General features: G+C 71.0%; 207 protein-coding genes, 1 tRNA gene, 1 other RNA gene, 3 pseudogenes and 2 riboswitches (2 of these 214 only partly in view). Of the genes and pseudogenes, 115 read left to right on the plus strand and 97 right to left on the minus strand.

Annotation, left to right across the window (positions count from 1 at the left end; all coding sequences use genetic code 11):
* On the minus strand, window positions 1–3413 hold the 5' portion of the coding sequence (gene pulA / locus ACIPSA_RS02095) for a pullulanase-type alpha-1,6-glucosidase (protein ID WP_402627749.1). 1990 nt of this gene lie to the left of the window's left edge; 3413 of the gene's 5403 nt are visible here — the first part of the coding sequence; its start codon is at window positions 3411–3413; the stop codon falls past the left edge of the window.
* 190 nt (window positions 3414–3603) lie between these two features.
* On the opposite strand from pulA, the gene ACIPSA_RS02100 reads away from it, so the two are divergent.
* The gene (locus ACIPSA_RS02100; protein WP_402627752.1) at window positions 3604–5676 is read left to right on the plus strand and encodes a carbohydrate-binding module family 20 domain-containing protein; all 2073 of its coding nucleotides are present in this window, start codon (window positions 3604–3606) and stop codon (window positions 5674–5676) included.
* Between the two features lie 10 nt (window positions 5677–5686).
* Here the strand turns inward: ACIPSA_RS02100 and ACIPSA_RS02105 are convergent, their stop codons facing one another.
* From ACIPSA_RS02105 to ACIPSA_RS02125, 5 genes are all read right to left on the minus strand, one after another.
* Window positions 5687–7060 (minus strand): alpha-amylase family protein, encoded by a 1374-nt coding sequence (locus ACIPSA_RS02105; protein WP_402627754.1) that lies wholly within the window; start codon window positions 7058–7060, stop codon window positions 5687–5689.
* Window positions 7061–7199: 139 nt separating this feature from the next.
* Window positions 7200–8882: a glycoside hydrolase family 13 protein gene (locus tag ACIPSA_RS02110; RefSeq protein ID WP_402627757.1), complete on the minus strand. Its 1683-nt coding sequence runs from the start codon at window positions 8880–8882 to the stop codon at window positions 7200–7202.
* A gap of 177 nt (window positions 8883–9059) precedes the next feature.
* Window positions 9060–9965, minus strand: coding sequence for a sugar ABC transporter permease (locus ACIPSA_RS02115; protein WP_402627760.1), 906 nt, complete (start codon window positions 9963–9965; stop codon window positions 9060–9062).
* A 19-nt stretch (window positions 9966–9984) separates the two neighbouring features.
* Complete coding sequence (locus ACIPSA_RS02120; RefSeq protein WP_402627763.1) at window positions 9985–10989, minus strand: carbohydrate ABC transporter permease; 1005 nt, start codon at window positions 10987–10989, stop codon at window positions 9985–9987.
* A 108-nt stretch (window positions 10990–11097) separates the two neighbouring features.
* Complete coding sequence (locus ACIPSA_RS02125; RefSeq protein WP_402627766.1) at window positions 11098–12375, minus strand: extracellular solute-binding protein; 1278 nt, start codon at window positions 12373–12375, stop codon at window positions 11098–11100.
* 448 nt (window positions 12376–12823) lie between these two features.
* On the opposite strand from ACIPSA_RS02125, the gene ACIPSA_RS02130 reads away from it, so the two are divergent.
* Window positions 12824–13858 (plus strand): LacI family DNA-binding transcriptional regulator, encoded by a 1035-nt coding sequence (locus ACIPSA_RS02130; protein WP_402627769.1) that lies wholly within the window; start codon window positions 12824–12826, stop codon window positions 13856–13858.
* Window positions 13859–14041: 183 nt separating this feature from the next.
* The gene (locus ACIPSA_RS02135; protein ID WP_402627772.1) at window positions 14042–14902 is read left to right on the plus strand and encodes a phosphatase PAP2 family protein; all 861 of its coding nucleotides are present in this window, start codon (window positions 14042–14044) and stop codon (window positions 14900–14902) included.
* A gap of 185 nt (window positions 14903–15087) precedes the next feature.
* Here the strand turns inward: ACIPSA_RS02135 and ACIPSA_RS02140 are convergent, their stop codons facing one another.
* Window positions 15088–18081, minus strand: coding sequence for a bifunctional [glutamine synthetase] adenylyltransferase/[glutamine synthetase]-adenylyl-L-tyrosine phosphorylase (locus ACIPSA_RS02140; RefSeq protein ID WP_402627775.1), 2994 nt, complete (start codon window positions 18079–18081; stop codon window positions 15088–15090).
* 258 nt (window positions 18082–18339) lie between these two features.
* Here ACIPSA_RS02140 and ACIPSA_RS02145 point away from each other — a divergent pair, with 258 nt between their 5' ends.
* The 4 genes from ACIPSA_RS02145 (at window position 18340) to ACIPSA_RS02160 (ending at window position 21828) form a co-directional block, all read left to right on the plus strand.
* Complete coding sequence (locus ACIPSA_RS02145) at window positions 18340–18468, plus strand: hypothetical protein (protein WP_402627777.1); 129 nt, start codon at window positions 18340–18342, stop codon at window positions 18466–18468.
* A gap of 159 nt (window positions 18469–18627) precedes the next feature.
* Complete coding sequence (locus ACIPSA_RS02150; protein WP_402627780.1) at window positions 18628–19476, plus strand: alkaline phosphatase family protein; 849 nt, start codon at window positions 18628–18630, stop codon at window positions 19474–19476.
* Window position 19477: 1 nt separating this feature from the next.
* Entirely contained in the window at window positions 19478–20794 is a 1317-nt protein-coding gene (locus tag ACIPSA_RS02155) for an MFS transporter (RefSeq protein ID WP_402627783.1), read from the plus strand.
* Window positions 20791–21828, plus strand: coding sequence for a TolB family protein (locus ACIPSA_RS02160; protein WP_402627786.1), 1038 nt, complete (start codon window positions 20791–20793; stop codon window positions 21826–21828). Before ACIPSA_RS02155 ends, ACIPSA_RS02160 begins: the two co-directional genes overlap by 4 nt.
* Here ACIPSA_RS02160 and ACIPSA_RS02165 read toward each other — a convergent pair.
* The 3 genes and pseudogenes from ACIPSA_RS02165 to ACIPSA_RS02175 all read right to left on the minus strand — a co-directional run bounded on the left by ACIPSA_RS02165 (window position 21773) and on the right by ACIPSA_RS02175 (window position 25224).
* The gene (locus ACIPSA_RS02165) at window positions 21773–22348 is read right to left on the minus strand and encodes a hypothetical protein (protein ID WP_402627789.1); all 576 of its coding nucleotides are present in this window, start codon (window positions 22346–22348) and stop codon (window positions 21773–21775) included. The two genes, ACIPSA_RS02160 and ACIPSA_RS02165, sit on opposite strands and share 56 nt — an antisense overlap.
* A 161-nt stretch (window positions 22349–22509) precedes the next feature.
* A pseudogene (locus ACIPSA_RS02170) lies at window positions 22510–23618 on the minus strand (PP2C family protein-serine/threonine phosphatase).
* A gap of 244 nt (window positions 23619–23862) precedes the next feature.
* Window positions 23863–25224: a glutamine synthetase family protein gene (locus ACIPSA_RS02175; RefSeq protein WP_402627792.1), complete on the minus strand. Its 1362-nt coding sequence runs from the start codon at window positions 25222–25224 to the stop codon at window positions 23863–23865.
* Window positions 25225–25572: 348 nt separating this feature from the next.
* Here ACIPSA_RS02175 and ACIPSA_RS02180 point away from each other — a divergent pair, with 348 nt between their 5' ends.
* Entirely contained in the window at window positions 25573–26763 is a 1191-nt protein-coding gene (locus tag ACIPSA_RS02180; protein WP_402627795.1) for a globin domain-containing protein, read from the plus strand.
* Between the two features lie 87 nt (window positions 26764–26850).
* Here ACIPSA_RS02180 and ACIPSA_RS02185 read toward each other — a convergent pair whose 3' ends face one another.
* The gene (locus ACIPSA_RS02185) at window positions 26851–27291 is read right to left on the minus strand and encodes an RrF2 family transcriptional regulator (RefSeq protein WP_402627797.1); all 441 of its coding nucleotides are present in this window, start codon (window positions 27289–27291) and stop codon (window positions 26851–26853) included.
* Window positions 27292–27435: 144 nt separating this feature from the next.
* On the opposite strand from ACIPSA_RS02185, the gene ACIPSA_RS02190 reads away from it, so the two are divergent.
* The 3 genes from ACIPSA_RS02190 to ACIPSA_RS02200 all read left to right on the plus strand — a co-directional run bounded on the left by ACIPSA_RS02190 (window position 27436) and on the right by ACIPSA_RS02200 (window position 30887).
* The gene (locus ACIPSA_RS02190) at window positions 27436–28113 is read left to right on the plus strand and encodes a DUF3105 domain-containing protein (RefSeq protein ID WP_402627800.1); all 678 of its coding nucleotides are present in this window, start codon (window positions 27436–27438) and stop codon (window positions 28111–28113) included.
* Entirely contained in the window at window positions 28110–28736 is a 627-nt protein-coding gene (locus ACIPSA_RS02195; RefSeq protein ID WP_402627803.1) for a DUF305 domain-containing protein, read from the plus strand. The genes ACIPSA_RS02190 and ACIPSA_RS02195 overlap by 4 nt, the downstream gene beginning before the upstream one ends.
* 210 nt (window positions 28737–28946) lie before the next feature.
* The gene (locus tag ACIPSA_RS02200) at window positions 28947–30887 is read left to right on the plus strand and encodes a protease pro-enzyme activation domain-containing protein (RefSeq protein ID WP_402627806.1); all 1941 of its coding nucleotides are present in this window, start codon (window positions 28947–28949) and stop codon (window positions 30885–30887) included.
* Between the two features lie 57 nt (window positions 30888–30944).
* Here ACIPSA_RS02200 and ACIPSA_RS02205 read toward each other — a convergent pair whose 3' ends face one another.
* Entirely contained in the window at window positions 30945–31205 is a 261-nt protein-coding gene (locus ACIPSA_RS02205; RefSeq protein ID WP_402627809.1) for a DUF397 domain-containing protein, read from the minus strand.
* 1 nt (window position 31206) lies between these two features.
* A complete protein-coding gene (locus ACIPSA_RS02210; RefSeq protein ID WP_402629433.1) occupies window positions 31207–32028 on the minus strand; it encodes a helix-turn-helix domain-containing protein in 822 nt (273 codons plus the stop codon).
* A 163-nt stretch (window positions 32029–32191) separates the two neighbouring features.
* Between ACIPSA_RS02210 and ACIPSA_RS02215 the strand changes: the two genes are divergently transcribed.
* Window positions 32192–32419, plus strand: coding sequence for a hypothetical protein (locus ACIPSA_RS02215; RefSeq protein WP_402627811.1), 228 nt, complete (start codon window positions 32192–32194; stop codon window positions 32417–32419).
* A complete protein-coding gene (locus ACIPSA_RS02220) occupies window positions 32413–32784 on the plus strand; it encodes an ATP-binding protein (protein ID WP_402627814.1) in 372 nt (123 codons plus the stop codon). Before ACIPSA_RS02215 ends, ACIPSA_RS02220 begins: the two co-directional genes overlap by 7 nt.
* 266 nt (window positions 32785–33050) lie before the next feature.
* On the opposite strand, the gene ACIPSA_RS02225 is transcribed toward ACIPSA_RS02220, so the two are convergent.
* The 4 genes from ACIPSA_RS02225 to ACIPSA_RS02240 form a co-directional block, all read right to left on the minus strand.
* Window positions 33051–34310, minus strand: coding sequence for an MFS transporter (locus ACIPSA_RS02225; protein WP_402627817.1), 1260 nt, complete (start codon window positions 34308–34310; stop codon window positions 33051–33053).
* A gap of 100 nt (window positions 34311–34410) precedes the next feature.
* Window positions 34411–35472 (minus strand): endonuclease/exonuclease/phosphatase family protein, encoded by a 1062-nt coding sequence (locus ACIPSA_RS02230; RefSeq protein ID WP_402627820.1) that lies wholly within the window; start codon window positions 35470–35472, stop codon window positions 34411–34413.
* A gap of 184 nt (window positions 35473–35656) precedes the next feature.
* On the minus strand, window positions 35657–36286 hold the full coding sequence (locus tag ACIPSA_RS02235) for a TetR/AcrR family transcriptional regulator (protein WP_402627822.1): 630 nt from the start codon (window positions 36284–36286) through the stop codon (window positions 35657–35659).
* An 86-nt stretch (window positions 36287–36372) separates the two neighbouring features.
* Window positions 36373–37971, minus strand: a complete 1599-nt coding sequence (locus ACIPSA_RS02240; RefSeq protein WP_402627825.1) for an MFS transporter — start codon at window positions 37969–37971, stop codon at window positions 36373–36375.
* A 286-nt stretch (window positions 37972–38257) separates the two neighbouring features.
* Between ACIPSA_RS02240 and panB the strand changes: the two genes are divergently transcribed.
* The 3 genes from panB (at window position 38258) to ACIPSA_RS02255 (ending at window position 41207) form a co-directional block, all read left to right on the plus strand.
* Window positions 38258–39124 (plus strand): 3-methyl-2-oxobutanoate hydroxymethyltransferase, encoded by an 867-nt coding sequence (panB, locus tag ACIPSA_RS02245; protein WP_402627828.1) that lies wholly within the window; start codon window positions 38258–38260, stop codon window positions 39122–39124.
* Window positions 39125–39354: 230 nt separating this feature from the next.
* Window positions 39355–40380, plus strand: a complete 1026-nt coding sequence (locus ACIPSA_RS02250; RefSeq protein WP_402627830.1) for an ATP-binding cassette domain-containing protein — start codon at window positions 39355–39357, stop codon at window positions 40378–40380.
* A complete protein-coding gene (locus tag ACIPSA_RS02255) occupies window positions 40377–41207 on the plus strand; it encodes an ABC transporter permease (RefSeq protein ID WP_402627833.1) in 831 nt (276 codons plus the stop codon). Before ACIPSA_RS02250 ends, ACIPSA_RS02255 begins: the two co-directional genes overlap by 4 nt.
* A gap of 29 nt (window positions 41208–41236) precedes the next feature.
* Here the strand turns inward: ACIPSA_RS02255 and ACIPSA_RS02260 are convergent, their stop codons facing one another.
* Both ACIPSA_RS02260 and ACIPSA_RS02265 read right to left on the minus strand, forming a co-directional pair.
* Entirely contained in the window at window positions 41237–44584 is a 3348-nt protein-coding gene (locus ACIPSA_RS02260) for an AfsR/SARP family transcriptional regulator (RefSeq protein WP_402627836.1), read from the minus strand.
* A 14-nt stretch (window positions 44585–44598) separates the two neighbouring features.
* Complete coding sequence (locus tag ACIPSA_RS02265) at window positions 44599–45042, minus strand: DUF6578 domain-containing protein (RefSeq protein WP_402627838.1); 444 nt, start codon at window positions 45040–45042, stop codon at window positions 44599–44601.
* 104 nt (window positions 45043–45146) lie between these two features.
* Here ACIPSA_RS02265 and ACIPSA_RS02270 point away from each other — a divergent pair, with 104 nt between their 5' ends.
* The gene (locus ACIPSA_RS02270; protein ID WP_402627841.1) at window positions 45147–45950 is read left to right on the plus strand and encodes a site-2 protease family protein; all 804 of its coding nucleotides are present in this window, start codon (window positions 45147–45149) and stop codon (window positions 45948–45950) included.
* Here ACIPSA_RS02270 and ACIPSA_RS02275 read toward each other — a convergent pair.
* The 3 genes from ACIPSA_RS02275 to ACIPSA_RS02285 all read right to left on the minus strand — a co-directional run bounded on the left by ACIPSA_RS02275 (window position 45940) and on the right by ACIPSA_RS02285 (window position 48037).
* Entirely contained in the window at window positions 45940–46125 is a 186-nt protein-coding gene (locus ACIPSA_RS02275) for a hypothetical protein (RefSeq protein WP_402627843.1), read from the minus strand. The two genes, ACIPSA_RS02270 and ACIPSA_RS02275, sit on opposite strands and share 11 nt — an antisense overlap.
* Before the next feature lie 87 nt (window positions 46126–46212).
* Window positions 46213–46926, minus strand: a complete 714-nt coding sequence (gene npdG / locus ACIPSA_RS02280) for an NADPH-dependent F420 reductase (protein WP_402627846.1) — start codon at window positions 46924–46926, stop codon at window positions 46213–46215.
* 37 nt (window positions 46927–46963) lie between these two features.
* Window positions 46964–48037 carry an exo-alpha-sialidase gene (locus ACIPSA_RS02285; RefSeq protein ID WP_402627849.1) on the minus strand — a complete coding sequence of 358 codons (1074 nt, stop codon included), beginning with the start codon at window positions 48035–48037 and terminating at the stop codon, window positions 46964–46966.
* Between the two features lie 115 nt (window positions 48038–48152).
* On the opposite strand from ACIPSA_RS02285, the gene ACIPSA_RS02290 reads away from it, so the two are divergent.
* Both ACIPSA_RS02290 and ACIPSA_RS02295 read left to right on the plus strand, forming a co-directional pair.
* Window positions 48153–48749 carry a hypothetical protein gene (locus ACIPSA_RS02290; protein WP_402627852.1) on the plus strand — a complete coding sequence of 199 codons (597 nt, stop codon included), beginning with the start codon at window positions 48153–48155 and terminating at the stop codon, window positions 48747–48749.
* An 89-nt stretch (window positions 48750–48838) separates the two neighbouring features.
* Entirely contained in the window at window positions 48839–50146 is a 1308-nt protein-coding gene (locus ACIPSA_RS02295; RefSeq protein ID WP_402627855.1) for an MFS transporter, read from the plus strand.
* Window positions 50147–50168: 22 nt separating this feature from the next.
* Here ACIPSA_RS02295 and ACIPSA_RS02300 read toward each other — a convergent pair whose 3' ends face one another.
* Window positions 50169–50402: a hypothetical protein gene (locus ACIPSA_RS02300; protein ID WP_402627858.1), complete on the minus strand. Its 234-nt coding sequence runs from the start codon at window positions 50400–50402 to the stop codon at window positions 50169–50171.
* A gap of 58 nt (window positions 50403–50460) precedes the next feature.
* Between ACIPSA_RS02300 and map the strand changes: the two genes are divergently transcribed.
* Together map and ACIPSA_RS02310 are read left to right on the plus strand one after the other, a co-directional pair.
* Window positions 50461–51318: a type I methionyl aminopeptidase gene (gene map / locus ACIPSA_RS02305; RefSeq protein WP_402627861.1), complete on the plus strand. Its 858-nt coding sequence runs from the start codon at window positions 50461–50463 to the stop codon at window positions 51316–51318.
* 132 nt (window positions 51319–51450) lie between these two features.
* Complete coding sequence (locus tag ACIPSA_RS02310; protein WP_402627864.1) at window positions 51451–52119, plus strand: heme oxygenase (biliverdin-producing); 669 nt, start codon at window positions 51451–51453, stop codon at window positions 52117–52119.
* Here ACIPSA_RS02310 and ACIPSA_RS02315 read toward each other — a convergent pair.
* Both ACIPSA_RS02315 and ACIPSA_RS02320 read right to left on the minus strand, forming a co-directional pair.
* Entirely contained in the window at window positions 52116–52772 is a 657-nt protein-coding gene (locus ACIPSA_RS02315) for a PhzF family phenazine biosynthesis protein (RefSeq protein WP_402627867.1), read from the minus strand. The two genes, ACIPSA_RS02310 and ACIPSA_RS02315, sit on opposite strands and share 4 nt — an antisense overlap.
* A complete protein-coding gene (locus tag ACIPSA_RS02320) occupies window positions 52765–53655 on the minus strand; it encodes a hypothetical protein (protein WP_402627869.1) in 891 nt (296 codons plus the stop codon). The genes ACIPSA_RS02315 and ACIPSA_RS02320 overlap by 8 nt, the downstream gene beginning before the upstream one ends.
* Before the next feature lie 223 nt (window positions 53656–53878).
* Between ACIPSA_RS02320 and efeO the strand changes: the two genes are divergently transcribed.
* From efeO to ACIPSA_RS02340, 4 genes are all read left to right on the plus strand, one after another.
* On the plus strand, window positions 53879–55021 hold the full coding sequence (gene efeO / locus ACIPSA_RS02325) for an iron uptake system protein EfeO (protein ID WP_402627872.1): 1143 nt from the start codon (window positions 53879–53881) through the stop codon (window positions 55019–55021).
* Between the two features lie 9 nt (window positions 55022–55030).
* Entirely contained in the window at window positions 55031–56311 is a 1281-nt protein-coding gene (gene efeB, locus ACIPSA_RS02330; protein WP_402627875.1) for an iron uptake transporter deferrochelatase/peroxidase subunit, read from the plus strand.
* Between the two features lie 3 nt (window positions 56312–56314).
* Window positions 56315–57169 (plus strand): iron uptake transporter permease EfeU, encoded by an 855-nt coding sequence (gene efeU / locus ACIPSA_RS02335; RefSeq protein ID WP_402627878.1) that lies wholly within the window; start codon window positions 56315–56317, stop codon window positions 57167–57169.
* Window positions 57170–57521: 352 nt separating this feature from the next.
* Entirely contained in the window at window positions 57522–58523 is a 1002-nt protein-coding gene (locus tag ACIPSA_RS02340) for a hypothetical protein (RefSeq protein ID WP_402627880.1), read from the plus strand.
* A 23-nt stretch (window positions 58524–58546) separates the two neighbouring features.
* Here ACIPSA_RS02340 and ACIPSA_RS02345 read toward each other — a convergent pair whose 3' ends face one another.
* Complete coding sequence (locus ACIPSA_RS02345; protein WP_402627883.1) at window positions 58547–59281, minus strand: bifunctional DNA primase/polymerase; 735 nt, start codon at window positions 59279–59281, stop codon at window positions 58547–58549.
* Window positions 59282–59389: 108 nt separating this feature from the next.
* Window positions 59390–60004 carry a TetR/AcrR family transcriptional regulator gene (locus tag ACIPSA_RS02350; RefSeq protein WP_402627885.1) on the minus strand — a complete coding sequence of 205 codons (615 nt, stop codon included), beginning with the start codon at window positions 60002–60004 and terminating at the stop codon, window positions 59390–59392.
* A 130-nt stretch (window positions 60005–60134) separates the two neighbouring features.
* On the opposite strand from ACIPSA_RS02350, the gene ddaH reads away from it, so the two are divergent.
* Window positions 60135–60983, plus strand: coding sequence for a dimethylargininase (gene ddaH / locus ACIPSA_RS02355; RefSeq protein WP_402627888.1), 849 nt, complete (start codon window positions 60135–60137; stop codon window positions 60981–60983).
* Here the strand turns inward: ddaH and ACIPSA_RS02360 are convergent.
* The 3 genes from ACIPSA_RS02360 to ACIPSA_RS02370 all read right to left on the minus strand — a co-directional run bounded on the left by ACIPSA_RS02360 (window position 60972) and on the right by ACIPSA_RS02370 (window position 64627).
* Complete coding sequence (locus tag ACIPSA_RS02360) at window positions 60972–61976, minus strand: small ribosomal subunit Rsm22 family protein (RefSeq protein WP_402627891.1); 1005 nt, start codon at window positions 61974–61976, stop codon at window positions 60972–60974. The genes ddaH and ACIPSA_RS02360 overlap by 12 nt on opposite strands.
* A gap of 105 nt (window positions 61977–62081) precedes the next feature.
* Window positions 62082–63236 (minus strand): serine hydrolase domain-containing protein, encoded by a 1155-nt coding sequence (locus tag ACIPSA_RS02365; RefSeq protein WP_402629436.1) that lies wholly within the window; start codon window positions 63234–63236, stop codon window positions 62082–62084.
* Window positions 63233–64627, minus strand: a complete 1395-nt coding sequence (locus ACIPSA_RS02370) for a multidrug effflux MFS transporter (protein WP_402627893.1) — start codon at window positions 64625–64627, stop codon at window positions 63233–63235. Before ACIPSA_RS02370 ends, ACIPSA_RS02365 begins: the two co-directional genes overlap by 4 nt.
* Window positions 64628–64782: 155 nt before the next feature.
* On the opposite strand from ACIPSA_RS02370, the gene ACIPSA_RS02375 reads away from it, so the two are divergent.
* Together ACIPSA_RS02375 and ACIPSA_RS02380 are read left to right on the plus strand one after the other, a co-directional pair.
* Window positions 64783–65790 carry a Gfo/Idh/MocA family protein gene (locus tag ACIPSA_RS02375; protein ID WP_402629439.1) on the plus strand — a complete coding sequence of 336 codons (1008 nt, stop codon included), beginning with the start codon at window positions 64783–64785 and terminating at the stop codon, window positions 65788–65790.
* 69 nt (window positions 65791–65859) lie between these two features.
* Window positions 65860–66618 (plus strand): SDR family oxidoreductase, encoded by a 759-nt coding sequence (locus ACIPSA_RS02380; RefSeq protein ID WP_402627896.1) that lies wholly within the window; start codon window positions 65860–65862, stop codon window positions 66616–66618.
* A 248-nt stretch (window positions 66619–66866) separates the two neighbouring features.
* Here ACIPSA_RS02380 and ACIPSA_RS02385 read toward each other — a convergent pair whose 3' ends face one another.
* Window positions 66867–68093 carry a D-alanyl-D-alanine carboxypeptidase family protein gene (locus ACIPSA_RS02385; RefSeq protein ID WP_402627899.1) on the minus strand — a complete coding sequence of 409 codons (1227 nt, stop codon included), beginning with the start codon at window positions 68091–68093 and terminating at the stop codon, window positions 66867–66869.
* A 200-nt stretch (window positions 68094–68293) separates the two neighbouring features.
* On the opposite strand from ACIPSA_RS02385, the gene ACIPSA_RS02390 reads away from it, so the two are divergent.
* Both ACIPSA_RS02390 and ACIPSA_RS02395 read left to right on the plus strand, forming a co-directional pair.
* The gene (locus tag ACIPSA_RS02390; RefSeq protein ID WP_402627902.1) at window positions 68294–69778 is read left to right on the plus strand and encodes an ABC transporter permease; all 1485 of its coding nucleotides are present in this window, start codon (window positions 68294–68296) and stop codon (window positions 69776–69778) included.
* A 95-nt stretch (window positions 69779–69873) separates the two neighbouring features.
* On the plus strand, window positions 69874–70623 hold the full coding sequence (locus ACIPSA_RS02395; RefSeq protein ID WP_402627905.1) for an ABC transporter ATP-binding protein: 750 nt from the start codon (window positions 69874–69876) through the stop codon (window positions 70621–70623).
* Window positions 70624–70647: 24 nt separating this feature from the next.
* On the opposite strand, the gene ACIPSA_RS02400 is transcribed toward ACIPSA_RS02395, so the two are convergent.
* Both ACIPSA_RS02400 and ACIPSA_RS02405 read right to left on the minus strand, forming a co-directional pair.
* Entirely contained in the window at window positions 70648–71631 is a 984-nt protein-coding gene (locus ACIPSA_RS02400) for an aldo/keto reductase (protein WP_402627907.1), read from the minus strand.
* 103 nt (window positions 71632–71734) lie between these two features.
* Window positions 71735–72061 carry a nuclear transport factor 2 family protein gene (locus ACIPSA_RS02405; RefSeq protein WP_402627910.1) on the minus strand — a complete coding sequence of 109 codons (327 nt, stop codon included), beginning with the start codon at window positions 72059–72061 and terminating at the stop codon, window positions 71735–71737.
* Window positions 72062–72202: 141 nt separating this feature from the next.
* Between ACIPSA_RS02405 and ACIPSA_RS02410 the strand changes: the two genes are divergently transcribed.
* The 3 genes from ACIPSA_RS02410 to ACIPSA_RS02420 all read left to right on the plus strand — a co-directional run bounded on the left by ACIPSA_RS02410 (window position 72203) and on the right by ACIPSA_RS02420 (window position 74623).
* Window positions 72203–72748: a DoxX family membrane protein gene (locus ACIPSA_RS02410; protein WP_402627913.1), complete on the plus strand. Its 546-nt coding sequence runs from the start codon at window positions 72203–72205 to the stop codon at window positions 72746–72748.
* Between the two features lie 23 nt (window positions 72749–72771).
* On the plus strand, window positions 72772–73191 hold the full coding sequence (locus tag ACIPSA_RS02415) for a MazG-like family protein (protein WP_402627915.1): 420 nt from the start codon (window positions 72772–72774) through the stop codon (window positions 73189–73191).
* Window positions 73192–73300: 109 nt separating this feature from the next.
* Entirely contained in the window at window positions 73301–74623 is a 1323-nt protein-coding gene (locus tag ACIPSA_RS02420; protein ID WP_402627918.1) for a hypothetical protein, read from the plus strand.
* Between the two features lie 74 nt (window positions 74624–74697).
* Here the strand turns inward: ACIPSA_RS02420 and ACIPSA_RS02425 are convergent, their stop codons facing one another.
* From ACIPSA_RS02425 to ACIPSA_RS02440, 4 genes and pseudogenes are all read right to left on the minus strand, one after another.
* Entirely contained in the window at window positions 74698–75237 is a 540-nt protein-coding gene (locus ACIPSA_RS02425; protein WP_402627921.1) for a hypothetical protein, read from the minus strand.
* Window positions 75238–75495: 258 nt separating this feature from the next.
* Window positions 75496–75902, minus strand: an RNA gene (gene rnpB, locus ACIPSA_RS02430) — RNase P RNA component class A.
* A gap of 115 nt (window positions 75903–76017) precedes the next feature.
* Window positions 76018–76803 (minus strand): annotated as a pseudogene (locus ACIPSA_RS02435) (DMT family transporter); the annotation flags it as partial.
* Between the two features lie 21 nt (window positions 76804–76824).
* Window positions 76825–77646: a helix-turn-helix domain-containing protein gene (locus ACIPSA_RS02440; protein WP_402627924.1), complete on the minus strand. Its 822-nt coding sequence runs from the start codon at window positions 77644–77646 to the stop codon at window positions 76825–76827.
* Window positions 77647–77828: 182 nt separating this feature from the next.
* Between ACIPSA_RS02440 and yaaA the strand changes: the two genes are divergently transcribed.
* A complete protein-coding gene (gene yaaA, locus ACIPSA_RS02445) occupies window positions 77829–78611 on the plus strand; it encodes a peroxide stress protein YaaA (RefSeq protein WP_402627927.1) in 783 nt (260 codons plus the stop codon).
* 86 nt (window positions 78612–78697) lie between these two features.
* Entirely contained in the window at window positions 78698–79333 is a 636-nt protein-coding gene (gene eda, locus ACIPSA_RS02450; RefSeq protein WP_402627930.1) for a bifunctional 4-hydroxy-2-oxoglutarate aldolase/2-dehydro-3-deoxy-phosphogluconate aldolase, read from the plus strand.
* A gap of 91 nt (window positions 79334–79424) precedes the next feature.
* Here eda and ACIPSA_RS02455 read toward each other — a convergent pair whose 3' ends face one another.
* The 3 genes from ACIPSA_RS02455 to ACIPSA_RS02465 form a co-directional block, all read right to left on the minus strand.
* Entirely contained in the window at window positions 79425–80642 is a 1218-nt protein-coding gene (locus ACIPSA_RS02455; protein WP_402627933.1) for a bifunctional RNase H/acid phosphatase, read from the minus strand.
* A 108-nt stretch (window positions 80643–80750) separates the two neighbouring features.
* On the minus strand, window positions 80751–81494 hold the full coding sequence (locus ACIPSA_RS02460; protein ID WP_402629442.1) for a zinc ribbon domain-containing protein: 744 nt from the start codon (window positions 81492–81494) through the stop codon (window positions 80751–80753).
* 14 nt (window positions 81495–81508) lie between these two features.
* The gene (locus ACIPSA_RS02465; RefSeq protein WP_402627936.1) at window positions 81509–82357 is read right to left on the minus strand and encodes a Nif3-like dinuclear metal center hexameric protein; all 849 of its coding nucleotides are present in this window, start codon (window positions 82355–82357) and stop codon (window positions 81509–81511) included.
* Between the two features lie 189 nt (window positions 82358–82546).
* Here ACIPSA_RS02465 and ACIPSA_RS02470 point away from each other — a divergent pair, with 189 nt between their 5' ends.
* On the plus strand, window positions 82547–83701 hold the full coding sequence (locus tag ACIPSA_RS02470; RefSeq protein WP_402627939.1) for a hypothetical protein: 1155 nt from the start codon (window positions 82547–82549) through the stop codon (window positions 83699–83701).
* Between the two features lie 96 nt (window positions 83702–83797).
* Window positions 83798–83950 (plus strand): hypothetical protein, encoded by a 153-nt coding sequence (locus ACIPSA_RS02475; protein ID WP_402627941.1) that lies wholly within the window; start codon window positions 83798–83800, stop codon window positions 83948–83950.
* A gap of 72 nt (window positions 83951–84022) precedes the next feature.
* On the opposite strand, the gene ACIPSA_RS02480 is transcribed toward ACIPSA_RS02475, so the two are convergent.
* The 3 genes from ACIPSA_RS02480 to ACIPSA_RS02490 form a co-directional block, all read right to left on the minus strand.
* Window positions 84023–84961, minus strand: a complete 939-nt coding sequence (locus ACIPSA_RS02480) for a 3-oxoacyl-ACP reductase (RefSeq protein ID WP_402627944.1) — start codon at window positions 84959–84961, stop codon at window positions 84023–84025.
* 45 nt (window positions 84962–85006) lie between these two features.
* Window positions 85007–86083: a Zn-dependent alcohol dehydrogenase gene (locus ACIPSA_RS02485; protein WP_402627947.1), complete on the minus strand. Its 1077-nt coding sequence runs from the start codon at window positions 86081–86083 to the stop codon at window positions 85007–85009.
* Between the two features lie 98 nt (window positions 86084–86181).
* A complete protein-coding gene (locus tag ACIPSA_RS02490; RefSeq protein ID WP_402627950.1) occupies window positions 86182–87039 on the minus strand; it encodes a MaoC/PaaZ C-terminal domain-containing protein in 858 nt (285 codons plus the stop codon).
* A gap of 290 nt (window positions 87040–87329) precedes the next feature.
* Here ACIPSA_RS02490 and ACIPSA_RS02495 point away from each other — a divergent pair, with 290 nt between their 5' ends.
* The 3 genes from ACIPSA_RS02495 to ACIPSA_RS02505 are packed head-to-tail and all read left to right on the plus strand — an operon-like array spanning window position 87330 to window position 90315.
* Window positions 87330–88304: an ATP-binding cassette domain-containing protein gene (locus ACIPSA_RS02495; protein WP_402627953.1), complete on the plus strand. Its 975-nt coding sequence runs from the start codon at window positions 87330–87332 to the stop codon at window positions 88302–88304.
* A complete protein-coding gene (locus ACIPSA_RS02500; protein WP_402627956.1) occupies window positions 88304–89020 on the plus strand; it encodes an ABC transporter permease in 717 nt (238 codons plus the stop codon). The genes ACIPSA_RS02495 and ACIPSA_RS02500 overlap by 1 nt, the downstream gene beginning before the upstream one ends.
* Before the next feature lie 26 nt (window positions 89021–89046).
* Window positions 89047–90315, plus strand: coding sequence for a sensor histidine kinase (locus tag ACIPSA_RS02505; RefSeq protein WP_402629445.1), 1269 nt, complete (start codon window positions 89047–89049; stop codon window positions 90313–90315).
* On the opposite strand, the gene ACIPSA_RS02510 is transcribed toward ACIPSA_RS02505, so the two are convergent.
* On the minus strand, window positions 90293–91861 hold the full coding sequence (locus ACIPSA_RS02510) for an alpha-L-arabinofuranosidase B (RefSeq protein ID WP_402627959.1): 1569 nt from the start codon (window positions 91859–91861) through the stop codon (window positions 90293–90295). The two genes, ACIPSA_RS02505 and ACIPSA_RS02510, sit on opposite strands and share 23 nt — an antisense overlap.
* 229 nt (window positions 91862–92090) lie before the next feature.
* Here ACIPSA_RS02510 and ACIPSA_RS02515 point away from each other — a divergent pair, with 229 nt between their 5' ends.
* A complete protein-coding gene (locus ACIPSA_RS02515; RefSeq protein WP_402627962.1) occupies window positions 92091–92702 on the plus strand; it encodes a response regulator in 612 nt (203 codons plus the stop codon).
* A gap of 13 nt (window positions 92703–92715) precedes the next feature.
* Here the strand turns inward: ACIPSA_RS02515 and ACIPSA_RS02520 are convergent, their stop codons facing one another.
* The 3 genes from ACIPSA_RS02520 to ACIPSA_RS02530 all read right to left on the minus strand — a co-directional run bounded on the left by ACIPSA_RS02520 (window position 92716) and on the right by ACIPSA_RS02530 (window position 95332).
* Window positions 92716–93504 (minus strand): hypothetical protein, encoded by a 789-nt coding sequence (locus ACIPSA_RS02520; protein ID WP_402627965.1) that lies wholly within the window; start codon window positions 93502–93504, stop codon window positions 92716–92718.
* Between the two features lie 29 nt (window positions 93505–93533).
* Complete coding sequence (locus ACIPSA_RS02525; protein WP_402627968.1) at window positions 93534–94073, minus strand: SigE family RNA polymerase sigma factor; 540 nt, start codon at window positions 94071–94073, stop codon at window positions 93534–93536.
* A 62-nt stretch (window positions 94074–94135) separates the two neighbouring features.
* Window positions 94136–95332 (minus strand): lipid-transfer protein, encoded by a 1197-nt coding sequence (locus tag ACIPSA_RS02530; protein ID WP_402627970.1) that lies wholly within the window; start codon window positions 95330–95332, stop codon window positions 94136–94138.
* Window positions 95333–95492: 160 nt separating this feature from the next.
* Here ACIPSA_RS02530 and ACIPSA_RS02535 point away from each other — a divergent pair, with 160 nt between their 5' ends.
* The 5 genes from ACIPSA_RS02535 to ACIPSA_RS02555 all read left to right on the plus strand — a co-directional run bounded on the left by ACIPSA_RS02535 (window position 95493) and on the right by ACIPSA_RS02555 (window position 101230).
* Complete coding sequence (locus tag ACIPSA_RS02535) at window positions 95493–97235, plus strand: MFS transporter (RefSeq protein WP_402627973.1); 1743 nt, start codon at window positions 95493–95495, stop codon at window positions 97233–97235.
* Between the two features lie 144 nt (window positions 97236–97379).
* Complete coding sequence (locus ACIPSA_RS02540) at window positions 97380–98030, plus strand: class I SAM-dependent methyltransferase (protein WP_402627976.1); 651 nt, start codon at window positions 97380–97382, stop codon at window positions 98028–98030.
* Between the two features lie 118 nt (window positions 98031–98148).
* Window positions 98149–99129 carry an N-acetylmuramoyl-L-alanine amidase gene (locus ACIPSA_RS02545; protein ID WP_402627979.1) on the plus strand — a complete coding sequence of 327 codons (981 nt, stop codon included), beginning with the start codon at window positions 98149–98151 and terminating at the stop codon, window positions 99127–99129.
* A 158-nt stretch (window positions 99130–99287) separates the two neighbouring features.
* Window positions 99288–100115, plus strand: coding sequence for a hypothetical protein (locus ACIPSA_RS02550; protein WP_402627982.1), 828 nt, complete (start codon window positions 99288–99290; stop codon window positions 100113–100115).
* A gap of 104 nt (window positions 100116–100219) precedes the next feature.
* Window positions 100220–101230, plus strand: coding sequence for an LLM class F420-dependent oxidoreductase (locus ACIPSA_RS02555; protein WP_402627984.1), 1011 nt, complete (start codon window positions 100220–100222; stop codon window positions 101228–101230).
* A 51-nt stretch (window positions 101231–101281) separates the two neighbouring features.
* On the opposite strand, the gene ACIPSA_RS02560 is transcribed toward ACIPSA_RS02555, so the two are convergent.
* From ACIPSA_RS02560 to ACIPSA_RS02575, 4 genes are all read right to left on the minus strand, one after another.
* On the minus strand, window positions 101282–101839 hold the full coding sequence (locus ACIPSA_RS02560; RefSeq protein WP_402627986.1) for a hypothetical protein: 558 nt from the start codon (window positions 101837–101839) through the stop codon (window positions 101282–101284).
* Window positions 101840–102193: 354 nt separating this feature from the next.
* Window positions 102194–103264, minus strand: coding sequence for a prenyltransferase/squalene oxidase repeat-containing protein (locus tag ACIPSA_RS02565; RefSeq protein ID WP_402627988.1), 1071 nt, complete (start codon window positions 103262–103264; stop codon window positions 102194–102196).
* Window positions 103261–104013, minus strand: coding sequence for a class I SAM-dependent methyltransferase (locus ACIPSA_RS02570; RefSeq protein WP_402627991.1), 753 nt, complete (start codon window positions 104011–104013; stop codon window positions 103261–103263). The genes ACIPSA_RS02565 and ACIPSA_RS02570 overlap by 4 nt, the downstream gene beginning before the upstream one ends.
* Window positions 104007–105407, minus strand: coding sequence for a glycosyltransferase family 4 protein (locus tag ACIPSA_RS02575; protein WP_402627993.1), 1401 nt, complete (start codon window positions 105405–105407; stop codon window positions 104007–104009). The genes ACIPSA_RS02570 and ACIPSA_RS02575 overlap by 7 nt, the downstream gene beginning before the upstream one ends.
* Window positions 105408–105616: 209 nt before the next feature.
* Between ACIPSA_RS02575 and ACIPSA_RS02580 the strand changes: the two genes are divergently transcribed.
* Together ACIPSA_RS02580 and ACIPSA_RS02585 are read left to right on the plus strand one after the other, a co-directional pair.
* A complete protein-coding gene (locus tag ACIPSA_RS02580; protein ID WP_402627996.1) occupies window positions 105617–106261 on the plus strand; it encodes a TetR family transcriptional regulator in 645 nt (214 codons plus the stop codon).
* A gap of 27 nt (window positions 106262–106288) precedes the next feature.
* A complete protein-coding gene (locus ACIPSA_RS02585; protein ID WP_402627999.1) occupies window positions 106289–106594 on the plus strand; it encodes a DUF6193 family natural product biosynthesis protein in 306 nt (101 codons plus the stop codon).
* Between the two features lie 11 nt (window positions 106595–106605).
* Window positions 106606–106781, minus strand: a riboswitch (TPP riboswitch).
* A 72-nt stretch (window positions 106782–106853) separates the two neighbouring features.
* Here the strand turns inward: ACIPSA_RS02585 and ACIPSA_RS02590 are convergent.
* A complete protein-coding gene (locus tag ACIPSA_RS02590) occupies window positions 106854–107087 on the minus strand; it encodes a ferredoxin (protein WP_402628001.1) in 234 nt (77 codons plus the stop codon).
* Between the two features lie 3 nt (window positions 107088–107090).
* Window positions 107091–108548: an aldehyde dehydrogenase gene (locus ACIPSA_RS02595; RefSeq protein ID WP_402628003.1), complete on the minus strand. Its 1458-nt coding sequence runs from the start codon at window positions 108546–108548 to the stop codon at window positions 107091–107093.
* Window positions 108549–108730: 182 nt separating this feature from the next.
* Between ACIPSA_RS02595 and ACIPSA_RS02600 the strand changes: the two genes are divergently transcribed.
* Both ACIPSA_RS02600 and ACIPSA_RS02605 read left to right on the plus strand, forming a co-directional pair.
* Window positions 108731–109756: an MBL fold metallo-hydrolase gene (locus tag ACIPSA_RS02600; RefSeq protein WP_402628006.1), complete on the plus strand. Its 1026-nt coding sequence runs from the start codon at window positions 108731–108733 to the stop codon at window positions 109754–109756.
* 39 nt (window positions 109757–109795) lie between these two features.
* Window positions 109796–110245 (plus strand): nuclear transport factor 2 family protein, encoded by a 450-nt coding sequence (locus ACIPSA_RS02605; protein WP_402628009.1) that lies wholly within the window; start codon window positions 109796–109798, stop codon window positions 110243–110245.
* On the opposite strand, the gene ACIPSA_RS02610 is transcribed toward ACIPSA_RS02605, so the two are convergent.
* On the minus strand, window positions 110242–110907 hold the full coding sequence (locus ACIPSA_RS02610; protein ID WP_402628012.1) for a phosphotransferase: 666 nt from the start codon (window positions 110905–110907) through the stop codon (window positions 110242–110244). The genes ACIPSA_RS02605 and ACIPSA_RS02610 overlap by 4 nt on opposite strands.
* A gap of 66 nt (window positions 110908–110973) precedes the next feature.
* Window positions 110974–111107, plus strand: a riboswitch (cobalamin riboswitch).
* Between the two features lie 109 nt (window positions 111108–111216).
* Here ACIPSA_RS02610 and ACIPSA_RS02615 point away from each other — a divergent pair.
* The 6 genes from ACIPSA_RS02615 (at window position 111217) to ACIPSA_RS02640 (ending at window position 117487) form a co-directional block, all read left to right on the plus strand.
* A complete protein-coding gene (locus tag ACIPSA_RS02615) occupies window positions 111217–112452 on the plus strand; it encodes a prenyltransferase/squalene oxidase repeat-containing protein (protein ID WP_402628015.1) in 1236 nt (411 codons plus the stop codon).
* Window positions 112449–113105 (plus strand): SCO2322 family protein, encoded by a 657-nt coding sequence (locus ACIPSA_RS02620; protein ID WP_402628017.1) that lies wholly within the window; start codon window positions 112449–112451, stop codon window positions 113103–113105. The genes ACIPSA_RS02615 and ACIPSA_RS02620 overlap by 4 nt, the downstream gene beginning before the upstream one ends.
* Window positions 113098–114207 (plus strand): CbiQ family ECF transporter T component, encoded by a 1110-nt coding sequence (locus tag ACIPSA_RS02625; protein ID WP_402628020.1) that lies wholly within the window; start codon window positions 113098–113100, stop codon window positions 114205–114207. Before ACIPSA_RS02620 ends, ACIPSA_RS02625 begins: the two co-directional genes overlap by 8 nt.
* Complete coding sequence (locus tag ACIPSA_RS02630; RefSeq protein ID WP_402628023.1) at window positions 114204–115880, plus strand: ABC transporter ATP-binding protein; 1677 nt, start codon at window positions 114204–114206, stop codon at window positions 115878–115880. Before ACIPSA_RS02625 ends, ACIPSA_RS02630 begins: the two co-directional genes overlap by 4 nt.
* Window positions 115877–116725 carry an ECF transporter S component gene (locus tag ACIPSA_RS02635; RefSeq protein ID WP_402628026.1) on the plus strand — a complete coding sequence of 283 codons (849 nt, stop codon included), beginning with the start codon at window positions 115877–115879 and terminating at the stop codon, window positions 116723–116725. The genes ACIPSA_RS02630 and ACIPSA_RS02635 overlap by 4 nt, the downstream gene beginning before the upstream one ends.
* Before the next feature lie 345 nt (window positions 116726–117070).
* On the plus strand, window positions 117071–117487 hold the full coding sequence (locus tag ACIPSA_RS02640; RefSeq protein WP_402628027.1) for a transglycosylase SLT domain-containing protein: 417 nt from the start codon (window positions 117071–117073) through the stop codon (window positions 117485–117487).
* Window positions 117488–117506: 19 nt separating this feature from the next.
* Here ACIPSA_RS02640 and ACIPSA_RS02645 read toward each other — a convergent pair whose 3' ends face one another.
* Complete coding sequence (locus ACIPSA_RS02645; RefSeq protein WP_402628029.1) at window positions 117507–117776, minus strand: hypothetical protein; 270 nt, start codon at window positions 117774–117776, stop codon at window positions 117507–117509.
* 121 nt (window positions 117777–117897) lie between these two features.
* Here ACIPSA_RS02645 and ACIPSA_RS02650 point away from each other — a divergent pair, with 121 nt between their 5' ends.
* The 3 genes from ACIPSA_RS02650 to ACIPSA_RS02660 all read left to right on the plus strand — a co-directional run bounded on the left by ACIPSA_RS02650 (window position 117898) and on the right by ACIPSA_RS02660 (window position 120435).
* The gene (locus ACIPSA_RS02650; RefSeq protein ID WP_402628031.1) at window positions 117898–118602 is read left to right on the plus strand and encodes a YoaK family protein; all 705 of its coding nucleotides are present in this window, start codon (window positions 117898–117900) and stop codon (window positions 118600–118602) included.
* Window positions 118603–118850: 248 nt separating this feature from the next.
* A complete protein-coding gene (locus ACIPSA_RS02655; RefSeq protein ID WP_402628033.1) occupies window positions 118851–119498 on the plus strand; it encodes an RNA polymerase sigma factor in 648 nt (215 codons plus the stop codon).
* The gene (locus tag ACIPSA_RS02660; protein WP_402628035.1) at window positions 119491–120435 is read left to right on the plus strand and encodes a CU044_5270 family protein; all 945 of its coding nucleotides are present in this window, start codon (window positions 119491–119493) and stop codon (window positions 120433–120435) included. The genes ACIPSA_RS02655 and ACIPSA_RS02660 overlap by 8 nt, the downstream gene beginning before the upstream one ends.
* Window positions 120436–120595: 160 nt before the next feature.
* On the opposite strand, the gene ACIPSA_RS02665 is transcribed toward ACIPSA_RS02660, so the two are convergent.
* A complete protein-coding gene (locus tag ACIPSA_RS02665; RefSeq protein ID WP_402628036.1) occupies window positions 120596–121834 on the minus strand; it encodes a cytochrome P450 in 1239 nt (412 codons plus the stop codon).
* A gap of 268 nt (window positions 121835–122102) precedes the next feature.
* On the opposite strand from ACIPSA_RS02665, the gene ACIPSA_RS02670 reads away from it, so the two are divergent.
* Window positions 122103–123272, plus strand: a complete 1170-nt coding sequence (locus ACIPSA_RS02670) for a steroid 3-ketoacyl-CoA thiolase (RefSeq protein ID WP_402628038.1) — start codon at window positions 122103–122105, stop codon at window positions 123270–123272.
* On the opposite strand, the gene ACIPSA_RS02675 is transcribed toward ACIPSA_RS02670, so the two are convergent.
* Together ACIPSA_RS02675 and ACIPSA_RS02680 are read right to left on the minus strand one after the other, a co-directional pair.
* Entirely contained in the window at window positions 123256–123459 is a 204-nt protein-coding gene (locus ACIPSA_RS02675) for a DUF397 domain-containing protein (protein ID WP_402628040.1), read from the minus strand. The genes ACIPSA_RS02670 and ACIPSA_RS02675 overlap by 17 nt on opposite strands.
* 8 nt (window positions 123460–123467) lie before the next feature.
* Window positions 123468–123902: pseudogene (locus ACIPSA_RS02680) on the minus strand (Scr1 family TA system antitoxin-like transcriptional regulator); the annotation flags it as partial.
* A gap of 92 nt (window positions 123903–123994) precedes the next feature.
* On the opposite strand from ACIPSA_RS02680, the gene ACIPSA_RS02685 reads away from it, so the two are divergent.
* On the plus strand, window positions 123995–124354 hold the full coding sequence (locus tag ACIPSA_RS02685) for an ATP-binding protein (RefSeq protein WP_402628042.1): 360 nt from the start codon (window positions 123995–123997) through the stop codon (window positions 124352–124354).
* 17 nt (window positions 124355–124371) lie between these two features.
* On the opposite strand, the gene ACIPSA_RS02690 is transcribed toward ACIPSA_RS02685, so the two are convergent.
* Window positions 124372–126135, minus strand: coding sequence for a glycosyltransferase family 87 protein (locus ACIPSA_RS02690; RefSeq protein WP_402628044.1), 1764 nt, complete (start codon window positions 126133–126135; stop codon window positions 124372–124374).
* 462 nt (window positions 126136–126597) lie between these two features.
* Between ACIPSA_RS02690 and ACIPSA_RS02695 the strand changes: the two genes are divergently transcribed.
* The gene (locus ACIPSA_RS02695) at window positions 126598–127272 is read left to right on the plus strand and encodes an O-methyltransferase (protein WP_402628046.1); all 675 of its coding nucleotides are present in this window, start codon (window positions 126598–126600) and stop codon (window positions 127270–127272) included.
* Between the two features lie 12 nt (window positions 127273–127284).
* Here the strand turns inward: ACIPSA_RS02695 and ACIPSA_RS02700 are convergent, their stop codons facing one another.
* Complete coding sequence (locus tag ACIPSA_RS02700) at window positions 127285–127677, minus strand: hypothetical protein (RefSeq protein WP_402628048.1); 393 nt, start codon at window positions 127675–127677, stop codon at window positions 127285–127287.
* Window positions 127678–127780: 103 nt separating this feature from the next.
* On the opposite strand from ACIPSA_RS02700, the gene ACIPSA_RS02705 reads away from it, so the two are divergent.
* Both ACIPSA_RS02705 and ACIPSA_RS02710 read left to right on the plus strand, forming a co-directional pair.
* Entirely contained in the window at window positions 127781–128215 is a 435-nt protein-coding gene (locus ACIPSA_RS02705; RefSeq protein ID WP_402628050.1) for a DUF1992 domain-containing protein, read from the plus strand.
* A 129-nt stretch (window positions 128216–128344) separates the two neighbouring features.
* Window positions 128345–128845 (plus strand): GNAT family N-acetyltransferase, encoded by a 501-nt coding sequence (locus ACIPSA_RS02710; RefSeq protein WP_402628051.1) that lies wholly within the window; start codon window positions 128345–128347, stop codon window positions 128843–128845.
* 2 nt (window positions 128846–128847) lie between these two features.
* Here the strand turns inward: ACIPSA_RS02710 and ACIPSA_RS02715 are convergent, their stop codons facing one another.
* On the minus strand, window positions 128848–130887 hold the full coding sequence (locus ACIPSA_RS02715; protein WP_402628052.1) for an MDR family MFS transporter: 2040 nt from the start codon (window positions 130885–130887) through the stop codon (window positions 128848–128850).
* Between the two features lie 430 nt (window positions 130888–131317).
* On the opposite strand from ACIPSA_RS02715, the gene ACIPSA_RS02720 reads away from it, so the two are divergent.
* A complete protein-coding gene (locus ACIPSA_RS02720; RefSeq protein ID WP_402628054.1) occupies window positions 131318–132043 on the plus strand; it encodes a peptidoglycan-binding protein in 726 nt (241 codons plus the stop codon).
* 161 nt (window positions 132044–132204) lie between these two features.
* Here the strand turns inward: ACIPSA_RS02720 and ACIPSA_RS02725 are convergent, their stop codons facing one another.
* Entirely contained in the window at window positions 132205–132885 is a 681-nt protein-coding gene (locus ACIPSA_RS02725) for an HAD-IA family hydrolase (protein ID WP_402628056.1), read from the minus strand.
* 241 nt (window positions 132886–133126) lie between these two features.
* Complete coding sequence (locus ACIPSA_RS02730) at window positions 133127–133708, minus strand: TMEM165/GDT1 family protein (RefSeq protein ID WP_402628057.1); 582 nt, start codon at window positions 133706–133708, stop codon at window positions 133127–133129.
* Window positions 133709–134099: 391 nt separating this feature from the next.
* Here ACIPSA_RS02730 and ACIPSA_RS02735 point away from each other — a divergent pair, with 391 nt between their 5' ends.
* From ACIPSA_RS02735 to ACIPSA_RS02755, 5 genes are all read left to right on the plus strand, one after another.
* On the plus strand, window positions 134100–134744 hold the full coding sequence (locus ACIPSA_RS02735) for an HNH endonuclease family protein (RefSeq protein WP_402628059.1): 645 nt from the start codon (window positions 134100–134102) through the stop codon (window positions 134742–134744).
* A 93-nt stretch (window positions 134745–134837) separates the two neighbouring features.
* Complete coding sequence (locus ACIPSA_RS02740; RefSeq protein WP_402628061.1) at window positions 134838–136466, plus strand: alkaline phosphatase D family protein; 1629 nt, start codon at window positions 134838–134840, stop codon at window positions 136464–136466.
* Between the two features lie 124 nt (window positions 136467–136590).
* Complete coding sequence (locus ACIPSA_RS02745; protein ID WP_402628063.1) at window positions 136591–138507, plus strand: FAD/NAD(P)-binding protein; 1917 nt, start codon at window positions 136591–136593, stop codon at window positions 138505–138507.
* Between the two features lie 67 nt (window positions 138508–138574).
* Window positions 138575–139030 (plus strand): DoxX family protein, encoded by a 456-nt coding sequence (locus ACIPSA_RS02750; RefSeq protein ID WP_402628065.1) that lies wholly within the window; start codon window positions 138575–138577, stop codon window positions 139028–139030.
* Window positions 139031–139206: 176 nt separating this feature from the next.
* On the plus strand, window positions 139207–139818 hold the full coding sequence (locus ACIPSA_RS02755) for a DedA family protein (protein ID WP_402628066.1): 612 nt from the start codon (window positions 139207–139209) through the stop codon (window positions 139816–139818).
* Window positions 139819–139842: 24 nt separating this feature from the next.
* Here the strand turns inward: ACIPSA_RS02755 and ACIPSA_RS02760 are convergent, their stop codons facing one another.
* Entirely contained in the window at window positions 139843–140073 is a 231-nt protein-coding gene (locus ACIPSA_RS02760; RefSeq protein ID WP_402628068.1) for a DUF2277 domain-containing protein, read from the minus strand.
* 96 nt (window positions 140074–140169) lie between these two features.
* Here ACIPSA_RS02760 and ACIPSA_RS02765 point away from each other — a divergent pair, with 96 nt between their 5' ends.
* Window positions 140170–141072, plus strand: a complete 903-nt coding sequence (locus ACIPSA_RS02765) for a ketopantoate reductase family protein (RefSeq protein ID WP_402628070.1) — start codon at window positions 140170–140172, stop codon at window positions 141070–141072.
* Window positions 141073–141079: 7 nt separating this feature from the next.
* On the opposite strand, the gene ACIPSA_RS02770 is transcribed toward ACIPSA_RS02765, so the two are convergent.
* Window positions 141080–141469, minus strand: a complete 390-nt coding sequence (locus ACIPSA_RS02770; RefSeq protein WP_402628072.1) for a hypothetical protein — start codon at window positions 141467–141469, stop codon at window positions 141080–141082.
* A 72-nt stretch (window positions 141470–141541) separates the two neighbouring features.
* Here ACIPSA_RS02770 and ACIPSA_RS02775 point away from each other — a divergent pair, with 72 nt between their 5' ends.
* A complete protein-coding gene (locus tag ACIPSA_RS02775; protein ID WP_402628073.1) occupies window positions 141542–141994 on the plus strand; it encodes a MarR family winged helix-turn-helix transcriptional regulator in 453 nt (150 codons plus the stop codon).
* A 141-nt stretch (window positions 141995–142135) separates the two neighbouring features.
* Window positions 142136–142489 (plus strand): hypothetical protein, encoded by a 354-nt coding sequence (locus tag ACIPSA_RS02780; RefSeq protein ID WP_402628075.1) that lies wholly within the window; start codon window positions 142136–142138, stop codon window positions 142487–142489.
* A 61-nt stretch (window positions 142490–142550) separates the two neighbouring features.
* Here ACIPSA_RS02780 and ACIPSA_RS02785 read toward each other — a convergent pair.
* A tRNA-Val gene (locus ACIPSA_RS02785) sits at window positions 142551–142622 on the minus strand.
* Between the two features lie 143 nt (window positions 142623–142765).
* Between ACIPSA_RS02785 and ACIPSA_RS02790 the strand changes: the two genes are divergently transcribed.
* On the plus strand, window positions 142766–144034 hold the full coding sequence (locus tag ACIPSA_RS02790) for a hypothetical protein (RefSeq protein WP_402628076.1): 1269 nt from the start codon (window positions 142766–142768) through the stop codon (window positions 144032–144034).
* Between the two features lie 77 nt (window positions 144035–144111).
* The gene (locus ACIPSA_RS02795; protein WP_402628078.1) at window positions 144112–144648 is read left to right on the plus strand and encodes a DUF4383 domain-containing protein; all 537 of its coding nucleotides are present in this window, start codon (window positions 144112–144114) and stop codon (window positions 144646–144648) included.
* Here the strand turns inward: ACIPSA_RS02795 and ACIPSA_RS02800 are convergent.
* The 3 genes from ACIPSA_RS02800 to ACIPSA_RS02810 form a co-directional block, all read right to left on the minus strand.
* Window positions 144636–145760 carry an amidase domain-containing protein gene (locus tag ACIPSA_RS02800; protein ID WP_402628080.1) on the minus strand — a complete coding sequence of 375 codons (1125 nt, stop codon included), beginning with the start codon at window positions 145758–145760 and terminating at the stop codon, window positions 144636–144638. The genes ACIPSA_RS02795 and ACIPSA_RS02800 overlap by 13 nt on opposite strands.
* Window positions 145761–145918: 158 nt before the next feature.
* A complete protein-coding gene (locus tag ACIPSA_RS02805; RefSeq protein WP_402628082.1) occupies window positions 145919–147205 on the minus strand; it encodes a hypothetical protein in 1287 nt (428 codons plus the stop codon).
* Window positions 147206–147272: 67 nt separating this feature from the next.
* Window positions 147273–149468 (minus strand): transglycosylase domain-containing protein, encoded by a 2196-nt coding sequence (locus ACIPSA_RS02810; protein ID WP_402629447.1) that lies wholly within the window; start codon window positions 149466–149468, stop codon window positions 147273–147275.
* A gap of 448 nt (window positions 149469–149916) precedes the next feature.
* Here ACIPSA_RS02810 and ACIPSA_RS02815 point away from each other — a divergent pair, with 448 nt between their 5' ends.
* Window positions 149917–150138, plus strand: a complete 222-nt coding sequence (locus ACIPSA_RS02815) for a zinc ribbon domain-containing protein (protein ID WP_402628084.1) — start codon at window positions 149917–149919, stop codon at window positions 150136–150138.
* A 21-nt stretch (window positions 150139–150159) separates the two neighbouring features.
* On the opposite strand, the gene ACIPSA_RS02820 is transcribed toward ACIPSA_RS02815, so the two are convergent.
* From ACIPSA_RS02820 to ACIPSA_RS02830, 3 genes are read right to left on the minus strand one after another with little or no spacing between them, the layout of a single operon-like run.
* Complete coding sequence (locus ACIPSA_RS02820) at window positions 150160–150972, minus strand: HAD family hydrolase (protein WP_402628086.1); 813 nt, start codon at window positions 150970–150972, stop codon at window positions 150160–150162.
* On the minus strand, window positions 150972–153683 hold the full coding sequence (locus ACIPSA_RS02825) for a phosphoribosyltransferase (protein ID WP_402628087.1): 2712 nt from the start codon (window positions 153681–153683) through the stop codon (window positions 150972–150974). The genes ACIPSA_RS02820 and ACIPSA_RS02825 overlap by 1 nt, the downstream gene beginning before the upstream one ends.
* Before the next feature lie 23 nt (window positions 153684–153706).
* Window positions 153707–154873, minus strand: coding sequence for an HpcH/HpaI aldolase/citrate lyase family protein (locus ACIPSA_RS02830; RefSeq protein ID WP_402628089.1), 1167 nt, complete (start codon window positions 154871–154873; stop codon window positions 153707–153709).
* Window positions 154874–155058: 185 nt separating this feature from the next.
* Here ACIPSA_RS02830 and ACIPSA_RS02835 point away from each other — a divergent pair, with 185 nt between their 5' ends.
* Window positions 155059–155907, plus strand: a complete 849-nt coding sequence (locus tag ACIPSA_RS02835; protein WP_402628090.1) for a TerD family protein — start codon at window positions 155059–155061, stop codon at window positions 155905–155907.
* A 3-nt stretch (window positions 155908–155910) separates the two neighbouring features.
* Here ACIPSA_RS02835 and ACIPSA_RS02840 read toward each other — a convergent pair whose 3' ends face one another.
* The 6 genes from ACIPSA_RS02840 to ACIPSA_RS02865 all read right to left on the minus strand — a co-directional run bounded on the left by ACIPSA_RS02840 (window position 155911) and on the right by ACIPSA_RS02865 (window position 160606).
* Window positions 155911–156651 carry a Tellurium resistance gene (locus tag ACIPSA_RS02840; RefSeq protein ID WP_402628092.1) on the minus strand — a complete coding sequence of 247 codons (741 nt, stop codon included), beginning with the start codon at window positions 156649–156651 and terminating at the stop codon, window positions 155911–155913.
* Window positions 156652–156791: 140 nt separating this feature from the next.
* Window positions 156792–157940, minus strand: a complete 1149-nt coding sequence (locus tag ACIPSA_RS02845) for a DUF475 domain-containing protein (protein WP_402628094.1) — start codon at window positions 157938–157940, stop codon at window positions 156792–156794.
* Between the two features lie 163 nt (window positions 157941–158103).
* Entirely contained in the window at window positions 158104–158679 is a 576-nt protein-coding gene (locus tag ACIPSA_RS02850; RefSeq protein WP_402628096.1) for a TerD family protein, read from the minus strand.
* Window positions 158680–158783: 104 nt separating this feature from the next.
* Window positions 158784–159359 carry a TerD family protein gene (locus ACIPSA_RS02855; protein ID WP_402628097.1) on the minus strand — a complete coding sequence of 192 codons (576 nt, stop codon included), beginning with the start codon at window positions 159357–159359 and terminating at the stop codon, window positions 158784–158786.
* 114 nt (window positions 159360–159473) lie between these two features.
* Complete coding sequence (locus ACIPSA_RS02860; RefSeq protein WP_402628098.1) at window positions 159474–159932, minus strand: peroxiredoxin; 459 nt, start codon at window positions 159930–159932, stop codon at window positions 159474–159476.
* Window positions 159933–160168: 236 nt separating this feature from the next.
* On the minus strand, window positions 160169–160606 hold the full coding sequence (locus tag ACIPSA_RS02865; protein WP_402628100.1) for a DUF3052 domain-containing protein: 438 nt from the start codon (window positions 160604–160606) through the stop codon (window positions 160169–160171).
* A 462-nt stretch (window positions 160607–161068) separates the two neighbouring features.
* Between ACIPSA_RS02865 and aceE the strand changes: the two genes are divergently transcribed.
* The 4 genes from aceE to ACIPSA_RS02885 all read left to right on the plus strand — a co-directional run bounded on the left by aceE (window position 161069) and on the right by ACIPSA_RS02885 (window position 167136).
* The gene (aceE, locus tag ACIPSA_RS02870; protein WP_402628102.1) at window positions 161069–163816 is read left to right on the plus strand and encodes a pyruvate dehydrogenase (acetyl-transferring), homodimeric type; all 2748 of its coding nucleotides are present in this window, start codon (window positions 161069–161071) and stop codon (window positions 163814–163816) included.
* Window positions 163817–163897: 81 nt separating this feature from the next.
* Entirely contained in the window at window positions 163898–164662 is a 765-nt protein-coding gene (locus ACIPSA_RS02875) for a potassium channel family protein (protein ID WP_402628104.1), read from the plus strand.
* Between the two features lie 338 nt (window positions 164663–165000).
* A complete protein-coding gene (locus tag ACIPSA_RS02880) occupies window positions 165001–166218 on the plus strand; it encodes an alpha/beta hydrolase (RefSeq protein ID WP_402628106.1) in 1218 nt (405 codons plus the stop codon).
* 66 nt (window positions 166219–166284) lie between these two features.
* Window positions 166285–167136: a DUF4429 domain-containing protein gene (locus ACIPSA_RS02885; protein WP_402628108.1), complete on the plus strand. Its 852-nt coding sequence runs from the start codon at window positions 166285–166287 to the stop codon at window positions 167134–167136.
* Between the two features lie 111 nt (window positions 167137–167247).
* Here ACIPSA_RS02885 and ACIPSA_RS02890 read toward each other — a convergent pair whose 3' ends face one another.
* Window positions 167248–167712 (minus strand): MerR family transcriptional regulator, encoded by a 465-nt coding sequence (locus ACIPSA_RS02890; protein ID WP_402628110.1) that lies wholly within the window; start codon window positions 167710–167712, stop codon window positions 167248–167250.
* Between the two features lie 232 nt (window positions 167713–167944).
* On the opposite strand from ACIPSA_RS02890, the gene ACIPSA_RS02895 reads away from it, so the two are divergent.
* Window positions 167945–168766 carry a serine hydrolase domain-containing protein gene (locus ACIPSA_RS02895; protein ID WP_402628112.1) on the plus strand — a complete coding sequence of 274 codons (822 nt, stop codon included), beginning with the start codon at window positions 167945–167947 and terminating at the stop codon, window positions 168764–168766.
* A gap of 124 nt (window positions 168767–168890) precedes the next feature.
* On the opposite strand, the gene ACIPSA_RS02900 is transcribed toward ACIPSA_RS02895, so the two are convergent.
* Window positions 168891–169547 (minus strand): pirin family protein, encoded by a 657-nt coding sequence (locus tag ACIPSA_RS02900; protein WP_402629450.1) that lies wholly within the window; start codon window positions 169545–169547, stop codon window positions 168891–168893.
* 72 nt (window positions 169548–169619) lie between these two features.
* Here ACIPSA_RS02900 and ACIPSA_RS02905 point away from each other — a divergent pair, with 72 nt between their 5' ends.
* The 5 genes from ACIPSA_RS02905 to fabF all read left to right on the plus strand — a co-directional run bounded on the left by ACIPSA_RS02905 (window position 169620) and on the right by fabF (window position 174635).
* Complete coding sequence (locus ACIPSA_RS02905; RefSeq protein ID WP_402628114.1) at window positions 169620–170825, plus strand: PucR family transcriptional regulator; 1206 nt, start codon at window positions 169620–169622, stop codon at window positions 170823–170825.
* A gap of 89 nt (window positions 170826–170914) precedes the next feature.
* The gene (locus tag ACIPSA_RS02910; protein WP_402628115.1) at window positions 170915–171859 is read left to right on the plus strand and encodes an ACP S-malonyltransferase; all 945 of its coding nucleotides are present in this window, start codon (window positions 170915–170917) and stop codon (window positions 171857–171859) included.
* Between the two features lie 22 nt (window positions 171860–171881).
* Window positions 171882–172913 (plus strand): ketoacyl-ACP synthase III, encoded by a 1032-nt coding sequence (locus ACIPSA_RS02915; RefSeq protein ID WP_402628117.1) that lies wholly within the window; start codon window positions 171882–171884, stop codon window positions 172911–172913.
* A gap of 103 nt (window positions 172914–173016) precedes the next feature.
* Window positions 173017–173265 (plus strand): acyl carrier protein, encoded by a 249-nt coding sequence (locus ACIPSA_RS02920; protein ID WP_015660680.1) that lies wholly within the window; start codon window positions 173017–173019, stop codon window positions 173263–173265.
* A 107-nt stretch (window positions 173266–173372) separates the two neighbouring features.
* The gene (gene fabF / locus ACIPSA_RS02925; RefSeq protein ID WP_402628118.1) at window positions 173373–174635 is read left to right on the plus strand and encodes a beta-ketoacyl-ACP synthase II; all 1263 of its coding nucleotides are present in this window, start codon (window positions 173373–173375) and stop codon (window positions 174633–174635) included.
* A 66-nt stretch (window positions 174636–174701) separates the two neighbouring features.
* Here the strand turns inward: fabF and ACIPSA_RS02930 are convergent, their stop codons facing one another.
* Window positions 174702–175196: a DUF3145 domain-containing protein gene (locus ACIPSA_RS02930; RefSeq protein ID WP_402628120.1), complete on the minus strand. Its 495-nt coding sequence runs from the start codon at window positions 175194–175196 to the stop codon at window positions 174702–174704.
* A gap of 255 nt (window positions 175197–175451) precedes the next feature.
* On the opposite strand from ACIPSA_RS02930, the gene ACIPSA_RS02935 reads away from it, so the two are divergent.
* Together ACIPSA_RS02935 and ACIPSA_RS02940 are read left to right on the plus strand one after the other, a co-directional pair.
* The gene (locus tag ACIPSA_RS02935) at window positions 175452–176345 is read left to right on the plus strand and encodes an SGNH/GDSL hydrolase family protein (protein ID WP_402628122.1); all 894 of its coding nucleotides are present in this window, start codon (window positions 175452–175454) and stop codon (window positions 176343–176345) included.
* Window positions 176346–176355: 10 nt separating this feature from the next.
* Entirely contained in the window at window positions 176356–177330 is a 975-nt protein-coding gene (locus ACIPSA_RS02940; RefSeq protein ID WP_402628123.1) for an aldose epimerase family protein, read from the plus strand.
* Window positions 177331–177345: 15 nt separating this feature from the next.
* Here the strand turns inward: ACIPSA_RS02940 and ACIPSA_RS02945 are convergent, their stop codons facing one another.
* On the minus strand, window positions 177346–178239 hold the full coding sequence (locus ACIPSA_RS02945) for a hypothetical protein (protein ID WP_402628124.1): 894 nt from the start codon (window positions 178237–178239) through the stop codon (window positions 177346–177348).
* A 273-nt stretch (window positions 178240–178512) separates the two neighbouring features.
* A complete protein-coding gene (locus tag ACIPSA_RS02950) occupies window positions 178513–178851 on the minus strand; it encodes a YrdB family protein (RefSeq protein WP_402628125.1) in 339 nt (112 codons plus the stop codon).
* A gap of 146 nt (window positions 178852–178997) precedes the next feature.
* Here ACIPSA_RS02950 and ACIPSA_RS02955 point away from each other — a divergent pair, with 146 nt between their 5' ends.
* Entirely contained in the window at window positions 178998–180302 is a 1305-nt protein-coding gene (locus ACIPSA_RS02955) for a pyroglutamyl peptidase (RefSeq protein ID WP_402628126.1), read from the plus strand.
* Here the strand turns inward: ACIPSA_RS02955 and ACIPSA_RS02960 are convergent.
* The 3 genes from ACIPSA_RS02960 to ACIPSA_RS02970 are packed head-to-tail and all read right to left on the minus strand — an operon-like array spanning window position 180274 to window position 182164.
* Window positions 180274–180888: a LysE family translocator gene (locus ACIPSA_RS02960; protein WP_402628128.1), complete on the minus strand. Its 615-nt coding sequence runs from the start codon at window positions 180886–180888 to the stop codon at window positions 180274–180276. The two genes, ACIPSA_RS02955 and ACIPSA_RS02960, sit on opposite strands and share 29 nt — an antisense overlap.
* Window positions 180885–181676 carry an EI24 domain-containing protein gene (locus ACIPSA_RS02965; protein ID WP_402628130.1) on the minus strand — a complete coding sequence of 264 codons (792 nt, stop codon included), beginning with the start codon at window positions 181674–181676 and terminating at the stop codon, window positions 180885–180887. The genes ACIPSA_RS02960 and ACIPSA_RS02965 overlap by 4 nt, the downstream gene beginning before the upstream one ends.
* Window positions 181677–181717: 41 nt before the next feature.
* Window positions 181718–182164: a MarR family winged helix-turn-helix transcriptional regulator gene (locus ACIPSA_RS02970; RefSeq protein ID WP_402628131.1), complete on the minus strand. Its 447-nt coding sequence runs from the start codon at window positions 182162–182164 to the stop codon at window positions 181718–181720.
* Between the two features lie 90 nt (window positions 182165–182254).
* Between ACIPSA_RS02970 and ACIPSA_RS02975 the strand changes: the two genes are divergently transcribed.
* Window positions 182255–183253 (plus strand): NADP-dependent oxidoreductase, encoded by a 999-nt coding sequence (locus ACIPSA_RS02975; protein WP_402628133.1) that lies wholly within the window; start codon window positions 182255–182257, stop codon window positions 183251–183253.
* A gap of 58 nt (window positions 183254–183311) precedes the next feature.
* Here the strand turns inward: ACIPSA_RS02975 and ACIPSA_RS02980 are convergent, their stop codons facing one another.
* Window positions 183312–184469 (minus strand): serine hydrolase domain-containing protein, encoded by a 1158-nt coding sequence (locus ACIPSA_RS02980; protein ID WP_402628135.1) that lies wholly within the window; start codon window positions 184467–184469, stop codon window positions 183312–183314.
* Window positions 184470–184808: 339 nt separating this feature from the next.
* Here ACIPSA_RS02980 and ACIPSA_RS02985 point away from each other — a divergent pair, with 339 nt between their 5' ends.
* Complete coding sequence (locus ACIPSA_RS02985) at window positions 184809–185672, plus strand: hypothetical protein (RefSeq protein WP_402628136.1); 864 nt, start codon at window positions 184809–184811, stop codon at window positions 185670–185672.
* Window positions 185673–185714: 42 nt separating this feature from the next.
* Here ACIPSA_RS02985 and ACIPSA_RS02990 read toward each other — a convergent pair whose 3' ends face one another.
* Complete coding sequence (locus ACIPSA_RS02990; protein WP_402628138.1) at window positions 185715–186554, minus strand: hypothetical protein; 840 nt, start codon at window positions 186552–186554, stop codon at window positions 185715–185717.
* A 201-nt stretch (window positions 186555–186755) separates the two neighbouring features.
* On the opposite strand from ACIPSA_RS02990, the gene ACIPSA_RS02995 reads away from it, so the two are divergent.
* The 9 genes from ACIPSA_RS02995 (at window position 186756) to ACIPSA_RS03035 (ending at window position 198044) form a co-directional block, all read left to right on the plus strand.
* Complete coding sequence (locus tag ACIPSA_RS02995; protein WP_402628140.1) at window positions 186756–187916, plus strand: mandelate racemase/muconate lactonizing enzyme family protein; 1161 nt, start codon at window positions 186756–186758, stop codon at window positions 187914–187916.
* Window positions 187913–188926 carry a zinc-binding dehydrogenase gene (locus tag ACIPSA_RS03000; RefSeq protein WP_402628141.1) on the plus strand — a complete coding sequence of 338 codons (1014 nt, stop codon included), beginning with the start codon at window positions 187913–187915 and terminating at the stop codon, window positions 188924–188926. Before ACIPSA_RS02995 ends, ACIPSA_RS03000 begins: the two co-directional genes overlap by 4 nt.
* A 113-nt stretch (window positions 188927–189039) precedes the next feature.
* The gene (locus ACIPSA_RS03005; protein WP_402628143.1) at window positions 189040–190011 is read left to right on the plus strand and encodes a hypothetical protein; all 972 of its coding nucleotides are present in this window, start codon (window positions 189040–189042) and stop codon (window positions 190009–190011) included.
* A gap of 45 nt (window positions 190012–190056) precedes the next feature.
* Complete coding sequence (chvE, locus tag ACIPSA_RS03010; protein WP_402628145.1) at window positions 190057–191163, plus strand: multiple monosaccharide ABC transporter substrate-binding protein; 1107 nt, start codon at window positions 190057–190059, stop codon at window positions 191161–191163.
* A gap of 53 nt (window positions 191164–191216) precedes the next feature.
* The gene (gene mmsA, locus ACIPSA_RS03015) at window positions 191217–192767 is read left to right on the plus strand and encodes a multiple monosaccharide ABC transporter ATP-binding protein (RefSeq protein WP_402628146.1); all 1551 of its coding nucleotides are present in this window, start codon (window positions 191217–191219) and stop codon (window positions 192765–192767) included.
* Window positions 192764–194008, plus strand: coding sequence for a multiple monosaccharide ABC transporter permease (gene mmsB, locus ACIPSA_RS03020; RefSeq protein ID WP_402628148.1), 1245 nt, complete (start codon window positions 192764–192766; stop codon window positions 194006–194008). The genes mmsA and mmsB overlap by 4 nt, the downstream gene beginning before the upstream one ends.
* A 56-nt stretch (window positions 194009–194064) precedes the next feature.
* Entirely contained in the window at window positions 194065–195219 is a 1155-nt protein-coding gene (locus ACIPSA_RS03025; protein ID WP_402628150.1) for an aldose epimerase family protein, read from the plus strand.
* Between the two features lie 268 nt (window positions 195220–195487).
* Entirely contained in the window at window positions 195488–197173 is a 1686-nt protein-coding gene (locus ACIPSA_RS03030; protein ID WP_402628152.1) for an aminotransferase class I/II-fold pyridoxal phosphate-dependent enzyme, read from the plus strand.
* A 109-nt stretch (window positions 197174–197282) separates the two neighbouring features.
* The gene (locus ACIPSA_RS03035) at window positions 197283–198044 is read left to right on the plus strand and encodes an intradiol ring-cleavage dioxygenase (RefSeq protein ID WP_402628153.1); all 762 of its coding nucleotides are present in this window, start codon (window positions 197283–197285) and stop codon (window positions 198042–198044) included.
* 88 nt (window positions 198045–198132) lie between these two features.
* Here ACIPSA_RS03035 and ACIPSA_RS03040 read toward each other — a convergent pair whose 3' ends face one another.
* Entirely contained in the window at window positions 198133–198783 is a 651-nt protein-coding gene (locus ACIPSA_RS03040) for a DUF4360 domain-containing protein (protein WP_402628155.1), read from the minus strand.
* 270 nt (window positions 198784–199053) lie between these two features.
* Between ACIPSA_RS03040 and ACIPSA_RS03045 the strand changes: the two genes are divergently transcribed.
* A complete protein-coding gene (locus ACIPSA_RS03045; protein WP_402628157.1) occupies window positions 199054–199923 on the plus strand; it encodes an intradiol ring-cleavage dioxygenase in 870 nt (289 codons plus the stop codon).
* A 37-nt stretch (window positions 199924–199960) separates the two neighbouring features.
* Here ACIPSA_RS03045 and ACIPSA_RS03050 read toward each other — a convergent pair whose 3' ends face one another.
* Window positions 199961–200419 carry an RrF2 family transcriptional regulator gene (locus ACIPSA_RS03050; RefSeq protein ID WP_402628159.1) on the minus strand — a complete coding sequence of 153 codons (459 nt, stop codon included), beginning with the start codon at window positions 200417–200419 and terminating at the stop codon, window positions 199961–199963.
* 74 nt (window positions 200420–200493) lie between these two features.
* Here ACIPSA_RS03050 and ACIPSA_RS03055 point away from each other — a divergent pair, with 74 nt between their 5' ends.
* Window positions 200494–203496, plus strand: coding sequence for a beta-galactosidase (locus tag ACIPSA_RS03055; protein WP_402628161.1), 3003 nt, complete (start codon window positions 200494–200496; stop codon window positions 203494–203496).
* Between the two features lie 9 nt (window positions 203497–203505).
* Here ACIPSA_RS03055 and ACIPSA_RS03060 read toward each other — a convergent pair whose 3' ends face one another.
* Window positions 203506–205029 (minus strand): alpha-N-arabinofuranosidase, encoded by a 1524-nt coding sequence (locus ACIPSA_RS03060; protein WP_402628163.1) that lies wholly within the window; start codon window positions 205027–205029, stop codon window positions 203506–203508.
* A gap of 278 nt (window positions 205030–205307) precedes the next feature.
* Here ACIPSA_RS03060 and ACIPSA_RS03065 point away from each other — a divergent pair, with 278 nt between their 5' ends.
* From ACIPSA_RS03065 to ACIPSA_RS03075, 3 genes are read left to right on the plus strand one after another with little or no spacing between them, the layout of a single operon-like run.
* Window positions 205308–205904, plus strand: a complete 597-nt coding sequence (locus tag ACIPSA_RS03065) for a toxin-antitoxin system, toxin component family protein (RefSeq protein ID WP_402628164.1) — start codon at window positions 205308–205310, stop codon at window positions 205902–205904.
* Window positions 205901–207130 carry an MAB_1171c family putative transporter gene (locus ACIPSA_RS03070; protein ID WP_402628166.1) on the plus strand — a complete coding sequence of 410 codons (1230 nt, stop codon included), beginning with the start codon at window positions 205901–205903 and terminating at the stop codon, window positions 207128–207130. Before ACIPSA_RS03065 ends, ACIPSA_RS03070 begins: the two co-directional genes overlap by 4 nt.
* Window positions 207123–208520, plus strand: coding sequence for an FAD-dependent oxidoreductase (locus tag ACIPSA_RS03075; protein WP_402628168.1), 1398 nt, complete (start codon window positions 207123–207125; stop codon window positions 208518–208520). The genes ACIPSA_RS03070 and ACIPSA_RS03075 overlap by 8 nt, the downstream gene beginning before the upstream one ends.
* Before the next feature lie 50 nt (window positions 208521–208570).
* On the opposite strand, the gene ACIPSA_RS03080 is transcribed toward ACIPSA_RS03075, so the two are convergent.
* From ACIPSA_RS03080 to ACIPSA_RS03100, 5 genes are all read right to left on the minus strand, one after another.
* The gene (locus tag ACIPSA_RS03080) at window positions 208571–209416 is read right to left on the minus strand and encodes an SMP-30/gluconolactonase/LRE family protein (RefSeq protein ID WP_402628169.1); all 846 of its coding nucleotides are present in this window, start codon (window positions 209414–209416) and stop codon (window positions 208571–208573) included.
* Window positions 209413–210186, minus strand: coding sequence for an IclR family transcriptional regulator (locus ACIPSA_RS03085; RefSeq protein ID WP_402628171.1), 774 nt, complete (start codon window positions 210184–210186; stop codon window positions 209413–209415). Before ACIPSA_RS03085 ends, ACIPSA_RS03080 begins: the two co-directional genes overlap by 4 nt.
* A gap of 128 nt (window positions 210187–210314) precedes the next feature.
* Entirely contained in the window at window positions 210315–211016 is a 702-nt protein-coding gene (locus tag ACIPSA_RS03090; protein WP_402628173.1) for a helix-turn-helix transcriptional regulator, read from the minus strand.
* A gap of 89 nt (window positions 211017–211105) precedes the next feature.
* Window positions 211106–211528: a hypothetical protein gene (locus tag ACIPSA_RS03095; protein ID WP_402628174.1), complete on the minus strand. Its 423-nt coding sequence runs from the start codon at window positions 211526–211528 to the stop codon at window positions 211106–211108.
* Window positions 211528–212244, minus strand: a complete 717-nt coding sequence (locus ACIPSA_RS03100; protein WP_402629453.1) for a multicopper oxidase domain-containing protein — start codon at window positions 212242–212244, stop codon at window positions 211528–211530. The genes ACIPSA_RS03095 and ACIPSA_RS03100 overlap by 1 nt, the downstream gene beginning before the upstream one ends.
* Between ACIPSA_RS03100 and ACIPSA_RS03105 the strand changes: the two genes are divergently transcribed.
* Both ACIPSA_RS03105 and ACIPSA_RS03110 read left to right on the plus strand, forming a co-directional pair.
* Complete coding sequence (locus tag ACIPSA_RS03105; RefSeq protein WP_402629550.1) at window positions 212239–212370, plus strand: hypothetical protein; 132 nt, start codon at window positions 212239–212241, stop codon at window positions 212368–212370. The two genes, ACIPSA_RS03100 and ACIPSA_RS03105, sit on opposite strands and share 6 nt — an antisense overlap.
* A gap of 270 nt (window positions 212371–212640) precedes the next feature.
* Window positions 212641–213243, plus strand: coding sequence for a hypothetical protein (locus ACIPSA_RS03110; RefSeq protein WP_402628176.1), 603 nt, complete (start codon window positions 212641–212643; stop codon window positions 213241–213243).
* Here the strand turns inward: ACIPSA_RS03110 and ACIPSA_RS03115 are convergent.
* Window positions 213233–214108 carry a RimK family alpha-L-glutamate ligase gene (locus tag ACIPSA_RS03115; protein ID WP_402628177.1) on the minus strand — a complete coding sequence of 292 codons (876 nt, stop codon included), beginning with the start codon at window positions 214106–214108 and terminating at the stop codon, window positions 213233–213235. The two genes, ACIPSA_RS03110 and ACIPSA_RS03115, sit on opposite strands and share 11 nt — an antisense overlap.
* Window positions 214109–214224: 116 nt before the next feature.
* Between ACIPSA_RS03115 and ACIPSA_RS03120 the strand changes: the two genes are divergently transcribed.
* From ACIPSA_RS03120 to ACIPSA_RS03150, 7 genes are all read left to right on the plus strand, one after another.
* Window positions 214225–215286, plus strand: coding sequence for a MerR family transcriptional regulator (locus tag ACIPSA_RS03120; RefSeq protein ID WP_402628179.1), 1062 nt, complete (start codon window positions 214225–214227; stop codon window positions 215284–215286).
* A gap of 157 nt (window positions 215287–215443) precedes the next feature.
* Window positions 215444–216889: an acyl-CoA synthetase gene (locus ACIPSA_RS03125; RefSeq protein WP_402628181.1), complete on the plus strand. Its 1446-nt coding sequence runs from the start codon at window positions 215444–215446 to the stop codon at window positions 216887–216889.
* Window positions 216882–218219: a carboxyl transferase domain-containing protein gene (locus ACIPSA_RS03130; protein WP_402628182.1), complete on the plus strand. Its 1338-nt coding sequence runs from the start codon at window positions 216882–216884 to the stop codon at window positions 218217–218219. Before ACIPSA_RS03125 ends, ACIPSA_RS03130 begins: the two co-directional genes overlap by 8 nt.
* Before the next feature lie 154 nt (window positions 218220–218373).
* Window positions 218374–218787 (plus strand): CU044_2847 family protein, encoded by a 414-nt coding sequence (locus ACIPSA_RS03135; protein ID WP_402628184.1) that lies wholly within the window; start codon window positions 218374–218376, stop codon window positions 218785–218787.
* Window positions 218784–220439 carry a trypsin-like peptidase domain-containing protein gene (locus tag ACIPSA_RS03140; protein WP_402628186.1) on the plus strand — a complete coding sequence of 552 codons (1656 nt, stop codon included), beginning with the start codon at window positions 218784–218786 and terminating at the stop codon, window positions 220437–220439. The genes ACIPSA_RS03135 and ACIPSA_RS03140 overlap by 4 nt, the downstream gene beginning before the upstream one ends.
* Window positions 220440–220529: 90 nt before the next feature.
* Window positions 220530–221594 carry an AAA family ATPase gene (locus tag ACIPSA_RS03145; protein WP_402628188.1) on the plus strand — a complete coding sequence of 355 codons (1065 nt, stop codon included), beginning with the start codon at window positions 220530–220532 and terminating at the stop codon, window positions 221592–221594.
* Window positions 221584–225261, plus strand: partial view of an SAV_2336 N-terminal domain-related protein gene (locus tag ACIPSA_RS03150; protein ID WP_402628189.1) — the 5' portion only. The gene runs 1122 nt beyond the window's last position; only the first 3678 of its 4800 coding nucleotides appear in the window; it begins with the start codon at window positions 221584–221586; the stop codon falls past the right edge of the window. Before ACIPSA_RS03145 ends, ACIPSA_RS03150 begins: the two co-directional genes overlap by 11 nt.

The raw sequence follows: 225261 nt of genomic DNA on the forward strand, positions 1-225261 counted from the left end.
TTGCGGACACTCGGGGCCCAGACCTTCACGACGTACCGGTAGGGCTTGTTCTTCCAGGACGCCGGACCCGTGACGGACCAGACGCCGGTGGTGGCACTGCGGTGCATGGCCACCTTGGAGCCGGCCAGCTCCAGGGAGACGCTCTGTGCCGTCGGCGCCCAGACGGAGAGGGTCGGCTTCCCGTCGTGGAAGACCGGGCCCAGCTTCGCCTTGGCCGCGGGGTACACGTCGTCGAGCACACCCGCGATCTGCACACCGGTCGCGGCCAGCACCGCGCCGTTCACCGCGCGCTGCGAGGCCACGATCTGGCCGCTCAGCGCCTGACGGACCCGGTCCCGGTCACGCGGGTCGACGGACCAGGCGGTGTAGTCCTTGAGGTGCGGGAACTTCGCCTTCTGGGCATCGGTGAGAGTCGTCTTGGACAGCCGCAGCCAGCGCTCGTCGTCGCTGGTCAGCGCCCCGTCCTTGACGGCGATCGAGCCGTCGTGGGAGTAGAGCAGCTGAGTGGAGACGGCTCCGTCGGCGCCGTTCCAGGCGACCGTGTTCCGGTCGATCCAGACCGCCTTGGAGGTGGTCAGGTCGAGGGCGGCCGCGCTGCCCGCGGGCTGCGGGAGCAGGTACTTCTCCTGGCCGTTCAACAGCCACACCTCGTAGCCGTTGGTCTTGAGGTCCAGGGACTGGTCGGCGGGGAGATCCTTGTCGTCGCCCTTGTGGATGATGTAGCTGAGGCTGGTGGCACCGTCGCTGAGCGGTACCTCGAAGACCGCGCCATAGGCATCAGTCTTCACCGGCTTCAGGGGGTTCGACCAGTCGGTGGGGTTCGCGGCGCCCGTCCAGTCGTGCAGGCCCCAGCCGTCGTAGTTCCCGTCGGCGCGGTGGTAGTGGATGACCGCCTTGGTCTTGTCCTGCGCGGGATAGTCGGGCTTCTGCGTCAGTACGTCCGTCTTGCCCTGCTCGACCCAGACCTCGCCCGTCTTGGTGACGTCGATCGTGCGGTCGGCGGAGACGTCCTTGTTGCCGTCCTTGTCGATGACCAGGAAGCCGACGTTCGAGGCGCCGGACTTCAGCTTGACGTAGGCGAAGGCGCCGTAGGCGTCGCGGCCGGTGAAGGGGTGGCTGGCGGGCCAGTTCGTGGCCTCGCCGTCGGCGATGTCGCCCCAGGCGTACAGGCCCCAGTCGGCGTAGTCGCCGTCGGTGCGCTTGTAGTGGACGATCGCATAGTCGCGGGAGGAGGCGGTGGGGACCTCCGGGGCGGGCGGGGTGCCGGTGGTGCTGGACGCAGTGGCGCTCGCGGTGCGGCCCGCCGAGTCGATCACGACGGCCTTGTAGCGCAGGGCGGTGCCGGCCGGCACGTCCTTGCCGATGGTCTGGGTGACCTTGTACGGGGCGTGGTCGGCGGAGCCGAGGGTGCGCCACTTGCCGTTGCCGACCTGGGCAGCGAAGACGACCCGGTCGAGCTGACCGCCGGCGACGTCGGCGGAGAGCTCGACGGTGCCGGTGGCGCCGGTGTCCGGGGCCTTGAGGGTGAGGGTCGGCTTGGTGGCGGGCTTGGCGAGAGCGCCGGCCGCCTTGAGGACGACGGCGGAGCCGGCCGGGACGGTGACGGTGATCTTCTTGTCGGCGTCGGTCTTCGCGGTGGCGTCCGTGCCGTAGATCCCGCGGTACGTCATGCCCGCGGAGCCGGTCTCGAAGGTGGCGGTCTTCGCCTCGTCGGCGTTGTTGAGGGCGACGACGTACTCGGCACCGGCCTTGGCGTCCGTGCGGGTGAAGGCGTAGACGCCTGAGCCGTCGGCCGCGTACCGCTGCGTCTGGACTCCGTCGGTGAGCGCCGGGTTGTTCTTCCGGAGCTTCGAGAGAGCGGCGATCTCCTTGTAGAGCGGTGCGCTCTTGTCGTAGGAGTCGCTCGCGTGGGTGCGGGCGGTGCCGATCTCGTCGTCGTCGAGGTAGTCGGCGACCTTGGAGGCGAACATCGTCTGGCGGGCGTCCTTGTCGCCGCCGGAGCCGGTGAAGCCCTGCTCGTCGCCGTAGTAGACGACGGGGTTACCGCGGCTGAGGAACATCAGCTCGTTGGCGAGCCGGTCCTTCTTGAGCAGCTCGGCGTCCGTGGCCTTTGGGTTGTCCTGGTTCAGGAAGTACCCGATGCGGCCCATGTCGTGGTTGCCGAGGAAGGTGACCTGCTCATAGGCGTTGGCCTTGTCGGTCGTGTACTTGTAGTCGTCGCCGAAGACACCGGCCAGCTTCTGCGCGCTGCCGCCCTGGGAGGCGTACTGGCGGGCAGCCTCCTGGAAGGGGAAGTCGAGGGTGGCGTCGAGGCGGCCCTGGGTGACGTACGGGGACGTGATGGAGGCGTCGGCGGAGTAGACCTCACCGAACATGAAGAAGTTCTTGCGGCCGTGCGCGGCGGCGTACTTGTCGAGCGCGGTCGCCCACTGCGTCCAGAACTCCATGTTCACGTGCTTCACGGTGTCGATCCGGAAGCCGTCGACACCGAAGTCCCTGACCCAGCGCTCGTAGATCTTCTCCATGCCGCTGACGACCTCGGGACGCTCGGTCCACAGGTCGTCGAGGCCGGAGAAGTCGCCGTAGGTGGTGGACTCGCCGGCATAGGTCGAGTCACCCCGGTTGTGGTACATCGTCGGGTCGTTCAGCCAGGCCGGGACCTTGCTGTCGCTCGCGACCTTCGGGGTGCGCGGGAAGGAGTCGGCGTCCACGGCCGGGAACTTCCTGCGGCCGTCGGCGTAGTCGGAGTCGTCGAAGGGCCGCCCGTCCTTGGTCAGATACGGGAAGGCGCCCTTGGACAGATAGTCGTAGGACTTCTCCTCATAGTCGACGACGTCGGCGGTGTGGTTGGTGATGACGTCGAAGAAGACCTTCATGCCCTTGGCGTGCGCCTTGGAGATGAGGGCTTCGAGGTCCTTGTTGGTGCCGAAGTGCGGGTCGACCTGGGTGAAGTCGGTGATCCAGTAGCCGTGGTACCCGGCGGAGGCATTGGCGCCCGTCCCCTGCACCGGCCGGTTCTTGAAGATCGGCGCCATCCAGATGGCGGTGGTGCCGAGCCCCTTGATGTAGTCGAGCCGCTTGGTCAGGCCCTTGAGGTCGCCGCCCTGGTAGAAGCCCTTGTCGGTGGGGTCGTACCCGGTGCTGAGGCGCGACCCGGTCAGCCCGCCCTTGTCGTCGGACCTGTCGCCGTTGGCGAAACGGTCCGGCATGACGAAGTAGAACTGCTCGCGGGTGTCGTCGTGCCGGGCGGTCTCGGCGGCGAGCTTCGCGTCCGAGGGGGGCGCGGGCGGGGCCGCGGCGTGTGCGGCCAGGGGCTGCACGAGGGCTGCGGCGAGCGCGGCGACGGCGACGGCCGCGACCCGTCCGGCATGGGCGGTACGGCGCGTCGAGGGCGCCGGCCATCTCGGTATCACAGGCGGGAACTCCTTGCGATTACGGCTCTGTTGGGTCCGACCCCGCGCGACCGTACCGCTGCCGAAAGGTTTACAGCAAGACCCTTGAAATTCATAGCAAGAAGTTTCAGCGTCAACCTTGACGTGCCCTCCTCAACTGCCGCACGCTCACCGGCAGTTGAAGCCTCACCCTCTCAACTCGGAGCCGCACATGACCGGACACCGACCCCCGGGTGCCTTCCGTCGGACAGCCGGAGCCGTGGCCGCCGGCGCGCTGGCACTCGCGGGCGTGCTCGCCCTGCCGCCGACTCCCGCGCAGGCCGACACGACAGCCAAGGGCGATGTGATCGCCAACCTGTGGGAGTGGAACTGGGACTCGATCGCCTCGGAGTGCACCAACGTGCTGGGCCCCGCGGGCTACGGCGCGGTACAGGTGGCCCCGCCGGCCGAGTCGCTCAAGCAGTCCAGCTACTACTGGTGGGACGTCTACCAGCCGTACTCGTACAACCTGAACAGCCGCTTCGGTACGGCGGCGAAGTTCGCGTCGATGGTCAGCACCTGTCACGCGGCGGGCGTGAAGGTCTACACGGACGCGGTCGTCAACCACACCGCCGCACAGACCGGCACCGGCTACAACGGCACGACGATCACCAACAAGTACGACACCCCGGAGTGGGACCGCACCGACTACCACGACGCGTCGTCCTGCCCCACCTCCGACCTGACCATCCAGGACTACTCGAACCTCACCCAGGTCCAGAACTGCGAACTCCTGGGCCTGCCCGACCTCAAGACCGGCTCGGACACCGTCCGCACCGGCATCGCGAACTTCCTGAACTCCCAGCTGGCCCTCGGCGTCGACGGCTTCCGCGTGGACGCGGCCAAGCACATCCCCGAGGCCGACCTGGCGGCGATCGAGTCCAAGCTGACGAACACCACGTCCGGCTCGGCCCCGTACGTCTTCCAGGAGATCTACCCGGGCTCGACGCCCCAGCCCGCGGACTACTACGCCACCGGTGACGTCCTGGACTTCACCTACGCGAGCAAGCTGAAGTCGGCGTTCCAGGGCAACGTGAGCGACCTGGAGTCGCTGTCCTCCTCCGGGATCCTGCCCGCCGCCAACTCGGTGTCCTTCGTGACCAACCACGACACCGAACGCAACGGCCTGCACATGAGCTACAAGGACGGCGACACCTACAAGCTCGCCAACCTCTTCCAGCTCGCCTACAAGTGGGCGACCCCGACGGTGTACGCCAGCTGGGAGTGGACCCAGAGCGACCAGGCGCCACCGAACTCCTCGGGCTTCGTGACCAGCACGGACTGCTCCAGTGGCTCCTGGTACTGCCTCGACCGCGACACCGGGGTCGTCGGCATGGTGGCCTGGCACAACGCGGTCGACACGGCCGCCGTCTCCAACTGGCAGACCAAGTCGTCCAGCGTGATCGGCTTCGGCCGCAGCGGCGCGGGCTTCTTCGCCCTGAACAACGGCTCGTCGTCCGTCACGTACACCTTCACCACCGGCATGGCCGACGGCACGTACAGCAACGTGATCGACGGCGGCGCCACGAAGGTGACCGTCGCCGGCGGCAACACGTCGATCACCGTCCCCGCCAAGAGCGCGGTCGCCTTCTTCGACTCCTCCTACACCTGCACGGTGGGCTGCGGCGACCCGGGAGGCGGCGGTTCGACGTCGACGGTGAGCGCGACGTTCAACGATTACGCGTCGACGACCTCCGGCACGAACGTGTACGTCGTCGGCTCGATCCCGGCACTGGGCGGCTGGGACACGTCGAAGGCGATCCAGCTGTCGTCGAGCGGCTACCCGGTCTGGTCGGGGGAGGTGAGCGTGCCGATCAACACGTCGTTCGAGTTCAAGTTCATCAAGAAGGACAGCTCGGGCAACGTCACCTGGGAGTCCAACGCCAACCGAACGGCCTCCGCGGCCAGTACGGCCATCACCGTCAACAGCTCCTGGAACGTGGCCACCGCCAACGCCACCGACGTCACCTTCAACGAGTACGCGACGACCAGCTGGGGCACCAACGTCTACGTCGTCGGCTCCCTCCCCTCCCTCGGCTCCTGGAACACGGGCGACGCCATTCCACTGTCCTCGGCGTCCTACCCGACCTGGAGCAGGCTGGTCATCGTCCCCAGGAGCACGGCCTTCGAGTACAAGTACGTGAAGAAGGACGGCTCCGGGAACGTGACCTGGGAGTCCGGTACGAACCGCTCGTACACGACGGGCAGTTCGTCCGGCTACACGACGAGCGACACCTGGAAGTAGCGGGCGGGGCTCAGCAGCTCGACCTGCCCGTGTAGATCGCGAGCGCCGTATTGCTGCCCAAGGTGGCGGTGAACTGCCCACTGGAGTTCACCGTCACCGTCGTGTTGTTCTGCACGTTGCAGTACGTGCCCGCCGCCAGCGACGTCTGGTACGTCCGGGTCAGGGACGAGGACTCGTGGTTGATCGCCACATAGCCCTTGCCGCCCCGGCCGAAGGCGATGGCCTGGTAGCCGTTGTCCCACCAGTTCGTCACCGACTCGCCGCGCGTCGCGTTGCGGAAGGCGACCATCGACTTGATCTCCGGCCAGGCGTGCTGGCACTTCCAGCCGTCCTGCCAGCAGGCGTTGACCGTACCGCCGTTCGGCGGGCCGGCGTCCACGTCGGACCACTCGTAGCCGGAATTGATGTCCGGGGCGCCGTAGGGGTACGCCAGCATGAACACGTTGGCCAGCGTGTAGTTCGCGCCGTCCTTGTAGTTCAGGGTCGAGCCGTTTCGCTCCGTGTCGTGGTTGTCCACGAAGACACCCGCCACCGAACTGCTCATGTAGCCCCAGCCCTCGCCGTAGTTCTTCAGGTAGGCGAGGCGCTCGCTGTTGAAGACGCGCTTGAGGTCGTAGGCGTAGCGGAACTCCTGGACGTCGCCGTTGCCCGTGTACTCCGTGGGCTGGACCGCCTCGTTCGCGCCGTAGATGACCTCCTGCTTCCAGTAGACGGAGGGGTTCGTCAGGCGGGTCTTGATGTTGGCCAGGTCGTCCGCCGGGATGTGTTTTGCCGCGTCGATGCGGAAGCCGTCCACGCCGAGGGTGAGAAGGTCGTTCATGTAGCCGGCGATGGTCTTGCGGACGTACTCCTCACCGGTGTCCAGGTCGGCGAGGCCGACCAGTTCGCAGTGCTGGACGTTCCAGCGGTCGGCGTAGTTGGTGACCTGGGAGGTGCAGTCGTCGAAGTCGTAGGAGGAGTACAGGCCGGGGTAGTCGTACTTCGTGTACGACGAGCCGCCGGTGCCGGTGCCCGATCCCGCCGCCATGTGGTTGACGACCGTGTCGACGACGACCTTGACGCCTGCCGCGTGGCACGTGTTCACCATGTTCTGGAACGCCGTGCGGTCGCCCAGGCGGCCCGCGATCTTGTAGCTCACCGGCTGGTACGAGGTCCACCACTGCGAGCCCTGTATGTGCTCGGCGGGCGGGGAGACCTGCACGTAGCCGTAGCCGGCGGGGCCGAGGGTGTTGGTGCACTCGCGGGAGACCGAGGCGTACTTCCACTCGAAGAGGACCGCGGTGACGTCCTTGGTGCCGGGTGGGGAGGCATGTGCGGCCGACGGGGTCATGACAAGGGCGGCGGCCGTGAGGGCGAGCGCCCCGGAGAATGTTCTGCGTGCCATGTGGGGGTTCCTTCGTCGTTGAAGGCTCTTGCTGAAACCTTGCTGAAACCTTTCGGTTGGCGAGATGTTAAAGGCCCGCCACCCAAAAGGGCAGCGGGCCGTTGAAAGTTGATGCAAGAAGTTACCTGGTGACGGTCCCTCAGACCGTCGTCCACCACACCGTGGTGTCCGCGGGCACCTTCGCCTCGCCGTCCGCTTCCGTCACCTCACCGCTGGTGAGCAGCACACGTCCGTACGCCGGAGTCGTCACCGACTCCCCCGACGTGTTCGCGACGCACACGAACTCCCCGCGCCGGAAGGCGAGGACGCCTTCGGGGGCGCGCAGCCACTCCACCGCGTCGCCCGCACCCAGGTCGGGCTGCGACCGGCGGGCGCTCAGCGCGGAGCGGTACAGCTCCAGCGTCGAACCCGGCACGCCCGACTGCGCCTCGACGCTCAGCTCGGCCCAGGCCGCGGGCTGCGGAAGCCAGCTGCCGCCGCTGCCGAAGCCGTACGAGGAGCCCGTACGGGTCCACGGGATCGGGACACGGCAGCCGTCGCGGAAGCCGTCCTGACCGGCGCCCCGGAAGAACGCCGGGTCCTGGCGCACCTCGTCGGGCAGGTCGACGACGTCGGGCAGGCCGAGCTCCTCGCCCTGGTAGACGTAGGCCGAGCCGGGCAGCGCCAGCATGAGGAGGGTGGCGGCACGGGCCCTGCGCAGGCCCAGTTCACGGTCGCCCGCGGTGCGGATCTGGGTGCCGAGGCCGGGCGGGTTGGCGAAACGGGTGGCGTGGCGGGTGACGTCGTGGTTGGACAGGACCCAGGTGGCGGGGGCGCCCACCGGGCGCATGGCCTCCAGGGTGCGGTCGATGACCGTGCGCAGCTCCTTGGCGTCCCACTCCGTGCCGAGGTACTGGAAGTTGAAGGCCTGGTGCAGCTCGTCGGGGCGGACGTAGTTCGCGGTGCGCTCGACGGTCGGGGTCCAGGCCTCCGCGACGAAGATGCGCTCGCCCGCGTACTCGTCGAGGATCGTGCGCCACTGGCGGTAGATGGCGTGCACGCCGTCCTGGTCGAAGAACGGCATGACATCGTTGCCCAGCAGTTTCAGCTGGTCGTGGGAGCCGAGGTCCGGGAGGCCCGCCGCCTTCACCAGCCCATGGGCGACGTCGATACGGAAGCCGTCGACGCCCATGTCCAGCCAGAAGCGGAGGATCGAGCGGAACTCGTCACCGACCGCCGGGTGCTCCCAATTGAAGTCGGGCTGCTCGGGGGCGAAGAGGTGGAGGTACCACTCGCCGGGGGTGCCGTCCGGCTCCGTCACGCGCGTCCACGCGGGTCCGCCGAAGATGGACTCCCAGTCGTTCGGCGGGAGTTCGCCGTTCTCGCCCTTGCCGGGGCGGAAGTGGTAGCGGTCCCGCAGCGGGGAGCCGGGGCCCTCGGCGAGCGCCCGCTTGAACCACTCGTACTGGTCGGAGGAGTGGTTGGGAACCAGGTCGACGATGATGCGCAGGCCCAGCCCGTGGGCGTCACGGATCAGCGCGTCGGCGTCGAGCAGGTTGCCGAACATGGGGTCCACGGCGCGGTAGTCGGCGACGTCGTAGCCGGCGTCGGCCTGCGGCGAGGCGTAGAAGGGGCTGAGCCACACGGCGTCCACGCCGAGATCGCGCAGGTACGGGAGTCTGGAACGTACGCCCTCCAGGTCGCCCATGCCGTCACCGTTGCTGTCGGCGAAACTGCGCGGATAGACCTGGTAGATCACCGCGTCCCGCCACCAGTCGCGGCGCTTGGCGACGGTGGCGACGGCGGCGGTCGGGGCCGGGTCGGCGGTGGAGTGCTGGCTCATGGCGTCCTTGATGTGTAACGAAGTTCGGGTCATGGGGCAGGTGTACGACGGCGGGTGTACGGCTGCGGGTGTACGGCTGCGGATCAGCTGGGCGGCCGCGGTGCCGGCGGGGTCGGATGGGCACCGCGGCCGCCACCCGCGCGGTCAGGCGCGCGGGAGCCTTTTCCTTGAGGGGGGTCAGCCCTTCGTGCCGCCGGCGGTGAGGCCGGTCACCAGGTTCTTCTGGACAAGGTAGAAGAACACGGACACGGGTATCGCGATCAACACCGCGGTGGCGGCCATGTAGTTCCATTGCGCGTCGTGCTCGCTGACGAAGGTCTGCAGACCGACGGCGAAGGTGTACTTCGAGTCGTCGAGCATGAACGTGGTCGCGAAGGCGACCTCGCCGACGGCGGTGATGAAGTTGTAGAAGCCGGCGACGGCCAGCCCGGGGCGGGCCAGCGGCAGGATCAGCCGGAAGAAGGTGCCGAAGGGGCTGAGCCCGTCCACGCGTCCGGCCTCGTCGATCTCGAAGGGGATGGTGTCGAAGTACCCCTTGAGCAGCCAGGCGCTGTACGGCACGGCCGTGGTGCAGTTGATGACGATCAGCGACCAGTAGGTGTCGATGAGACCGAGCTCGCTGAAGATCTCGTACATCGGCACGATCAGGATGGCGATCGGGAAGGCCTGGGTGAGCAGCAGCACCCACATCAGCGACTTGTAGCCGGGGAAGCGCATGCGCGAGACGGCGTAGCCGGTGGTCGCGGCGACGAAGACACCGATCAGGGTGGTCCCGAGGGCCACGATCATCGTCGACTTGAACCAGTCGAAGAAGGCGGTGTGCTCCAGCACGAAGCTGTAGTTGGAAAAGCCGATCTTGCCCAGGATCTTGCCGGGGTGCAGGTAGGAGTCCTTGTCCGGGCCGAGGGACAGGAAGAACAGCCAGGCCACCGGGGCCAGCGCGATGAGGCTCGCCACGACGAGGCTGCCGTGGAGCAGGGCGGCGCCCAGCGGGCCGCGCTCGCCGCGGCGGCGGGTCCGGCGCGGGGGCTGCGCTGCGGGGGCCGGCCCGGCCTGGGTCTTTTCGAGGGTCTGGGTGCTCATGGCGGCGGCTCCTGCGGCGTCAGACGGCGAGCTGGTCATTGCGCTTCAGCCAGCGGAAGTAGAAGGAGGTGAAGACGGTCAGGAACGACAGCAGCAGCACGCCGTACGCGGCGGACTGGGCGAAGTCGCGCGGCTGCTGTCCGAAGCCCACGAAGTAGGCCCAGGTGACGAGGATCTGGGCGTCGGGCGCGCCGGTCGGACCGAACAGCAGGAAGATGATGGCGAACTGGTTGAAGGTCCAGATGACGCCGAGCAGCACCACGGTGGAGCTGACCGAGCGCAGGCCGGGCAGGGTGACGTACCGGAAGCGCTGCCAGGCGCTGGCGCCGTCCATCTCGGCGGCCTCGTAGAGGGAGGAGTCGATGGACTGCAGGCCGCCGAGGAGCGAGAGCATCATGAACGGGACACCGCACCAGGTGTTGACCATGATCGCGGCGAACCGCTGCCAGAAGGTGTCCTCCAGCCACTGCGGCTGGGGCAGGTGGAGCGCGCCGAGGACCTGGTTGAGCACACCGGAGTCGGAGAGCATGATCCGCCAGGAGAAGACGGTGACGAAGGTCGGCACGGCCCAGGGCAGGACCAGCAGCAGCCGGTAGAACGTGCGGCCGCGCAGCTTCTGGTTGAGTATGAGGGCGAGGCCGAGGCCGATGGTGTAGTGCAGGAAGACGCAGGCGGCCGTCCAGAAGACGGTCCACAGGAAGTGCGACCAGAACCGGTCGTAAGCCAGCGGGCCGAACAGGATGTCCTTGTAGTTGTCGAACCCGATGAACTTGTAGGTGGCGGCGATGTGGTTGACGCCGATCGTGCGCGCCGAGTTGAGGCTGTTGGCGTCGGTGAGGGTGAGGTAGAGGCCCCGCGCCAGGGGGTAGCCCACCAGGACACCGAGCACGATGACCACCGGGGCGATCATCGCGTAGGCGTACCAGTACTTCTGGAAGCCGTTCTTGAGGCGCTGGCCCAGCCCGGGCCGAGGCGCGCGGTCACCGCGGCGCTTGCCGGTCGCGCGGTCGATGGCGACTGTCATGGTTCGACACCTTCTGGAGGATCAAGGGGGACGGGCTGGGCACGGCCGGTGGCCGCCGGATCTCTCCCCCCTTTTATCTTTCAGGGAGACCCGGCGGCCACGCGGTGCTTACTTGCTGAAGTCCGGAACCAGCTTCTGGATCGCGAGCTCAACGTTGCTCAGACCCTTGTCCAGGGACTCCTTGCCGCCGGCGATCTTGGGCAGCTCGGTGTCCAGCGGGCCCCACAGGGAGCTGTACTCGGGCAGCGCGGGACGCGGCTGGGCAGCGGAGAGCACGCCCTGGTAGCCGGCGATGCCCGGGTTGGACTTGACCTCGGCGGTGTAGGCGTCGTCACGGGTGGGCAGCGTGGAGTTCTTCAGGGCGATGGCCGACTGGGACTTCGCCGAGGTCATGAAGTTGACGAACTTCAGCGCGGCGTCCTGGTGGGCCTTGTCCGAGCCGGCGTAGACCGAGAGGTTGTGGCCGCCGGTCGGGGCGCCCGCCTTGCCGGAGGAGCCGGCCGGGACGGTGGCGATGCCCAGGTTGGACTTGTCCTTGAAGGCCGTGCCCTTGTAGAAGTTCGTGATCTCCCAGGGGCCCTGGACGATCGCGGCGACCTTGCCGTTGACGAACGCGTCCTGGATGTGGGCGTAGGCGTCGGCGGTGGTGTCGGCCTTGTGCAGGCCCTTGCCGGAGAACAGGCCCAGCCAGGTGCCGTACGCCTTCTTGGCGGCGTCGGAGTTCACCGTGATCTTCTTGGCGGAGGCGTCGACGGTGTCGGTGCCCTCGCCGTAGAGGAAGGACTGCGCGTAGTAGGCCGAGGTGGAGCCCCAGTAGCCGTCGACGCCGGCCTTGGCCTTGACCTTCGCGGCGTCGGACTTCAGCTCGTCCCAGGTCTTGGGGGCCTCGGTGATGCCGGCCTTCTTGAAGAGGGCCTTGTTGTAGACGAGCGCGAGGGTGTCCGTGACGAACGGCACGCCGTACGTCTTGCCCTCGTACTGGGCCTGGGTGATCAGGTTGGACTTGAACTTGTCCTTGTCCGCGAGGGCCGCGGTGCCGTCCAGCGGCAGGAGGTAGCTCTTCTTGGCGAAGGCCGGGGTCCAGCCCACCTCGGAGCGCAGCACGTCCGGGGCGCCCTTGGAGCCGGCGGCGGTGTCGAACTTGTTCTGCGCCTGGTCGAAGGGGACGTTGACGTACTTGACCTTGATGTTCTTGTTGGCGGCCTCGAATTCCTTGACCAAGGCCTGGTACGTCGGTGCCTCATTCGTGGCGTTGGAGGTGTCCCACCAGGTGATGGTCACCGGGCCGTCCGACGACTTGTCGCTGCCGCTGTCGCTCCCGCCGCACGCCGTCGCCGTGAGGGCGAGGGACGCCACCAGCGCGGAGGCCGCTATGCCACGCCGCATGAGTTCTCCTTGAGGGTTAAAGCCCGAGTGGTGGAGGGCGGCCCGTCCGCCGCCCTGCCGACTTGCCGACTGCGCCTTTGCGGCCGCCGGGCGTCGAGAACGTAACAGCGATGTAAGCGTTGCGAAAGACCTTGCAGAAAAAAAGTGCAAGAGAACACGGCGGTTACCCCGCCGTGACCTGCGTGCGATCCGACCGCGACCCTGATCCCCGGCCGATCAGCGCGCTGGGGGACACTTGTGCAAGACTCTGCAAGCTCTTGCCATGCACTCCGGACGCGGGGATCATCCCCTTGCGGACCGGGCACCGACCGGCCGACCACAAGTCGGCCAGAAGCCAGAAGGACGAGGGAGCGCGATGACGCAGCAACCCGCAGTGGGCCGTCGGGCCGCTCGCGCACGGCGTCCGATCGGTGTGCAAGGCGAGGTACGGCCGGTACAGTCCGGTGGCGTGACCACACGGCTTGCCGACATCGCAGCGCAGGCGGGGGTGAGCGAAGCGACCGTAAGCCGCGTTCTCAATGGGAAGCCGGGCGTCGCCGCCACCACCCGCCAGTCCGTGCTCGCCGCGCTGGACGTGCTCGGCTACGAGCGTCCGGTACGGCTGCGGCAACGCAGCGAGGGCCTGGTGGGCCTGATCACCCCGGAGCTGGAGAACCCGATATTCCCGGCCCTGGCGCAGGTCATCGGCCAGGCGCTGACCCGGCAGGGCTACACCCCGGTGCTCGCCACGCAGACCCCGGGCGGGTCGACGGAGGACGAGCTGACCGAGATGCTCGTCGACCGCGGGGTCGCCGGGATCATCTACGTCTCCGGACTGCACGCGGACACCACCGCCGACATGCAGCGCTATGAGCGGCTGCGGGCGCAGGGCGTGCCGTACGTGCTGGTCGACGGCTTCTCGCCGAAGGTGCAGGCGCCGTTCATCTCCCCGGACGACCGGGCGGCGATGACACTGGCCGTGACGCACCTGGTCTCCCTGGGCCACACCCGCATCGGTCTCGCCCTGGGCCCGAAGCGGTTCGTCCCGGTGCAGCGCAAGATCGAGGGCTTCGTGCGCGCGATGCAGGACCAGCTGGGCCTGAGCGCGGAGGTGGTCGAGGGGGAGCTCGTCCAGCACTCGCTGTACACCCTGGAGGGCGGTCAGGCGGCCGCCACGGCGCTCATCGAGCGGGGCTGCACGGCGGTGGTCTGCGCCAGCGACATGATGGCCCTGGGCGCGATACGGGCGGCCCGGCAGCTCGGTCTGGAAGTCCCCCGGGACATCTCGGTGGTGGGCTTCGACGACTCCCCGCTGATCGCCTTCACCGACCCGCCGCTCACGACGGTCCGCAAGCCGGTGCCGGCGATGGGGCAGGCCGCGGTGCGCACGCTGCTGGAGGAGATCGGGGGGACGCCCGCTCCGCACAGCGAGTTCGTCTTCATGCCGGAGCTGGTGGTGCGCGGTTCGACCGCGTCGGCTCCCGGGGAGCGGACTCGTCCCTGATTCCGGCCGGATCCCCGCCTGATTCCTGAAATGCCCTGGAGTCGTCCTTGAGGGGGAGAAATCCCCCGTTCCGCACAGTGCGCTGGTAGGAGGCCTGGGCGTCGTCTCGCCGTAGGACGTGCGGCAGGAACCCGACCTTGGGATGATCGGTCGGACGCACCTTTTCTGGCAGACTCTGTGGCTATGAGTGACTCGACCGTGACAGATCCGGAAGGTCGCGAGCAGGTGGCCGTTCGGCGGGCCGTCACGGGCGAGGGCGAGCAGGGTTTCCTCCGTCGGTTGCGCACTCCGCGGCGGCCTCGTATCTGGTTCGAGGTCCTGCTGATCGCGGTGTGTTACTGGACGTACTCGCTCATCCGCAACGCGGTTCCGGAGCAGCGGGGCGCGGCACTGCGCAACGCCGACTGGATCTGGCGGACCGAGCACCGGCTGGACATCGCCGTCGAGGAATCGGTCAACCACACCGTGAACTCGGTGTCTTGGCTGATCGTGGGCATGAACTACTACTACGCGACGCTGCACTTCGTGGTGACGCTGGGTGTGCTGATGTGGCTCTACCGCAGCCACCCCGGGCGTTACGCGGCGACGCGTCTGGTGCTGTTCGCGACGACGGGCGTGGCCCTGGTCGGTTACTACCTGTATCCACTCGCCCCGCCCCGGTTGATGAACGGCGGCCGCTTCGTCGACACCGTGATGGTCCACCACACCTGGGGTTCGATGGCCTCGGGCGACCTGAAGCACATGTCGAACCAGTACGCGGCGATGCCGTCGATGCACATCGGCTGGTCGCTGTGGTGCGGCCTGACGGTCTTCGCGCTGGCCAAGATGCCGTGGGTCCGTGTGCTGGGCCTCCTCTACCCGGCGACGACGCTGCTGGTCATCGTCGCCACCGCCAACCACTTCTGGCTCGACGCGGTCGGCGGCGTCCTGTGCCTCACCTTCGGCTTCACGGTGGCCGGGCTGTGGTACGGCACCCTGCCGTACGCGCTGCCGCGCGTGGTGGCGAGGGGGACGGGGGGCACGTTACTGCCCGACGAGGCGTGACCGCTGCGCGGCTCCGCCGGAGGGTCACCGGTTCGGCACTGCCGGTGGGCGACGGCAAGGCCGGTCACACCGTCCGCCGCGACGGCGGCCGGGCGCGACGGCGGTGGTCGGCGGTTGCACAACGCGCCCGCACCGCCGCGGCCCGGGGCGCGCCGGCCCCGTAACCCCGCCGAACCGCCGGAGGCTCACGCTCCGTAGAAGAGTTCCTCCACGACCGCCCGTGCCCTGCGGGTCGTGCGGCGGTAGGCGTCGAGCATGTCGCCGGCGTGGCCGGGGCCGTAGCCGAGGTAGCGGCCCACCGCGGCCAGTTCCCGGGCTTCCGAGGGGAACGTGTCGCCGGCCCGGCCGCGGACCAGCATCACCGCGTTGCGGACGCGGGTGGCGAGGACCCAGGCCTCGTCCAGGGTCGCGGCGTCCTCGGTGGAGATCAGACCGGCCGCGCGGGCGGCGGCCAGGGCCTCCCGGGTGCGGGTGATGCGCAGGCCGGGCTCCGCCCAGCCGTGCTGGAGCTGGAGCAGCTGGACGGTCCACTCGACGTCGGACAGGCCGCCGGGGCCGAGCTTGGTGTGGAGCTTGGGGTCGGCGCCGCGCGGGAGGCGTTCGGACTCCATGCGGGCCTTCAGGCGCCGGATCTCGCGCACCGCTTCGTCGCCGAGACCCTCCGCCGGGTAGCGCAGGGGGTCGATCAGCTCGATGAAGCGGCCGGCCAGGTCCTCGTCCCCGGCGACGGGTTCGGCCCGCAGCAGTGCCTGCGACTCCCAGACCAGGGACCAGCGGCGGTAGTAGGCCTCGTACGACTTCAGGGTCCGCACGAGCGGGCCGGACTTGCCCTCGGGACGCAGGTCCGCGTCGATGAGCAGGGGCGGGTCGGCGCTGGGGATCTGGAGCAGGCGGCGCATCTCGGCGACCACCTTGTTGGCCGCCTCCGAGGCCTCCCGCTCCTCGACGCCCTCCCACGGCTCGTGCACGAAGAGGACGTCGGCGTCGGAGCCGTAGCCCAGTTCGTTGCCGCCGAACCGGCCCATGCCGATGACCGCGAAACGGGTGGGCAGCGTGTCGCCCCAGCCGTCGCGGACCACGGCCCGCAGCGTGCCCGCGAGGGTCGCCGCCGTGAGGTCGGAGACCGCGGTGCCGACGCGGTCGACCAGCGCGCCCTGGTCGGGCTCGGCGGGGTTCGTCTCGGTGCCGTAGGAGTCGACGATGTCCGCGGCGGCCGTACGGAACAGTTCGCGGCGGCGGACGCCACGGGCGGCCGCGACGGCCTGTTCGGCGTTCTCGGCGCGGCCGACCGCGGCCAGGATCTCCTGTTCCAGGTGGGCGCGTCCGCGCGGTTCAAGCCCGCTGCCGCCGTCGCCGAGCAGGGCCACCGCCTCGGGGGCGCGCATGAGGAGGTCGGGGGCGAGGCGGCCCGCCGACAGGACGCGGGCGAGGTTCTCGGCCGCGGCGCCCTCGTCCCGCAGCAGCCGCAGGTACCAGGGGGTCTTGCCGAGCGCGTCGGACACCTTGCGGAAGTTCAGCAGGCCCGCGTCGGGGTCGGCGGAGTCCGCGAACCAGCCGAGCAGGACCGGCAGCAGGGTGCGCTGGATGGCGGCCTTGCGGGTGACCCCGGACGCCAGCGCCTCCAGGTGGCGCAGCGCCGCGGCAGGGTCGGCGTAGCCGAGGGCGACCAGGCGTTCGCGGGCCGCCTCCAGGCTGAGCCGGGCCTCGCCGGGGGCGAGTTGCGCGACGGCGGCGAGCAGCGGGCGGTAGAAGAGCTTCTCGTGCAGGCGCCGTACGACGCCGGCGTGCCGCTTCCACTCGCGGGTCAGCTCGGCCACCGGGTCGGCGCGCAGGCCCAGCGAGCGGCCCAGGCGGCGCAGGTCGGCCTCCTCCTCGGGGACGAGGTGGGTGCGGCGCAGCCGATAGAGCTGGATGCGGTGCTCCATGGAGCGCAGGAAGCGGTAGGCGTCGTCGAGCCCGGCGGCGTCGTCGCGGCCGACGTAGCCGCCGCGGGCCAGCGCCTGCAGGGCGTCCAGGGTGGTGCCGCTGCGCAGGGAGGGGTCGGTGCGGCCGTGCACCAACTGGAGCAGCTGGACGGCGAACTCGACGTCCCTGAGGCCGCCGGGGCCCAGCTTCAGCTGGCGGTCGACCTCGGCGACGGGGATGTTCTCGATGACCCGGCGGCGCATCCGCTGCACGTCGGGAACGAAGTTCTCGCGCTCGGCGGCCTTCCAGACGAGGGGTTCGACGGCGGCGACGTACTCCTCCCCCAGCGTGATGTCCCCGGCCACCGGGCGGGCCTTGAGCAGCGCCTGGAACTCCCAGGTCTTGGCCCAGCGCTGGTAGTAGGCGAGATGGCTGCTGAGGGTGCGGACGAGGGGGCCGTTGCGGCCCTCGGGGCGCAGATTGGCGTCCACGGGCCAGATGGAGCCCTCGACGGTGGTCTCCGAGCAGATCCGCATCATGTGCGAGGCCAGCTTGGTGGCGGACCGGAGCGCCTTGCCCTCGTCGGCGCCGTCCACGGCCTCCCCGACGAAGATCACGTCGACGTCGGAGACGTAGTTCAGCTCGTGGCCGCCGCACTTGCCCATCGCGATCACCGCGAGCCGGCACAGCGCGGCGTCGTCGGGCGCGGCGGCCCTGGCGATGGCGAGGGCGGCGCGCAGGGTGGCGGTGGCCAGGTCGGCTAGCTCGGCGGCGGTCTGGGCGACGTCGGTGGTGCCGCACACGTCACGGGCGGCGATGGACAGCAGGCAGCGGCGGTAGGCGACGCGGAGGGAGACCGGGTCGGTCGCCTCGGCGAGGCCCCGTTCGAACTCCTCCACCCCGGGGTGCAGGTCCCGCGGCTCATAGGTGACGAGCGCCTCCCAGTCGCGCGGATGCCGGGCGAGATGGTCGGCGAGGGCGGCGGAGGCGCCCAGGACGCCCAGCAGGCGGTCGCGCAGGGGTTTGGCGGCTATCAGCGTGTCGACGAGTTCGCGGTGAGCCGTGGGTCCCGGCTGGGCCTCCAGGAGCCGTACGAGGCCGTGCAGGGCGAGGTCCGGGTCGGCGGTGGCACCCAGTGCCTCCAGGAGCACCGGGTCGTTGCGGACGAGGTCGAGTCCGGCGCTGTCCAGGAGCCGCTCGGCTGCCGTCGGGTCGGTGAAACCGTGCCGCAGCAGTCGCGTGAAGGTACTGCTCCTGCGCCCCGGCGTCATCATCCGCGGCCTCCCCTCGGATCAAGGTCGTCCTGGCCAGAGCCTAACCGGAGAGCCGCAAGGAGGCCCCGGGGCGGACCGCGATGAGTTCGGCGAGCGCACCCGGTCCGTACTGGGAAGGGACCATGGAACGGCAGGGAGGAATCATGCGGGACATCTCGCCCGTACGGCCGGACGGGGGGCGGGCGGGCGGACAGGGCGCTCGGACGCGGTGGCGATTCGGGTGAGTTGCGCGGCCGCCGGGGGCGTCGTTCCATGGTCATGACCCTCGAAGTGATCCTCGTGCCGGTGTCCGGCGTGGAACGGGCCAAGGAGTTCCACCGGGACGAGGTCGGCCGCCACGGGCCGCCGCACCGGGTGCCGGCCGAACCGGCGTACCGGAAGCAGTAGTTCACGCGGTCTTCATCCTCCGGGTTGGATGCCGTGAGGCGGGGGAATGTCGGCGTGTGCATGCTCAGTCCGCACCGCCAGCCCGTCCTTCCCCCACCGGAGGTTGATGTGTCCGGCAGCAGTACTGCCAGTTCGGCGTTCCGCCGTGCCCGCACCGTAGTGGCATCCGCAACGGCCTTCACCGCGGCCGCGATCGGGCTGTGGACAGGGCTCGGAAGCGGGGCCGCGCACGCCGCGGGCGCCGTACCGACCCCGGACCACGTGGTCGTCGTGGTCTTCGAGAACCACGCCTACAGCCAGGTCATCGGCTCCTCCAGCGCCCCGTACATCAACTCGCTCAAGACCGGCGGCGCCAACCTCAGCCAGTCCTACGCCGAGACCCACCCGAGCCAGCCCAACTACTTCGCCCTCTTCTCCGGCTCCACCCAGGGCATCACCGACGACAGCTGCTACACCCCCGGCTTCTCCTCGGCCGCCAACCTGGCCTCCGAGCAGATCGCGGCGGGCCGCAGCTGGGCCAGCTACAACGAGACGCTGCCCAGCCAGGGCTCGACCACGTGCAGCAGCGGCAATTACGCCCGCAAGCACAACCCGTGGTTCGGATTCAGCAATGTGCCGACCTCGACCGCGAAGACGTTCGCCCAGTTCCCGACGGACTACTCGACGCTCCCCCAGATGTCCTTCGTGGTCCCCAACCTGTGCAGCGACATGCACGACTGCTCGGTGTCGACCGGCGACACCTGGCTGCAGAACAACCTGGGCGCCTACGCGACCTGGGCCAAGACCCACAACAGCCTCCTGGTCGTCACCTTCGACGAGGACAACCGGCTCAGCGGCAACCGCATCCCGACGGTCCTTTACGGCCAGCCGGTGACGCCGGGCTCGTCGTCCTCCACGACGTACAACCACTACGACCTCCTCCGCACCCTGGAGGACACCCAGGGCCTGACCACGCACGCGGGCAACGCGGCCTCCGCCCAGGACATCAGCGGGATCTGGGCGTCCTGACGTGTACGTAGCGGACAGCCGCGCAAGTGCGCCGGCGTCCGCGGACGGCGCCGTCCGGCCCATAGCCGGGCGGCGCCGCGCCGCGGTCGCGCCCACGGTGCTCGCGCTGGGCACGGTCAGTCTGGTCACCGACGTCTCGTCGGAGATGGTCACGGCGGTGCTGCCGCTGTACCTGGTCGCGGGGCTGGGCCTGTCACCGCTGGGCTTCGGCCTGCTCGACGGCATCTACAACGGCTTCTCGGCGCTGGTCCGGCTGGCCGGGGGCCACCTCGCCGACCGGGGCGGGGGCCGGCACAAGTGGGTGGCGGGGGTCGGGTACGGCATCTCCGCGCTCTGCAAGCCGCTGCTGCTCATGGCGCACTCCCTCACACCGATCGGCCTGATCCTGGCGGCCGACCGCACCGGCAAGGGCCTGCGCACGGCCCCGCGCGACGCGCTGATCTCCCTGTCCAGCACGCCGGAGACCCGTGGCCGCGCCTTCGGGGTGCACCGGGCGATGGACACGGCGGGCGCGCTGCTCGGCCCGCTCGCCGCCTTCCTGATCCTGCGGGCGGCGGTGGACGGCTACGACGCGGTGTTCACGGTGAGCTTCTGCGTGGCCGTGCTCGGGGTGCTGGTGCTGGTGCTGTTCGTGCCGGGCGGCCGGGACCGTAAGCCGCCCACGGACACCGCACCTCCCACAGCGTCCCCCACCGCACCTCCCACCGCGCGCCCCACCGTACGCGCCGCCCTGGCCCTGCTCCGCCGCCGTGACCTGCGCCGCATCACGGTCTGCGCCCTGCTGCTGGGCCTCGCCACGGTGAGCGACTCCTTCGTCTACCTCCTGCTGCAGCGCCGCCTGGGGGTCCCCGACGGCTGGTTCGCCCTGCTGCCGCTGGGCACGGCGGCCGCGTTCCTCCTCCTCGCGGTGCCGCTGGGCCGGCTGGCGGACCGGGTGGGCCGCTGGCGGGTCTTCCTGGCGGGCCACGGCTCCCTCCTCCTGGCGTACGTCCTCCTGCTCACGTCCTGGCACGGCACCGCCCTGCCCTATGCGGTGCTTGCTCTGCACGGCGGCTTCTACGCGGCCACCGACGGCGTGCTGATGGCGACGGCCTCCGACGGCGTGCCCGAGGAGCTGCGCTCGTCCGGTCTGGCCGTCGTGCAGACCGGGCAGGCGCTGGCCCGTTTCGTCTGCTCACTGCTTTTCGGCGCGGCGTGGACGCTGTGGGGCGACCGTACGGCCCTGGCGGTCGCGACGGTGGCCCTGGCCGCGTGCGCGGCGTTCTCCTGCACGCTGCGCCCGACCTCGCTCCGCCCGACCCGGGAGTACGCCTCATGACCGTCCGGTCCCGCATCCTGGTCCTGCTGTCGGCCGTCGTCGTCCTGGCGGGGGTGGCGCTGGCCTCCGTCCTGCACGCGTCGGCACGGGCGGACCGCCGCGACCACACCCAGGCCGGCGGCCCGAAGGTCACGTCGGGCGAGGTGACCCTGACGGCGCCCGGCCGCATGGTGTTCCGCAACATGGCGTGGGGCCCGCACCGCGACGAACTGACCACGGTCCCGGCGTCGGACCCGTCGGGGCCGCGCACCGCCTCGGGCGTCAAGTGCCTGCGCTTCTACGCCGCCTCGGGCACGGGCGTGTGCCTCCAGGCGGTGCACGGCCCGGTCTCGGACACGTACCGTGCGCTGATCCTGGACGCGCGCCTGCGGACGACCGCCCACTACGACGTCCCCGGCATCCCGTCCCGCGCCCGCGTCTCCCCGACCGGTCACTTCGCCGCCTGGACGGCGTTCGTCGGCGGTGACTCGTACGCGGGCACGAACTTCTCGACCCGCGCGGCGATCGCCGACACCCGCACGGGGAAGCTGATCCCGTCCCTCGAAGCCTTCCGGATCATCAAGGACGGCCACACCTACCGGGCGGCGGACGTGAACTTCTGGGGCGTGACGTTCGCGGCGGACGACCGCACGTTCTACGCGACACTGGCGACGAAGGGCCACACCTACCTGGTGCGGGGCGACCTGCGTGCCCGAACCGTCACCACCGTCCACACGAACCTCGAATGCCCGTCCCTCTCCCCCGACGGCACACGTATCGCCTACAAGAAGCGGGTGCCGGGCCTCCCGAAGGACGCCCCCTGGCACCTGTACGTCCTCGACCTGCGCACCATGCGCGAGACACCGCTGGCGGAGCCGAGGAGCGTGGACGACCAGGCGGTGTGGCGGGACGCGCACACGATCGTGTACGCGCTGCCGGGCGACTACGGGGCGGACCTGTACCAGGTCCCGGCGGACGGGACGGGGCGGGCCCGGCGCATCAGCTCGGAGGCGGTGTCCCCCGCCTACCTGGGACGCCCACGCTCTCCCGCATGACGCTCTGCAGGTGTTCCAGGTGGTCCCACATCGCGATGATGTGGGCGCGGGCCTCGTCGACCGACTCCTCGGGGCGGGCGGGTGGCAGTCCTCCGTCCAGGCGCTTGAGGACGCCGTACAGCCGGTTCAGCCGGATGTTGACCGCGGTCGCCGCCGCCAGGACCGCGTCGGGGACGGCCATCTGCGCCTGGGAGTAGTGGGCCCGGTGCTCGCGCCGGGCCTCGTCCAGCCGCGTGCGCATCTCGTCCGTGACCGCGTCCGCCTGCAGCGCGTAGCGGAAGCGGTTCAGCTCGGAGTGGTAGTCGAGGGCCGCGGTGTTGAGGCCCACGCAGCACGCCCGCAGGGTCTCCAGGGCGGCCAGGCCCGCCTGGTACTCCCGGTCGTCGATCCGCTGCCGTTCGGCCTGGACGAGCTCCTTCGCCTTGGCACGCTCGGCCGACCGCTGTGCGAGCAGCCCCGAGGCCAGTGTGCCGAGGATGCCGAGCAGGGCGATCAGGAGCGAGGTGACCGAGCCGCTCACCGGGGCCTCCCGTCAGGCCGACCGCGGAGCGGTACTCCTCCCACTCCGACTTCTTGGTGCGCATTGTTGCGCAGCAAGTGATGCCGAATCAGGGCGACTTTATCCGACGGGCGTTGATGCAGGGCTGGTCGATGGGCGAGCGGCCGTGGTCGGCCGCCGGTTCACAGGCGCACGATGACCAGGGCGGTGTCGTCGGTGGCGTCACCGGGCGGGAGGAGGTCGGCGAGCACGGCGTCGGCGAGGGTTTCGGGGTCGTCCGCTCGGTGGCGGGCCAGGGAGTCGGCGAGGCGGGCGAGGCCGGTGTCGATGTCCTCGCGGCGGCGTTCGATCAGGCCGTCGGTGTAGAGCACGAGAACGGCGCCCTCACGGAAGGCCGCGACAGCCTGGATCCGGGGAGCGTGTTGAGGGCGGGCGGCCAGTGGCGGGTCGGTGGCCCGGTCCAGGAACTCGACGGTCCCGTCTCTGTGCAGGAGCCCCGGTGGGGGGTGGCCGGCGCTGCTGTAGGTGATGGTGCGGGTCTCCCAGTCGATGAATGCCGTGGCCACGGTTGTGTTCTCGGCGCCGTCGACGGTGCGGGCGTACAGCCCGAGGACTTCCAGGGCGCGGGCGGGGCCTTCGGCGACGAGGGAAGCGGCGGTGAGGGCGCTGCGCAGTTGTCCCATGACGCTGGCGGCGAACAGGCCGTGGCCGACGACGTCGCCGACGGCGACGGCGATGCGATCGCCGGGCAGGTCGACCAGGTCGTACCAGTCGCCGGCCACATTCAGCGCCTCGGCGGCGGGGGGTAGCGTACGGCCGTCGGATGCCGGCCGACCGGGCGGGGAGCGGGCAGCATGGCTTCTTGCAGGGTCAGCGCGACTTCACGGGCGCGGATGAGTTCGGTGACGTCCTCCACCCGGTGCAGCAGCAGCGTCACCCGCCCATCAGGTCCGAGTACGGGAACGTTGGTCAGGTTGAAATACCGCTGGCGCCATACCCCGGGCTGCTCGGGGTCCTCCATGTCGTAGCCCTGGAGCGCCACGATGCTGCGCTCACCGGTTTCCGCGGCCCGGCGCAGTGACGCCAGGATTCTGAGCAGGTGAGGCTCGCCGGGGTCGTTCTTGGGCCTGTCGTCGGGCATGAAGTGACCGACGACTTGATCCCGGGGGAGGCCCCGGAGGCGCAAGAACTCCGTGTTGGCGTCCGCGAAGATCAGCTGTGGGGTAACCAGCGCCACCGCCCCGGGAAGGGCCTGGAACACCGCCTCGTAGTCGACCGCCGGTACCTTCATGACTTTCCTGCCTCGCCACAGCAGATGCGTCTCTCTTCACGATACGAGCGGAGAGTCGCAGCTCGCCCCATGATGTTGTGGGCCTGAGGGCGGCCACACACGAACGACGATCGATCGTCTCGTCGGCGTACGGCGCCGTACGCCGGTGCCGTACGCCGACGCCGACGCCGACGCCGAAGGGCCGACGGTCCACGACCGTCGGCCCCAAGCGTCGAATCAGCAGCAAAACCGCTCCGACCTGCGCTTACAGCACCGGCAGGTTCTTCCGCAGCTCGAACGCGGTGACCTCGGAGCGGTACTCCTCCCACTCCGACTTCTTGTTGCGCAGGAAGAAGTCGAAGACGTGCTCACCGAGGGTCTCGGCGACCAGGTCGCTGTTCTCCATGAGCGACAGGGCCTCGCCGAGGTTCTGCGGGAGGGGCTCGATGCCCATCGCGCGGCGCTCGGCGTTGGACAGGGCCCAGACGTCGTCCTCGGCGCCGGGCGGGAGCTCGTAGCCCTCCTCGATGCCCTTGAGGCCGGACGCCAGGAGGAGGGCGTAGGCCAGGTACGGGTTCGCGCCCGAGTCGAGCGAGCGGACCTCCACGCGCGCGGAGCCGGTCTTGCCCGGCTTGTACATGGGTACGCGGACCAGGGCCGAGCGGTTGTTGTGGCCCCAGCAGATGTACGAGGGGGCCTCGCCGCCGGCGCCGGCGGTGCGCTCGGAGCCGCCCCAGATGCGCTTGTAGGAGTTGACCCACTGGTTGGTGACGGCCGAGATCTCCGCGGCGTGCTTCAGCAGGCCCGCGATGAAGGAGCGGCCGACCTTGGAGAGCTGGTACTCCGCGCCGGACTCGTAGAACGCGTTCCGGTCACCCTCGAAGAGGGAGAGGTGCGTGTGCATGCCGCTGCCGGGGTGCTCGGAGAACGGCTTCGGCATGAACGTGGCCTGCACGCCCTGCTCCAGCGCCACCTGCTTCATGACCAGGCGGAACGTCATGATGTTGTCCGCCGTGGACAAGGCGTCGGCGTAGCGCAGGTCGATCTCCTGCTGGCCCGGAGCGCCCTCGTGGTGGGAGAACTCGACCGAGATGCCCATCGACTCCAGCATCGTGATCGCCTGGCGGCGGAAGTCCATGCCGATGTTCTGCGGGGTGTGGTCGAAATAGCCGGAGTTGTCGGCGGGCGTCGGGCGCGTGCCGTCCAGCGGGCGGTCCTTCAGCAGGAAGAACTCGATCTCCGGGTGCGTGTAGAAGGTGAAGCCCAGGTCGGAGGTGCGGGCGAGGGCGCGCTTGAGGACGTAGCGCGGGTCCGCGAAGGACGGCGAACCGTCCGGCATCAGGATGTCGCAGAACATGCGGGCGGTGCCGGGGGCCTCGGCGCGCCACGGCAGGATCTGGAAGGTGGACGGGTCCGGCTTGGCGATCATGTCGGACTCGTAGACCCGGGCGAAGCCCTCGATGGCGGAGCCGTCGAAGCCGATGCCCTCGTCGAAGGCCTGCTCAAGCTCGGCAGGTGCCACGGCCACGGACTTGAGGAAACCCAGGACGTCCGTGAACCACAGGCGTACGAACCGGATGTCGCGCTCCTCCAACGTCCGGAGCACGAACTCCTGCTGCTTGTCCATCTTCCGCTTCCCCATCCTTGCTGGTCAGGCCGCCTGATTCCGGATACCTCTGGAGGCGGTCGGGCACCTGAGCATCCCACCACAACAGCATTTCGTGCGCGTTGCGGACCTTGATCGCCCGGCCGTCCCGAGCCTGAACGCCTCGCGTACGGCAGGTGTACTGCTCTGTCGCCCATCTTGCCTGTTCGGGCCGACATCCGTAATGGCCGATCCGCTTCGTATGGCCGATCCGCTTCGTCCGTGAGCGACACCACGCCCGTTTAATTTGCATCTCAAATGCAAGTTTAAATAGCGTGGCACGCAGTGCCGGTCCATCGCGGGATCCGGCAAGCCACAAGGAGTTCCCCGATGCTGTCCGAGTCGTCCGCAGCCACCGTCCGCGCCACCCTCCCCGCCGTCGGCGCCGCCATCGGCGAGATCACCGAGCGCTTCTACGCCGGGATGTTCGCCGCCCACCCCGACCTGCTGCGCAACCTGTTCAACCGCGGCAACCAGGCCGCCGGCACCCAGCGCCAGGCCCTGGCGGGATCCATCGCCGCCTTCGCCACGCACCTCGTGGACCACCCGGACCAGCGGCCCGACGCGATGCTGAGCCGCATCGCCCACAAGCACGCCTCGCTCGATGTCGAGCCCGAGCAGTACGCGATCGTCCACGAGCACCTCTTCGCCGCCATCGTCGACGTGCTCGGCGAGGCCGTCACGCCGGAGGTCGCGGCCGCCTGGGACGAGGTCTACTGGCTGATGGCGAACGCCCTGATCGCCATCGAGAAGCGGCTGTACGAGGAGAGCGCGGACGACTCGGGCCCGCGGGAGTGGGAAGTCGTCGAGCGGATCACGGAGACCCCCGACGTCGCCACCTTCCGGCTGCGCCCCGTCGACGGCGGACCGGTGCCGGGCTTCCGCGCGGGCCAGTACGTCTCCGTCCGCGTCACCCTCCCCGACGGTGCTCGCCAGATACGGCAGTACAGCCTCTCCGGGGCGCCCGGCTCGGACGTGCGGCAGATCAGCGTGAAGCGGGTGCACGGCGGTACGACGCCGGAGGGCGAGGTCTCGAACCACCTCCACTCGCACGTGCGCGAGGGCAGCGTGCTGGAGCTGTCCGCCCCGTACGGCGACCTCGTCCTGGGGGACGTCACCGACACGCCCCTGTTGCTCGCCTCCGCCGGCATCGGCGTGACCCCGATGGTCTCGATGCTGGCCGAGCTGGCGGAGACCGGTCACCGCGCCCCGGTCGCCGTCGTGCACGGCGACCGCTCCCCCGCCGACCACGCCCTGCGCACCGACCACGAGGCGTACGCCGCCAAGCTGACGGACTCCGCCGCGCACTTCTTCTACGAGGAGGACGCCGAGCCGGGCACCCGCACGGGCCTGGTGGACCTCGACGGCGTCGACGTCCCGGCGGGCACGCGCGCGTACCTGTGCGGTCCGCTGCCCTTCATGCGCGCGGTGCGGACCCAGCTGATCGCCAAGGGTGTGGCACCGGCCGACATCCACTACGAGGTGTTCGGCCCGGACCTCTGGCTCGCGCAGGCCTCCTGAGGGCCGGGGGCGGAGGTCGGGGGCCGGGGGCCGGAGGTCGGAGGTCGGGGGTCGCGGGCTCAGACCTGAGGACCGGGGGCCACGGGCTCAGACCTCAGGACCGCTGGAGATGCTCAGCAACAGCGGGCCGGTCGGGTCCGCGACCATGTCCGCCACCGTGACCGGGTCCAGCGTCGCGTAGAACGCCTCCTGGGCCCGGCGCAGGGCGCCGCGCAGCCGGCAGGCGGGCACCAGGGGGCAGGGCGTGGCACCCTCGCACTCGACCACGTCGCCGTCGCCCTCGAAGGTACGCACCACGGCGCCCACCGACGCCGTACGCCCCTTCTCGTTGAGCGCGAGCCCGCCGCCCCGGCCGCGCCGGGCGTCGACGAGACCGAGGTGCTGGAGTTCTGCCACGACCTTCGCGGCGTGCGTGTACGGCACGTCCATGTCCTCCGCGACCTGACGGGTCGTGGGAGTGGACCCGCCGGCGACGGCGAGCCTCATGAGGACCCTCAGGGCCAGGTCGGTGGAGCGCAACAGCCGCATACCCTGCAGGGTAAATAATGCGCATTCGGTGTTCAAATTAACTTTCCCGTGCCCTCCCTGCGGAAGGGCACCCCGCCCACACTACGATCAGTGAGCCCTACAGTCCCGTCCGTCCCGGCCCTTTCCCCCAGAAGGACAACAGCCATGGGTTCCGCGAAGAACAGCAACAGCGCCGCTCGCAAGGCGCGCATCGAGGAGATGAGGCGCGCCGAGCAGACCCGCGAGCGCCGTAACCGGCTGCTCACCATCGCCGCGAGCGTGGTGGTGGTCGCCGGTCTCGTCGTCGGCGGCGTGGTGCTCGTGAACTCGCAGAAGGACAAGGACACCACGGCGAGCGACGGCAAGGGCTCCTCCTCCGGCGACTCGGGCCACTTCACCACGGGCAAGGACGGCGTGCAGACCTGGTCCGGCAAGCTGTCGCGGACCCACGTCACCACGAGCGTGAAGTACCCGATGCACCCGCCGGTCGGCGGCAACCACAACCCGGTCTGGCTCAACTGCAACGGCGACGTCTACACCTCGGCCGTGAAGGACGAGAACGCCGTGCACGCGCTGGAGCACGGCGCGGTCTGGGTGACGTACACCAGCAAGGCCAAGAAGGCCGACGTCGACGCGCTCGCGGCGAAGGTGAAGAAGACGCCGTACACGCTGATGAGCCCGTACGAGAACCAGACGGGCACGATCATGCTCTCGGCGTGGGGTCACCAGCTGACCGTGAAGAGCGCCGACGACCCGGGCGTCGACAAGTTCTTCTCGACCTACGTGCAGGGCAAGCAGACGCCCGAGCCGGGTGCCTCGTGCACCGGCGGGATGATGAAGTGAGCCGGCGCATCGGATGGATCGCGGGGGCCGCGGCGGCGGCGCTCGTCGCGGCCGGCGCGATCACGTACGCGGTCGCCGAGGACGGCTCCTCCGGCACGAGCACGCCCTCCGCCGGCTCGGCGGACGCCGGGTTCGCGCGGGACATGGCGGTCCATCACCAGCAGGCCGTCGAGATGTCGTACATCGTGCGCGACCGCACGACGAACGTGGAAGTACGCCGGCTCGCCTACGACATCGCGCAGACGCAGGCCAACCAGCGCGGCATGCTGCTGGGCTGGCTGGACCTGTGGGATCTGCCGAAGGTGTCGGCGGATCCGCCGATGACCTGGATGGGCATGGGCGACATGGCGTCGGGCAAGGACGGCGCGCTGATGCCGGGCATGGCGACCAACGCCGACCTGAAGAAGCTGGGCACACTCAGCGGCAAGCAGGCCGAGATCTTCTATCTCCAGCTGATGACGGACCATCACAAGGGCGGCATCCACATGGCCGAGGGGTGCGTCACCAAGTGCACCGTCGACGTGGAGAAGAAGCTCGCGCAGGGCATGGTCGACGCGCAGCAGTCCGAGATCCAGCTGATGGCCGACATGCTCAAGGAGCGTGGCGCCAAGCCGCGTTCATAACGACGCCGTACGGACGAAAGCCGCAATTCACCCTGGATGACCATTCCTTGAGCTTCTCTTGACTTTTGCGTTCCCCTGGCATGAACGGTTCATCGAAAGAGTGGCCCTCATCGTGTGATCCATTCGCGGGCCTAACCGCCGCGGGCCGGCGCCCCGGATCCACGACGTACCGACCACTACATGCATGCGAACCGCATCGCAGGGGGTTCTATGAGATCCAACCGTGCCAAGGTGCGCGCCGGTGTGAGCATGGCAGCGACACTGCCGATGATCGCTGGTGCGCTGGCCCTCGGCATACCCGCGGCGCACGCCGCGGACAACCCGGGCCGGGACGCCCTGGCGGGCACCAAGCCCGCCTGGGCCACGGCCAAGGCGGACAAGGGTGCCACCTCGAACAACGCCCAGGTCAACGCCCGGGTGTACCTCGCCGGCCGGAACGCGGCCGGTCTCGCCGCCTACGCCAAGGCGGTGTCCGACCCGAGCTCGCCGTCGTACGGCAAGTACCTGAGCGCCAAGCAGACGCAGGCCCACTTCGGGGCGACCAAGGCCCAGGTGGCCGCGGTCAAGTCGTGGCTGAGGTCGTCCGGGCTCACGGTCACGAAGGTCACGCAGCACTACATCGCCGTCACCGGTGACGTGTCCGCCGCCGAGCAGGCGTTCGGCACCCAGCTGCACAACTACGCCAAGGGCTCGAAGACCTACCGCGCGCCGTCGAAGGCGGCCTCCGCGCCGGAGGGCCTGAAGGGCGCCGTCCTGACCGTCACCGGCCTGGACAACGCGCCGCACAAGGCGACCCACGCCGACCAGCTGCCCCCGCCGGACGCGGTGTTCAAGAACTCCGGGCCGTTCTCCTCGTACTACGGCTCGAACATCGCGACCACCCTGCCGGACGCGTACGGCACGAAGATCCCGTACGCGATCCAGGGCTACACCGGCAAGCAGCTGCGTGCCGCCTACGGCGCCGGCTCGTACACGGGCAAGGGCGTCCGCGTCGCCATCACGGACGCGTACGCCTCCCCGACCATCGCCTTCGACGCCGCCACCTACGCGAACAAGCACGGTGACACGGCGTGGAAGACCGGTCAGCTGCGCCAGTCGCTGCCGAAGAACTACACGGCGACCAAGGAGTGCGGCGCGGCCGGCTGGTACGGCGAGGAGACCCTCGACGTCGAGGCCGTGCACGCGGTCGCGCCGGACGCCAACGTCACCTATGTGGGCGCCGCTTCCTGCATGGACGACGACCTGCTCGACTCGCTCAGCAAGGTCGTCGACAACCACCTGGCCGACATCGTCTCCAACTCCTGGGGCGACATCGAGGCCAACCAGACGCCGGATCTCGCGGCCGCCTACGACCAGGTCTTCCAGTTCGGCGCGGTCCAGGGCATCGGCTTCTACTTCTCCTCCGGCGACAACGGCGACGAGGTCGCCAACACGAAGACGAAGCAGGTCGACACCCCGGCCAACTCGGCGTGGGTGACCGCGGTCGGCGGCACTTCTCTGGCCGTCGGCAAGGGCGACAAGTATCTGTGGGAGACCGGCTGGGGCACCGAGAAGGCGACCCTGTCGGCCGACGGCAAGAGCTGGACCAACTTCCCCGGCGCCTTCACCTCGGGCGCGGGCGGTGGCACCAGCAAGACCGTGCCGCAGCCGTACTACCAGAAGAACGTCGTCCCGAAGGCGCTGGCCACGGCCAACAACGCGGCCGGTAACCGCGTCGTCCCGGACATCGCGGCGATCGCCGACCCGAACACCGGTTTCAAGGTCGGCCAGACGCAGACCTTCCCGGACGGTACGGAGCAGTACAGCGAGTACCGCATCGGCGGCACCTCGCTGGCCGCGCCGGTGATCGCGGCCGTCCAGGCCCTGGCCCAGGAGGCGCGCGGCGGCAAGGCGATCGGCTTCGCCAACCCGGCGATCTACGCCAAGTACGGCACGAAGGCGTACCACGACGTCACGGACAACCCGACGGGCTCCGACCTCGCCGTGGCGCGTATCGACTTCGTCAACGGCACCGACGCCAGCGGAGGCCTCGCGACCTCGGTCCGCAGCCTCGGCAAGGACAGCTCGCTGTCCGCGGTGAAGGGCTACGACGACGTGACCGGCGTGGGCACGCCTGCGGGCGGGTACGTCGAGTCGTACCGTCGGCACTGATCCTGCGGATCGGCTGAGGGGGCGTGGGGTGCCTGGCACCTCACGCCCCCTTTTGCGTCAGTGGGTCTTGAGTGAGGCGATGAAAGGGGTCCAGGCGGTGGAGGTGAGGACGAGAACGGGGCCACTGGGGACCTTTGAGTCGCGTACGGGGACTAGGCCGGGGATGTTGGGGGCTACCTCGACGCAGTTGCCGCCGTCTTCGTTGCTGTAGCTCGACTTGCGCCAGAGAGCGGCGCCGGGAAAGCCCTCGGCAACTTCGAGACAGTGCCCGCCGTCGCCGTTGCTGTAGCTGCTCTTACGCCACGTCGCAGCGCTCATGTCACGTGGGATGCTTGCCATTTCGATAGTCCTCTGCCGCTTGCTCGATCAGCTTCAGGGACGCCGCCGGCGGCAGCGCAGCAGCCCTGAGCCGTCCGTACGCCTTCGCATACTGCCTCACGAGACCGGGGTCATCGATCAGTTGACCGCTGTACATTCCCTCGGTGTACATAACCGGCGGAGCATCGGCAAAGGTCATGAACCTTGCCGTGCCCATCATGAAGGGGTGCGCACCCGAGTTCCGCGGAAGGATCTGCGGAAATGACCGGCGCCTGCGCGCGACCTCCGCGATGTGGGCAAGCTGGTCGGCCATAGCGTCGGGCGCAATGATCGGGTTCCGCAGAAGCGACTCGTGCAGCACGAGCCAAGTCTCCGGCGCCCGTTGGTCCTCGAAGAGCCATGCACGCTCCCTTCGAGCGGCGACCTTCGCCGCCACCTCCTCCTCGGAGTACGTTGGATGTGAGGCCAGGACAACCGCCCTGATGTATGGCTCCAGTTGGAGTGGTCCGGGAATCAGGGACGGATCCCACTCCTCGATCTCCTGCGCACGCTTCTCCATCTCCAGGACGTCGGCAAAGTACTCGGCGTGAGCCCCCCTCCGCGCCTTCCGCACATCCTCACAGTGCCGCTCGAAGAACCCGTCGGTCTTCAGTACCCGATCCGCATGCCGGGCCAGATCGACCGGCATCCTCCGTTCCCCGTGCTCGATGTCGCTGAGGTAGGTCTTGCCGTAGAAGCTGCCTTCGAGGAACGCTTCCAACGACATCCCCGCCGCCTCCCGCTTCCACCGCAACTCCTTGCCGTAGAAGGTGGGGACGCTCATCGAGCCGTCGATGTCCTTACGCCTGACCACGCGCTCACCGCCGTAACTCACCGTGCCATCTCCGCCGTTCGCGTCGCGGACGCGAATCGCCTTTTACGGTAGCGAGCCGGGCGACAGTCTGTGAGGAGTTCGTCACAGACCGCACAGAAGGCTGCCCTCCCTCATGCCCGACCACCCGTCCCCCACCGCCTACGACGTCACCCTCTGCGTAGAGGACCTCCGCTCCGCCCTCGCCCTGCACGGCATCACGCTGCCCTCGCTCCGCGTGGACCTGCCGGGCTTCGCGGGTACGTACGCGCCGCCCGCCGGACTCGTCACGCTCGGGAACTGCAATACGGCTACGGCACGCGCCCTCGCCGCCGCGCTCAGGAAGCCGGCGGCCGAGTGCTGACGCCGCTGGAATTCCGTCTGCTCGCCACGCCCAAGGCCGCACCGAAGCTGCGCTACCAGCTCCGCGACCACGACTTCGACGTCCGGCTGTGCGCGACGGAGTTACTTGCGAACGTCATCGACGACGTGGGCGAGGGCACGCCCGTGACCATCCGAGTCATCGGTACGCCGGGGCGTGGCCGTACCCGCATCGAGGTGACCGATCCCGACCCGCGAACGTTGCCCGTCCTGCTGTCCGCCACGGAATCGGAGGAGTCGGGCCGGGGACTGGCTCTCCTGGACGCGCTTGCTGATGGGTGGGGCGTGGTCCAGGAACCGGATCGCAAGACGGTCTGGTGCGAGCTGGGGAGGAGGGCGTTCGTGTGAGCGGATGCTGATGAGGTTGCCGTTGGGGCCGCCCGCTTCTTGTCAGTGTCGTGCTTCCACGACCCGAGTAAAGGGCGCTCCACTGCGTTCCGCGTCGCCTTCGGCGATGGCCCTACGGGCCACCCTTGACTCGGCTCGCTCCAGCACGGTTGAGAAGCGAGCGAGCGGCCCCAACAGCAACTTGTCAGCTCCGCCAACGGCCACCCCGCCCCCAAGCGGGCAGCCCCGACGGCAACTTGTCAGCTCCGCCAGCAGCCACCCCGCCCTCAGTGGTGCAGCGCGCCTGACTGTTCGGGTGCATCGGACACATCGGGTACCCCGGCCACATCGAGTACGTCAGGTACATGCGCGGCGATCACCCGGCCGACGTGCACAGCCTCCCGGCGCCGGTCCACCGCGTACGCCACCGACGCCACCCCGAGGCCCAGCACCGCCAGCCCCGCCCCCGCCACCGCGGGGGACGTGACCCCGAAGCCCGCCGCCAGGGCCAGGCCGCCGATCCAGGCGCCGCCGGCGTTCGCCAGGTTGAAGGCGGCCTGGTTGGCCGAGGAGGCCAGGGAGGGGGCCGCGGCGGCCTTCTCCATGACCATCAGCTGGAGCGGGGAGCCGGTGACGAACGCCGCCATGCCGAGCAGGGCCACCGCGAGGGCCGCGCTCCACTCGGCGCGCATCAACACCGGGAAGAGCAGCAGTACGGTCACCAGCGAGGCCAGGCCGCCGAAGAGGGTGCCGCGCAGCGAGTGGTCCGCCAGCCGTCCGCCCAGCAGGTTGCCCGCCGTCGCGCCGAAGCCGAACAGGGCGAGCAGCGGCGTGACGCCCGCCTCGGCGAAGCCGGCGGAGTCCGTGAGCATCGGGGTGACGTAGCTGTAGGCCGCGAAGAGCGCGCCGAAGCCCGCCACGGTCGTACCGAGTGCCAGCCAGACCGGCAGCGAGCGCAGGGCGGCCAGCTCGCCGCGCAGGCCCGTCGCGGGGGCGTGCGAGCTGTCGTGCGGGATCAGCAGCGCGAGGGAGGCGATCGCCGCCACGCCGATCGCGCTGACGCCGAGGAAGGTCGCCCGCCAGCCCAGGTGCTGGCCCATCAGCGTGGCGACCGGCACGCCCGCGACGTTGGCGACGGTCAGGCCGAGGAACATCAGGGAGACGGAGCGGGCCTTGCGCTCCGGCGGCACCATTGTCGTCGCGACGACCGCGCCCACGCCGAAGAAGGCGCCGTGCGGCAGACCGCTCAGGAAGCGGGCGGCCAGGAGGGAGTCGTAGCCGGGGGCGAGGGCCGACAGCGCGTTGCCCGCCACGAACAGGGCCATCAGGGCCATCAGGACCTTGCGGCGGGGCATCCGCGCGGTCGCCGCGGCCAGCAGCGGGGCGCCGATGACGACGCCCAGCGCGTACGCCGAGACCAGGTGCCCGGCGGTGGGGATCGAGATGTGCAGGTCGTCCGCGACGTCGGGCAGCAGGCCCATCATCACGAACTCGGTCGTACCGATACCGAAGGCGCCTACGGCGAGGGCGAGCAGGGCCAGGGGCATGACGGGCCTGTGCCTTTCAGGGAGAGCGGAGTTCCGTACAGCATACGTTCAGTATGTTCAGCTGCGGAACAAACTCTCCCCGGCCCGGTATTCCAGCGGGTTACGAGGACGTGTCGACCTTCACACGCGCGGCCACCGGAAGGTGGTCGCTCCCCGTCTCCGGGAGGGTCCAGGAGCTCTCCGGTTCGACCCCCTTCACCATGATCTGGTCGATCCGTGCCATCGGGAAGGACGCCGGCCAGCTGAACCCGAAGCCGCTGCCCGCCGCGCCCTGCGTGGAGCGCAGCTGTGAGGTGACGGCGTTGAGGGAGCGGTCGTTCATGGTGCCGTTCAGGTCGCCGAGCAGAACGACCCGCCGCAGCGTCTCGTCGGCGATGGCCTCGCCCAGCGCGTCGGCGCTCTTGTCGCGCTGCCGGGCGGTGAACCCGGCCTTCAGCTTCACCCGCACCGAGGGGAGGTGGGCGACGTACACCGCGACCTGGCCGGAGGGGGCGGTCACGGTGGCCCGCATCGCGCGCGTCCAGCCCAGTTTGATGTCCACGGCCCTGACCCCGGTCAGCGGGTACTTGCTCCACAGCCCCACGGTGCCCTGCACCGAGTGGTACTTGTACGTCGACGCCAGCGCCTTCTCGTACACCGGCACGGCCGACGCCTTCAGTTCCTCCAGCGCCAGCACGTCCGCGCCGGACGCGGCCACGTCCCGGGCCGTGTCGGCGGGGTCCGGGTTGTCGGCGTTGACGTTGTGCGTGGCGACCATGAGGTCCCCGCCGGAGCCCGTCCTGTCGGTGAGCAGCCCGCCGAAGAGGTTCAGCCACACAATGGCCGGAAGCACCACCGCGATCAGCGCGGTCGCCGACTTCCGTACGACACCGAGGACCAGCAGCACCGGGATCAGCAGGCCCAGCCAGGGCAGGAACGTCTCCGTGAGGCTGCCGAGGTTGCCCACCCGGTTCGGGATGCGTGAGTGCACCAGCATCACCAGGGCCAGCAGCAGCGCGATCACGGCCGTGACGATGCCGCGGCGCCACACGCGCGGATCGCCGCGCCAGCCGTCGAACAGACCGCCGCGCAGGCGGCTCAACAGGCGCCGAAGCCGGGATCGCTGGTGCTCGGGCCCCGAGCCGCCATTGTCCGTCTCCGTCATGTATGCCTGCTGCGCCATACCGTCTGCCTCACAACCTGCCGTGCGCACCGTCTTCCCCCCGGGTTACGACCCTAGGGGATGATCGGCCCCGCTCCTGCCGCCGCGTGGCGGCCGTACGGAAGACGATGACGAACAAGTCGACGCGAGGGGTTCCGGTTGCGGCGACAAGCGCCTGGACTGTGACGAAACGCGCACATTCGGGCTAAGTGCCAGGTGAGCTGACGGGCCGTAGGCCTGCGAGCACCGTGTCGACGATCTCCTCCGACAGGCCCTCCGGGAGGTCCGCGTCCGGGCGCAGGACGGAGCGGACGAGCATGGGGCCGACGATCATGTCGTTGGCCAGTTCGAGGTCGACGTCCTCGCGGAGCTCGCCGTTCAGCTGTCCGCGGCGCAGCACCTCGAGGCCCTGGTTGCGCCGGGGGGTTATCACGCAGGTGTGGTACGCGGCCCAGATCTTGGGGCTGCTCTTCATCTGGGCGTGGGCGTTGTGCAGGATCGCCGACGAGCGGCTGACCAGGCCGCGCCGGCGCAGCGATTCGAGCAGGACGACCAGGTCGTCGCGCATCGAGGTGCCGGGGAGCTCGGGGTCGGGGGGCTCGGCGGCGCGCATGACGTCGACGAAGAGCTCCTCCTTGCCGCTCCAGCGGCGGTAGATGGTGGCCTTGCCGACGCCGGCGGTGCGGGCGACACGCTCGATGGAGAGCTCGGCGAGGGGAACGCCCTCCTCCAGGAGCTTCATCACGCCCTCCAGGATGGCGCGTTCCACGGCCTCGCTGCGCGGGCGGCCCCGAGCGGGAGCGTCCGGCCGCGGTCGGCTGTCGGCAAGGCTCACGTCACTTCGTCCTTTCACTGGCTGCGGGAATTGTCCCGCAGCCGCCTCCTTCCCCCGTGCTGCCTCTCCGGACGCCGGTGCGCGGACTAGTCCGCGGCGACGACCAACTCCTGTTCCGGCTTGCCCTCCTGAGATGCCGGCGGCCTGCCCGGCAGGAAGAGGGCCGTGACCACCGCGCCGAGGATCGCGACGCCCGTGCCGCACAACGCGGTGATGTGCATGGCGTGCAGGAACGCGTCGTGGGCGGGTTCGACCAGGGCCTGGCCCCGCGGGCCGAGCTTCTCGGCGACGCCCAGGGTGGCCTCGATGGACTCGCCCGCCGTGTCCCTGAGACCGGCCGGCAGCAGGCCCAGCTTGTCCTCGATGCCGGTGCGGTACGCCGTGGACAGGACCGAGCCGAGCACGGCGATGCCGAGGGCGCCGCCGACCTGCCGGAAGGTGTTGCTGAGCGCGGAGGCGGAGCCGGCCTTCTCGCGCGGCAGGGCCTGCATGATGACGACGGAGGTCGGCGTCATGATGTGCGCCATGCCGGTGCCCATGAGGAAGAAGTCGACCTCCAGGAGCCAGATCGGCGTGTCCGCCTCGAAGGTGGCGAAGATGGCCAGCGTCACGGCGATGAGGAGCAGACCGGCCGTGGTGGTGGCCTTGTTGCCGAACCGGTCGACGAGCAGCCGGGCCCGCGGCGCGAAGATCATCTGCGCGGCGGCCAGCGGCAGCATCAGCACACCGGACTCCAGCGGCGAGTAGCCGCGCACGCTCTGGGTGTAGAAGACACCGAAGAACGTCACGCCCATCAGCGCGAAGAACACCAGCGCGATGGCGCTCATGGCGGCCGAGAAGACCTTGTTCTTGAAGTAGGTGACGTCCAGGGACGGGTGGTCGCTGCGCTTCTCGAAGACGACGAAGCCGGCGAGGACCGCGAGTCCGGCCGCGATGGTCGCCAGGACCTTGGCGTCCGTGAAGTCGGCGAGCTCGCCGCCCTTGATGATGCCGTAGACCAACAGGACCAGGCCGACCACCGAGAGCACGACACCGACGGGGTCGAGGCGGCCCGGGTTCGGGTCGCGCGAGTCGGGCACCAGCCACACCATCAGCGCGAGCGCGAGGAGCACGATGGGGACGTTGATGAGGAAGACCGAGCCCCACCAGAAGTGGTCGAGGAGCGCGCCGCCGGTGATCGGCCCGATGGCGATGGCGAGTCCGACGCCGCCGGCCCAGATGCCGATGGCCTTGGGCTGCTCCTCGCGCTCGAAGACGTTCATCAGGACGGCGAGGGTGGCGGGCATGACGAAGGCGGCACCGAGGGCCATCAGCGCGCGGTAGGTGATGAGTTCGCCCGGGGAACCGGACTCCGCGGCGAGGGCGGAGCCGATGCCGAACACGACGAGGCCGCCGAGCAGGACCTTCTTGCGGCCCAGCCGGTCGCCGATGAGGCCCGCGGTGAACAGCAGGCCGGCGAAGACGAGGGTGTAGGCGTTGATGGCCCACTCGATCTCGCTCTGGGTGGCGCCCAGTCCGGTCGGGGCCGGGGTGGAGATCGTCTTGATGGCGACGTTCAGGATCGAGTTGTCGAGCACCACGATCAGCAGGCTCAACATCAGGACGCCGAGGATCGCCCAGCGGCGCCGGTGCACCGCTTCCGGTATCCGGGGACCGTTGGAGGCACGGTCGGCAGGAGTTGTCATATGAACGACCCTAAGGCCATTCCAATACGGCACCGTCTCGTATCTTAATACCTTTGCCGAGCCGTTACGCAGCGCGGCCACAGCCCACCCGGGACCGAGCGGAACGCGGGCGGGGTGCGAGCGGCGTGCGATGGGATGACGTATGGGATGACGCACGGAATGGCCTGAGGGATGACGTAAGGGATCACACGGGCGTCCCCTGGCCCTCCCTGGCACGAGGTGCCACCATGGAGGGGATCCGGGGACGCCGTAAGGGCGCCTCGAGATGACTGAAGGAGCCGTTGCAATGACGCAGCTTTCGGCTGCCCAGACGAAGCCCTCCGACGGCAGCAAGGCGCTGTACGGGGGCAAGGGCACTCGCCGTATCACTGTTCGCGACATCGCCCTCGCCAAGGAACGCGGCGAGAAGTGGCCCATGCTCACCGCCTACGACGCGATGACCGCGTCCGTCTTCGACGAGGCCGGCATTCCGGTGCTCCTGGTCGGCGACTCGGCGGGCAACTGCCACCTCGGGTACGAGACGACCGTACCCGTCACCCTCGACGAGATGACCATGCTGTCGGCCGCGGTCGTGCGCGGCACCCAGCGCGCCCTGATCGTCGGCGACCTGCCCTTCGGCTCCTACCAGGAGGGCCCGGTGCAGGCGCTGCGCTCGGCGACCCGGCTGGTGAAGGAGGCCGGCGTCGGCGCGGTGAAGCTGGAGGGCGGGGAGCGCTCGTACGAACAGATCCGACTGCTGGTGGAGTCCGGCATCCCGGTCATGGCCCACATCGGCCTGACCCCCCAGTCCGTGAACGCCATGGGCTACCGCGTCCAGGGGCGCGGCGAGGAGGCGGCCCAGCAGCTGCTGCGCGACGCGAAGGCCGTGCAGGACGCGGGCGCGTTCGCGGTGGTCCTCGAACTGGTCCCGGCCGAGCTCGCGGCCGAGGTGACGCGGGTGCTGCACATCCCGACCGTCGGCATCGGCGCAGGACCTGAGACGGACGCGCAGGTGCTGGTGTGGACCGACATGCTCGGTCTGACGGGCGGGCGCATGCCGAAGTTCGTGAAGAAGTACGCCAACCTGCGTGAGGTCATGGGCGACGCGGTGAAGGAGTTCGCCGAGGACGTCGTCGGCGGGACGTTCCCGTTGGAGGAGCACTCCGTCCACTGAGCCACCGCCGCACCACCGACAGCCCCGCCGATCATCCCCCGTCGGCGGGGCTGTCGCCTTTTTGCGCCTGAACCGGCGCCGCTTTCGCGGAGGTGGTTGCTCGCCGTCGTGGTTCCTCAATTGATGGTTGCGGTGCTCGTCGGGAATTTGTCGGTGGCGTCGGTGGCCCCGTCCTGTGCTGTCGGCGGTCTGTAGGTGGTTTGTCGGTCGGGGCTGACAACGTCTGGGGCATGACGCGAAAAGACGACAACTCCAGTGGCGCGAACAGCGCCGTGACCGTGCGGGGGCTGGTCAAGCACTACGGCGAGACCAGGGCACTGGACGGTGTCGACCTGGATGTGCGCGAGGGCACCGTGATGGGTGTGCTCGGACCGAACGGGGCCGGCAAGACCACCCTCGTGCGCATCCTTTCCACCCTGCTGGCCCCCGACGCCGGGCACGCCACCGTGGCCGGGTACGACGTCGTACGGCAGCCCCGGCAGCTGCGCCGGGTGATCGGTCTCACCGGGCAGTACGCCTCGGTGGACGAGAAGATCCCGGGCTGGGAGAACCTGTACATGATCGGGCGGCTGCTGGACCTGCCGCGCAAGGAGGCCCGTGCCCGCGCCGACGAACTGCTGGAGCGGTTCTCGCTGACGGAGGCCGCGCGGCGGCCCGCGGGAACGTACTCCGGCGGTATGCGGCGGCGGCTCGACCTGGCCGCGTCGATGATCGGACGCCCGGAGGTGCTCTACCTCGACGAGCCGACGACGGGACTCGACCCCCGTACCCGCAACGAGGTGTGGGACGAGGTCAAGGCCATGGTCGGGGAGGGCGTCACCGTCCTGCTGACCACCCAGTACATGGAGGAGGCCGAGCAGCTCGCCTCCGAGCTGACCGTCGTCGACCGCGGGAAGGTCATCGCGAACGGCGGCATCGAGGAGCTCAAGGCCAAGGTCGGCGGACGCACGCTGCGCGTCCGGCCCGCGGACCCGCTGGAGCTGCGCCCGCTCGCCGGGATGCTCGACGAACTGGGCATCACCGGCCTCGCGGCCACGACCGTGGACACCGAGGGCGGCACCCTGCTGGTGCCGATCCTCAGCGACGAGCAGCTGACCGCCGTGGTCGGCGCGGTCACCGCGCGCGGCATCACCATCTCCTCGATCACCACCGAACTGCCCAGCCTGGACGAGGTGTTCCTGTCCCTCACCGGCCACCGCGCCAGTACCCCGCAGGACGCCACGCCCGCCGAGACCCGCGAGGAGGTCGCCGTATGAGCGCCACCACCATCACCCCGGCCGCAGCGGCCGCTTCGAAGGCCGACGCGCCCATCCCGCTCCGTGCCCACCTTCGCCACACCGGCGCGCTCATACGCCGCAACCTGCTGTGGATCCGGCAGGACCCGGAGTCGATGTTCGACGCCATCCTGTTCCCGGTGATCTTCACCCTGCTGTTCGTGTACGTCTTCGGCGGCTCCATCGGCCAGTCCCTGGGCGGCGGCCAGGACCGGTACGTGCAGTACGTCGTGCCCGGCCTCATGGCCATGATGGGCATGAACATGGCCCAGGGTGTGGGCACCGGCTTCAACACGGACTTCAACTCCGGTGTCATGGACCGTTTCCGGTCCCTGCCGATCGGTCGCGGCTCCGTGCTGTTCGCCAAGATCGCGGTCGAGTTGATGCGGATGCTCATCGCGACCGTGGTGCTCATGATCGTCGGCGTGCTCGTGGGCTTCGACATCACCCACTGGCCGGGGCTGCTCGCCTCGGTGGGCCTGTCCGCCCTGTTCGGCTCGGCCCTGATGTGGGTGTTCCTCACCCTCGGCGTGGTGATGAAGAGCGCGCAGTCCGTGCAGGCCATGGGTTTCCTGGTGCTGATGCCGCTGCAGTTCGGCTCGTCGATCTTCGCGCCGACCCGCTCGATGCCGGGCTGGCTGCAGAACTTCACCGACTACAACCCGCTGTCCGCGCTGGCGGACGCCGCGCGCGGTCTGATGGTGGGCGGACCGGTCGCGCACGGTCTGTGGGTGACCCTGGCCTGGTCGGCGGGGCTCACCGCGGTGATGGCACCGGTCGCGATCCACAAGTTCCGCACCAAGAGCTGACACCCCGGCGGCCGGACCGCCGCTGCGCGTCAGACCAGGGCGGTGGCCTCCGCGAGGGAGAGGCCACCGCCCTCGGCGTACGCGGCCTCGTACGCCTCGTCGTCGAGCACCGCCCGGATCCCGGCCATCGCCCGGTCGCGCACCTCGCGCTCCGTGCCGGACGCGAAGTGGCCCGCCGGCAGCAGGCCGTCGGCGGCGCCGAGGCACCGGGCGGCGTCGTGGGCCCGCCCGTCCAGACCGCTGAGGGCCATCGCCCCGACGGTCAGGTGCACGGAGTGCATGTGCGGGGCGATCGTCGAGGAGAGCGGGTCGGCGGCGTGGCGCAGCGCCTGCCGGATCCTGTCCAGGGCGTCCTCGTGACGGCCTTCGAGGGTGTCCAGCCAGGCCTCCTGGCTGAGGATGAACCCGTCGAAGACGATGAAGTGGGCGATCTTGAAGTCCCGGCGCAGCAGCCGCACCTGCTCGCGCGCCTCCGCGATCCGGCCGGTCGTCGCGTACCGTCCCGCCAGGAAGAGCCGGGCGGCGGGCATCGCCTCGTTGTGCGAGCCGTCCTTGCCGGCGATCACCTCGCGCAGCAGTCGCTCCCCGCGTTGCGGCTCGCCCGCCTCGATCAGCACACTGCCGAGGCGGGCGCCGAGCACCGCCACCTGGGCGCGGGCGCCGAGGAGTTCGGCGTGCTCGATGGCGGTCTCGTAGTCGGCGGCGGCCAGCCGGTACTCGCCCTGGCGCTCGCGGGACTCGCCGCGCGCGGAGAACGCCTCCGCGGTGCCCCAGTCGTCCCCGAGTCGCCGGAAGATCTCCAGCGCCTCGTCGGCGTCCTCGGTCGCGCTGCCCGCCCAGGCCGTGCGGTTGGCCAGCAGGTTGGCGCGCAGTTGCAGGGCGCCGGCCAGTTCCCACTCGAATCCGGGGGTGTCCCGGCAGGTGCGCACACAGGCGTCGGCGATCTCGCGCACCCGGTCCGCGCCGCCGGTCAGTATCACGGCGAAGAACCAGAGCAGGCCCGGGGCACGGCAGGTCTGCGGCAGGCCGGGCTCGTACACCTCGGTGATGTTGCGCAGCTTCGCCTGCGCCGAGGGGGTCTGCCAGGCATCCAACTCGGTGTCCATGCAGGCGAGATGGGCCAGATGGACACCGCGCCGGGCCTCGGCGAGGAGTTCTCCGGTGAGCGGGGGCGGGGTGTCGGTGCAGCGCTCCCAGACGGGTTCGGCGCGGCGCAGCGGCTCGGCGAAGGGGTCGGGTCCGAGGACCATGACCTCGCTGCACCAGTTGCGGGCCTCGATGCGCAGGTCGCGCATCTGCCAGTACCAGACCAGGGACAGGACCAGGCAGAGCGCCTCCTGCTCGTCGCGCTCGGCGACGGCGTGACGCAGGGCGGTGCGCAGGTTCTCGTACTCCGCCTGGAGCCGCCGGATGGCGGCACGCTGGCCGGGGCCGCGCAGCAACGGGTCGGTGGTGCGGGCGAGTTCGCGGTAGTACGTCAGGTGCGCGCGCTCGGTGGCCTTGCGCTGCCCGGCCTCGTCGAGCCGCTCGCCCGCGTACTCGGCGACGGTCTCCAGGAGCCGGTAGCGCATCCCTCCGTCGGGCGAAGGGGCCGCCACGACGAGGGACTTGTCGACCAGCGAACCGAGCGCCTCCAGCGCGACCGGTCCGCACACCGCCTCGGCGGCGGCGAGGTCGCAGCCGCCGGCGAAGACCGACAGGCTGCGCAGGACGTCCCGTTCGTCCTCGTCGAGCAGGTCCCAGGACCAGTCGACGACGGCGCGCAGGGTCTGCTGGCGGGGCAGCAGGGTGCGGCTTCCGGAGGTGAGGAGCCGGAAGCGGTCGTCGAGCCGGTCGGCGATCTGGCGTGGGGTGAGCATGCGCAGCCGGGCGGCCGCCAGCTCGATGGCGAGGGGGAGTCCGTCGAGGCGGCGGCAGATCTCCGCGCAGGCCTCGGGGTCGTCGTCGGTACGGAAGCCGGGGCGCGCCGACGTGCCGCGGTCGGCGAACAGGCGCAGCGCGAACGGCTCGGGCAGCGGTTCGACGGGGCGCAGCAACTCGCCCGGTACGCCGAGGGGTTCGCGGCTGGTGGCCAGGACCGTCAGTCCGGGGCAGCGCTCCAGCAGCCGCTCGACCAGCCGGGCCGCCGCGTCGACGACGTGCTCGCAGTTGTCGAGGACGATCAGCATGCGGCGTCGGCCGCAGTGCTCGACCAGCCGCTCCACGGGGTCGTCGTGCCGGTCGGCGACGGCGGCCCGCATGCTCTCGGCACCGGCGCCGTGCAGCACGGTCTCGCGGGCGCCGATCGCGGTGAGGACGGCCTCCGGTACGGCGGCCGGGTCGTCGACGGGTGCCAGCTCGGCCAGCCACACGCCGTCCCGCGCCGCGTACCGCACGGTCTCGGCGGCCTCCTGCGACAGCCGCGTCTTCCCGGCCCCGCCGGGCCCGAGCAGCGTGACGAGCCGGGCGGCCGCGAGGTCGCCCCGGATGGCCTCGATGTCGCCTTCCCGGCCGACGAAGGAGGTGAGACGGGCGGGGAGGTTGCCGGGCGGGCGGACTTCGGCGGGGGCGTCCGCGGCAGGGCGGACGGCGGAGAGGTCTGCTGTCTCCGCGCCGGGGAGCCCCGGGCCGGGCGGATCCGCCGTATGCCCGTTCCGCCCCTCTGGGTCCCCGGGGCTCAGCAACTCCGCGTGCAGAGAGCGCAGTTCCTGGCCGGGGTCGGAGCCGAGCCGGTCCGCGAGCAGTTGCCGTACGTCCTCGTACGCGGCCAGTGCCTCCGCCGTGCGGCCCGCGTCGCGCAGGGCGCGCAGGCGCAGGGCCTGGAGGGATTCGTCGAGGGGGTGGGTGTCGCACAGAGCGGTGAGCTCGGGCAGGAAGTGGTCGGCGTCGCCGAGGGCGAGCGCGGCGGTGTGCCGGGCGCGGAGGGCGTCGAGGCGGCGGGTCTCCGAGCGGGCCGCCTCCGCGGTGCGGTCGGGCAGGTCGGCGAGGGCGGGGTCGTGCCACAGGGCGAGGGCTTCGTCGAGGGTGACGGCCGCCTTCGCGGGGTCGCCGTCGGCCAGGGCGCGCAGGCCGTCGCCGGTGAGCCGCTCGAAGCGGTGCAGGTCGATGTCGTCGGGCGCGGCGGCGAGCCGGTAGCCGCCCTCCGCCGAGGCGACCGCGTCCGCGCCGAGTGCCCGCCGCAGCCGTCCCACCAGCGCCTGCAGCGCGCCGGTCGCGTCGGCGGGCGGGTCACCGTGCCACACCTCGTCGACCAGCAGGCCCACCGGCACCGTACGGCCGGGGCGCAGGGCCAGTACGGTCAGCAGGGCACGCAGCCGCGCCCCGCCCACGGGAACGGCCGTGCCGTCGGGGCGGAGCGCCTGGGTGGTGCCGAGGATGCGGTAGCGCACGGGGTCCATTGTCTCCGGTGGTGTCAGGGCCGGTCACGGGGTTCCGGCGGCGGGGCGCCCGGGACGTCGAGGGTGACGAGGACGCCGGCCGTGCGGCGGGCGCGGCGCAACCCCGACTCCGTACGGGTTTCCTCCTGCTCGAACCACTTCGGGCAGCTGTCGACGGGTGTGAGCGACCTCGTGCCGGCCACCGGTTCGAAAGTGAGCGCTCCCGGGCTGGGCTCCGCGTACTCCTGGTGCACCAGGTCGATTGAGCGGACCAGGCCGGTGGTCTCGTGCGGCGGGCCGCCGTGGTTCTCCACCCACGACACTCCGCCGTACTTCTGCCGCTCCTCCTCCCAGCCCCCTTCCCTGACGTGGTCCCGGTCCATGGTCACCAGCCGCCAGCCGACCTCGTCCCCCACGGTGAACGGAGTGCCGCAGCACTCCATCTGCCAGTCCTCGTAGAACACCCTCATCAGTGCCATGGCCCCACCCTTCAGGAACCGACCGCGCACCGCGAGACGTTTTCCCCTCGTGCCCGGTACGGTCGGGCTCGCCGACCACACCAGTCCCCCAGGGAGCCCCGCCGATGACCTCCGCAACCACCCGCAGCCACAGCGACCGGCGGATCAGTCCCGTGTTCCTCGGGATCCTGGCCGTCACCGCGGTCACGGGATGGGCCACCTGGACCGGGTTCGCCGCGCAGCCCGGCCTCGCCGTCTTCCTGTTCGTGACGGCGGCCTGGATCGTCTCCCTGTGTCTGCACGAGTACGCGCACGCGCGCACCGCGCTGCACAGCGGGGACATCTCGGTCGGGGCCAAGGGCTACCTCACGCTGAACCCGCTGAAGTACACGCACGCGCTGCTGAGCATCGTGCTCCCGGTGGTGTTCGTGATCATGGGCGGGATCGGTCTGCCGGGCGGCGCGGTGTTCATCGAGCGCGGCCGGATCCGGGGGCGCTGGCGGCACAGCCTGATCTCGGCGGCCGGTCCGCTGACCAACGTGCTGTTCGCGGTGGTGTGCACGGCCCCGTTCTGGCTGGACGCCCTCGACGGGGTGCCCAGCGACTTCCGGTACGCGCTGGCCTTCCTCGCGCTGCTCCAGGTCACGGCCGCGATCCTGAACTTCCTGCCGGTGCCGGGCCTGGACGGATACGGCGTGATCGAGCCCTGGCTGTCGTACGACGTGAAGCGCCAGGTGGAGCCGTTCGCGCCCTTCGGCCTGATGTTCGTGTTCGCGCTGCTGTGGGTGCCGTCCGTCAACAGCGCGTTCTTCGACGTGATCGACGCGATCCTGAACCACCTGGGGATCAACGGCGACGACCGCTACTGCGGCCAGGAGCTCTACCGTTTCTGGCTGGGCAGTAACGAGTTCTGCTCGGTCAGCCCGTGACGGACGTGCCCCCGGCGCCCCGGCCGCGCTTGAAGTAGTACCAGGTCATGTTGGACGACAGACCCGCGAGCAGCACCCAGACGATCCCCAGCCAGCTGCCCTGGACGAAGGAGACGACCGCGGCGGCGACGGCCAGCAGGCATACGACGAGGGTGTAGAGGGCGATGCGGGGCATGTCGGTCGGCTCCTGTCGGGGGACACTGCTGATGGCGTCCAGTGTCCCCCATGCGCCCTCACGTCTCACACGCCGGTGGGCGTGAACTCACACGTCCGTGACACGGAGTCCCGCGTGCGCCTTGTACCGGCGGTTGACGGAGATCAGGTTCGCGACCAGGGCCTCCACCTGGTGCGCGTTGCGCAGCCGCCCCGCGAAGATGCCGCGCATGCCGGGGATACGCCCGGCCAGCGCCTGGACGATCTCCACGTCGGCCCGATCCTCGCCGAGGACCATGACGTCGGTGTCGATCTCCTCGGTCTCCGGGTCCTCCAGCAGCACCGCCGAGAGGTGGTGGAAGGCGGCGGTCACCCGGGAGTCCGGGAGCAGGGCCGCGGCCTGCTCGGCCGCGCTGCCCTCCTCCGGCTTCAGCGCGTAGGCGCCCTTCTTGTCGAAGCCGAGCGGGTTGACGCAGTCCACGACGAGCTTGCCGGCCAGTTCCTCGCGCAGGGACTCCAGGGTCTTGCCGTGGCCCTCCCAGGGCACCGCGACGATCACGATGTCGCTGCGCCGCGCGGTCTCGGCGTTGTCGAAGCCCTCGATGCCGTGGCCGAGTTCGTCGGCGGTGGCCTGGGCGCGCTCGGTGGCCCGGGAGCCGATGATCACCTTCTGGCCGGCCCTGGCGAGCCGGTAGGCGAGGCCCTTGCCCTGCGGCCCGGTCCCGCCGAGCACGCCGACGACGAGCCCGGAGACGTCGGGCAGGTCCCAGGGGTCCTTGGCGGGGGCCTTCGCGGGCTGCTGTGCGCTGTCGGTAGAGGTCATGCCGCGACTCTACGTCCGCCGTCACCTGCCCAGCGGTTCAGGTGAGGTCCGTCACGGGCACCCGCCGGAAGGTGATCGTCTCGTAGGGGCCGAAGTCGCCCGTCTCGTAGAGGAGACCCACGGTGTCCTTGTCGACGCGGACCAGGTCGGAGTAGGCGGCGGGCAGTCCGTCGACGGTGTGGACCGGGCGCCAGGTGGTGCCGCCGTCGGTGGAGGAGCGGACGGTCATCAGGGCGCGGGCGGCGGGGTCGGCGGGGCCGGAATGGAGGAGCAGGTCGGGGTCGCGGAGCTGGAGGACGCTCGCCTCGCAGACGGGGGCGGTGAGCCCGGCCTGCGGGCGGAACGGTTTGACGAGGGTCTTCCCGCCGTCCGCCGAGTGGGCGTCGGCGCGGTTGCCGGGGGACGGGGAGTCGTTGCGGGCGTTGAAGTAGACGCGGCCGTCGGGGAGTTCGGCGGCGGTGGTCTCGTTGACGTTGACGTAGCCGTCGGTGTTCTCGTCGGTGTAGCCGAGGAACCAGGTCGCGCCGCGGTCGTCGCTGAGCAGGCAGTGGCCGCTGTTGTACTTGGGCTCGTTGCCGAGGTCGGTGCCGGTGGGCGGCACGGTGTGGTTGCCGGGGACGAGGACCCGGCCCGTGCTCAGCTGGATCGCGTGGCCGGGGCCGGTGGCGTACCAGCGCCAGCCCGCCTTCTTCACCGACCTGGTGATCTCCTTCGGGCTGGACCAGCGCACGCCGTCGTCGTCGCTGTGCTGCACCCACACGCGGCGGCCGTCGGCGTTCTTCACCTTGCCGCGCAGGATGGAGTCCTCGCTCGCGGTGGCGGCGGCACGGACGTGCACGAGCAGGATGCGGCCGGTGTCGAGGACCACGGGGGCCGGGTTGCCGGCGAGGTTCGCGCCGTTGTCGGCGGCGACCTGGAGCGGGCCCCAGGTGTGGCCGCCGTCCGTGGAGCGCTTCAGCACGATGTCGATCTCGCCGTGGTCCTTGGCGGAGCCGACCCGGCCCTCGCAGAAGGCGAGCAGGGTGCCCGAGGCGGTGGCGACGACCGCCGGGATCCGGTAGCTGGCGTAGCCCTCCTCACCCGCGCGGAAGGGAACGGTGACCAGTGTCATCAGGCGGCTCCCAGAGCAGACGTGGGTCTCCAGTGACTGGGCACTTTCCCCGGGTTGGGCGAATTCGTGGTGAACTCCGCGTCACGAGTGACCGATTGCGGCAGGATGCGGTCGTATGGACGCCGTACGGGTCGCGCTGCTGCGCGAAGTGCTTGCCGGGACGGAGTGGTTGGATGCCACGCGGCGGTTCGCCGGGGTGCTGCGCGGCTCCGTGGTGGCGCACGGGGGCGGGCTGCTGCTCGTGGGCACGCCGGAGTACGAGCCGTGGCATCTGGCGGCGCACCTGGTGGACGAGGCCGCGTGGTCGGGGACGCCGGAGCTGGCCCCGACACTCGTACGGCATGACGCGCGCCCCTCGGACCCCGCGCACCTGGCCGTGGGACCGGGGCGGATCGGGGCGGCGCGGCGGGGCGAGACGCTGCTGGTCGTGGCTCCCGAGGAGCCCGCGCCGCTGCTGGAGCGGGTGCACGACGCCCGGCGCTCCGGGGTGACGGTGCTGGCCGTGGGGTCCGGCGGGGGCGAACTGGAGGCGATGGCGCACGAGTCACTGGCCGTGCCGGAGGGGGCGGCGCTGGACCTGGACACCGTGCAGCACCTGGTGAGCGCGGCGGCCGGGGAGAACGGGGCCTCTCCGAGGGTCCGACGAGGTTTCCGGGACCGTCTGTCGAGGCTGGCGGAGACCCTGACGGCACCACCGGCCGCCCCCTGGTGACGGGGCCTCCCCGAGAAACCCGACGAGGCTTCCGGGACCGTCGAAAAGCGCTTGCTGTGCCCTTGCGCCCCGGTCGACCATGACCCCTCGTGACCGACGACGCCGACACATCCCCCACCGGGCTGCGTGCCCTCCTCCCCGATCTCGCCCCCTGGCGGGCCTCCGCCGACTTCCGCAAGCTCTGGATGTCGGGGCTCATCAGCAACTTCGGCAGCTTTCTCACCTTCGTCGCGGTGCCGGTGCAGATGAAGGAGCTCACCGGGTCCGCGGCGGCGGTCGGCGCGATCGGGGCCGTGGAGCTGGTGCCGCTGATCGTGTTCGGGCTGTACGGCGGCGCACTCGCGGACGCGCTGGACAAGCGGAAGCTGATCGTGTGGACGGAGGCCGGGCAGGGCCTGCTGAGCGCGCTGCTGCTGCTCAACGCGCTCCTGCCGCACCCCGCCGTCTGGCCGCTGTACGTCCTGGCCGCCCTCGCCTCGGCCGTCGGCTCCCTTCAGCGGCCCGCCCTGGACTCGCTGTGGCCGCGGATCGTGGCCCATGAGCAGCAGCCCGCGGCGGCGGCGCTCAACTCCCTGCGCTGGACGGTCGGCGGGGTGGCGGGCCCGGCGGTCGCGGGCGTGGTCGTGGCCTACGCCGGGCTCGGCTGGGCCTATGCGGCGGACCTGCTGACCTTCGTCGTCTCGGTCGCCTTCGTCGTCCGCATCGCCCCCTCCCCCGCCGCCCACGAGGCCGCGAAGCCGTCGCTGGGCGCGATCGTCGAGGGCGCCCGGTACGCCTGGAGCCGCAAGGAGCTCCTCGGCACGTACGTCGTCGACATCGCGGCGATGCTCCTCGCGATGCCGCTCGCGGTACTGCCCTTCCTCGCCGACGAGCTGCACGCCGAGTGGTCACTGGGCCTGATGTACGCCACGGTGCCGGCCGGGGCGCTGCTGGTGAGCGTGACCAGCGGCTGGACCTCGCGGGTCCACCGGCACGGGCTGATGGTGGTGGTCTCGGCCGCGGGATGGGGGCTGGCCGTCGCCGCCGCCGGTGTCTGCGGCAACGTATGGCTCGTCCTGCTGTTCCTCACCGTCGGCGGTGGATTCGACATGGTGAGCGGGATCTTCCGGACCGCCATGTGGAACCAGACGATCCCGGACGAGCTGCGCGGCCGGCTCGCCGGGATCGAACTGCTGTCGTACTCGGTGGGGCCGCAGCTCGGTCAGGTCCGGGCGGGCGGCTTCGCGGCGTGGCTGGGCGTGCGCGCCTCCGTCTGGTCCGGCGGGCTGGCGTGCGCGGGCGCGGTGGGGCTCCTGGCGCTGTGCCTGCCCCGGCTGATGACGTACGACGCGCGGACGAACGAGCACGCGGTACGGCTGCGCGAACGGCGTACGGCCGCCGCGCCCGCACAGGCGTGATCAGTCCTCGTCACACGCGTGATCAGTCCTCGTCCGTGTCACCGCCCGCCGGGACGTCGTGCCAGCGCGGGTCGTTCTCCCACTGGAGATTGCGCTCGCGGGCGGACTCCATCGCATGCTCGGCCTCCGCCCGGGTGGCGTAGGGACCGAAGCGGTCCTTGGCCGGGCACTCGGGCCCTTCCTCGACCTTCTTGTGCTCCAGGCAGTAGTACCACTCGCCCGGCTTGCCGACGGTGCGCTTCTTGAACAGGGCCATGACCAGCTCCTCTCGCCATCGACATGTTCCCCCATGCCCGCTGGTTAGACTCGCTGGCATGTCTGGCCAGTCGCTGCTCGTACCAGGGGAGCTTTCTCCCACCCGTTCGGTACCCGGAAACATCCGCCGCCCCGAGTACGTCGGAAAGCCCGCGCCGACGCCGTACACCGGTCCGGAGGTGCAGACCCCGGAGACCATCGAGACGATGCGGATCGCCGGGCGCATCGCCGCGCAGGCTATGGCCGAGGCGGCGAAGATCATCGCCCCGGGTGTGACCACGGACCAGCTGGACAAGGTCGCCCACGACTACATGTGCGACCACGGCGCCTACCCGTCCACGCTCGGCTACCGCGGGTTCCCCAAGTCGCTGTGCACCAGTGTCAACGAGGTCATCTGCCACGGCATCCCGGACACGACGGTGCTGCGGGACGGCGACATCGTCAACCTGGACGTGACCGCGTACATCGGCGGGGTGCACGGCGACAACAACGCGACGTATCTCGTCGGTGATGTCGACGAGGAGTCGCGGCTGCTGGTGGAGCGGACCCGGGAGTCACTCGACCGGGCGATCAAGGCGGTCAAGCCGGGCCGGCAGATCAACATCATCGGCCGGGTCATCGAGTCGTACGCCAAGCGGTTCGGTTACGGCGTGGTGCGGGACTTCACCGGCCACGGCATCAACTCGTCGTTCCACTCCGGGCTGATCATCCCGCACTACGACAGCCCGCACGCCACGACGGTCATGCAGCCGGGGATGACCTTCACGATCGAGCCGATGCTGACCCTGGGCACGCACGAGTACGACATGTGGGACGACGGGTGGACCGTCGTGACCAAGGACCGGAAGCGGACGGCTCAGTTCGAGCACACGCTGGTGGTGACGGACACGGGGGCGGAGATCCTGACCCTGCCCTGACCGACCCTGCCCCGACCCCCGAGCCCGCTTTCCACAGACATGTGGAGGGCGGGCTTCCTCTTGTAGACTTTTACCGACAGGGTGTCGGTAAACCCGAAGACTTAGGTAAGCCCCGCTTGGAGAACGCACCCCATGGACTCCTTCTCGACACTCATCCGCACGGCGTCCCACGAGCAGCACATGGAGGCCGAGACCTCGACGTTCATGAGCGACCTGCTCGGCGGCAGGCTCGGCGTGGACGCGTACGCGCGGTACACCGAGCAGCTGTGGTTCGTGTACGAGGCACTGGAGGCCGGGGCCGAGCGGCTGGCGTCGGACCGGGTGGCCGGGCCGTTCGTCCGGCCCGAGCTGTACCGGCTGCCCGCGCTGGAGCGCGACCTCGCATACCTGCGGGGACCCGAGTGGCGCGCGGGACTGACCGCGCTGCCGGCCACACGGGCGTACGCGGACCGGGTGCGGGAGTGCGCCGAGCGGTGGCCCGCGGGGTACATCGCCCACCACTACACCCGCTGTCTGGGCGACCTCTCCGGCGGCCAGATCATCCGGGACAAGGCCGAGCGGACGTGGGGCTTCACCAGAAAGGGTGACGGGGTCCGGTTCTACGTGTTCGAGGGGATCCCCAACCCCGCCGCGTTCAAGCGGGGTTACCGGGAGCTGCTGGACGCGCTCGACGCCGACGACCTGGAGAAGCAGCGGATCATCGCCGAGTGCAAGCGGGCGTTCGCGCTGAACACGGCGGTCTTCCGGGAGCTGGGCGAGGAGTTCCCGCTGGGCGCCCAGGTCCTGTCGTCACACCGCTAGCGCTCGGGCTGGCGCTCCAGGAACACCCGGCCGCCCACCTCGACCCATCCTCCCGGCTGCGGTGCCGTGAGGATCTGGGAGCCCGCGCCCTGTGTGATGTTGAGGGCGCGACCCAGCTGTGCGGTGAGCAGCAACGCCGCCGCCCCGGTGGCCTCGTCCTCCTCGATGCCGTCGTCACGGCCGGGGAAGGCGCGGGCACGGACCCGTCCGGCGGACTCGTCCTCCCAGGCCCAGGCGTAGATCCACTCGCCGGGCGGCGGGACGGGCAGGGCGTCGACCTCGGCGGCGTTGGCGTACCGGCGGAGTGTGCGCGGCGGGGCCCACTCCGGCAGCGCCTCGATCCAGCTGAACTCGCCGTCCAGGCGGGCGCCGACAACACCCGCGGGCGGCACCAGTTCGGGTACGTCGAGCAGCCAGGCCGCGCCGACGCAGGGGTGACCGGCGAAGGGCAGGCGCAGGGTGGGGGTGTAGATGTCGATGATCCCGCGCTCGGGGTCGTCCACGAACACGGTCTCACTGAAGCCGAGCTTCGCCGCGAACGCCTGCCGGTCCTCCCGGCCGGGCATGCGTGAACCGTCGCGGACGACGCCGAGCTCGTTGCCGTATCCGCCGTTCGCCGCGCAGAAGACACGCAGCACGTCGTAGTCAGTCACCGGGGCATTGAAACATTGCGGCGGCGGCCAGGTCGTCCCAGGTGGGGGCGGCGCCGGGGAGCGGCCAGGAGCGGGTGGGGGCCGTCTCGTACGGCAGTGCGGACATGACGTCTCCGTACGCCCGCAGCAGCGTGTTCCGCTGCCGTTCGGTGCCGGGGTCGGCGGGGCGGGCGGTCAGCCGCTCCAGCCTCCCTCGGTGTCCCCTGGTCACCTTGTCCGCCGTCCGCCTCCAGTCCTCCTCGTCCGGCACCCTGGTCAGCACCACGCAGGGCGGGGTCCGGCCCTCCGCGAGCGACGCCACGGCCCGGTCGTGGCCGTCGAGGATCACCCAGCCGTCGAGGAGCGTGACCCACCACAGGAGAACCGGCGCGAGCGTGCCCTCGCGGACGTGCTTCCGGTACGCCTTCACCCGCGGGGCGTCCTCCGGCGACAGCGGGCGCAGCGGTACGACGCCCTCCCAGCCGCCCCCGCACCAGTCCAGGTAGCCGCCGGGCCAGTCCCGCAGGAAGTCGCCCCACCAGACGTACGACGGAAACCGGTGGCGCTCCCCGAGGAGCCAGCGTCCGTCGTGCAGCGGCCCGTCCTGCGGTGCCTCCTCCAGCCAACGCGCGTACTGGTGAACCCAGTTGCCCGGCCGGCGCTGCCGCGTCGAGCGGGGCGGCGGCAGCGGTGAGCGGTAGCCCGCCGACCGGTGCACGAAGAGCCCCTCCCGCGAACAGCCGCCCCGTTCCTCGCGGCCCAGGAGCAGCGGCCGCTCCCCCTGCCGCAGCAGCACCCGGCCGCCGGGCGCGCACTCGAAGCGCAACGCCGGCGGGCCGGGCCGGCCCCGTACGTCCAGCACCAGGCCGCCCAGCCCCAGCAGTTCCCTGTGCGACCTGTCCATGCGGGCCAGTCTGGGGCAAGGAACGCGGTGTCCGGCAGCGGATTAAGGCATACCCACTTGACCCTCCCTTTACCATCCCTTGGGGTCCGTTTTGAGCCGTCGACATCAAGCCGTGTCTGTGATCTTTCCGTGGGAGCTGAATCGCGGACCTGGTGGGTATTAGTGAGGTAAGCCTCATGTAAGTTAGGCCAGCCTCACCACACCGTCCCCGCTTGGAGCCTGCATGCGAGCCGCCCGACTCTCAGTCACCGCCGCCGTCGCCACGGCGGCTTTGACCGCCCTCACGGCCTGCACTGCGAAGAGCGACGCCAAGGGCGGCGACCGCGTCATCGACGTGACCGCCACCGACAGCAAGTGCGAGACCTCCAAGAAGGAGATCTCCGCCGGGCACGTCGAGCTCGCCATCGAGAACAAGGGCTCCAAGATCACCGAGGTCTACATCCTCTTCCCGGACGACCGGATCGTCAGCGAGCGCGAGAACATCGGCCCCGGCACGAAGCAGCGGGTCACCGCCGAGGTGAAGGCGGGCTCGTACCGGATCGCGTGCAAGCCCGGTATGAAGGGCACCGGCATCCGCCAGGACCTCAAGGTCACCGGCGGCTCGGTCGCCGAGCGGGACCCGAAGCTGGACCAGGCGGTCGCCGACTACCGCGAGTACGCCAAGGAGCAGGCCGACGCCACCGTGCCGCTCACCGAGACCTTCGCGAAGGCGATCAAGGCCGGTGACCTGGAGGCCGCCAAGAAGGCCTACGCGCCTTCGCGCCTCGGCTGGGAGCGCACCGAGCCGATCGCCGAGTCCTTCGGTGACATCGACCCCAAGACCGACACGCGCGCCGACGGCCTGGAGGCCGGCCAGAAGTGGACCGGCTGGCACCGTCTGGAGAAGGCCCTCTGGCAGGACAAGAAGATCGGCGACGAGGAGAAGACCCTCGCCGACCAGCTGGTGACCGACCTGAAGGACTGGCAGGGGCGGGTCGGCAAGGCCGAGATCACCCCGACCTCCATGGCCAACGGCGCCAAGGAGCTGCTCGACGAGGTCGCCACCGGCAAGGTCACCGGCGAGGAGGACCGCTACTCGCACACCGACCTGGCCGACTTCAAGGGCAACGTCGAGGGCGCGCAGAAGGCGTACGAGCTGCTCAAGCCGGTCGCGTCGAAGAACGACCCGGCGCTGACCACGGAGCTCGACAAGCAGTTCACCGAGCTGAACACGCTGCTGGACAAGTACCGCTCGGACAAGAACTCGTACGACTTCGTCTCGTACGACAAGGTCACCAAGGACCAGCGCAAGGAGCTGTCGGACGCGGTGAACTCCCTCGCGGAGCCGCTGTCCAAGCTCGCCGCCACGGTTGTGAAGAAGAAGTAGGGGGCGACCATGAGCGAGATCCAGGACAGCACCTCTTCCACCTCTTCCGCTTCTCCCACCCGCCGCGCGCTGATCGGCTGGGGCGGCGCCGGGCTCGCGCTCGGGGCCGCCGCGGCCGGCGGTGCGGTGGCGATGGCGAAGACCGGCGACGACGTGGACCCGGTGGCCGCCGAGACGGGTGCCGCCGTGGGGTTCCACGGCGCCCACCAGGCGGGCATCGCCACACCGGTGCAGGACAGGCTGCACTTCGCCGCGTTCGACGTGGAGACCGAGGACCGCGCCGAGTTCGTGCAGATGCTGAAGGACTGGACGGCGGCCGCCCACCGGATGACCGCCGGCAAGCCGGTCGGCGAGGGCGCGTACGGCGGGCTGGCCGAGGCGCCGCCGGACGACACCGGTGAGGCGCTGGGCCTCAAGCCGTCGCGGCTGACGCTGACGATCGGCTTCGGCCCGTCGCTGTTCGAGAAGTTCGGGCTGGCGGACCGGCGGCCCGAGGCGCTGGTGGACCTGCCGAAGTTCCCCGGCGACAACCTGGAGAAGACCCGCACCGGCGGCGATCTGTGTATCCAGGCCTGCGCGGACGACCCTCAGGTCGCCGTGCACGCGATCCGCAACCTGGCCCGCATCGGCTTCGGCAAGGTCGTCATCCGCTGGTCGCAGCTCGGCTTCGGCAAGACCTCGTCGACCACCCCGGACGCCCAGACCCCGCGCAACCTGATGGGGTTCAAGGACGGCACCCGCAACATCGCGGGCACGGAGACGGACCGGCTCAAGAAGTTCGTGTGGGTCGGCGACGGCGACAACGGCAAGGACTCGGCCTGGATGACCGGCGGGTCGTACCTGGTCGCCCGGCGCATCCGCATGCACATCGAGACCTGGGACCGCACCCCGCTCCAGGAGCAGGAGGACATCTTCGGCCGCGACAAGGGCGAGGGGGCACCGGTCGGCAAGGCCAAGGAGCACGACAAGCCGTTCCTGAAGGCGATGAAGCCGGACGCGCACGTCCGCCTCGCGCACCCCGACTCCAACGACGGGATCACGATCCTGCGCCGGGGCTACTCGTTCACGGACGGCACGGACGGCCTCGGCCGTCTCGACGCGGGCCTGTTCTTCCTGGCCTACATGCGTGACGTGCGCAAGGGTTTCATCCCGCTGCAGCGCAAGCTGTCGGCGTCGGACGCGCTCAACGAGTACATCCAGCACGTAGGTTCGGCGATCTTCGCGGTTCCGCCCGGCGTCCGGGACAAGGACGACTGGTGGGGCCGGACGCTGTTCTCCGAGGAGGCATAGCCCGTGTTCTCCAACTACCTGATCGGCCTGCGCGAGGGGCTGGAGGCGTCGCTCGTCGTCTGCATCCTCATCGCCTACCTGGTCAAGACGGACCGCAGGGACGCGCTGAAGCCGATCTGGATCGGCATCGCCATCGCGGTCGCGATCGCCATGGGCTTCGGCTGCGCGCTCGAATTCGGCTCCCAGGAGCTGACGTTCGAGGCACAGGAGGCGCTCGGCGGGTCCCTGTCCATCGTCGCGGTGGGCCTGGTGACGTGGATGGTCTTCTGGATGCGGCGCACCGCCCGGCATCTGAAGTCGGAGCTGCACGGCAAGCTGGACGCGGCCCTGGCGATGGGCACGGGCGCACTGGTCGCCACCGCGTTCCTCGCCGTCGGCCGGGAGGGCCTGGAGACCGCCCTGTTCGTATGGGCGTCGGTGCACGCGGCCAGCGACGGCACCCCGCGCCCGCTGATCGGCGTGGCCCTCGGACTGGCCACGGCCGTGCTGCTGGGCTGGCTGTTCTACCGCGGCGCCCTGAAGATCAACCTCGCCAAGTTCTTCACCTGGACCGGCGGCATGCTGGTCGTCGTCGCCGCGGGCGTCCTCGCCTACGGCTTCCACGACCTGCAGGAGGCCAACTGGATCCCGGGCATCCGGAAGCTGGCCTTCGACATCAGCGACACGATCGAGCCGGACAGCTGGTACGGCACGCTCCTCAAGGGCGTGTTCAACTTCCAGCCCGACCCGACGGTCGTCCAGGTCACGGTGTGGCTGCTGTACCTGGTCCCGACGCTCGCGATCTTCCTCGCCCCGGCGGGCCTCATCGCCCGGAAGGGACCGCAGCAGTCGACGCAGGCGGTGCGCGACAAGGTCTGACGGCATGTCGGAAACGGCGGCGGGGGGGGGCCCCCCCCCGGGGGGGGGGGGCCCCCCCCCCCCCCCCCCCCCCCCGCGGGCAGGGACCCCCCCCCAACCCCACCAACCCACAAAATAAAAAAATAACACAGGCCCCCTCTCGCTCCCCCCTGGGTGCGGGGGGGGGGGCCCCCCGGGGGGGGGGGGGGCGGCCCCGGGGGGGGGGGGGGCGCCCGGGGCGGGGGGCCCCCCCCCCCCCGCCGCCGTTTCCGCCCCCGGATCACGGAGCGGGCGCACCAGGGGAACCCGGCACCCGCCGGCCGTCCCGCCCCGGTAGGGTCGGCCTCCGGGAAGGGGAAGGTGAAGGCACCTCATGACCACGGATCGCAGCCCTCGAAGGCTTCGCAGGCGGGACCGGAACGCACTCATAGCGGCCTCACTGACCGCTTTGTCGCTGACGGCGAGCGGATGCATGGTGGTCCACGGGGAGCGCGAGGTGCTCCCGGCCACCACCAGAGCCGAGGCGGCCAGGGCACTGGCACAGTTCACGGACGCGTACAACGAGGCGGACAAGGCGTTCGACAGTTCCCTGGACGCGGACTACGTCACCGGTGCCCTCGGCGACATCGACGCGGCCCGCCTGAAGGCCGGGCGCGCGAACAACCCCGCGGGCAACACCGGACACGTGCCGCTGAAGCTGTCGGACGCGAAGTTCACCATCCCCAAGAAGGCGGGCTGGCCGCGCTGGTTCGTCGCCGACACCGCCGCCAACAAGGGCGGCAGCGCGCGCTGGCTGTTCGTCTTCACCCGCAACAGCCTGACCGAGCCGTTCCAGGTGGCGTACCTCACACTCCTGGCCCCCGGCAGCGTGCCGGAGTTCAAGAAGGACAAGGACGGCTGGGCCGAGGCCGTACCGGCGGCCTCCGCGGAACTGGCCGTCCGCCCGCAGGACCTGAGCCGGCAGTACACGACGTACCTGAAGAGCGGCGGCAGCGTCTTCGCGGACGGCGAGCACACCAGCGGCTGGCGCAAGACACGCGCCAAGGAGGCCCGCAAGCCGGGTCTGGTCACGCAGTACGTCGACGAGCCGCGGACGGACGGCGAGTACGCGCCGCTGGCGCTGCGCACGACCGACGGCGGGGCGCTGGTGTTCTTCACGACGCACCACTACGAGAAGGAGACCGCCGCCGCGGGCACCTCCGTCCCCACCCAGAACAAGGACGTGCAGGCCCTGACGAAGGGCGAGGTCAAGCAGACGCTGACGCTGGAGTTCGTCTCCAACGAGGCCGCCCTGGACCCGAGGACGGGGTCGGGCGACGGCAAGGTGTCGATGCTGGGCCGCATCCAGGGGCTGACGGCGGCTCAGGGCGAATAGCCGGGCAGCGGGAGAAGCAGCCCTCAGTGGCGCACAGGCCAGGCCGCCGCGTGGCCGGGCTCCTCGCCGGCGTGCCGGGCGCAGGCGTCGGTGAGGACCTCCAGCAGGCTGAGCGGGTCGGGCAGCGCGTGTTCCGGGCCGCGCACCCAGCGCACCGCCCGGTCCTCGTCACCGGGCAGCCGGGCCGGCGGTACGAGCACGTACGAGCCCCGGCAGTGCCAGCGCAGCCCGGGGTGTTCGTCCATGGTCTCGGGGTGGCAGTCCAGTTCGCAGGGCCACCACTCGTCCTCGTCCTCGGGTGTGCCGCGGGTGAGGGTGAAGAACAGCATGCGGCCGTCGTCGCTCTCGGCGACCGGCCCGACCTCCACGCCGGAGTCGAGCAGCCGCTCCAGCGCCTGCCGCCCGGCCTCCACGGGCACGTCGAGGACGTCGTGCACCATGCCGGTCGCGGTGATGAAGTTGGCCTGCGGCTGGTGCCGGGCCCAGCGCTCGATCTGGGCGCGGTCGGTGGTGGACTGCGTCTGCCAGGCGAAGGACACCGGGTGCCGGGCGGGGGTGGGGCAGCCGACGCGGTCGCAGGAACAGCGGTAGCCGGGCGCGGGGTGCGCGGCGGGCGCGAGGGGCAGTCCGGCTCCGGCGGCGGCGAGCAGCAGGGCCTCACGGCCGCCGTCGTCGGCGGCCTCCTGCGGGCGGCGTCCGCGCAGCCACTGGGAGATTTTGCCCTGCCGGCCGGTACGGCCGCCGAACGTCGCGCTCATCTGTCCCCTGCCTCGCTCTTGTCCGGACAGCATGCCCTATGGTCCCACCTTCCCGGGCCCCGGGGCGCCTTGTCGGGACATACCCGGCTTCCGACCTGCGATTTCCGGTCAGCGCGGGGCGAGCCCATGCACTGCGTAGTCGACCAGGGTGTCGGTGTAGTCGTACGAGATCGGTCCGGTGCGCTGCAGCCAGCGCTGGGCGAGCGGCGAGACGAACAGCTCCAGGGCGATGCGCGGGTCGACGTCCGGGCGTACGTGCCCCTCCTTCTGCGCGGAGCGCAGGCGGTCGGCGTACAGGTGGAGCCGGGGTTCGAGGAGCTTGGTGACGAACTCGCGGCCGAGCTGCTCGTTGACCACGCCCTCGGCGGCCAGGACGCGGCAGGGCACCTCGAAGCCGGGGTCGAGCAGCTCGTCGACCGTGGCACGCAGCACGGCCTTGAGATCGGCGGCGAGGTCGCCGGTGTCCGGGATCTCGTACGGCTCCTGCCCCGCGGCCTGTGCCGTCCGCTCGCCCAGATCCAGGAAGGCCTCCAGGAGCACGTCCGCCTTCGACGGCCACCAGCGGTAGATGGTCTGCTTGCCGACCCCGGCCCGGGCGGCGATCCCCTCGACGGTGGTCCTGGGATACCCGACCTCCCCCACCAGGGCGAGGGCGGCGTCGTAGATCGCGCGGCGGGACTTCTCGCTGCGGCGGGTGGCGTCGGGGGTGGGCTTCTTGACCATGGGTCGAAGCTAACAAGCCCGGCCGTGGGTCGAAGCCGACGAGGAAGACAACCCGTTCGGCACACGCGCCCGCGCCGCCGGAAACGCACCATGGGCACCAACCACCCCTGCGGTACCGGAGGAGCCCGCCTTGGCCCTTTCCCGCCGCGCCACACCCCGGCGCTATCTGATGTGCTCACCCAGGCACTTCGAGGTCACGTACTCCATCAACCCATGGATGGACCCCGGCAAGCCCGTCGACACACCCCTCGCCGTCGCCCAGTGGGAACAGCTGCGTGACCTCTACCGCTCCCTCGGCCACACCGTCGAGGAACTCGCCCCGGTGCCCGGTCTGCCCGACATGGTGTTCGCCGCGAACGGCGCCACCGTCGTGGACGGGCGGGTACTGGGGGCGCGTTTCGCCCACCGGGAGCGGGTGGACGAGGCCGCCGCGCACCTGGACTGGTACCGCGCGCACGGCTTCGCGCACGTCCGCGAGCCCGTCCACGTCAACGAGGGCGAGGGCGACTTCGCCGTCACCGCCTCCTATGTGCTGGCCGGGCGCGGCTTCCGGGCGAGCCCCCTGTCGCACGGCGAGGCGCAGGAGTTCTTCGGGCGTCCGGTGATCGGTCTGGAGCTGGTCGACCCGCGCCACTACCACCTGGACACCGCCCTCGCCGTGCTCGACGACTCGGCCGACGAGGTCATGTACTACCCGCCCGCCTTCTCGCCGGGCAGCCGGGAGGTGCTCCGGCGGCTGTTCCCGGACGCGCTGACCGCCGGTGCCGAGGACGCGGCCGCGTTCGGGCTGAACGCCGTGTCGGACGGTCTGCGCGTGGTGCTGCCACAGGCGGCGGCCGGGCTCTTCGGGCCGCTCCGGGAGCGTGGCTTCGAGCCGGTCGGCGTCGACCTGAGCGAGCTGCTGAAGGGCGGCGGCAGCGTGAAGTGCTGCACGCAGGAGCTACGGGAGCCGCGGGACCTGCGGGAGCTACGGCTGTGACGTGTCGTCGTCGTCCGGCGGCCAGGAATCGCCCCAGTCCGCGTCGCGGGCCGCCTTGTACAGGTCGCCGTGGCGTTTGGTGACCGTCGTGCGGCGCAGGTGCTCGTCGGCCTCGCACAGGTCGAGGAGCACCTGCCCCTTGCGGATCTGCGGGCGCCGGACCACGCGGGCGGCGGCCGGAGCGACCGGGAAGCGGGCGGCGGCCACATAGCTGAACTTCTCGTCCTCGTACGCCAGTGAGCCGCCCTTGACCTGGCGGTGCAGGGAGGAGCGGCTGACCCGGGCCGAGAAGTGGCACCAGTCCGTGCCGGGCACGATGGGGCAGGCGACGCTGTGCGGGCAGGGGGCGGCGACCTGGAATCCGGCGTCGATCAGCCGGTCGCGGGCCTCGATGACGCGGGCGTATCCGGCGGGTGTGCCGGCCTCGACGATCACGACGGCCTGCGCGGCGGCAGCGGCGGCGTCGACGAGGGCGGTGCGGTCGGCCTCGGAGAGTTCGTTGAGGACGTAGGAGACGGTGACGAGTGCGGTGCTCTCGATGGTGAGCGCCGCTCCGATGCGAGAGCGCTGCCACCTGACGTCCCGCAGCGCCGGGTTCGCGGCGGCGATCTCCCGGCCGAGGGCCAGCGCGGGCTCGGCCCAGTCCAGCACGGTCACCGGCCGGACCCCGTCCCAGGTCGCGCTTACGGCCCAGGTCGCCGCGCCGGTCCCGCCCCCGACGTCGACCTGGCTGCCGGGCACCCAGCCGGGTACGGCCGCCGCGAACGCCTCCAGCGCCGCCCGCACCGCCTCGAAGGTCGCGGGCATCCGGTACGCGGCGTACGCGGCGACGTCCGCGCGGTCCCGCAGGATGGGCGCGTCCGTCGGGGTCTGCCCCCGGTAGTTGGCGATCAGGCGCTCCACGGCACCGGCGGCCTGCTTGGGCGGGAGCCCGTCGAGCAGGCCCGCGAGGGCGGTACGGAGGGCTTCCGCCGGGGGTAGGGCGTTGTTCACCCGGCGATTCTACGTACTCGGTGTCGTCGCGGCCCGAGGCCAGGGGCTGCGCCCCCGGACCCCCGCTTCGGCCTGAACGGCCTCGTCCTCGAACTCCCCCGAGCTCTACGGGCAGGGGGGACCCCCGGACGGGCTGAGATACACCGCCCTTGCCAGACGAGTCGCCGCCCTCGCCCTCGGCCCGCTGTCCGCGGGCCGCCTTCGGGGATGCACCGTGTTGGCCAGCAGTACCAGGAAGGTGTCCGTGGCCGGGTCCAGGACCAGCGAGGTCCCCGTGAAGCCCGTGTGGCCCGCCGCGCCCCGCCCCGACAGCTCCCCCATGAACCACGGCTGGTCGACGGCGAAGCCCAGCCCCGGCGGGGTCAGCAGCAGCTCCACGAAGTCGGGGCCGAGGATGCGCGCGGGACCGTACGCGCCGCCCGCGAGGAGCGCCCGGCAGAAAACGGCCAGATCCCGTCCCGTCGAGAACAGGCCCGCGTGGCCCGCCACCCCGCCCAGCGCCCACGCGTTCTCGTCGTGGACCACGCCCCGCAGCATCCCCCGGTCCGCCTTGGCCCACGGCCGCCGCTGGTCCTCGGAGGCCGCCGCGCCCCGGCACGGCCCGAAGTCGGTCGCCGTCATCCCGAGCGGGCGGGTGATCCCCTCGCGGACGAGGACGTCGAGGGCGCGTCCGGTGATCCGCTCCAGCACGGACTGGAGCAGCAGCATGTTCAGGTCCGAGTAGAGGTACGTCCCCGGTTCGCCCGTCGGCGCCTCGGCGCGCAGCAGTTCCAGCCGGGCCGCGTCGTCCGGGCGGTCGTACAGCGGGAGTTCGGGGCGCAGCCCGGAGGTGTGGGTGAGCAGCTGCCGGACGGTGATGCCGTGCGCGGCGGCGGCGCGGAACTCGGGCAGGTAGGCGCCGACCTTCGCGTCGATGCCCAGCGTGCCCCGCTCGATCTGCTGGACCGCGGCGACGGAGGTGAACAGCTTGGTGAGGGAGGCCAGGTCGAAGGGGGTGTCGACGGTCATCGGAACCCGGGCGGCGGGCGGCAGTCCGACGCCCTGCCCGGTCTCCGCGTCGTACGACGCGTACCGCACCGCCCAGCCCGCCGCCTCCTGCACGGCGATCACCGGCCCGCGCCCGGCCACCACGACGGCGCCGGGCGCCCAGGGGCGGTCGCCGGTGGTCAGGTCGTGGACCTCGCGGACGAGACGGTTGAGCTCCTCCGGGTCGAGCCCGGCCCGGTCCGGTGTGTCGGCGCGGAGCCTCGCTGTGCTCAGCTCTCCTCCCCCATGTTCCCGGCCTCCGTGTTCCCGGCCTCCGTGTTCCCGGCCTCCGTGTTCCCGGCCTCCGTGTTCCCGGCCTCGTTCGAGAAGGAGGTGCCCCCGTCCTTCGCGCCCGCGTGTGTGTTCCAGGGACGGCACATTCCCATGAAGCAGGCCATGGCCACCAGCGCTCCGCCGAGTTGGACCACGGCCATCGGTACGGCGGTGTGCTCCCCGGCGACGCCGACGAGCGGGGAGGCGACCGCGCCGACCAGGAAGGAGGAGGTGCCGAGCAGCGCGGAGGCGGAGCCGGCGGCGTGCCGGGTGCGCAGCAGGGCGAGGGACTGGGTGTTGGGGAGGGTGATGCCCATCGCGGACATCAGCACGAAGAGCGCGGCGGCGACGGGGGCCAGGCCCACGTTCCCGAAGGCTCCGAGGGACATCAGCAGCAGGGCGGTCGCGGCGAGGACGACCACGGTCAGGCCGACGGCCAGCACCTTGTCCAGGCGCACCCGGCCGACCAGCACCTTGCCGTTGATCTGCCCGGCGACGACGAGGCCGACCGAGTTGAGGCCGAACAGCAGGCTGAAGGTCTGCGGGGAGGCGCCGTAGATCTCCTGGATCACGAAAGGCGAGGCACTTATGTAGGCGAACAGCGCGGCGAAGGCGAAGCCGCCCGCGAGCATGTAGCCGGTGAAGGGGAGGTCGGTGAGCAGGCCGCGCATCGTGCGCAGGGCCTCGCCGACCCCGCCGTCGTGGCGTTCGGCGGGCGGCAGGGTCTCGGGGAGCCGGAGCCAGACGAGCATGGCGAGCACGGCCCCGACGACGGTGAGGACCACGAAGACGCCCCGCCAGTCCGTGACCCGCAGGATCTGCCCGCCGATCAGCGGCGCCACGATCGGGGCGGTGCCGGATATCAGCATCAGGGTGGAGAAGAAGCGGGCCATCGCCACGCCGTCGTACAGGTCGCGTACGACGGCCCGTGCGATGACGATCCCGGCCGCGCCCGCCAGGCCCTGCGCCAGCCGGAAGGCGACCAGGGTCTCGACGGTGGTCGCCACCGCGCACAGGGCGGTGGCGACGAGGTAGACGGCGAGGCCGACGAGGAGCGGGCGCCTGCGGCCCCAACGGTCGCTCATCGGACCGACCACCAGCTGTCCGAGTGCCATTCCGGCGAGGCAGGCGGTGAGCGTGAGCTGGACGGTCGCGGCGGGGGCGTGCAGGGAGCGGGTGACCTCCGGCAGGGACGGGAGGTACATGTCCATCGCGAGCGGGGGCGTGGCCGTGAGACCGCCGAGGACCAGGGTGACGAGGAGGCCGGTGCGGCGGGCGGAACGGGTGGCCGGGCTCCCGGGTGCGGGCTGCCGTTCCGTGTCCGGTCTCGACGCCGCCGCGTGCTCGGGCATGTGTGGTCCCTCCCCTTTTTCGCTCTCGTCTTGTTCGTCCTCGCCGATTTCGACCGTGTCGATCTCGACCGTGTCGATCTCGTCGGTTGAATCGGCACCTATGCTCTCAGCTCGTACACAGTGCCGAGGGTCACATGAGCGAGGGCGGGTCCGGGATGGTGGAGCGGAACGTGCGGTGGGGGATCCTGGCGACGGGAGGGATCGCGGCCGCGTTCGCGGCGGACCTCGTGGATCTGCCCGACGCGGAGATCGTGGCGGTGGCCTCACGGAGCCAGGGCCCCGCGGAGGCGTTCGCCGAGCGGTTCGGGATCGCGCGGGCGTACGGCGACTGGGAGTCGCTGGCCCGGGACGAGGACATCGATGTCGTGTACGTCGCCACTCCGCACGCGGCGCACCGGGCGGCCGCCGGTCTGTGCCTGCAGGCGGGGCGGAACGTGCTGTGCGAGAAGGCGTTCACGCTGAACACGCGCGAGGCGGAGGAACTGGTCGCGCTGGCGAAGGAGCGCGGCAGCTTCCTGATGGAAGCGATGTGGATGTACTGCAACCCGCTGATACGGCGGCTGAAGGCGCTGGTCGACGACGGGGCGATCGGTGAGGTGCGCACCGTGCAGGCCGACTTCGGGCTGGCCGGGCCCTTCCCGCCGGCGCACCGGCTGCGGGATCCGGCGCAGGGCGGCGGGGCGCTGCTGGACCTGGGTGTGTATCCGGTGTCGTTCGCCCAACTGCTGCTGGGTGAGCCCGCGGATGTGACGGCGAGTGCGGTGCTCTCCGACGAGGGCGTCGATCTCCAGACGGGAGCGCTGCTCTCCTGGGAGAGCGGGGCTCTTGCTTCGGTGCACTGCTCCGTGGTCGGTGGTACGGCGATCACCGCCTCGGTCACCGGATCGCACGGCCGCATCGACATCCCGGACGGCTTCTTCCATCCCGACCGCTTCGTGCTGCACCGCGACGGCCGCGCCTCCGAGGAGTTCGCCCTCGACCCGGCCGACGGGCCGCGCACCAGCCTGCGGCACGAGGCGAAGGAGGTCATGCGCGCCCTGCGGGCGGGCGAGACGGAGTCCCCGCTCGTGCCCCTCGACGGCACCCTCGCCGTGATGCGGACGCTGGACGCCGTACGGGAGCGGATCGGGGTGCGCTACCCCGGGGAGGCCGTGGCCGTCTGAGACCGTCCCGGCAACCGTATGGCGGACAGCGGATTCCGCATGGCGGACTCGGCCCCCTACGCTGCGAGCATGGCTGACAGGGAATCGAAGATCGCCGTGGTGACCGGCGCCGGATCCGGTATCGGGCGCGCGGTCGCCGTCGAGCTGATGCGCGCCGGCTGGTCGGTGGCGCTGACCGGGCGGCGCACACAGCGACTGGAGGCGACGGCGGCGCTGGTGCCCGAGGGCGACTCGCTCGCCGTACGCACCGATGTCGCGCATCCCGACGACGTGAGGGCGCTCTTCGCCGCCGTACGCGACCGGTTCGGGCGGGTCGACCTGCTCTTCAACAACGCGGGCACGTTCGGGCCCGGCGGGGTGGCCGTGGAGGACCTGCCATACGAGGCCTGGCGGCACGTCGTGGACACCAACCTCAACGGGGCGTTCCTGTGCGCGCAGGCGGCGTACCGGCAGATGAAGGAGCAGAAGCCGCAGGGCGGCCGGATCATCAACAACGGCTCCGTCTCCGCCCATACGCCCCGTCCGCACTCGGCCGCCTACACCGCGACCAAGCACGCACTGACCGGCCTCACCAAGTCGCTGTCGCTGGACGGGCGGCCGTACGGCATCGCCGTCGGGCAGATCGACATCGGCAACGCCGCCACCGACATGACGGCGCGGATGCAATCGGGCGCGTTGCAGGCCAACGGCGAGACGGCGCCGGAGCCGGTGATGGACGCGGCCGACGTGGCACGCACCGTGCGGCACATGGCCGAGCTGCCGCTGGAGGCGAACGTGCAGTTCGCGACGGTGCTGGCGACGGCGATGCCGTACGTGGGGCGCGGCTGAGCGCTCCGCGCGCCGTCAACTCCCCAACCTGCACAAGCGGAATTCGAACTTCCGCGGTATTGCGGCCGATGGCGGGCCTATGCTCAACTTCCTCCACAAGAGCTTCACACTTGGAGCAGTGGGGTTCCGCCGACCACATCGAGGGGGGAGGCGGCAGCCGTTCCACCGGACCGTGTGGGGGTGGACCTCGCGTGGGACCGTGGGGTACGCACCGGTGGGTGGAACGGCTGCCGCACAAACCGGGTTCCTCAGTCCCGGTCGGCGCTCTCCGCGGCCGCCTTCCCCGCGCCCGTCCCGCCCGTCTCGCCCGTCTCCACAGCGTCCGTCTCCCCCGCGTTCTTGCCCGCTCTGCGCCGCCGCAGCGCCCACGCCGTCCCGGCACCCAGCAGCGCCACCGTCCCGGCGGCCCCTTCCAGCAGACGCCAGGTCGACGGGCGCCCGGACGCCGAACCGGACGCGCCCGCGGCGGCCCGGGCCGATTTCGGCTCCGGCGTGGGGCTCGCCTTCGCCCCGCCCTCGCTGAGCGGCTCGACCAGCATGCCCACCGCCTGCGCCGAACGCCCCGCGCCGAAGCCCCAGTCGAGCAGGGCGGCGGTCTCCTCGTAGACGGCATTGCTGCCGGTGGCGGGGTGCATCACGGTGACCAGCAGGGTCCGCCCGCCACGGGTGGCCGCGCCGGTGAAGGTGTTGCCGGCATGGCTGGTGTAACCATTCTTCACGCCGATCAGGCCCTTGTACGTGCCGAGGCCCCAGGCCCCCGTCAGCAGGCGGTCGGTGTTCTGGATCTGGAAGGTCTTCTTGCCGCCCGCCGGGAAGTCCGCGGTCCTGGTGCCGCAGTAGCCGCGGAAGTCCTCGTCCTTCAGCCCATGGCGGGCGAAAAGGGTCAGGTCGTACGCGGAGGACAGCTGGCCCTTGTGGTCGAAGCCGTCGGGGCTGACCACATGGGTGTCCAGGGCCTGCAGATCCTCGGCCCTGGCCTGCATGTCCGCGACCGTCTGCGCGACCCCGCCGTTCATATGGGCCAGCACGTGCACCGCGTCGTTGCCGGAGCGCAGGAACACGCCCTGCCAGAGCTGCTCGACGGTGTAGGTGATGCCGGGCTTGACGCCGACGAGGCTGGAGCCGGACGGTATCCCGGCCAGGTCGGCGTCGGTGACCTTGTGCCGGTCGGTCCGCTCGAACTTCTTCAGCACGGTGTCCGCGAACAGCATCTTCAGGGTGGACGCGGGTGCCAGCCGCCGGTGCGCGTCGAACGCGGCGAGTACCTCCCCGCTCTCACAGTCGGCGACGAGCCAGGATCGGGCGGTGAGCTTCTTGGGCAGACCGGCGGCGCCACGCACCTGGATTCCGGAGCGGGCCAGCCGCTCCCCGCCGATGACTGCCGCGGCGGAGGCGGGCGTGGCCGCCGAGAGGGGCAGGGCGGCGGCCGTCAGACCGAGAGCGGCACGCCGGGTGAGCCGAGAGGAATCGCGCATCCCGGGACCGTACACCGCACCCAACAGGGGTTTCCTGGCAGGAGGCCCTCTACAGCCTAGGAATTTACTGTCTTATGAGAATTTGATTTCATACCCCACTTTCTCAGCTCTCACACACGATTTACTCAGTGCGCCTCAAAGGTTCCTCCATAGCTTGTGGCCGCGCCCACAGCGGGCGCCAAGAACCTTCGAGGAACGGGATGTTTGGCATCTATCTCAAGCGCGAGCTGGGCCGCCGCAAGAAGGCTGCCCTGGTCATCGCACTGGGTCTGGCGCTCGGTATCGCGCTGGTCATCACCGTCAGCTCGGTGTCGGCCGGTATGACTCAGGCGCAGGACAAAGTCCTGAAGTCGCTCTACGGCCTCGGCACCGACATGACGGTCACCAAGGCACAGTCGGCACCCAAGGCCGGCAGCTCGCAGGGCCCCAACTTCAAGTTCGACGCCAAGTCGAGCTCGAAGTCCTCGCAGAGCTCCGACCGGGTGATGACACAGGGCGGTCAGGCCCTGAAGTCCTCCCTCGTCGAGAAGGTCTCCGCCCAGAAGGGCGTGGCGAGCGCGGTCGGCGCCCTCTCCCTGAACATCACCAAGGTCGACGGCTCCTTCACCCAGGGCAAGGCTAAGAGCACCAGCGGCAGCAGCAGCAGCAGCAGCAGCAGCAGCCAGAACCAGGGCGGCCCGGGCGGCAGCTCCGGAAGCGGCGGCGGCCAGCCCCAGGTCCAGGGCGGCGGCGCCAACTTCAACGTCAACAGCTACTCCGTGGCCGGCGTCGACGTCAGCAACCAGGAGCTCGGCCCGCTGGCCTCGATGAAGATCACCTCCGGCAAGACGTTCACGTCGTCGCAGACCAGTGCCAAGGTCGCGGTGGTCAGCAAGTCCTACGCCAAGTCGAAGAAGTACAAGGTCGGTTCGACCTTCAAGGTCTCCGGCACCAAGTACACGGTCATCGGCATCGCGACGCCCAGCAGCAGCGAGTCCTCCACCGACGTCTACCTGCCGCTGAAGCAGGCGCAGACGCTGGCCGACTCCAAGAACAAGGTCACCACGATCTACGTCAAGGCGACCGACTCCAAGCAGATCTCCGCGGTGAAGAAGGAGATCCAGGCCAACATCTCCGGTACGACGGTCACCACCTCCTCCGACCTGGCGTCCACCGTCTCCGGCTCCCTGTCCACCGCCTCCAGCCTCGCCTCCAGCGTCGGCAAGTGGCTGTCCATCGCGGTGCTGGCCGCGGCCTTCCTGGTGGCCGCGCTGCTCACCTCCTCCGCCGTGTCCCGGCGTGTGCGTGAGTTCGGCACCCTGAAGGCGCTGGGCTGGCCCTCGCGCAACGTCACCCGTCAGGTCGTCGGCGAGTCCATGGTCAACGGTCTGATCGGCGGCGGCCTCGGCATCGCCCTGGGCCTCGCGGCCGCCTACACGGTCACCGCGATCAGCCCGAAGCTGACCGCGCAGCTCGGCAGCACCGGCGGCGGCATGGGCGGCGGCCCCGGCGGCGGGCCGGGCGGCGGCCCCGGCCAGCAGTCCGCCTCCAACACCCTGCAGATCGCCCTGACCGCGCCCGTCTCCCTGACCACCATCGCGCTCGCGGTGGGCCTGGCGGTCACCGGCGGCCTGATCGCCGGCGCCATGGGCGGCTGGCGCGCCTCCCGGATGCGCCCCGCCGACGCCCTGCGCAGCGTCTCGTAACACCCCCGAACCGGGGCGCCGCCTCCACTCCCCCCGGGACGCGGCGCCCCACCCCCCGCTTCCTCACCCACGCCTTCGCTACTCACGGAGCACCCATGTACAGACTCACCGGCGTCACCAAGCGCTACACCCGGGGCAAGGAGACGGTGGAGGCGCTGCGCGGCATCGACCTCACCATCGAGGACGGCGACCAGCTCGTCATCCAGGGCCCCACCGGTGGCGGCAAGTCCACCCTCCTCCAGATGATCGGCGGCCTGGACCGCCCCTCCTCCGGCAGCGTCGAGCTGGACGGCGTCGACCTCGCCACCATCAGCGAGGCCAAGCTGACCCGGCTGCGCGCCGAAAAGATCGGCATCATCTTCCAGGCGTTCAACCTCATCCCGACGCTCACCGCCCAGGAGAACGTCGAGACGGCCCTGGTCCCCCTCGGCGTCAAGCCGGCCGAGCGCCGCGAGCGCGCGGCGGAGGCCCTGCGCTCGGTGGGCCTCGGCGAGCGCCTGTCGCACGTCCCGACCGAGCTGTCCGGCGGCCAGCAGCAGCGCGTCGCCATCGCCCGTGCGCTGGTCAAGAAGCCGAAGGTGCTGCTGGCCGACGAGCCCACCGGCAACCTCGACGAGGGCACCCGCGACGACATCATGGGCCTGTTGGAAGGCCTGTGGCACGAGTACGGGCTGACCTTCATCATGGTCACCCACGACTCGTCGATCGCCCGCCGCGCCCCGCGCCTGGCCACCATCAAGGCCGGTCAGATCACCCTGACCGAGCAGGGCGGCGGACAGCACGCGCAGCAGGCGTACGGCGACCAGCAGCAGCCGTACGTCCAGTACGGCGGCCAGGCCCACTGAGCCGCGGACTCCCGTCGGGGCCGCTCACCTCCCGAGTATCCGGTCGGCCTCGGCCAGCTGCCCGGCGGTGAGCGGCCCCTTCGCGATCGCGCCCGCGTTCTGCTCCGCCTGGGCGACCGAGCGGAACCCCGGGATCGGCACGGTGCGCGGGCTGCGCGCCCACAGCCAGGCGAGGGCGCCCTGCGCGGGCGTACGGCCGTCGCTGGTCAGGACGTCACGCAGCGCGTCGACCCGGGCGAGCCACTCCGGGTCGGCGCCGGTCCCGTCGCCGAACCCCTGGAGCCAGACCGGAGGCCTGCTGCGGATGTCACCGGTTTCCAGCCGGGCGTGCCGCCTGCCGCCGAGCAGCCCCATGGCGAGCGGGCTGCGGTTGATGCTGGCGAGATCCAGCTTCTCGCACAGCGCGACGAGTCGCGGCGCGTCCTGAAGGACGTTGAGGGCGTGCTGCACGGCCGTGCAGTGCTCGCCCTCGGCGAAGACGGCGGCGCGCTCGGGGTCGTCGGTGCTCCAGGCGTAGGCGCGGATGAGCCCCTCCCGGACGAACTCCTCGCAGAGGTCCCGGAGTTCGGCCGCAATATTCGGGTCCGCGTCGGAGATGTGCAGCTGATAGAGGTCGACGTGATCGGTGCCGAGGCGGCGCAGGGAGGCTTCGAGGGCCCGGCGGGCGTAGGCCGGGGAGTCGTCGCTGCCGGTGAGGGTGCGGGTGTCCTCGTCGAAGACGTTGCCCCACTTGGTGGCGACGACGACATCGTCCCGCCGCTTGCCGAGGGCGCGGCCGAGCACGCGCTCGCTGTGCCCGGTGCCGTAGACGTCCGCGGTGTCGAAGAAGGTGACGCCGAGGTCGAGCGCGCGGTGGATCGCCCGTACGGACTCCTCGTCGTCGACCTTGCCCCAGCCGAGCGGCTGCCCGTCGGCATCCTGCCACTCACCGCCGATGGCCCAGCAGCCGAAGCCGAGCGCGCTCACCTCGATACCGCTGCGTCCCAGAATCCTGGTCTTGGTCTCCATGCCGCGGAACGCTAGGAGTTGAAGCGCACACGAGGGCAAGCCCTTTCGGGCGCAGGGGCGTTGGGGCGCAGGAGCGATGGGACGCAGGAGCGATGGGACGCTGTCAGGCCTCCCCCGTCTCGAAACGGGAGATCCGGCCGTCGTCCTCGATGACGAAGCGCCACTGGGTGCGCATCTCGCCCCATGTGTCGTTGCTGTAGCGGGCCACGAGGGCGCGGCCGCCGCGGGACTCCTTGTCGACCTCCATGTGCCCGTGGGAGGAGAAGATCTCCCGGTCGATCCAGTCGGCGAGGTCGCGGTCGGAGCCGTCGTCCGACATGGTCGCGCCGGGGACGAGGAGTTGCATGAAGGCCTCGCGGTCGTGGGCGTTGACGGCGGTGACGAAGGCCCGGACGGCCGGATCGCTGAGTTTGGCTGTCTGAATCGTCATGTCAGTCAGACTCACATCGCTCCCCCGGCCCCGCCACCCGAACGGCGTCCCGGGCAGGCCGGGCAGGTGTGCCGGATGCGACGGTGGATAGGCGGAGGGGGCCTTGTTCCTGCTGTCTGCCTGTCCTGATGGGGAGTCACCATGACTTGTTACGACCGACGTGATGCGGGCCTGCTGCTGCTCCGGCTGGCTGCCGGCGGTGTGCTCGCCGCGCACGGAGCCCAGAAGCTCTTCGGCTGGTTCGGCGGGGGTGGTATCGAGGGGACCGGTCAGTTCATGGAGTCCGTCGGCTACAAACCCGGGAAGGCGAGCGCGATGGCTTCGGGGCTCGCGGAGGCGGGCGGCGGCACGCTGCTGGCGCTGGGGCTCGCCACGCCCGCCGCCGGTGCCGCGGCGGCCGGAGGCATGGCGGGCGCGGCCGCGGTGCACATGCCCAACGGCTTCTTCGCCCAGGAGGGTGGCTACGAGCACGCGGCGATTCTCGGCCTGGCCGCGGCCGGCCTCGCCATCGCCGGCCCCGGCCGCCTCTCCCTCGACCACGCCATGGGCCACGTCTTCGACCGAGGCTGGATGGTCCCGGCGGCCCTGGGTGTGACGGCCGCGGTGACGTCGGTGGTGGTGGGGGCGCGGAACCGGCGGGTGCGGCAGCAGAAGGAGGGGGAGCAAGAGTCGTTGTTCGACGAGTAGCCGTCCCTGGGCAGGCTGTGCGCATGACCGATCAGGACACGCGCGCGACGGCACCCACCGACCTGCCCGACCGGCCCGACCTCTGGACCTCCATCGACGACCTGTGGGCCTGGCTGGACGCGAACCGGCAGGCGGCCGGGCAGGAGGGCGTGCTGCTGCGCATGCTGAAGCTGTCGGAGGAGGTCGGCGAGGTCGCCGAGGCGGTGATAGGAGCGACGGGCCAGAACCCCCGCAAGGGCGTCACCCACACGTGGGAGGACGTCCAGGCGGAACTGTGCGACGTCGTCATCACCGCCCTGGTGGCACTACGCACCCTGACCCCGGACACCCGGGAGGTGTTCACCCGGCATCTGGCGAGGGTGACGAGGCGTTCACTGGATCCGTCCGGCGCTGTTCATCTCACGGAGGGACCCGCGCCCCGTGCCGTTGGTGAGGCGCCCTGACTCTTCTCGTCGACATCGAGCCGACGAAAGGGTCCCAGTGCAGGACTACGTTTTCCCCGGCGGACGCGCAACGGTTGCGGTGGTCGGCGGGCTGTTTACGCTCGTGGCCATGAGCACGGGAAGCCAGGCGCACGCGGCGAGTTACGGAACCCCGAGTATCTCCCTGTCCGCGGCCTACCTGTCGGGCGCGGTGGGCGCGGTCGGGGATCCGGCCGTTCAGGTGACGGTCGCCCAGAGCGGCGCGGACGCGGCCGCGTTGAAGGTCACGGCGACCAGGAGCAGCAGGACGTCGGTGGCCCAGACGGCGGATGTGCAGGTCACCGGGGCCGGTGCCACGCGGCAGGTCACGGTCGCCGCCCGCGGACAGGGCTACACCGATCTGACGCTGAAGGTGACCGGCGTGGACGGGCAGACCGCCACGAAGACGCTCCACTACGCGGCCTCCGCCGCGGTCCAGCAGCCCGCGGACACCCGTTACTTCACCGGCTCCAGCGATGCCTCGGCCGCGGTCGACGTCGGGGGCGGCTACGTCGTCGTGGCGGACGACGAGTCGAACGTGCTGCGCCTGTACGACCGCGGCGTCTCCGGAGCGCCCGTCAGGACCTGGGACTTCAGCTCGCAGCTCGGTGTCTCCAAGGAGGTCGACATCGAGGGCGGGGCCCGCGTCGGCGACACGATCTACTGGACGGGCTCCCTGGGCAACAACAAGGACGGCGAGTACAAGCCGGCCCGGAACACGGTCTTCACCACGAAGGTGACGGGCAGCGGCGCGAGCACGTCGCTCTCATACGCGGGCTCGTACACCAAGCTCCGCGACGACCTGGTCGCCTGGGACGAGGAGCACGGCGACCGTTACGGCTTCGCGGCCGGCACGGCCACCGGCCAGGCGCCGAAGCAGATCGACGGCTTCAACGTGGAGGGCCTGGAGTTCGCCCCCGGCTCGACGACCACCGCCTACCTCGGCTTCCGCGCCCCGCTCGCGCCCGCCGTGCCCGGCGGCAAGGCACTCCTGGTGCCCGTCACCAACATCGACCAGGTGGTCGCGGGCAAGGCGGCGACCGCCTTCGGCACCCCGGTCGAACTCGATCTCGGCGGTCTGTCGATCCGGGACATCCGCAAGAACGCCGCGAACCAGTACCTGATCGTGGCGGGCTCCTGGGCGGCCGACGACAACTCCGACCCGTACGCGCTCTACTCCTGGACCGGAAACGCGGCCGACCGTCCGGTCAAGCTCCGCGACCTGCCGACCAGCGACCCCGGCGGCTGGGAGGCGGTGGTCGACGTCCCCGACCTGTCCACGGCAGGGGCCCGCGCCCAGCTCCTGACCGACAACGGCTCCGCCGACCTGTACGGCGACAGCACGGAGGCGAAGGACCTGACCCACGCGGAGTGGAAGAAGTCGCGGACGGTGTGGTTCACCGTGACCGGCTGACGGAGGGGCATCGCGTACGGTGCGAGCGCCCCGGATGCACCGCTCGCACCGTACGCGCCCCCGGCCGTACGAGGTCACCAGGTGTGAGCCACGTCCACTACGAGATGGTTGGCCGTCTGGAAGACCCGGAACGGCAGCCGGGCGCGGACGCCCAGTCCGGCCTGGGTGTATCCCTCGGAGCCACCTGTGAACTTGAACTCCCGGAACGTCCGGTACCCGGTGACGTCGACGGACGGAAGCGGCGGGTAGGGCCGTCCGGTCGCCGGGTCGTAGCGCGGGGAGAACAGTGAGAGCTCCAGAATGGCTCCGCCCTTGATCGGGATCACGGCGTCGGACGGGTCCTGGTGCAGTACGTCGACATAGCGGACGGTGTAGCCGATCGGGTCGGCCGCCGTGCCCTCGGCGTCGAAGACCAGACGGTCGAAGCACTCGTGCTGTCCAGTCCTCACGTCGGTCAGTCGCCTGGAGGCAACAGAGTCACCGGTTTTGTCCAGGCTTCCCCACGTCACGGCACAGTCCACGGCCGTCGGCGCGGCCATCGCCGGAACCGTGCCGGCCAACAGACCGCCGCCCGCCAGCATCATCGCGGCCAGTGCAGTACCTATCCGTCGCATGACTACCCCCCAGTAGCTCGCGTAGGTGTGTGCCTGTTCAGACCGACAGCCTTCCGGAAGGTTGTGCGTCGTGGAGCAGTCCATTGCCGCACAGGGGCCCTTCCAGCACCAGCTGCCCCGTGAGACCACAGCGCTTTCCGCGCGGACTGCCCGTCGATCACGTCACGGACGAAGCCGGTTCACTCGCCCAGCCTGAACACGAGGGCAGGACGGTGGGGGTTCTTGAGGCCTTTCCCCAGGCAAAGCCGCAGGTGGCGGCAGACGAGTCGGGCTGTACGCCGGGTTCTGTTCCGAAGGGTCCTCGCGGGCCCCTCGGCGACGGCCATCCATCTAGGGCCGGCGTTGCCGCCGGCCTCGTGCGGTCTACCCGCGGACTCGGGCGGGCAGCCCTCGAACGTCCGCGCAGAGCCGCCTTTCACAGCGGCTCCTTTTGACCTTGCTCCGGGTGGGGTTTACCTAGCTGCCCAGGTCACCCTGGGCACTGGTGGTCTCTTACACCACCGTTTCACCCTTACCCGGCGCCTGAGCGCCGGGCGGTCTGTTTTCTGTGGCACTGTCCCGTGGGTCACCCCAGGTGGCCGTTAGCCACCACCCTGCCCTGTGGAGCCCGGACGTTCCTCGGGAAGCCCCCTAGGGGGACTCCACGCGGCCGTCCGCCCGGCTCGTCTGCCGTGTCGACCATGTTACCGGGCGGGCGGGCCTCTTCGGTGCCGAGGCCATCGTCGCCAGCACCGAGCCTGTGAGGATCAGTGCGAAGGAGACGGCGATGGTCGGGGTGAAGCTCTCGCCCAGGAAGAGGGCGCCCGCCGCCACCGCCACCGCCGGGTTGACATACGTGATCACCGTCGAGCGGGTCGGGCCGATCTCCCTGATGAGCTCCAGGAACGCTACGAAGGCCACTGCCGTGCAGAGGACGCCCAAGGCCAGGAGGGACACCACCGCGTTCGTGGAGGGCATCGAGGACGGCCAGGTGGCTGCCGCCGCGGGGGCGTAGACGAGGGCCGCCAGGGTCAGGCAGGGGGCTATCAGCTGCAGCGTCGGGACGTCCTTCAGGCGGCGGGCCGCTATCAGCGGGGCCGTCGCGTAGCCGATCACTGTGAGCAGGACCTCGCCGAGGGAGCGGGCGTCGCCGCCGGTCAGGTGGGGGATCGTCAGCACTGCTACGCCGGCGAGGCCGATCAGCAGGCCGGCGATCCGGCGTACGCCCAGGTGTTCGCGCTCGCCGCCGAAGTAGCGTGCGGCCACCACGCCCACGATCGGTACGCCCGCGATCAGCAGGCCGGCGGTGGAGCTGGAGAGGTGGCGTTCGGCGTCGGTGAGGGTGAACCACGGGCCCATGATCTCGATGCACGCGAAGGCCAGCATCGGGCGCCAGTGGGTGCGGAGGGTGCCCAGGAGGTTGCCCTGGCGGATCGCCAGGGGGAGGAGGGGGGCGGCGCCGATCGCGCAGCGTGCGAAGACCACCGTCGACGGGGACACCTCGTCCACCGCCACCTTGATCATCAGGTAGGGAACACCCCAGATCACTCCCATGAGGGAGAACAGGAACCAGCCGCGTGCAGTCATACGGTGAGTTTCGGCCGCTTCCTACCAGGTGTCTTGAACGCTGTTGCGATAGGCCGCCGGGGTCACTCCGAGCACCCGGCGAAACCAGCGGGTGAGGTGCGCCTGGTCCGCGAAGCCCACCAGGGGTGCCACCTCGGCCGGGCGCAGGCCCGACTCCAGCAGGGTGCGGGCCCGGGTCACCCGGTACTGGGCGAGCCAGGCGTAGGGGGGCAGGCCCATCGTCGTACGGAAGGCTCGCAGGAGCTGGTAGCGGGACAGGCCCAGGCCGGCGGCGAGGTCGGCCAGTGAGGGCGGGTCCAGCAGTTCGTCGGCCAGGCGGTCGCGGACGGTGTGCGCTATCGCGTGGGCGCCGGGAAGGCGGGCCGACGCGACTCTCGCCGTGGAGTGGCGGTGGACCAGGGCCGTGAGCAGCCAGGGGAGGCGGGCCTCGGCCTCCAGCGGGTCGGGACAGCGGGCCAGCTCGGTGTGGGCGAGCTGGAACGCGGCGACCAGTTCGGGGTCGTCGACGAGCGGTTCACGGAAGTGCGGGATGCCGCCGAGGGTGCCTTCGGCGAGCAGGGCGGGATCGGCGTACAGGGCGCGGTAGGCATAGCCCTCGGTGGCGGTGGCGGGGCCGCCGGTGTGCACCTCACCGGGGGCCAGTACGACGATGGAGCCCGGGCCGGTGCGGATGTGGCCGCCGCGGTAGTCGATCACCTCGGAGCCGCCGACGCAGACGCCGACGGTGAATTCGTCATGGGCGTGCGGGGCGTAGACGTGTTTGTCGAAGCGGGCCGTCAGGAGGTCGAGCCGGGGTCCGCAGCGGCCCAGCCGTGCCCTCGTCCACCGCGCCTGCTCCGGCATGTGACACCCCCTCGTGTGCTTCCACGGGTGCAACGCCTTCGGGCCCCGATTCCATGCCGGGTCGACGGCCGTCGCCGCGAGGTGATCACGGTGCGCCTGCGGGAGGCGGGCGACGGCAGGGCGGGGCCGGAGGGCGGCACGCCGTACGCTGGCGCGAGAAGAGCTCTATCGAAGGAGTACGTGTGCTCGTCCTGCTGCCTCCCTCCGAAGGAAAGGCAACCTCCGGCCGTGGCGCCCCCCTGAAGCTGGAGGCGCTGTCCCTGCCGGGGCTGCACGACGCCCGTGAGGCCGTGGTCGGCGAGCTGGCCGAGCTCTGCGCGGGCGACGAGGACAAGGCCCGCGAGGTGCTCGGGCTGAGCGAGGGGCTGCGGGGCGAGATCGCGAAGAACGCGGAGTTGCGGACGGCCGGCGCCCGCCCCGCCGGCGAGATCTACACGGGTGTCCTGTACGACGCCCTCGGTCTGGCCTCCCTCGACACGGCCGCGAAGAAGCGTGCCGCACGCTCGCTGCTGGTCTTCTCCGGGCTGTGGGGCGCCGTACGGGTGACCGACCGGATCCCTTCCTACCGCTGCTCGATGGGCGTGAAGCTGCCGGGGCTGGGGGCCCTGGGCGCGCACTGGCGCACCCCCATGGCGTCGGTCCTGCCCGAGGCGGCCGGTGACGGCCTCGTCCTCGACCTGCGCTCCTCCGCGTACGCGGCCGCCTGGAAGCCGAAGGGCGAGGTCGCCGGGCGGACCGCCACCGTACGGGTGCTGCACGCGCCGACCCGGAAGGTCGTCAGCCACTTCAACAAGGCGACGAAGGGGCGGATCGTGCGGAGCCTGCTGTCGTCGGGGACCGCGCCCGAGGACCCGGCCCGGCTCGTCGAGGCGTTGCGCGATCTCGGGTACGTCGTGGAGGTGGCGGCACCTTCGAAGGCGGGGCAGGCCTGGTCGCTGGACGTGCTGGTGACGGAGATTCACTGAGGGTCCCCCGTCGCGCCAATACGGCTGCGACTGCGTCATTGCAGCATGCGCAACGATCTTTGCGCGTGTTGCGTCCCGCGGGCAGGATGAGCGCCATGCCCTCGTCCCTGCTGGATCTCGCGCCCGTCCTCCCGGTCGTCGTGGCCGGGGACGCCGCCGACGCCGTACCGCTCGCGCGGGCACTGGTCTCGGGTGGGCTGCCCGCGATCGAGGTGACGCTGCGGACGCCCGCCGCACTCGACGCCGTCCGGGCCATCGCCGCCGAGGTACCGGACGCGGTGGTCGGCGCGGGCACGGTCATCACGCCCGCCCAGGTGACCGAGTGCGTGGCGGCGGGGGCGCGCTTCCTGGTCAGCCCCGGCTGGACGGACGTACTGCTGGACGCCATGCGGGCCTCCGGCCTGCCGTTCCTGCCGGGGGTGTCGACCACGACGGAGGTGGTGGCGCTCCTGGAGCGCGGGGTGCGGGAGATGAAGTTCTTCCCGGCGCAGGCGGCCGGCGGCACGGCCTACCTGAGGTCGCTGGCCGGTCCGCTGCCGCAGGCTCGGTTCTGTCCGACGGGGGGCATCGGGCCGGGTAACGCCCCGGAGTACCTGTCCCTCCCCAACGTCGGCTGTGTGGGCGGGACCTGGATGATCCCGGCGGACGCCGTCGCCGCCCGGGACTGGACGCGGATCGAGGCGCTGGCGCGGGAGGCCGCGGGGCTCAGGGGATCCGGATGACGGCGCCCTTCGCCCGTGCGCAGCCCCGATCCGCGGCTCGGCGCGCGGACGTGCGGACGCGCGGAGATCCCGCGCGGCACGCCCGCGCCGGTCAGCGGAGGTGAGCGGTCTCGTTGAACAGCCGTACGCTCGCGTTGCCGTCCGCGTAGTACGCCACCGCCGACAGCGAGGCCGCCGACAGCTCCATGCGGAACAGGGACTCCGGCGGTGCGCCGAGAGCGAGCTGGACGAACGTCTTGATCGGGGTGACGTGCGTGACGAGCAGGACCGTGCGGCCCGCGTACGCCGCGACCAGTTTGTCGCGGGTGGCGGCGATCCGGGTGGCGGTCGCCGCGAAGCTCTCGCCGTCGCCGGTGGGCCGGGCCTCCGGGTCGGCCAGCCAGGCGTCGAGGTCGTCCCTGTAGCGTTCGCGTACCTCGCCGAAGGTGAGCCCCTCCCAGGCGCCGAAGTCCGTCTCCCGCAGTCCGTCGTCGACCGTCACATCGAGCCCGAGGCGGGCGGCGACGATGCCGGCGGTCTCGCGGGTACGGGCGAGCGGGGACGCGACGATCGCCTCGATCGTGCCCCGCCGTGCCAGCGCCGCCCCGACCCGCTCGGCCTGCTCCCGGCCGACGTCGGAGAGCGAAGGGTCGGTACCGCCGCTGCCGGAGAACCGCTTCTGCGGAGTCAGCGGGGTCTCACCGTGCCGCAGCAGCACGAAGGTCGCGGGCGCGCCGAGATCGGGGGTCGCGCTCCAGCCGGGGGCGGAGGTGGTGGGGGTCGGGGCCGAAATGGCGGAGGCGATCGTGCGCGCGGCACTCACGTCGGCCTCGGCGTCGGCCTTCGTGTCCTCGCCTCGCGGAGCCGTGCCGGACCCGGTGGAGGCGGACCCCGCGGAGGACGACGGCGACCACTGTTCGCCCCGGCTCCCGGCGTCCATCGCCTCGTTGGCCAGGCGGTCCGCGTGCTTGTTCCGCTCGCGCGGGATCCACTCGTACGTCACCCGGTCCGGCGGGAAGACGCGGCTCGCCTCCGTCGCCAGGGGCTTCAGATCGGGGTGCTTGATCTTCCAGCGGCCCGACATCTGCTCGACGACGAGCTTGGAGTCCATGCGGACGCGCACCTCGGCGGACGGGTCCAGGGCGCGGGCGGCGCGCAGACCCGCCAGCAGGCCGCGGTACTCGGCCACGTTGTTGGTGGCGAACCCGATGTGCTCCGCCGCCTCGGCCAGGGTCTCACCCGTGGCCGCGTCGAACACCACGGCCCCGAAGCCCGCGGGCCCCGGGTTGCCCCGCGACCCGCCGTCGGCCTCCACGATGAACTCCCGCACGCCGTACGCCCCTTGTTCCTTCGTCCCTTGCGGGCCCGACTGTTCTTACGGGCCCGGCTGTTCCTTACAGCCCCGGCTGTTCCTTACAGGTACGGGCCCGGCAGTTCCTTACAGGCCCGACTCGGCCGTGCGCACCAGGATGCGCCGGCAGTTCTCGCAGCGGACGACCGTGTCGGGCGCGGCCTTGCGGACCTCGGCCAGCTCGGTGATGGCGAGCTCCTGACGGCAGCCCTGGCAGGTCCGCTGGTACAGCTTGGCCGCGCCGATGCCGCCCTGCTGCTCACGCAGCTTGTCGTACAGCTTCAGCAGGTCCGCGGGGACGGAGCCCGCGATGACCCCGCGCTCCTTGGTCACCGAGGCCGCCTCGCCGTCGATCTCCTCGAAGGCGGCGTTCCGGCGGCCGGTCGCGTCGTCGATCTTCGACTGGACGGAGGCCACCCGCTCGGTCAGCTCCCCGACCCGCTCCTGGGCGGCCTCGCGGCGCTCCATGACCTCCAGGACGACGTCCTCCAGGTCGCCCTGCCGCTTGGCGAGGGAGACGATCTCACGCTGGAGGTTCTCCAGGTCCTTGGGGGAGGTGACGGCGCCGGAGTCCAGGCGCTGCTGGTCGCGGGCGGCGCGCTGGCGCACCTGGTCCACGTCCTGCTCGGCCTTGGTCTGCTCGCGGGCGCAGTCGCTCTCCTCGGTCTGCGCGGCCACGAGGAGGTCGCGCAGCTGCGTGAGGTCCTTGGTCAGCGAGTCGATCTCGGCGTGCTCGGGCAGCGACCTCCGCTTGTGCGCCAGCTGCTGCAGGCGGACGTCCAGGGCCTGGACGTCGAGGAGTCGGATCTGGTCGGCGGGCGCGGCGTTCAGTTGGGGGCTCCCGATTAGCTAGTGGTGACGGAGGACGCCGCGTGGGCGGTCCAGGGGTCGGTGACCGTCTTGGAGACGTGGACGCGCAGGTCCCAGCCGTGGCGGTCGGAAATCTCGTCGAGCTGGGCTGCGGCCTGCTCGCACCAGGGCCATTCGGTGGCCCAGTGCGCCGCGTCGAGCAGCGCGAGGGGACTGGGGGAGACGGCCGCCGTGAACTCCGAGGCCGGGTGGTGGCGCAGGTCGGCGGTGAGGAAGGCGTCGACGCCGGCCGCCCGGACCTGGTCGAAGAGGCTGTCGCCGGAGCCGCCGCTGACGGCGACCGTACGGACGACCGCCTCGGGGTCTCCGGCCACCCGGATGCCCTGCGCGGTGGCGGGCAGCCGCTCCGCGGCGCGGGCGGCGAGCTCGCGGACGGTGAGGGGGTGGTCCAGTTCGCAGACCCGGCCGAGGCCGCGGCGGCCCTCCGGGTCGGTGGGGTCCGGCACCAGCGGCCGTACGACCCGCAGGTCGAGCGCTCCGGCCAGCGCGTCGGAGACGCCCGGGTCGGCCGTGTCGGCGTTGGTGTGGGCGACGTGCAGCGCTATGTCGTTCTTGATCAGCGTGTGCACGACCCGGCCCTTGAAGGTGGAGGCCGCGACCGTCGTCGTACCGCGCAGATAGAGCGGGTGGTGGGTGACGAGCAGGTCGGCGCCCAGCTTCACCGCCTCGTCGACGACGTCCTGCACGGGGTCCACGGCGAACAGGACCCGGGAGACCTCCTGGCCGGGGTCGCCCACGACGGTGCCGACCGCGTCCCAGGACTCGGCCCGCTCGGCGGGCCACAGGTTCTCCAGCGCGGTGATGACTTCTGACAGACGGGGCACGGGGAAAAGGCTACCTGCCTGTTCTGCGGGGATGTACCGGCTCCGTACCCAAAGGGCCCCGTCCAGCACAGCGGCCCCCGTTTCCTCAGGCGAACCGCCGCCCGGCCACCCGTATGTGTGAAGCGGCTGCCTGCCGGTTCCACGTCTGTGCGTACGAAAACTAGCTTCGTCGCCGGAGGTGACCGAACCATGACGGCCTGTGCGATCGAGCCCGCGGCTGCCGAGGGCGACGACGGTGCGCCGCGGGCGGGCTGCACCATCACGGCGGACGGCACTTATGCCGCCCGTCTGGCGCTGGACGACGGCTGCTGGTTCCCGGAGCGCTGGACGCTGGACGGCCCCGAGCCGTACGCCGTGCCGCTGCCCGGCAACCAGCCGGAGGAACCCGGTACCGAGGTGCAGCCGATGGACGACGGGCGAGTCCTGATCCACCGGCTGGTGGAGCGGCGGCACGCGTTCTCACTGCTGTACCCGACCGGCCCCGGCACCGGTGAGCTGCCGCTGGGCGCGGTGGAGTGCCCGGACCCCGGCACCGGGCTGCGGCTGCTGCCGCCGGCGCCGGGGGGCACGCGGGCGTACGCCCTGGCGGCCGGCCCCCGCTCCACGGCGGTGTGGCTGGTGGCGGGCGGCGCCTTCGGGCCCGAGCACGTCGCCGAGATCCCGGGGCGCTGCTCGGGCGGGGCCTGGCTGGACCGCGCCGGACGCATGCTCGCCCTGGACCGGGAGGTCGGCGGAACCACCAAGGCGGTCGTGGTGGACCTGGAGCGGGACGGCGAGGTGTCGCCGCTGCTGCAGATCGCGGCCGGCAGCGACGACCGGCTGCTGCTCGCCGACCCCGACAGCGGGCTGATCCTCGTCGGCTCGGACGCGCCCTCCCCCGGGCAGGAACGGTTGGGCTGGGGCGTCCTGGGCAGCACGCTGCCCGTGCGCTTCCCGGAGTGTCTGCGGATGCCGGACTGCACGGTGACACCGTTCGCGATCCAGCCGGGGCAGGTGCTGACGCCGGAGAGCTGCGCGGTGGCGCTGCGGATCGACGGGGCGCTCGGCAGCTGGGTCGGGGTGTGGCGGCCCGCCGAACGGCAGGTGCACCACTTCGCGGCGCCCGCGGGGTGGCTGGCCGGGGCGGGGCTGTGGACCGAGGACGGGGTGCTGCGCCTGCCGTACGACACCGAGGAAGTCCCGTGCGGAGTGGCGGAGTCGGCGGCGCCCCCGCGGACGGGAGAGCCGGGAGGCACGGGGGGCCAGGGGCACCTGAGCCCGCTGGAACCGGGCCTTCCGGATCCGGTCGTACGGCGTCCTGTGCCCCTGCAGCAGGCCCCGTTCGGACGTCTTGTAACGAAGTAGTCGCGGCTGGCGTGCCCGCCTGGATTCGCCCCGTGGTGTGCCGGTTACACTCGCCCGGCTGTACGAAAGATGATGTTGACGGGGTGAATTCTTCCGATGAGTGACATGAGTATGTCCAACCAGCTGTCCGCCGACCTTCAGCAGAACGACGGCCACGGTAAGCACCGCGGCCAGGTCTCGGCGCAGGACAGCGAGACGGTCCCGCACGGCCGACACCGCAAGCCTGAGCCGGCTGAGACGGCGGCCTGAGGTACGCAGTGAGGGGGCCCATCGGCTGACCGGCCGATGGGCCCCCTTTCGCATTCACCGGCGCTTGAGCCTTCATCGGCGCTTGAGCCCCAGCACCTCCGCCGCCGCGAAGGTCTCACCCGGCGGCCGGTCCGCGTAGTGCGGGGTGAGCAGCGCGTCGAGTTCGTCGTAGCTGAAGGTGTCCTGCTTGCTGTCGAACTGCGCCTGGACGCGCGGCCGCTCGACGACGGCGACCATGCCGCCGTGCACGACGAGCAGCTGGCCGTTGACGCGTTCGGCGGCGGGCGAGGCCAGGTAGCCGACGAGCGGGGCGACATGCTCGGGGGCGAGCGGGTCGAGGCCCTCGCCGGACATCTGCATCCCCGCGAAGACGTCCTCGGTCATCCGGGTGCGGGCGCGCGGGCAGATCGCGTTGGCCGTCACGCCGTACTTGGCGAGGGCGAGGGCCGTGGAGGTGGTCAGGCCCACGATCCCGCCCTTCGCGGCGGCGTAGTTGGGCTGGCCCGCCGAACCGGCCAGGAAAGCCTCCGACGAGGTGTTCACGATCCGCCCGTACACCCGTCCGCCGGCCGCCTTGGACCGCTCCCGCCAGTGTGCGGCCGCGAAGTGGGTGGTGTTGAAGTGTCCCTTGAGGTGGACCCGGATCACCGCGTCCCACTCGTCCTCGGACATCGAGAAGACCATGCGGTCGCGCAGGATGCCCGCGTTGTTGACCAGGATGTCGAGCTTCCCGAACTCGGCGACCGCCGTCTCCACGAGTTCCCGGGCCTGCCCGAAGTCGGCCACGTCCCCGGTGTGCGCGAGCGCCTGCCCGCCCGCCGCCCGGATCTCGGCGGCGACCTCCTCGGCGGGCCCGGCGCAGGCCTCGCCCGAGCCGTCCCGGCCCGGCTGCCCGTAGTCGTTGACGACGACGGCCGCGCCCAGCCGGGCGAGCTCCAGCGCCTCGGCCCGGCCCAGTCCCCGGCCCGCGCCGGTGACGATCGCGGCGAGGCCTTCGAGTGGTGGTGACATACCGATCGACATACGGCTCCCGTCAGATCTCCGTGGTCCGGATCCCTAGATCTCGATGCACGTACGCAGGGCCGTCCCGGAACGCATCTGGTCCAGTGCCTCGTTGATCTCGGCGAGCGGCACCCGGTGCGTGATCAGGCCCTCCAGGTCGACGCGGCCGGCCCGCCACAGGGCGATGGTCCGCTCGTAGGAGCGCAGGACGTCGCCGCCGCCGTACATCGAGGGCAGGATGCGCTTCTCGTCGAAGAACAGCTCGAACATGTTGAGCTGGAGGAAGTCGTCCATGGCGCCCGCGCCGACCACGACGAGGGTGCCGCCGCGCCGGGTGTTCTCGTACGCCGTGCGGGCGGTCGCGGACCGGCCGACGACCTCGAAGACGTAGTCGAAGCCCTCGCCGCCGGTGACCTGCTGCTTGGCGTCGGCCAGCCCGTCCGGTGCGACGGCCCTCGTGGCGCCGAACCCGAGAGCGGCCTCGCGGCGCGACGCGACCGGGTCGACGGCGACGATCTCGGCGGCGCCCTTCAGCCGCGCCCCCTGGATCGCGGAGATGCCGACGCCTCCGCACCCGATGACGGCGACCGACGAACCGGCCTCCACGTCGGCGGTGTTGAGGGCGGCGCCGAGTCCCGTCGTCACTCCGCAGCCGATGAGGGCGGCGATGTCGAAGGGCACGTCGTCCGGGATCGGCACGGCGCAGCCCGCGTCGACGACGACCTCCTCGGCGAAGGTGCCGGTGCCGGCGAAGCCGAAGACGTCTGTGCCGGAGCGCTTGAAGTTGGGGGTGCCCGCGTTCATGAACCCGGCCAGGCACAGCTCGGTCTGCCCGCGCTTGCAGGCGGGACAGGCACCGCAGGCGGGCAGCCAGCAGAGGACGACCCGGTCACCGGGCTTCAGGTGGGTGACGTTCTCGCCGACCTCCAGGATCTCGCCCGCGCCCTCGTGCCCGGGGACGAACGGCGCCGGCTGCGGAAGGACCCCGCTCATCGCGGACAGGTCGGAATGGCACAGCCCGGTGGCGCGCATCCGCACCCGCACCCTGCCGGGGCCGAAACCCACCGCCTCGACGTCGTCGAAGACCTCCAGCTTGTCCTGGCCGATCTCGTGCAGTACGGCTGCGCGCATGGTGCGGCTCCCCTCGGAGGCTTCTCTGGCTCAGGTGGGGTCAGGTGGGGTGGGGTGGGGCCGGGTGGGGCTCAAACGGCTCAGGTGGCTCAGGTGGCTCAGGAGTGTGCGACGACGGTGTCGGCGAGGACGGGCGCGTCGCCCCGCTCCACCGCACTCACGGCGACCTGCACGGCCCCCTCCTGCCGCCACATGCGGATGCGCAGGGTCTCGCCCGGGTACACCACCCCGGCGAAGCGCGTGGTGTAGGAACGGACGCGGGTCACGTCGCCGCCGAGCAGCGTGTCGACGACCGCCTTGAGCGTCATGCCGTAGGTGCACAGCCCGTGCAGGATGGGCCGGTCGAACCCGGCGACCTTGGCGAACTCGGGGTCGGCGTGCAGCGGGTTCCAGTCGCCGGAGAGGCGGTAGAGCAGCGCCTGGTCCTCGCGGACGTGCCTCTCGACGGTCCTGTCGGGTTCGCCGGCGGGCGGTTCGAGCCTGGTGGAGGGGCCGCGGTCGCCGCCCCAGCCGCCTTCCCCGCGTACGAAGATCTGCGCGTCGTTGGTCCACAGCGGGCCGTCGGCGTCGGCGACCTCGGTGCGCATGACGAGGACGGCCGCCTTGCCCTTGTCGTAGACGGCCGCGATGCGTCCGGTGGCCGTGGCGCTGCCCTCGACCGGGATGGGGCGGTGCAGGGTGAGCGACTGGCCGCCGTGCAGGACACGGGTGAGGTCGACGTCGACGCCGGGCATGGACAGGCCGCTGATCACACCGGGAGACCCGTTGCCCGCGACGGTGGCGAAACTGGGCAGGACGTGCAGCCGGGACTCCAGCGTGTAGCGCAGTTCGTCGGGGTCGGTGGCGGGGACTCCGGCGCCGAGGCCCAGGTGGTAGAGCTGGACGTCCTTGCGGTCCCAGCTGATCTCACCGGAACGGGGTTCGGCGGCGAGGGCCTTGGCTGCGTCGATGGGCATACGACTCCTGACACTCACGGCTTTCGGAACACTCACGGCTATCGGGCTGTGGCTTTCCGACTGCGGCTTCAAGACCCCGGCACGGCCGTCCGCACCGTCGGCCGCACCGAGGTCGTCCCGGGCCGCCCTAGAACGCGTTCCAGTCCGGCGCCCCCTGTATAGCCCAGCGCCCCCTACTTGTGAAGGCTCCTGACGTCGTGTCAGGTCGCGGTGGCCGGGACATTTGTACTGCCCAAGTTCGTACATGCGCATCTGCCGGACAGGGGGCCGCGATTCATAGCGTCGTAGGCATGACGCAGACAACACCCGCCGTGTCCTTCACCGGAGCGGTCAAGGCCTACGGCCCCGTAAGTGCCGTCGACGGCGTCGACCTGGACATCGCGCGCGGCGAGACGGTCGCCCTGCTCGGCCGCAACGGCGCCGGGAAGTCGACCACGATCGCGCTGCTGCTCGGCCTGCACAAGCCCGACGCGGGCACGGTGGAGCTCTTCGGCACGGTTCCGGAGCGTTCCGTGCGCGCGGGCCGGGTGGGCGCGATGCTCCAGGAGGGGCGCGCGGTCCCCCGGGTCACGGTCGGGGAGCTGGTCTCCTTCGTGGCCTCCCGCTACCCCGCCCCGATGCCCGTGGCGCGGGCGCTGGAGCTGGCCGGGATCGCCGGTCTCGCCGGGCGGCGGGTGGACCGGCTGTCCGGCGGGCAGACGCAGCGGGTGCGGTTCGCCGTGGCGCTCGCCGGGAACCCCTCCCTCCTCGTGCTGGACGAACCGACCGCCGCCCTGGACGTGGAGGCGCGGCACGCCTTCTGGGACTCGATGCGGGCGTACGCGCGCAATGGCCACACTGTTCTGTTCTCCACCCACTACCTGGAGGAGGCCGACGCACACGCCGACCGGATCGTCGTCATCGACCGCGGCCGGATCGTCGCCGACGGCACGGGCGAGGAGCTGCGGCGCTCGGCCGGCGGCAACCTGGTCTGCCTCGACCTGGCCGGGCGCGCCCCGGACGGGCTGGCCCTGCTGCCCGGGGTGCGGTCGGTGGAGGTGCGCGGTGGCCGGGCGCGGCTGCGCACGGACGACTCCGACGCGACGGTGGTCGCTCTCGCCGAACTGGGAGCGATACGCGGTCTGGAGGTCGCCCCGGCCTCGCTCGACGATGCCTTCCTCGCCCTGACCTCGCGCGGTACGGAAACCGGGACCGGAGCGGAAACCGAGACCGGTACGGAAACCGAGACCCGTACGGAAACCGAGACGGAGCGGGAGACGGTCTGATGTGGGACTACCTGCGCCTCGAAGTGCGCCGCACACTGCGTGACACGGGCTTCGTGATCGGCGGGATCGCGATGCCGGTGATGATGTACCTGTTGTTCACCAACCTCGGCGAGAACGACGGTGGCTGGAAGACCGCCTCCATGGTCGGCATGGCCGCGTACGGCGCGGTCGGCTCCACCCTCAACACCGGCGGCGCGGTCGCCGAGGACCGGGCGATCGGCTGGCTGCGGCAGCTGAGGGTGACACCGATGACCCCGCGCGAGGTGGTGATCGGGCGGGCGCTGACCGGTTCGGTGACCGTGCTCCCGGCGATCGTCGCGGTCCTCGCGGCCGGCGGCCTGGTCAACGGCGTACGGCTCCAGGTCTGGCAGTGGGCGGCGGTCGCGGTGCTGCTGTGGCTCGGCTCGGTCCCCTTCACCCTGCTCGGCCTCGGCAACGGCTACCGGCTGACCGGGCCGGCCACGGGCGTGGCGAACATGATCGGCAACCTGGGGCTCGCGGTGCTCGGCGGTCTCTGGTTCCCGGTCAGTCTCTTCCCCGCCTGGCTGCGCCCGATGTCGGCGTACACCCCCACCCGTGGCATGGCTGAGCTGGGCACCTCGGTCGCCGCCGGGCACGCCCCGGCACCCGGCGCGATTCTCGTACTGGCGTTCTGGATGTTGGTGTTCTGTTCGTACGCTGTGCTGTCGTACCGCCGTGGTGCGGGGACCAGTTGATCGGGGGATCTCGGATGAACAGAGACATGTCGTGGTGGCGGGGGATCCGGTGCCAGGTGGCCGCCCGGCAGGCCGCACGGACGGCCTGGAAGGCGGACATGGACCGCTTCAGGGCCGCGCAGAAGGCCGCCCGGAAGAACGGGCAGACGCCCGAGCACCCGGGCCCGCCGCCCACCGGTTTCGCCCTGCTGCCGTGGCTGCTCATGGGACTGGGCTCCTTCTCCAACCTCTTCCAGGGCAAGACCCCCGACCCGTTGATCGGCGGCCTGGGTCTGCTCGCCTTCAATTCGCTGTACATCTACGTGACGTTCCGCGCCTTCGACCGGGAGAAGCGCGAGGCGACGTCCACCCGAGTGGCGCTCCTGCTGATGGGCCTGCTGACCACGGGCCTGGCCCTCGGGTACGGCGGCAGCTGGCTGCTGTTCTTCCCCCTGCTGGGCCTCGCGACCGGCGCCACCCTGCGCGGGCCGTGGCTGGGCAGGACGGGAATCCTGCTGGCCGCGTTCGCCGGTACCGTCTCCGGCTTCCGCGACGGCTGGGACGCGTTGAACATCGCCTACGGCACTTTCCTGTCGAGCATGGTGACCGCCGCGATCCTGGGCCTCAGCGAAGCCGTACGGGAACTGCGCGCCGCCCGTGAGGAACTGGCCCGCCGCGCGGTGGAGGAGGAGCGCCTGCGCTTCTCCCGCGATCTGCACGACCTGCTGGGCCACACGCTGTCGGTGATCGTGGTGAAGTCGGAGGCGGCCCGCCGCCTGGCCCCGCGCGACATGGACGCGGCGCTGTCGCAGATCAACGACGTCGAGTCGGTCGGCAGGCAGGCGCTGACCGAGATCCGCGAGGCGGTGACCGGCTACCGCGAGGGCAGCCTCGCCACGGAGCTGACCCGCGCCCGCTCGGCTCTGTCCGCGGCGAGCGTGGAGCCGGTCGTCCGCCAGTCCGGCACCCCGCTCGCCCCGCAGACGGAGGCCCTGCTGGGCTGGGTGGTGCGCGAGGCCGTCACCAACGTCGTACGGCACAGCGACGCGAGCCGCTGCGAGATCACCGTCGAGAGCACCATGGAGCGGGCACGGCTGACGGTCACGGACAACGGCACGGGCGCCGCCGCGGCCGAACCGCGCGAGGGCATCGGCGGCACCGGGCTGAAGGGGCTGACCGAGCGCCTCGCGACGGCGGGCGGCTCCCTGCGGGCCGGCCCGTCGCCGCGCGGCGGCTTCACGGTCACCGCCGAACTCCCCGCCGAGTGGGCGGAGTTGTCAGCGGCCGGGGCGGTTACGGCGCCCAGGGCGAGCTGACCACCCAGCTCACGTCGTCACTCCACGACGTGCTGCTGTCCCAGGTGTTCGAGCCGCCGTTGCTCGCTATGTAGACGTTGTAGTTGTAGTGGCGCAGGTATCTCGTCGGGTAGTTGTACGAGGCGAACGAGGTGCCCGTGCCGCTCTTGCCGGTCTGGGGGCAGAACGTGGCGTCGGCCCGGAACTGGGCGGTGCCGTCCATGGGCTGCCGGTAGAGCCGGTAGTTGTAGTGGCGCAGGAAGTCGCCGGGGTAGTTGCGCGACTCGAAGGAGACGCAGGAGCTGTCGGCGAGGCCCTTGCGGACGATCCAGGTGGCGTCGTTCTTGTCGAGGGACGAACTGCTCGACGTCACCGAGGAGACCACGGCCGCGTTGTTCTGGTGGCGGACGTAGTCCGTGGTGCAGCAGGAGGTCGTCGCGCGCAGCGAGATCTCCGAGCCGGCCGTGAGGGACCCGGTACTGCCGGTCGGGCCGCCGTAGCCGACGGAGACGATGTTGGACTGCACGGCGTCGTCGGCGGCGTCGGTCGGGATGCCGGAGGTCATCACGCCCTCGAAGAAGGAGCCGATGGAGCCGTTGCTGTTGTCACCGCCGGTGCCCAGGACGATCGCGCCCTCCTGGTGCATCGGCGAGTAGCCGCTGGTGGTCGGCTCCCCTCCGGAATACGTGGTGGTAAGTCCACCGGATTGCGCATTGCCGTATTTCAGCGCGAAATGGTTCTGCCCGTTGTTCTTCAGCAGCGCGGTGACGAACGGGGTCGCCCCGGTTCCGGTGTTGGACGAGTTCTCGCTGTACCCGGCGTCCGACTGGAACAGGCCGTTCTCCAGGTCGGCCTGCACCCACGGCCCCTGCCCGTAACAGGGCGAGAACCAGCACTCGGTGCCGAAGTTGATCGCGTCCATGTGGCCGTTGCCGGTGTCCTTGTTGTTCGTCTCGGCGTTGCCGTAGTCGAAGCAGCAGGAGCCGTTGACATGGGTCCCGGAGGTCACCATGTACATCCCCTCGGCCTGCCCGTTCACCGCGACACCGGAGGTGGAGTTGTCCCGGTAGCCCATGCCGGCCGATATCTCCAGGCCGTAGACCTGGTGACCGCCGACGGTCACCGGCAGCGCGTCCGCGGGCGCCCCGACATCGGCCGCACCGGCCCCGCCGGCGCCCTCGACGGTGAGGTCGTTGTGGCGCGAGGACTGGTCGTAGATCTTGGTGATGATGCAGGTCGTGCCGGAGCAGAAGGAGTCCTGGGCGGCCGCGTTGGCGTACCCGCCCGCCGCGAGCAGCCCGATGTTCGCGGTGGCACTGTCCGAGGCGCGCTGCACCTGGTAGAGCGAGCCGCTGTAGGACGAGTACAGCGCCCGCACGAGGCTGTGCGCGGCCACGCAGGGCGTGCCCGCGGCGGCGTAGACGTCACAGGGCAGCGAGCTCGCGGCGGCGGCCTGCGGGGCGCCCACGCCGAGCAGCAGGGCGGCGGCGGTGGCGAACGCCGCCAGGACGGACAGGACGGCCCTTCTCAGCCGCCGGGGACGTGAACGCGGGATTCTCAGGAGCACGGTGCACCTCTTTCGGTTCCTCGTAGGGCAGTGCGGGAGGGCGGTCGACGAAGACGGTCGATATACCGGACGTCGTTCGACCGAAATACCGAACCAATTCGACGTCGAAATGCCGAACAATTGCCGGAAATGCAGAGGCGATTGTTTGCGCGCCGCCAGGAGGCGTCAACCCCCGCGGAACCGAACAATGACGAGTCTTTAATCGTCCTCCCTTGGCTACGCTTGGGTCGTGAAGAACATCCGGGTCCTGCTCGCCGAGGACCAGGGCATGATGCGCGGCGCCCTGGCCCTGCTGCTCGGCATGGAGGACGACATCGAGGTGGTCGCCCAGGTCGCCACCGGCGACGCGATCGTGGACGCCGCGCTCCTGCACCGGCCGGACGTGGCCCTGCTGGACATCGAACTGCCGGGCAGGAGCGGTCTGGACGCGGCGGCGGACCTGCGCGAGGAGGCGCCCGACTGCCGGGTGCTGATCCTGACCACCTTCGGCCGGCCCGGCTATCTGCGCCGGGCCATGGAGGCCGGGGCCGCCGGATTCCTGGTCAAGGACGGGCCGGTGGAGGAACTGGCCGAGGCGATCCGGCGCGTGCTCACCGGGGAGACCGTGGTCGACCCGGCGCTGGCCGCGGCCGCGCTCAGTGCCGGGCCCAGTCCACTCACCGCCCGCGAGTGCGACGTGCTGAAGGCGTCGGTGGACGGCGCGACCGTCGCCGACATCGCCGGCAAGCTGCATCTGTCCGAGTCGACGGTCCGCAACTACCTGTCCTCCGCCATCGGCAAGACGGGTACGCGCAACCGGGCGGAGGCGGTGCGGGAGGCCCGGCAGCAGGGGTGGCTGTGACCTCCCCGCGGGCCTACTTCGTCACCTCCGCGGAGGCGTACGACGTCCCTTCCGGCGCCACGCACACGAACCAGTTGGCCCCCGGGAAGCCGGCGGCCGGGCGGATCGCCGCAGTGGTGTGGGTTTCGTGGTCCTTGGGAACCCGGTTGGCCACGGTCGTCCTGCCGTCCTTCCAGTGGCAGGTGACCTGCCGGGCGGTCTTGGCGACCGCGCCGACCACCAGCCGTCCGTCGCTTGCGACGTCGGACGAGAAGCGGGTGGCGATGGCCCCCAGGTCCGTGCCCGTCAGGTGGTCCACGTCCTTGGCCGTGTTGTACATGACCTGCAGCTTGCGCTCGGTGCCCCAGCGCCGGCTAACGAAGTAGGAGGTCTTGCCGATCAGGTCGACGGACTTGTCGACCGAGGGCTTGAGCCCCAGGTCGGACATCGCGCCGAACTGCCTGATCGCCTCCGACACGTTGCGCGGCGCACTCCATACGTCGACGCCGACACTCCACTGCTTGCCGCGGTAGGTCCCCCAGGCCAGCTCGGTGGACTGCGGCTCGTCCACATGCCGGGCCTCCGGCGAAGCCGGCTGCGTGGCCACCTCCGCTCCCCTGTCCCCGTGCCCGCCCGGCATCCCGGTCAGCGCCAGCGTCGCCCCCGTGGACCCCGCCAGCACCACTGCCGTGGCCGCCGCCACCGCCCACCGGCGCGCCTTGCGCCGCCGCCCGCCGCGCATGACCGCCTGCACCGGGGCTATACCGATCTCGACCTCGTCCGCGGCGTCCGCGAGGAGGAAGGCGATGTCCGTCTGTGTCATGTCGGGGTTCCTCTCCCGGTCCGCGCTCATCACTTCCGCCCTCCCTGCGTCACCATCTCGGCCAGCCCCGGTATGGCGCGGAGTTTCGCGATCCCCTTGGCCGCGTTGCTCTTGACCGTGCCGACCGAGCAGCCCATCGCCTCGGCCGTCTGTGTCTCCGTCAGGTCCTCCCAGTACCGCAGGACCACCGCCTCCCGCTGTCGCGCCGGCAGTTGGGCGAGCGCCTTCAACAGGGCGCTGCGGTCATCGGCCTGGGAGATGCGGTCGCCGGTGTCGGCCACCTCGTGCGCCAGGCCCGAGTCGTCCTTCGGCGCCAGGAACTCCTTCAGCCTCCTGCGGTGCTTGCGCGCATGCGCGTTGATCATCACGCGCCGCACGTAGGCCTCCGGGTCGTCCGCCGAGCCGACCCTGCGCCAGGCCACATAGACCTGTTCGAGCGTCGACTGGACCAGGTCCTCGGCGGCGTGCTGCTCCCCCGTGAGGAGAAATGCCGTACGCATCAGCCGCGGCCAGCGGCCGACGACGAAGCTCTGGAACTCCTCGTCCCGAGCCTTGTTCCGATCCCCCATGGGCACCTCCTAGATGTACAAAGGAGTCCACGGGCCACCCGGATCGTTGCCTCCCCGTCGCCTCAGTCTGCGGAAGTCGCCCGCACCAGTGTCACGACCGCCGCCCCGCCCAGCCCGATGTTGTGCGCGAGGCCCACCCGGGCCCCCGGCACCTGTCGCTCCCCCGCCCGGCCGCGCAGCTGCCAGACCAGCTCGGCGATCTGCGCGAGGCCCGTGGCGCCCAGCGGATGCCCCTTCGAGATCAGCCCGCCCGACGGATTCACCACCCACCGCCCGCCGTACGTGGTCGCGCCCGACTCGACGAGCTTCCCCGATCCGCCAGGTTCGCACATGCCGAGTGCCTCGTACGTGAGCAGTTCATTGACGGAGAAGCAGTCGTGGAGCTCGATGACGTCCACGTCGTCGATGCCGAGGCCGGAGCGGTCGTACACCTGGCGTGCCGCCGCCCGGGACATGGGCTGTCCGACGACGTCGATGCACGAGCCCGACGCGAAGGACTCCTCCGTGTCGGTGGTCATCGCCTGCGCGACGATCTCGACGAGACCGGTGAGCCCGCGCTGCCGCGCGAACCGCTCCGACACCACCACGGCCGCCGCGGCGCCGTCCGAGGTCGGTGAGCACTGGAGCCTGGTGAGCGGGCGGTGGACGGTGCGCGCGGCGAGGATGTCGTCCACCTCGTACACGTCCCGGAACTGGGCGTACGGGTTGTGCGCGGAGTGCCGGTGGTTCTTGGCGGCGACGGCGGCGAGCTGCGCCTCGGTCGTGCCGTACCGCTCCATGTGCTCGCGGGCCGCGTCGCCGAAGATCTGCGCGGTCGGCGGGGTCATCTCGAAGCCGTGCCGGGCGGCCATGATGCCGTAGTGCCGGGCGACGGGAGAAGTGGCGAAGTCGCCGCCGTCCGCGCCGCTCCCCAGCGCCCCCTTCTTCATCTTCTCGAAGCCCAGCGCCAGGACGCAGTCGGCCGCCCCGCCCTCGACGAGCTGCCGTGCCAGCATCAGCGCGGTCGAGCCGGTCGCGCAGTTGTTGCTGACGTTGTAGACGGGGACGCCGGTCAGACCGAGTTCGTAGGCGGCGCGCTGGCCGGCGGTCGAGGGCTGGAAGCAGTAGCCGACGGGTACCTGTTCCACCTCGGTGTACGAGATCCCGGCATCGGCGAGAGCGGCACCGCCCGCCTCCCGCACCATGTCCCAGTACTGCCACTCCCGGGTCTCGGGCTTCTCGAACTTCGTCATCCCGACCCCGGCGACATAGGCCTTCATGGCCCGGCAGAGTAGAACACGTTCTACATAGATGCCAGACCTGACGGATCGTCATATTCCCATGACAAGGTCAAGAATTCATTAGAAGCCCGAAGCAACGGAATAGTTGCCCGTGCATACGAGGTTTACCCGGCACTTATCGCACTGGAGGCCTCACTCAATGACGCACACGACGACCGACCAGCCCACACGGAGAGCGAGCGGGGCCCTGGTCCCGGTGCTGGCCTTCGCGGGCATCGTGGTCGCGGTGATGCAGACCCTGCTCGTCCCGGTCATCAAGGACCTGCCGCAGCTGCTGGACACCTCGCCGAGCAACGCCACCTGGGTGCTGACCTCGACACTCCTGTCGGGCGCCGTGGCCACCCCGATCATGGGCCGCCTCGGCGACCTGTACGGCAAGCGCCGCATGCTGGTCCTCAGCCTCGCCGTGATGGTGGTCGGCGCGCTGATCAGCGCCCTCACCAGTGAGCTGCTCACCATGATCGTGGGCCGCGCGCTCCAGGGCTTCGCCATGGGCGCGATCCCGCTGGGCATCGGCCTCATGCGCGACATGCTGCCGCGCGAGAAGCTCGGCTCGGCGATGGCCCTGATGAGCTCCTCGATCGGTGTCGGCGGTGGCCTCGCACTGCCCGCCGCCGCCCTGGTCGCGCAGCACGCCGACTGGCACGCCCTCTTCTACGGCGCCGCCGGCCTCGGCGCCCTCTCCATCGTCCTCACCCTCCTCGTCGTGCCGGAGTCCCCGATGCGCGCCGAGGGCTCCTTCGACGTGCTGGGCGCGCTGGGCCTGTCCACCGGCCTGGTCCTGCTGCTCCTCCCGATCACCAAGGGCAGCGACTGGGGCTGGTCCTCCGGCACCACGCTCGGCCTGTTCGCCGCGTCCGTCGTCGTCCTCGTCCTGTGGGGCGTCTTCGAGCTGCGCACCGCGGCCCCGCTGGTCGACCTGCGCACCACCGCCCGCCGCGAGGTTCTCCTCACCAACCTCGCCTCGATCATGGTCGGCGTCAGCTTCTACGTCGTCTCGCTCGTCCTGCCCCAGCTGCTCCAGCTGCCGAAGGCCACCGGCTACGGCCTCGGCCAGTCGATGGTCGTCGCCGGTCTGCTCGTGGCACCGCTCGGCCTGACGATGATGTTCACGGCGCCCGTCTACGCCCGGCTCTCGGCCAAGTACGGGCCCAAGGTCACCCTGATCCTCGGCATGCTGATCATCGCGATCGGCTACGGCTCCGGCCTCGGCCTGATGAACGCCGCCTGGCAGAGCCTCGTCATCGCGGTCGTCCTGGGCGCGGGCATCGGCCTCGCCTACTCCTCGCTCCCCGCGCTGATCGTCGGCGCGGTCCCGGCCTCCGAGACCGGCGCGGCCAACGGCCTCAACACGCTGATGCGGTCCATCGGTACGTCCGTCTCCAGCGCCGTCATCGGCATGGTGCTGGCCAACACGGCGAACAACGTCGGCGGCGTCGCGATCCCCACCATGCACGGCTTCCACGTCTCCTTCCTGATCGCGACGGCCGCGGTCGCCGTGGGCCTGCTGCTCGCCCTGTTCCTGCCGAAGCAGAGCCGCCCGGCGCAGCACACGCAGCTGCGCGCGAGCAGCGAGGAGGAGGCGGGCATCGCGCACGCCGAAGAGGTACTGCGGGGCTTCCGCGGTCGCGTCCTCGACGCCGAGGGCACCCCGGTCCCCCGCGCCAAGGTCACCCTGATCGACCACCGGGGCCGCCAGGCGGGCGCCACGCTCTCCACGGACGACGGCAGCTACACCCTCGCCGTCCCGGCCCAGGGCGCCTACGTCCTGGCCGCGAAGGCCGCGGGCCACGGCCCGCACGCCGCCTCGGCGACCCACGCGGGCGACGACCGGCCGGTCGACCTGGACCTGGCCCTTCCGGGTCAGACGGTCAGCGACTGAACCGGTCAGTGGCTGAACCGGTCAGTGGCTGAACCGGTCAGTGGCTGACCACTGAGATCCACACCACGCGTACCCCCTGTCGCTTCGGCGGCAGGGGGTACGACAGCATGGGCGTCTGAACACCGGTACGACCGAGAGGACCCCATGCCCACGGCCCCCAAGCCCGAGATCCTGGCCGCGTTCGAGGCGGCGAAGGGGTTCATGCCCGTGGACGAGGGTCTCGCGCTGTACGCGGCCGCCGTGGAAGCCGGACGGCTCGGGCTGCCGCTCCTCGAGATCGGGACGTACTGCGGACGCTCGACGATCCTGTTCGCGGACGCCGCCCGGCAGACCGGGGTCACCGCGCTCACCGTCGACCACCACCGGGGCAGCGAGGAGCAGCAGCCGGGCTGGGAGTACCACGACCCGGAGACGGTCGACCCCGAGATCGGCCTGATGGACACGCTGCCCACGTTCCGGCGCACCCTGCACAGGGCGGGCCTGGAGGAGCACGTGGTGGCGTTGGTCGGCCGCTCGCCGCAGATCGCCGCCTTCTGGAACTCCCCCCTCGGCCTGGTCTTCATCGACGGCGGCCACACGGACGAGCACGCCACCGCCGACTACGAGGGCTGGGCCCCCCATGTCGCCGAAGGGGGCCTCCTCGTCATCCACGACGTGTTCCCCGATCCCGAGGACGAGTTCACCGGCCAGGCCCCGTACCGCGTCTACCTCCGGGCACTGGAGTCGGGCGCGTTCACGGAGGTGTCGGCGCACGGGTCGCTGCGCGTGCTGCGGCGGACGGGGTCGGGGGCCTGACCGCGCTGGAGTCCGGGACGGCGGTAGTGACGCCGGTGACGGCGCCGTCTGCCGCCGCGTCACCCATTGGGACCGTCGGACCGTGTGGCCGCTCCGGGCGGCAGCTAGGGTGGCAGACGTGTCGTACGTAGGCCCGGACTTCGATCCCCCGCAGCCACGCCGTCCCCGGCGGGCGCCGCTGACCGTCGCGCTCGCCGCGCTGGTGCCCGGCGCGCTGCTCGGCTGGCTCGTGTACGAGGCGGTGGGCAGCCCGGGTGACTCGGGCGGCTCGGACAGGGCGGGCACCGCCGGTGCCGCCACGTCCCCCGCCCCCTCGACCCTGTCGTCATCGTCCTCGTCATCGGCCTCGTCGTCGCCCACGGACGACGACAAGAAGCCCGGCGGGACATCGACGCCCACCTCTTCGGCCCCTGCCGCCTCCGGCTCCCTCAAGGGCAAGGTGATCGTCATCGACCCGGGGCACAACCCCGGCAACTTCCAGCACGCGACCGAGATCAACCGCCAGGTGGACATCGGCACGAACCGGAAGGAGTGCGACACGACCGGGACGTCGACCAACTCCGGTTATACCGAGGCCCGGTTCTCGCTGGACGTGGCCCACCGGCTGCGCGCGATCCTGGAGAAGGAGGGCGCCACGGTGAAGTTCACCCACGACGGGGACAAGCCCGCCTGGGGGCCGTGCGTGGACGAGCGCGCCCGGATCGGCAACAACGCGCATGCGGACGCGGCCATTTCCATCCACGCGGACGGGTCCGCGCAGGGCGACCGGGGCTTCCACGTCATCCTTCCGGCGTCGGTCCACAAGGGCATCGCCGACACCCGCCCGATCGTCGCCTCCTCGCGCGACCTCGGCGAGCGCATCGCGGGCAACTTCGTGCGCGTCACGGGCAGCGCACCCTCCAACTACGTCGGCGACGGCACCGGTCTCGTCACGCGTGAGGACCTGGGCGGTCTCAATCTGTCAACGGTTCCCAAGGTGTTCATCGAGTGCGGCAACATGCGCGATACCAAGGACGCGGCGTTGCTGACCAGCGGTGCCTGGCGGCAGAAGGCGGCGCAGGGGATCTCTGAGGGAATCGTGAGCTTCCTGCGCGGGTAGGGAACGGCGGGCGGATCCGGGCGGACACCTCGATTGTGCGGACGATAGTGTCATCCGTACGACGAGGTGCCACCCCCGCGCTTCACACCAGGGCCTGACGGCGACAGGGTGACAGCGACGCCTCCACCGATGACGAGACGACCTGCGAAGGACCTGAAGTGAATATCCGCTCCCTCACTCGAGGCGACGGCGTGGTGATCGGAGCAGCGGTGTTGCTGTTCATCGCGTCGTTCCTCGACAACTACTCGTACAACGGGGCACCGTCCGGCCTCGACCTCCCGAGCCTCTGGGCGAGCGGACCGGTCCTGCTCGGCGTCGTGCTGGCCGGAATCATCGGCGCGGCGCTCGTCGTCGTCGCCCGGGCCATACCTCAGCCCCGGAAGGTCGTCGGCCTGGACCTCGGCCAGTTCGGCGTCGCCTTCACGGTCTTCGCCGCGTGGAGCGCGCTCGGCAACGTCATCGACCCGGCGGGCGGCGGGAACAACTTCGGTAACTCCTCCGACGGTCCGAGCGCCGGCACCGGCCTCATCCTCGCCTTGATCGCGACCCTGGTCATGGCCGGAGCCGCCGTAGCCACCCCCCTGGTCCCCGCCCTCCAGGCCGCCCTCGTCCCGGCCCCCAAGCCGCCGGCCCCGCAGCCCTACGGCGCCCAGCCCCAGGGCGGTTACGGCTACCCCGGCGCACAGGCCCCGCAGCCGCAGCCGTACGGCGGTCAGCCGCAGCCGGGCCAGCCGTTCGGGCAGCAGTCGCCGGCCCCGGCCCAGCCCCAGCCTCAGGCGCCCGCCCCGGACTTCTCGCCGTTCTGGTTCGCCGTGCCGGTGCCGCGACCGCTGTTCGCGGAGGACGGCTCGCAGACGCCGGTCGCCGAACTGGCGCCGGGCACCTGGTACTTGGCAGTCGAGCAGCGCGGGACGCAGCTGATCGCGCAGACCCAGGACGGCCGCCGTGGCGTCCTGCAGGACACCTCGGGGATCCAGCGCGGCTGAGCGTCCGCGACCGTCCCGCACGGCCCCTCGCCCTTCCGGGCGGGGGGCCGTTGTCGTACAGTCGCCCCAGTCCCAGTATCTGACGGATCGTCAGGAGGAAAGCCATGCGGCTCGGGCTGGCACTCGGCTACTGGGGGCGCGGCCCCTCCGCGGACCACGTGGCGCTGGCGCGGGAGGCGGAGCGGCTCGGGTACGACTCCGTGTGGACGGCCGAGTCATGGGGCTCCGACGCGTTCACCCCGCTCACCTGGATCGCCGCGCAGACCTCAAGGATCCGGCTGGGTACGGCGGTTGCCCAGATGGCCGCCCGCTCGCCGACCACCACGGCGATGCACGCGCTGACCCTCGACCATCTGTCCGGGGGGCGCATGATGCTCGGGCTCGGGCTGTCCGGGCCGCAGGTCGTGGAGGGCTGGTACGGCCGCCCGTTCCCGAGGTCGCCACTGACCGCGACCCGGGAGTACGTCGACGTCGTACGGCAGGTGCTGCGCCGCGAGGCGCCGGTGGAACTGGACGGCCGCTTCCATCCCCTCCCCTACCGAGGCACGGACGGCACCGGCCTCGGCAGACCCCTCAAGCCGATCACCCACCCCCTCCGCCCGGACCTGCCGGTCCTGCTCGGCGCGGAGGGCCCCAAGAACGTTGCCCAGACCACCCGGATCGCGGACGGCTGGCTGCCGTTGTACTGGTCACCGAGCCGCCCCGAGGTGTACGGGCCGCACCTGACCGGCCTCGCCGACGACTTCCTCGTCGCCCCCATGGTCCGGGTGACGGTCTGCGACGACGTGGCCGAGGGACTCCTGCCCGTGAAGGCCATGCTCGGCTTCTACATCGGCGGGATGGGCCACGCGGCCCGCAACTTCCACGCCGACCTGATGGCGCGCATGGGGTACGAGGAGGAGGCGCGCCGGATCCAGGACCTGTTCCTGTCGGGCCGGCGGGAGGAGGCGGTACTGGCCGTCCCGGACGCCTTCGCCGACGAGATATCCCTGGTCGGCCCGCGCGAACGCATCGCCGAGCGCCTGGAGTCGTGGCGCAAGGGCCCGGTGACGGACCTGCTGGCCCTGTCCCCGGACCCGCACACGCTCCGCGTGCTCGCCGAGCTCAACTCGTAGGACTGCGAGGGGCAACGCGCCGGACTCGGTCCGACGCGTTGCCGATCATCGCTATCCGCCGGCCAGTTGACCGGCCGACGGCACCTTCTCCTTGACCTCGGCGCCCGCGCTCTTACCGGCGTCCTTCACCTTGTTGATGACGTCGCCGAAGGCGCCGACCGCATCGGGGTCGCCGCTGCGCAGCTTGGACGGCAGGTTCTTGAGGGACTCGATGCCCGCTGCGAGCGGCGCGAGGGCCTTGGAGAGCGCCGGGTCGCCCTGGGCGTTCTTCACGGCCGCCTTGAGCCGGTTGTACGTGAAGGCGCCGGCGAGGCCGGCCTTGACCAGGGCGAGCCTGCGGCCCTTCGCGCCCTTCTTGAACTTGCCGGCCTTCCAGGGCTTCACGATCCACTGGTACGTCGCCCCGGCCGCGAGGGCTGCGTTCGCCACGAAGCGGGTCTTGGCGAACTTCTGCTTCTCTGCCGACGTGGTGGGACTGGGCGTGCCGGCGATGGCGGCCGCCGCGGTCTCCCGGGTGGTGGTCTCGCTGCTCCCGCATGCGGTGGCACCGGCGAGCAGGGCACAGCACAGTGTGAGCGCCACGAAGAGGCGCCGCATATGTACGGGCACGGGGTCCTCCGGGATGTCTTCCCCGAGCAGATGTCTCTCCCGGCAGCGTCACCCAGGTCGGCCCACTACGCCACTTGGGCGAATCTGGTACGAGTTTCACCTACCCTGGTTCGCCCAGGAGCTCGGGTGGCACTGTCCGTCGGCGAGTGCGGGCCGTCAGGGGCTGGTCGCGCAGTTCCCCGCGCCCCTGTGGGGCGCGATCGCCCTCCGCGCGAGCCGTGAACGCCCACGAGCCCGGGCAGCGCCGCCCCACGGCGAGTGCGAGCCGTCACGGGCTGGTCGCGCAGTTCCCCGCGCCCCTATGGGGCGCGTGATCGCCTGCGTCGGGCCATATGCGCGCCCCCTTGCGGTGTGCTATGCGCAGCAGTCCGGGGCCAGGCCGTTCGGGAGGTGTTCGCCGCCGAAGACCGCGCAGGTGGCCTCGTGGCCGCCCAGGGCGGCGACCGCCAGGAGGAGGGATCCCGCTGTCCAGGAGGTGAGTTCGCGGGGCCAGACGGCGTCGTCGTCGAAGACGTAGCCCGTCCAGTAGAGGCCGGTCGCGGGGTCCCGGAGGTGCTGGATGGACTGGAGGATCTCCAGGGCGCGGTCGGACTCGCCCATCGCCCAGAGGGCCAGGGCCAGTTCGCAGGACTCGCCGCCGGTCACCCACGGGTTGGGGACCACGCAGCGCACGCCGAGACCGGGCACCACGAAGCGGTCCCAGGACTCCTCGATACGGGACTTGGCCTCCGCTCCGGTCAGCGCGCCGCCCAGGACGGGGTAGTACCAGTCCATCGAGTAGCGGTCCTTGTCCAGGAACCGCTCCGGATGGCTGCCTATCGCGTGGCGGAGCGAACCCAGCGCCAGTTCCCAGTCCGGCTGCGGCTCTTCGCGCTGCTCGGCGATGGCGAGCGCGCAGCGCAGAGCGTGGTGGATGGAGGAGCTGCCGGTCAGCAGCGCGTCCGTCGTGGGCGTGCCGTCGTCCTCGCGCCGCCAGCCGATCTCTCCGCCCGGCTGTTGCAGGCGCAGCACCCATTCCGTCGCCGCGTAGACCGAGGGCCACATGCGGTCCAGGAACGTGTCGTCACCGGTCGACAGGTAGTGGTGCCAGACGCCTACCGCTATGTACGCCACGAAGTTCGACTCGCGGGCGCGGTCCGTCACGTCGTCGTGCGCCCCGTCCGCGTACGCCGCGTACCAGGAGCCGTCCTCGTTCTGGTGCGTGGCCAGCCAGGTGTAGGCCCGTTCCGCGGCCTCGTGCTCGCCCGCCGCGTCCAGCGCCATGGCCGCCTCGGTGTGGTCCCACGGGTCCAGGTGGTGCCCGCGGAACCACGGGATCGCGCCGTCCTCCCGCTGCACGGCGAGAATGCCGCGGACGGTCGCGTCGGCCTGCTCGGAGGTGAGGACCCCGGGCAGGACCAGGTGTTCTGTCCGGGGGGTCGTCACTTGGCGGCCGCCTCGGAAGCCTCGGCGAGGAGGGGCAGGTGCGGCTTCGTCGCGTACACCACGAAGCTCTTGCCGATCAGCGGATTCAGTGCCTGCTCCGCGACCCGGGTGGCCAGGGGCTTCTTCATGATGTCCCAGACCAGCAGCTTGTGGTACGCGCGCACCGGCAACGCCTTGTCGTTGTCGACGCCGAACGCGCACTTCAGCCACCAGTACGGGGAGTGCAGCGCGTGGGCGTGGTGGGAACCGTACGGACGCAGACCCGCCTCGCGGACCTTGGCCAGCAGCTCGTCCGCCTTGTAGATGCGGATGTGGCCGCCCTCGACCTCGTGGTAGGCGTCGGACAGCGCCCAGCAGACCTTCTCGGGGCCGTAGCGCGGGACGGTGATGGCGATGCGGCCGCCCGGCTTGAGCACGCGGACCATCTCGGCGAGGACGCCCTTGTCGTCGGGGATGTGCTCCATCACCTCGGAGATGATGACGACGTCGAAGGACTCGTCCGGGAACGGCAGCGCGAGGGCGTCGCCCTCCATGGCGGTGGCGGTCGCGCCCGCCGGAGCCTCACCGGCCTCCTTCATCGCCGCGAACCACTTGGCGACCTCTCGGATCTCCTCGCCGTTCTGGTCGAGGGCCACGACCTGGGCGCCGCGCCGGTAGCACTCGAAGGCGTGCCGGCCGGCCCCGCAGCCGAGGTCCAGGACGCGGTCGCCCGGGGCGAGCGGGAACCGGGAGAAGTCGACGGTCAGCACGTGGCCCTGCTTTCGGAGTAGACACCAGTTGCGGCGGTGGCCGGGCCGCTGTCGCGCGGCTCGGAGCGGAGCGGGTGCGCGCCGCCGGAGCGGGCCATGGCCTCGCGGTACCGGGTCACGGTGCCCTCGGCGGCCCGCGCCCAGGTGAAGTGGTTCAGCACCCGCTCACGCCCGGCGGCACCGAGCCGTGCCCGCAGCTCCGGGTCCCCCAGCAGCCTGCTCAGCCCCGCGGCCAGCGCCCCCGCGTCCCCGGGGGGCACCGCGAGGCAGGTCTCCCCGTCCCGGCCGGCGACCTCGGGGATCGCTCCGCCCGTGGTGGCGACCAGCGGGGTGCCCGTGGCCATGGCCTCGGCGGCCGGCAGCGAGAAGCCCTCGTACAGCGACGGCACGCAGGCGACCTCGGCCGAGCGGACCAGGTCGACCAGTTCGGCGTCCGAGATGCCCTTCACGAACTCCACGACGCCCTCCAGTCCGTACCGCTCGATGGCCTGGGCGACCGGCCCGTCCTCGGCCCGCTTGCCGACGACGACGAGGTGGGCGTCGGGGCGCTCGGTGCGCACCTTGGCCAGCGCCTCGACGAGGAAGACCAGGCCCTTGAGCGGCACGTCGGCGCTGGAGGTGGTCACGATCCGGCCCGGCACCTGGGGCACGGACGGATTCGGCGAGAAGAGGTCGGTGTCGGCGCCGATGTGGATCACGTGGATTCGCTCGTCGCGCACCCCGAGGTGGTCGATGATCTCCTGGCGGGAGGTGCCCGAGACGGTGAGGACGGAGGGCAGGCGGCGGGCGACGCGCTTCTGCATGCGCGTGAAGGCATACCAGCGGCGCACGGAGTACCGGCGCTGCCAGCCCTCGGCCGCGTCCAGCTCCAACTGCCGGTCGACGGTGATGGGGTGGTGGATGGTGGTGACCAGGGGCGCGCCGACGTCGCCCAGCAGGCCGTAGCCGAGGGTCTGGTTGTCGTGCACGACGTCGAACTCGCCGCGGCGGGCGCGCAGGTGACGGCGGGCCCGGAGGGAGAACGTCAGCGGCTCGGGGAAGCCGCCGGTCCACATCGTCCCCACTTCCAGCGCGTCGACCCAGTCCCGGTACTCGTCCCGACCGGGGGTGCGGAAGGGGTCGGGCTGGCGGTAGAGGTCGAGGCTGGGCAGCTCGGTCAGGCTCAGACGGCCGTCGTAGGCGTCGTCCTCGTCGAGCACGGGGTACGGCTGGGAGCCGATGACCTCGACGCGGTGGCCGAGGCGGGCCAGCTCGCGCGAGAGGTGCCGTACGTAGACGCCCTGACCCCCGCAGAACGGGTTCCCTTTATAGGTGAGGAGCGCGATGTCGAGCGGTCGCTCGCCGTCGGCGGCAAGGTCCTGTCGGGGACCCGCCTCCCTGGCCTCGGCGGTCACTCTGGGCCCCCTTCTCCCTGCATTTTCCCGCGAGACTACGCCGGGACGCTAATCTAGAACAAGTTTCAGACTTGATCGTTCAGGAGGCACTGAATCTACCGGCAGGTAGGGGCGCTGTGAGCAGTGGATCAGGTGATTCGCGCCACGGCGCGGACCCCTGCCATGCTGTCTGATCACCTGCCCTCACCGACTGTCACGGAACGGGACCCATGCCTGCGCAAGCCAGTACCGTTCGACCCGCCTCACCCCCTCTCACCGAGCGCCAGGAGGCCCGTCGGCGCCGGATCCTGCACGCCAGCGCACAGCTGGCCAGCCGGGGCGGTTTCGACGCGGTGCAGATGCGGGAGGTCGCGGAGTCCTCGCAGGTGGCCCTCGGCACGCTCTACCGCTACTTCCCGTCCAAGGTGCATCTCCTGGTCGCCACCATGCAGGACCAGCTGGAGCAGATGCACGGCACCCTGCGGAAGAAGCCCCCGGCGGGCGAGACGGCGGCCGAGCGGGTCGCGGAGACGCTGATGCGGGCCTTCCGCGCCCTCCAGCGCGAGCCGCACCTGGCCGACGCCATGGTCCGTGCGCTGACCTTCGCGGACCGCAGCGTCTCACCGGAGGTCGACCAGGTGTCCCGGCAGACGACGGCGATCATCCTGGACGCGATGGGTCTGGAGCACCCCACCCCCGAGCAGCTCTCCGCGGTCCGCGTCATCGAGCACACCTGGCACTCGGCCCTGATCACCTGGCTGTCGGGCCGCGCCTCCATCGCCCAGGTCAAGATCGACATCGAGACGGTGTGCCGGCTGATCGACCTGACGGATCCGGCGGGCGTGGGGACGGGCGGTGAGGCGGCCCGCGGCTGAGGCGCCCGGCGCGGCGACCGCCTGGCGGTGGCTCTTGGAGCGCGGGCCCGGGCCAGGGGCCACTACGGCGGGGAGAAGCTGTTCACCCTGGCCGCGGCCGCCCACGGACAGCCGCGCATACGCGCCCTGCATCCGTTCCCGACGCACGGAACGCCGAAGTTCCTGCGGAGCGGCCCGCCGATCGACGGGAGGGACGACACCGACCTGCCCTACGCCCTCTGCTCCGGACCGCCGTACAAGATGCGCTCGATCCGCGGCGGCGCTCTCGGTCAGGGCGCGACACCCGAGGAGGCTGCGGCGCTCATGGTGGCCCACCCGCCCGCGGGCCTGTGAGCTCACGAAAAGGACCTACGAGACGGGTTCCCTGCGCCGGCATTACCCGGATCAGGTAGTGGAGGTCGCCTTCCAGCTCAACTACTGCCTTCTGGCCTCTCAGCCCGTCCGTCGACGTCGGCCCCAGCGGATGCTTGCGCGTCTCGCGTGAGTCGGCTACTCCGGATGAACTCCCTCACTCGCCTCGTAGGCCGTCTCCAAGCATAGAACGCCCCCATCGCCGAACAAAAGCCCCAAAGGGGATATATTTGAAGATTTTTTAGTCCTCCGGCGGGAACACCGGCTCCCCGCTCCCCAGCACCGTGATCATGATGGCCTCCACCGGGCAGCTCTCCGCCGCCGCCAGGACCTGCTCGTTCGCGTCGGTGTCCGCCGCGACGGGCCGGGACTGGCGGCCGGTGTCGAGGCGGAAGCCGTCGGGGGCATGGTGGACGCACTGGGCGGAGCCGATGCAGACGGAGCGGTCGACCTCGACGTGCCAGCGGTCTCCCATTCCCTATCCCTCCCAGCCCGCCGGGAGGTGGATCATCTTGTGCTCCAGGTACTCGCCGTACCCCTCCGGCCCGAACTCCCGGCCCAGCCCCGAGTTCTTGTAGCCGCCGAACGGGCCGAGCATGTCGAGGCTGAAGGTGTTGACCGAGTACGTGCCCGTACGGACCTGCCGTGCGACGTCGATGCCGTGCGCGACGTCGGCCGTCCACACGCTGCCGGACAGCCCGTAGTCGGAGTCGTTGGCGATCTTCAGTGCCTCGGACTCGTCGCCGTACGGGAGGAGACAGATCACCGGGCCGAAGATCTCCTCGCGGGCGATCCGCATGGAGTTGTCGACGTCGCCGAAGAGGGTCGGCTCCACGTACCAGCCGCGCTCCAGGCCCGGCGGGCGCCCGCCGCCGGTGAGGACCTTGGCGCCCTCCTCCTGGCCGATGCGGATGAAGTCGAGGTTGCGCTGCTGCTGACGCCGGGCGACCAGCGGGCCGACCTGGGTCGCGGGGTCCAGCGGGTCGCCGACCTTGAGCGCGCTCGCCGCGGCGGCGAAGGCGTCCGCGAACTCGTCGTAGCGGGAGCGCGGCACGAGGATGCGGGTCTGGGCGACGCAGGCCTGGCCGTTGTTCATCCAGGCCGCCGAGACGATCCCGGGCACCGACGTCTCGATGTCCGCGTCCGGCAGGACCACCGCCGCCGACTTGCCGCCCAGCTCCAGCGTCACGCGCGTGAGGTTGCGCGAGGCCACTTCCATCACGCGCCGGCCGGCCGCGACCGAGCCGGTGAAGGACACCTTGTCGACACCGGGGTGCCCGACGAGGTGTTCGCTGACCTCACGGTCGGCGGGGAGGATCGACAGCACACCCTCCGGCAGCCCGGCCTCCTTCGCGATCTCGCCGAGGATGTACGCGTCCAGCGGCGACTCCGGCGACGGCTTGAGCACCACCGTGCAGCCGGTGAGCAGGGCGGGCGCGAGCTTGGCGGCGGCGACGAACTGCGGGACGTTCCAAGGGACGACGGCCGCGACGACCCCGACCGGCTCGCGCCGCACGAGGATCCTGCCGAGGACGCCGTCGCGCGTCTCCTCGTACGTGAAGTTCCGCGCGACCGTGATCGCCGCGTCCCACACCATCATCGCGCCGAGCGCCTGCGCGAGGACGCTCCAGGAGTACGGCGAGCCGTTCTCGGAGGAGATCACACGGGCGATCTCCTCGTGCCGGACCGCGATCGCGTCCTTGATGCGGGTGACGACCTCGATCCGCTCGTCCAGGGTCATCCGCGGCCAGGGCCCCTGGTCGAAGGCGCGGCGCGCGACGGCCACGGCCCGGTCGACGTCCTCCCGCGACGCGTGCGGCACCCGCCCGATGACCTCCTCCGTGTGCGGGGAGATCACCTCGATGACGTCCTTGCCCAGGGGGTCGGTCAACTCCCCGCCGATGAACAGCTGTCCGTGTTCCACGAGCTCGGTCATGGCCGACTGCCTCCGGACTTCATGTACTTCATGTCCCATGTCTGACGATCCATCAGATAGGGAACTGATACCAGCTCCGTCCGGGGGAGTCCACGGATGCGACGAGAGCCCGTTGGTCGACTCGGGCTCCCATGGAAACCTGTTCTAGTTATAGTGGCGGGAACGCGGCGATTGGGGAGCCCATGGCGCAGGTGTACGACCACGGTGGCGGCGTCCGTTCCCTCCGGGTCCCCATCCCGGACAACCCCCTCGGCCACACTCTCGTGTACGTCGTCGACACCGACCGCGGCCCGGTCCTGATCGACACCGGCTGGGACGACCCGGCCTCCTGGGACGCCCTCGCCGAGGGCCTGTCGGCATGCGGTACGTCCGTCGCGGAGCTCCACGGGGTGGTCATCACCCATCACCACCCCGACCACCACGGCCTGTCGGGCAGGGTGCGGGAGGCCTCCGGCGCCTGGATCGCCATGCACGCGGCCGACACGGCCATCGTGCGGCGCGCCCGCGAGACCCGCCCCGAGCGCTGGTTCGCCTACATGGCCGCCAAGCTCACGGCCGCCGGTGCCCCCGAGGAGCACGTGGCCCCGCTCCGTACCGCACGCCGCCGCACCCTGCCCGGTCTCTCCCCCGCGCTGCCCGACCGGGAGGTCGTCCCCGGCGAACTCCTCGCTCTCCCCGGCCGCCGCCTGCGCGCGATCTGGACGCCGGGCCACACCCCGGGCCACGTCTGCCTGCACCTGGAGGAGGAGCACCCGTCCCGGCTCCCCGGCCACGGACGTCTCTTCTCGGGCGACCACCTGCTCCCGGAGATCACCCCGCACATCGGCCTGTACGAGGACCCGGACGACGCGACAGTCACCGACCCCCTCGGCGACTACCTCGACTCACTGGAACGCGTCGGCCGCCTGGCCCCCGCGGAGGTGCTCCCGGCTCACCAGCACGCCTTCACCGACGCGCCCTCCCGCGTACGGCAGTTGCTGGCCCACCACGAGGAACGGCTGGCCGGCCTGCTGGCCCTGCTGGCCGAGCCCCTCACCCCCTGGCAACTGGCCGAACGCATGGAGTGGAACCGCCCCTGGGAACAGATCCCTTACGGGTCGAGGAACATCGCCGTCTCCGAGGCCGAGGCGCATCTACGACGCCTGGTGAAGCAGGGCCGCGCGGAGGCCGTGCCGGGGAGCGAGCCGGTGGCGTACGTGGCGGTGTAATTCGTTCGCGGCCCAGGTCCCTGCTTGCTAAACAGCCTCATGGACCCCTTGGAGAACCTCCTCGCCGAACGCGCCTGCGAGCGCCTCGTCCTCGACTTCGTCCGCCGTCTCGACCTCGGTGAACCCGGCTCGGTGGCGGAGCTGTTCACCGAGGACGGCACCTGGGAGTGGCCGGACGGCGGACGGCTGGTCAAGGGCCGCGAGGCCCTGCGCGAGTACTTCGGCGCCCGGCCCGCCGACCGCCTCTCGCGCCGCCTGATGTCCAACGTCCTGGTCACGGTGACCACTCCGGACACGGCGACCGCCACCTCGTACTTCTCCACGTACCGCGTCGACGGCTACGAGGGCGGCATGGTGCCGCCCGGCCCGCCGGTCCAGATCGGACACTACGAGGATGCCTTCCGGCGCGTCGAAGGCCGGTGGCTGCTCGAAACCCGGGTGCTGCACCTGCCGTTCGGGGGGCCGACACCGCGCGCCGGCCGTGACTAGCGCACCAACCCTCGGATCAAGTCCTCGGCAGCCCCCAGGAGTTCGACCTCACGAGGGCTCATCGTCGGGTTGGCCGCGCGACGTCCGCGTGCCTCCGTGAGGCCGGAGTCCGTGAGGTCGGAGGGGTCGGCGAGCAGGGCCGTGAGCATCTCGCGGGCCGGGGCGGCGATCGGATCGCCGCCGACGGCGACCTGGGCCAGGATCACCGCGGACATGCCCCAGTCGAGGCCCGGATGGCCGTCCTCCGCGTTGGTCCAGTCGATGACCCGGGGCCCGTCCGGGGTGAGGATCACGTTGTCGGGGTGGAGGTCCAGGTGCAGGACGCGGACGTCGGGGTCGTCGGCACTCCGGCCGGGAACCGTGTGCAGCTGCCGCAGCAGCCTGGCCAGCAGCGTGCCCGCCTCCTCCGTGCCGAGCGAACCCTCCAGCAGGGCTCCCAGCATCGTCGGCCCGGACAGCCGCTCCATCACCAGGTCGGTGCGCGAGCCGGAGGGCCGCACCCGGGGCACGGGGTACCCGTGGTCCAGTACGTACGACATCACCGCCCCCTCGGCGGCCGCGTCCCCCCACCCCTCCCGGTCGCGGCGCAGCACCCACGCCTCGTCGATCTCGTACACGTCGGCCGAGCGGCCGGAACCGAGCAGTCTCCCCGTTGGCAGCATGGGGCGACTCTAATCGCCGCCCCCCGTGACCCGGGGTCCACAGCCACCCCTCAGCCTGCCGACTACCGCCCGGTAGAGTGGCCGCGTCGTCATCACACCCGTACGGGGGGAAGCCGGTGCAATTCCGGCGCTGACCCGCAACCGTGTACCGCTGCTACGGCGGTGAGCCGGACTGCCCCGCACGGGACGTTGACCGGCTCACGTGCGCGGGCATCCGCCCGCGTACGGCACCGTCGAGGTTTACGGAGCCGAGCCGCCCGGGGTGTCCCGTGCTGCCCGGCTCCCCGCAGGGAGAGGCACCCGCCGACCATGAACGTACGCCGCAGCGCCGCGGTGCTGGCAGCCGTCGCCGTGATCGGCACGGCCACGCCCGCCACAGCCGCCGACCCGTCCGCGTCCCCGTCCCCGTCGACGGCGCACGCGTCCGGGCTGTACGGCAGCACTGACCCGAAGTACGACGGCGTCTGGCGCCAGTCGCTGGCGCTGATCGCCCAACGCACGGTGGGTGTCACGCCCGCCGGGAAGGCCGTGGACTGGCTGACCGGGCAGCAGTGCTCCAACGGCGCCTTCGCCGCCTTCCGCGCCGACACCTCGAAGCCCTGCGAGGGCAACGCGGTGTTCGACACCAACGCCACGGCCGCCGCCGCACAGGCCCTGATGGCGGTCGGCGACCACGACGGCGATGCCCGCGCGGCGGTGAACTGGCTGAAGGGCCAACAGAACAAGGACGGCGGCTGGGGCTACACCGCCGGCGGGCCGAGCGACACGAACTCCACCGGCGTCGTCGTCGGCGCGCTCGCGGCGGTCGGCGACGACCCCGCCGTGCTCCGCTCGGAGGGGAAGACCCCGTACGACCTGCTGGCCAAGTGGTCCATACCCTGCGACGAGGACGGCGGCGGCGCGCTCGCCTACCAGCCGGACAAGAAGGGCAAGCTGGCGGCCAACGCGGACGCGACGGCGGCCGGTGTGCTGGGCGCGCTCGGCAAGGGGTTCGTGACGACCGCCGGGAAGGCACCGGAGGGCGACCCCAAGTGCGCCGCCTCCGGCAAGGCGCTCAAGCCGGAGGAGGTGGCCCGCAACGGCGCCGCGTACCTCGCCGCGGAGATGCACCGCACCGGCGACCACCTGATCTCCACGCTCCCCGGCGCCAAGGACCAGCCCGACTACGGCAACACCGCGGACGCGGTCGTCGCGCTCGCAGCGCAGGGCCGGACCGAGCAGGCGCAGAAGCCGTACGCCTGGCTGGAGAAGAACGCCGCCACGTGGGCGAAGCAGAGCGGCCCGGCGGCCTACGCCGAACTGATCCTCGCCGCGCACGCCATGGGCAAGAACCCGTACGGCTTCGGCGGTACGGACCTCGTACGGGCGCTCAACGCGACCGGACCCGCCCCGCAGACGGTCAAGAAGCCCACCGGGTACGAGGCCCCCAAGGCCGACAAGTCCGACTCGGGCCACGGCGTCTGGTGGATCGTCGGCACCGGTCTGGTCGCCGGCGTCGGCATCGGCTTCCTGCTCAGCGGCCGCCGGAAGCGGCAGCAGCCGTGACCGTCGTCCGCCGTGCCGTGCCACTGCTCCTGGCCGCGCTCTTCCTCTGGGGGTCCGTGGGCCAGGCCCAGGCCGTCGGCTACCGCTACTGGTCCTTCTGGGAGCGCGACGGCAGCAAGTGGATCTACGCCACCCAGGGCCCGTCGACGGCCCGTCCCGGCGACGGGGACGTGCAGGGCTTCCGGTTCGCGGTGAGCGAGGACTCCGCCGACGCGACCCGCCCGCGCGGCACGGCGGACTTCCACTCCATCTGCGCGGGCACACCCGCCGCCGCGGGAAAGAAGCGGGTGGCCCTGGTCATCGACTTCGGTACGTCCTCGGACGCCCCGTCCGGCGAGAGCCCGCCCGCTCGCCGGACGGCCTGCGCCCGGGTGTCCCCCGACGCGACGACGGCCGAGGCCCTGGCAGCGGTCGCCAAGCCCCTCCGCTACGACACCAACGCCCTCCTGTGCGCCATCTCGGGGTATCCGGAGAAGGGGTGCGGGGAGCAGGTGAGCGCGGAGAAGCAGGGGAAGGCGGAGAAGGCGGAGAAGAAGGGGGACGGGAAGCCGAAGGACTCGGATCACGGCCCGTCGGTGGGTCTGCTGGCCGGTGCGGGTGTGGTCGTACTGCTGGGAGCGGCGGCGCTGTGGCAGGCACGACGTCGTGCCTGACGCGCCGGCTCGGGCCGGCGTCCCCACCCCCACAGCCAGGCGCCGGAGCACACTGCACCCCGGCGCCTGGTGGCTCTGGTCGCTCGGCCTGGGCACCGCCGCCACCCGCACCACCAACCCCCTCCTCCTCGCCCTCCTCATCGCCGCGTCCGGCTATGTGGTCGCCACCCACCGCACCGCGGCCCCTTGGGCCCGCTCGTACTCCGCCTTCGCCAGACTCGCTCTCGCCGTCCTCCTCGTCCGTCTCGTGTTCGCGGTGTTCCTCGGCTCCCCCATCCCTGGCACGCACGTGATCGCCACGCTCCCCGAAGTCCCGCTCCCCCACTGGGCGCAGGGCATCCGGCTCGGCGGCGAGGTCACCGTGGAAGGACTCGTCTTCGCGCTGTACGACGGCCTGAAACTGGCCACGCTCCTCATCTGCGTCGGCGCCGCGAACGCCCTCGCCAACCCGGCCCGCCTCCTCAAGTCCCTTCCCGGCGCCCTGTACGAGATGGGCGTGGCCGTGGTCGTCGCGCTCACCTTCGCCCCCAACCTGATCGCCGACGTCCAGCGCCTGCGCGCCGCCCGCCGGCTGCGCGGCCGCCCGGACCGGGGCATCCGCGGCCTGCTGCACGTCGGACTCCCGGTCCTGGAGGGCGCGTTGGAACGCTCCGTCGCCCTGGCCGCCGCGATGGACGCCCGCGGTTACGGCCGCAGCGCCGACGTCCCCGCCCCGGTCCGCCGCACCACCACCGCGCTCACCCTCGGCGGCCTGCTCGGCGTCTGCGCGGGAACGTACGGACTCCTCACCGCCGAGGGCGGCACCTATGGCCTGCCCGTCCTGCTGGCCGGAGTCGCCGCCGCCCTCGGGGGTCTGCGCCTCGGGGGCCGTCGCACCCTGCGCACCCGCTACCGCCCCGATCCCTGGGACCTGCGCGCCTGGCTGGTCGCCGGATCCGGCGCCGCGGTCGCCGCGCTGCTCGCCCTGGCTTCCGCGAGCGACCCCGCGGCCCTGCATCCGGGAGTCGTCCCGCTCACCGCGCCGACCCTCCCCCTGTGGCCGGCGGCCGCCGTACTCCTCGCCCTGCTCCCCGCCTTCGCCGTCCCCAAGGAGCCTTCATGATCCGCTTCGAGGATGTCTCCGTGACGTACGAGGGGGCGGTCGAACCCACCGTCCAGGGCCTCGACTTCGAGGTCCCGGAAGGTGAACTGGTCCTGCTCGTCGGCCCGTCCGGGGTCGGCAAGTCCACCGTGCTGGGCGCGGTCGGCGGACTCGTCCCGCACTTCACCGGCGGCACCCTGCGCGGCCGCGTCACGGTCGCCGGGCGGGACACCCGGACGCACAGGCCGCGCGAGCTCGCCGATGTCGTCGGCACGGTGGGCCAGGATCCGCTCGCCCACTTCGTGACGGACACGGTCGAGGACGAACTCGCCTACGGGATGGAGTCGTTGGGGCTCGCCCCGGAGGTCATGCGGCGCCGCGTCGAGGAGACCCTCGACCTGCTCGGCCTCGCCGATCTGCGCGACCGGCCCATCGCCACCCTCTCCGGTGGCCAGCGCCAGCGCGTCGCCATCGGCTCCGTCCTCACCCCGCATCCCGCGGTCCTCGTCCTCGACGAGCCGACGTCGGCGCTCGACCCGGCGGCCGCCGAGGAGGTCCTCGCCGTCCTGCAGCGCCTCGTCCACGACCTCGGTACGACGGTCTTCATGGCAGAGCACCGCCTGGAGCGGGTGATCCAGTACGCCGACCGGGTCGTCCTGCTGCCCGCCCCGGGCGCCGCCCCGCTGCTGGGCACCCCGGCCGAGGTGATGGCCGTCTCCCCGGTGTACCCGCCGGTCGTGGACCTGGGAAGGCTGGCCGGCTGGTCCCCGCTGCCGCTGACCGTGCGGGACGCGCGCCGCCGGGCCGGGGAGCTGCGGGAGCGGCTCGGGGGCCGGGAGGCGCCGCACACGACACCGGCGGTCGCGACCGTGCCCGCGCCCCGTGTCCCCGCTCACGCTCCCCGCCGGTTCCTGCGCCGGCGCACCCCCGAGTCCGCGTCCCCGCTGGTGGCCGAGGTCCGCTCGCTCGCCGTCCGGCGCGGCCGAGTCACCGCCCTCCGGCAGGTGGACCTCACCTTCGCCCCGGGCGAGACGGTCGCCCTGATGGGACGCAACGGCGCCGGGAAGTCCACGCTGCTGAGCACCCTCGTCGGGCTCGTCGAACCGTCCGCCGGGTCGGTCCTGGTCGGCGGTGCCGTCCCCCGTCGCACCGCGCCCCGCGACCTGGTGCGGCACGTCGGCCTGGTACCGCAGGAGCCCCGCGACCTGCTGTACGCCGACACGGTCGCCGCCGAGTGCGCGGCCGCCGACCGGGACGCGCAGGCCGAGCCGGGCACGTGCCGCGCGCTGGTCTCCGGTCTCCTGCCGGACATCGGAGACGACACCCACCCCCGCGACCTCTCCGAGGGCCAGCGGCTCGCGCTCGCCCTGGCCGTCGTACTCACCGCCCGTCCTCCGCTGCTCCTCCTGGACGAGCCGACCCGCGGTCTGGACTACGCGGCGAAGGCACGCCTGGTCACCGTGTTGCGCGGGCTCGCCGCCGAGGGCCACGCCATCGTGCTGGCCACGCACGACGTGGAACTGGCCGCCGAGATCGCCCACCGGGTCGTACTCCTCGCGGACGGGGAGGTCATCGCCGACGGCCCGACGGCCGACATCGTGGTCTCGTCCCCGTCCTACGCCCCCCAGATCACCAAGATCCTGGCCCCGCAGCAGTGGCTCACGGCCGCCCAGGTGCGGGAGGCACTCGCATGACCCCCCGGACCGTGACCCCCCGGACCGTGACTCCGCAGGCCCGGCCCATCCGCCTGGGCCCCCGCTCCACCACCGCCCTCGCCCTGGTCGGCGCGGTCGGGGTCGTCGCCTTCGGCTGGCCGTTCCTCGCTCCGCCCACCTCGCAGATCGGCGCCCACGCCCAGGACGCGCCCTGGCTCTTCGCGGGGCTGCTCGTCCTCCTTGTCGCCGTCGTGGCCGCGACGATCTCCGAGTCGGGGCTCGGACCGAAGGCCGTCGCGATGCTCGGGGTGCTGGCCGCGACCGGGGCGGCGCTGCGGCCGGTCGGTGCAGGCACCGCCGGGATCGAGCCCATGTTCTTCCTGATGGTGCTCAGCGGGCGGGTCCTCGGCCCGGGGTTCGGATTCGCCCTCGGCTCGATCACCATGTTCGCGTCGGCGCTGCTCACGGGCGGGGTGGGCCCGTGGCTGCCGTTCCAGATGCTCGCCATGGGGTGGTTCACCATGGGCGCCGGGCTGCTCCCGGGGCCCGACCGGCTGCGCGGCCGCGGCGAGCTCGCGCTGCTCTCCTTGTACGGCTTCCTCGCCGCCTTCGCCTACGGCACGGTCATGAATCTCGCGGGCTGGCCCTTCATGGGCGCCCTCGCCTCGGGCATCGCCTTCGACCCGCACGCCGCGGTCCCCGCGAACCTGGCCCGCTTCGTCGCGTACTGCCTGGCCACCTCCCTCGGCTGGGACCTGGGCCGGGCCGTCTGCACCGTCGTACTGACCCTCGCGCTCGGCCCGACCCTGCTGCGCGCGCTGCGCCGGGCCACCCGCCGGGCCGCTTTCGAGACCGCGGTCACATTCGACCCGCCCACAGGGTGACCTCTGCGCGAGGGGTCATGTGCGGTCCGTTGCCGGGCAGGTGAAGCACCCCACATGACGCACGTCACCTACGACCCGTGACCGTAGGTCGATTTGTCCGATATCCCCGATTGCATACCCACCCTGACCTGCACTTTGAGAGCCACGCCACACAAGCGGCTTTTCCGTCCGCTTCGGCCACAACTAGTAAAAGGGGTCATTGCGGACGGGTTTCGGGCCTGTTTCTCTGGACCTCGTCGCAAGGCGCCACGAACCCCCGGGATCGCGGCGCCGACGTACAGCCCGACCGCGCACCGCACGGTGACGGCCTACGGCGACTCCTTGTCCCCGACGAAGAGGTTCTCTGTGTCCGTCTCCTTCATCCGCCGCATCGCTTCCCCGAAGAAGGCGCTCACGGCCGTCACCCTGGCCGCTGCCACGACCGGCATGGTGCTCACCTCGGCTCCCGCCCAGGCCGCCACCACCGACTCGCCTTCCTCCGCCCAGGCGATCGCGCACAAGATGATCCCGGACGCCGCGCAGTACAACGCGTTCAGCAAGATCGTCGAGCACGAGAGCGGCTGGAACGTCTCGGCCACCAACGCCTCCTCCGGCGCCTACGGCCTGGTCCAGGCCCTGCCCGGCTCCAAGATGGCGTCCGCCGGTGCCGACTGGAAGACCAACCCGGCCACCCAGATCAAGTGGGGCCTGGACTACATGAACTCCCGCTACGGCAGCCCCGTCGCCGCCTGGAACTTCTGGCAGGCGAACAGCTGGTACTGAGCCGACTGGCACTGAGCCGCTAGGCCGCACCACCCGCCGCCAGGCCGTACCACCCGCCGCATCGTCGAACCAGCGCGCGATCCCCGGCAGCGCCGCGACGTACGACCCCACATGGTCGACGTCCCCCTGACTCCAGCACCCGCACCCTCGCCCCGTACCCGGCGAGGGTGCGGGCGCATGTGCGCGCGTTGCCGATCGGGACGTCCGTGTCCTTGTCACCCGCGTACAGCCGCACCGGCACGTCCGGCGTCCAGTCGCGGGTGTGGTCGTTCACCCGCAGCGCCTTCATGTCCCGGACGCTACGGACAACACGCTTCGTCCCGACACCCAAGACTCTCCCGTCTCCGTGGTGGACTTGGCACCACCCTGCCCGTCCGGTTGCCCGGAGGACCCATGACCACGGACTCGACATGACCACGGACTCGACGGACTCGACGGACTCGCGGACACCCGATCCGGAGGCGCGCGGAGTACGCCTGACGTTGGTGCTGCTGGCGCTGACCGTGGTGAGCGGTCTGATCGACGCGGTGAGCTTCCTCGGACTCGGGCACGTCTTCACGGCCAACATGACCGGCAACGTGGTGGTGCTGGGCTTCGCGGCGGCCGGCGCGGCGGGCTTCTCGATCCCGCACACGGCGATCTCGCTGCTCGGCTTCCTCGCGGGCGCGACGGCCGGCGGCCGGGTGGCGGCGCGATGCGGCGGCGGCTCCCGGCGGACCTGGACACGCGTGACGCTGGCCGCGGAGGCGGTGCTGGTCGGCGCGTCGGCCGTGGTGGCCTTCGCCGTGCCGGGCCGGACCGGAACGACGTACGCGCTCATCGCCCTCACCGCCTTCGCGATGGGCCTGCGCAACGCGACCGTACGCAAGCTGGGCGTGCCCGATCTGACGACGACGGTGCTGACCATGACCCTGACGGCCCTGGCCTCCGAGTCCCCCCTCGGCAGCAACACGGAGCAGCGCCGGGCCCCGCGCCGCATCGCGGCGGTCCTCGCCATGATGGTCGGCGCCATGCTCGGCGCATGGCTGGCGATCCACCACAACCTGTGGGCTCCCCTGCTCATCGCGGCACTGGCGTCGGGGGTGCTGGCGGTGGTGGCGTCCGGGCGTGAGTGACCACGCGAATGACTGCATGAATGACGCATGGCCATGCTGGTGGCCATGCACATGACCATGTGATGCAGGTCACTTGGTGGGGTGGAACTCGACGGCGGACATCGGCGAACAGCGGGAGACCACGACACCGCTTTCGAGGGACACGAAATGAACCGCAGAGGTGAGGCGTGACGCTCCTGCCGGGCACCGATACCGATTTCGCCACGGCAGCCACGGCAGCCACGGCAAGCACGGCAAGCACGGCAGCCATGACGGCCACGGCAGCCACGGGAGCCATGACGACGGACGCGATCGGCGATCCCGACGGCTCGGTCATCGAGCGGTCCTGGGAAACGCCCGACGCGTTCGCCATGATCTTCGACCGCTATGCCGACGACATCCACCGCTACATCGCACGCCGCCTGGGCTCCGACACCGCCGACGACCTGATGGCGGAGACGTTTGTGATCGCGTTTCAGCGTCGTCGGCGCTACGACCCGTCGCACATGCACGCTCGGCCCTGGCTCTACGGGATAGCCACCAACCTGATCGGCCGTCACCGCAGGAACGAGGCCCGGCGGCTGCGGGCACTGTCGCGCATGGCGTCACTGTCGTCGGGCCGGGAGCACGCCGGGCATGCCGGGCCCGAGGACAGGATCACCGACAGGCTCAGTGCCGGGGAGGCGCCCGGCACCTTGGCCGGCGCTCTCGCCGAACTGCCCGCCCGGCACCGGGACGTGCTGCTGGTGATCGCCTGGGGAGAACTCGACTACGCCGAGGCCGCGCAGGCCTTGGGCATCCCCGTCGGCACCGTGCGCTCCCGCCTGCACAGGGCCCGCACCAAGCTGCGCCGGGCGCTGGGCGGACCGGATCTCACCACCTCGACCGCGCCCCAGAAGGAGACTGATCATGGATGAACTCACGATGGTGCGCGACTGGGACACCGACGAGAACGGACCGTCCGACCAGGCCCGTGCCGCCGCCCGAGCCCGCCTCGCGGCCGCCATGGCCGCCGAGTCCCGCAGCGCCGCTTCCCGTGGACTCGGGCTGAGCCGCCGACTCGTGTTCCGTGCCGCGCTCGTCGGTATGGCCGCGGCAGCGGTGGGCGTCACCGTCGTCGTGGCACACGACGACGAGGACGACGACACCCCTCGCCTGGAGGCGGTCAGTGCGACGGAGGTGCTGCAGAAGGCCGCTGCCAGGTCACGCGACATGGGGAGCGACCTGCCCATCCCGCGCAACGACCAGTACTTCTACTACAAGACCTACACCACGCGAACGCCGGTGAAGGGCGGGCGGACCAGGACGTGGACCGACGAGAGCTGGATGTCGGTGGACGGTTCCAAGCCGTCCCTGCGTGAGGAGTACGGGAAGGTCCACCACGATCCTCCGCTCGGAGAGCACCACGTGAGGTGGCCTCCTACCGTCTACTCCAAGCTCAAGCGCATGCCGACGGACCCCGACCAGCTCCTCGCCCAGTTCAGGCACGGTCAGATGGGGGCGCCTGACGCCGACCTGTACGCGTTCTTCGAAGGATCCATGCTGATGATGGGGCCGCGCGTGATGCCGCCCGGCCTGCAGGCCGCCGCCTTCGAAGCGCTGTCGAAGCTTCCCCGGATCCGCCTGGACTACGACGACGTGGACGTTGCCGGCCGGCGCGCCGTAGGAGTCTCCTACCCCAAGGCGTCCTTCACCTTCCTCTTCGATCGCAAGACATACGACTACCTGGGCCTGCGTACCAAGGGAAGCATTCCGAAGAAGGTGCACGGCGAGTGGCAGCAGACCGACTACTACTACGAGACCAGGGGTCTGCAGGACATCCAGGTGGTCGACCGCATCGGACAGCGCCGCTGACCGACGCTCCCGGCGAAGGTCGCGGGGGGGAGGTCGCGCGGGGGAGGTCGCGGGGGAAGTCTCGGGGGAGGCAGGAACGGGGCGTAGGGATAGGGGGTGCTCCTGCCTCCCTCGGGACGGGCCGACGGCGCCGGGAGCCGTCGGCCCGGGTCAGGGGTGGTCAGCCCGCGGTGACCTGGAGTTCCTTGACGCCGTTGATCCAGGCGGAGCGCAGGCGGCGGGGGTCTCCGGCCAGCCGGAGGCCCGGCATGGCGTCGGCTATCGCGTTGAAGATCAGGTCGATTTCGAGGACGGCCAGGGACTTGCCCAGGCAGTAGTGCGGGCCGCCTCCGCCGAAGCCGAGGTGGGGGTTGGGATCGCGGGTGATGTCGAAGGTGTCGGGGTTCTCGAAGGCCTCCGGATCGTGGTTGGCGGAGGCGTAGAAGAGGCCGACCCGGTCGCCCTTGCGGATCAGCTTGCCGCCCAGCTCGGTGTCCTGGGCGGCCGTGCGCTGGAAGGAGTTGACCGGGGTGGCCCAGCGGACGACCTCCTCGGCGGTGGTCGACGGGCGCTCGCGCTTGTAGAGCTCCCACTGTTCGGGGTGGGTGAGGAAGGCGTGCATGCCGTGGGTGGTGGCGTTGCGGGTGGTCTCGTTGCCCGCCACGGCCAGCATGAGCACGAAGAACCCGAACTCGTCGGAGTTGAGGTTGCCCTCGTTCTCGGCCGCCACCAGCGTCGAGACGATGTCGTGGGCCGGGCACTGCTTGCGCTCGGCGGCCATGTTCATCGCGTAGGCGATGATCTCGGCGGCCGACTCGGCGCCGACCTCCTCGGTGATCGCGTACTCGGGATCGTCGTACGAGATCATCTTGTTGGACCAGTCGAAGATCTTGGCCCGGTCCTCCTGCGGGACGCCGATCAGCTCGGCGATGGCCTGGAGTGGCAGTTCACAGGCGACCTGGGTGACGAAGTCGAAGGAACCGGACTGGGCGAGGGCGGACTGGACTATCGCGTGGGCGCGGGCACGCAGCCGCTCCTCCAGGGCCCGGATGGCCCGTGGCGTGAAGCCGCGCTGCACTATCTGGCGGACCCTGGTGTGCTCCGGCGGGTCCATGTTCAGCAGGATCAGCCGCTGCGCGTCGATCGCGTCGCGCTGCATGTGCTCGCCGAAGCGGATGATCGCGGTGTTGAGGTAGGAGGAGAAGAGCTCCGGGTGCGTGGAGACGTACTTGACGTCCGCGTGCCGGGTCACGGCCCAGTAGCCGTCGTCCGCGAACCCGGCCAGGCCGTGCGGCTGCGGGATCCAGCGGACCGGTTCCGCCCGGCGCAGCTCGGCGAACTCCGGGAAGGGGACGCGGTGGTGCAGCAGGTCGGGGTCGGTGAAGTCGAACCCGTCGGGCAGCGCGGGGCAGGAGGGCATCGGCGGCTCCCGTCGTTCTGACGGACCATCAGGAAATGAGGGTTGCCGCGAAGGTAGTAACGGGTTCTACAAGTAGCAAGACATCCGGCGCACCCAATTGCGTGCGGGATTCGTGCAGATCACAACTTCGGAGGGTGCACGACCCTTGCGGCGATGGACGCTCTGTCAGCAGACTTCAGACAGAACTAGAACGCGTACTAGTTCTGCGTGGCGGGCCGGGCCGGGACGCCCCTGCGCCGCGCGGGTTGACCGAGGAAGGACCCTCCCCATGGCCGCGGAACCCGTGATCGTCGAAGCCGTACGCACCCCCATAGGCAGGCGCGGCGGCGCGCTCGCCAACCTCCATCCCGCCTACCTCCTGGGCGAGACCTACCGCGAACTCCTTGGCCGCACCGGCATCCCCGCCGACTGCGTCGAGCAGATCGTCGGCGGCACGGTGACCCATGCCGGCGAGCAGTCCATGAACCCCGCGCGTACGGCCTGGCTGACCATGGGGCTGCCGTACGAGACGGCCGCGACGACCGTCGACTGCCAGTGCGGCTCCTCGCAGCAGGCCTCGCACATGGTCGCCAACATGGTCGCGGCCGGGGTCATCGATGTCGGGATCAGCTGCGGGGTCGAGGCGATGTCCCGCGTGCCGCTGGGGTCCGGCTCCAAGCACGGGCCGGGCAAGCCCTTCCCCGACGAGTGGAACGTCGACCTGCCCAACCAGTTCGAGGCGGCCGAGCGGATCGCCCGGCACCGGGGCCTCACCCGCGAGAACGTCGACTCCCTCGGACTCCTCTCGCAGGAGCGGGCGGCCGTCGCCTGGTCGGAGGAACGGTTCAAGAAGGAGACGTTCGCGGTCCAGGTGCCCACCACCGAGGAGGAGCAGCACGCCGGGCAGGGCATGTGGCGGCTCGTCGACAAGGACGAGGGGCTGCGCGACACGTCGATGGAGGCGCTGGCGGGGCTGAAGCCGGTGATGCCGACGGCGGTGCACACGGCGGGCAACTCGTCCCAGATTTCGGATGGAGCGGCCGCGATCATGTGGGCGTCGAAGCGGATGGCGCGGGCGCTGAAGCTTCGGCCCCGGGCACGGATCGTCGCTCAGGCGCTGGTGGGCGCCGATCCGCACTTCCATCTGGATGGGCCGATCGACGCCACGAAGGCCGTGCTGGGCAAGGCCGGGATGTCCCTGAAGGACATCGACATCGTCGAGATCAACGAGGCCTTCGCGTCGGTGGTGTTGAGCTGGGCCCAGGTCTTCGGGCAGGACCTGACGAAGGTCAACGTCAACGGCGGAGCGATCGCCCTCGGACACCCGGTCGGGGCGACCGGGGCCCGGCTGATCACAACGGCCTTGCATGAACTGGAGCGCACGGACAAGGAGTTCGCACTCATCACCATGTGCGCGGGTGGCGGGCTGGCCACCGGGACGATCATTCAGCGGTTGTAGCGGCTATAGCGGCTGTAGACGTCCAGTTCAGGAATGCCGTGAAGGTGGCGAGTGCGAGGGTGAGCACCGGGCCGGTGAGGTTCTTGGAGTCGCGTACGGCTACGGCGGCGCCGGGAAGTTCGGCGACCTCCACGCACTCGCCGCCCTGGTCGCCGCTGTAGCTTGACTTACGCCAGGTGCTCTCCATAGCGGTCTGCGCTGGCGTGCCAGACGTACCGCGGTCCGGTCGTCGAGGTTGTTCTGATCCAGCACGCCGAGCACGGCACGCGCGTACGACTCGGCCTGCACCAGGCCACGGATCATGTGCGTCTGGAAGGTACAGACCTCGACGGCCCGCGACTCCAACTCCGCCACCTGCTGAAACCACGCCGGAAGTTGGCTCCGCATTACGAGCGTGACGAGCCGGGACAACAGCCCGCCCGTCTCCAGCGCCACATCCGCCCGCTCGCTGAACTCCGGCGTCGGCAGTTTCCGGGCCGTCTCGATCTGGCCGACAAGCGACCCCGTGTAGTTGATGACGTCGCCGAGCTGCTTCTGCGTCAGCCCTGCCGATTCCCGGCACCGGCGCAGCTCGAAGCCGTAGTAGTCGAGGGGCGAGGCGCCCGGGTCGAGGACGTTGATGTGGGTCACGCACGGTCCCCTCTCGCGCAACTCGACCCACAGCGGGACCGGTTGTATCCGTTACGTAGCCCAGAGTAGTTGCATGAGGTCAGCCTCGTACCGTGAGCTACCACATCCCCCACTACCGCCTGAGCCTCACCGTCGGCGAGCACTCGGTGCGGCACATACGCCACATCGTCCGCTCCCTGCTCGACGAGTGGGAGCTGGCGCATCTGACCGACGCCCTGGAGCTGGGCGTGAGCGAGCTGGTCACCAACGTCGTACGGCACGTACCGGACCGCCACTGCACGCTGCTGGTGCTGCGGCAGACGGTGGGGGTACGGGTGGAGGTGACCGACCGCTACTCACAACTGCCGTCGGTGCCGGGCGAGATGGGCCCGGAGTCGGAGAGCGGGCGCGGACTGGCGCTGCTCGGTGCCTTGGTCGGCAAGACGGTCTGGTTCGAGTGCGGAGAAAAGTGACCGTTGGGGCCACTCGCTTAGCCGCTAAACCGACCCGGCGTGCTGGCGAGGCGCGAGCGCGCCCCGCCCACCGGCCGCAAGCCGTCGAGCGGGCTCGCGCCCCCACCCACCCGCCGCAAACCTCCGCCCCCACCCGGCGTGCCGCCCCTCGACTCACGCGCTCCGCCACCCACCACCAACCCCAGGCCGCCAAACCCACCCCGCATGCCACCACCCCGCTCCCGCGCCCCACCCGCCACCCACCGGCCGCAGGCCGCAGGCCGCAGGCCGCAGGCCGCAGGCCGCCGATCCGACCCGGCGTGCAGGCGAGGCGCCCCCAGGAGCCAGTCGATCTTCGCGACGGCGTGGTTGACCGCGTGCTCGATGTCGACGTGCAGGAAGCGTTCGAGGTCGAGGACGAGGTGGCCGTGGTGCTCGGCCGCGACCCGGCCCTCCGAGTTGCTGCCGCCGGTCGCCGCGAGGCGGACCTGCTGGTAGGCCGCGTACGTGACGCGGAGGAGCAGCAGTTCCAGGAGGAGGTTCGGGCGGGTCAGGACCCGGCGCAGGAACGGGAGGAGCGGGACGTTCTTGAAGCGGGCCGGGATGGGGGCGGCGTACTGCGTCGGGATCGGGGTCCGGTAGTACGGCGACGTGCGCGGCAGGAAGGGTACGGCGGTGGCGGCGGCCAGGGCCGCGAGGAGCACGATGTTGTCCCGCAGGGGGTACACCACCGACATGTGCGGCAGCAGCATCTTGGCCGGGAGGGTCGTGACCAGGACGACGGCGACCGGCCAGACGTACCGGTCCGAGGCCCGCCTGCCGACCCGGCCGACGACCGCGAGCAGCACCCACAGCAACTGGTGCTGCCAGGTGGTGGGCGACACGGCTATCGCGGCGCAGCCGGTGACGGCCACGGCGAGCAGCAGCTGCCCGTCGCGGGCGTAGCGCACCGCGCGGCGCAGGCCGAGGGTGGCGACGGCCGCGCCCAGCAGGAGGAAGAGGCCTGTCTCCAGCGAGCCGGACAGGCCGAGGCGGAGCAGGGCGCCGTTCAGGGACTGGTTGGCGAGGCCGTCGGCCTTGCCGCCGAGGCCGGCGCCCGCCATGTGGTGGACCCAGTAGGTGTACGAGTCGTGCGGCAGCGCGGCCCAGGCGAGCGCGGTGCCGGCGGCGGAGACGGCGGCCCGGCGGCGGGCGGTGAACCACAGCAGCGGTGCGAAGAGGAGCACGGTCGGCTGGAGCGCGGCCGCCACGCCTATGCACAGGCCGCCGGCCCGCTCCCCGCGCACGGCGAAGCAGCCCAGGAGCACGAGCAGGACGGGGATGATGCTGGTCTGGCCCAGCCAGAGCGTGTTGCGCACCGGCAGGGACAGCATCAGCAGGCTGATCGCGACCGGCGCGGCGAGCAGCGAGGTGCGGCGGTCGACCGGCTGGGGCAGGGCGCGGGCGGCGACCAGGCCGAGCGCGACGACGAGGAGCAGTGTGCCGAAGGTCCAGCCCCAGCCGAGGGCCTGCTCGGCCGCGCGGGTCAGCGGTTTGAGGACCAGTCCGGCGAAGGGGGTGCCGGTGAACTGCGTCGAGTCGTACAGCGAACCCTTCACATCCAGAACGCCGTTGGGGCCGACCCAGGTCTCCAGGGCCGTCAGCCGTTGTCCGCTCGGGGTGGTGAGGACGACGGTCATCTGCCGTATCGCGAGGATCGCGGCTATCGCCCACAGCCCCAGCCGGGCCGCCTGTAGCCGTTGTCCGGCCGCCGTGTCCCCGAAGGCATCCGTCGGTCGCCCGCTGTGTTCCACGTTCGCCACGCCTCGCCGGCCGCCCGCCCCGTTCGTCCCGCGCGTCCCACGCGCCGGATTCCCTTTGCGAACACTCACATTGCGAACACTCACCCTGCGAACCCTCGGGCTCGCACCTCCCCCGGAGAGAGACGCAGGCTACCCCCGCTTCACCTGACGGCTGCCCGGCTGCCCTCCTTTTGTCCGGAAGACGACAGTGCGAGGGGGGTGCGGTTGCATGCTCCGGGCGCGACAAGAATCACATCAAGGTGGCTGAAAAGGGGCGTGACAGGGGAGCGACGGGAGTGCAACGGGGGTGCGTGTGCCCTGCGGGGCCGGGCGGTCGGGCGGCCGGACGGTGTGGCCGCCTGCGCCGATCGGCTGACGCGGCACGGGTGTTCCGGAGATTCGCTGACAGGGAACCGGCGCGCGACTACCTTCGTTAGGGTAGCTAGTTAGAAGTTCTAACTAGACCGGAAAGGCAGTAGGTGCATGAGCGGGTCGCAGCTCTGGGACGACGTCGACTTCTACTTCTCCAGCCACCTCGCACCGGACGACGAGGCGCTCCAGGCGGCGCTGCGGGACAGCGAGGCCGCCGGGCTCCCGCACGTCAACGTCACGGCGAATCAGGGCAAGTTTCTTCAGCTGCTTGCCCAGATCCAGGACGCCCGCAACATCCTGGAGATCGGCACGCTCGGCGGCTACAGCACCATCTGGCTCGGTCGCGCCCTCCCGGCCGACGGCCGCCTGATCTCCCTGGAGTACAACCCCAGGCATGCCGAGGTCGCCGTCCGCAACATCGCCCGCGCCGGCCTGGAGAAGGTCGTCGACGTGCGGGTGGGTGCGGCCCTGGACTCGCTGCCGCAGCTGGCCGACGAGAACCCGGCCCCGTTCGACCTGGTGTTCATCGACGCCGACAAGGAAAACAACGCGAACTATGTGGAGTGGGCGCTGAAGCTCACGCGCGCGGGCAGTCTGATCATCGTCGACAACGTGGTGCGCGGCGGCCGGGTGGTGGACGCCGACAGCTACGACGACCCGGACGTCCGGGGCAGCCGCGCCGCCGTCGAGCTGATCGCCGCCCACCCCCGGCTCACCGGTACGGCGATCCAGACGGTGGGCAGCAAGGGACACGACGGCTTCGCGCTGGCCCGGGTGCTGGCGTAGGCGAGCCGCTGCCTATGCCTCGTGGTAGAAGCCCACGTTGACGCTGCGCGGCCCGGTGCGGTCCTGGATGATGATCTCGCCGGAGCCGCCACGGGGCAGCTGAACGGAGCCGCCGTAGGCGAGGAGCTGTGCGTACTCCCCGACCACCAGCCGCACCTCGGACGACGGGTCGGGCTGCGAGCCGCGCAGCCAGGTCACCTGCCAGACACCGTCGGGCCCGCACAGGAACTCCAGGTGGACCCGCGAGACGAACAGCCAGTCCTCTTGCGTCGCGAGACGGCACACGGCCCTGTCCCGGCCCACCCGCAGCACGGCGCCGGGATCGCTGGGCGAGTCGGCCATGAGCATGCCGGCCGTGGCGCCCTCTTCCGCCGCGGAGACGGAGGCCATGGTGAGTTCGAGCACGTGCGTTCCCCCTGAAGTGCGCTTGGATCTGATTCCTGAGTGTGCATGTACAGCGGCCGCATGATAAATCGCCCGGCCCCACCGCGTCCGGCACAATGGACGCATGACCGAGCGAAAGCCACCGGGTGTCCCGTTCGAGTCCTGGGTCGACAAGCAGATCCGCGACGCGCAGGGGCGTGGCGAGTTCGACCAACTCCCGGGCGCGGGCGAGCCGTTGCCGCCGGGCACCGACACGTCGTACGACGAACTCTGGTGGGTCAGGCGCAAGATGGCCCGCGAGGGCCTGGCGGTCCTGCCGCCGGCCCTGGCCCTGCGCAAGGAGGCCGAGGACGCGCTCGCGGCGGCGTACGCGGCCCCCTCGGAGCGCATCGCACGGAAGATCATCACGGACGTCAACGTCAAGATCCGCGACATGATGTTCAAGCCACCGCCCGGTCCCCCACTGGGCAAGAAGCCGTACGACGTCGAGGAGGTCGTGCGCGAGTGGCGGGCGCGCCGGGAGGAGGCGGGCGCGGACGGCTCGCAGCTTGGTGCGTGAAAGGGCGCGGCCCGGGGGGTAAGGGTTCGCGGCCCGGGGGAGCAGGGGTTCGCGGCCCGGGGGAGCAGGGGTTCGCGGCCCGGGAGCAGGGGATATTGGCTTGCGCCCGGTGTGCGCCACGCCGCGACAATGCCCGGCATGACCTGGACCGTCGCCCCGGAACCCGTGGGCTCCCCTGTCGCCGCCGCGCTGTGGCGGGCGTACTACACGGAGGTCAGCGACCGCTGGTACCTCCTGCACGAAGGGCACCGGACCGACCCCGGCGAGCTGGAGCGGGAGATCGCCGCCCGCACCGGCGCCGACCTCGCCCCGCCGGGCGGGCGGCTGCTGGTCGCGTGGCACGAGGGCGAACCCGCCGGATCCGCGGGCGTACGGCTCCTGGACCCGGCCACGGCCGAGCTCACCAGGGTCTTCGTGTCCGAGGGGATGCGCGGCAAGGGCGGCGCGGCCCTCCTCGTGAGCGCCGCCGAGGACGCCGCCCGCGCCCTCGGCGCCACCCGGATCGTCCTCGACACCCGAAGCGACCTGGTCGAGGCCCGTGCCCTGTACGCCCGGCTCGGCTACCAGGAGACGGAGCCGTACAACGACGACAAGTACGCGGAGCACTGGTTCAGCAAGCAGCTCGGCTGAGCTCAGCGGGTCCGTGCCGCCTGCCCGGTCTGTGGCTGCTCGCGTTCCGAGCCGCACATCTCGTCGGTCAAGAGTTTCACCAGGCGGTCCAGGTCGATGGGGCGGTCGGGGCCCCACCAGTCGCCGAGCAGTTCGGCGAGGGACTCCTCGCGGGCCCGTGCCAGGCGTTCGGCGACCACCGTGCCCTGTTCGGTGAGGCTGAGGTCGAGGCCCTCGCGGACGGCGAGCCGGCGCTCCTCGATCTGGCGTTCGGCGTCGAGGATCACGGTCAGCGGCACGGCGTTGCGCTCGGCGAGCACCCCCGGCTCGACCGAGCCGTACCTCCGCATGCGCAGCAGCAGCCAGCTCGCCGCGGGCAGCAGGTCGTACCCCGCCCGCTCGGCGATCTTCTGGTACGCCTCCCGCCGCCCCTCGCGGGTCCCGAGCACGGACAGGGCCCGGCACACCTCGTCGTACGAGGACCGCTCGACCGGGTTGGAGGCCAGGGTCTCCGTCCCGTCGGGTGCGGTGACCGAGCCGCGCAGCCTGTCCTCCTTCAGGAACCACGCCAGGACGAAGCCGAGGAGGGCGACCGGAGCCGCGTACAGGAAGACGTCGGTGATCGAGACCGCGAACGCGTGCAGCGCGGGCGGGCGCAGCGAGGGCGGCAGGGCGCCGATGCCGCGCGGATCCGCCTTGAGCGCGTCGGCCGACAGGCCGGCCGGGAGCCGTATGCCCAGGAAGGCGTCGGTCAGCTGCGCGCCGAGGCGGCTCGTGAAGACCGTGCCGAAGACGGCCACGCCGAACGAGGCCCCGATCGAACGGAAGAAGGTCGCGCCCGAGGTGGCGACGCCGAGGTCCTCGTACGAGACGGCGTTCTGCACGATGAGGACGAGGACCTGCATGACCAGGCCGAGGCCGAACCCGAAGACGAAGAAGTACGCGCTCATCTCGGCGGTGGAGCTGTGCTCGTCGAGCCGGTGGAGGAGGAGCAGACCGAGAGCGGTGACACCCGTGCCCAGGATGGGGAACACCTTCCAGCGGCCGGTACGGCTGACGATCTGCCCGGAGCCGGTCGAGGACAGCAGCATGCCCACCACCATGGGCAGCATGTGCACGCCGGACATGGTCGGGGAGATGCCGTGCACGACCTGGAGGAAGGTCGGCAGATAGGTCATCGCGCCGAACATGGCGAAGCCCACGATGAAGCTGATCACCGCGGAGAGCGTGAAGGTGCGGATGCGGAACAGTTTGAGCGGCAGCACGGGTTCCGCAGCCCTGCTCTCGGCGACGACGAACGCGACGGCCAGCACCACACCGAGGACCGCGAGGCCGATGATCTGCGCCGAATCCCAGGCCCAGGTGGTGCCGCCGAGCGAGGCGAACAGGACCAGGCAGGTGGCGACCGCGGCGATCAGGAAGGTGCCGAGGTAGTCGATGACGTGATGGGCGGTCTTGCGCGGGATGTTCAGGGTGGTGGCGATCACGACGAGGGCGACGACGCCGACGGGGAGGTTGATGTAGAAGACCCAGCGCCAGGAGAGCTGTTCCGTGAAGAGGCCGCCGAGCAGCGGGCCGAGCACACTGGTCGCCCCGAAGACCGCGCCGAACAGCCCCTGGTAGCGGCCGCGTTCACGGGGCGGCACGAGGTCGCCGACGATCGCCATCGACAGCACGATGAGCCCGCCGCCGCCCAGCCCCTGCAGCGCCCGGAACCCGATCAGCTCGCCCATGTTCTGGGCCATGCCGCACAGCGCGGAACCGATCAGGAAGATCACGATCGCGGTCTGGAACAGCTTCTTGCGCCCGTACTGGTCGCCGAGCTTGCCCCACAGCGGGGTCGCGGCGGTCGCGGCCAGCAGATACGCGGTGACCACCCACGAGAGGTGCTCCAGGCCGCCCAGGTCGCTGACGATCGTCGGCAGCGCGGTCGCCACGATGGTCTGGTCGAGCGCGGCCAGGAGCAGACCGAGGAGCAGGGCGCCGATCGGGACGAGGACATTGCCGGGGACGTTCTCCGCGTCCTTCGGGTCCCGCGCTGTGACGTGCGTGTCCAGGGTCATGAGACCTCCCGGGGCTCTCGTGACTCCCTCCATCGTGATCGGTGTCACCCGTTATGGCCTGTTGAGTCGCGCGCATTTGTGAGGGACGTCTGCATAGTCTCTGGAGTTCGTGCGGGGAGGGGACGAACGCGTGACTGAAGCGAAGGGCCACCAGTGCCCGGAATGCGGGACGCCGAGGGGGTCGGACAACACCCCGTCGTGCGACTGCACACGGCGGGCGTCCGACGCCCTGCGCGACGCGCGTACGGCGGAGGCGGCCGCGGCGGAGGACTTCGATCCACTGCGCATACGGCCTTATGTCGAGTTAGAGGGGTCGGCGGGGTCGGGGTCCACGGGGCCAGGGTCCGCGGGGCCAGGGTCCGCGGGGCTGGGAGAGACGTCGGACCGGAGCGAAGGCGTCACCCAGCCGCTCCCGGCCGCCGAGGTCACCATGCCCCTGCGCCCGGTGACCGGGCCGAGCACCACCGATCTGCGGCTGTTCGAACCGGGGCAGGCCGGGGCGGACGACGAGCCCGGGGAGGAGCGGCCGCCACGCCGGTCCCGCCGCACCCTCCTGCTCGCCGTCTCCGGAGCCGCGGCCGCGGTCGTCGCGGCGGCCGGGTTCGCGAGCGGGCTGTTCTCGTACGAGGCGCCCACGCGGGACGGGGCGGCGGCCCAGGAAGTACGGGAGAGCGTGCCCGAGGAGACGACCGGCGCGGCGCCGGATACGGCGTCCACGGCCGCGCCGTCCACGCGCCCGGCGCACTCGTCGCCCTCGCTGCCGGCCTCGGCTGCCTCGGCTCCGAGGCCCACCAGCGCGAGCCCCTCACCCACGCCCTCGTCCTCGTCCTCGGCGTCGAGCGCGGCACCGTCCCGGACCCCGTCCCGTTCGGCGGCCCCGACCCAGACCGCCACGGTCACCGGCACGCAGGACTCGGCACAGCCGACCTCGGCGCCGGTGCTGCGCCGCGGCGACCACGGCCCGGAGGTCACCGAACTGCAGCTCCGCCTGAGCCAGCTGAACCTCTACGTGGGCGAGGCGAACGGCACCTACAACAGTCAGGTCGAGGACGCCGTACGTACCTACCAGGTGGCCCGGGGCATCGAGTCCGACGAGGCGGGGGTGTACGGGGCGGCGACGCGGGCGCGGCTGGAGGCGGAGACGTCCGAGCCGTGACGCTCCGCTGAGCCCTGGGGCCGAGAGCTCGGGCCAGGCGGCGCGTTCTCGGGTGCGGGTGCGGGTGCGTTGTGGTTGATCGCGCCCACGCGACGGAGTCGCATCTTGATGCCGCCCCGCGCCCCTCCGGAAGCGCCCCTTCGGGGCTGCTCCCGGATCCCTCAGGCGATGTGCAGCCGGATCGTGCCGTCGGCCGCGGGCTCGACCCTCACCTGGGTCAGGTCCCGCACGGTCACGTCCGGTCCGTGGAAACCGGCCCGGGGCCCTACCCCCACGACCCGCATCCCGGCCGCACGACCCGCCGCGATCCCCGCGCCGGAGTCCTCGAACACGACGCAGTCGGCCGGCTCGATCCCCAGTTCGGCGGCCCCCTTCAGGAAACCCTCGGGGTCGGGCTTGCTCGCGCCGACCGACTCGGCGGTGATGCGCACGTCCGGGAGGCCGAGCCCCGCCGCGGCCATCCGGGCCGTCGAGAGCGCCACGTCTGCGGAGGTCACCAGGGCGTGCGGGAGCCCGCGCAGGGAGGCCAGAAACTCGGGCGCGCCGGGGATCGCGACGACGCCCTCCATGTCCGCGGTCTCCTCCGCGAGCATGCGCGCGTTGTCGGCCAGGTTCTGCTCGACGGGCCGGTCCGGCAGCAGGACCGCCATGGAGGCGTGCCCCTGCCGCCCGTGCACGACCTTCATCACCTCGTCCGGGTCCAGTCCGTGCCGCTCGGCCCAGCGTCGCCAGATGCGCTCGACCACGGCGTCCGAGTTGACGAGGGTGCCGTCCATGTCGAGCAGGAGGGCACGGGCGGTGAGGACGGCGGGCGTGGCGGCGGGCCTGGCGGTGGCCGTCATCGGCAGCTCCTGAGCGGGACGGAGGGACAAGGCGGCCCCGCCCGCCGGTCAGGGAAAACGGGCGGGAGCCACTTTGTTTCCCTACGGTACAAAACCGGGGAGCGATCCCGCCACCGCATCCGGAAAGCGTTCACCGGACGTTCAGCTCACTTAAGGTCACTTCAGGTCGATCCAGGTCGGTTCAGGTTGGTTCAGGCCGGCCGAGGCCGGCTCAGGCCGACCCAGGTCGCCCCAGGCCGGTTCAGCCCGCCACCGCCTCCCACAGGCTCCACGCGCCGAGCGCCAGCATCAGCAGCGCCGCGACCTGCGTGATGAGCCGCAGCGGCACCTTCTTCATCAGCGCCTTTCCGCCGACGATGCCGAGGCCGGCCACCGCCCACAGTCCCAGCACCGCGCCGAGACCGACGGAGAGCGGGTCGTCGTAGCGGGCGGCGAGGTTCGCGGTCATGATCTGCGTGAGGTCACCGAACTCGGCCACCAGGATGAGCATGAAACCCGTGCCGGCGACCTTCCAGAAGGACTGGTCGGCGGGCCTGCGGATCTCCTCGTCGTCCTCGTCCTTCTTCAGCAGCAGCATCGCGGCGCCGCCCAGGAACAGGACACCCGTCAGCGCGTGCACGATCTGCTGGGGCAGCAGCGTCAGCACGCTGCCGGCCGCGACGGCGAGCACCACATGCAGCAGGAAGGCGGCGGCGACGCCCGCGAAGACGTACGAGGCGCGGTAGCGGGTGCCGAGGACGAGGCCGGCGAGCGCGGTCTTGTCCGGCAGCTCGGCGAGGAAGATGACGCCGAAGACGAGCGCCGTCACGGTGATGCTGATCAAGGTCCCTCAATCGGTCGGGCACTGCCCCACCGAGAGTGCTGTACGTCACACGGAGACATCTCGGCATGGCAGTACACATGGCACCCGTGCCGTGGGGCACGGGCGTGCACTGCTTGCCGAAGGTCTCGCTGGCCGGACTCGTGACCGAGGTCCGGCTCCGGGCGCCGGCTCAGGCTGGCTGAGCAGTATGTCGACGGTCCGGCGAGGAGCTACTCCCCTTCTGCGCCACCCATCCTACGCGACTCGCACGTGACCGAAAGTTCGAGCGTAAACCTTGTCGTGTCATGCACACGTCACTAGCTTCTTACCGAACACATACCTTCCGGCAATACGACGCCGGGAGCATTCCCTCGCTCGCGCTCCAACACCCCCACCTCACAAGGGAGTACGCATGCGAAAGTTCTACGCGCGTGGACGACTCAGCATAGTCGCGGCTCTTACCGGTCTCATAGCCTCCGCCGCACTGTTCAACTCCCCGAGCGCCTCGGCCGCCCTCCCCACACCGGTCAGCGCCGCCACCGCCCGCACCTACCTCGCCTCGCTCACCGTGGCGACCGAGAACCGCACCGGCTACAGCCGCGACCTGTTCCCGACCTGGATCACCATCAGCGGCACCTGCAACACCCGTGAGTACATCCTCAAGCGGGACGGTACGAACGTCGTCACCAACTCCGCCTGCACCGCCACCAGCGGCAGCTGGTACTCGCCGTACGACGGCGCGACCTGGACCGCCGCCTCCGACCTCGACATCGACCACCTGGTCCCGCTCGCCGAGGCCTGGGACTCCGGCGCCAGCTCCTGGACCACCGCCCAGCGCCAGGCCTTCGCCAACGACATCACCCGGCCCCAGCTGCTCGCCGTCACCGACAACGTGAACCAGTCCAAGAGCGACCAGGACCCGGCCGAGTGGATGCCCTCGGTCACGTCCTACCGCTGCACCTACGTCCGTGCCTGGGTCCAGGTGAAGTACTACTACGACCTCTCGGTCGACTCCGCCGAGAAGAGCGCGCTGACGAGCTACCTCGCCAGCTGCTGACCGGCCAACTGCTGATCGCCGCGGTCTGTCCGTCCTCCCCCGTCGTTCAATAGCGTACGGATCGACGGGGGAGGACGGAGGAGGTCGATCGCCGTGGCCGGACTGCTCCTGGGACCACTGCTGAGGTACGCCGACAGCTCGTCCGCGACCGTCTGGGTCGAGACGAGCCGTCCGTGCGCCGCCGAGGTGCGCTGCGCCGACGGCGCCGGAGGCACGGCCCGCACCTTCCAGGTGGCCGGCCATCACTACGCCCTGGTCCCGGTGACCGGGCTCTCACCGGGCACGTCACCGTCGTACGAGGTGTTCCTCGACGGCACGCGCGTGTGGCCGCGGCCCGGCTCCCGCTTCCCGCCCTCCGTCATCCGCACGCCCGCCGACGGCGACGCGGTCCGCGTGGCCTTCGGCTCCTGCCGCTGGGCCGCGCCCCCGGCCGGGGAGAAGGATCCGGCAGGCCCCGACGCCCTGGACGCGCTGGCGGCCCGGATGGCCGCCGGCCCCGGCGGCGAACGTCCCGACGTGCTGCTGCTGTTGGGCGACCAGGTGTACGCCGACGAGGTCTCCCCGGCGACCCGCCGCTGGCTGGCCGCCCGACGCGATCCGAAGGACCCCCCGGGCAGCGAGGTCGCGGACTACGAGGAGTACACCCGCCTCTACTACGAGTCCTGGCTCGACCCCGAGGTGCGCTGGCTGCTGTCCACCGTGCCGAGCTGCATGATCTTCGACGACCACGACGTCATCGACGACTGGAACACCTCCGCCGCCTGGCTCGCCGACGTGCGGGCCACCGCCTGGTGGCGGGAGCGGCTGCTGAGCGGCCTGATGTCGTACTGGGTGTACCAGCACCTGGGCAATCTCTCGCCCGGCGAGCTGGCCGCCGATCCGCTGTACGCGGCGGTCCGCGAGACCCCCGACGGCACGGACGTGCTGCGCGCCTTCGCCGCCGGGGCCGACGCCGACCCGGCTTCCGTCCGCTGGAGCTACCGGCGCGACTTCGGCCGGGTCCGGCTGCTGATGGTGGACACACGGGCGGCCCGGGTGCTCGACGAGCGGAGCCGCGCCATGCTCGACGCGGGCGAGGCGGAGTGGCTGCGCGAACAGGCGCTGCGGGACCCGGGCGGGTACGACCACCTCCTCGTCGGCACCTCCCTGCCGTGGCTGCTGCCGCATCTGGTGCACGATGCCGAGGCGTGGGACGCGGCCCTGTGCCGGGGCGACCGCGGGCCGCGCTGGGCACGCTTCGGCGAGGGCCTGCGGCGCCGGGCCGACCTGGAGCACTGGGCCGCCTTCCCCGGTTCCTTCACCGCCCTGACCGAGCTGATCGCCGAGGCCGGATCGGGCCCCGGGGCGCCGGCGACGGTCTGCGTGCTGTCCGGAGACGTGCACCACGCCTACCTCGCCGAGCCCTCCTGGCCGTCCGGCGGCCCCGGCGCCCGCGTCCTGCAGCTCACCTGCTCCCCCGTGCACAACGCCGTACCCCTCTCGCTGCGACTCGGCTTCCGCTTCGGCTGGAGCGCCGTGGCCCGCTTCCTCGGCCGCCGGCTCGCCCGGCACGGAAGCTGTCCTCCGCCGCCGGTCAACTGGCATAAGAAGGGCGGGCCTTGGTTCGGCAACCAGCTCATGACGCTGACACTGCACGGGCGTTCGGCGCGGCTGAGGCTGGAACGGGCGCGGTCGGCCGGTGCGCTGAAGACCGTGGAGGAGTCCGTCCTCACCCCGCCCTGAGGGTCAACTGTGACGTCCGGGAAGCGCGTTGGCTTCCGTGACGGGCGGCGGCATGATGAGGCGGACCGTCCGCTTTCCGTGGGCGGTCTGCTGCCATGCGCCCCACACGCCCGGGAGTCAGTCCTTGTCTGCACCGACCGAGGAATCCGCAACGGTGTCCGTCGCCCTGGTCGGCGCCGGACCACGCGGCACCAGCGTCCTGGAACGCCTCTGCGCCTCCGTACCGGAACTCCTCCCCGCGGGTGTCCGGCTGACGGTGCACGTGATCGACCCGGCGCCGCCCGGACCGGGCCACGTGTGGCGGGCCGCGCAGTCACCGGAGCTGCTGATGAACACCGTGGCCTGCCAGGTGACCCTCTTCACCGACGACAGCGTGGAGTGCTCGGGCCCGGTCCGCCCGGGTCCGAGTCTGTACGAGTGGGCGGACGGCGAGCTCGGGCCGGACGACTACCCGGCCCGCGCCCAGTACGGCCGGTACCTGGAGTGGGTGTTCGGCAAGGCGGTGCGGGAGGCGCCGGACGCCGTGCGCGTGGAGACGCACCGGGCCCGCGCCCTACGGCTCGACGAGGCCGCCGACGGACGGCAGACGCTGGCGCTGGACGACGGCCGTGTGCTGCCGGGACTGTCCGCCGTGGTGCTCGCACAGGGCCACCTGCCCGTGGTCGCCGACGCGGCACAGCGGCGGCTCGCCGCCCACGCCGAACGCCACGGCCTGCGTCACATACCGCCCGCCAACCCGGCCGACGTGGACCTCTCCCCGCTGGCGCCCGGCGAACCGGTGCTGCTGCGCGGCCTGGGTCTCAACTTCTTCGACCACCTGGCCCTGCTGACAACGGGCCGGGGCGGCCGCTTCGCCCGCACCGCCGGCGGCGTTCTGCGCTACACGCCCTCCGGCCGTGAGCCGCGCCTGTACGCCGGTTCGCGGCGCGGGGTGCCGTACCAGGCGCGCGGCGACAACGCGAAGGGCGCGTACGGCCGCCACACCCCGCGCGTCCTCACGCCGGAGGTGATCGCGGGCTTCCGCAAGCGCGCGGACTCCGGGGAGGCGCCGGACTTCCTGGCGGAGATATGGCCGCTGGTGGCGAAGGAGGTGGAGGCGGTCTACTACGAAACCCTGCTCGGGCAGAGGGACTTCGAGGGCGGCTCGGGCCTCGGCTTCCGGGACCGCTTCCTCGGCGCGGCGCACGGCAGCTCCCAAGAGGACCGCGTTCTGCGGGAGTCCGGGATCCGGGACGCCGACCGCTGGTCCTGGGAACGGGTCGTCCGGCCGTACGCGGGACGGGACTTCACCTTGCCGGAGGCCTGGCGGGAGTGGCTGCTCGCCCATCTGCGCGAGGACGCCGCGCAGGCCGCCCTCGGCAATGTCGCAGGACCGCTGAAGGCGGCCCTGGACGTGCTGCGCGACCTGCGCAACGAGATACGGCTGATCGTCGACCACGGCGGGCTGACCGGCGCCTCCCGCCGCGACCACCTGGACCGCTGGTACACCCCGCTCAACGCCTTCCTGTCCATCGGCCCGCCCCGCCGCCGCATCGAGGAGCTGGCCGCGCTGGTCGAGGCGGGTGTGGTGGAGGTGCTCGGGCCACGCCTCGAGGTACGGGCCGAGGACGGGGCCTGGGTCGCCCGCTCCCCCGACGTGCCGGGCTCCGCCGTGCGCGTGACGGCGCTCGTCGAGGCCCGCCTTCCGGAACCGGATCTGCGGAACACAGCCGACGGTCTGCTCGCCCGGCTGCTGGAGACCGGCGGCTGCCGGCCGCACACCGTGGACGGTTACGAAACCGGAGGGCTGGACGTGACAGAGCGCCCGTACCGTCTGATCGACCGCCAAGGACGGGCGCACGCAAGGCGGTTCGCGTTCGGGGTGCCCACGGAGGGGGTGCACTGGGTGACCGCGGCGGGGGCCCGGCCGGGGGTGGATTCGGTCACGCTTTCGGACGCCGATGCGGTGGCGAGAGCGGTTCTACGTGCGGCGGGCGCCGGAACGGAACCGGAAACGGAAGCGGAACAATGGCTAAATGTTGAACTTGCAAGCATTGATTAGGTGCACCTAACCTGGGCTCCTCATTCGGTACCGCCGCCCCCACCGACTACCGAGGGAGTACCCCCACATGTCCGGACGCCTCGACAGCGCCCAGTCCTATGTCATCGGCCTGTTCCGCATGATCGTCGGCCTGCTCTTCGCCGTGCACGGCGCCGCCTCGCTCTTCGGCGTCCTCGGCGGCGCCGTGGGCACCGACGGCGGCACCATCTCCGCCGGCACCTGGCCCGGCTGGTACGCGGCCGTGATCCAGCTGGTCTGCGGCGGTCTCGTGCTGCTCGGCCTCGGCACCCGCGGTGCCGCGCTGATCGCCTCGGGCTCCATGGCGTACGCGTACTTCGACATCCACCAGAAGGCGGCCCTGTGGCCGATCCAGAACGGCGGCGAGCTCGCCGCCCTGTTCTGCTGGACGTTCCTCCTGCTGGTCTTCACCGGCTCCGGCGCCTTCGGCCTGGACCGGCTCCTCGCCAGGCGCGCGGCGGGCGAGCGGCAGCCGGCGGCGGAGAAGGCCCCGGTCACGGCCTGACCGCCTGCCGTCGGCGCCCCTCCTCTGCTGTACGGGGAGGGGCGCCGACCTATTTCCCTCGCTTCCCCCGGCCCGGGTTGACAGACTGTACGAACACATGAGCCCCCCGTGACCCTTCTGTCACACCCAAGGCGTACGCTGTATGGCTGTTATCGGGGGAGTAACGGGGAGTAGTCGTGTTCGAAGACGTGGTGTCGCTGATCGCCGGCCCATGGATATATGCCACCGTGGCGCTGTCGGTTCTGCTGGACGTCTTCCTGCCGGTGCTCCCCAGCGGGGTGCTGGTGATCACGGCGGCCACGGCGGCCGCCGCCGGCTCCAGCGCGACGGGACACGTGCCCGACATCCTGGCCCTGACCCTCTCAGCGGCCACCGCCTCGGTCCTCGGCGACCTGATGGCGTACCGCCTGGCATGGCGCGGCGGGGAACGCCTGGACCGCGCGATAGCCCGCTCCCGGCGCCTGACCACCGCGCAGGAGCGTCTCGGCGCGGCCCTCTCCCGGGGCGGCGGCGCCCTGGTGGTCCTCGCCCGTTTCGCCCCGGCCGGACGCTCCGTCGTGTCCCTCTGCGCCGGCGTCGCGCACCGCCGGGTCCGCGACTTCCTCCCCTGGTCCGCCCTGGCCGGCCTCTCCTGGGCCGGCTACAGCGTCGCTCTCGGCTACTACGGCGCCCAGTGGCTGGGCGCCACCTGGCTGGCCACGGGCGTCTCCGTCGCGGCCCTGTTCGGGGCGGGCGCGGCCGCGGCGTACCTGATGCAACGACAGCCGGAGCCTTCCGAGGCGTCCTGACACACCGGACCGCCGACGGGGCGCTCAGGCCCCCGTGCGAGCCGCCTGTCCCCGGATCTCCAGCCCCCCGAGCAACTCGGCGGTTGCCTCCGCGACGGCCTCCACGGCCCTCTCGAACGCCTCTCGGTTGTGAGCGGCGGGCGCCCGGAAGCCGGACACCTTCCGCACGTACTGCAGGGCGGCGGCCCGGATCTCCTCCTCCGTGGCCTCCTGGTCCAACGCGGGCGGGCGAAGTGTCTTGATGCTCCGGCACATGCCCCCAGTGTCACGCACTCCCGCGCGCCCTGCGAGGATCCTCCCGAAGGCGGCCACCGACCACGGGGCCGACCCGACGAGAGGAACAACCCCATCATGGCGAACGACCGACTCACCGTTGCCGTCCTGGGCCCCGGCGGTACCGGCGGCCTCCTCGCGGGGCTGCTGGCCCGCGCCGGTCACCGCGTGATCTGCCTGGCCGGGGACGAGACCGCCCACGCCCTGCGGGCCGACGGAATCCGGATCCGCAGCGCCCAGTTCGGCGACTTCGCCGCCCCCGTGGAGGCGGACACCGAACTGCGCGAACCCGTCGACGCCTGCCTGATCACCGTCAAGCACACCGCACTCGACGCGGCCCTGACCCGAGTCCCGCCCACCGCCCTCGGGGACGCCCTGCTCGTACCGCTCCTGAACGGCGTGGAGCACCCCGCGCTCCTGCGCGCCCGCTATCGCCCCGACCGCGTGGCCCCCGCCGTGATCCGCGTCGAGTCGACCCGCCTGGCCCCCGGGCTGATCGAGCACGGCAGCCCGTTCACCGAGATCGACCTGGCCGGCGACCCGGTGCCCCGCCCGCGCCTCGACGCGCTCGCGGCGGCCCTCGGCGCGGCGGGTCCGGCCACCCGGGTGTGCGGGGACGAGACGTCGGCCCTGTGGGCGAAGATGTCGTTCCTCGCCCCGTTCGCCCTGCTGACCACCCGCTACGGCCTCCCCCTCGGTGACGTACGCACGCGCCACCGCGAGGAGTTGGTCTCTCTCGTCGCGGAGACCGCGGCCGTCGGCGGCGCCTGCGGCGCCCCGGCCGACCCGGACCGGGCGCTCGCCCGCTACGACTCCTTCCCGCCCGGCACGAAGTCGTCGATGCAGCGCGACGCGGAGGCGGGCCGTCCCCTCGAACTCGACGCCATCGGTGGTGCGTTGCTGCGTGCCGCCGAACGCCACGGGGTCCCTGTGCCCGTGACGGCCCAGCTGGTACGGGAGTTGCGGGAAGCCGGCCACTGAGGCCCCCTCAGCGCGTCAGCAGCCATCCGGCCGACACCAGGTGCACCACGGCGAGCGCGCCCGCCGTGGCCAGCATCCCCGGGTTGCGCCGGGTGGCGCCGATCGCCGCGTCGCCCAGCTGGGCGGCACCGGAGACGATCAGCACCGGGGCGAGCGCGTCCCAGGAACCGGCGGCGACGAGCACCGTGACGACCACACTGAGCGGGACCGCCCGGACGGCGTAGGCGCGGGCGAAGAAGACGACTCCCGAGTTGAGGGGCTCGCCGGCGGCGAGGGCCAGGGAGGGGCGGGCGAGCCCGACGACGGCGGAGACTCCCGAGACGAGCGCGATGAGCACGTTCAGGAGGCCGATCACCAGGTGTGCGGTGTCCGTGGTGTGCGCGGTCAGTGCCAGCATTTCCCTCACCATTTCCATCACCCCGTAAATCGTTCTGATTAAGAATGGTTCTGGGAAGGTACCATCACTGACATGAATGAGGTCAAGGGGTCCGGCGGGCTGCCGCACACGCTCACCTTCCGGCTCGGCACGCTCGGAGCGGTGATCGGCGACCGGTTCGCCGAGCGGATCGAGCGCTACGACCTCAAGCCCAAGCACGTGGGGCTCCTCACGGCGCTCACCCAGGGCTCGTTCGCCTCCCAGCAGGACCTGGCGGGCCGGCTCGGGGTGGCCCCCAGCCTGGTGGTCTCGCTCGCCGACCACCTGGAGCGGCTCGGCACGGTCGAGCGGGTGCGCGACCCCGGCGACCGCCGCCGCCAGGTCCTCTCGCTCACCGACCGGGGCCGCGAGCTGCTGGCCGACTGCGCCGCGGAGGCCCGCGCCCTGGACGCGGAGATCACCGCCCACCTCGCCGCCGGCCAGCGCGAACTCCTCCACGAGGCCCTGGGTTCACTCGCGGCCCGGGCGGGCCTGCCCACGGACTGAGCCCTCGGCTCGGCTTTCGGTTCAGCCTTTGCCCTAGCCCCAGATCGAACACTTGTTCAAAGTGCTCGCTCCACACACTCGTCCGCATGAACCTCCGGAACGAACTCGCCTCTCAAAATCGAACAGGCGTAGCATTGCCGCGTGGCTACGCCCTATGACTTTCCGAGTGACCTCCTCGCCGGTCAGGAGGAGCTGCATCAGGTCCGGGCCGAGCTGTCGGCCCTGCTGAAGCGGCTCCCCTGGTCGGTCCAGCCGCTGGACGGATTCAGTGACGACAACGCCTGGCGGAAGGTGGAACGCCCCGCCTCCCCCGGCTGGACGGCCGACGAACAGGCCGAGGTGGAGAAGCTGCGGCAGCGGGAGCACGAGCTCGCGGTGTTCGTGAGTGGTCACCGCTTCTGGGCGGAGGTCGCGGCGGCGGAGCGCATGGACGCCCGCATGAAGCTGAAGCACACCCGCGAGGACCGGGACGGGTACGGGGACGGGGACGGCTGACGCGAAGGCGACCGGAACGAGAAGACCCCGGCCGTCACCGGCCGGGGTCTTCTTCCTGGAGTGGGCGCGGACGGTTTCGAACCGCCGACATCCTGCTTGTAAGGCAGGCGCTCTACCCCTGAGCTACGCACCCAGGACGAGTCGACAGCCTACATTGCCGGGGGCACTGTCCCGCAAACCCGTATCGCGAACCGCGAACTGACCGGCCCGTGTGTTCGTCTTCAACGGGTGGGAGAATGACTCCACGCAGGGCGAACCACGGCACGGGAGAGGGATGTGGCGGCGACACCCCGAGGGGCCGGTGGTGGCACCCGGCGCTGGTTCGGCGGGCGGGCGGAGAGCCAGCGGGCCGAGGCTCAGGCCGCGAAGGACGCCGCCGCGGCCGCGTTCTACGAACTCGACACCGCCCAGCGTGACCTGCGGATCTCGATAGAGACCATCACGGCCGTCGACGACACCCCGGCGGCCCGGCGCGCCGTCTCCGACTTCGAGGCGCTGGGCCGCCGTATCGACGAGGTCAGCAACCGCTACATCGAGGCGATCGACGCGTACGACCTCGACAGGGACGACCTGGAGGCCTCCGTCGCCGCCCGGGCGCGCACCGAGCTGACCGCGGCCAAGGACGAGCTGGTCCGTGTGAAGCAGGAGCTGGACCGTTTCGGCAGCGGTCTCGGGCCGCTGCTCGGCAAGGCCGAGACCCAGCTGGCCCGCCTCGCGCCCGCCGTCGAGCGGGCCCGGCAGGCGCTGCTCGCCGCGTCCAACGCCCTGGACGCCGTGCGGGGCTCGGGGTTGAAGGCGGACGACCTCGCGGCCCGGCTGGCCGCCCTCTCCCCCGAGCTGACCAAGCTGAACCAGGGGGCCGGGCAGCACGGGGTGCCGCAGACGCTGGAGCGGGCCGAGCGGGTCCAGCGGGAGGCCGAGGCGGTCCGTGCTCAGGCCGCGCGGCTGCCGGAGAAGGCCGCCGAGATCGACCACCGGCTCGTGTCGCTGCGCACCCGGGCCCAGGCCCTGACCACCCGCGCCGGGAACGTCGACCCCGTACTGAGCGAGCTGCGGCGCAGGTTCGCCGCGGCCTGCTGGCAGGACCTCCAGCACGTGCCGGAGCAGGCCACGGAGAACGTGCGGCAGGCCGAGCTGAAGCTGAAGGAGGCGCAGGCCGCCCGGGACGCCCAGCGCTGGCCGGACGCCACCTCTCTCCTGTCGACCGTGCGGGCGCTGCTGAACACCACCGACGAGGCCGTGTCGGCCGCCGGTGACCGGCTGACGCGGCTGAACGCCGTGCAGAAGGACCCGCAGCAGGAGATCGACCGGACCCGGTTCGCGATCCGGGACGCCCAGCGGCTCGCCATGACGGGCCGTACGACGCCCGATCCCCGGCACGCCCGGCCGCTCGACGACGCCGTGGGCCGCCTGGAGCGGGCGATAGCCACGCTGGAGGGCCGTCACCCCGACTACTGGCACTTCCTGACGGAGACGGAAGCCGTACGGCAGACGGTGGCGCGGGTGGTGGCGCAGATCCGCGAGGAGCTCGGCGGGGCCCACTGAGCCGTTTGCCGCTGAGGCGTCGCGGGCGGATATTGGGACGTACGTGTGACCTCCACCAGCAAGCGAAGGAGGCGGACATGTCCACGCACTCAGTGCATGAGACGGGGCGGATCCGGCTCGACGACCACCTGCCCGTCGACCACCGGCTGAACAGGGTCTACCGGGTCGGGGCGGGCCTGATGGGCGCGTTCCTGGTCGTCTTCGGCGTCCTCGGTGTGATCCGGCACATCGGCTTCTTCGACACCGGCGGGAACAGCGTCGTCGGACTGAACACCAACGGAACGCTCAGCGTCCTGTCGATCTGCATCGGACTGCTGCTGTTCGCGGGCATGGTGATCGGCGGGAACTTCGCGTCCACGCTGAACATGACCCTCGGCATCCTGTTCCTGCTGAGCGGGTTCCTGAACCTCTCCCTGCTCGACAGCGGCTACAACTTCCTGGCCTTCAGGATCCAGAACGTGCTGTTCAGCTTCGTGGTCGGCATCCTGCTGATGTTCTTCGGGATGTACGGCAGGGTCAGTTCCACCCTGCCGCCCGACAACCCGTACTGGCGGGCCCGCCACCCCAACGCCGAGGCACCGGAGCGGCGGGACCGGCACGATCAGGTGCGGTAGGCGTAGAACGCGGCAGTCGGGTACGACGCGACGAGGCTCGCCACCGACCGGTTGTAGGTGTTGGTGGAGTGGTACGACACGTACGGCACGCCCTGCGGGCTGCGGTAGGTGACGATCATGGAGTGGTCCTTGGACCCGTCCTTGTTGAAGTCCATCTGCAGCACGTCACCCAGGTCCGCCTGGTAGACGTTGGCGAGGCTGGTGACCCGCTTGGAGGACAGGGCGAACCAGGAGAACTCGTTGACGCCGACGAACGAGTCCGACTGGATGTCGGAGTTCCCGAACCACTTGTGGAAGTCGTACGTGTAGCCGGGGACGTGCTTCCAGCCGCCCGCCTTCAGGGCCTGGCTGACGAAGTTGGTGCAGTCGCCGCCGTCCTGGTGCCCGTTGAAGTCCGGATAGGCGGGGTTGTAGTTGTTCCAGTACTTCGTCGCGTACGCCACCATGGCCTTGTAGTCGTAGCCGCTGGCGGTGAAGTTCTTCGCGTTGGCGGGCGCGGGCCACGTGGTGGCCGAGCGGGTCGCCTCGGGCGGGTTGTCGTCGGCGGGGCTGGCCTTCACGGCGACGGTCGGCTGCTTGGCCACCTGGTTCACCGCGATGTACCCGCTGTCCGTGTCGCGGACGTCGGTCAGCTGCCAGTTGCCCTGCTGGTCGGCCCTGAAGGTCAGCTCGTGGTGGGCCTGGAAGCCGGTGGTCTTCGGCTCCTTGCCCTTGACCTTCGCGTAGGTCAGCGTCGTGGTCTCGGTGACGTCGGCCTTGGCCGTGCGGCCGGTCACCCGCGTCGCGTCCAGCGTGACCTTGGTGCTGCCGGCCTTGTACTTCTCGCCCAGCTTCGCGAGGCGGGACTTGCGGCCGTGCAGCTGGCTCAGCGCGGAGGTCTCCGCCTTCGACTGGGAGGCGGACAGCTTGACGTCGCCGGAGAAACCGGACGTGGCCCGCTTGGTGTCGCCCCCGTCCACCAGGGCTTCCGTGCGGTCGGTGAAGACCGCGTCGGCCAGCCGCTGGAAGGTCGCCTTGGTCGCGGCGTCCACCGTCGGATCGTCGACCACCGCCGCGCCCGCGCTCCAGTTGGGCACCAGGGCCACGCCGGCGACGACCGCGGCGGCCGCCACCGAGACTATGCTCGCGCGGCGTCCCTTACTGCTCAATCTTCTAGATTTCAATGATGTTCCCCTCTACACCGGTACACCTACCGGGAGACGCATCTTCGCACGCCCTGTGCGGCGGTTGTGAAGGGGGTTACACAAGTGGAATGACCGGTCCGCGTACGTCACTTGACGACGGCGGACCAGTTCGACGGCGACTGCGCCGGGTCCAGGCTGCGCAGGTTCGCCAGGGTCTCCGGTTTCTGCACGTCCATCCAGTCGGCCAGTTCCTTGAAGGAGACGCACTTGACGCCCTTCTTCGTGCAGACGTTCTTCACGATCTGGTCGATGGCCTTCATGTAGATGCCGCCGTTCCAGTTCTCGAAGTGGTTGCCGATGAACAGCGGTGCGCGGCTGCCGTAGTAGACGCGGTTGAAGCCGGCCATGTAGGAGTCGACCGCCTGCTGCTCCCACTGGGCATACTCCGCCGGGTTGCCGTCGGTCTCGCCCTTGGACTGGTTGAACAGGAAGTTGAAGTCCATCGACAGGGCCTGGAACTTGTCCCCGTACGGCAGCAGCTGCAGCGGGAAGTCCCAGATGCCGTTCTTCTTCGTCGGCCATACCTGGAAGCCGCCCGGGGAGCTGGCGTCGTAGCGCCAGCCGTAGCTCTTGATGGCCTTCAGCAGGTTCTTCTGGCCCTCCAGGCAGGGGGCGCGGCCGCCGGTGATCTCCTTCTTGAAGTCGAAGGGCAGGGCCTGGATGTCCTTGAAGCCGGTGTTGGTCTTCCACTTCTCCACGATGTCGAAGAACTGGTCGATCTCCTGCTTCCAGTCGTCGACGCTCCAGTACTTGCCGCTGGTCTTGGTGTCGCAGAAGTGGCCGTTGAAGTGGGTGCCGATCTCGTTGCCCTCGTCGTACGCCAGGCGGAGCTGCTCCAGGGTGGTGCGGATGTGCTCGTCGGTGGCGTAGTCGATCGCCGCGGCGCCGGGGTTGTGCTGCGGCGGGTGGTAGAGGTCCTTCTTGGTCTTGGGCAGCAGGTAGATGCCGGTGAGGAAGAACGTCATGTGGGCGTTGTACTGCTTGGCCAGCTCCCGGTAGTGGGAGAAGAGCTCGTCGTCGCCCTGCAGCGCGCCGTCCCAGGAGAAGACGACGAACTGGGGCGGCTTCTCGCCCGGTTTGAGCGGTACGGCCTTCAACTCCCCCTTCTGGGGCCCCGTGTAGGAGGTCGAGCCGTCCCCGAGGATCTTCGTCTTGCCGTCCCACACGGGTTCCGTGGCCTTGGCCGACGGCTTGCCCTTGGCGGACGCGGCGGGAGTGGTGCTGTCCTGCCGGGTCAGCGCCAGGAAGCCGGCGACCAGCGAGGCCACCACGAGGAAGGCGGTCAGGGTCAGGACTTCCGGTCGGGTGGCGCGGCGCGGGCGGCGGCGGGCGCTGTCCCGACGGCGACGGCCTGTCGGCTGCTTCCTGTTCATGCGCGGCTCATTCTGGGAGGGAGGTGGGGGGTGGTGCGGCCACCGGGGTCTGCTGTGGCACCCGAGGTCAACCGAGCCCCATGGCCTTAGCCCATATGACGTACGGAACGCTGTCTTTGGTTGTACCGGCGAGGCCCTTGAGTGGAAGTGGTTCGAGGCTCTTGGCCAGGTCCATGCGGTAGACGACGACCGCGGTCGACACGGACTCGGCCGTGCCCGCGTACCAGGCGGCGGTGTCCTTCTCGGTGGTGCCGGCCTTCCCGCCCGCCGTCGTGGTGGCGCCGGTCCTCCCGTCCGTCGGCGCGGTGGTGGCGGCTTCGGGGTGGGCGGTGAGCAGGGAGTTCGTCAGTGCCTGGGAGACCTCCTCGGCCACCTGGGCGCCGACCGCCTGGCCCGAGGCCGGGGTGTCCAGCTTGACCGTGGAACCGTTGCGGGTGATCCGGCGTATCGAGAAGGGCTCGGTGTGCTTGCCCTCCGCGGCGAAGGTGGCATAGCCGCTGGCCATCCGGATCGCGCTCGGCGTGGAGTTGCCCAGGGACAGCGCCGGCACCTGCGGCCCCATGCTGGAGGAGAGCAGCCCGGCCGCCTCGGCGGTCGCGCGCACCTTGTCCAGGCCGGTGTCCATGCCGAGCTGCATGAACGGTGTGTTCACGGACAGGGCGAGCGCCTTGCCCAGGGCGATCTGGCCGTACGACTTGCGGTCGTCGTTGTGGGCGAGGACCCTCTTGCCGCTGCGGTCCCAGTACGGGCCTTCGGGCGTGGTGACGATGACGCCGTCGGCACCGTTGTAGACGGTCTGCGGGGTCACCTGTGTCACGGGCCCGGTGCGGGTCTTGTGGACGCCGTGCTCCAGACCGGCGGCGTAGACGAACGGCAGGAACGCCGAACCGGCCTGGACGGTGGCCGCGTTGGACTCGTTGAAGCCCTGCGTACGGTGGTCGGGGCCGCCGTACACGGCCAGGATCCGCCCGTCGGTGGCCACCGAGGCGGCACCGTAGTGCGCGGTCTCCGCGCCCTTGGGGTCGTTCTGCTTCGCCTGCTTGCGGGCCTTGGCCACCGCGTCGGTGAGCTCGGTCTCCCGTGTGCGGTCGAAGGTCGTGTAGATCTGGTAGCCGCCGAGGTCGAACTGTTTGTCCGATATGTGCCCGGACTTCTTGGCGTACTGCTGAGCCAGCTCCACCAGGTAGTCGCTCTGCTTGCCGGTGTCGTAGACCCGGGCCGACTTGAGCGGCTCGGGGAACGTCTTGTACTTGGCCCGCTCCGCCGGCGTCAGCTTGCCGATCTTGACCATCCGGTCGAGGATCCAGGACCAGCGCTCCACCGCGCGCTTGTGGTTGGCCTCGCTGAGGGTGGGGTCGTACAGGCCGGCGCCCTTCAGCAGGGAGGCCAGCATCGCGGCCTCGCTCGCGTTGAGCTTGCCGACGTCCTTGCCGTAGTAGGCCTGCGCCGCGCGCTGGATGCCGTACGTCCCGCGGCCGAACCAGCTGGTGTTGAGATAGCCCTGCAGGATCTCGTCCTTGCTCATCTTGTTGTCGAGCTTGAGGGCGATCATCGCCTCGGTGAATTTGCGGGTGACCGTCTGGTTCTGGGTCAGATAGACGTTCTTGACGTACTGCTGGGTGATGGTGGAGCCACCCTCGGTGTCCCCCTCTCCGACCGTCCGCCACAGCGCGCGGGTGATGCCCTTGAAGGAGATGCCGGGGTCGGAGTAGAAGCTCTCGTTCTCCGCCGCCAGCACCGCCCAGCGCACGTCCTCGGGTATGTCCTTGAGCGGCATGTTCTGCCGCTGCACCCAGCCGGTGCGGGCCATCGGTGTCCCGTCCGCCCAGAAGTACACGTTGTCCTGCTGCGTGGCGTACGTGTTCAGGTCCGTCGGTATGTCCGTGGCGGCGTAGGCGACGACCAGGAACAGGCCGAGCAGGCCGAAGGACGACAGCCAGGCGCCCAGCCACTGGCGCCAGGAGGGCACCCAGCGGCGCCAGCCGGTGCGGCCGGGGCGCGGGTAGAGGGGCTTGAGCCGGCGGGCGTACGGGGCGAGCGGGGCGAGCCGGGGGCCGACGGTGGCACGCAGGCCGACGAGGGCCGCGGTGACGCGGTCGCGGACGGAGGGGCGGGCACTGCGGCGGCGGTCGGCGCGACCGCCGGTGGCGGAGGGTGCCGGTGGCGGGGGCACGCGCAGCGCCATAGTCTCGTCGGCGCGTGGGACGTCGGCCTTGAGCTGCTTGGTCTCGTCGGCCCGGAGGGCGGCGACGTTCAGCTGCATGGTCTCGTCGGCGCGTGGGACGTCGGCCTTGAGCTGCTTGGTCTCGTCGGCCCGGAGGGCGGCGACGTTCAGCTGCATGGTCTCGTCGGCGCGTGGGACGTCGACCTCGGGACGGAGGGTCGCGTCCGCCTCCGGTGGTGGCTTCGCGGCTCCGGACCCGGCCCGGTCGTCGCCGTCCCGGTCGTCCGCCCGCTGCCATGCGTCGGTCACGACTGCGTCTCCCCTCGCATTCGGTCTTGCTCGCGCGGGTTGAGACTCAGCGGGTGGCACAGCCGCGGAGGGCGCGGCGCTACGAGCCCCCCCTACTTCCCCCGGTCTTACGGCTCCTCGCGGCCTGCCTAAATTATCAGCGATCTTTTCAAAATCTCCGCACAAGTATCGGACAGATTAGAACACTCATGAAATTCTGAGGTGTAGTGATTACCGTCACGCCGGTTAACCTGGGCGTATGCCTCGCTACGAGTACCGCTGCCGGACGTGCGGCGACACATTTGAACTGAGCCGCCCCATGGCACAGTCCTCCGACCCCGCCGCCTGCCCCGCGGGGCACGACGACACGGTGAAGCTGCTGTCGACAGTAGCCGTCGCGGGTTCGGCGTCCGCACCGGCCCCCTCGCCCAGGGCGGGCGGAGGCGGGGGCGGATGCTGCGGCGGGGGTTGCTGCGGCTGACGCCGCCGCCTCAGGAAGTTTTCAGGAAGGCCGCCGCACCGTCCGCAGGAACTCGCGCAGGATCCGCTCCCCGGCCAGCACGCCCCGCTCCGGCAGCGCGCCGATCGCCGCTGCCGTCCAGTCGGCGTCGGCCAGCTCTCCGTGCCCCGGGCGCCAGCCCTGGTCGGCCGCGAGCAGCAGATCGGCGTCGAGGAGGGAGTCGCCGGCGGCCAGGGTGAGATCGGCGCCGGTGCGGCGGGCGACCTCGCGGACGGCCGCGCTCTTGGTGAGCGGCTTCGGCACGGCGTAGATCTTGCGGCCCTGCAGGGACACCGTCCAGCCCCGGTTCTCCGCCCACGCCGCGAGCTCCTTCACCCACTCCTCGGGCAGCAGTTCGCGCTCGACGACGAGGTAGGCGAAGAGATCCTCGGCGACCCGGTGCTTGCGTACCCAGGACGGGTCGGCGGTCGCCTCCAGATGCGCGCGCACCTCATCCAGCGGCGCGCACTCCTCGGCCAGCCGGCCCAGCACCTGCGCGTGCCAGTCGGGGTCCGAAACGCCGTCCACCAGCAGGTGGCCGCCGTTGGCACAGATCGCGTACTTGGGCGCCGGGCCCGGCAGGTTGATGCGCTGGTACTGCTTGCGGGTGCGGGTGGTCGTCGGCACGAACACGGCCTCGTCACCGAGGTCGGTCAGGAGCCCGGCCGCCGTCTCCGTCATGTAGGACAGCGGCCTGCTCTCGTGCACCTCCACGCACAGCAGCCGGGGTGCCCGCGCGTCCGGCATGGTCAGGGCCAGGGCCGCGGAGGAGTAGATCAGCGTACGGTCGAGGTCGCTCGCCACCAGCACCGGCATCAGACCGTCACCGCCTTGCCGTCGGCGCCCGTCGCACCGCGCGTGTACTGGGGGTGGATCAGCCCGACGCAGGTGTACGGCAGTTCGCCGACCTCCTCGACCGGCACGCCTCTCTGGTCGGCCAGCAGGCGCACATGGTCCAGGTCGGCGCCCGCCCCGGCACGGGCGAGGATCCTCCAGGGCACCCGGCGCAGCAGCACCCGGGTGGTCTCGCCGACGCCGGGCTTGACGAGGTTCACGTCGTGGATGCCGTACTCCTCGCTGATCCGCTCGACCGCGGCCCAGCCCTCCCAGGTGGGGGTGCGGTCGGCGGCGAGGAGTTCCTTGACCGCCGTGTCCACGGCGTCCGTGACCTCGGGGAAGCGGGCGGAGACGGCGTCCAGGAAGGCCACCGAGACGTCCGCGCCGGCGAGTTCGCGGTAGAACTTGGCGCCGTGGAAGTCGTTCGGGCCGACCAGGTCGGCGCGCAGGACCGTGCGCGATATCAGGCCCGAGACCGTCGAGTTGAGGCAGGCCGACGGGATCAGGAAGTCCTCGCGGGTGCCGTACGTCCGCACGCAGGAGCCCGGGTCGGCGAGCACCGCGATCTCCGGGTCGAAGCCGGTGATCCCGTCGCCCGCCTCGAACTCCTTGACGGCTTCGGTGAGTTCGCGGGTGATGGCGCCCTTGCCGGTCCAGCCGTCGACGAAGACGACGTCCCGCGGGTCGTGGTGCGCGGCCAGCCAGCGCAGCGCGTTGGCGTCGATACCGCGCCCGCGGACGATCGAGACGGCGTAGTGCGGCAGGTCGAGTCCGTGCCGGTACTTGGCCCAGCGGCGCATCAGCACGCCGACCGGGGTGCCCGCGCGGGCCAAGGAGACCAGCACCGGGCGGGGCGACCGCTCGGCGATCACCGTCTCGGTGACCACGCCGACCGCGTGGGCGATCCGTTCGGCCGAGGCGTCGAGCGCCGCGTGGAACAGCTCCTGGTACTGCTCGCTCGGCTGGTACTCCACCGGCAGCGACTCGGCGTAGTGCGCGCCGCCGCTCTGGATCGCCTCCTCGCGCTCCTCGGTCGGCGCCTCCAGCGTCACGTCCGAGAGGTCCTGCAGCAGCCAGCCGACCTCGTCGGGGGCGTACGAGGAGAAGGCGGGACCGCGGAGGGGGTCGGGCAGCATGGCGGATCTTTCGTCGGAGGAGACGGCGACGTACGGGGGCTCGGGCACGTACGACGGTACGACGGCGAGCAGGACGTGCGGCGCATGTGCGGCCAGCTGGGCCAGCAGGCCGTCGGGGGCGTGCAGTTCGGGTGTGTCGGCGGCCGAGTCGACGACGGCGACGACGGCGTCGAAGCCGGCGCCCGCGACGTTGTAGGCGTAGCGCTCGCCGGGGCCGTCGGCCGGGTCGTCGTGGGCGGGGAAGACCAGGCGGCTGCGTATCGCGTAGCCGGGGTCGTCGACGGCGAGGACGGGTGAGCGGGTGGTGGTGGAGTACCGCACCTCGACGGCCACGATCTGTTCGAGCTCGCGGGCCAGCCGCAGGGGCGCGTACATCAGCTCCTCGAAGCCGAGGACGAGGACGCGGCGCGCGGCGCCGGGTATCGCCTCGGCGACCCGCGCGGCCATGGCGGGCAGGGCGCCCTCCAGGCGGGCGCGGTGCGCGGGCGTGAAGCCGTGCCGGCCGCCGTCGGGCAGGCCTCGGGGCCAGTGGAGCTCGACGCGGGTGATCCGGTCGTGGTGACGCCGGGCGGGACAGGCACCGCCACCGGCGGGCCCCTCCACGCCATCCGCCCCGCCGTCGGCGGCTCCGGCTGCGAAGGCGCCCGGAACCCGCCCCGCAGGGGACGTATCCACACCCGAGCCGACCGACCCGCCTCCGGCATCCGCCGCGCACCCGCTTGCCGCGGCCGGGACGGTGCCCGAGGACCGCGCTGCGTCGGACGCATCGGCGCCCGGCCCGGTGTACGGTGCGTCCCCGGCGAGGGGCGTCGCGAACGGCGTGCCCGGCGCGGCCGACTCGTACCGTGCGACCAGCTCCTGCCCCTTCTCCAGCACCCCCTCGGGAAGCCGTACGGTTCCCGAGGCGGCGGCGACCAGGTCCACGCGGGCGCCGATCTCGTGGGCGAAGGCCTCCAGGCGTCCGGCGTCCGCGGGTGAGCGCATGTCGACCAGCGCGACCACGACGTATCGTTTCCGCGGGTAGCGCTCGTGCAGGTCACGGATCGTGTTCAGGACCGTGTTGCCGGTGGAGAACTCGTCGTCGACGAGGACCAGCGGTCCGTCGCCGGCCAGCAGCGCCGGATCCTGAGGCAGCAGCAGGTGCGAGGTGGCGTGCGAGTGCGACTCCTCGAAGCCGCCCGCGGGGGCGACCCCGGCGACCGGGCGGCGGGTGGAGTGCAGGTAGGGGGCCAGGCCCAGGCCGTCGGCGACCGAGTGGCCGAGGCCGGTGGCGGTCTCCGCGTAGCCCACGACGACCGCCGTGGCCGCCTCCTCGTCGCCGAGGAGCTCACGCACCCTGCGGCCCAGTGCGAACCCGTGCCCGTACACCACACCGGGCGACTGCGGCACGTGCTTGCCCAGCACGTTGGAGACCAGCAGATGCGCCCGCTTGGGGTTGCGGCGCAGCGCGAGCCCGAGCAGGCCCGTCAGCGCGTCGTCGCCCACGAGTCCGACCCCGAGCCGCTCGGCGACCCAGGTGCCGGACCAGACCCCGTTGTTCACAGCCTTGTTCATGCGTTCCTTGTGTCGGTCGGTGGTCAGCCGGGGATCCCGGCGGCGAGCAGGTCCACGAAGCCGACGTCCTCGTTGGCGACACCGAACACCTCGGCGCGCAGCATGGTCCGCTCGGCCCAGGCGCGGTGCGGCTTCACCTCGTTCATCTTGTTCGTGTACGCCGACCTGAGTACACCCCCGCCGCCGCGTTCCGGCCGCAGAATGTCCTGGGCGTCACTGAACTCTTCGTGACTGACCACTGACAGTGCGTGCACCGGCAGGACGTGCGAGGGGTGGATGCAGGTCTTGCCGAGCAGTCCGTTGGCCTGGTCCAGGGAGATCTCCCTCAGCAGCCCGTCCATCGCGTGCTCAATCAGTCTCTCGCGCAGCTCCACGGCCTGTCCCTCCAGGAAGGGACTCTGCCGCAGCATCGGCTTGAACATGCGCTCCGGGACCCGGAAGTACTCCCAGACCGGACCGGTCACCGTGAAGCCGGTGCCGTCGGCCCGCCCCAGCATGTTCACCACGTCGGCGATCACGGAGGCGATGATCTGGACGTCGTACGCCGTCATGTCGGGGGCCCGGCGCAGCCCGTACGAGGAGCAGAAGTCCGTGACGCCGAGGCGCAGGGCCAGCACCCGGTCGCGGTACTTGTCGACCGCGCGGGCGATGCCCTCCAGGGCGTCCACGCGCGTTTCCCGGTACATCAGCTCGGGCGTCTCCAGCACCGGCATCCCGAACAGCCGCCGCCCGCTCGCCGTCTCGGCGGTGGCCAGGGCCTCCAGGAAGGGGATGCCGCGTTCCTCGGTGAACTTCGGGAACACGAATCCGGACAGCAGCCGGACGGTCGGGCCGAGGCGTCGTACGAGGTCGGGTATCTGCTCGGGGAAGCGGACCCGGATGAAGAGCAGGGGCAGGTCCACGCCCGCCCGTGAGTCGAGGTCGGCGAACTGGCGTACGAGGTTCGCCTCGCCCTCCAGGACGTCCTCGTCCCCGATCGAGTCCTCCAGGCACAGCACCATCGAGACCACGCCGTTCCCGGCCTGCTTGACGATGTCGTCGGCGAGTCTCGGCCGGGTGGCCGGGCTGTACAGCGTGGCGCCCAGGGCCGCGGAGAGCAGCCGGGCCGGGAAGTCGGCGGTGAACTCGCACGGCTCCTGGTGGAAGAGGCGCTGCCGCACCTCAGGGGCGATGTGCCCGAAATGACGCATAGGACTCCCCCGTGGCGCAAGGCAAGCGTGTGGATTCGATGGCAGGTGGCCGGTAATAGTACGTAGGGATCCATGTCATAGGTTCCCGCCAGGCGTGAATTTCAGGTAACGCCGACAAGCACAGCCCTGTCGGTTGTGGTTACCCCGCATTGTCGTGAGCAGGACCGAGAAGGCAGGATGACCGCATGACGCACGCGATGCTGAAGGGGTCGAACGTCCCGCTGGAAGCCACCACGGTGCGCGCCGTGCTGCGCTGGACGCCCGGGCAGGGGGTCCCGGATGTCGACGCCTCGGCGCTGCTCCTCGGCCCCGGCGGTCGTGTGCGCTCCGACGAGGACTTTGTCTTCTACAACCAGCCCCGGCACCCCTCCGGGAAGGTGTGGCGGCTCGGCAAGAAGCGGATCGCCGAGAGCCTCACCGACACGATCCAGACAGAACTCACCGGTGTCGAGACCGGTGTCAGCCGCATTCTGCTGGTCGCTTCGGCGGACGGCGTCGCGTTTGAACACGTACAGGCCCTGCGCATCCTGCTGTACGACGCGACGACCGCCGACGGTGAGCCGCTGGCCCACTTCGACATCAAGCCGGAGACGGGCGCGGAGACGGCCCTGATCTGCGGCGAGCTGTACCGGCGCGGCGAGGGCTGGAAGTTCCGTGCCCTGGGCGAGGGCTACTCGAACGGCCTGAAGGGCCTGGCGACCGACTTCGGCATCTCGGTGGACGAGTCCGAGGGGGCCGAGGAGCCGCCCCAGTCCCTGCCCCTGCCGCCGGAGCAGCCGACGGCGGTACCGACGCAGTCGGCCTACGGCTACCCGCAGCCCCAGACGACGACGGCCCAGCCCATGGCGACCCAGGCCCCGCCGGCCTACGGCTACCCGCAGACCACGAGCCGGCCCGCGTACGGCTATCCCCAGGCACCGGCCGCGGCGGCCACGTCGGCGCAGTCCGGCTACGGCTACCCGCCCCCGGTGACGACGGTCCCGGACCCGGACTTCGGGCTGCCCCCGCAGGGCCCGCAGTTCATCGGCCGCTGACGGTCACTCCACCGCGCTCTTGGTCTTGTAGCCCCGCCCCCACTGCAGCCCCCACCCGTACAGCCGGTCCAGCTCGCCCTGGAACCCGTAGACGAACTTCACCTCGCGGCGGACGACCAGTTCGCCCTTGACGTTCTCGATCATCACGACGGCACAGGAGCGGGCCTGGGGGTGACGTTCGTCGAGGCCGATCTCGATACGGGGGCCGTTGCTGGGGTAGAGCGTGACGATGGCGTGGGTACGGTCGAAGGCCGGGGTCTGGTCGTAGATGTAGACGAAGATCAGCAGCCGCTTGATGTCGTCCCGGTGGTCCAGGTTGACGTAGATCGTCTCGCCGGATCCCGAGCCGAACCGGTCGTCGCCGCTGAGCTTGACGTACGGCGGCGCGTTGACGTCCCCCAGATAGCCGCCGAGCGGCTGCACCACGCCCTTGGTGCCGTCCGCGAGCTCGTACAGGCAGCCCAGGTCGAGGTCGACGTTGACCATGCTCTGACCGTGCCCGAGCACCTCCGGCGGCCTGAGCGCCTTGAAGGGGTGCCGGAACAGACTGGTGCGCTGTTCACCGCCTATGTCGGACGACCGCATCCGCCAGGTCAGGTTGATGCGCAGGTGCCCGGTGGCCGCGTCCTGCTTGGTCAGGGACACCTGCTGGTGCCGCCTGATGAGCTCGATGGAGTTGGTCGCGGCGCTGCCCGAGTCGAAGTCGGCAGCACGTCCGCCCAGCAGCCCGTCGAAGAAACCCATTCCCGCCCCCACGTAGTGACCTACGTACCCCTGACACAGAACCGCGGGGCGGCCGCCGTCGGCCGCCCCGCTGTGAGCGTTCCTCACCCGGAAGGTGATCACACCTGGCGAGTGAGGCGCCCCCTGATGTGAACCGGGCCCTAGATGCGGGCCGACACCTCAGTCTTCTCGTCCGAGTCCGCCGCTTTTCCCTCGGACTCGGCCAGCGCGCGGTTGCGGCGGACGGAGGACCAGAAGGACCAGGCGATCAGGACGACGCCGACGAGGCCCGTGATGACCTCGTTGATCTCGTACTGGATGGTGACCATGAGGATCACGGCCAGTGCGCCGATCGCGTAGTGGGCGCCGTGCTCCAGGTAGACGTAGTCGTCGAGGGTGCCCTGGCGGACCAGGTAGACGGTGAGCGATCGGACGTACATCGCGCCGATGCCCAGGCCCAGCGCCATCAGGACGATGTCGTTGGTGATGGCGAAGGCGCCGATCACGCCGTCGAAGGAGAAGGACGCGTCCAGGACCTCCAGGTAGAGGAACATGAAGAACGCGGCCTGGCCGGCCAGCAGGATCGCCGGCTTCTTCTTGCCGGTGCGCTCGGCCTCTTCCTCCTCCTCGTGCTCCCGCTCCTCGTCGGCCTCCAGCCGGTCCTCGAAGTAGCCGGAGAGACCGCCGACGATCATGTACGTGATCAGACCGGCGATGCCGGCGATCAGCACCGTCTGGGCCTTGTCCACGTGCGCGCCGCCGTGCTGGTGGGCGTGGGTGGCGAAGGTGAAGGAGGTGATCAGCAGGACGATCAGGGCGATGCAGACCGACAGCATGTCGACCTTGCCGAGCTTGGCCAGCGGCCGCTCGATCCAGCGCAGCCACTGGATGTCCCGGTCCTCGAAGATGAAGTCGAGGAAGATCATCAACAGGAACATGCCACCGAAGGCGGCGATCGCCGGATGGGCGTCGGTCACCAGCTGCTGGTAGCGGTCCTTGTTGTTGAGAGCGAGGTCGACGGCCTCGATGGGGCCCATCTTCGCGGTGATGGCGACGATCACGACAGGGAAGACCAGCCGCATGCCGAAGACCGCGATGAGCACACCGACCGTGAGGAAGATCTTCTGCCAGAAGGCGTTCATCTTCTTCAGGATTCCGGCGTTGACCACCGCATTGTCGAAGGACAGCGAGATCTCCAGGATGGAGAGGATCGCCACGATGCCGAGGGCCTCCCACCCCCCGTAGAAGACCGCCGCGACCAGGCCGACCGCGGTAATCGCGAACGACCAGCCGAAGGTTTTCAGAAGCACTGGCTACCCAATCCGTGTCTTGTACGGGTTTCCCCCGCGCCGTACTCGGCTTTACTCACTGTTGACCCCGAAGTGTAGGGCCTGCCCCTCAAGCCGGGCCAGGAGGGGCATCCAGCCAGGAAACGCACAGGTACGAGAAGACGCGGCGACCCGCCGGGGCCGGCTACGAGACGTTGACCCCGAAGTCCATGGCGATGCCCCTCAGTCCGGACGCGTACCCCTGGCCCACCGCCCGGAACTTCCATTCGCCGCCGTAGCGGTAGAGCTCGCCGAAGATCATGGCCGTTTCGGTGGAGGCGTCCTCACTCAGGTCGTAGCGCGCGAGCTCCTGGCCGTCGGCCTGGTTGGCGACCCGGATGAACGCGTTGGAGACCTGGCCGAAGGTCTGGCCGCGCTCGTCCGCCATATGGATCGAGACCGGGAAGATGATCTTGTCGCAGATGTCCGGGACCTTCTGCAGGTCGACCAGAATCGATTCGTCGTCGCCCTCGCCCTCACCGGTGAGGTTGTCACCGGTGTGCTCCACCGAGCCGTCCGGGCTCTTGAGCTGGTTGTAGAAGACGAACCACTCGTCACCGAGGACACGCTGGCCCTGGCACAGCAGCGCGCTGGCGTCGAGGTCGAAGGGTGCTCCGGTGGTGGAGCGCGCGTCCCAGCCGAGCCCGATCAACACGTTCGTGAGGTTCGGTGCGGCCTTGGACAGGGAGACGTTGCCCCCCTTGGCGAGCGTGACGCCCATGATGCTGGTCCTCCCCTAGGTGGTGCTTCTTCGGTTGTCCTGCGCGTCCGGCGCCGACCGTAAACGGTGCGGCGCCGGACGATGAGAGGGTCGGTCGGCCCGGCTCAGACGTTGACGCCGAAGTCCTGCGCGATGCCGCGCAGGCCCGAGGCGTACCCCTGGCCGATGGCGCGGAACTTCCACTCCGCGCCGTGCCGGTACAGCTCACCGAAGACCATGGCGGTCTCCGTCGAGGCGTCCTCGCTCAGGTCGTACCGAGCGATCTCGGCGCCGCCGGCCTGGTTGGCGACGCGGATGAACGCGTTGCGCACCTGGCCGAAGGACTGCTGGCGGTTCTCGGCGTCGTAGATCGAGACCGGGAAGACGATCTTGTCGACGTCGGCCGGGACACCGGCCAGATTGACCTTGATCTGCTCGTCGTCGCCCTCACCCTCACCGGTGATGTTGTCGCCGGTGTGTTCGACGGAGCCGTCAGGGCTCTTGAGGTTGTTGAAGAAGACGAAGTGCGCGTCGCTGACGACCTTCCCGGAGGTGTTCAGCAGCAGTGCGCTGGCGTCCAGGTCGAAGTCGGTGCCGGTCGTGGTGCGGACGTCCCACCCCAGACCGACGATGACGGCGGTCAGGCCGGGGGCCTCCTTCGACAGCGATACGTTGCCGCCCTTGCTGAGGCTGACTCCCACGAGTCCTCCATGTGGTGTCCAGGGGCGGGGAGCCCCGTCGTGCGTCGGATACCGGATCAACGAATCGATCCTAGTGACGGGTTCCCGCCCCCCGCAGGCCCTGGACCCGAAGAATCACAGGGTGTCGAGCGCCTTCACGTACTCGTTCAGGTCGCGCGCGTCCGGCAGGCCGTTGACCACGGTCCACCGCACGACGCCTTCCTTGTCGATGATGAAGGTCCCGCGGACGGCGCAACCCTTGTCCTCGTCGAAGACGCCGTAGGCGCGCGAAATGTTGCCGTGCGGCCAGAAGTCGCTCAGCAGCGGGTACTCCAGGCCCTCCTGCTCGGCGAAGACGCGCAGGGTGTGGATGGAGTCGTTGGAGACGGCGAGCAGCTGGGTGCCGCGGGCCGAGAACTGCGGCAGGTTGTCACGCAGCTCGCACAGCTCGCCGGTGCACACGCCGGTGAAGGCGAACGGGTAGAAGAGCAGCACCACGTTCTGCTCGCCGCGGAAGTCGGAGAGCTTCACGGTGCGGCCGTGGTTGTCCTTGAGCTCGAAGTCGGGCGCTTTGTCGCCGACCTGGATCGCCATCGTCCTGCATCCCTTCGGTGGGGCTGTTCGGGTGGCACCACCCTACGCAGCCGTCACCGAGGCGCAGTGGCGGCCGGGCTGAGCTTTCGGCTCAGCCCGGCTCAAACCGGCTCGCCCGGGGGATCCCCCTGCTCGAAGAGCCTGGAGAAATTCAGGACGAGGTCGTTCAGGCCGATACGGGGGCCTGGGGGCGCTGCCCCCAGAGGCGGCCACCGCGGCCGACGGTCACTGCTTGATCAGCGCTTGGACTTCGCGGCCTTCGGCGTCACCAGACGCGAGCCGCTCCAGTCCTTGCCCACGCTGACGCTCTTGGAGGCCGACAGCCCTGCCGTCACGGCGGCTTCCGAGATGTCGCTCGGCTCGACGTACCCGTCACGGCCTGTCTTCGGAGTGAGGAGCAGGATCGACCCGCCCTCCTCGATGTAGGTGGTGGCGTCCACCAGCACATCCGTCAGGTCGCCGTCGTCGTCGCGGAACCAGAGCACCACGGCGTCGGCAACGTCGTCGTACTCCTCGTCCACGAGTTCGCTGCCGATGACTTCCTCGATGGACTCGCGGAGCTCCTGGTCGACGTCGTCGTCGTAGCCGATCTCCTGGACCACCTGCTCGGGCTGGAACCCCAGCCTGACGGCAGGGCTCGTCCGCTCCTCCGCGTGGTCCGCGGTCGCGCTCACGGGTTGCCTCCTGATCATGTCTTGGTGAGTATCTCAGCCACGCGCGTACGCGAAGCATTGGCCGTAGTCCACACGGGCGGGGCGGATCGCGCAAGTACCCGGCCGTTTAGACCGCCGAAACAGTGACGATCCCGGCCGTGTCGTCGCAACTCCTGGCACCCCTCCCAAACCCAGGGTGACCTACACCACACCCTTCTGCCCGATTTGCCCGTCCGGGAACCCTCCGAGGATCACCCAGGAGTGCGGAACTCGAACACCTTTGCCAATCGCGTCACACGCTGGGCGTATCGTTGCGTTTTGGCCGGAGCCGCCCGAGTACGGCTTGAGGGAGACCGTACGGACATCTCGGTTACCCCACGGTAGAGATGACGTACGCGCCCCCGAGGTACACGATGGGGGACGGCGCTGGCACAAGGAAAACGCCCCAGCAGAAAAGCGGCCCTCTGACAGGTAAGGAACAGCGTGGCTTCCGGATCCGATCGCAATCCGATCATCATTGGCGGCCTTCCGAGTCAGGTTCCTGACTTCGATCCCGAAGAGACCCAGGAGTGGCTCGACTCCCTCGACGCCGCCGTCGACGAGCGCGGTCGGGAGCGGGCCCGCTATCTGATGCTCCGCCTGATCGAGCGGGCCCGCGAGAAGCGCGTGGCCGTGCCCGAGATGCGCAGCACGGACTACGTCAACACGATCGCGACCAAGGACGAGCCGTTCTTCCCCGGCAACGAGGAGATCGAGCGCAGGATCCTGAACGCGACCCGCTGGAACGCGGCCGTGATGGTCTCCCGCGCACAGCGCCCCGGCATCGGCGTCGGCGGCCACATCGCCACGTTCGCCTCCTCCGCCTCGCTCTACGACGTGGGCTTCAACCACTTCTTCCGCGGCAAGGACGAGGGCGACGGCGGCGACCAGGTCTTCTTCCAGGGACACGCCTCGCCGGGCATCTACGCCCGCGCGTACATGCTCGACCGGCTCACCGAGACGCAGCTGGACGGCTTCCGCCAGGAGAAGTCGAAGTCCCCGAACGGACTCTCCAGCTACCCCCACCCGCGCTCCATGCCGGACTTCTGGGAGTTCCCGACGGTGTCCATGGGCCTCGGCCCGCTGGGCGCGATCTACCAGGCCCGGATGAACCGCTACATGGAGGCGCGCGACATCGCGGACACCTCCAAGTCGCACGTGTGGGCGTTCCTCGGCGACGGCGAGATGGACGAGGTGGAGTCGCTCGGCCAGCTGACCATCGCCGCGCGCGAGGGCCTGGACAACCTGACCTTCGTGGTCAACTGCAACCTGCAGCGCCTGGACGGCCCGGTGCGCGGCAACGGAAAGATCATCCAGGAGCTGGAGTCGGTCTTCCGCGGCGCCGGCTGGAACGTGATCAAGCTGGTCTGGGACCGCAGCTGGGACCCGCTGCTCGCCCAGGACCGCGACGGCGTGCTGGTCAACAAGATGAACACGACGCCGGACGGCCAGTTCCAGACGTACGCGACCGAGTCCGGCGCGTACATCCGCGACCACTTCTTCGGTGACGACCACCGGCTGCGCGCCATGGTCGAGCACATGACCGACGACCAGATCCTGCACCTGGGCCGTGGCGGCCACGACCACCGGAAGATCTTCGCGGCGTTCTCGGCGGCCAAGGCGCACAAGGGCCAGCCGACGGTGATCCTCGCCAAGACGATCAAGGGCTGGACCCTGGGCCCGAACTTCGAGGGCCGCAACGCCACGCACCAGATGAAGAAGCTGACGGTCGCCGACCTCAAGGGCTTCCGCGACCGCCTGCACCTGCCGATCTCCGACAAGGAGCTGGAGTCCGGCGTGCCGCCGTACTACCACCCGGGCCGGAACTCGGAGGAGATCCAGTACATGCACGACCGGCGCAAGGGGCTCGGCGGGTACGTCCCGACGCGTGTCGTGCGCTCCGAGCCGCTCACGCTTCCGGACGACAAGACGTACGCGACCGTGAAGAAGGGCACGGGCCAGCAGTCCATCGCCACGACGATGGCCTTTGTCCGTCTCCTCAAGGACCTCATGCGGGACAAGGAGATCGGCAAGCGGTTCGTGCTGATCGCACCGGACGAGTACCGCACGTTCGGCATGGACTCCTTCTTCCCGAGCGCGAAGATCTACAACCCGCTCGGCCAGCAGTACGAGGCGGTGGACCGGGACCTGCTCCTGGCCTACAAGGAGTCGCCGACCGGCCAGATGCTGCACGACGGCATCTCGGAGGCCGGCTGCACGGCGTCCCTGATCGCGGCCGGCTCGGCCTACGCGACGCACGGCCAGCCGCTGATCCCGGTGTACGTCTTCTACTCGATGTTCGGTTTCCAGCGAACGGGTGACCAGTTCTGGCAGATGGCCGACCAGCTGGCGCGCGGTTTCGTCCTCGGCGCGACCGCCGGTCGTACGACCCTGACCGGTGAGGGTCTGCAGCACGCGGACGGCCACTCACAGCTGCTCGCCTCGACGAACCCCGCCTGTGTCGCCTACGACCCGGCGTACTCGTACGAGATCGCGCACATCGTCCAGGACGGCCTGCGCCGTATGTACGGCAGCGACGCTGAGCACCCGCACGGCGAGGACGTCTTCTACTACCTCACCGTCTACAACGAGCCCATCCAGCACCCGGCCGAGCCGGCGGACGTGGACGTGGAGGGCATCCTCAAGGGTGTCCACCGGATCAGCGCGGGCACGGCGGGCACCCTCCCCGCCCAGATCATGGCGTCCGGTGTCGCGGTGCCGTGGGCGATCGAGGCGCAGAAGATCCTCGCCGAGGAGTGGGGCGTACGGGCGGACGTCTGGTCGGCGACCTCCTGGAACGAACTGCGGCGCGAGGCCGTGGAGTGCGAGCGGCACAACCTGCTGCACCCGGAGGAGGAGCAGCGGGTCCCGTACGTCACGCGCAAGCTGAGCGGTTCCCAGGGTCCGTTCGTGGCCGTGTCCGACTGGATGCGATCGGTTCCGGACCAGATCGCGCGGTGGGTGCCGGGGACGTACCAGTCCCTCGGTGCGGACGGCTTCGGCTTCGCGGACACGCGTGGCGCGGCTCGCCGCTTCTTCCACATCGACGCGCAGTCGATCGTGGTGACGGTGCTCACCGAGCTGGCCCGGGAGGGCAAGGTCGACCGCTCGGTGCTGAAGCAGGCCATCGACCGCTACCAGTTGCTGGACGTGTCGGCGGCGGACCCGGGAGCGGCCGGGGGCGACGCGTAGCGGCTCGAGCGGCTCTTGAGCGGCTGAAGGGCGGTGGGGCTCGTTGCCCCACCGCCCTTGTGTTTTCCCTACGATGCGGACATGGAGGAACAATCGGCGCAGGCACGTTGGGAGCGACACACCCAACGGCCCCTGCTGGCGCTCGCGGTGGCCTTCGCCGTCGCCTATGCCGTGCCGATCGTGGACAGTTCGGCGGGGCACTCCCTGACGGCCGTGTGCACGGTGGTGGAGTGGGTGGTGTGGGCGGCCTTCGCCACGGACTATCTGATGCGGCTGGCGCTCGTGCGCCGGCGCAAGGAGTTCGTACGGACGCACTGGCTGGACCTGTGCGCGGTGGTGCTGCCGATCCTCCAGCCGCTGCGGCTGCTGCGGCTCGTCTCGACGCTGCTGCTGGTGCAGCGGAGGGCGCGGATGGCCTCGCAGATCCGGCTGACGACGTATGTCGCGGGGGCGGTGGTCGGACTGCTGATGTTCGGGTCCCTGGCCGTGCTCTCGGTGGAACGGGAGTCGCCGAACGGGAACATCCGGACGCTGGGTGACGCGGTGTGGTGGTCGTTCACGACGATGACGACCGTCGGGTACGGGGACCATGCGCCGACCACCGGACTGGGGCGGATGATCGCGGTCGGGCTGATGCTGTCCGGGATCGCGCTGCTGGGTGTGGTGACCGCGAACATCGCCGCGTGGTTCATCTCCCGGTTCGAGATGGACGACGTGGAGGAACGGCGCCAGACGGAGGCGATCGAGTCCCTCACGGAGGAGGTACGGGCGCTTCGGGCGGAGGTGGCCGCGCTCGCTGCGTTGGCTTCGGCTCGGGAGCGGGTGGGGGAAGAACAGCCGGGCTGACCGGAGGCCGGCGCGCTGCCCCCCTCCGGCAGCGCGCCGCGGCTCCAGTTCCCCCGTGCCCTGCGGAGGACTTGACCCAATGTGACCTGCGGCACGTACCGGAGGCGAGGGATCTTTAGCGCAGTCATCCTGATAGGCGAACTCCGCCCGGATCCGGTTTCAGGGCTCGTCTCGGATGTGGCCCACGCGAGGTGATCATCCGCGAACTCACCGGTGCGCGGGCCGAGGCCGGCCGGGGCCGACCGAGACCGACTGAGGCCAGCATCACGCCTGTTGAAACGTGATACCTGTCACTCGGTTACCCCGAGACCCTCCCGTTCTCCTAGTGTGTCCTCCCAGTGACTTCCTTCGAAAACCCCCCGCAACTCAACGTCTGGCGCGCGCTGCTCGCTCTGGGCGTGGTGTTCGTGATGCTCGCGACCACCGGTTGGACCGCGCTGCGCACGCACCCGGAGAGGACCCCTCTCCAGGCCTCGCTCACGAAGTGGGAGCACGGCCGTGTCCACGGCCACCACCTGCCGGACCCGGACGCGTCGCCCGCCCGGCTCGCCCGTTTCTTCGCCTCGCTCACCGCGCAGGAGAGCGACCGCCTCGCGCACCGCTACCCGCTCGCGGTCGGCAACATGAACGGCGCGCCCGTCGACCTGCGCTACCGCGCCAACCGCATCGCCCTGAAACAGGCGATCAAGGTCGAGAAGAAGCGCATGCACGACAGCCGGCTCAGCCCGGCCGGGCAGCAGCAGGCGGGCCTCCGTATGCACCGCTACGAGGCGCTGATGGCGAAGGGCCGTCACATCCTCGCCTTCGACCCCGAGGGCACCGGCCGGGTCGCCGAGGTGTTCGGGGACCTGGACAAGGCCGAGCGGATCTCCGTCGTCGTCCCCGGCGTCGACACCGATCTGCTCACCTTCCAGAAGACGTACCGCAAGTACTCGGCTACGGCCGGCATGGCCGAGGCCCTGTACGCGGCCGAGCGCACGGCGAGCCCCACGACCCGTACGGCCGTGATCGCCTGGGCCGACTACACCGCGCCCGACGGGCTCGGCGTGGACGCGGCCACGGCGATGCGCGCCGAGGACGGCGCCGTACGCCTGAACGCCATGCTGCGCGGCCTCCCCGGCACGGCGCCCGTCTCGATGTTCTGCCACAGCTACGGCTCCGTGGTCTGCGGCGTCGCCGCGCACGCGATGCCGGACCGGGTGGCCGACATAGCCGTGGCGGCCAGCCCCGGCATGCGGGTCACCAAGGCCTCGCACCTGGGCACGTCGGCCCGGGTGTGGGCGATGCGGGACGCCAGCGACTGGGTCCAGGACGTCCCGTACCTGGAGGTCGGCGGGCTCGGGCACGGCGCCGACCCGGTGTCCGAAGCGTTCGGCTCGCGCGTGCTGTCGGCGCGGGACGCCCAGGGACACAGCGGATATTTCGAGCCGGGCACCGACAGTCTGCGGAACTTCGCGGACATCGGGGTTGGCGCGTACCGCGCGGTGACGTGCGCGCACGAGGACACGGTGTGCCGGGCGGGTCTGTCCGACGCGACGACGGGCGGACGCGCGTAGAGGCGCAGGAATTGCGGTCTGCGCGGGGATGGGACGGAAGAGCCCGTGCCGCATACGATGAGCCGCATGGGTGACGTACTGGCCGGATTTCATGCCGCCTGGGAGTTCGAGTCCGACTCCGTGTTCATCCGTTACGAACGGGGGATTCGAACACCGAAGTTGTTCCAGGCACTGGGTGAACGGCGCGTACCGCTCGCGGCGCTCTCGGGCGTGACCCTCACCCCCGGCAAGCGCGGCACCGTCGTCCTGCGGGCCGAGCCCCGCCCCGGCGCGGACCCGCTGATGGAGGCGGCGGCCGGGCAGCTGAAGGAGGGCAGCGACCCCTACCGTCTGGTCCTGCCCGCCGAGCGCGAGACCCTCGCCGAGTACTACGCCGACGAACTGCGCGACCGGCTCACCGAGTCCGGCCCCGCGGAACGCCACCTGGTCCCCGCGCCCGAGGCCCCCAGGCACTTCAAGGCGTACGACGGCAAGGCGTCCTTCGACGGGACCTCCGTGCACTTCCGGTGGTCCTGGACGGGCGCCTCCTCGGCGAAGTGGAAGGCCGGCGACCAGAGCTTCCGGGTCGGCGACCTGAGCGGGGTCGAGTGGCGCTCCCCCGAGGTCTTCGAGGGCCATCTGCGGCTCCTGCGCCACGACGCGTCCGCCGAGCGGCCCGCCCAGCCGGACCAGGATCCGGCGACGGTCGTCTTCGGCCTCGGCTACGGCCCCGTCCACGAGTCGCTCCCCTTCGCGGCCGCCGTCCTCGCGGCGGTGCGGGCGCGCGGGCCGGTGGCGGCGGTCACGGCCGCGCCGGGGCGCCGCGACCCCGCCGACATCGCCGAGCGGATCCGCCGGCTCGGGGAGCTGCACCGGGCCGGGCTGGTGACGGACGAGGAGTTCTCGACGAAGAAGGCCGAGCTGCTGGCGGAGCTGTAGGGCCTGTCCGGCGGATCATGCCGCAGACGCGGGGTCTGGCACGCCCATCTGGGCTGATACGGCGCCGCTACTTTCCTGCGACTTGATCCGCCGGACAGGCCCTAGCCGTCGCTACACGGTCCGTCCGTCCGCGTAGAAGCTGATCTTCCGGTCGAGTACGGCGAGTGTGTCGCGGAGTTCGGCGATCCGCGCCAGCACGTCCCTGCGGGTCGACTCCAGGAGTTCCTGCCGCTCGGCGTACGTGGTCTCCCCCTCGCGCACCAGCTCCGCGTACCGGACCATGTCCGCGACGGGCATGCCGGTCAGCCGCAGCTTGGTCACGAAGTCCAGCCAGTCCAGGTCGCGGTTGGTGTAGCGGCGCTGGCCGGTGTGCGAGCGGTCGATATGGGACATCAGGCCGATCCGTTCGTACCAGCGCAGGGTGTGGGCGGTGAGGCCGGTGAAGGCGACGACCTCGCTGATCGTGTAATGGTCCCGGCCGTCCGGACGCGGGTGCCGCCGGGGTGGGGCGGCGCAGATGTCCACGGGGGTCGGGGCTTGCTCGGTGGCCACGGGCGAGGTCTGCATCACCGTCATGGTGCCCACGCTATGGCCTTCGAGTGCACTCCAGGCAAGCGGAACCCGGTAAGAAACCCACGGGACGGACCTGGGGCGCGGTCGTCAGCGTGCGGGACACGAATCTCCCACCGCGTCCCCGAAGCTCGGCTGCTGCACGACTCAAGCAGACGGGCACTTGGGTCCGGTCGAGCGGCAGCAGTTCCGGACCCCTTGATGGAGCCGAGGCTCTGAGCCGCTTAGGCTCGACGGCATGTCGTCGAAGAGCCTCACGCTGATCGAGAACTGGCCCGTTCCCACCGCCGCGGCGGGTGTCGTACGGGCCGACGGCACGGTCCTGGGTACCCATGGTCCGGCCGGGCACCGCTTCCCGCTGGCCTCGGTCACCAAGCCGCTCGCGGCGTACGCGGCGCTCGTCGCGTACGAGGAGGGGGCGGTCGAGCTCGACGAGCCGGCCGGGCCGCCCGGGTCGACGGTCCGTCATCTGCTCGCCCACACCTCCGGGCTGGCCTTCGACGAGCACCGGGTGACCGCACCTCCCGGGGAGCGGCGGCTGTACTCCAACGCCGGGTTCGAGCAGCTCGGGGACCACATCGCCAAGGCGACGGACATTCCCTTCGCGGAGTACCTGCGGCAGGCGGTGCTGGAGCCTCTGGGCATGGCCTCGACCTCATTGGAGGGCTCGCCCGCGAAGGACGGTGTCTCGACGGTCGGGGATCTGCTGCGGTTCGCTGCCGAGGTGCAGGCGCCGCGGCTGCTGGATCCGCGTACGGTCGCGGAGGCGATGACCGTGCAGTACCCGGGGACCAAGGGCGTCCTGCCGGGATACGGGCACCAGAACCCGAACGACTGGGGGCTGGGCTTCGAGATCCGCGACTCCAAGTCGCCGCACTGGACCGGTTCTTCGTCCTCGCCCCGAACTTTCGGGCATTTCGGACAGTCCGGTACGTTTCTGTGGATCGACCCCGATGCGGGGGTGGCGTGCGCCGCTTTGGCCGACCGGGCCTTCGCGCCCTGGGCGATCGAGGCGTGGCCGGTGTTCACGGACGCGGTGCTGGCGGAGTTGCGGGGCTGACGTCTGCCGGGGCTGGGCGGGGATGGGGACGCTCGCCCTCGCCGGCGGGGTGCCGCTGCGCCCACCCGTGCCGCCTGGGGGTCCCCCTGCTCGAAGAGCTTGGGGGAGGCACGACTGCCCGCAGCTATGCGGCTGCCATCTCCCAGATCAGCAGCTCCGCCTCCGTCACCCCCACCGCCTCCACGCTCTTCGCGTCCGTGATCCGCGCCGAGTCCCCCGGCCCCAGCTCCTCCCCGTCCAGCCGGATCTCGCCGCGCACCACGTGGACGTACACGTACGCCGCGTCCGGCACCGCCGTGCGCTCCTTGGGCGCCAGGCGCCGTACGTGGAGCATCGCGCCGGCCTCGGGGACGGCGTAGGGGGTGGAGTCGGCGATGCCGTGGACGATCTCGTAGGCCGGGTCGCCACCCGGAGCCAGGAGGGTCAGCCACATCTGGACGAAGGCCAGGGGGGCGTCCCCGTCGTTGCGCTCGATGTGGCGGACGCCACCCGCCGAGCTCAGGCGCTGGACGTCTCCGGGACGGACCAGCGTCTCGTGACCCTGCGAGTCGCGGTGCGTCAGCTCGCCCTCGACCACCCACGTGACGATCTCGGTGTGGCTGTGCGGGTGCTCGTCGAAGCCTGCGCCGGGGGCGAGCCGCTCCTCGTTGCAGGCGATGACCGCGCCGAAGCGGAGGTTGCCGGGGTCGTAGTGCGGGCCGAAGGAGAAGGCGTGGCGGGAGTCGATCCCGGCCTCGGGGTCTCCTCCGCGGTAGCGCTCCGCGGCGCGCCGTACGTCCATCACGGGACCACCGTAGACCTCGGTCATGACCCGGCGGCGCACGCTCCCGTCCGGATAAGGCAGTCTTGTCCCGTGCCCGAACCCGAAACCCGCAAACCCGAACACGTAACGCACGACGTCCATGCGCACTCCGCGACCCTGAAGCGGCTGGAGAAGTCGTCCGGCAGTCTCGCCGCGCAGGCCATCGCACGCATGGACGAGACACTGCCGTGGTATCGGGCCATGCCTCCGGAGAACCGTTCCTGGATCGGGCTCGTGGCCCAGGCGGGCATCGCCGCCTTCACCGAGTGGTTCCGGCACCCGGACGCCCCACAGGCCATCTCCACGGACGTCTTCGGGACCGCGCCGCGCGAGCTGACCAGGGCCATCACGCTGCGGCAGACCGTGGAGATGGTGCGGACCACCATCGAGGTCATGGAGAGCGCGATCGACGAGGTCGCGGCGCCCGGCGACGAGAGGCTGCTGCGCGAGGCGCTGCTCGTGTACGCGCGGGAGATCGCCTTCGCGACCGCCCAGGTGTACGCCCAGGCCGCCGAGGCACGCGGTGCCTGGGACGCGCGGCTGGAGTCGCTCGTCGTCAACGCCGTGCTCAGCGGCGAGGCCGACGAGGGGGCCGTCAGCCGCGCCGCCGCCCTCGGGTGGAACTCGCCGGACCACGTGTGCGTCGTGCTGGGGACCGCGCCGGAAGGTGACTCCGAGCTCACGGTGGAGGCCATCCGGCGGGCCGCCCGGCACGCCAAGCTCCAGGTGCTCACCGGAGTGCTCGGGGACCGGCTCGTCGTCATCGCGGGCGGCAACGACAATCCGCTCGCCGTCGCCAAGTCGCTGATCGGACCGTACGCCGCCGGACCGGTGGTCGCGGGACCCGTCGTACCCGATCTGCTGGCCGCGACCCGGTCCGCGCAGGCCGCGGCCGCGGGCCTGAAAGCCTGTTCGGCCTGGCAGGACGCGCCCCGGCCGGTGCTGGCGGACGATCTGCTTCCGGAGCGTGCCATCGCGGGAGATCCGAGTGCCCGCGAGGAGCTGGTGGAGGAGATCTACAGACCACTGGAGGAAGCGGGTTCGGCGCTTCTGGAAACCTTGAGCGTCTATCTGGAGCAGGCGAGCAGCTTGGAGGGTGCGGCGCGGATGCTCTTCGTTCACCCGAACACCGTGCGCTACCGGCTCCGACGTGTGACTGACGTCACCGGCTGGTCGCCATCCGATGTACGATCCGCGTTCACGCTGCGGATCGCGCTGATCCTGGGACGTCTGGCCGATGGAGATGCCCAACCCTAGGTTTTTGTCGGGGCTCCACAAAACCGCTTCTCGTTCTTCGTCCCTGTCCCCACGGGCGGCCTTGGCCGTCCCCAAGAGAGAGTGTGAGAGTGCTCGTACTCGTCGCTCCCGGCCAGGGCGCCCAGACGCCCGGCTTCCTGACTCCCTGGCTCGACCTCCCCGGTGCCACCGACCGCGTCGCCGCCTGGTCGGACGCCATCGGACTGGACCTCATCCACTACGGCACCCAGGCCGACGCGGACGCCATCCGTGACACGGCGGTGGCTCAGCCGCTGCTGGTCGCCGCCGGGATCCTGTCCGCCACGGCACTCGGTGACATCCAGCCGGGCGCGGTCGCGGGCCACAGCGTCGGCGAGTTCACCGCGGCCGCCTTCGCGGGCGTCCTGAACGACACCGCCGCACTGGGTCTCGTACGCAAGCGCGGTCTGGCCATGGCCGAGGCCGCGTCGATCACCGAGACCGGTATGGCGGCGCTCCTGGGCGGCGACCCCGAGGTGTCCGTCAAGCACCTGGAGAAGCTGGGCCTGACCCCGGCGAACATCAACGGCGCGGGCCAGATCGTGGCCGCGGGCACGCTGGAGCAGCTCGCCGCGCTGAACGAGGACAAGCCCGAGGGCGTCCGCAAGGTCGTCCCGCTGAAGGTCGCCGGCGCCTTCCACACGCACCACATGGCCCCCGCGGTCGAGACGCTGGCCAAGGCCGCCGCCGCGCTCACGCCCGCCGACCCGAAGATCACCTACGTCTCCAACAAGGACGGCCAGACGGTCGCCGGCGGTGCCGAGGTGCTCAAGCGCCTGGTCGGCCAGGTCGCCAACCCGGTCCGCTGGGACCTGTGCATGGAGACGTTCAAGCAGCTCGGCGTCACCGCGCTCATCGAGGTGTGCCCCGGTGGCACACTGACCGGCCTGGCCAAGCGCGCCCTGCCGGGCGTCAAGACGCTGGCGCTGAAGACCCCTGCCGACCTCGACGCGGCCCGCGAGCTCGTCTCCGCCGTGTCCGATCCTGCTGCCGACGCAGCGGGCGCCGACGCCTGACGCCTAAGGAGCCGTACCGATCATGTCGAAGATCAAGCCCAGCAAGGGCGCCCCGTACGCGCGCATCCTCGGCGTCGGCGGCTACCGGCCGACCCGGGTGGTGCCGAACGAGGTGATCCTCGAGACGATCGACTCGTCCGACGAGTGGATCCGTTCGCGCTCGGGCATCGAGACCCGGCACTGGGCCGGCCCCGAGGAGACCGTCGCGGCGATGGCGATCGAGGCCTCCGGCAAGGCGATCGCCGACGCGGGCATCTCCGCCGAGCAGATCGGCGCCGTGGTCGTCTCGACCGTCTCGCACTTCAGCCAGACCCCGGCCGTGGCGACCGAGATCGCGGACAAACTGGGCACGGACAAGGCCGCCGCCTTCGACATCTCGGCGGGCTGCGCCGGCTTCGGCTACGGGCTGACCCTGGCCAAGGGCATGATCGTCGAGGGGTCCGCCGAGCACGTACTCGTCATCGGTGTCGAGCGGCTGTCCGACCTGACCGACCTGGAGGACCGCGCAACGGCCTTCCTGTTCGGCGACGGCGCCGGCGCGGTCGTGGTCGGCCCCTCGCAGGAGCCGGGGATCGGCCCGACCGTCTGGGGCTCCGAGGGCGACAAGTCCGAGACCATCAAGCAGACGGTTCCCTGGGACCGTTTCAGGAGCGGCGAACTCGCCGGACTCCCCCTGGACAGCGAGGGCAACGTCAAGTTCCCCGCGATCACGCAGGAGGGCCAGGCGGTCTTCCGCTGGGCCGTGTTCGAGATGGCGAAGGTCGCGCAGCAGGCGCTGGACGCGGCCGGGATCACCTCGGACGACCTGGACGTCTTCATCCCGCACCAGGCCAACGTGCGGATCATCGACTCGATGGTGAAGACCCTCAAACTGCCGGAGCACGTCACGGTCGCCCGTGACATCCGCACCACCGGCAACACCTCGGCCGCCTCGATCCCGCTCGCAATGGAGCGGCTCCTGGCGACCGGCGAGGCGAAGAGCGGCGACACCGCGCTCGTCATCGGATTCGGGGCGGGTCTCGTCTACGCCGCCACGGTCGTTACCCTCCCCTAGGCACTCCGTGCCGGATCATGCGATCCGAGGCGGAAGCCGCACACACCTGCCGCTCACGCGGCAGGCGTCAAACTGTCTGGATATCTAAGAAGGAGCGCCTGACATGGCCGCCACTCAGGAAGAGATCGTCGCCGGTCTCGCCGACATCGTGAACGAGATCGCCGGCATCCCGGTTGAGGACGTCCAGCTGGACAAGTCCTTCACCGACGACCTGGACGTCGACTCGCTGTCCATGGTCGAGGTCGTCGTTGCCGCCGAAGAGCGCTTCGACGTCAAGATCCCGGACGAGGACGTCAAGAACCTGAAGACCGTCGGTGACGCCACCGACTACATCCTCAAGCACCAGGCCTGAGTCACCGCTCGAGCCTGAGGCTGCAAGGCCCCGCCACCCGGCGGTGGCGCCGTAGTCCCCGCTGACGCGGGGGTAGTCCTCCCGTATCCGTTGGAGAAAGAATTCCCGTGAGCCCGACCAATCGCACCGTGGTCGTCACCGGTATCGGCGCAACCACACCGCTGGGTGGCGACGCAGCTTCGTTCTGGGAGGCCCTGGTCGCCGGCAAGTCCGGCGTCCGCCTCCTGGAGCAGGAGTGGGCGGCCGAGCTGCCGGTCCGTATCGCCGCGCAGATCGCCGTCGAACCGGGCGAGATCCTCCCCCGCCCGCAGGCCCGCAAGCTGGACCGCTCCGCGCAGTTCGCGCTGATCGCCGCTCAGGAGGCCTGGAAGGACGCCGGTTTCACCGCCAAGGCCGGTGAGGACGCGTCCGTGAACCCCGACCGGCTTGGTGCGGTCATCGCCTCCGGCATCGGCGGCGTGACGACGCTCCTCGACCAGTACGACGTCCTCAAGGACAAGGGCGTACGCCGTGTCTCCCCGCACACCGTGCCGATGCTGATGCCCAACTCCCCGGCGGCCAACGTCGGTATCGAGCTGGGTGCCCGTGCCGGTGTGCACACCCCCGTCTCCGCCTGCGCCTCCGGCGCCGAGGCCATCGGCTACGCGATCGAGATGATCCGCACCGGCCGCGCCGACGTCGTCGTCGCGGGTGGCACGGAGGCGGCCATCCACCCCCTGCCGATCGTCGCGTTCGGCAACATGATGGCGATGTCCAAGAACAACGACGACCCCGAGGGCGCGTCCCGTCCCTACGACTCCGGCCGCGACGGCTTCGTGATGGGCGAGGGCGCCGGCGTGATCGTCCTGGAGTCCGAGGAACACGCGAAGGCCCGCGGTGCCCGGATCTACGCCGAGGCCGTCGGCCAGGGCATCTCGTCCGACGGTCACCACATCACGCAGCCCGAGCCGTCCGGCAACGGCATCGCGCACGCGTTGCAGAACCTGCTCGACAACACCGACCTCAAGCCGGCCGAGATCGTGCACGTGAACGCGCACGCCACCTCGACCCCGCAGGGTGACGTCGCCGAGATCAAGGCCCTGCGCAAGGTGTTCGGCGACGACGTCGACCACATGGCGATCTCCGCGACCAAGTCGATGACCGGCCACCTGCTCGGCGGCGCCGGCGGCATCGAGACCGTGGCGTCGATCCTCGCCCTGGTCAACCGGACCGCCCCGCCGACCATCAACCTCGACGACCTCGACCCCGACGTCAACGCGGACGTGGTCCGCGGCGAGCCGCGTCAGCTGCCCGAGGGCCGTATCGCCGCGCTGAACGACTCGTTCGGCTTCGGCGGGCACAACGTGGTGCTGGCGTTCCGGACGATCTGAGCGGTACCTGCACGTGAATGAAGGGGCCCCCACCGACTGGTGGGGGCCCCTTCGCGTGCTTTCGTCTCAGACGACCTGGTGCAGCCAGCGGACCGGGGCGCCCTCACCGGCGTACCTGAACGGCTCCAGTTCGTCGTCCCACGGCTTCCCCAGGAGCCTGGACAGCTCGGCCTCCAGATCCGTCTCACCGCGCTGGCTGCGGACCAGGGCCGCGCGCAGACGGTCCTCCGGGATGAGGATGTCGCCGTGTATGCCGGTGACGGCGTGGAAGATGCCCAGTTCGGGGGTGCAGCTGTAGCGCTCCCCCTCGGCGGTGGGGCAGGGCTCGGCGGTGACCTCGAACCTGAGGAGGTGCCAGCCGCGCAGCGCGGACGCCAGCTTGGAGGCCGTGCCGGCCTCGCCCTTCCAGGAGAACTCCGAACGCCAGGTGCCGGGTGCCGCGGGCTGCCGGATCCAGTCGAGGTTGACGCGTGTGCCGAGCACCCCGGCGACGGCCCATTCGACGTGCGGGCACAGCGCGCGCGGAGCGGAGTGCACGTACAGAACTCCACGTGTCGTCACCGGAACCTCCGGGCAGAGCGGGACATCTTGCGGACTGGCGGGCGGCAGTGGCGCGACGGCCGCGTTGATGGCGAGGCTACCGTGCGGCGGCGCAAGGAGTGTGACGTACCGTCGGTCCCGGTGCCAGGAAACTCCGCCATTCACCCAGGGGGACGCTTGTACGGGTGTGAGGCGTTCCATGCCACCCGCCGGGAACCCTCGCGCGTTGTCATGGGTTGGGCACCATGACGGCACGACGAGGGGATGGACCAGGGCATGCGAAACCGACGCCGGCGCTCACGGGCCGTCATCGCCGTCGTGCTGGCGGCCGTTCTGGGCGCCGCCGGCTGCGATGCCATGGGTGACGACTCCCCCGCGCCGGGCGTCACGAAGGCGCGGGCCACCCGGGCGGCCCCGGTGTGGGACCGCACCCCCTCCTCGATCGCCGCCGTCGGCGACTCCATCACCCGCGGCTTCGACGCGTGCACGGTCCTGTCGGACTGCCCCGAGGTGTCCTGGGCGACCGGCACCAGCACCCAGGTCGACAGCCTGGCGGTACGGCTGCTGGGGCGGACGAAGGCGGCCGAGAACAGCTGGAACTACGCGGTGACCGGGGCGCGGATGGCCGACCTGCCCGGCCAGATGGCACACGCGGTCGCCCGTAGGCCGCAATTGGTGACGGTGATGGCGGGGGCCAACGACGCCTGCCGGGCCACGGCCTCGGCGATGACCCCGGTGGACGACTTCCGCGCCCAGTTCGAGGAGGCCATGAGCACGCTGCGCGAGGCGCTGCCGAAGGCGCAGGTGTACGTGGCGAGCGTGCCGAACCTGAAGCGGCTGTGGTCGCAGGGCCGTACGAACCCGCTGGGCAAGCAGGTGTGGAAGCTCGGCATCTGCCCGTCGATGCTGAGCGACGCGGACGACCTGGCCGCGGCGGCCACCCTGCGCCGGGACAGGGTGCAGCAGCGGGTGGAGGCCTACAACAAGGTGCTGGAGGAGGTCTGTGCGAAGGACCGCCGGTGCCGCTTCGACGGGGGCGCCGTCTTCGACTACGAGTTCGGCACCGACCAGCTGAGTCACTGGGACTGGTTCCACCCGAGCACGGACGGCCAGGCGCGGCTCGCCGCCATCGCGTACCGGCGAGTCACGGCCGACGAACCCGTGGCCTAGGGTTTCCCACATGAGCGAACTTTTCGGCACACTTTCCGACGGCACTCCGGTCCACCGCTGGACGCTGGAGCGCGCCGGAGTGCGGGTGCGGATCCTGACGTACGGCGGGATCGTGCAGTCCGTCGAGGTCCCGGACCGGGACCGGCGGACGGCGAACGTCGTGCTGGGGTTCGCCGGCCTCGACGGCTATCTGGCGCACCCGGAGCCGTACTTCGGCGCCCTGGTCGGCCGGTACGCGAACCGGATCGGGGGTGCCCGCTTCCCCCTGGACGGGCTCACCTACGCCCTCGCCGCGAACGACGGGCGCAACTCCCTGCACGGCGGTGAGCGCGGCTTCGACAAGCGGGTCTGGGAGGCGGAGCCGGTCGAGCACGGTGTGCGGCTCACCCGGGTCAGCCCGCACGGCGAGGAGGGCTTCCCGGGCCGGCTGGAGGTCTCCGCGACATACACGCTCGACGCTTCCGGCGCGCTGCGGATCGCCTACGAGGCGGTGACGGACGCGCCGACCCTGGTGAACCTGACCAACCACAGCTATTTCAACCTGGGCGGCTCGGGCAACGCGGGCGGCCACGAGCTCCGGCTCGACGCCTCCCGGTTCACCCCGGTCGACGCGGACCTGATCCCGACCGGCGAGCTGCGGGACGTGACGGACTCGCGCCTCGACTTCCGCACGGCACGCAAGGTCGGCGCCGGGTACGACCACAACTTCGTTCTCGACAAGGGCGAGAGCGAAGCGCCCGGGGAGGTCGCCGAGCTGTACGACCCGGCGTCCGGGCGGCTGCTGACGATCGCGACCACCGAGCCCGGCATCCAGGTCTACACGGCGGACCACCTGGGCGCCCCCTTCGCGCCGGGCGACGGCATCGCCCTGGAGACCCAGCACTTCCCCGACTCCCCGAACCGCCCGGAGTTCCCGACCGCGCAGCTGCGGCCGGGCCGGGTGTACCGCTCGGAGACGGTGTACGCCTTCGGCGTGCGGGACTGACGGGACCTGCGGGGGCTAGGCGCTCTCCCCGCGCATCCGCTTGGCGGCCCGGCCCAGCAGGGCCATCGCGCCCGCGCAGATCAGCAGCGCCGAGCCGCCGATCGCGATCGGGAGGAGCTCCCTGCCCTTGATGCCCTCGCCGGTCACCGTGGTGGCCAGCACGAAGATGATCGAGTACAGGCTCCGGCCGACCCTGGCGCCGGCCGGGATCACCTGGAGCAGCTGCGGGATCGTGGTCGCGGCGGCGACGCCCATGCCGAAGGGGATGCACGCGCCGAGCATCAGTGCGCCGAAGCCGAGGGAGTTGCCGTACGCGCCCCACCCGGCTCCCTTGTACAGCAGGTAGCCCGCGGCGCCGAAGGAGAGCAGGACGAGCAGGCCGTTGACGTAGGCGGCCTGCGTGGCGGCCTTGCGGGCGCCGGGCAGGTGCGCGGCCGGGGAGCGCCAGGCGTCCGGGGTGATGAGCCTCAGCTGCCGTTTGAGGGCCTGCATCTGCGTCAGGGCGAGGACGCCGACGGCCACGAGGACCAGCCCGACGGCGGTACCGGCGAAGCCGGCCGGGCCGTGCGTGATGCCGTAGTGGGCGCCGCCGAAGGTCAGCGGGACCCCGAGCACGAAGCCGTACGCGAGGAACTTGGCCTTCTGCTGGATCTTCACCACCAGGTCGCGCTGACCGGGGGTGAGGTTCGGATCGAGCCGCATCCGCCCCTCGCCGAGGCTCTGCTGGGGCGGCTGGGGCTGGGGCGGGTAGGGCTGCTGGGGCGGGTAGGGCTGGTACGGCTGGGCGTACGGGCCCTGTTGGGCGTACGGATCCGGCTGCCCCTGCTGCAGGTGGGGCAGCTGGGGCGGATACGGCTGATAGGGCTGCTGCGGGCCGTACGGCCCCGGCTGCTGCTGACCTGGATACATGGTTTCTCTCCCCCGTACCGGCGTGTTCCGGTGTCTCGCGGCCCGGGAGTCTGCCACATAGGTCTCTGAAGTCACGAGCCCCGGCCCAGGGGTCAGGTCCCGGACCGGGGCTGCTCAAGGGGAGACTCGTCCCGGATCAGACGTTAGTCGTGGCGGAGAGACGACGGCCGGCGATCGGGCGGCCGGCCGGGATCTCGTACGAACCCTTCACAAACACCCACGAGTCGTCCCAGATTTCGAAGGAGCGACCTCGACCGGGCCGAGGATCAGGCGTCACTGCCGCCAGCCGACCGCCAGCGCCTTGCTGACCGCGCAGACGAGCGCGAAGGCGATCCCCCAGTCCACGGCACCGGCGGCGAACAGGGCGAGCGTCCCGGCCCCGAACCACAGCAGTTCGAAGGCGACGCGGCCCGCTCCGCGCGTCTTGTGCGACGCCTTCGGCGCCCCGAACCGCGCCCACAGAACGATGAGCACGGCGGGCGCGGCGAGGCCGAGCAGCCACTGCACCGGGGTGGCCACGTCACGGGTGAAGCCCCAGTGGGCGGCGGCCGCGAGGACGCCGAGTTCGATCAGGAACAGGACGCCCAGGTTCACGGCCTTGGCTGTCTTCATGCGCGGCAGTATCACCCGTGTCCGGGCACCGCCGCCACGAGACCGCGCGGCCGTCCCGCGCGCCGTGGCGTAGACCACTCCCGTCACGGGATACTTCCGCCGTCCCGCACCACGCGCCCCACAGCGACGGAAGGACCTGAACCACCTTGAATTCCCTACGTGTTCGGATCGGATTTCTGGGGCTGGCCCTGCTGGCCGGCCTGTCGGCCCCCGCGACGACGGCGTCCGCCGGGACCGCCCCCGCCCCGACCGTCGAGGAACTGCGGCTCGACGGTGCCGTACCCCAGGAGATCCTCAGGCGCTCCGGATTCGACACCGTGGCACCGGAGTTCGCCCGCGCGCTCGGTTCCGCGCACTCCTACGCCCAGGCCCGCCGTGCGGTCGCGCACGACGGATCGGCCCTGTGGCGGCGGGCCGTCGACCGGGCGCAGGGGCGGGGTCCGGCGGGCGGTGACCTCAGCCGGGACGACGACCGGCCGCTGTACTGGGCGCGGCTGGGGATGACGCGGGAAGTGCGGACGTGGCAGCCCGGGTTCGGGCTCAGCGACACGCAACGGGCGGCTCTGCTGGACGAGCTGGAGCGGACGTCACGCGGACAGGCCGACATCCGCTATCCACACGGCACAGGGGCCGAGGGGTCCGAGGGGGACAAGGGGGCCAAAGGGGCCGAGGGGATCAGGCGGATCCTGGTGACCGGGTTCGATCCGTTCACCCTCGACCGGGACATCCGCATCTCCAACCCGTCCGGGGCCACCGCGCTCGCGCTCGACGGCGCGGTGATCGAGACGGCGGACGGTCCGGCGCGCGTCGAGACGGCCGTGTTCCCGGTGCGCTGGCAGGACTTCGCGGAGGGGACCGTGGAGCGGACGCTGCGGCCGTACCTCCCGCAGGTCGACCTCTTCACGACCGTGAGCCAGGGCCGGGTCGGGCGGTTCGACATCGAGCGGACCAACGGGGCCTGGCGGGGCGGCTTCCCCGACAACGACAACATCGGCAGGACGGAGACCGTCCCGGTCACGGATCCTGCCTCGCAGCCTCAGTGGACCGCGACGACCCTGCCGTACGCCGCGATCGCGGCCGCGGACACCGGCCGGTTCCCCGTGTACGACCACACGGAGGTGACCGAGATCCCGGCGGGAGGCGCCGATCCCGTCGTACGGCCGGACGGGCCGACGCCCGGCTCGACGGCCCGTGCCGGGGGCGGCGGGAACTACCTCTCCAACGAGATCGCCTACCGGGCCACGCTGCTGCGGGACCGCCTGGGCCTGCACGACGTGCTCCCGGGCGGCCATGTCCACACCCCTGTGCTCCAGTTCGGCACGGGGAACACCGACCCGGCGACCGGAGCGGTCACGGACCCGGAGTTCGTGCGGAACCGGCTGGACATCATCGCGCAGGTGCGGTCGATCGTGACCGTCGCGATCAATGAGACGGAGCGAGCGCGAGACTGACGCCCAGCCCGGCCAGGACGGAACCGATCACCTTGTTGAGGACCTTCTGGCCGCGCAGCATCAGGGAGCGCATCCGCTCGTGCGAGAAGAAGACGGCGACCACGCCGAACCACAGCAGGTGGGCCAGCGACATGAACAGGCCGTAGCCCACCTGCTGCCAGACCGGGGTGTCCGGGCTGATGACCTGGGCGAAGGTCGAGACGACGAAGAGGGTCGTCTTCGGGTTCAGGACGTTGGTGAGGAAGCCCGTCCGCAGGGCGGCCAGCGGTGTCAGCTCCCGCTCACCGGTCAGGTCGATCTCCACCTCGCCGCGGGTCCGGAAGGTGCGGACGCCGACGTAGACGAGGTAGGCCGCGCCCATCAGCTTGATCGCCGTGAAGAGGTAGGTGGAGGAGGCGATCAGCAGGCCGACGCCGAGCATCGTGTAGGTGACGTGCACCAGGACGCCAGCCGCGACACCCGTGGCGGCGAGCAGCCCGGTGCGGCGGCCGTGGAGATAGCTGTTGCGGACGATCATGGCGAAGTCGGCGCCCGGGGCGATCACGGCGAGGACCGTGATGACGGCGACGGCGAGTATCTGGGTCACGAGGTGGCGTCCTCCTCTTCGGGAGCGGGCTCGTCCTCGGATATCTCCTCGCCCAGCAGGTCACGGGCGAGGAGCGTGGCCCCCGCGACCGCGCCCGGCATCAGGAACACCGCGACGAACGGGACCAGGAAGGCCAGGCCGAGGGGCGTACCGAAGCCCCAGACCAGGGTCTTGCGGGAGCGGAGCAGGGTGAGGCGGGCACGGAGATCGATGCCTCGGCGCTGGAGGGCGACCGCGGCCAGCTCCTCGGTGAGGAAGAAGCCGGTGACGAAGAAGCCGAGCACCGGGACGGCCGTCTGGCCGACGAACGGGAGGAAGCCGAGGGCGAAGAGCAGTACGCCCCACACGGCGGCGCGGATCAGGATGCGGAGGCTGTCGCGGGCCGAGACCCACAGTTCGCGCCACAGGGGGAGGCCGGACTCGGGTGCCGTGCCGTCGGGCGACACGTCCTGGTCGACCTTCTCGGAGAGGTTCTCGTAGAAGGGCTGGCCGATCAGGAGGGTGACCGCGGTGAAGGTGAGGACGGCCATGAGGAGGCCGAGCGCGAACAGGACCGCCGTGAGGAAGCCGCGGAACAGTCCCTGCCAGGGGCTCGACCAGTCGTCGGCGAAGGGGGTGGCCCAGGAGACGAGGTCCTCGCCCCACAGGGCCAGGGCGACGAGTGCCGCCGCGTAGAGGACGAGGGTGATCAGGCCGGGCAGCAGGCCGAAGCCGTACCGCTTGCCGTGCCGGGCCACCCATCGCTGGCCCTTCAGGAGATATCCGAGTCCCACCCCAAGATCGCGCATGGCGAAGACCTTACCGGGGGGCTCCGGGGTGTCCCAGGGGCTCAGCGGGCCTGTATGTCCAGCATCCTGCGCAGCAGGTCCCGCAGGGACAGCCGCTCCTCGTCGGACAGTCCGGCGAGGGGTTCGCGGGCGAAGCGCAGGCCCTCGCGGAGGTTCTGGGCGACCTGTCGGCCCTCGTCGGTGGGGGCGGCGAGTTTCACCCGGCGGTCCGCCGGGTCGGGGCGGCGCTCGACCAGGCCACGGGCCTCCAGACGGTCCACGATCCCGGTCACGTTCGACGGCTCGCACTTCAGCTTCTGCGCGAGCTTGCGCATCGGCAGCGGCTCCAGCGACAGCAGGCTGAGCAGGCGGGCCTGGGCGCCGGTGAGCGCGTGCTCGCCCGCGGCTTCCTCGTAGTCCGTGTAGAACCGGGCCACGACGTCCCCGATCAGCTCGACGACCTCCAGGGTCAGCTCGTCGGGCCGGCGGGTCTTCTGTGGGGTGGACATGCCCTCAAGGATACCCGGTTACTTGACATCCTGAAATATTCAGGCGCATGGTTGTTTCAGGTACTGAAGTAAATCCCGAAAGGCACTGTCATGATCAACCGCGAATGGCACCTCCTCAGCCGCCCCGTCGGCTGGCCGAAGCCCGAGGACTTCGCCCTGGTCGAGGCGGAGGTCCCGACGCCGGGCGAGGGACAGGTGCTCGTACGGAACAAGTACCTTTCCGTCGACCCGTACATGCGCGGCCGGATGAGTGCCGCCAAGTCGTACGCCGCCCCCTTCGAGCTGGGCAAGGTCATGCAGGGCGGGGCCGTCGGCGAGGTCGTCGAGTCCCACGCCGAGGGCATCTCGGCCGGCGACCACGTGCTGCACTTCTTCGGCTGGCGCGAGTACGCGGTCATGGACGCGAAGCACACCGTCAAGGTCGACGCCCAGGCCGCGCCGCTGTCGACGTACCTCGGCGTCCTCGGCATGACCGGCCTCACCGCCTACGCCGGCCTGCTGCGCACCGCCTCCTTCAAGGAGGGCGACAGCGTCTTCGTCTCCGGCGCCGCGGGTGCCGTGGGCAGCCAGGTCGGCCAGATCGCCAAGCTCAAGGGCGCCTCGCGGGTCATCGGCTCCGCCGGGTCCGACGAGAAGGTGAAGCTGCTGGTGGAGGAGTACGGCTTCGACGCCGCCTTCAACTACAAGAACGGCCCGGTGGCCGAGCAGCTGCGCGAGGCCGCTCCCGACGGCATCGACGTCTACTTCGACAACGTCGGCGGCGACCACCTGGAGGCGGCCATCGGCTCCCTCAACCAGGGCGGCCGGATCGCCATCTGCGGCATGATCTCCGTCTACAACAACACCGAGCCCGCCCCCGGCCCGAGGAACCTCGCCCGCCTGATCCAGACCCGCGGCCGCATGGAGGGCCTCCTGGTCGGCGACCACTACGACCTGCAGCCGCAGTTCGTGGCCGAGGTCGGCCCGTGGGTGGCCTCCGGGCAGCTGAAGTACCGCGAGACCGTCGTCGAGGGCATCGAGAACAACCTGGAGGCGTTCCTCGGGGTGCTGCGCGGCGACAACACCGGAAAGATGATCGTCAAGCTGTAGCGCTGCCCGGCCCAAGACGGAGGCCGCACCCCTGGACGTGGGGTGCGGCCTTCCGCTGTCAGCTCGCCAGTGCTGCCATGTGCACCGCTCTGGCCAGGCGGTCGTTCTCCGGGGCCGCGCCGCCCGGGAAGGCGAAGCGGCGCCGGGTGTAGCCGTAGGCGAGGCCGCTGCGCGGGTCGGCGAAGGCCTGGGAGCCCGCCGCGCCACTGTGGCCGATCGCGCCGGCGCCCAGGAACGGGTGCCAGAGGTCGGCGGTCGCCTGGAAGCCGAGGCCGAACGACTTGTGGGTGCGGGCCACCAGGTCGTAGCCCACGGAGTGGAACTGCCCGAATTCCGCCACCGTGTCCGGCTTCAGCAGCGGCGCCTTCCCGTCGACCTCGCTGATCATCGCCGCGTACAGTCCCGCGAGCCCGCGCGCCGAGGCGACCCCGCCGACCGACGCCGGGCCCTTGGCACGGATCAGGCGTTCGTTGGGGAGGGACTCCAGGTCGGTCGGATCGGCCGTGTGGCGGTTGAAGGCGATGGACGCGAGCGTGTGCGGCCCGCCCGGCAGCCCGCCGAGGAGCGATTGCTGGTCGGGGGTCGGGAGCATGGGCTGTACGGTGCGGAAGCGCGGCTCGCGGGAGGCGGGCAGGCCCAGGTGGAAGTCCAGGCCGTAGGGGGCGCGGACCCGCTCCTCGTGCAGCTCCTGGATCGTACGGCCCGTGGCGCGCCGTACGACCTCGCCGGTGAGCGCGCCGATGACCAGGGCGTGGTAACCGAAGGCCGCACCGGGCCGCCAGAACGGCCGCTGGTCGGCGAGCCGTTCGGCCATCGCCCGGTCGTCGGCCAGCTCCGCCGCCGTGAACCCGGAGTCGGTGCCGACCAGGCCCGCCCGGTGCGCGAGCAGGTCGCGCAGGGTCAGCGAGCCCTTGCCCTCGGCCGCGAACTCCGGCCAGTAGTAGGTGACTTTGCGGTCCAGTTCCAGGGTGCCGTCCTGCACGAGCATCGCCACGACGAGATGCGCGGCTCCCTTGGTGGACGAGTAGACGCCGTAGAGGGAGTCTCCGTCGACGCCCTCCCCCACCCACAGGTCGACGACCCGCCGCCCATGGACATACGCACACAACTGCCCTTCGTAGTCGGCCCGTTCTCCGGCGGCGAAGGCGGCGAACTCCTCCCGCACCGCCTCGAAGCCGTCGGCGACCGTGCCGTGGACGGTGATCTCCTGCGTCATCCGCTCTCCTCAACCGAGCCGCTGCTCGCTGCTCCCGCTGCGACCAATGCCCTTCCCACCTGGGCGAACTCCCCCTTCGGATGGTCCCGGAAGTGGGGGTCGGTGCCGAACAGCGATCAGAACGGGTCCGGGGGGAACGGCTCTTGCGGTGGGGCGCACGCGAACCTCCTCTGCATTTTCCTGAGATCGGTACGGCGAGACGTACCTGTTCGACTCAACAGCAACAGGGAGGTCTCGGTGTCACCGATGCCCCGGATGGCCGATGGCGCGGGGGCCACAGGGGGCATGCTGTGGGCGGGTGCGCACGAGACGCGGGCCGAGGAGAGGCGGGAGGGGCCCATGGCGACGATTCCTTCGCTCCCCAGCAGGGACGAGGTGCTGCGCATGGCACGCAGCACCACCGACATCACCGGCCAACTCCTGGACACGGCCGGGAACATCACCAGAATCGCGATCAACACGTTGGACCCGCGGGACGGTTCGGGTCCCGAGCTGCTGCGGGTGCTGCGGCAGACGACGGCGGAGCTGGCGGAGGCCAGCGCGTCACCGCAGGCGCAGGATGCGTTCTACCGGATCGTCGACACGCTGACCCGGCTGGGCACGAGCGGCGCCCCGCTGGCGGTGCACCCGGTGAGCGAACCGGCCCAGGCCCTGCTCGCCGCCCTCGGCGACAGCCTGCTTCCGGTGCTGGACGCCGTGGAACCGGCGGTGGAGGAGGTGGCGGCGGCGCTCGGGGAGCTGGCCGAGGCGATGTCCCCGCTGCTCCCCGCGGCGGCGGGCGTGGCGGCGGGCACCGCCTTGGCCCTCACCCCGGTGATCCGTGCGGCGGCGGACGTCCTGCGCGACTCCTCCCCCGAACTCCGCCGCATCGCCGACGCCCTCACGGCGGCCGTGACTCCCCTGATGGCCCTGCAGGTGGCCCTCGCGGAGCGGGCGGCCGCGGCGGGCGCGGGCATCGCCCGCGCCACGCTCCCGCCCCTGGCCGACCTGACCGAGGCGGCAGCGGCCACGACGAAGGCGGCCCGGCCCGTGCTCCTCGCCGGCGAAGAACTCCTGGTCTCCGGACTGGAACACCTCCAGCCCCTGCTCCTGACCTCCGCGACCCACGCCGGCCGCATGGCCCGAGCCGCCGCCGTACGCATGTCGGCAGCGGTCAGCCCGGCAGCGGACCAAGGAGTGGTGGTGGCCGTCATACCCGCCTAGGGGAGCCTCCCCGATTCGCAGAGGAGAACGGTGCGGACGGCCTCAGGTGCACCACCAGAGGAACTGCTTGCACGTCTTCGACGGCGAGGGATCCGGGGCCGGGGCGGACGTCGTCGGGTCCGCGGCCCGGGTGGTCGTCGGCTGGGCGGTCGCCGGGGCGGTCGGTGCCGAGGTCCCCGTGCCGGTGACGGCGGACTGCCCGGACTTGTCCGTCGCCTTGTCGTCGGGGGACTCGGACGCCTTGTCCTTCCCGGACTCCGAGGCCGACGGCGAGGCCGAGGCGTCCGGAGAGGCGGAGGCGGCCACACCGGACGAGCCACCGGACGCCGCGTCCAGGGGTCTGGCGGTCGGGCTGCTGTCCGTGGAGGAGGAGCCGCCGTCCGCCGTCTCACCACCGGCCGCGGACGGACTCGGGCTGGAGAACGGGGCGTCCACGCCCAGTTCGGCGATGCTCAGACCGCCGGCCGCCAGGACCAGGCCCGCGGCGATCAGAACGGTCCGGCGCCGACGTCGGCGGTGGGCCGCGGCCTTGCGGTCGCGACGGCTCGCGTCGGCACCCGCCGGCCCCTCGGCGGATTCGCCGCGCGTCCGGTCCCGGCCCCGGCCCTGTTCCCGGCGCCGGGCCGCGCGTCCCTGCGGCTCGTCCTCGTCGCCACCGCCGTCGCCGCTGTCGCCGTCATCGCCGCCGTCGCCGCTTTCAGCGGTCTCGTCGGCCTCGTCGTCGTAACCGTCGTACGGGGACCCGTCCTTGTACTCGGTGTTCTCGGTCTCGTACTCGTACGCATCCCGCGGGTACGCGCGGAGCTGTTCGATCGGTGTGCCGCACCCCGGGCAGGCGAGGGCGCCATTGAGGTGCCGTCGGCACGGGTGGCAGTAGTCCATGACGCGGGAAGACTAGATTCCGCACAGGTCACGTTCCTAGGCGCCGCTGTGAAGGTTCTGTAGGGGATCGAAAAACCTCTCGAAAGCCTTGTCGAAACCGTTACCTGTTCGACCCATTGACACCCACACTGCCCCGTCTTTACTGTCACGCCAGCATTTCGAACGTGTGACGAAATCTCGAACACCTGAGGGGCAACTGCCGTGCGCATCACCGGAATCAGCACGCACGTGGTCGGGACGCCGTGGCGCAACCTGACCTACGTACAGGTGCACACCGACGAAGGGATCACGGGAGTCGGCGAGACCCGGATGCTCGGTCACACCGACGCGCTGATCGGCTACCTGCGGGAGGCCGAGGCCAACCACATTCTCGGTTCCGACCCGTTCGCTGTCGAGGACCTCGTACGCCGTATGAAGTACGGCGACTACGGCCGGGCGGGTGAAATCGTGATGTCCGGCATCGCGGTCGTCGAGATGGCCTGCTGGGACATCAAGGGCAAGGCCCTGGGTGTGCCGGTCTGGCAGCTGCTCGGCGGCAAGGTCACCGACAAGGTCAAGGCGTACGCCAATGGGTGGTACACGACCGAGCGGACCCCGGAGGCCTACCACAAGGCCGCCCAGCAGGTCATGGCCCGCGGGTACAAGGCCCTCAAGATCGACCCGTTCGGCACCGGACACTTCGAGCTCGACCACGAGCAGACCCTCTACTCGGTCTCGCTCATCGAAGCGGTGCGCGACGCCATCGGCCCGGACGCCGAGCTGATGCTGGAGATGCACGGCCGCTTCTCCCCCTCCACCGCCGTCCGGCTGGCCAAGGAGCTGGCCCCCTTCAAGCCCGCGTGGCTGGAGGAGCCGGTGCCGCCGGAGAACCTCAAGGCGCTGGAGAAGGTGGCCGCCAAGGTGGACCTGCCGGTCGCGACCGGTGAGCGGATCCACGACCGGATCGAGTTCCGCGAGCTCTTCGAGAGCCAGGCCGTCGACATCATCCAGCCGGACGTCGGCCACATCGGCGGCATCTGGGAGACGCGGAAGCTGGCCGCGACCGCCGAGACGCACTACGTGCTCGTCGCCCCGCACAACGTGGGCGGCTCGGTGCTCACCGCCGCCTCCCTCCAGGTCGGGTTCACCTCCCCGAACTTCAAGATCCTGGAGCACTTCAACGATTTCGCCGACGCGGAGATCAAGAAGGTCGTGAAGGGCGCCCCGGAGGTCGTCGACGGGTACTTCCACCTGTCCGACGCGCCCGGTCTCGGTGTCGAGTTCGACGCCGACGCCGCCGCCGAGTTCCCGCAGCAGCAGGCCCGGTTCGACCTGTGGGCCGACGGCTGGGAGCAGCGCAAGCCGAAGGGCACCGAGCAGTGAGCACCGCCGTCGTCATCGAAGAGCCGGGCGCGCACCGCGTCGTCCCGCACGAGCCGCGTGAGCCAGGTCCGGGCGAGGCGCTGGTCGCCGTGCACGCCGTGGGGATCTGCGGCAGTGACCGCGAGGTGTACCAGGGCAACCGGCCCGAGGGGTACGTCCGTTACCCCTTGACGCCCGGCCACGAGTGGTCCGGGACGGTGCGGGCGGTGGGCGCCGGGGTGCCTCAGTCCCTGGTCGGCCGCAAGGTGGTCGGCGAGGGCTTCCGCAACTGCCAGGTGTGCGACCGCTGCCACGCGGGCGAGACCACCCTGTGCACCGCGGGTTACGAGGAGACCGGCTTCACCCAGCCGGGCGCCATGGCCACCACGCTCACCCTCCCGGCCCGGCTGCTGCACGCGCTGCCGGACGACGCGGACCTCACCGCCGCCGCCCTCCTGGAGCCGGCCGCCTGCATCGCGGCAGCCGCGCTCAAGGGGAACGCCCGGCCGGGCGAGCGGGTCGCGGTGGTCGGCACCGGGACGCTGGGCATGTTCGCGGTGCAGTTCCTGAAGGCGATCTCGCCGTCGGAGCTGCTGGTCGTGGGCACCCGCAACGACCGGGAGGCGCTGTCGCGGCAGTTCGGGGCCACCGACTTCCGCGTCAGGAACGCCGAAAGTCCGGCACTCCCCGACGACTTCGACGTCGTCATCGAGACCGCCGGATCCGCGTCCGCCGCGCGCACCGCCGCCTCCCTGCTCAGGCGTGGCGGACGTCTGGTCCTCACGGGCATCCCGGCGCCGGGCGCCGAGGGCCTCGACCCGACCGACCTGGTCGTACGGCAGCTGGAGGTGCACACCGTCTTCGGGGCACCGCCGGACGCCTGGGCGCACACGGTACGGGTCTTCGGCGCCGGGTTGCTCGACCCGCTGCCCCTGATCACGCACGAGCTGCCGCTGACCGAGTTCTCGCAGGCCATCGAGCTGGTGGGAGCCGGCGACCCGAAGGTCGGCAAGGTGCTGCTCCGCCCCTAGTCGTACGCCGGTCACGGCGTTACCTGACGACGCCGTGACCGGCGTACCACCAAGCCTTTTTCATACCCCGAGCCGCGAACCTTGTCCGAAATATCGAACACGAAGGACAGCTTGTGACCACCGAAGCTTCCGCCACGGCAGCCCGCCGGCCCGGTGAGCAGGCGCTCACCACCCTGGGCCTGGGCGCGCCCGCCCTCGACCCCGCCGACGCCTCCACCCACACGTTCCCGGGCGGCGGCCGTTGGCGCACCGAGATCCCCTCGTGCGAGGGTCCCGAGGCGCTGGCGGTCGTACTCAAGGAGTCCTCCCGGCTCGACGTGCCGATCCACCGGATCAGCCAGGGCAGCGGCGTGTGGATGCTGACCGATGCCGAGATCACCGAGATGGTCGAGGCCACCGACGAACGCGACATCGAACTCTGCCTGTTCACCGGCCCACGCGGCACCTGGGACATCGGCGGCTCGGTGCGCACCGACTCACGCGGCGGCGGCACGCGCGCCCGCGGCCACGACGCGGTCGCCGGGTGTGTCGAAGACGCCGTCCGCGCGACCGAGCTGGGCGTCAAGTGCCTCCTGGTCGCCGACGAGGGCGTGCTGTGGACGCTGCACCGGGCGCGCGAGCAGGGCATCATCCCCGCCGACACCACCCTGAAGGTCTCGGCGCTGATCGGGCCGGTCAACCCCGCCTCGTATGCGGTGTACGAGGGGCTGGGCGCGGACTCCATCAACGTGCCCAGTGACCTGACGCTCGATCACCTCACCGAGATCCGCCGGGTGTCCGGCGCCCCCATGGACATGTACATCGAGGCCCCCGACGACCTCGGCGGATACATCAGGATGTACGAGGTCGCCGAGCTCATCCGGCGCGGCGCACCGCTCTACCTCAAGTTCGGCCTGTCCAAGGCTCCCGGCATCTACCCGTGGGGCACCCACCTGCGGGACGTGACCCTGGACACCGCCCGGGAGCGGGTGCGGCGCGGCCGCCTCGCCCTGGACCTGCTCGCCCGGCACGGCGCGGACGGCGACATGGCGCCGCTCGGCTCCCGGCTGCCCGGGACGCTCAACCGCTTTCCCACCGGCGCCTGAAACGCCCAGGACCTCTCAACGACGAGAAGAACAAGGATGATCACCATGCGCAACCGCAGAGCCGCCCTCACCGCCATAGCCGGAGCCGCCTCCCTCGCCCTCACCCTGTCCGCCTGCGGCCAGGACAGCTCGGGCGGCAGCAAGGACAAGGGCGGCAGTGTCAAGGGAGCCACCATCGGCATCGCGATGCCGACCAAGTCCTCCGAGCGCTGGATCGCCGACGGCAAGAACGTCGTCAAGGACCTGGAGGCCAAGGGCTACAAGACCAAGCTGGTCTACGGCGAGGACGACCCGGAGCAGCAGGTCTCGCAGATCGAGAACCTGATCACCCAGGGCGTCAAGGGCCTGATCGTCGCGGCGATCGACAACAAGTCCCTGAACAGCGTGCTCCAGGAGGCCGCGGACGCCGACATCCCGGTCATCGCCTACGACCGTCTGATCCTCGGCACCAAGAACGTCGACTACTACGCCTCCTTCGACAACACCAAGGTCGGCGAGCTCCAGGCCAACTACATCGTCGACAAGCTGGGCCTGAAGAACGGCAAGGGCCCCTTCAACATCGAGCTGTTCGCCGGCTCCAACGACGACAACAACACCAAGTACTTCTTCAACGGCGCGATGAGCGTCCTGAAGCCGTACATCGACAGCAAGAAGCTCGTCGTCCGCTCCGGCCAGACCGAGCTCACCAAGGTCACCACCCTGCGCTGGGACGGCGCCACCGCCCAGAAGCGCATGGACGACATCCTGACCTCCTCCTACAAGAGCGAGAAGGTCGACGCGGTCCTGTCGCCCTACGACGGCATCTCCATCGGCATCCTGTCCTCGCTGAAGTCGGACGGCTACGGCTCCAAGAGCAAGCCGCTGCCGGTCGTCACCGGCCAGGACGCCGAGCTCGCCTCGGTGAAGTCGATCATCGCCGGTGAGCAGACGCAGACCGTCTACAAGGACACCCGCAAGCTCGCCGACGTCGCCTCGGCGATGGTCGACGACGTGCTCAAGGGCAAGAAGCCCGAGGTCAACGACACCAAGACCTACGACAACGGCTCCAAGGTCATCCCCGCCTACCTGCTGCAGCCGGTGAGCGTCGACAAGACCAACTACGAGGACGTGCTGGTCAAGGGCGGCTACTACACGGACGCCGAGCTCAAGTAGTCCCTCGGAACCACGGGGCCGATCCGAACCCACACTGATTGGAAGGCACGACCATGGCGGGACCCGTCCTGGAAATGCGCTCGATCGTCAAGACCTTTCCCGGTGTCAAAGCGCTCTCGGACGTCACTCTGACCGTCCGCCAGGGCGAGGTCCACGCCATCTGCGGTGAGAACGGCGCCGGAAAGTCCACCTTGATGAAGGTGCTCTCCGGCGTCCATCCGCACGGCAGCTACGAGGGCGAGATCCTCTTCGAAGGAGAGGTCTGCCGCTTCAGGGACATCCGGGCGAGCGAGCACCACGGCATCGTCATCATCCACCAGGAGCTGGCGCTGGTGCCGTATCTCTCCATCGCGGAGAACATCTTCCTCGGCAACGAGCACGCGAAGCGCGGGCTCATCAACTGGAACGAGACCCTCAGGCACGCCACCGAACTGCTGCGCCGCGTCGGTCTCGACGAGCACCCGGAGACCCGGGTCGCCGACATCGGCGTCGGCAAGCAGCAGCTCGTGGAGATCGCCAAGGCGCTGTCGAAGTCGGTGAAGCTGCTCATCCTCGACGAGCCGACAGCGGCCCTGAACGACGAGGACAGCGGCAAACTCCTGGATCTCATACTGGAGTTGAAGAACCAGGGCATCACCTCGATCATCATCTCCCACAAGCTCAACGAGATCCGCCGGGTCGCCGACTCGGTGACGATCATCCGCGACGGGCTCTCCATCGAGACGCTCGACGTGAAGGCGGAGGAGACGACCGAGGAGCGGATCATCGCCGGCATGGTGGGCCGCGACCTGGACCACCGCTTCCCCGAGCGCACCCCGCACCATGCGGAGGAAGGGGCCGCCCCGGCCCTGGAGATCCGCAACTGGACCGTGCATCACCCGATCGACCAGCAGCGCAAGGTGGTCGACGACGTGTCGATCCAGGTGCGGCGCGGGGAGATCGTCGGCATCGCGGGCCTGATGGGCGCCGGCCGCACCGAGCTCGCCATGAGCGTCTTCGGGCGGACGTACGGCCGGTACGCGGGCGGCACGGTCCTCAAGGACGGCACGGAGATCCGTACGAAGTCCGTCGCCGAGGCGGTCGGCCACGGCATCGCGTACGTCACCGAGGACCGCAAGCACTACGGCCTCAACCTCATCGACACCATCAACCGCAACATCTCGCTGACCGCGCTCGGCAAGGTCGCCAAGCGGGGGATCGTCGACGAGCACGAGGAGCGTCAGGTCTCCGAGGGCTACCGCAAGTCCATGAACATCAAGGCGCCGACCGTCTTCGAGCCGGTGGGCAAGCTGTCCGGCGGCAACCAGCAGAAGGTCGTCCTCAGCAAGTGGATCTTCGCGGGTCCGGACGTGCTGATCCTGGACGAGCCCACGCGCGGCATCGACGTGGGCGCCAAGTACGAGATCTACACGGTCATCGACCAGCTGGCCGCCGAGGGCAAGGCGGTCGTCTTCATCTCCTCCGAGCTGCCCGAGCTGCTCGGCATGTGCGACCGCATCTACACGATGTCCGCGGGACGGCTGACCGGTGAGGTGCCGCGGGCCGAGGCCACGCAGGAAGTGCTGATGCGTCAGATGACGAAGGACAAAGAGGTAACCCGATGAGCACGGATGTGACCGCCAAGACCCCGGCCCCCGCGCCGCCGGGCAAGAGCGGATCGGCCACCGGTGACGGCCTGCTCCGGCTGATGCTGGACGGACTGCGCGCCAACATGCGCCAGTACGGCATGCTGATCGCCCTCGGCCTGATCGTCGTCCTCTTCGCGATCTGGACCGACGGCGACCTGCTGCTGCCGCACAACGTCTCCAACCTGGTGCTGCAGAACGCCTATGTCCTGATCCTCGCGATCGGCATGATGCTGGTGATCATCGCCGGGCACATCGACCTGTCGGTCGGCTCGCTGACCGCGTTCGTGGGCGCGTTCGCGGCCGTGCTGACGGTGCAGCACAGTGTGCCCTGGCCGGCCGCCGTGGTGCTGTGCCTGCTGGTGGGCGCGGCGGCGGGCGCGGCGCAGGGGTTCTTCATCGCGTATCTCGGCATACCGTCGTTCATCGTCACCCTCGCCGGAATGCTGATCTTCCGCGGGTTCACGGAGATCCTGCTCAAGGGCCAGACCCTCGGCCCCTTCCCCGACGGCCTGCAGAAGATGTTCACCGGCTTCCTGCCCGAGGTCGGCCCGAACACCAACTACCACAACCTCACGCTGCTCCTCGGCCTCGTCCTGATCGCCTCCGTGGTGTGGCAGGAGGTCCGGGACCGGCGCCGCCAGCAGGAGTTCGCGCTCGAGGTGCTGCCCGGCCGGCTGTTCCTGCTCAAGCTGGTCGCCCTGGTCGCAGCGGTCCTCGCGCTCACCATGATGCTCGCCAGCTACAAGGGCGCCCCGATCGTGCTGATCATCCTCGGCCTGCTGGTGGTCGGCTACGGCTACGTCATGCGCAACGCCGTCTTCGGCCGCCACATCTACGCGATCGGCGGCAACCTGCCGGCGGCGAAGCTGTCCGGCATCAAGGACAAGAAGGTCACCTTCTTGGTCTTCCTGAACATGGGCGCGCTCGCGGCCCTGGCGGGTCTGGCGATCGCCGCCCGCCTCAACGCGGCCTCGCCGAAAGCCGGCCTGAACTACGAACTCGAGGCGATCGCCTCGTCGTTCATCGGTGGTGCGTCCATGAGCGGCGGGGTCGGCACCGTCCTCGGCGCGATCATCGGCGGTCTCGTCCTCGGCGTGCTGAACAACGGCATGAACCTCCTCAGCGTCGGCACCGACTGGCAGCAGGTCATCAAGGGCTTCGCCCTACTGGTGGCGGTCGGCTTCGACGTGTGGAACAAGCGCAAGTCCGGTTCGTAACTCAGCTCGGGCCCCGCCGGAAACGGCGGGGCCCCTCCCTTTACAGGAGCCGCATTATGGAACTGAACAGACGCACGGTCATTGCAGGCGCGGCGGCCGCGGGCCTCGCCGCCACCACCCTCGGCCCGGGCACGGCTGAGGCCGCCTCCGGAGGCAGGAAGCCGGTGAAGGAGCTCTTCGGCAAGCTCGCGGACGGCACCAAGGTGTACCGCTGGTCGCTGGAGAACGGCGGCACGCGGATGAAGGTCCTCAACTGGGGCGGCGTCGTGCAGTGCCTGGAGATCCCCGACCGGCACGGTCACTACGCCAACATCTCCCTGGGCTTCGACAACATCGACGACTACGTCGCGAAGACCCCTTATTTCGGCGCCCTGATCGGCCGCTACGGCAACCGCATCGGCAAGGGGCAGTTCACCCTGGACGGCACGTCGTACCAGCTGTCCGTCAACGACGGCGTGAACAGCCTGCACGGCGGCAAGCAGGGCTTCGACAAGCACATCTGGGACATCGAGCCGTTCGCCAAGGGCTCGGACGTCGGCCTGCACCTGTACTACACCAGCGTCGACGGGGAGATGGGCTACCCGGGCACGCTCAGGACGAAGGTGACGTACACCCTCACCAAGCACGGCGACTGGCGCATCGACTACGAGGCCACCACCGACAAGGCCACCGTCGTCAACCTCACCAGCCACGTCTACTGGAACCTGGCCGGCGAGGGCAGCGGCACGATCGAGAACCACGAGCTCACGATCGCCGCCTCCCGCTACACCCCGACCGACACGGGCCTGATCCCCACCGGCGAGCTCGCCAAGGTCTCCGGCACCCCCTTCGACTTCCGCAAGACCAAGCCGATCGGCCGCGACATCCGCGCCGGCCACGTCCAGCAGGTGCAGGCCAAGGGTTACGACCACAACTGGGTCCTGGACAAGGGCATCACCGCCGGGCCCGAGCACGTCGCCACCCTGCGCGACCCGCACTCCGGCCGCACCCTGCGGATCGCCTCCGACCAGCCGGGTCTGCAGTTCTACTCCGGCAACTTCCTCGACGGCACCCTGACCGGCACCGGCGGCCGCACCTACCGCCAGGGCGACGCGCTGTGCCTGGAGACGCAGCACTTCCCGGACTCGCCGAACCAGCCCGCGTTCCCGTCGACCGTGCTGCGGCCGGGGCAGACGTACCGGTCGACGACGATCCACTCGTTCGGCGCCTGAGTTCCGTGCCTGAGGCCGGTGCCTGAGTTCTGTACCTCAGCTCTGTACCTCAGTTCTGTACCTGAGTTCGGTGCCCGAGTGACCTGAGCCACGGGGCCCGTGACGCGTCGCACGGGCCCCGGGTTCCCGAACTCACACACTTTCCACATCTGTTGAACACCGCCACCCCAGCTTCCGTATCTATGGGTGGCCCGTGCTCCCCCGCGCGGGCCACCCATAGACGACGAGCCCGTTAGCCCCCACCGGGCTCGCCTCATACGGAGGTTCCATGGCCGAAAACGTCACCTCGCTGTTCCGCAGCACCGCGGCACACAGCCCGTCCATGGCGGCGCTGACGCGGGAGGGCGGCGACGGGACCGGCCCGGTGGACTTCTGTATCCCGTGCAATCCCTACTTCCCCACACCGGCGATGATGGACACCATGTCGGCCCGGCTGCGGGACATCGTCACGTACTACCCGAGCAGCGCCGACACCATCACCGCCGAGCTGTGCAACCTGCTCCAGCTCCCGCCGCAGGCCGTGGCCATGGGCAACGGTTCGACCGAGCTGATCACCTGGATCGACCATCTGCTGGTCCGGGAGTCGCTCGCCATCCCCGTCCCCACCTTCGGCCGCTGGACCGACCAGCCGATGGAGACCGGCAAGCGGGTCGACATGTTCCCGCTCCAGGAGTCCAACGGCTTCGCCCTGGACCTCGCGCAGTACGCCGAGTTCATCCGCACCCGCGGCACCAAGGTCGCCGTCATCTGCAACCCCAACAACCCCGACGGCGGCTTCCTGCCCAAGCGCTCGCTGGTGCAGTTCATGGACGCGATGGCCGACCTGGACCTGATCGTCATCGACGAGTCGTTCCTGGAGTTCGCCGACGCGGAGGCGGAACCCAGCGTCGTCCAGGAGGCCATGATCCGGCCGAACGTCATCGTGCTGCGCAGCCTCGGCAAGAACTTCGGTCTGCACGGCATCCGCTTCGGCTACATGGTCGCCAACCCCTCCCTGGCCGGCAAGGTCCGCTCGATGCTGCCGAAGTGGAACCTCAACGCCTTCGCCGAGTACGTGGTGTTCATGCTCAAGGAGCACGGTCCCGAGTACGCGCAGAGCCTGCTGCAGGTGCGCAAGGACCGCCTGGAGATGGCCAGCCAGCTCTCCGCCCTGCCCGGCCTGACGGTCTACCCCTCGCAGGGCAACTTCCTCTTCGTGCGCCTTCCCGTCGGCGCCGAGGGCACCGTGGTCCGGGACCGGATGCTCACCGAGCACCGGATCCTGGTCCGTGAGTGCGGCAACAAGATCGGTTCTTCCAGCCGCTTCCTGCGGCTCGTGGTGCGCCCCCAGGTCGACGTGCGTCGCCTGGTGTCCGGCCTGGAGCAGGTGCTCTACGGGACCAGGAGGGGAGCCGCCGTACCCGAGCTGGGCGCAGGGACCAGCTACAGCTCGGGTACGGCGGCCGTTGACCGGCTGGTGCACGAGACCAACGGAGCCGGAATGCTGGGGCTTGCCGCGCAGGCCATCGGTGCCGGCGCCGCCCCCGCCGCCGGCACCGGCATGCCGCTCCCCGTCGCCGCCCAGCCGGGCGGTGTCGGGATGCCGATGCCGGCGGCAGCCCAGGTCATGCAGCAGCCCATGGGCATCCCGGCGGCCGCCCAGATGCCGGCCCCCATGCCGGTGCCGGCTCCCATGGCCGTCCCCACACCGATGCCGGCACCGATGGCCGTCCCCACACCGGTCCCGGCACCCATGGCCGTCCCCACGCCCGTGCCGGCCCCCGCACCGATACCGGCACCGGCCGCCGCGGTCACCGGCCCCACTCCGCCGGGCGTCCCGGCCCGCGGCGGGCTCACCGCCGCCCAGGTCCGCGGCATGACGGCGCCCGCCCCGGGGCTGGCTCCGGCCCCGGCGACCGGCTGGCCCAACGCCCAGAGCTGGCCGAACGCGGCCGGGATGGGGCAGGTGGGGTAACCCGGACGGGCACGTGACGGGCCGACCTGTCTGACCCACATCTTGACGGCCCGTCACTTTGCCGAACTGACAGCTCCTCGACAGCATCCGTCCCTACGGTGCCGTGTCCATGACAGAAACTTCAGATGCCCGCTCGATCGGGCGACGCACCGTACTGATCGCCACGGGCACCACTGCCACCGTTCTGGCCGTAGGCGCCGCCGCACCTGAAGCCCCCACAGCCGCGCAGACGCCGGACACCGAGCCGGTCGCCGCCGCGGCCGTCTGCACCCTCACGGAGGAGTTGACCCAAGGCCCCTACTACCTCAGCGGAGCGCTCGTCCGCACCGACATCACCGAAGGCAAGGCGGGCATCCCGCTCAAGCTCGCCCTCACCGTCGTGAACTCCGCCTGCACCCCCCTCAGCAACGCCCTGGTGGAGATCTGGCACGCCGACGCGCTCGGCGAGTACTCCGGCTACGTCGGCAACAACGGCCACAGCGAGTCGGACGACGGCACCTTCCTGCGCGGCGGCGTCCTCACGAACTCCAGCGGCGTCGCCAACATCACCACGGTCTACCCCGGCTGGTACCGCGGCCGGTGCGTCCACATCCACGTCAAGGTCCACACGGGCGTGACCCTCACCTCCAACGGCTCGTTCACCGGCGGCACGACCGTGCACACCGGTCAGCTGTTCTTCAACGAGACGATCACGACGGCGGTCGCCAAGGTCTCCCCGTACTCGACCAACACGGTCACCCGCACCACCCTGTCCGGGGACTCGATCTACGACGGCGGAGGCGCCTCGTCCGGCCTCCTCACCCTCACCGCCCTGGGCAGCTCGACCTCCTCCGGCTACACCGGCACCCTCACCCTGGGCGTCAGCAGCTAGCCGGCCCCGCCCGACGACCACGAGCCCGCGCCCTGTCCACAAGGGCGCGGGCTCGTGCGCGTTCCCGGGTGCGGCCGGGCCCACGTCGTCAGGACGTCGGGCAGGTCTTCCATGCCATGTGGTAGACCGTGCTGATGTCGCCGTCCGTCGAGTCCATGGTCATGAAGCTGACCTTGCCGGGGGCGCTGGATCCGGCGTTGACCCGCAGCTCGGTGTTGATGTTGAAGTTGCGCAGGACCCCGCAGGGCGCCCAGACCAGCTGGGCCCAGTCGGTGCTGTCGGTGGCCTGCCAGTCGTCGTTGTACGGGCCGCTGAACGGGTGGGTCTTGGCCGCGGTGTTCGAGGAGCCCTGGAAGTAGTACGAGGCCTTCTGGGTGGCGTTCGCGCCGGACTGGAGCGAGGCGAACCCGCGGTAGTCGGCGCTGGCGATGGCGTAGGTGAAGCCCTGAGGGACGTGCACGATCAGGTTGAGCTGACAGTTCTTGCGGAACGCCGTGGGGTCGGAGTTGCCGCCGGCCTGGGCGAGGTAGTCGCTGTAGGTCACCGTGAAGGCGGTGTTGTCCGGCGAGACGGCCACGGCGGCCGTGCCCTGCGGACAGCCGGAGCCGTTCACCGTGGCGACGTCGATGACGATCTTGTCCGGGGGCGGGTTGTCGATCACGGGAGACGAGTTCTGGGCGGGCAACGCGGTGGTGAGGAGAGCGGCGACCGCACCGCTCAGGAGGAGTCCACCAGCCATGGTTTCTCCAGTCGTGGAGTGGGGGGTTGAGCGCCTCCGGCCCATGAAGAAACTGTGTGGTCCCTGTGAAGGCCGGGGCGGCGATCGCAGCGTAGGGAGTCCCCCGGGAGATAGGCAGGGCGAACTCAGGCCATTCACAGCCGTGGATTTCACACCGCTCGAACATTGTCCGAACTCTGTTGAAAATTGGCCCAGTTGAGCAATGAATCCCCAGCCCCTTCACAGCCGCACATTAAGAAATCCTTCAAATCCGCCCCTAACTTTCTGCGCATGACGGGAAACACAGAGCACCACGACATCAGCAGCGACAACAACGACAACGGCATCGGCGACGACGGTCTGTCCGGCCGTCACCGCCGGTCGAAGAGCGTCCAGCGCCGGCGCGTCCTCATCGGCGGCGGCACCGTCGCCCTCGCGGGCGGGCTCGCCATCGCCGGAATCGCCTCCGCCGACCCGGTCACCAGCACGGAGTCGGACACCACGGCGGCCGCCGACTCGTCGGCGTCCACCTCCGCCACCAGCGTCTGCACCCTGACCGCCGAGGTCACCGAGGGTCCGTACTCGCTCGACGGAGCCCTGGTCCGCGAGGACATCAGGGAGGACAAGGAGGGTGTGGAGGTCCAGTACACCTTCACGGTGGTCGACACCGCCAACGACTGCGCGCCGCTCGCCGACGCCCTCGTCGAGATCTGGCACGCCGACGCCCTCGGCGAGTACTCCGGATTCGTCGGCAAGAACCACCACACCGAGGACGACGACGGCACCTTCCTGCGCGGCGGCGTCGTCACCGACTCCGACGGACAGGCGAAGATCACCTCCATCTGGCCCGGCCACTACGTGTCGCGCGCCGTTCACGTCCATCTGCGGGTGCACACGGACGTGACGCTCACCGACGACTCGTACACCGGCGGGACGCTCGTCCACACCGGGCAGCTGTTCTTCGACCCGGACATCAACGAGACGGTGCAGGCGAGCTCGCCGTACTCCGACAACACCGGGAAGGAGACCGCACTCGCCGACGACACCATCTACGACGACGGCGGCGCCTCCTCCGGGCTGCTGACCCTCACCGCGCTGGGCTCCGGCGTCTCGGACGGCTACAAGGCCACGCTCACCATGGGTGTGGACACCTCTAGCTGACACCAGGGAGCTGACACCCGGGCGGCGGACCGGCGGTTCAGGGGTTCTCCCAGGCCGCCGGCTCCGCCGCCAGCCGGCGTACCGGCTCCGGCAGGGCGTCCGCCGCGAGATCGGCGACCGTGACGCCCTCCAGGATCTTTCGCACATTGGCGCGGAGCGCGATCCACAGCGGCAGCAGCGGCTGGGCGGTGCCCGTGTACTCCAGACCCGTCGGCCGCTCGCCCCGCACCGACACGATCGGGCCGTCGACCGCGCGGATCAGGTCCGCGACCGTGATCTTCGACGCCTCCCGGGCCAGCCGGTAGCCGCCGCCCCCGCCACGCCGGCTGTCCACGATCCCGGCGCGCCTCAGATCGCCCAGGATCCCCTCCAGAAACTTGTGCGGGATGCCCTGCGCGGTGGCGATTTCCTCCGCCTTCACCGGGCCTTCACCCTGCCGTACGGAGACCTCCAGTACCGCCCGTACCGCGTAATCTGCCCGTGCCGAGATCCTCATGCGTCCATTGTGGGGCGTGTCTGCGTGGAGAATGGCCGGACCCGCGCCCCGTAAGATCCGCCCGGGAGGATCCCTTGGCGCTCAGCAGACGTTCTTTCAGTGCCCTCGCCGGCTCGGCCGCGCTCGGTTTCGCCCTGGGCGGCAGCGGCGGCCCCGGGGCGCCCTCGGCGTATGCGGCGCGCACCGTGCCGACCGGTCCCGCGCCCGCCCCGCCGAGAGCCGACGGACAACGGCACACGATCGGGTACGACCACTACTCCCTCCTGGTCGACGGCAGGCGGCTGGTCCTGTGGTCCGGCGAGATGCATCCCTTCCGGCTGCCCAGCCCGTCCCTGTGGCGGGACGTGCTGCAGAAGATGCGGGCGCACGGCTACAACGCGGTCAGCATCTACGTCTCGTGGAACTACCACTCCGCCGCTCCCGGGCACTACGACTTCTCCGGCGTCCGCGATCTGGATCTCTTCCTGCGCACGGCCGCCGAGACGGGGCTGTACGTCGTCCTGCGTCCGGGTCCCTACATCAACGCCGAGATCGACGGCGGCGGCTTCCCGGGCTGGCTCACGGTCACGAGGGGGACGGCACGGACGGCCGACCCGACCTATCTGTCGTACGCCGACGAGTGGCTCACCGCGGTGAACCGGATCGTCCGCCGGCACCAGTTCACCGACGGCGGCGGCACGGTCCTGCTCTACCAGATCGAGAACGAGTACGACGCCCACGTGGGCGAGCCTGCCGGACGCGACTACATGTCCCACCTGTACAAGAAGGTGCGCCGGGACGGGATCGACGTTCCCCTCTTCCACAACGACAAGGGCAGGAACGGGTACTGGATCCCCGGCTCCTTCGACACCGGCGGTGAGAAGGGGAACTGGCTGTACGGCTTCGACGGGTATCCCTCCCCCTCCCAGCCGCCGCCCGACTGGGGGCACTTCGGGGTCGGCGGGCTCAAGGGCGGTGCCACGGCCAGTCCGAAGACGCCCGGGTTCGTTCCCGAGTTCGGGGGCGGCTGGTTCGATCCGTGGGGCGGGGTGTGGTTCAAGGGGAAGGGGTACGCCGAGTCGCGGCGGACCCGGGACGCGGCCTACGAGCGGCGCTTCTACCTGACCAACCTGGCCAACGGCATCACGCTGCACAACGTCTACATGACCTTCGGCGGCACCTCGTGGGGCTGGCTGCCCGCGCCGGTCGTGTACACGTCGTACGACTACGGCGCGGCCGTCGACGAGGCGCGGAACGTCACCGAGAAGATCGCCCCGATGCACCAGCTCGGACATATGTTCCAGCGTGTGCCCGACTTCGCCAGGCTGGACCGGGCGGCGGAGGTCAAGGCCGACGGGCTCAAGGTGTACCACCTGAAGAATCCGGACACCGAGGCGCATGTGTACGTGGTGCGCAACGACGGTGCGCAGGAGGTCACCGCCGACCTGCCGACCGCGGCGGGCGACGTCGAGGTGACCGTCCCGGCCCGGGACGCCCGGATGCTGACCACCGGGCTCTCCCTCGGCAAGCGGAAGCTGCGGTACTGCACCGCGCAGCCCATGATGCTCCTCACCGCCGGACGGCTGGACATCGCGCTGTTCACCGGGCGGTACGGGGAGATGGCGCACCTCGTCCTGGAGTGCCCGAGCGAGCCCTACGTCCAGCGGCTGGACCCCGAGGCCGCCTGGGTGTACGACCGGGGCGCCCTGCACGTGACCGCGCCCCTCGGCAAGGGCGGGCTGACCCGGGTGCTCGTCGACCGCGGCGAGACCGACACCCCGCTGCTGCTCCTCTTCGCCGACGACGCGACCTCCGTGCGCCTGTTTCCGTACGACACCCCGTCCGGCTCCGTGCTGGTCTACGGCCCGGCGCTGCTGCGGCACGCCGAGGTGAGCGGCTCCACGGTCCGGCTGACCGGCGACACGATCCAGGAGACCGGCCTGGAGGTGTGGGGGCCGCGCGGTATCGACAGCGTGGAGTGGAACGGGCGCGCGGTGCCCACGCGGGTGACGACCTCTTCGAGCCTGTGGGGCACGGAACTGGTGCCCGGGGTGCCGCAGACCGCCCTGCCGGAGCTCGGCGGGTGGCGGCGGCAGCCGGAGAACCCCGAGTCCGCGCCCGGGTTCGACGACTCGGCGTGGCCGGTCGCCGACAAGAGGACCTCGTACAGCACCACCCCCGTGCCCGGCGGACAGCCCGTCCTCTTCGCGGACGACTACGGCTTCCACTACGGCGACGTCTGGTACCGCGGGCACCTCGAAGGCGCGAGCGGCCTGGAGTCGGTGTCCCTCGCCTACAGCACGGGCACCCAGGGCATGCTCATGGCCTGGCTGGACGGCGAGCCGCTGGGCACGCACCGGATGCCGGTGCCGGACGACAGCACGGTCAGGAAGGGCAGCTGGGCGGACACGGCCGTCTTCTCCCTCTCCGGGCTGTCCAAAAAAGCACGCAAGAGGCTCCGCGGGAAGCTGCGGGAGGAGCCCGGCGGCCATGTGCTGTCCGTCCTCGTCCGGCGCATGCAGCACGACCAGGACGGCAAGGCGCTCGACACGCACAAGGTGGCGCGCGGGCTGACCGGAGTCTCCTTCGAGGGCGCCTCGCCGAAGGTGAGCTGGCGGCTCCAGGGCGAGGCGGCCCCCGATCCCGTGCGGGGACCGCTGAACAACGGCGGGCTGTACGGGGAGCGGGAGGGCTGGCACCTGCCCGGGTTCGCGGACGGGTCCTGGCAGGCCGCCGGCTTCCCGCGGGCCGACCACGGGCAGGGGGTGACCTGGTACCGGACCACCTTCAGGCTCTCCGTGCCGGGCGGCATCGACCCCTCGGTCGGACTGGTCCTGGAGGACGACCCGGCCCGCGCCTACCGCGTCCAGGTCTTCCTGAACGGCTGGAACATGGGCCAGTACATCAACGACGTGGGCCCGCAGCACACCTTCGTCCTGCCGAACGGCATCCTGCGCACCCGCGGCACCAACACCCTGGCCCTGGCCGTCCTGTCCGACGGCACGACGGATTCGGGGCCGGGCCGGGTGCGGCTGACGCTGCTGGGCAGCGCGGCCGGAGGAGTACCGGTGACCCCGGTGGCCTCCCCCGGCCGCTGACGACAGGGCCTACCCGAGCCGGATCACGTTCCAGGACAGCGGCTCCAGTACGGCCGTGAGGCGGCCGTCGCGCAGGGTCGTGCCCTCCACCCGGTGCGGGGCGACCCGCTCCGGCTCGTCGAGGGTGTTGCGGGCGTCGGGGTCGGCGTCCGCGAGGGCGCTGTGCTCGACGACGGAAGCCAGGCCGAGGCCGTTCAGGGCGACTTCGAGCGGGAGCGGCTCGGTGCGGTCGCGGTTGACGGCGAACACGGTGACCGTGCCGTCGTCGGCGCGGACCGCGGTGGCGTGCAGCAGGTCGGTCTCGCCGTACTTCTCCGTCTCGTACGTCGGTGAGTCCACGCGGACGTCGAGGACCTGCCCGCGCCCGTACCGGGAGGCCTGCGCGAACGGGAAGAACGTCGTCTGCCGCCAGGCGGGACCGCCCGGTTCGGTCATGATCGGCGCGATGACGTTGACCAGCTGGGCGAGGCAGGCGACGGTGACCCGGTCGGCGTGCCGGAGCAGGGCGATGAGCAGTGAGCCGAAGACCACCGCGTCCAGGACGCTGTAGTTGTCCTCCAGGAGGCGGGGGGCCTCCGGCCAGTCCGCGGGGTCCTGGGCCCGGGCGTGCGCCTCCCAGCGGGACAGGTACCAGACGTTCCACTCGTCGAAGGAGAGGTTGATCTTCTTCTTGGACTTGAGCCGGGCGCCGACGTGGTCGCAGGTGGCGACGACGTTCTCGATGAAGGACTCCATGTCGACGGCGGAGGCGAGGAAGGAGCCGACGTCGCCGTCGACGGGCTCGTAGTAGGCGTGGAGGGAGATGTGGTCGACGAGGTCGTACGTCTCCTTCAGGACCGTGGCCTCCCATGCGGCGAAGGTGGGCATGGCCTGGTTGGAGGAGCCGCAGGCGACGAGCTCGACGTGGGGGTCGATCTGGCGCATGGCGCGGGCGGTCTCGGCGGCGAGGCGGCCGTACTCCTCGGCGGTCTTGTGGCCGGTCTGCCAGGGGCCGTCCATCTCGTTGCCCAGGCACCAGAGCCGGATCCCGAACGGATCCTTGTCGCCGTGAGCGGCCCGCAGGTCCGAAAGGGCGGTGCCGGAGGGGTGGTTGGCGTACTCCTGGAGTTCCAGGGCCTCGGCGACGCCTCGGGTGCCGAGGTTGAGGGCCATCATGGGCTCGGCCTGCGGACCGATCTTCCTGAGGAAGGCGATGTACTCGGACAGGCCGAAGCGGTTGGTCTCGGTGGAGTGCCAGGCGAGGTCGAGGCGCCGGGGGCGGTCCTCGGCCGGGCCGACCGAGTCCTCCCACTTGTAGCCGGAGACGAAGTTGCCGCCGGGGTAGCGCACGGTGGTGACGCCGAGTTCGCGGACCAGGTCGAGCACGTCCGTGCGGAGGCCTTCGGCGTCGGCGGTGGGGTGGTCTGGTTCGAAGACGCCCGTGTAGACGCACCGGCCGAGGTGTTCGACGAAGGATCCGAAGAGACGGGGGTCGACCGCGCCGACCGTGAACGCGGGATCGAGGGTGAAACGGGCGGTGGTGCGCTTGCTCATGGGGTCCTTTCGGAGCGGTACCGCTGAAGAATCGGAGAATCTGTTCGACATCTCGGTTCGACGTTTCCGTTCGATATCTCGAATTGTGCTCGCATACCCGAACGGGACCGTAAAATTCGAGCGCTTGCGCGTCAATGGGCCGGACCGGACTTTCGAGCAGCTCCGGTGACCGCGGTGATCGTTCCCGGTTGAACCACGGTCGTCGGATCCCATGACGCGGACACATCCGGGCGCGTAACCTCGGACAAGCCGCCGACCGGCGGTGAGAAGGGGGAGCGATGGACATCGCGGGCGCGCGGCGGCGGGCTGCCCGGATCGCCACGAGATGGCGGCGCACCCGTCCCGGTTCGGGCAGGCGCGGCCTCGCCGCCGACCTCACCCGTGCGGTCCGTGCGAGACCCCGTCCCCCCTCCGACGTACGCGAGTTGTGCCGGGCGCTGTGCGAGGCCATGGGTGACCGGCGGTCCGGGCGGCCGGTCGAGCTGCGCTTCGAACGCTTCCCCGACGAGATCGAAGTCACCGGTCTGTGGGTGGAGTTCCAGGACTTCGACCTGGTCATCGTGGAGGAACGGGCCGAAGCGTTGCAGCAACTGGTCATCCTCGGGCACGAGTTGTGGCACATGCACGCCGGGCACCGGCACCACCACGGCGTCGGCGCGGCAACCGTCCACGCGCTGGCGGGCCTGGACGACATCGCCCTGACCGTCGCCGCCCGCAATGGCTCCCGCGCTGCCGACGAGGCCGAGGCCGACGACTTCGGCCACCGGCTCGCCACCGCTTTCCGCCCGTACGTCTCCGGCCTCGGCCCCGGGGCGCCCCTCGACCCCGTGCAGCGTTCCCTGGGCTACCGCGGACGCGGAGGAGCCGTGCGGTGACTCCACTGGCACTGAACCCCACGGAATTCCTGAGCGGGTTCTACATCTCCTTCTGGATCCCGACCGCGGTGCTGACCGCCGCTCTGGTGATCAAACTGCCCACGATCATCCGGCTGTGGCGGGACCCGCTGCTGCGCGCGGTGGGCGGACTGCTGCTGCTCGCCTGCGCGGTGTTCGTGTTCGTCACGCCGTCGACGATCGCCTGGACCAACCGGGTCACCGGCGTGCCCAACATCTCGGCGCCCTGGTGCTACTCGCTGCTCACCGCGTTCTGCGGCTCCTGTCTGCTGCTGATCATCGCCTGGCGCAACGGCCTGGCCGACCGGTCCGCCGCGACACGCCGCGCGATGCGCTGGGTCGTCTGCGTCTACTCCGGTGTGATCGCCTCGCTGTGGGTGCTGTTCGCGCTCGCCGACGCGCCCGTGGAACGGCTCCGGGACCTGGACACGTACTACGCCAACACGCCGTTCATGCGCGAGGAGATCCTGCTCTACCTGGTCGCGCACGCCGTGGCCTGCCTGATCACGTCCAAGCTGATCTGGAGCTGGGCCCGCACCGACGGCCTCGACGCCTGGCTGCGCTGGGGGCTGAGACTGCTGGGCGCCGGCTACGTGCTGAACCTGGTCTTCGACACCTTCAAGCTCGTCGCCGTGGCCGCCCGCTGGACCGGGCGGAACCTGGACTGGTTGAGCACCAACCTGGCGCCGCCGGTGGCCGCTCTGTCCGCCATCCTGGTCGCCGCCGGCTTCATCCTCCCGCACGCCGGCCAGTACCTGCACGACCGCTGGCGAGTCCGGCTCGCCCACCACGAACTGCGACCTCTGTACCAGCTGATGCGGACGGTGAACGGGGGTGGCGTCCCGCTCGTGCTGCACGCCACGGCCGAGCTGCGCCTGACCCGGCGCGAGACGTTCATCCGCGACGTGCTGTTGCCGCTCGTCCGGCACATCGACACGGACCTGAGCAGGCGGTCGTACGACGCCGCGCTCGACCTCGGACACCCGCCGGAGAGGGCGAACGCACTGGCCGCCGCGGTGGGCATCCTGGACGCCATCGAGGCCAGGAGCCGCACGCCGGAGCCCCCCGAGACGGCCGTCGGGCCCGACACCACGAACCTGCTCCGGGAGATCGGGGCCGTGTCCCGAGCCCTCCGGCACCCCGACGACATCGAGGCGGTACGCACACGTGCGGCCGCCCCAGCAGAGAGCGTTCCCGTACATGAGTGATCGCAGACCCACTGCCGTCGTCCTCGGCGGCTCCCTCGCAGGCCTGCTCGCGGCCCGCGCGCTGGCTTCCTTCGCCGACCGCGTCGTCGTGGTCGAGCGGGACGCGCTGCCCGCCGGGCCGGAGCCGCGCAAGGGCCTGCCGCAGGCCAGGCACGTGCACCAGCTGTGGTCGGGCGGGGCGCACGCCCTGGAGCAGCTGGTGCCCGGCGTCGTCGGGCGGCTGCGAGAGGCCGGAGCGGCGCGGCTGCCGGTGACGACGGACATCGTCGCGCTGTCGCCGTACGGCTGGTTCCGGCGCTGGGCCGAGTCGGCGTACATGATGACGTGCAGCCGGGACCTGCTGGACTGGGTCGTGCGGGCGGAGATCCTGGCCGACCGGCGGATCGAGCTGATGCCACAGGCCGAGGTGCTCGGGCTGGAGGGCACGGGCGCGGCCGTCACCGGGGTACGCATACGGGCGCACGACGACGCGGAGTGCACCCTCGTGGCCGACATGGTGGTCGACGCAACGGGGCGCGGCTCCCGCACCCCCCAGTGGCTGACCGCGCTCGGGCTGCCCACGGCAGATCGGCGGGAGGTCAACTCCGGTATCACGTACGCGAGTCGGCTGTTCCGGGCGCCGGACCAGGCGCGGGACGGATTCCCCGTCGTCAACATCCAGCCGGATCCACCGGGCGGAGGACGCCCGGGGCACGGCGGTGTCCTGATGCCCATCGAGCACGGTCAGTGGATGGTCACCCTCTACGGCAGCCGGGGCGCCGAGCCCGTCGCCGGCACCGAGGACTTCGTGCGGTACGCCCGTGAGGAGCTGCGCCATCCCGTCATCGGCGACCTGATCGCGAACGCGGAGCCGCTGACCGATGTGTCGTTCACACGGACCACGGCCAACCGCCGGCACTTCTACGAGCGGATGCCGGTCTGGCCGGAGAACTTCGTGGTGCTCGGTGACGCGGTGTGCGCACTGAACCCGGTGTACGGGCACGGGATGTCGGTGGCCGCCCAAGGCGCCCTCGCCCTACGGGACGTGATTCACCGTCAGGGCTGGGGTGCGCGCGGTCTGTCCCGGCAGGTCCAGAAGGCGGTGAGCCGGCCGGCGCGGGCGGCATGGGACCTCGCCATCGGGTCCGACGTCTTCTATCCCGGGGCGACGGAGGGCGGGCCGACTCTCCGGGAACGGATGACGGCCGCGTACGTGGGACGCCTGCTGTACACGGCCACCGGCAACGGCCGGATCGCGCGCAGGGTCACCGACGTGACGTCGCTGGAGCGGGGCGCGGAGGTGCTGCTCGCCCCCGGCGTGCTCCTCGCGGCGGCACTCGGCCCGCTCAAGCCGGCGCTGAGCGGGCCGCCGCTGACGGCCGAGGAACGGAAGGCGGGCGGGCTGTTGTGAGGTCCGGGGCGGCCGGCCGGCGAACGCGGGCCGGGGCAGCCCCGGGGCGGTCAGCCCGCGAACGCCGGCTGGCGCAGTCCCTTGCCCGCCCCCGGTACCACCAGGAGCGATCCCGCCATCGGGTGCGGTGCCGTCAGCCCCACGCGTGCCGTCGTGATGTACAGGTCCGTCAGATCCGGGCCCCCGAAGGCGCATGCCGTCACCCGTGGGGTCGGCAGTTCGATCACGCGGTCCAGCTCGCCGTCCGGCGTGTACCGGCGCACCGCGCCGCCGTCCCACAGCGCCACCCACACGCAGCCGTCGGCGTCGACCGTCAGCCCGTCGGGGAAGCCCGCGCCGTCCTCGATCTCCGCCAGCCGGCGCCGGTCCACGGCCCGCCCGTCCTCGTGGTGGAAGACGTCGATCCGCCGCGTCGGCGAGTCTATGTAGTACATCAGGCGGCCGTCGGGGCTCCATCCGGTGCCGTTGCTCACCGCCACGTCGTCGAGGATCACCTCTGCCGAGCCGTCGCCGGTGATCCGGGAGAGCGTGCCGCCCCCCGGCGCCTCGTCGTAGCGCATGGTGCCCGCCCACAGCGAGCCGTCCGGGGCCACCGCGGCGTCGTTCGCGCGGCGGCCGGGGACGGGCTCGTGGCGCAGCCAGCGGAAGGTGCCGTCGGGGTCCAGGAGGCCCACGCCGTCCCTGAGGTTCAGCACCAGGCCGCCGCCCGCCCGGGGCTTGGCGGCGCCGACGTGCTGGTGCGTCGTGCGGACCGTGCGGCGGCCGGTCGACGGATCGTAGGTGTGGATCCGTGATCCCAGGATGTCCAGCCAGATCAGGTGGCCGGCCGCGGGATCCCAGGTCGGACCCTCGCCGAGCGTCGCCTCCGCCCGTACCGCCACCTCGTACGCGGTCATGCCGGGCCCCGGTGGCCCAGGCGCTCCGACAGCTCGGCCGCGCCCTTGGCGGCGAGCTGCTCCAGCTCGGTGCGGCGCTCGTCGCTCCAGCGGATCATGGGCACGGAGATGGACAGGGCGGCGACGACCTGGCCCGTGCGGTCGCGCACCGGCGCCGCCACACAGCTCACGTCCGGGTTGGACTCGCGGTTCTCCGCCGCGATGCCCCGCTGCCGGATCTCCGCCAGGGCCTCGCGCAGGGCGCCCGGTTCGGTGATGCTGTTGGGGGTCATCGCGACCAGCTCGGCGCCGTCCGGGATGCGGGCGGTCAGCTCCGGCTCGGGCAGCGAGGCCAGCAGCATCTTGCCGACCGAGGTGCAGTGGGCGGGCAGCCTGCGGCCGGCCGCCGACACCATGCGCACCGCGTGCGTGGAGTCGACCTTGGCGATGTAGATGACGTCCGTGCCCTCGAGGATGGCCACATGGACCGTCTCGTCGCAGGTCTCGGCGACCGAGCGGGCCACCTGCTGGCCCTCGGCGGCGAGGTCGAGCTGCTCGGCATACCGGCTGCCGAGCTGGTACGGCCGCACGCCGAGCCGGTACCGTCCGGGCTGTCCCGGTACGGGCACGATGTACGACCGCGCGGAGAGCGTGGTGACCAGTTCATGCACGGTGGTGCGCGGCAGCTGGAGCTTGCGCACGATGTCGGGGGCGGAGAGCGTCCCGTCCCCGTCGAGGAAGAGCTCAAGAATGTCGAGAGCCCGGGTCACGGCAGGTACGAGGCGTCCCACTTCCGGCCCCCTCCCTTGGGTCTGGCGCCTGCGTTCGAGATTTCAACAGGCGATCGGCATGACGAACACAGGCTAGTCATAGTGGGCTCGGCCGGGCAATGGTCGTGCGAGGCGTGAGGTGCGGCCCGTTACCGCTGCCGCTTTCCGGGTCCCCCGGAGTCGGTCGGCCGGAGCCGCGCTATGCAGGGATGAGGTGCGTCGAACCGGTCAAGGCTGGTGAGCTCGAACGGGGCCCTCATCTCCGCGAGGGCGCCACGCATGAGCCCGAGGTGCAGAGAGCAGACGACGCTCGGGCGGCGGTCGGCGACCGCACGGAAGGGGCAGTTGCGCAGCAGCACCGTACCGCGGTCCTCGCTCGCTGAAGGGGCGAAGCCGAGCCGCTCGAAAAGTGTCTCGACCTCCTCGATCGATTCCTCCGCCGTCTGCCGGGAGAACGGCGCAGGCCGATCGGCCAGATAGTGTCCCCACTCCTCACCCGCTGCGATGGCGGCATCGACCGGAGCGGGCGAGGTGGCGGCCAGGTGGCCCGCGAGGATTTCGGCCAGGAACTGGTAGCCGTCCTTGGATTGTTCCGTCTCCGGTGCCGCCGGGACCGCCGAGTAGACCATGCGGGGCCGGCCCGGGCCGCTGGGGCCGGTTTGTTCCTCTTGCATGAGGCGGGCCTGGACCAGCCGGGTGAGGTGGAAACGAACGGTGTTGGCGTGCAGACCGAGTTCAGCGGCGATGTGCTGGACGGTCAACGGCTTGCCCGCCTGCCGCACCGCACTGAGGACGGCGGTCCGGGTCGCGCCGGTGGTCCGGTCGGTGTCTGAGGTCTCTGGTACAGCCATGAATGAATTCTCCCAAATCTGTTGGAGAAACCAAAGAGGCGAAGTGCCCGGCACGCGGGGAGCGTGCCGGGCACTTCTCGAGGGGGGAATCAGGCCGCGGCAGGGCGGTTGCGCCGAAGGCCCAGTGCCAGCAGCAGAACGATCACCACCGCCAGCTCGGCCAGGTCGCAGACCACGTCGAGTGCACCGACAGCTTCCGGTTCACCCGCTTCCGGGCCGAAGGGAAGGCCCGCGGTGCGGCTCACCGTCCACACGACCAGCGTGGCGACGTTGGCCAGGATCCCCAGCCACAGCACCGGAGACCGGTCGTCGAACCAGGCCACAGCGGCCCACACGATCTCGAACGCTCCGAGGAGGGTGAAGAAGAGGCCGGCTGCCCACCATTCCTGCCGGTGCTCGGGAACGACCGCGTAGTGGATGAGGCCCGCGGCCACCGAGGCCACGACTGCCACCCGCAGGAGGTCGGGAGCACTGGCGACAGGCGTTGCCTGGCTGGTTGTCACGCCGCTCATCAGTGGCCTCCGGTGGTGGGCGGGTTACCCACGATGAACTGGCCGGCTCCACCTCGGGAGAGGTCCCTCATCTTGTGGTTGACGAACGTGTAGGCGCCCGGGTCGTCCAGGGTGAACTCGACGAATCCGCCCTGGGTCGGCTGCAGGTCGAGGGTCTGCATGCCGCCGTGGTCGGGGTTGTCCTTCCGCGGCACGTAGCTCCCCTCCTTCCACGCGGTGTCCCAGATGGTGCCGACGGTGTGGAACGCCAGGTCCTCGTTGATCGCGGCGTTGTCCACCCAGACACGGATCCTGGAGTGCGGTGCCACCTTGATCGGGGAGTAGACGTACTGGTTGTAGTACCCGTTGAAGGCCACGCCGTCGTTGGTGCCGGCCATCATCTTCTTCAGGTCGCCCTCCTTGCCGTTCGGGCCGAGGTAGAGCTCGGACTGGACGAAGACGAACTCCTTGTCCACCTTGTCCAGACCGGGCGGGTCGATGACGACCGCTCCGAACATCCCGTTGCCCATGTGGTGGATCATCGGGTCCGCGCCGCAGTGGTAGGTCCAGATTCCCGCGTAGTTGGCCTTGAACTCGTAGACCAGCGACTCGTGGGGCTTGATCTGGCGCATCTGGACCTGCGGGGAGACCTTCGACGCGTGGAAGTCGATGGAGTGGTTCATCGTTCCGTCGTTGATCAGCGTGACCCTGAAGGTGTCGCCGACCTTGCCGTGCAGGGTGGGACCGGGCGCCTGGGCGGCAGCGGAGCCCGCGCCGTGTCCATGGCCGTGGAGGGGGAACCGTCGGCGGGGGCTGCGGTGGAGGCGGTGGACCCGCCCTCGCTCACCGCGGTCACGTTCTGAGGCGCATCCGCCTGCGAGTCGGTCCACAACGGGATGGACAGGGCGGCCGCAAAGGCGACCGCGCCCGCCACCACTTTCGTCTTCAGCATCGCTGCCTTCTCCTTAAACGAGTCGCGCTGACTAGTTTTTATCAGAGAAATATAAGGAAGCGGCTGTGCCCTGCGTCACTGCAGCAGCGGCAACGGCAACACAGGCGGGTCATCACGTCGCGGTTGGATCCGGACGGCCCGCCTGTCGGCCGCCGCCCGGGCGTACCCTCGATGGGCGACGATGGTCCCCATGCCGCCCTCCGGAAAGCGCCCCGCCAGTCCCTTCACCCCGCTCGACTTCCAGCTGGTGCTGCTGCGCCGCATGGCCGACCACAATCCGGACCTGGTCGAGGGCGCCCGCCGTGAGCTGGGTGTCTCGATCGCGGACATGCGGGAGGCCAACAAGCGCTGGCAGGCGATGGTCCGCTCACCGCGGACCCGCTCGGCGGCCTCCCGGTACCGCTCGGTCCTCGGGCACCCGGAGTCCGAGACCAAGCGGGTCATCGGCGACCTGGAGTGCAGGGCCTGGCAGTGGCCACTCCCCCTCTGGCCCGACCTGCGCTTCGAGGTGCTGGTCTCCCCCGACGGCGCGGTCTGGAACGAATGGCTGATCCGCGCCCCCGGCGCCCCCGCCCCGACCCTGCGTACCGTCGATGACCTCACCCCCTGGTCCTGCACGGTCGACGAGGCGGCGCGTACCTTCGCCCCCGCCCGCCCTCTGGAGGGCACGGCTCCGACCCGCTGGGGGCTGGCCTTCACGGCTCCGGACGCGCGGGGCGTACGACGGAATGTCGTCGCCGAGTTCACCTGGGGGCTGCTGCAGCGGACGGCAGTCAGCGAGTAGCGGCCGCCGCGAGGATCCCGGCGACGACCTGGTCCACCGATCCGGGGTGCAGGAAGAGGAACAGGTTCGGCTCGACGAGCTCCAGCTCCATGACCCGGGGTTCCCCGTCCTCCCCATCGACGAGGTCCACACGCGCGTACAGCAGCTCCGGCGCGTCCGGTACGGCGGCCAGGGCGCGCTCGGCGACCGAGAGTTCGGCCGAGGTCGGGGTCCACGGCTCCAGGTCGGGGTGCGGCACCTTGTCCGCGTCGTACGCCGCGCCGGGCGCCAGGACGGCCCGCTTGCGGCTGGCGTGCAGCAGACGGCCGCCGAAGAACTGCAGGGCGCGCTCGCCGCTGACGTCGATGCCCTTGACGTACGGCTGCACCATCGCGGTGAGCCCCTCGTCGTGCATCCGCGCCAGGTGCCGTACGGCCGTCTCGCGCTCGCCGGGTGTGTAGCGCGCGGCGAGCCGGGCGCCGGCGCCGAAGGTGGGCTTGACGACGAACTCGGTCTCGTCCGGCAGCTCGGGGGCGTCCCCCGGGGCGAGGTACCGGGTCGGTACGACGGGCACCCCTGCCGCGGCGAGGTCACCGAGGTACCGCTTGTCGGCGTTCCAGCGCACGACGGCGGCCGGATTGGCGAGGCGCGTCGCCTTCCCGACGCCCTCCGCCCATGCCACGAACTCGTCCGCGCGCCAGCTGTAGTCCCAGGTCGAGCGGATGACGACGAGATCGAACCCGCTCCAGTCGGTCCCGGGGTCGTCCCAGTGCACGGTGACGGCCTCGGCCCCGGCGTCCGTCAGGGCCGCCGCCAGCACCGGCAGGTCACGGTCATGGTGGGGCTGATCGCCGGAGTCGTAGGTGGCGAGTGCGATGCGGGGCATGTGCCGCAGGCTAACAACCCGCTCGCGCAACCGTTCCAACGGGTTTGACCTTCCCCTTCGGTGAGGCCCCAGCATCGGTGGCGGAACGACGAGCGGACGTACGGGGGTGGCGGCGCATGGAGCTGCTGACGATCGGGGCCTTCTCTAAGGCGTGCCGGCTGTCGCCGAAGGCGCTGCGGCTGTACGACGAGCTGGAGCTGCTGCGGCCCGCGCGGGTCGACCCGGACACCGGGTACCGCTACTACGCGGTGGGGCAGCTGGAGCGGGCGCGTCTGGTGGCGTGGCTGCGGCGGCTGGGGATGCCGCTGGCCTCGATCCGGCAGGTGTGCGCCCTTCCGCCCGCGGCGGCCGCCCGGGAGATCCATGCCTACTGGGCGCGGGTCGAGCGGGAGACGGCCGTGCGGCGTGACCTGGCCACGTTCCTCGTCGACCACCTGACCGCAGAGCCGAGGAAGGACACCGCGATGCTGGAACTGCGCTACTCCGCCCACTCCGACACGGGGCGCGTACGGCCCACCAACCAGGACACGGCGTACGCGGGCGCACGGCTGCTCGCCGTGGCCGACGGGTTCGGTCCCGCCGGGGCGCCCGCGAGCAGCGCCGCCGTGGAGGCGCTGAAATTCCTGGAGCGCGAGGAGCTCCCAGCGGGCAGCGTGCTGAACCTGCTGGAGGACGCCGTGCAGGGCGCGAGCCAGGCGGTCCAGGACGTGGCCGACGGCAGCGAGGACATCGGCACCACGCTGACCGCGCTGCTGTGGACGGGTTCGCGGCTGGCCCTCGTCCACATCGGCGACTCCCGCGCGTACCTGCTGCGCGACGGCGGCCTGTTCCGGATCACCCATGACCACACGGTCGTCCAGTCGATGGTCGACGAGGGCCGGCTCACCCCGGAGGAGGCCACCGCCCATCCGCAGCGGGCCCTGCTCCTCAAGGTGCTCGGCGGCGGCACGCCCCCCGCTGTGGACCTGAAACTGCACGACGCCCTGCCCGGCGACCGGTACCTGCTCTGCTCCGACGGCCTGTCCGGTGTCGTACCGGACGACCGGATCGGACAGCTGCTGGCCTCCGCCACGGCCCCGGACGAGGCGGTGCGCGCCCTGGTCGACGAGGCGAACGAAGCCGGCGGCCCCGACAACGTGAGCTGCGTGGTGGCGGACCTGGTGGAGACGGCGGCCTGACACCGGCGGACGGCGGAGGGGAGGGGGATCGGCGGAGCTGCCACTCGCGTCTGGCCTGAGCACGGTCGTGGGGACGCGGCGCCTGGTGTAGGAAGGGTGCTGTCGTCTCCCGCTGCCGTCTCCTACAGCCGTCTCCTACAGCCAAGGAGTGCTCCGCGTGTCCTCCCTCTTTCCCGCCCTGGTGGGTGGTTCGGGCCGGCGTGTCGCCCTGCGGTTCGGCGAACGGTCGCTGACGTACGCGCAACTGGGTGCCGCTGCGGGTGCCGTGGCCGCCCGGATCCGTGACGCGGGCCGGGTGGCCGTGTGGGCGACCCCGGAGCTGGAGACGGCCGTCGCGGTGGTGGGCGCGCTGCTCGCCGGGGCGGCCGCGGTGCCGCTCAACCCGAAGTCGGGGGAGAAGGAGCTCGCGCACATCCTCTCCGACAGCGCGCCGTCGCTGGTGCTGGCCGCGCCGGGTGCCGAACTCCCGGCGCCGCTGGCCGACTTGGAGCGGGTCGACGTGGACGCGCGGGCCACCGGGACCGTCCCCGAGGACCGTACGTCCGAGGGCGTCCCCGCCCTGATCGTCTACACCTCCGGCACCACCGGACCGCCCAAGGGCGCGGTCATCCCCCGCCGGGCGGTCGCCGCGACCCTGGACGCGCTGGCCGACGCCTGGCAGTGGACCGGCGACGACGTCCTGGTGCACGGGCTGCCGCTGTTCCATGTGCACGGGCTGGTGCTGGGCGTCCTCGGCCCGCTCCGGCGCGGCGGATCCGTGCGGCACCTCGGGCGTTTCGACACCGAGGGCGTGACCCGGGAGCTGACCGGTGGCGCGACCATGCTGTTCGGGGTGCCGACGATGTACCACCGCATCGCCGAGGCCCTGCCCGGGGACCCGGAGCTGGCCAAGGCGCTCGGCCGGGCCCGGCTGCTCGTCTCCGGCTCGGCCGCGCTGCCGGTGCACGACCACGAGCGCATCACGGCGGCGACCGGGCAGCGGGTGATCGAGCGGTACGGCATGACGGAGACGCTCATGAACACCAGCGTGCGGGCCGACGGGGAGCCGCGCGCGGGGACGGTCGGGGTGCCGCTGCCGGGCGTGGAACTGCGGCTGGTGGAGGAGGACGGGACGCCGGTGGCGGAGTACGACGGGGAGACCGTCGGCGAGATCCAGGTACGCGGCCCGAACCTGTTCACCGAGTATCTCCACCGGCCCGACGCCACCGCCGCCGCCTTCACCGCCGAGGGCTGGTTCCGAACGGGGGACATGGCGGTGCGGGAGCCGGACGGGTATGTGCGGATCGTCGGGCGCAAGGCCACCGACCTGATCAAGAGCGGGGGTTACAAGATCGGGGCCGGGGAGATCGAGAACGCGCTGCTGGAGCATCCGGGGGTGCGGGAGGCGGCCGTCACCGGCGAGCCGGACGCGGACCTGGGCGAGCGGATCGTGGCGTGGATCGTGCCGGCCGATCCCCAGTCACCGCCGCCCGACGAGGAGTTGGCCGATCACGTGGCCCGGCGGCTGGCCCCGCACAAGCGCCCGCGTGTCGTCCACCACCTGGACGCCCTTCCCCGCAACGACATGGGGAAGATCATGAAGCGGGCGCTGCGCGGTGGCTGAGCGGCTGTCGGCGCGCCAGGTCACGGCACTGGTCTGCGACGCCACGACCTTCACCGAACTCCCCCACCCCGAAGGGAAGTCCGAGCCGGACGGGCCGATCTCCTGGCAGGGGTACGACGCCTCGCGCGCCCGCGCCGCCCGGCGCACCGGCGAGGAGGAGTCCGTCGTCTGCGGCACCGCGAGCGTCGGGGGCACCCGGGCCGTGCTGATCGCCTTCGAGTTCGGCTTCCTGGGCGGCTCCCTGGGGCGGCACACCGGCGACCGGCTGGAGGCGGCGTACACGCATGCCCGGGCGCACCGTCTCCCGCTGGTGACGCTGGTCGCCACCGGCGGCAGCCGTATGCAGGAGGGCATGCTCGCGCTGACCCAACTCCAGCGGGTGGCCCGGCAGTCGGTGCTCACCCGTGAGGCGGGCCTGCCGCAGATCGCCGTGCTGCGCGACCCGACGACGGGCGGTGGCTGGGCCACTCTGGGCGCCGGGGCCGACATCACTCTCGCCCTCCCCGGCGCTCAGGTCGGCTTCGCCGGCTCCCGGGTCCGTCCGGCGGACGCCGATCCGGCCGCCTACACGGCGGAGGCACAGGTGGCGGCGGGTTCGGCGGACGCGGTGGTGCGGCCGGAGGAGCTGCGGGAGACGCTGGGGCTGTGGCTGCGGCTGCTGACCACGCCGGCGGCGGAGGCCCCGCCGCCTCCCGCCCTGGGCCCGGCGGGTCTCCCGGCCACCGGCTGGGAGGCCGTGCTCCGCGCCCGCTCCCCCGAACGCCCGCGGGCCGAGACCTATTTGGACGCCTACTTCACCCGCCGTGCCGCTCTCGCCGGCGACCGCTGCGGGGGCGCCGACCCCGCCGGGATGCTGTGCGGCTTCGGCGAGCGGGACGGACGTACCGTCGCGTACGCCGCGCAGACGGGGACGAAGACCCGCCCCGCCGGATATCGCACCGCCGCCCGGCTGATCCGGCTGGCGGACCGGCTGGACATACCAGTGCTGACCCTGGTGGACACGCCGGGCGCGGCGAACGACGCCGAGGCGGAGCGGCAGGGGGCGGGGGCGGCGATCGCGGACCTGTTCGGGGCGGTGGCCGCCGCCCGCACCCCGGTCACCACCCTCGTCATCGGCGAGGGCGGCTCGGGCGGGGCGCTGGCGCTGGCGGCACCGGGCAACACCTGGGCCACGCCGGACAGCTACTTCTCGGTCATCGCCCCGGAACTGGCGGCCGCGATCCTGAAGCGCCCGCCTCAGGAGACGGAGGCGACGGCCGACCAGCTCCGGATCCGTCCGCAGGACCTGGTGGAGCTGGGGGTGATCCGCGGCATCGTGGACCACCTCTGACCGGCGTCCTCCGCCGCCCCGCGCCCGCTTCGGCCCGACCGCCCGGGTCACCCTCCGGTCGCCGGGCCGCCCGGGGCGAAGTCGAGACACTGTCGGCTGCTTTCCGCAACAATGGGGCTTTCCTCATTCGGGAACACGGGGGGCGGGCCGCGCCATGGGCAGGTTGGTGGAGTTCAAGACCGAGGACGGCGGCGTCGTCGTCGTCGTGGAGACGGCGGACCCTACGACGGGATCCCGTCTCGTCTCGCGTGGCGAGGGACCGGCGGCGCAGACCGCCCGTACCTTCGAGGGCGCTCTGGACGGCGTGCGCGCGGCGGCCCAGTCCGCGCTGCGGGTCTTCCGGGACGGCGCGCTGCGGCCCGACTCCGTGGAGCTGGAGTTCGGGGTGAAGCTGACCGCGGAGGCCGGGGCGGTCATCGCCAAGGGCGCGGCCGAGGGGCAACTGGTCGTCAGGCTCAGCTGGGCGTCGGGGCAGGGATCACCGGCCGCCCCGGACGCGTCGGAACAGCGGCCGCCGGAATCGGTGGCCACGGTCCCGTCGGCCGCGGAGCCCACCGCCGGGTCATGAGCGGCGCTGCCTGGCACGCCCGGATCGAGTGCGGGCGCATGCAGGGGGCGGGCTTCCTGGTGACGCCCAGCAAGTTGCTGACCTGCGCGCATGTCGTCCAGGACAGCCCCCTGGATCCGGTGACCGTGACGTTCCCGAACAGCAGGGAGCTGTGCGGGTTGCCGGCCACCGTGGTCGTGCACGGCGGCTGGCAGGACGGCACCGACCCCGGCGACCTGGTCGTGCTCGACCTGGACCGCGAGGTGCCGCTGGCCCCGGCCCGTTTCGCGCCGCCCGGGGCGGAACTCGGCGTCCCCGCCCCGGACCTTTTCGCGTACGGCTTCCCCGAGCACTACGACGAGGGCATGCTCGCCCGGTACCGGGCCCTGCCGCCCGCTCTGATCGCCGACGAATGGGTGCAGTTGGAGGCCGTCACGGCCCATGGGCAGCCGCTCGCACCCGGATTCAGCGGCGCGGCCGTGACCCTGCGGGACGGCCGGGTGGTCGGCATGGTCACGCAGATCGCGTCCGAGCCGAACGTCCTCGTCGGCCGGATGCTGCCCACCGTGGTCATGGCCCGCTACTGGCAGGGGCTCGGCGAGCTGGTCCCCGTCCACGGCGGCGCTCCCGGCGCCACGAGACGGCTGTACGGGCTGGTTCGGCGGGCGGAGGCCGCCGGGCTGGACTGCGATCCGAACCGGCTGTACGTCGACGCCGTGGGCCCCCTCGGCCCACCGCTCCCCCCGGAGGGCTTCTCCTCGCTGCGGCCGACGGTCGAGTACGTGCAGTGGGAGGTGCCGGATCCGGAGGCGGTGACGAGGCTCGCCGACCGCCTGGAGCAACTGCTGGACACGTCCCCGGCCCGCGCGGCCACACCCCTGTCCCCCATAGTCGTCGAGATCGAACACAGCGGCGCGGGCGGCGACGAGGTCACCGTCGAGGTGTCCGCGTACCGCGACGGACAGCGCCGCCGGGTGGGCGCGGGCCGGCTGCCGCGCACCGGTGTACGGAGCTACGTGCAGGAGCGCCTCGACGAGGCGTTCGCCCAACTGGCCCCCGACGCCGATGAACTGATCGCCTTCGTGCTGCCACGCCGCTGGTTCGACGAGCCGGTGGCCGAATGGGAGTGCGGCGCCGACGACTCCACGCCCCTCGGCTGCGCCTACCCGGTCGTGGTGACGAACCGGGACCGGCACCGTGGCGGTCGGAAGCGTCACGAGCTGGCGAAGAAGTGGCGGCGCCTCGACGCCAGCCTCGGCGCGGCGCCGTACCGCGTCGAATGCGGCACCCGGGAGAGACCGTCCAGCCTGCGCAAGCGGCTGCGGGACGAGGACACGGAGCTGGCCGGTTTCGCGAGCCCCGCCGTGGCGGCGGGAGAACACTTCGACGCCGGTCTCAACCTCCCCGTTCCGGCGCTGCTGTGGTCGCGCACCGGCTGTTCCGGAGGCGCCCACGACGACCCCTGCGACGGCTCCGCGTTCCTCGACGAGCTCACCGCTTCCGTCGCCGGCGTCCCGCCGGCCGAACTCCCCCGCCATGTGAGGACGTTGCGCGAGGCGGCGGAGGCCGCCGACGAACCCGACAGGCACTGGGCGAGAAACGTGCAGTTGCTGTGGGACGACCCGCGCTGCTTCCCCCTGCCCTCCGCCAGTCTGCACTCGCCCGTCGCCTAGCCCATCACACCCCATCAACCCATCACCCCGTCACCCGTCACCCGTCACCCGTCACCCGTCACCCCGTCCGCGTCACGGAGAGAAGAGCCCATGCCCCTGTGGCCCGTCTACACCGGCACGAAGGAGCCGCACGACGGCATCACCGAGCTGCCGGCTCCACCGCCCTGGCGGGCCTTCGACGGCGGGCCGACGCTCGGCACGCCCTCCGACGGCGACGACGCCTCGGCCACCTCCCCGGACCGCACCCACCGCGCGGCGACGTACCAGGCCACACCGCAGACGGTGCAGCTGGTCAACGCGGCGCTCTATCTGCGCCGCCCGCTGCTGGTCACCGGCCCACCCGGCACCGGAAAGTCCTCGCTCGCCTACGCGGTCGCCCGCGAGCTGAGGCTCGGGCCGGTGCTCCGCTGGAACATCACCAGCCGCAGCACCCTCCACGACGGCCTCTACCAGTACGACCCGCTCTCACGGCTGTACGCGGCGCGGCGGACGGCGGCGCCGTCCGCCGAGGAGCCGTCCGACAGGGCACCGGACGACAGGGCACCGGACGACGGAGCGCCGACCGGGTCGGGCATCGAGGACCACCTGCGCCTCGGCCCCCTCGGTACCGCCCTTCTCCCGTACGCCCGCCCCCGCGCCCTGCTCATCGACGAGATCGACAAGAGCGACCTCGACCTGCCCAACGACCTGCTGAACGTCCTGGAGGAGGGCCAGTACGAGATCCCCGAGCTGGTGCGGGCCGCCGGTCGCACGCCCACGGCGGAGGTGATGGTCGACGGCACCGACGAACGGGTCCCGGTGCGGCGCGGCCGGGTGCGCTGCCACGCCTTCCCCTTCGTCGTCCTGACCAGCAACGGGGAGCGCGAGTTCCCGCCCGCGTTCCTGCGCCGCTGTGTCACTCTGCGGCTGCGCCAGCCCGACGACCGCCGCCTCGCCGACATCGTCCGCGCGCACCTGGGCGAGCCCGACGCCTACGCGCAGACCCTGATCACCCGCTTCCTGTCCCGGGTGGGCGGCGGCGACCTGGCCACCGACCAGCTGCTCAACGCGATCTATCTGGCCCGCGCCTCCGATCTCGGCGCCGATTCCCTCGACGAGCTGGCGGAGCAGCTCATGCCGTATCTGGGGGAGGTCCCGCAGGCCGATGCCTTCTGAGCGTTCCGGCACCCCGGAACCCCTGGCCCGCCTGGCCGACGTACTGGCTGCGGCGGCCGGAGGCATGCGCCCGACCCCGCTCGAACTGGCCGAACTCCTCTGGTTGGCCCGGCAGATGGAGCCCGAACCGGGCTCCCCGGACCCCCGGCCGGAGTCGGCAGCCGGACAGGAGCCCGCAGGCGCACCGTCCTCGCCGTCGACGCCGGACCAGGGCCAGGACCGGGATCGGAACCAGGACCTCGATCAGGACGGGGGCCGGGGTCAGGATCAGGAACCGTGCCCGCCGCCCGGGACACCGCGCGCCACGCTGCACCTGCCGTCCCCGGCACCGGAGCCGTCGGCGCCCGTCGCACCCCATGTCTCCCTGCTGGCCCCCGCGCCCTCGATGCTGCGCCGTCCGCTGGCGCTGCAGCGCTCTCTGCGCCCGCTCAACCGCCTTACCGACGCGCCGCTCGGCCGCGAGCTGGACGAGGCGGCGACCGCCGACCGCATCGCCCGTCTCGGAGCCGCCCCCGAGTGGTGGCTGCCGGTCCTGCGCCCCGCGCGGGAGCGCTGGCTGCGCCTGAACCTGGTGTACGACGACGGCCCCACCATGCCGGTCTGGCGCCCCCTGGTGCGCGAACTGCACACGGCGCTGGCCCAGTCGGGGGTGTTCCGCACGGTGGCCCTGTACCGCGCGGGCCCCGAGGGCTCGGTGCACGGCCACGGCGCGCTCATCCCCGCCGACCGCCGTACCGTCACCCTCCTGATCAGCGACTGCATGGGTCCGCAGTGGCGCCAGGGCCCCGTCGGCGCCCTGTGGTACGCCACGCTGCGCCGCTGGGCGCACCGGATGCCACTGGCCGTCGTACAGCCCCTGCCGGAGCACCTGTGGCGGACCACGGCCCTGCCCGCCGCGCCGGGCCTGTTCTCGGCGCCCTTTCCGGCGGCTCCGGCGGCGAGACTCGCGTTCTCGCCGTACGACACTCCCGTCACGGACGAGGGCGAGGACGCCGTGCCGCTGCCCGTGCTGGAGCCGGGGCCGAGATGGCTGGCGAACTGGGCGGGGCTGCTGGCCGGGTTCGGCGGGTCCCAGTTCCCTGGCGCGGCCGCCCGGTTGGGCGGGCCGCCGGTGCCGGACGACACGGAGGACCGTACGGACGTCGCCCGGCTCTCGGCCGAGGACCTGGTGATCCGCTTCCGCGCGACGGTCTCCCCGGAGGCGTTCCGACTGGCCGGCCATCTCGCCGTCGGCCGGCCCGACCTGCCCGTCATGCGGCTGGTCCAGGCGGCGGTCGAGCCCCGCCCCCGGCCCCAGCACCTCGCCGAGGTGATCCTCAGCGGCCTGCTCACCAGCGTCCCGGGGCCGCCGGGCTCGTACCGCTTCCGGCCGGGGGTACAGGAGCTGCTGCTGCGCGGCCTGCCGCGCACCTCACGGATGCGCACCGCGGAACTGATGGCCCGTGTGGGCGGGTTGATCGAGGAGCGGGCGGGTTCCGCGCCGGGCGAGTTCCGGGCGGTGACACCGGCGGCCGGCGGCACCGAGTCGGCGGCCACGCGGGAGGCGTTCGGGATCGTCCGGCCGGAGGTCGTGCCGCGGTTGTCGGCGAGCGGGGCGGCCGCGGGGGCCCTGCCACCGGGTCTGCGGGGCCGGTACCGGCCGGTGCGCCGGTTGACCGGACCCCTGTCGCCGACCGGACCGCTGTGGCTGGCCGAGGACACCGAGGCGAGTCGGCTGGTGGCGCTCCGGCTGCACGCGGCGCTGCCCGATCCGGCACGGCGGGAGGCGTTCCTGCGGGACGCGCAGGCCCTGAAGGAGATCAGGCACCCGAACGTCGTGACGGTCCACGACACCGGCATCGAGAACGACGTCCCGTACGTCGTCATGGAGCATCTCGACGGCATCGGCCTGGACAGCCTGGCGGCGCCGAACGGTCACCACCTGCCGGCGCCGCTGCTGGTGTCGATCGGCGTTCAGCTCGCGCAGGCGTTCCAGGCCGTCCACGAGGCGGGCATCACGCACGGCGGCGTCGCCATGTCCCGGGTGGTGCTCCTGCCGGACGGATCCGCCAAGCTCAGCCTCTTCGAACCGGGCCGGAGCCCGGGTCCGGCGGGGGAGGCCGACGACCTGCGGGCGCTGTCCGCGGTGCTGGCGCGGCTGGCCTCGGGGAACTCACGGCCCTCGCTGCCCCTCGCGCCCGATCGGCTCGGGCAACTGCCCGCCTCCCTGCGGGAGCCGTACGCGTACACCCTCAACCTGCTGATGTCGCGGTCGGCCCAGGAGCGGGCGCAGGGCAGGGACCTGCTCTCGGACGCGCAGTTGGTGACGCCCGTGGCCCGGGCGGCCTACGAGCAGCGCCGCTACTACGTGCTGGACGGCCTGCGGGCCGAAGTCCCGGGCGGCTCCCCCGAGTTCTCGCCCCTCGCCGCGGCTGTGCTCGCGATGCTGCTGATCAGGCCCGGCCGCATGATGTCCGACGCCGACCTCAGGGCCGGGCTGTGGGAACAGGCGGAAGCTCCGCGGGACGCGGCGGCCGTCCTCGACGCGATCGTGGCGGAACTGCGCGTCGCCCTGGGTCCCGGAGTCCTGGCGAGCGGTGCCGACGGCTGCGCCCTGTACACCGGGGCCGACTACGTGGACCTGGAACACAGCGGTGACCTGGACCGCAAGGCCGTCGTCCTGGCCGCCCGCGCCCGGCGGTCGCACGGAGAGAGACGTCTGCGGTCCTTCCACGAGGCGTACGACCTGATCAACCAGGCGCTGAACCTCTGGCACGACACCGAGGCGCTCCCCGACGTCCCCGGGCCCGCCGCCCGCGCCGCCCGCGCCCAGCTGCTCCAGCTCCGTCTCTCCCTGCTCCGCAGGCGCGCCGAACTCGACCTGGAACTGCGGAGGTTCGTGAGCGCGAGCCAGTACCTCACGGAGCTGCTGCGCACGTATCCCTTCCGCGAGGACTACCGCCGTCTGCTGGTGCTCGCGCTGCGTGGGCAGGGCCGCGTCGAGAAGGCACTGGAGGTGTGCGAGGAGTACGAACTGTCCGGCGGCCGCAGCCCCGAGCTGCTGACCCTGGCACAGGAACTGCGCGAGGAGTACGGCAGGGGACCACAGGGCACCGTCGGCTCCGACGACCCGGAGGCCGACACCGGCCCCTCTGCCGCCCCCGGCACCCCCGCCGCCCAGGAGACCCCGGCCGACCTGCGCACCGTCGCCTACTACGACTTCGCGGACGGACCCCAGGACCCGGACACCCGCGCCGCTCTGGGCCGGGCGGTCTCGCGGATGCTCACGGCGAGCGGTCTGGACCCGGAGGAGTACGAGCTGCTCGTGCGCGACGACGGGTGCACGGTGGTCACCGGCGAGGGTGTCTCCGCGCTGCCCCTCCTACTGGCCACCGCGCGGCAGTTCACACAGCGGCTCGTCGAGCTGGGCGGCATCAGGCTGCGGGTGGCGTTCTGGTGCCTGCGGGACGCGGGACGGGTGGTCGAGCGACCCGACGAGGAGGCGGTGCGGAAGGCACTGGCCGCTTCGGACGCGCGAGGCATCGTCGCGGTTCCCCCGTCCCTCCGGGCCGCCGTGGAGGCGAGTGCCTTCCCCATGGTGCTGGAGCCCCTGACCGACGAGCCCGCGGACGGCTCGTACCGGCTGGCCTTCGTGGCACGGGACATCTACGACGGCACCTCCCCTCGG

Source organism: Streptomyces sp. NPDC086549, from assembly GCF_044746205.1.
GTDB lineage: Bacteria > Actinomycetota > Actinomycetes > Streptomycetales > Streptomycetaceae > Streptomyces.

Coding starts and splice junctions, on each gene's coding strand:
- ACIPSA_RS02100 (WP_402627752.1), top strand. CDS start 3,604: ATGACCGGACACCGACCCCCGGGTGCCTTCCGTCGGACAGCCGGAGCC.
- ACIPSA_RS02105 (WP_402627754.1), bottom strand. CDS start 7,060: ATGGCACGCAGAACATTCTCCGGGGCGCTCGCCCTCACGGCCGCCGCC.
- ACIPSA_RS02110 (WP_402627757.1), bottom strand. CDS start 8,882: ATGAGCCAGCACTCCACCGCCGACCCGGCCCCGACCGCCGCCGTCGCC.
- ACIPSA_RS02115 (WP_402627760.1), bottom strand. CDS start 9,965: ATGAGCACCCAGACCCTCGAAAAGACCCAGGCCGGGCCGGCCCCCGCA.
- ACIPSA_RS02120 (WP_402627763.1), bottom strand. CDS start 10,989: ATGACAGTCGCCATCGACCGCGCGACCGGCAAGCGCCGCGGTGACCGC.
- ACIPSA_RS02125 (WP_402627766.1), bottom strand. CDS start 12,375: ATGCGGCGTGGCATAGCGGCCTCCGCGCTGGTGGCGTCCCTCGCCCTC.
- ACIPSA_RS02135 (WP_402627772.1), top strand. CDS start 14,042: ATGAGTGACTCGACCGTGACAGATCCGGAAGGTCGCGAGCAGGTGGCC.
- ACIPSA_RS02140 (WP_402627775.1), bottom strand. CDS start 18,081: ATGATGACGCCGGGGCGCAGGAGCAGTACCTTCACGCGACTGCTGCGG.
- ACIPSA_RS02145 (WP_402627777.1), top strand. CDS start 18,340: ATGACCCTCGAAGTGATCCTCGTGCCGGTGTCCGGCGTGGAACGGGCC.
- ACIPSA_RS02160 (WP_402627786.1), top strand. CDS start 20,791: ATGACCGTCCGGTCCCGCATCCTGGTCCTGCTGTCGGCCGTCGTCGTC.
- ACIPSA_RS02175 (WP_402627792.1), bottom strand. CDS start 25,224: ATGGACAAGCAGCAGGAGTTCGTGCTCCGGACGTTGGAGGAGCGCGAC.
- ACIPSA_RS02180 (WP_402627795.1), top strand. CDS start 25,573: ATGCTGTCCGAGTCGTCCGCAGCCACCGTCCGCGCCACCCTCCCCGCC.
- ACIPSA_RS02185 (WP_402627797.1), bottom strand. CDS start 27,291: ATGCGGCTGTTGCGCTCCACCGACCTGGCCCTGAGGGTCCTCATGAGG.
- ACIPSA_RS02190 (WP_402627800.1), top strand. CDS start 27,436: ATGGGTTCCGCGAAGAACAGCAACAGCGCCGCTCGCAAGGCGCGCATC.
- ACIPSA_RS02200 (WP_402627806.1), top strand. CDS start 28,947: ATGAGATCCAACCGTGCCAAGGTGCGCGCCGGTGTGAGCATGGCAGCG.
- ACIPSA_RS02205 (WP_402627809.1), bottom strand. CDS start 31,205: ATGAGCGCTGCGACGTGGCGTAAGAGCAGCTACAGCAACGGCGACGGC.
- ACIPSA_RS02210 (WP_402629433.1), bottom strand. CDS start 32,028: ATGAGCGTCCCCACCTTCTACGGCAAGGAGTTGCGGTGGAAGCGGGAG.
- ACIPSA_RS02215 (WP_402627811.1), top strand. CDS start 32,192: ATGCCCGACCACCCGTCCCCCACCGCCTACGACGTCACCCTCTGCGTA.
- ACIPSA_RS02225 (WP_402627817.1), bottom strand. CDS start 34,310: ATGCCCCTGGCCCTGCTCGCCCTCGCCGTAGGCGCCTTCGGTATCGGT.
- ACIPSA_RS02230 (WP_402627820.1), bottom strand. CDS start 35,472: ATGGCGCAGCAGGCATACATGACGGAGACGGACAATGGCGGCTCGGGG.
- ACIPSA_RS02240 (WP_402627825.1), bottom strand. CDS start 37,971: ATGACAACTCCTGCCGACCGTGCCTCCAACGGTCCCCGGATACCGGAA.
- panB (WP_402627828.1), top strand. CDS start 38,258: ATGACGCAGCTTTCGGCTGCCCAGACGAAGCCCTCCGACGGCAGCAAG.
- ACIPSA_RS02250 (WP_402627830.1), top strand. CDS start 39,355: ATGACGCGAAAAGACGACAACTCCAGTGGCGCGAACAGCGCCGTGACC.
- ACIPSA_RS02255 (WP_402627833.1), top strand. CDS start 40,377: ATGAGCGCCACCACCATCACCCCGGCCGCAGCGGCCGCTTCGAAGGCC.
- ACIPSA_RS02260 (WP_402627836.1), bottom strand. CDS start 44,584: ATGGACCCCGTGCGCTACCGCATCCTCGGCACCACCCAGGCGCTCCGC.
- ACIPSA_RS02265 (WP_402627838.1), bottom strand. CDS start 45,042: ATGGCACTGATGAGGGTGTTCTACGAGGACTGGCAGATGGAGTGCTGC.
- ACIPSA_RS02270 (WP_402627841.1), top strand. CDS start 45,147: ATGACCTCCGCAACCACCCGCAGCCACAGCGACCGGCGGATCAGTCCC.
- ACIPSA_RS02275 (WP_402627843.1), bottom strand. CDS start 46,125: ATGCCCCGCATCGCCCTCTACACCCTCGTCGTATGCCTGCTGGCCGTC.
- npdG (WP_402627846.1), bottom strand. CDS start 46,926: ATGACCTCTACCGACAGCGCACAGCAGCCCGCGAAGGCCCCCGCCAAG.
- ACIPSA_RS02285 (WP_402627849.1), bottom strand. CDS start 48,037: ATGACACTGGTCACCGTTCCCTTCCGCGCGGGTGAGGAGGGCTACGCC.
- ACIPSA_RS02290 (WP_402627852.1), top strand. CDS start 48,153: ATGGACGCCGTACGGGTCGCGCTGCTGCGCGAAGTGCTTGCCGGGACG.
- ACIPSA_RS02300 (WP_402627858.1), bottom strand. CDS start 50,402: ATGGCCCTGTTCAAGAAGCGCACCGTCGGCAAGCCGGGCGAGTGGTAC.
- map (WP_402627861.1), top strand. CDS start 50,461: ATGTCTGGCCAGTCGCTGCTCGTACCAGGGGAGCTTTCTCCCACCCGT.
- ACIPSA_RS02310 (WP_402627864.1), top strand. CDS start 51,451: ATGGACTCCTTCTCGACACTCATCCGCACGGCGTCCCACGAGCAGCAC.
- ACIPSA_RS02320 (WP_402627869.1), bottom strand. CDS start 53,655: ATGGACAGGTCGCACAGGGAACTGCTGGGGCTGGGCGGCCTGGTGCTG.
- efeO (WP_402627872.1), top strand. CDS start 53,879: ATGCGAGCCGCCCGACTCTCAGTCACCGCCGCCGTCGCCACGGCGGCT.
- efeB (WP_402627875.1), top strand. CDS start 55,031: ATGAGCGAGATCCAGGACAGCACCTCTTCCACCTCTTCCGCTTCTCCC.
- ACIPSA_RS02340 (WP_402627880.1), top strand. CDS start 57,522: ATGACCACGGATCGCAGCCCTCGAAGGCTTCGCAGGCGGGACCGGAAC.
- ACIPSA_RS02345 (WP_402627883.1), bottom strand. CDS start 59,281: ATGAGCGCGACGTTCGGCGGCCGTACCGGCCGGCAGGGCAAAATCTCC.
- ACIPSA_RS02350 (WP_402627885.1), bottom strand. CDS start 60,004: ATGGTCAAGAAGCCCACCCCCGACGCCACCCGCCGCAGCGAGAAGTCC.
- ACIPSA_RS02370 (WP_402627893.1), bottom strand. CDS start 64,627: ATGCCCGAGCACGCGGCGGCGTCGAGACCGGACACGGAACGGCAGCCC.
- ACIPSA_RS02375 (WP_402629439.1), top strand. CDS start 64,783: ATGGTGGAGCGGAACGTGCGGTGGGGGATCCTGGCGACGGGAGGGATC.
- ACIPSA_RS02380 (WP_402627896.1), top strand. CDS start 65,860: ATGGCTGACAGGGAATCGAAGATCGCCGTGGTGACCGGCGCCGGATCC.
- ACIPSA_RS02385 (WP_402627899.1), bottom strand. CDS start 68,093: ATGCGCGATTCCTCTCGGCTCACCCGGCGTGCCGCTCTCGGTCTGACG.
- ACIPSA_RS02390 (WP_402627902.1), top strand. CDS start 68,294: ATGTTTGGCATCTATCTCAAGCGCGAGCTGGGCCGCCGCAAGAAGGCT.
- ACIPSA_RS02395 (WP_402627905.1), top strand. CDS start 69,874: ATGTACAGACTCACCGGCGTCACCAAGCGCTACACCCGGGGCAAGGAG.
- ACIPSA_RS02400 (WP_402627907.1), bottom strand. CDS start 71,631: ATGGAGACCAAGACCAGGATTCTGGGACGCAGCGGTATCGAGGTGAGC.
- ACIPSA_RS02405 (WP_402627910.1), bottom strand. CDS start 72,061: ATGACGATTCAGACAGCCAAACTCAGCGATCCGGCCGTCCGGGCCTTC.
- ACIPSA_RS02410 (WP_402627913.1), top strand. CDS start 72,203: ATGACTTGTTACGACCGACGTGATGCGGGCCTGCTGCTGCTCCGGCTG.
- ACIPSA_RS02415 (WP_402627915.1), top strand. CDS start 72,772: ATGACCGATCAGGACACGCGCGCGACGGCACCCACCGACCTGCCCGAC.
- ACIPSA_RS02420 (WP_402627918.1), top strand. CDS start 73,301: ATGAGCACGGGAAGCCAGGCGCACGCGGCGAGTTACGGAACCCCGAGT.
- ACIPSA_RS02425 (WP_402627921.1), bottom strand. CDS start 75,237: ATGCGACGGATAGGTACTGCACTGGCCGCGATGATGCTGGCGGGCGGC.
- ACIPSA_RS02440 (WP_402627924.1), bottom strand. CDS start 77,646: ATGCCGGAGCAGGCGCGGTGGACGAGGGCACGGCTGGGCCGCTGCGGA.
- eda (WP_402627930.1), top strand. CDS start 78,698: ATGAGCGCCATGCCCTCGTCCCTGCTGGATCTCGCGCCCGTCCTCCCG.
- ACIPSA_RS02470 (WP_402627939.1), top strand. CDS start 82,547: ATGACGGCCTGTGCGATCGAGCCCGCGGCTGCCGAGGGCGACGACGGT.
- ACIPSA_RS02475 (WP_402627941.1), top strand. CDS start 83,798: ATGAGTGACATGAGTATGTCCAACCAGCTGTCCGCCGACCTTCAGCAG.
- ACIPSA_RS02480 (WP_402627944.1), bottom strand. CDS start 84,961: ATGTCACCACCACTCGAAGGCCTCGCCGCGATCGTCACCGGCGCGGGC.
- ACIPSA_RS02485 (WP_402627947.1), bottom strand. CDS start 86,083: ATGCGCGCAGCCGTACTGCACGAGATCGGCCAGGACAAGCTGGAGGTC.
- ACIPSA_RS02490 (WP_402627950.1), bottom strand. CDS start 87,039: ATGCCCATCGACGCAGCCAAGGCCCTCGCCGCCGAACCCCGTTCCGGT.
- ACIPSA_RS02495 (WP_402627953.1), top strand. CDS start 87,330: ATGACGCAGACAACACCCGCCGTGTCCTTCACCGGAGCGGTCAAGGCC.
- ACIPSA_RS02500 (WP_402627956.1), top strand. CDS start 88,304: ATGTGGGACTACCTGCGCCTCGAAGTGCGCCGCACACTGCGTGACACG.
- ACIPSA_RS02505 (WP_402629445.1), top strand. CDS start 89,047: ATGTCGTGGTGGCGGGGGATCCGGTGCCAGGTGGCCGCCCGGCAGGCC.
- ACIPSA_RS02520 (WP_402627965.1), bottom strand. CDS start 93,504: ATGACACAGACGGACATCGCCTTCCTCCTCGCGGACGCCGCGGACGAG.
- ACIPSA_RS02525 (WP_402627968.1), bottom strand. CDS start 94,073: ATGGGGGATCGGAACAAGGCTCGGGACGAGGAGTTCCAGAGCTTCGTC.
- ACIPSA_RS02530 (WP_402627970.1), bottom strand. CDS start 95,332: ATGAAGGCCTATGTCGCCGGGGTCGGGATGACGAAGTTCGAGAAGCCC.
- ACIPSA_RS02535 (WP_402627973.1), top strand. CDS start 95,493: ATGACGCACACGACGACCGACCAGCCCACACGGAGAGCGAGCGGGGCC.
- ACIPSA_RS02540 (WP_402627976.1), top strand. CDS start 97,380: ATGCCCACGGCCCCCAAGCCCGAGATCCTGGCCGCGTTCGAGGCGGCG.
- ACIPSA_RS02555 (WP_402627984.1), top strand. CDS start 100,220: ATGCGGCTCGGGCTGGCACTCGGCTACTGGGGGCGCGGCCCCTCCGCG.
- ACIPSA_RS02580 (WP_402627996.1), top strand. CDS start 105,617: ATGCCTGCGCAAGCCAGTACCGTTCGACCCGCCTCACCCCCTCTCACC.
- ACIPSA_RS02590 (WP_402628001.1), bottom strand. CDS start 107,087: ATGGGAGACCGCTGGCACGTCGAGGTCGACCGCTCCGTCTGCATCGGC.
- ACIPSA_RS02595 (WP_402628003.1), bottom strand. CDS start 108,548: ATGACCGAGCTCGTGGAACACGGACAGCTGTTCATCGGCGGGGAGTTG.
- ACIPSA_RS02600 (WP_402628006.1), top strand. CDS start 108,731: ATGGCGCAGGTGTACGACCACGGTGGCGGCGTCCGTTCCCTCCGGGTC.
- ACIPSA_RS02605 (WP_402628009.1), top strand. CDS start 109,796: ATGGACCCCTTGGAGAACCTCCTCGCCGAACGCGCCTGCGAGCGCCTC.
- ACIPSA_RS02610 (WP_402628012.1), bottom strand. CDS start 110,907: ATGCTGCCAACGGGGAGACTGCTCGGTTCCGGCCGCTCGGCCGACGTG.
- ACIPSA_RS02615 (WP_402628015.1), top strand. CDS start 111,217: ATGAACGTACGCCGCAGCGCCGCGGTGCTGGCAGCCGTCGCCGTGATC.
- ACIPSA_RS02630 (WP_402628023.1), top strand. CDS start 114,204: ATGATCCGCTTCGAGGATGTCTCCGTGACGTACGAGGGGGCGGTCGAA.
- ACIPSA_RS02635 (WP_402628026.1), top strand. CDS start 115,877: ATGACCCCCCGGACCGTGACCCCCCGGACCGTGACTCCGCAGGCCCGG.
- ACIPSA_RS02645 (WP_402628029.1), bottom strand. CDS start 117,776: ATGAAGGCGCTGCGGGTGAACGACCACACCCGCGACTGGACGCCGGAC.
- ACIPSA_RS02650 (WP_402628031.1), top strand. CDS start 117,898: ATGACCACGGACTCGACGGACTCGACGGACTCGCGGACACCCGATCCG.
- ACIPSA_RS02655 (WP_402628033.1), top strand. CDS start 118,851: ATGACGGCCACGGCAGCCACGGGAGCCATGACGACGGACGCGATCGGC.
- ACIPSA_RS02660 (WP_402628035.1), top strand. CDS start 119,491: ATGGATGAACTCACGATGGTGCGCGACTGGGACACCGACGAGAACGGA.
- ACIPSA_RS02665 (WP_402628036.1), bottom strand. CDS start 121,834: ATGCCCTCCTGCCCCGCGCTGCCCGACGGGTTCGACTTCACCGACCCC.
- ACIPSA_RS02670 (WP_402628038.1), top strand. CDS start 122,103: ATGGCCGCGGAACCCGTGATCGTCGAAGCCGTACGCACCCCCATAGGC.
- ACIPSA_RS02675 (WP_402628040.1), bottom strand. CDS start 123,459: ATGGAGAGCACCTGGCGTAAGTCAAGCTACAGCGGCGACCAGGGCGGC.
- ACIPSA_RS02695 (WP_402628046.1), top strand. CDS start 126,598: ATGAGCGGGTCGCAGCTCTGGGACGACGTCGACTTCTACTTCTCCAGC.
- ACIPSA_RS02705 (WP_402628050.1), top strand. CDS start 127,781: ATGACCGAGCGAAAGCCACCGGGTGTCCCGTTCGAGTCCTGGGTCGAC.
- ACIPSA_RS02710 (WP_402628051.1), top strand. CDS start 128,345: ATGCCCGGCATGACCTGGACCGTCGCCCCGGAACCCGTGGGCTCCCCT.
- ACIPSA_RS02715 (WP_402628052.1), bottom strand. CDS start 130,887: ATGACCCTGGACACGCACGTCACAGCGCGGGACCCGAAGGACGCGGAG.
- ACIPSA_RS02720 (WP_402628054.1), top strand. CDS start 131,318: ATGCCCCTGCGCCCGGTGACCGGGCCGAGCACCACCGATCTGCGGCTG.
- ACIPSA_RS02725 (WP_402628056.1), bottom strand. CDS start 132,885: ATGACGGCCACCGCCAGGCCCGCCGCCACGCCCGCCGTCCTCACCGCC.
- ACIPSA_RS02735 (WP_402628059.1), top strand. CDS start 134,100: ATGCGAAAGTTCTACGCGCGTGGACGACTCAGCATAGTCGCGGCTCTT.
- ACIPSA_RS02750 (WP_402628065.1), top strand. CDS start 138,575: ATGTCCGGACGCCTCGACAGCGCCCAGTCCTATGTCATCGGCCTGTTC.
- ACIPSA_RS02760 (WP_402628068.1), bottom strand. CDS start 140,073: ATGTGCCGGAGCATCAAGACACTTCGCCCGCCCGCGTTGGACCAGGAG.
- ACIPSA_RS02765 (WP_402628070.1), top strand. CDS start 140,170: ATGGCGAACGACCGACTCACCGTTGCCGTCCTGGGCCCCGGCGGTACC.
- ACIPSA_RS02770 (WP_402628072.1), bottom strand. CDS start 141,469: ATGCTGGCACTGACCGCGCACACCACGGACACCGCACACCTGGTGATC.
- ACIPSA_RS02775 (WP_402628073.1), top strand. CDS start 141,542: ATGAATGAGGTCAAGGGGTCCGGCGGGCTGCCGCACACGCTCACCTTC.
- ACIPSA_RS02795 (WP_402628078.1), top strand. CDS start 144,112: ATGTCCACGCACTCAGTGCATGAGACGGGGCGGATCCGGCTCGACGAC.
- ACIPSA_RS02805 (WP_402628082.1), bottom strand. CDS start 147,205: ATGAACAGGAAGCAGCCGACAGGCCGTCGCCGTCGGGACAGCGCCCGC.
- ACIPSA_RS02810 (WP_402629447.1), bottom strand. CDS start 149,468: ATGCAGCTGAACGTCGCCGCCCTCCGGGCCGACGAGACCAAGCAGCTC.
- ACIPSA_RS02815 (WP_402628084.1), top strand. CDS start 149,917: ATGCCTCGCTACGAGTACCGCTGCCGGACGTGCGGCGACACATTTGAA.
- ACIPSA_RS02820 (WP_402628086.1), bottom strand. CDS start 150,972: ATGCCGGTGCTGGTGGCGAGCGACCTCGACCGTACGCTGATCTACTCC.
- ACIPSA_RS02825 (WP_402628087.1), bottom strand. CDS start 153,683: ATGAACAAGGCTGTGAACAACGGGGTCTGGTCCGGCACCTGGGTCGCC.
- ACIPSA_RS02830 (WP_402628089.1), bottom strand. CDS start 154,873: ATGCGTCATTTCGGGCACATCGCCCCTGAGGTGCGGCAGCGCCTCTTC.
- ACIPSA_RS02835 (WP_402628090.1), top strand. CDS start 155,059: ATGACGCACGCGATGCTGAAGGGGTCGAACGTCCCGCTGGAAGCCACC.
- ACIPSA_RS02840 (WP_402628092.1), bottom strand. CDS start 156,651: ATGGGTTTCTTCGACGGGCTGCTGGGCGGACGTGCTGCCGACTTCGAC.
- ACIPSA_RS02850 (WP_402628096.1), bottom strand. CDS start 158,679: ATGGGCGTCACGCTCGCCAAGGGGGGCAACGTCTCCCTGTCCAAGGCC.
- ACIPSA_RS02860 (WP_402628098.1), bottom strand. CDS start 159,932: ATGGCGATCCAGGTCGGCGACAAAGCGCCCGACTTCGAGCTCAAGGAC.
- ACIPSA_RS02875 (WP_402628104.1), top strand. CDS start 163,898: ATGGAGGAACAATCGGCGCAGGCACGTTGGGAGCGACACACCCAACGG.
- ACIPSA_RS02885 (WP_402628108.1), top strand. CDS start 166,285: ATGGGTGACGTACTGGCCGGATTTCATGCCGCCTGGGAGTTCGAGTCC.
- ACIPSA_RS02890 (WP_402628110.1), bottom strand. CDS start 167,712: ATGACGGTGATGCAGACCTCGCCCGTGGCCACCGAGCAAGCCCCGACC.
- ACIPSA_RS02895 (WP_402628112.1), top strand. CDS start 167,945: ATGTCGTCGAAGAGCCTCACGCTGATCGAGAACTGGCCCGTTCCCACC.
- ACIPSA_RS02900 (WP_402629450.1), bottom strand. CDS start 169,547: ATGGACGTACGGCGCGCCGCGGAGCGCTACCGCGGAGGAGACCCCGAG.
- ACIPSA_RS02915 (WP_402628117.1), top strand. CDS start 171,882: ATGTCGAAGATCAAGCCCAGCAAGGGCGCCCCGTACGCGCGCATCCTC.
- ACIPSA_RS02920 (WP_015660680.1), top strand. CDS start 173,017: ATGGCCGCCACTCAGGAAGAGATCGTCGCCGGTCTCGCCGACATCGTG.
- ACIPSA_RS02935 (WP_402628122.1), top strand. CDS start 175,452: ATGCGAAACCGACGCCGGCGCTCACGGGCCGTCATCGCCGTCGTGCTG.
- ACIPSA_RS02940 (WP_402628123.1), top strand. CDS start 176,356: ATGAGCGAACTTTTCGGCACACTTTCCGACGGCACTCCGGTCCACCGC.
- ACIPSA_RS02945 (WP_402628124.1), bottom strand. CDS start 178,239: ATGTATCCAGGTCAGCAGCAGCCGGGGCCGTACGGCCCGCAGCAGCCC.
- ACIPSA_RS02950 (WP_402628125.1), bottom strand. CDS start 178,851: ATGAAGACAGCCAAGGCCGTGAACCTGGGCGTCCTGTTCCTGATCGAA.
- ACIPSA_RS02965 (WP_402628130.1), bottom strand. CDS start 181,676: ATGCGCGATCTTGGGGTGGGACTCGGATATCTCCTGAAGGGCCAGCGA.
- ACIPSA_RS02970 (WP_402628131.1), bottom strand. CDS start 182,164: ATGTCCACCCCACAGAAGACCCGCCGGCCCGACGAGCTGACCCTGGAG.
- ACIPSA_RS02975 (WP_402628133.1), top strand. CDS start 182,255: ATGATCAACCGCGAATGGCACCTCCTCAGCCGCCCCGTCGGCTGGCCG.
- ACIPSA_RS02980 (WP_402628135.1), bottom strand. CDS start 184,469: ATGACGCAGGAGATCACCGTCCACGGCACGGTCGCCGACGGCTTCGAG.
- ACIPSA_RS02985 (WP_402628136.1), top strand. CDS start 184,809: ATGGCGACGATTCCTTCGCTCCCCAGCAGGGACGAGGTGCTGCGCATG.
- ACIPSA_RS02990 (WP_402628138.1), bottom strand. CDS start 186,554: ATGGACTACTGCCACCCGTGCCGACGGCACCTCAATGGCGCCCTCGCC.
- chvE (WP_402628145.1), top strand. CDS start 190,057: ATGCGCAACCGCAGAGCCGCCCTCACCGCCATAGCCGGAGCCGCCTCC.
- mmsA (WP_402628146.1), top strand. CDS start 191,217: ATGGCGGGACCCGTCCTGGAAATGCGCTCGATCGTCAAGACCTTTCCC.
- mmsB (WP_402628148.1), top strand. CDS start 192,764: ATGAGCACGGATGTGACCGCCAAGACCCCGGCCCCCGCGCCGCCGGGC.
- ACIPSA_RS03025 (WP_402628150.1), top strand. CDS start 194,065: ATGGAACTGAACAGACGCACGGTCATTGCAGGCGCGGCGGCCGCGGGC.
- ACIPSA_RS03030 (WP_402628152.1), top strand. CDS start 195,488: ATGGCCGAAAACGTCACCTCGCTGTTCCGCAGCACCGCGGCACACAGC.
- ACIPSA_RS03035 (WP_402628153.1), top strand. CDS start 197,283: ATGACAGAAACTTCAGATGCCCGCTCGATCGGGCGACGCACCGTACTG.
- ACIPSA_RS03040 (WP_402628155.1), bottom strand. CDS start 198,783: ATGGCTGGTGGACTCCTCCTGAGCGGTGCGGTCGCCGCTCTCCTCACC.
- ACIPSA_RS03045 (WP_402628157.1), top strand. CDS start 199,054: ATGACGGGAAACACAGAGCACCACGACATCAGCAGCGACAACAACGAC.
- ACIPSA_RS03050 (WP_402628159.1), bottom strand. CDS start 200,419: ATGAGGATCTCGGCACGGGCAGATTACGCGGTACGGGCGGTACTGGAG.
- ACIPSA_RS03060 (WP_402628163.1), bottom strand. CDS start 205,029: ATGAGCAAGCGCACCACCGCCCGTTTCACCCTCGATCCCGCGTTCACG.
- ACIPSA_RS03065 (WP_402628164.1), top strand. CDS start 205,308: ATGGACATCGCGGGCGCGCGGCGGCGGGCTGCCCGGATCGCCACGAGA.
- ACIPSA_RS03075 (WP_402628168.1), top strand. CDS start 207,123: ATGAGTGATCGCAGACCCACTGCCGTCGTCCTCGGCGGCTCCCTCGCA.
- ACIPSA_RS03080 (WP_402628169.1), bottom strand. CDS start 209,416: ATGACCGCGTACGAGGTGGCGGTACGGGCGGAGGCGACGCTCGGCGAG.
- ACIPSA_RS03090 (WP_402628173.1), bottom strand. CDS start 211,016: ATGGCTGTACCAGAGACCTCAGACACCGACCGGACCACCGGCGCGACC.
- ACIPSA_RS03095 (WP_402628174.1), bottom strand. CDS start 211,528: ATGAGCGGCGTGACAACCAGCCAGGCAACGCCTGTCGCCAGTGCTCCC.
- ACIPSA_RS03110 (WP_402628176.1), top strand. CDS start 212,641: ATGGTCCCCATGCCGCCCTCCGGAAAGCGCCCCGCCAGTCCCTTCACC.
- ACIPSA_RS03115 (WP_402628177.1), bottom strand. CDS start 214,108: ATGCCCCGCATCGCACTCGCCACCTACGACTCCGGCGATCAGCCCCAC.
- ACIPSA_RS03120 (WP_402628179.1), top strand. CDS start 214,225: ATGGAGCTGCTGACGATCGGGGCCTTCTCTAAGGCGTGCCGGCTGTCG.
- ACIPSA_RS03135 (WP_402628184.1), top strand. CDS start 218,374: ATGGGCAGGTTGGTGGAGTTCAAGACCGAGGACGGCGGCGTCGTCGTC.
- ACIPSA_RS03140 (WP_402628186.1), top strand. CDS start 218,784: ATGAGCGGCGCTGCCTGGCACGCCCGGATCGAGTGCGGGCGCATGCAG.
- ACIPSA_RS03145 (WP_402628188.1), top strand. CDS start 220,530: ATGCCCCTGTGGCCCGTCTACACCGGCACGAAGGAGCCGCACGACGGC.